Source organism: Pseudooceanicola antarcticus, from assembly GCF_900215355.1.
Lineage (GTDB): Bacteria > Pseudomonadota > Alphaproteobacteria > Rhodobacterales > Rhodobacteraceae > Pseudooceanicola > Pseudooceanicola antarcticus.
This window is the reverse complement of record NZ_OBEA01000008.1, coordinates 1-165,813: the sequence shown is the minus strand read 5'-3', so window position 1 is coordinate 165,813 and position 165,813 is coordinate 1. Positions and strand designations below refer to the sequence as shown.

The following is a 165,813-nucleotide window of genomic DNA, read 5'->3' as shown; positions in this document are numbered from 1 at the left end:
CTGCTCTTCGCTGAAACGGCTTTTCCGCATCGTCTGTCTCCTCGTTTGGAGAACAGGCTAACTTCAAACCGCGGACTTTTCAGGGGAGCACGTCACTGGCGGCGTGTTTTCCGGATCTTAGACCGCTAGTGTTCGGTCCTGGGCAGCGTACGTCGGTGGCAGTGAAAGGGAAGCAAAGCGAGTGTGAGCGAGGGATTAAGAGAAAGAACACAGACCTTCTTTTGAAATCGCTCAACGGAATGCTTGATAGCCAAGATGAAAAATATGACGCTCATGCTTGGCGTGAGAAATTGGCAGATTTCCTTTAGTATCTGATCGTTGCGAGGAAAGCCGAATTGGCTGAGGTTTACAAAGTGGCCGTTGAAGATGCGCGCTTCTGGACATTGCCCGTCGAAGTACATGCGATCTTCGGAAGAGTATATGCAGCCTCACTTGCCCTATCTGATCAAGCGAAAGCGGTCGAAGTTTCAGATAGATTGGTTGGGCTTATTGCGACGCCGCCAAATGGGAAGATTGTAAAAGCAGTCTGGCGCTACGGACAGAAGGCGGGGAGTGACCAAACCCGCCTCTTTTGTATCATGCAGCACCTTTTGCAATGGGATCGAACCAGACATGCGCCGACTTTCAGGGCCGCAGTGAGGGGTCCGCCGAGGGTGCTGCAGTTCGCCCATGCCAACCACGTGCCGATGGATGGGTGAGCAGGGGCCGTGGCCCCCGCTCAGACGCTCAACCGGGCAGGGCAATGGCCTTGGCATTGACGAATTCGGTCATGCCGAACCCACCATGCTCACGCCCATAGCCGCTGTCTTTCACGCCGCCGAAGGGCATCTCGGGCGTCGCAAGGTTGAAGTGGTTGATGAAGACCATCCCGGTGTCGAAATGCTGTTTGGCAAGTTCGCGGGCGCGCGCCTCATCCTTGCTGAAGATGCCGCCACCAAGGCCGTAGCGGCTGTCGTTGGCAATGCGCATGGCATCCTCGTCATCCTTGGCACGGATCACCGAGGCGACCGGCCCGAAGAGTTCGTCGTCATAGGCCGGCTGGCCCGGCGCGACTTCCGTCAGGACGGTGGCGGGGTAGTAGCAGCCTTTGCCCTCGGGCATCTTGCCACCCACGGCGATCCTGGCACCCTTGGCGACGGACTCCTCGACCTGCTCATGCAGCGTGTCGCGCAGATCCGCGCGCGCCATGGGGCCAAGGTCGGTGTCGTCCTTGGTGGGATCGCCCAGCTTCACCTCGTCCATTGCCTTGACGTAGCCGTCGATGAAGGCGTCATAGACCTTGTCGGCCACGATGAAGCGCTTGGCATTCACGCAGGTCTGGCCGTTGTTGTAGATCCGGCCCGCCACGCAGGTCTTGATCGCAAGCTCCAGGTCAGCGTCTTCCAGCACCAGGTAGGCGTCGTTGGAGCCAAGCTCCATCACCGTCTTCTTCAGGTGCTCGCCGGCCTTCGCGGCGATGATGCTGCCGGCCTTTGCGCTGCCGGTCATGGTGACGCCACGGACCAGCTTGTGGGCGATCAGCTCGTCGGACTGGTCATGGTCGATCAGCATCACGGTGAAGAGGTTCTTCGGCAGGCCGGCCTCTTCAAAGATGTCGCGCAGGAACAGGCCAGAGCCGGTGCAGATCTCGGCGTGCTTGAGCAGGACGCCGTTGCCCGCCATCAGGTTGGCGACGGCGTAGCGCACTGCCTGGTAGGCCGGGAAGTTCCACGGCTGGATGCCGTAGACCACGCCGATCGGCGAATAGGTGATGACGCCCTTGCGGCCGTCCTGCAGGCTGCGCTCTTCATCGGCAAGAACGTCCGGCCCGGCCTTGGCGGTCCAGTCGCAGATCGCGGCGCAGAGGTCGATTTCATCCCGGCTGTCCTGAAGGCGCTTGCCGACTTCGCGTGTCATGAGCTGCGCGAAGTCTTCCTTGCGCTCACGAAGCTTGCGGCCGATGGCTTCCAGGACCTGGCCGCGCTCAGCGTGGGACTTCAGCCGCCAGTCGGCGAAGGCCGCATGGCAGGCTTCCAGGGACGAGGTGACTTCTGCATCGCTCATGAGCGGATAGGTTTCGAGCGCCTCATCGGTTGCCGGGTTGACGGTGACCAGGGCGTGATCGCTGCTGTTCGAGTCTTTCATGATGAATACTCCAGGGATGATGTCTGGTGATCAACGTCCTCTTCCCCTCGTCGTTCCATCGAAAGCCTGTCACGCGCCATGCCCATTCCGTGATCTGGGCCCCTCCCGGAAGGGCGCTGCTTCTCATGCATCCGTTGCGCCGATGGACAGACCGGGGCTCAGCGGCTGCTGAACCGGGCGCTCCTTGGTGCGGCCGGTGCCCGTGTTTCCGGCGCCTTGCCAGAGCGCTGCCCATGCGGTCTTTCAGGCCCCTGGTCGATCGATCGTTTGCGTTTTCTGTTGGCGCACCCAGGGAACAAGCTATTTGAATGAGATATGAACAAAGTCCTTCTTTGCCTCGCCCTCATACTCGTCCCCTTCCAGGTCCTGGCCCAGGATGCCGTGACCGAAGGAGATACCTTGCCCAGGCTTGCGGTCGAGGACGTGCCGGACGACACGGCCGTCGCGACCCGCCTGCGCGCCATCCTCGAGGCCCTCGAATTCGACGGCATCACGGTCAGCGTCGAGGCGGGGGTCATCTCGCTTGCGGGGGATGTGGCGGACCCATCCATCAGCGAGAAGGCCGAGAGCATTGCCGAGCGTCTCGAGGGCGTCGTTGCGGTGAACAACAGGCTCACGGCCTCGGACGACCTCGCCAATCAGATCAACCCGGCGGTTGACCGCTTTCGGTCGCGGGTCGAGAGGCTCATCTCCCGGCTGCCCTTGTTGCTTCTGGCGCTGGCGGCCTTCCTGGCGATCGTCGCGGCAGGCTTCCTGGTCGCACGCATGCGGTTCTGGGACCGCATCTCGCCCAATGCCTTCATCGCCGAGCTTTATCGGCAGGCGTTCCGCGTGGCCTCGGGGATCGTCGGCATCGTGGTTGCGCTGGATGTCGTCGGGGCGGCGGCCCTGCTGGGCACGATCCTTGGCGCTGCGGGGATCATCGGCCTGGCCATCGGCTTTGCCGTCCGCGACACGGTAGAGAACTTCGTGGCCTCCGTCATGCTGAGCCTGCGCCAACCCTTCCGCCCGAACGACCTGGTGGAGATCGAGGGCGACGTCGGCCGCGTGATCAGATTGACCTCGCGCGCGACGATCCTGCTGTCACTCGACGGCAATCACATCCGCATCCCGAACGCGACTGTCTTCAAGGGCAAGATCGTGAACTACACGCAGTATCCCGCGCGGCGGTTCATGTTCGACATCGGCATCGACCCCGACGCGGATCTCGAGGCGACGCGCAGCCTGGCACAGGCGACGCTGAAGGCGCTGCCCTTCGTGCTGGACGACCCGGAAGAGCTGGTCTGGATCGAGAACATCACCGAATCCGGCGCGATCCTGCGCGTGACCGGCTGGGTCGACCAGACGGCGACCGGCTTTGCCCCGGCACGCGGGGATGCCATCCGCCTGGTCAAGACCGCCATCGAAGAGGCTGGCGTGGCGATTCCGGACACGACCTATCGCATCCGCCTGGAAGGGGCGGGAATGCCGACAGCCCCTTCGGAACCGCCGCCGCGCAAGGCGCCGGTGCCGCAGTCGCCCGCCGCATCACCGGAGCCCTCGGTCCACAAGTCGGAAGAAGCGGCGCTGATCCCCCTTGTCGACGCCGAGCGCCAGGACCACGACGACTTGCTCGCCAAGGGCGCGCCGCGCGAGTAGCCGAACGCTCTCTGCCCTTGGCTGCGGGACATGTCAGCCCCGGCCCGAGGTCCGGCATCGACACGAAGGGCTTGCACCAGACCTCTGCCGCGCGACGTGGCGCGCCCCGGCTCCTGGTCCGGGCGCGCTCGGAAGGGGGCCAGTTTCTTTCAGCTCTGGAACAGCCGGGCAGGAGGCGGCGGAGCGGAGCCTAGGCCTTTGGCCCGCCCGCTTTCGCCGTCTTTGCTGCGCTGGCCGGTTTGGCACCTGCCTTTGTGTCGGCCTTGGCGTTTGCCTTCGCGCCTGTGCCGGCATCGGCCTTGGGTCTGGACTTCTCCTCGGCCTTGGCGCGGGCTGGCATCTCGACGTTGATCTCAAGACAGGACATGCCGTCCTCGCCTTGCATCTTCACCTCGACATCCTTCTCGTCGACGGTGACATACTTTCGGATCACGGCCAGCAGGTCAGCCTGCAGCTGCGGCAGGAAGTCGACTTCGGGGGCGCCACTGGCGCGCTCATGGGCCAGCAGCAACTGCAGCCGGTCCTTGGCGGTCTGGGCGGTCTTGGCGCGGCGGGGCTTGAAGGCAAAACCGAACAGGCTCATGCCGACCGTCCGAAGAGCCGCTGGAACAGGCCGGCCTTGCGCTCGTTGCCGATGCGCATCTCGACCTCCTCGCCCGTCAGGCGGGGCACCGTGTCCTGGTAGGCCCGGCTCGCGTCCGAGGGTTCGTCCAGGATGATCGGCGTGCCGACATTCGAGGCCCGCAGCACCGCCTGGCTTTCTGGGATGATGCCCAGAAGCGGCACGGCCAGGATGTCCAGCACATCCTCCACCGTCATCATCTCGCCCCGGTCGATCCGGCCCTGGTCGTGGCGGGTCAGCAGGACCTGCGCCTTCACCGGCTCTTCAGATCCGCTTTCCGCACGCCGGGTCTTGCTGGCCAGAAGGCCCAGCACCCGGTCGCTGTCGCGGACCGATGAGACCTCGGGGTTGGTGACCACCACCGCCTCGTCGGCGAAATACATCGCCAGCTGCGCGCCGCGCTCGATCCCGGCCGGGCTGTCGCAGATGATGTAGTCGAACTCCTGCTTGAGCTCTTCCAGAACCGCCTCGACCCCCTCCATGGTCAGCGCATCCTTGTCGCGTGTCTGCGAGGTCGGCAGGATCGAGAGCGTATCCAGGCGCTTGTCCTTGATCAGCGCCTGCCTCAGCTTCGCATCGCCCTGGATGACGTTGATGAAGTCGAAGACCACGCGCCGCTCGCAGCCCATGATCATGTCGAGGTTCCGCAGGCCCACGTCGAAGTCGATCACCACCGTCTTGTGGCCGAGCTTCGCCAGACCGGCAGAGATCGCCGCGGCGGAGGTGGTCTTGCCCACACCGCCCTTGCCCGAGGTGATCACGATGATCTTGCCCAAGGGGGCCGCCTCCTTGATTTGCGTCGTCATGTGACCGCCTCCAGTTTCAAACCGTCATCCTTCAAAAACACCTGCAGGCACTGGTCGCGCATGTCGTCGCCAATGCTCTCGCTGGTTCTGTAGATCCCCGCGATGGCCAGCAGCTCGGCCGCCTGGCGCTGGCAGAAGATCCGCGCCGTCTCGTCGCCGTAGACACCGGCGAAGGCGCGCCCGCGCAATGTGCCGTAGACATGGATATTGCCCGAGGCGACAAGCTCGGCACCGGAAGAGACCGATCCGATCACGGTCAGATCGCCCCGTTCGGCCACCACCACCTGACCCGAGCGCACCGGCTCGGTCAGCAGGATGTTCTCTGGCGGCAGCAGCTTCTCGATCTTGCGGCGTCGGTCGCCCCCGGTCTTCTCGACCGGGGCGTCGCGCCCGACGAGCACCGGGATCAGCCCCAGCTCCTTTGCCAGGGGGCGCTGCGCGTCGCTGGCATTCTCGACCCCGAAGACATGCAGCTTGCGGGCGCGCAGCTCTTCCAGCAGCCCCCTGAGCTGGCTTGCGTCGGTCAGGTCCGGCACCTTGCCGAGGTCCAGCAGCAGCGGCGCGTCCAGCAAGAGCTGGGGTGCGCTGCGCAGCTGCTCGTCGAGCAGCGCATAGAAGCCCTCGTCCAGGCTCTCTGTCTCGAGCCGTAGCGCAATCGCGGTGATGAACCTGCCGCGCACCTGGAATGGCCGCGCCGCTACCGAAGCGCGCCCGCTTCGGCCGTCTGTCTGTTGTCCTGGCACGTGGAATGTGCTCCTGCTCTCGTCCCGTGGCGCGAATTGCCCGCGCTGTTTTTTGCCCTCGTAGTCCGGTTCGCGCGCCGCCTGTATCGCCTTGCACATCAGCGCCGAGATTTGCGCGGCTTTCTGCTACCGGACGGTACCGGCTAGGAGGCGATCCGCTCACCACCCGGAGCCCGCCAGTCCCGGATCACCGACCGGGGCGCGCGGCGGCGTGGGCCTCTGGGCGCGGGTGGCCCGGCCCGGTATTTAGTGGCCACAGGGGGATTGCCGGAAAATACCGTCATTCTCCTGTCATCACTTCTTAATTGCGCCCGTATTTGCCAATGGATTAAGGTTCTGGCTGTATCTGAAGGCGCCTGAACAAATGAATACCTTTTCACGACGCATGCTGCTTGTGGCCGGTCTGGCTTTGGCATCAATCACTCCTGCCCGCGCAGAAGACATATTGCTGACCATCGAAACCGCCTCGGGCCAGGAAGAGCACTTCGATCGTGAACGGCTGCTGGCCCTGCCGCAGCACGAGCTGGTGACCCATACCTCGGTCACCGACGGGGTGCAGACCTTCACCGGGCCCTTCATGCGCGATCTGCTGGCCGAAGCGGGCGTCACCGCGGAAACCCTGACCGCCATTGCCCTCAACGATTACCAGATCGAATTGCCCGCCGAGGATTTCACCCGCTACGACGTGGTCGCGGCGCTCGAGATGAATGGGGAAACCCTGACCCCCCGCGACAAGGGGCCAATCTGGATCGTTTATCCGCGCGATGAATTCGTGGAATTGCAGGACATCTATTACGACTACCGCTGGGTCTGGCAGCTGGTACGCCTCGAAGAGCAATGACACTCGGCACGCTCTGGCGCACCTTTGTCCCGCTGGTCCTGCTGCTGGTCTGTATCGGCGCGCTGATCTTCGGCTACCTGCGCCTGCGCGCGACAGAGAAGGCCATGGGCTTTGACGGGGTGACCAACATGGTCTGGGTGATCAGCCAGACCCAGGTCGAGGCGCTGAAAATGCGCGCGGTCCTTGCAGAGGACCCCGATGACGAGGGGCAGATCGGCCTGCAATACGACCTGCTCCGCTCGCGGATCGACATGCTGACCGAAGGCCCTCAGTTTCGTTTCCTGCAGGCGCTGGAGATGGCAGAGACGGTGAAGGCCGCGGTTCAGCCGGCGATCCGGCTTGATCCGGCCCTGCGACCGCTGAGCGCGGCCGAGAAGGCCGAGCTGGGGCAGGAGGCGACCACGCTTGCCCGGACCCTGAACCGCACCGCCAATGCGGCCATGGTCATGGAATGGGAGCTCCTGACCACGCAGCTGACCCGCTACCGCACGGCCATGGCGCAGGTGAACTACTCCATCGGTCTCGGCGTGGTCCTGGCGATCTACCTGGGCTGGCGCATCCTGGCCGACAGGCGCGCCCGGCTCGAGGCAGACCTTTTCCGCCGCCAGTCCATGCGGCTGGAGGAGGACCTGGACCACGAGCGGGCCATGGTCTCTCACTGGCGGGATTTCGCGGCGGTGGTCTCGCACCAGTTCCGCACCCCGCTGGCGGTGATCGATTCCGCGGCCCAGAGGCTGTACCGGCGCGGGCAGCCGGCCTCGGACGAGGTGCTGCAGGCCAAGCAGGGCACGATCCGCGAGATGGTCGCCTCGCTTGACCAGCTGGTGGATGCGGCGCTGCTGATCGGGCGCATGGACCACAAGATGGACCTGCCGCAGCAGGCGGTGCAGGATCTGGCGCCGGTGGTACGCAACATGGTGAAGAAGCTGCAGGGCCGCTACCGTGACCGCGAGATCACGCTCTCGCTGGAGGAAGAGCGCTTCGTGGCCTGGTGCGATGCCAACCTGGTGCAGCACAGCCTGATCAACCTCATCGACAATGCGATCAAGTATTCTCCGCCCTTCGAGCCGGTCGAGGTGCGGATGCAGCGACAGGACAACAAGGTGGTCTGCACCGTGGCCGACCGGGGGCCGGGCATGACCGATGCCGAGGCCGAACGCCTCTTCCAGCGCTTCCAGCGCGGCGCCGGGGCGCCGACGGGCGGCACCGGCATCGGTCTCTGGCTGGCGCAGAGGCTGGCCGAGCTGCAGGGCGGGCGGATCGAGGCCCGGCCCCGGCCCGAGGGCGGCGCGCTCTTCTCGCTGATCCTGCCCGAGGCCCCGCAAGACGTGGAGAGCAAGACATGAGCGACGCCCCCCGTATCCTGGTCTGCGAGGACGAGCGGCACCTGCTGGACGACATCTGCGCCGAGCTCAATGAGGCGGGCTACCTTACCATTCCGGCGGTCGACGGGCAGGAGGCCCTGGCCCGGATGCAGGACCTGCGCCCGGACCTGATCCTCTGCGACATCGCCATGCCCCGGCTCGACGGGCGCGGCCTTCTCAGCCAGCTGCGCGAGACGCGGCGCGATCTGGATGACGTGCCCTTCCTCTTTCTTACCGCCTTCGGCGACCGCAGCGACGTGATCGACGGCAAGCTGCGCGGGGCCGATGACTACATCGTCAAGCCGGTGGACTACGAGGTCCTGCTGGCCACCATCGCCGCGCAGCTGCGGCAGGTCCGCCGGGTGAACTCGGCGCGCGACGAGGCCGAACGTCTGAACCGCACCCGCAAGGCGCTTTCCGAGGCCGAGAGCGGCGCCTGGCAGGCGCTCGACCGGCTGGCCCAGGGGATCGTGCTGCTCGACCGCCAGGCGCAGGTGCTGCATGCAAATGCCGCCGCCACCGCCTTCTGCCAGGAGGGCTCCGGCCTGCGCCTGTGCAGCCATCTGCATGCCGAGGTCGACCCGCCGCATCTGCGCCAGACGCTGCAGGCCGCGCTGGCGAGGAACCCCTCGCAGGCCCCCGTGGCACCGGTGCCGCTGGAGCGGCCGGACCGGGCGCAGGGTCCGATCCTGCTGCTCTCTTCGCTGGGGCGGCAGGTTGGCAGCGATGCGCCGGCGCTGATGGTGCTGATCGTCGATCCGGGCCGCCGCGTGGCTCCCGAGCCCGCGCTGCTGCGAGAGGCGCTGCGACTGACCCCGACCGAGGCGCGGATCGCCAGCCTGCTGGCCGGCGGGTTGCGCAGCGATGCCATTGCCGAGACGCTGGGGATCTCTCCGGCGACCGTGGCCTCGCATCTCAAGAGCATCTTCGCCAAGACCGAAACCCACCGTCAGACCGACCTCGTGGCGCTGCTTTTGTCGCTTTCTGCCATTCCCTCCCCTAAATAGGGGAAGCGCCGCGCCATCGCCTGAACTAGGTTGAGGGCCATTAAGAGAGTGCAATCCCCTTTCAGTATCTGAGTCTTTTCGTCCCGAGGGGCCGTACGTTGTTCATGACGTGCGGCCCCTTTTAATTCGCCCGTCGCTTTGCATCCTCCAACACGGCGGAGGCGGGTTGTGCCGCCTGGCGTTCTGGACGGGGCTGCCGCCTGTCTGCCAAGGCCGGAGCGCGGGCCCAATGGCACGCGTGCAATCTGCCTTGGGGCCGCGCTGAATTGCACGCAGAACGTGTTTCTTGCAACTCGGGATAATTGCCGGAACCGCGCTGGCGCGCCAATTGACCCAACGTCGACATTAAGGCCCGAGCCTCTGCGCGATGGGGTGCCCATTGCAATGTGACGGAAATGCAAAACCCCCGGCTGCGGGGCAACCGGGGGCCGTAATGGCATTCGCGCGAGGGCTGGAACTCAGCCGATGATGCCCTGGATCACCAGGAAGATCCCACCCGAGAGCACCGCTGCGGCGGGCACCGTGATGACCCAGGCGGCGGCGATGGTCATGAAGTGCGAACGGCGCACCAGCTTGCGGCGGCGGCGTTCCTCGGGGCCCACCTCGGGCGGTCCGTCAAGCTGCTGCTTGGCCTTGCGCATGCGGCGGGCGGTGTCCCATTCGCGGAAGAAGCCCACGCCGAAGACGCCGCCGACGGCGATATGGGTCGAGCTGACGGGCAGGCCCAGCCAGCTGGCCACGATCACCGTGATGGCGGCGGAGAGCGCCACGCAGAAGGCGCGCATCGGGTTCAGCTTGGTGATCTGGTTGCCCACCATGCGGATCAGTTTCGGCCCGAAAAGGAACAGGCCGAAAGAGATCCCGAGTGCGCCGATGACCATGACCCAGAGCGGGATCGAGACCGCCTGGGTGAAGTCTCCGGTGGCCGAGGCCTGCACGATGGCGGCCAGGGGACCGACAGCGTTGGCCACGTCATTGGCGCCATGGGCGAAGCTGAGCAGCGCCGCCGAGACGATCAGCGGGATGCCGAAGAGCACCTTGAGCGACTTGTTGCGGTTCTCCAGGTTGCGCGACTGGTGGCGGATGACCGGGATCATGACGACCCACGCCGCCACGGCCATGCCGAGGCCGATCAGCAGGGCAGTGCCCAGCTCGATGGAGACGATCTTCTTCAGACCCTTCACCGCCAGGTAGGACGAGAAGGCGCCGGCCATGATCCCTACGAGCACGGGCACCCACCTGCGCGCAGCGGCGATCTTGTCGTCGCGGTAGATGATATTGGCCTTGATGAACCACAGGAATCCGGCGGCGATGAGCCCGCCCAGAAGCGGAGAGATCACCCAGCTGGCGGCAATCGCGCCCATCTTGCCCCAGGAGACGGCGGCGAAGCCTGCCGCCGCGATCCCCGCGCCCATGACGCCGCCGACCACCGAATGGGTGGTCGAGACCGGCGCGCCGATCCAGGTGGCCAGGTTGACCCAAAGCGCCGAGGCCAGAAGGGCCGCCATCATCGCGGCGATGAAGCTGCTCGAAGATCCCATGCTCTCGGGGGCGATGATGCCCTTGGCAATGGTTGACACCACGTCTCCGCCCGCCAGCAGGGCACCGGCGCTCTCGAAGATTGCGGCGACCACGATGGCGGCGGCCATGGACATGGCATTGGCCCCGACGGCGGGGCCCATGTTGTTGGCCACGTCGTTGGCGCCGATGTTCAGCGCCATGTAGGCACCGAAGGCGGCGGCGATGACGACGATGAAGCTGTTGTCGGCCTGGCCGAAGATCAGCGCGGCCACCAGCGCCGCGAAAACGACGAAGATCAGCGCGATACCCATGCCCATCAGGGGGCGAGAGGCATAGCCCGTGGCCTGTTCCAGGGTCGACAGGCGCCCAAGGTCACGGTCGAGCGTTTCCAGATGGCTCGGATCGAAGTTGTTGTTGTCGGACATCCGCCCCTCCTGAGTGGTTGGCAGGGGCCTAGAGAAAATCGCCCCTCACGACAAGCTTTTTGCTCGTTTCATGCGTATTCGTGCAGTGCGCGGAGATCCTTGATGCTCGGTCGGACGGGCGCTCGGTGGCGCCGATCCCCGGCTTCGTCAAAGCAGCCCCTGAGGGTCGGGCCCCTCGGGCGCGGGGAAGTCGCCCCATGCGCCGCGCCAATAGTCCACCAGCGCGCAGACCAGGTCTGGCGCGAAGTCGAGGCGCGAGAAGGGGTGCAGGGCATATTCGGGGCTGAGCAGCACCGCGTCCGGCAGATCGTTGATCTGCCACAGGCCGCGGGTCATGGCGAAACCGGCCACCAGCAGCTTGACGCCCCGGCCGGGTTCCAGCGACAGGGCGCGGTCGACCACGGTGCCGGCCTCGTCGAGCACGGCGGCGAGCTCCATCTTGAAGGTCAGCAGCTTGTCCTCGGGCAGGTTCGGCTCGAGCACCGCGTAGCCCATGGAATCAAGCCGCATCAGCGCGGGGTGGCTGGCGATATAGCCCGCATAGCCCGCGATGAAATCCGCCACGATCCGCTCAGGCGTGCCGCTGGCGGTCTCGAAGTAGCGCTTCACCAGTTCGATGAAGCCGCGCCACTCGCGCACCAGCAGCGAGGCAAAGACCTGCTCCTTGCCGTCGAAGTAGAGATAGACCGTGCCCTTGGCGAGCCCGGCCTTCGCGGCGATGGCCGCGACAGAGGGTGCGCGGCGGGTGTCTTCCAGGAAGAGCGACAGGGCCGCGGCGAGGATGTCTTCCTGCCGCGCCTTCTTCTCCTTGGCACCGGTTGCATATTGCACCATCCGCATGACCCTCTCTTGCCGCCGCTGGACTTGTGGCGGTTGTTTCCTTGAAACAGGAGCGGCTCGGCGCCGCTGCGCGCGCCGGGTGCCCCGCCTGAAATGACCGGCGGTCAGCAATATTCTGACCGCCGGTCATCCACAACCCCAGGGCGAGGCTCGTGACCCGAGGTTACATCTCGTGAGGGCAGCTTTTACGGGTTTGTCGAGGGGGCGCGCGGCGGCGAGGCCTCAGGGCGTGCCCCAGTGCCGGTGCAGATCGTCGATCACATAGGCATGGGAATGGGTCCGCTGCCCCTGCACATGGGGGTGGTCGAGCGGCAGTTCCTCGTGGGTGTGGCGCAGCTCGGACGGGTCCTCCGCCGGCCAGAGCCTGAGCGCCGCCAGAAGGCCCGCGCTTGCCAGCAGGGCCAGAACCAGCAGGCTGGGTACCGCGCCGAAGGCGGTCATCAGCCAGCCCGCCAGCGGGTAGGTCACCAGCCAGCAGGCATGGCTGAGGGCGAATTGCGCGGCGAAGATCGCCGGGCGGTCCTCGGCATGGGCCGAACGGCGCAGCAGCCGCCCCGAGGGGGTCAGCACGGCGGAATAGCCCAGGCCCACCACGACCCAGCAGGCCAGCAGCGCGGGCCAGCTCAGCGCGAGCGTGGCAATGACGAGCGCCAGGGCCAGCAGGGCCGCGACCATCAACCCCGCGCCCGCCAGCATCACCGGGCGATCGGGGAACCTCTCGAGCAGGCGCGGCAGCAGCAGCGCCACCGCCATGGAGCCCGCCCCGAAGGCAAAGAGCGCCCAGGCCAGGGCGCTGGCGCCCAGGCCCAGCTCGGCGCGCACCAGCACCACCGAGTTCACCAGCACCATCGCCCCGGCGGCAGAGACCGCCATGTTGAGCGCCAGCAGCCCGCGCAGGCGCGGCGTGGCCAGGTAGATCCGGGTGCCGCGCGTGATCCGGTCGTAGACCCGGCGCGGTACCGAGGGCGCGGGCGAGGGCAGGGCGACCGAGACCACCAGCACCGCCGAGGCCAGGAAGCCCAGCATGGTGCCGAAGAAGAGCGCATCGAAGCTGACCACCGCCAGCAGCAGGGCCGCGAGGCTGGGCGAGACGATGTTCTCCAGGTCATAGGCCAGCCGCGAGAGCGAGAGCGCGCGGGTATAGCGCTCTTCCTCGGGCAGCACGTCGGGCAGCGTGGCCTGGAAGGTGGGGGTGAAGCCCGCCGAGGCGGCCTGGAGCAGGAAGATCAGCAGGTAGACCTGCCAGACCTCGGTGACGAAGGGCAGGCAGAGCGCCGCGCCCGCGCGCAGCAGGTCCAGCGCCACCAGCAGGCGGCGGCGGTTGATCCTCTCTGCGAAGGCCCCGGCGACCGGCGCCACGCCCACATAGGCCACCATCTTGATGAAGAAGACCGTGCCCAGCACCATGGCCGCGTTTTCCTGGGCCAGGTCATAGGCCAGCAGGCCGAGGGCCACGCTGGCCAGCCCGGTGCCCAGCAGGGCCACCACCTGGGCGGCAAAGAGATGGCGGTAGGTGCGGTCGGCAAAGAGGCTGAGCATGATGACCGAAGCCTAGCTTCGCCGCTCTGCGCTGGCAATCTCCGCACCCGCTGAGAATTCTCAGGGCTTCGGCAGCAGCCGGGCGATGTCCTCGGTCACCAGGCGATCTATGGTTGCCTGGCTGTAGCGCGCCCGGACCAGCTGTGCGCCCTCGGCGATCAGCTGCGCCCTCGTCTCGGGCTCCCGCATCAGCCGGGCCGTGGCCGAGGCCGCCTCGGCGGCGCTCTCGGCCGGCAGATAGTGGCGACCGGGCTCCAGCGCGAGACCCTCGACCGCCTTGGCGCTGGCGACGATGGGACAGCCCGTGGCCAGCGCCTCGAGCACCTTGATCCGCGAGCCGCCGCCCTCGGTCAGGGGCAGGATCGTCAGATCGGCACGGTCATAGAGCGGGGCGACCTCTGCCGGGTCGGCGACGAGCGTGACATTGTCGTGCCCGGCGAGGTCACGGCGCAGCCGCCTGTTGGGGCTGCGCCCTGCGATGGTCAGGCGGGCCTCGGGGAAATCCCTGCGCAGCGCGGGCAGGATGTCGGCGGCCAGCCTGCGGGCGGCGTGCTTGTTGGGCGCATAGCCCAGGTGACCGACAAAGAGGACCTCGGGTGCGCTGAAGGCGCGGCTGTCGCGGGGCGTGGCGCCTTCGCACCAGTGGGGCATGGTGTTGGGCAGGACCGACAGACGCGGGGCCGCCTCGGGGCAGAGCTCGAGCGCGAGGGCGCGGTCGTCCTCGGAGCAGAGCCAGACCCGGTCGGCCATCTCGAGCGCCTGCCGGTCCAGTTCTGCGGCGGCCTGCCAGCGGCGGCGAAAAAACACCCCGGCAAGCGGGCGCAGCAGCGCGGGCAGGCGGGCGCGGTCGATCTGGCGCAGCAGGTTGCTTTCGACGTTGTGAAAATCGAAGACCAGCGGCACGCCGGGCCAGGCGGCGCGGCAGGCAAGGGCCTGGGCCATCAGGGCGACGCCCTCGATCACCACCAGGTCGGGGCGGGGCAGGCGGGCGAGGGTCTCGGGCAGGGGTTGGCGGATTTCCTCCGGTTGGTTTACCGCCAACTGGCACAACTCACCCGATTGTCTTAGCGTATGGGCAACGCCATGGTTGCGTGCGTCTGCGCCGGATACCGGCGTTTCATAGTTGTAACTAATGACTTGTATCACGAACACTCAGTCGATTCCCCGTATCATCCACCAGACGTGGCATTCTCCGACCTATGAGGACGGGCAGGGCACGCCGGAAAGCTGGCAGGCACTGAACCCGGATTGGCAGTACCGCCTCTGGCTGGATGCCGACCTGGAGGCCTTCGTCGCGGAGCAATATCCCGACCTGATCGGGCTCTACCGCGATTACCCCACAGCGGTACAACGTGCCGATCTCGGGCGCTACCTGCTGCTGCACCATTTCGGCGGCATCTACGCCGATATGGACACCGATTGCCTGGCGCCGCTGGACGCCCTGGCAGAGCAGCGGCGGATCGTGCTCTGTGAAGAGCCCCGCGCAAACTGGCCCGCCTTGGCGCCGCTCGGCCTCGAGCGGCTGCTCTTCAACGGCACCATGGCCAGCCCCGCAGGTCACCCCTTCTGGCTGCACCTGGCGCAGATGGCCTGGCGCAGCCGCCACGCGGCGCGCAAGAACGTGCTGCTCTCCACCGGCCCGGTGCTGCTGACCGCCGCAGTCGAGCGCTGGTCCGTGCCCGAGGACTTCTCAATGAATTCCTGCCATCTCTTCGCACCCGTCGACAGCCACGGCAGGCCTGCAGAAGACCCCATGTCGGGCGATCTGGCCGCGCTGCGCCTGTCGCGGCACAACTGGGCGGGGAACTGGTTCTCAGAGGTGCCAGAGACGCGTTTCTCGCGGCTCAAGGGACGGCTGCGGCGGGCCCGCGTCGCCCGTCAATCCCCGGTGCCACCGCTTGGGCCCGAGGCGCTGGAGGCGCTGGATCTCGCGCAGCTGAAGGCGCGGCCGCCTGCGGATGAGCTGCCGCAGATCGCCATCTTCACCCCGCTGCGCGATGCCGAGCCCTTCCTTAAGGACCACTGGGCGCTGATCGAGGCGCTGGACTGGCCCAAGGACAAGCTGCGGCTGGTCTATTGCGAGGGCGAGAGCCGCGATGACACGCGGTCCCGGCTACAGGCCTTCCAGAAGGCGCGGGCGGCGGATTTCGCCGGGATCGAGATCCTGGGCCATGACACGGGCCTGGACCTGCCGCGCGCGGAGCGCTGGCGGCCCCGGCACCAGTTCCGCCGCCGCGCGGCCCTGGCCTCGGTGCGCAATCACCTGATCGGAAAGGGGCTTTCGGATGGCGATGACTGGGTGCTCTGGCTCGACGTGGATGTCTGCGCCGCGCCGGACGACCTTCTGCAACAGCTGCTGGCGGCGAAGGCCAAGATCGTCACGCCCGATTGCGTGCTCACCCCCGGAGGTCCCAGCTACGACATGAACGCTTCGCTGGACTACGGGCGGCCGCGCGACTCCGAGTACTACAAGTATTTCCTCGATGGCCTCTTCCAGCCGCCGGCAAACTATGAGCATCGGTTGCACCTGCACGATCTGCGCTTTGCGGAGAGGGTCGAGCTGACCTCGGTCGGGGGCACCGTCCTGCTGGTGCATGGCTCGGTCCACAGGGCCGGGCTGGGCTTCGCCGAACGTCCCTACAAGGGCCTGATCGAGACGGAAGCCTTCGGGCGCATGGCCCATGATGCCGGGGTGCCACCGGTCGGCTTGCCAAACATAGAGGTGCGTCATGTCCAGAGCTGACACCAGGTCTTGCGGGGCCTTGCCGGTGCTCGTGGTCACCTGCGCCAAGTCGCCGCCGGCCCGCGTGAGCTCGGCGCAGCAGAAGATCGCGGCCATTGCGCCCGAGCTGCCGGTCTCCCTGGTCATGGGCGCGGTGAGCGAGGACCCGGTGATCGACGAGCTCTACGACGAGCGGGCCAACCGCATGCGCATGAAGCGTAGCCTGACCCGGACCGAGATCGCTATCTACATCAGTCATCGCCGCGCCTGGCAGACCTTGCTGGACAGCAATGCCCCCGCTGCATTGGTGCTGGAGGATGACTACGCGATCCGCGACGAGGGCATGGTGCGCCAGGTGCTCAGCGATTGGGAGAACGTGCTGGGGCAGGGCCGCCACATGGTGAAGCTCTTTGATTTCCGCAAGCAGCGGCGCGGGACGGCGGCGTTCGTCGAGACCGTCGGGTCGGTGCCGCTGGTGAAATGGAACTCTCCGACCGCCGGCATGGTGGCGTATCTGATCACCAGGGAGGGGGCGCAGCGCTTTCTCTCGCGGCGTAGGATCTACCGGCAGGTGGACGAGGATGCGAAGTACTTCTGGGAACTTGGCCTTGATATCTGGTCGGTGCCCGGATGCCCCATCGACGAGGTCAGCCATGAACTGGGCGGCTCGCTGGTGGAAGGCGAGCGCCGGCTTGCACGCAAGAAGGTGAGCTGGCGGAGCCTCAAGGGCATGCTGCTGACCGCCGACCGGAAGCTGCGCACCTGGTGGCACCTGGGGCGCGAGATGCGTCAGGCGCGGAAATCACCGGCCAGCCAGACCAGCATCCGCGCCACCCGTTCGGACAGGTAACGCGGCGCCTCCGCCTGGCGCAGGGGATGGCTGAGGCAGTGCAGCCCGTGGCGGGCGGCGGTGTCTTCGGCCTGGGCCTCGGAGCTGTCGCAGAGCAGGTGAGTCAGGAAGGTCCCCGCCGGGATCTCGTCACCCGCTGCGCCCCCCAGATCCTCGCGCAGGGGCGTCAACAGGGCGTCGATCTGTCCCGAAAGGTCATGGCCAAGCGCCTCGGGGTCGGTGCCGAGGCTGGGCAGGTAGACCTTGGGCGCGCGACTGCGGGCAATGGCCTGGCCGACGCCCCTGGGCAGAAGGTTGGCGATGAGGCTGGAATAAAGGCTACCCGGCGGGAAACAGATGAGATCCGCGCTCTCGATCAGCTTCCGGTTGGCCTCGGGCAGGTCTACCTGCGGACGCGCGCCGCTCTCGTCGCAGAGAAAGCAGCTCTGGATCGGGCTGGAGATCGGCGACACCTCCTTGCCGCTGATCTGGCGCTGGCCGATCAGCCACGTGCCATCGCGCAGCAGCGCGCCCAGGTGCAGGGTCTCGTCGACCACCGGGCGCACGGTGCCGCGCATCTCGACCATGTTCGCCATCTGCTCGAGCACCGGCGCCAGCTGGCCGCCGTGGCCAAGGTAGCCACCCGCCAGGATCAGGTTCCCGACCGAGGCCTTGCGGAAGTCGAAGTCCTCTGGCGCCCGCAGCAGGAAGGCGGCCAGGTGGCCCTGCAAGAGCTGCCGCATCGGTGCCGCGATGGCCGCCACAAGCGCATGTTGCCCCGCCGCCATGGCCGAGACCTCACGTGCGAGGGCGTCATTGCGGGCCTGCCCGGGCAGGCGGTGGCTGAAGAGGGCATAGACCTCGGGCTCGCCCTGCAGGGTCTCATCCGCCAGCGCCATCAGGCGCGAGCGCAGATCGCCGACCGCCGGCATGCCGAAGGCCTGCCGCAGTACCTGCGAGCTGCCGCCGCCGTCGAAGGGGGTGATCAGGTGGATCGAATTGTGGGTATAGGCCTTCAGCCGCCGCGAGATCCCGTTGAGCGCGCTGCCCCCGCTGAAGAAGAGGATACGCGGCCCGGTCTCGGGATGGGCCAGCGCCCGGTCGAGACATTGCTCGTCCGGCAGGGTGGTCTCCCCTTGCTGGCTCATGGCCGTCATTGCGTCTCCCCTGGCGCTCTGCCCGGTCGCGCCGGGTCCGAAGTGCCTCAGCCTCGGCGAAAGGGGCGGTGATGCGCAAGGGGGCGCGGGGGATGGGCGGCGGACAGGCGCCGGATGGCCGGGTCCGCGCCGTCACAGCAGGCGTTCAGCTGGCCAGCTTGCCCGCGCCGCTGCCGCCGAGAAAGCCGATGGCGGCCGCCGCCAGCTGCGCCGAGGCCGCCACGCCGTCGATCAGCAGCATGCCGGTGCGCTCTTCCAGCGCCGGCTTCAGAGCTGCCATGCCAGCGCAGCCCAGGACCGCCGCTGCCGCGCCGTCGCTGTCGCGCGCCTTGGAGATCTCGCGGGCCAGGATGTCCAGCGTTGCGGGCGCCCCCTCGTCGATGGTCAAGACCGGCAGGCCCGAGGCCCGCACCGAGGCGCATATCCCCGAGAAGCCGAAGCGGGTGACATTGTCGCGGATCACCGGCACCGAGACCGCCATCGAGGTCACGACCGAGAACCGCAGCCCCAGCACGGCGGCCATCAGGTAGGAGGCCTGGCCGATGCCCAGCACCGGGCAGGGGGCCATGGCGCGCGCCTCCGACAGGCCGGTGTCGTCGAAACAGGCGATGACCACCGCATCGGCCCCATCCTTCAGCACCTCGGCCAGTCTTGCCAGCATGCCGGGCACCGCCGCGTCGCCGTCCTCGGGCCCCTGGATCGCGGCCGGGCCGTCGGAGTTGGTGACGCCCAGAACCTTGGCGCCGGGCAGGGTGGCGCGGGCCACCTCGACCACGTGACGGGTCATCGCCTCGGTGGAATTGGGGTTGATGTAGACGATCTTCATACGCCCTTGCCCGCGTCAGAGCCCGCGCGTGCGCGGCGTTTGCCCAACACCCAGACCGCCAGCAAGAAGGCCGCGATGATCAGCAGCGAGAACGCCGTGGTCAGCGTGCCGAGCGCGTAGATCACCGGGGTGGTGACATTGGTGGTCATGCCGAAGATCTCAAGCGGCAGGGTGTTGTAGCTGCCCGCTGTCAGCAGGGTGCGGGCGAATTCGTCGTAGGAGAGGGTGAAGCCGAAGAGCCCGACCCCGATCAGCGAGGGCGCGATGATCGGCAGCACCACGTAGCGGATGGTCTGCCAGGAGCTCGCGCCCTGGTCGCGGGCGGCTTCCTCGTAGCTCTTGTCAAAGCGGTTGAAGACCGCGAACATGATCAGCAGGCCGAAGGGCAGGGTCCAGGTCAGCTGGCTGCCGAAGCCGGAGGTGGCCCAATGTACCTTCAGCCCCAGCTGGTTGAAGATCAGCCCGACACCCAGCGAGACCAGGATCGAGGGGATCACCAGAGAGGTGATCGCCGCGTAGAAGAGCAGCCCCGAGCCGCGGAAGCGCTTGCGGAAGGCGAGCCCGGCCATGACCGAGACCACGACCGTGGTCACCATGACCATCAGCCCCAGCCCGGCGCTGCGCCGGAAGGCCCCCCAGATGTCTCCGACCGCCTGTTGCTCGAAGAGGTCGCGGAACCAATGGGTGGACACCCCGTTCATCGGGAAGGTCAGCCCGCCCTTCGGTCCCTGGAAGCTGAGGATGCCGATGGTGAAGATCGGCCCGTAGAGGAACAGCACGAAGACGGTGAAGAAGGCGGCCAGCACGTAGAAGCTGCGGGGGCGACGGTCCATGGATCAGAGCTCCTTGCGGATGTTCACGAAGCGCAGCATGACCGCGATCATGATCAGCACCGTGGCCAGCAGCACCACGGCGGTGGCGGCGGCGGAGGGGTATTGCAACAGGGCGATGTCGTTGGAGATCAGCCGCCCGACATTGGCGCGCTGGCTGCCCGACATGAAGCGCACGGTGATGAAATCGCCCATCACCAGGGTCACGACGAAGATCGTGCCGATCATGATGCCCGGCTTGGTCAGCGGCAGGATCACGTGGCGCAGGGTCTGCAGGCCCGAGGCCCCGTTGTCGCGGGCGGCCTCCAGCAGGGCGCGGTCGATGCGCATCATGGTGTTGAAGATCGGCACCACCATGAACAGCGTGTAGAGGTGGACGAAGGCCAGGATCACCGAGAAGTCGGAATAGAGCAGCCACTCCAGCGGCTCGTCGATCAGCCCCCAGGAGATCAGCGTCTGGTTGGCGATGCCGTTGCGGCCCAGGAAGGGAATCCAGCTGATCATGCGGATGATGTTCGAGGTCCAGAAGGGGATGGTGCAGAGCAGGAAAAGCGCGATCTGCATGGTCTGGCTGCGCACGTGGAAGGCCAGGAAATAGGCAACGGTGAAGCCGATCGACAGCGTCAGCGCCCAGGTGATGAAGGCATATTTGAAGGTTGCCCCGAAGACCCTGTAGGTCACGGGCGAGCCGAAGAGGAATTCGTAGTTGTCGAACTGGAAGGCCGGGTAGATCGAGAACTCGGTGGCGCCCCAGAAGCTGACGATCACGATCATCACGATGGGCGCCAGCAGGAAGGCCAGCAGGACCAGGGCCAGCGGGCTGGCCTGGAGCCACCCCAGGAGATGTCTGTTTTTCAGCATGGGAACCTCGTCTGTCCGAGCGCCGGAGGGGTCTTGCAGTCGGTCCGGGGGCGGTCGCCCCCGAACCGTTGACCGCCACAGGGAGGCGGCACTTCCATCGGGGCAAAAGGGTGGAGCCCGTCAGGAAGAGGTCGATTGGTTCATCCGCCTCAGGCGGCGATGAACTCGTTCCACTTGCGGACCATGTACTGGTTCTCGTCCATGACGGCGTTCCAGCAGGCCACGGCGCCCATGCGGTCGTAGAAGGAGCCGCCGTCGCGGGTCTCGCCCGCCTGGGCCAGCACGTCGCCCGTGGGCGAGGTGATGACGTCGGTGGATTCCTTGCCTTCGAACCAGTAGCCCCACTCGTTCGCGGACATGTAATCTTTCGAGGTTTCCGGAACGGCCGAGTAATAGCCCTGGCGCATCAGGTAGCCGCCGACCCAGCCGGAGAGATACCAGTTGATGTATTCGTAGGCCGCATCGAGCTCCATGCCCGACAGCGAGGACGACAGGCCGATGCCGCCGCCCCAGGAGCGGTAGCCCTCTTTCAGCGGCTGGTAGACGCAGGGGATGCCGCGCGACTTCACCGCGGTGATGGCGGGCGACCACATGGACTGGATCACGACCTCGCCCGAGGCCATCAGGTTCACGGATTCGTCGAAGGTCTTCCAGAAGGCGCGGAACTGGCCGGCGCGCTTGGCTTCGGTGAAGATGGCGAAGGTCTTGTCGATCTCTTCCTTCGTCATGTTGCCCTTGTCGCCATACTGGATCTCGCCCATGGCCTCGCAGACCATGGCCATGTCCATGATGCCGATCGAGGAGATGTCGAGGATCGAGGCCTTGCCCTTGAACTCGGGGTTCAGCAGCTCGGTCCAGGACTCGATGGGGCGGCCGATCAGGTCGGGGCGGATGCCCAGGGTGTCGGCGTTGTAGATCGTCGGGATGAGGGTCATCCAGTTGGTCTGCTCATCCGCGAAGGTGGTCGCGCCGGGCTCGGGGATGAAGCCGACGGTATGGGGCGCGGTGCCCTGGGCGATCTCGCTTTCAGGCGTCAGTTTGCCGGATTTGAAGATGCCGACGATCTTGTCGTAATTGGCGATCTTGCTGACATCCATGGCCTGCAGGTTGCCGGTCGGCCAGACCTTCTTGCAGATCCAGTATTCGATGTCGGCGATGTCGAAGCTGTCGGGCTGGGTGGCGGCACGCTGGGTGACGCTGTCGGAATCGAGCGCGGTCATCTCCAGGGTGAAGCCCAGATCCTCTTTGACCTTCATCGCCACGTCGTTCAGGTTCGACACGCCGGTGCCGAACTGGCGCAGGGTGATATCCTTGATGTCCTGGGCCCAGAGCATTGGTGCGGGCAGGGTCGATGCGGCGATGGCGGCGCCACCTGCCTTCAGCAGGGAGCGGCGCGTGTAGCCGACCTTTGATTTAGCCATTGTGATTTCCTCTCTGTTGATCCGATTTTCTTCGGTCTTGGTTTGGGCCGTGTCAGCCCTCGAGGCGGTGGAGCCGCCCTTCGTCCCAGCTGAGCTTCACGGCCTCGCCGGGGGATTTCGGGGAAGCGAAGAAAGCGTCCTCGGGCAGCAATGCCAGGACCTCGTCTCCTGCTTCGGTGCGGGTGGTGACGGCGACCGAGGCCCCCTGGTACTCGACCGCGGTGATGGTCGCGCCGACGAGGCCCTCGTTGCTCAGGCGCACGGCATCGGCACGCACGGTGACCTTGCCCTGCGGCAGGGCCAGCACGTTGTGGCCGCCGATGAAACGGGCGACGAATTCGGTGCGCGGGCGGGCCCAGACCTCTCGCGCGGGGCCGGCCTGTTCGATAACGGCGTTGTTCATCACCACGATCTCGTCGGCCAGCGCCAGGGCCTCGTCCTGGCCGTGGGTGACGTGGATGAAGGTGATGCCCAGCTCGCGCTGCAGTTTCTTCAGCTCGGTCCGCATGCGGATGCGCAGGAACGGATCGAGCGCCGAGAGCGGCTCGTCGAGCAGCAGCACCTTGGGTTCGGTCACCAGCGCGCGCGCCAGGGCAACCCGCTGCTGCTGGCCGCCCGAAAGCTGCGCCGGCAGGCGGTCGGCCAGGTGGGTCATGTCGACGAGCTCCAGCAACTCGTTGGCGCGGGCGTGACGGGTGGGCTTGTCGACGCCCTTCATGCGCAGCGAGAAGGCCACGTTGTCGCGCACGCTCAGATGCGGAAAGAGCGCGTAGTTCTGGAACATCATCGCCGTGCCGCGCTGCGCCGGCGCCAGGTGCGAGACATCGGCCCCGTCGAGCAGGATCGAGCCTTCGCTGACCTCCTCGTGGCCGGCGATCATCCGCAGGGTCGAGGATTTGCCGCAGCCCGAGGGCCCGAGGAAGCAGACGTAGCTGCCCGGCGCGAAGACATGGTTCAGGTCTTTCACGGCCAGGGTGTCCCCGTAGCGCTTGGTCAGGTGAACCAGTTCAAGATCGTAGCCCGTGCGCATGTTACCTCCACTGCGGCTGTTGCGATCAGCCTGCGGTGCTGCGCTGCGGAATCGTCATGAAAACGTCCGCCGGAGGGTCGTCGTACCTGGGAATGAGCGAAACTTGTGCAGCATTGTGTCCAATCGTTTCAATATTGAGCGCAATATCGTATACAACTTAGTTCACAACGGCTCTTCGCCGCGTCCGCCTTGTTCCCGCCACCGCGAATCGTAAAAAGAGAAACAGAGGCAACCTGTGACCGAGGCCATGACCCCCAGCGACGCAAAGACCTGGACGAGCGAGACCGTCGCGGGCGATCTTGAAAGAGCCATTCACGAACATCGGCTCCCCCCCGGCACCAAGTTGGGCGAGGACGAACTGGGCGAGGCCTATGGGATCAGCCGGACGCTGGTGCGCGCGGCGCTGCAGGCGCTCTCCTACCGTCGCCTGGTCGAGCTGAAGCGCAACCGGGGCGCCTTCGTGGCCCAGCCCACGGTGGCCGAGGCCCGCGAGGTCTTCGAGGCCCGCGCGCTGCTGGAGCCACGCACCGCCCATTCCGCCGCCGTGCGCATGACCGACGCGGCGCTGGATGAGCTGCGCGCCCATATCACCGCCGAGCATGATGCGCTGCGCGAAGGCGACACGGGGCGGGCGCTGTTCCTCTCGGGCCAGTTCCATATCCTCATCGCCCAGGTCGCCGATCAGCGCACCATCGAGGCCTTCGTCTCCGAGCTGATCTCGCGGTCCTCGCTGATCATCGCGCTCTATTGGCGCCGTCGCGCCGCCATGTGCGAAAGCCAGGCGCACCACGCGCTGATCGACGCCTTCGAGGCGCGCGACGGGGTTCTGGCGGAAGAGCTGATGAAGAACCACCTGCTGGATCTCATGGCCTCGCTGGATCTGCGCAATCTGGTGCCGCGCCCGCAATCCCTGCGCGAGGCGCTAGGCCGGTAGCCGCGACGGCGCGGCACACCGTTCAGGACAACGCAAAAGGGCGCCCCGAGGGCGCCCTTCGTTTTTTCAAGGAGATCCGCGATCAGTCGCGCGGCTTGCGGCGCGGCGGGGTGTCGGCGGTCATCCGGGGCTTGCGGGCAGCAGGCTTGCCATCGGGGCGCTGGAAGCCGGCGCCCTGGAAGGTGCCATCCTTCTTCACGCCGCCACGCCGGGCCGCAGGGGCCTTGGCACCTGGCTTCTTGTCACCGAAGCTCTTGCCGCCGGGCTTCTTGAAGCCGCCGCCGTCCTTCTTCGGGCCGTCCTTCTTGAAACCGCCTTCTTTCTTGAAGCCGCCTTCCTTCTTGAATCCACCGGCCTTCTTGAAGCCGGGCTTGTCGTCGCGGGCACCGGGGCCTGCGTCGCGCGGACCCTTGTCCTTCCAGACGCGGGCGGTGGATTTCGGCGCGCCGGCGTCCTTGCGGGGCTTGTAGGGGGCCTTCACCTCGGGATCGTCGACGCGGGGTGCGTCGTCGAAGTCGCGGCGCGGCTTGGGACGGCTCTTGAAGTCGCCGCGGTCGCCGCGATCATCATTGCGCTTGCCCTGGTAGCCACCCCGGTCGCCGCCGGGGCGATCGCCACGGGGACCGCCGAAGGAGCCGCCGCGCGGACCGCCGGGCTTGCCGCCCTTGCGCGGACCCGAAGGGCCGAGGTCGGGGGCGGCATCCAGCTTGCGGGCCTTGATGTCATCGGCCAGCTCGCCATCGGCGCCGAGCGCGGCATCGAACTGCGCCGAGGAGGCCTCGGCCACTTCGATGAAGGTCTCGTCTTCGCGGATACGGATGGCGCCGATGGCGCTCTTTTCGAGGTCCGTGGCACGCAGCACCATGGGCAGCAGCCAGCGCGGCTCGGCGCGGGTGGCGCGACCGACGGAGAGCGAATACCACTTTGCAGGCCCGAAATCGCGCGGCGCCTTGGAGGGGCCGGCATCGGGGGCCAGCAGCTCTTCGGGCGCGGCATGCTTGGCGCGGCGCTGGCGCAGGAAGGCGGCAGCGACGGCTTCGGCGCCGTGGCGCTCCAGCAGGCGGGCGGCGAGGGCGGTGGTTTCCTCGTCCACCGGCTCGGCCCAGGCGGGGTCTTCCATCAGGTTGACCTCGTCACGCTCGAGGATCTCCTGCGCTGAGGGGGGCAGGGTCCATTCGGCTTCGATCTTGGCCCATTTCAGCAGGCGTTCGGCGCGGTGCACGGCCTTCGGCGGCACGATCAGCGCCGAGGTGCCCTTGCGGCCGGCGCGGCCGGTCCGGCCCGAGCGGTGCAGCAGGCTTTCGGTATTGGTGGGCAGGTCGGCGTGGATGACCAGCGTCAGGTTCGGCAGGTCGATGCCGCGTGCGGCCACGTCGGTGGCGACGCAGACACGGGCGCGCCCGTCGCGCATGGCCTGCAGCGCGTGGCCACGTTCGGCCTGGCTGAGTTCACCGGAGAGCGTCACCACGGGGATGCCGCGATTGCCGAGGCGCGCGGCGAGGTTGTTCACCGCGACGCGGGTGTTGGCGAAGACGATGGCGCTTTCGCCCTCGTGGAAACGCAGCAGGTTGAAGATCGCGTTGTCGCTGTCGGAATGGGCGACGCGCACCGCCTGGTAGGAGATGTCGGAATGCTGCTCGGCCTTGGTCACCAGGTTGATGCGCTTGGCATCGGTCTGCACCTCGGCGGCCAGCTTGGCGATCATCGGAGAGACGGTGGCCGAGAAGAGCAGCGTGCGGCGTTCGGCCGGGGCCTCGCCCAAGATGAACTCAAGGTCTTCGCGGAAGCCCAGGTCGAGCATCTCGTCGGCCTCGTCCAGCACCACGGCGCGGATCTCGCCCAGGTCCAGCGCGCCACGGCGCAGGTGGTCCGAGAGACGGCCGGGGGTGCCGACGACGATATGGGTGCCGCGTTCCAGGGCACGGCGCTCCTGGCGCATGTCCATGCCGCCGACGCAGGCCATCACATGGGCGCCGGCCTTGCCGTAGAGCCAGCGCAGCTCCTGCATCACCTGCAGTGCCAACTCGCGGGTCGGTGCGATGATCAGCGCCTGCGGCGTGGCGGCGGGGCCGAATTCGGTGGCCTCTCCCAGCAGGGTGGGGGCGATGGCCAGGCCGAAACCGACGGTCTTGCCAGAGCCGGTCTGGGCCGAGACGAGAAGGTCTTGCGAGACCAGCTCGGGGTCGGAGACGGCCTCCTGCACGGCGGTCAGCGTGTCATAGCCGCGCTCGGCCAGCGCCTCGGAGAGGGGGGGGATCATTTTACGGGGCTCCAATGGGAAATCGGCGCCTTCGTGGCGCTTCGTCGGGACGGAAGCCGCCCCTGTAACGGGGCGCGCGGGTAAAGTATATCGCCAATTTGCCCGCAGAGGCTGTATTTAGGGGGATTTTGTCCCTTTTCGGCGGTTCCATGCGACCGGGACCGGGGTGGCGCCGCCGTGGTGCGGGGAGCTGCGGCCGGGCTTTGATGCTCATTTCATGGGCGAATTTCGTAACGCCTTCCTGACATGCTGCCCGAGCAGAGGGACCGGGGCGGGCATCTTGTCCCGCCTGTTGCCGGATGCGGGCAAACCCGTTTCTCTGCGGGAAGGGCCGTACCGGCCGTGCAGGAGGGACCTATGGACAGGATCGACATGCTGGTGATCGGCTCGGGGCCCGCCGGGCGCCGCGCGGCGGTGCAATCGGCCAAGCTGGGCAAGAGCGTGCTGGTGGTCGACAAGGGGCGACGGCTGGGCGGGGTCTCGGTCCATACCGGCACGATCCCTTCGAAGACCCTGCGCGAGACGGTGCTGAACCTCTCGGGCTGGCGTGAGCGCGGCTTCTACGGCCAGGGCTACCGGGTGAAGCAGGATATCTCTGCCATCGACCTGATGCAGCGGCTGCACAAGACCCTGGATCACGAGGTCGAGGTGCTGCAGCACCAGTTCATGCGCAACATGGTGCGCTCGGGCTTCGGCGAAGTGCGCTTTCTCGACAGCAATACCGCCGAGATCCGCACCGAGACCGGCGAATGCACCATGGTCGAATTCGACAAGGCGCTGATTGCCACCGGCACACATCCCTATCGCCCCTCCCATATCCCCTTCGACCGCAGCCGGGTCTTCGACAGTGACGAGATCCTCGAGCTGGAGCGGATCCCGCGTTCGATGACGGTGATCGGCGGCGGGGTGATCGGGGTGGAATATGCCACGATCTTCTCGGCGCTCGACGTGCCGGTGACCCTGGTCGAGGCGCGGGACGAGATCCTCAGCTTCGTCGATCGCGAGATCGTCGATGACTTCATCCACCAGATGCGCGACCGGGGCATGACCATCCGGTTGGGTGCCAAGGTGAAATCGGTCTCGACCGGGCCCACCGGGGTGGACCTTGTGCTGGACGACGGGCGGCGGGTGCGCTCGGACACGCTGCTTTTTGCCGCCGGGCGCGCGGGCAATGTCGAGCGGCTGAACCTGCCCGCCATCGGCATCGAGCCCGACAGCCGCGGCCGCCTCAAGGTGAACCCCCATACCTTCCAGACCGAGGCCCCCAATATCTATGCCGCCGGCGACGTGATCGGCTTCCCGGCGCTGGCCTCGACTTCGATGGAGCAGGGCCGCGTTGCCGCCTGCCACGCCTTCGAGGTTTCGCCTCCGCCGCCGCCCGAGACCTTCCCCTATGGCATCTACGCCGTGCCCGAGATCTCGACCGTGGGGCAATCCGAGGAAGAGGTGCGCGCCTCGGGTGAGCCCTATGAATGCGGGATCGCGCGGTTCCGCGAGACGTCGCGGGGGCATATCATGGGGGTGCATGCGGGCTTCCTGAAGCTGATCTTCTCGCTCAAGTCGCGCCGCCTGCTGGGCGCGCATATCGTCGGGGAAGGGGCCACCGAGCTCATCCATATCGGCCAGGCGGTGATCAACCTGCATGGCACGGTGGATTTCTTCGTCGAGAATACCTTCAACTATCCGACCCTGGCCGAGGCCTACAAGGTCGCCGGGCTGGATGCCTGGAACCGGATGGGCGCCGGGTAGCGCTCCCGGATGATCGAACCTGTCGCCCTGCGGTGGGCGTTCGAGTGAGTATTTTCAGCCTGGTGATGATGTTTGGAGGGGCTTTGGAGGCCGGGACGGGGCCATTTGCAAACCGCGGGCCCGCCCTTTGCAAACTTAGGGTGCCTGGAAGCGCCGACGGCATGTCGCATCACCAGGCTGAAGATACTCGAGTGCGCTTGCGGATTGCGCGCGGTCAATCGAGGGTGGGGCCGGTTTGCACGGCGATGTCCTGGCGCAGGGTGCCGGTGGTGTCGAAGATCAGCAGGCGCTGATCGGCCGTGACGACGGCGTACCAGCCCCGGCCCTGGGTGACGGCTTCGGCCTTTGTGCCTTCGGGCAGGGTGATTTCTGCCGGCAGGGCAGGGGCGGGGGGACGCGCAAAACGGATGACAATCAGTCCGACCAGCGTTATCAGCCCCAGGATCATTACCACCAGAAGCAGGGTCACGAGCCGGCGCAGCAGGCGCAGGTTGGCGGGCTCCGCTGCCGGTTCCGCCATAAGGTCGCGCTGCATGTCCCGTCCCATCTCCGAGATCCCTTCCGGCCAGGTCCTGTCGGTGCGCATCGAGGCCGATCCGCCTGCGCGTCTTGATAAGGCGCTTTCCCGCGATGTGCCAGAGCAGGCCTCGCTGTCGCGCACCCGGCTGGCGCGGCTGATTTCCGAGGGCCAGGTGCGGCGGGGCACAGAGGTGCTGAGTGATCCCAAGGCCAGGGTCGCCGAAGGGGACCTGATCGAGATCACCCTGCCCGAGGCCGTGGCGGTCGAGACCCAGGCGGAAGAGATCCCGCTGGATATCGTCTTCGAGGACGACGAGATGGTGATCGTCAACAAGCCCGCCGGCATGGTGGTGCATCCGGCGCCCGGCAGTCCGGGCGGGACGCTGGTCAATGCGCTGCTGGCCCATTGCGGCGACAGCCTGTCGGGGATCGGTGGCGAGAAACGCCCCGGTATCGTGCATCGCATCGACAAGGAGACCTCGGGTCTGCTGGTCGTGGCCAAGTCCGACCGGGCCCATCACGCCCTGGCCGCGCAGTTCGAGAAACACACCGCCGAGCGCGCCTACCTGGCGCTTTGCCACGGCGTGCCGGACCCAGCCGACCCGCGCCTGCGTGGCATCCGAGGGGCCTCCTTCGAGCCGGGCGGGGTGCTGAAGCTGCAGACCCAGCTTGGCCGCCATCGCTCTGACCGGCAGAAGCAGGCGGTCTATTTCGACCAGGGGCGCCATGCGGTGACGCGGGCGCGGCTGCTTAGGCGGATCGGCACGCCGCCGGCGCTGGCGCTGGTGGAATGCCGGCTGGAGACCGGGCGCACCCATCAGATCCGGGTGCACATGGCCCATGCAGGTCATGCGCTGGTCGGGGATCCGGTCTATGGCGGGCGCCGCAAGGCCTCGGTCAAGGCGCTTGGGGCCGCAGCGGCAGCCGCGGTGGATGCCTTTCCCCGCCAGGCCCTGCATGCGGCGGTGCTGGGGGTGACCCATCCGGTCAGCGGCGAGCTGCTGCGCTTCGAGGCGCCCCTGCCGGAGGACATGCAGGCCCTGCTGGACGTGCTTCCCGAAAGCTGAGCTGCCGATCTCTGCTTCTGCGCCCCGCCGTTGTGCGAATTTGCGCAGAAATGGCCGTTGCGGGCAATCGATGTGCGGCAGTATCGTGAGGCCGAACAAAGCACCGTGAGCGGCTGACATCTGGGCCGCTTTCCGCGGGCGAAATCTTCATATCGCGTTAGGCTTTGGGTGAGAGATGGTTGAACCGTGTCACCCGCATGCCTATGTCCATGTTAAGATGGTTTACATGGCGCATAAAAACCTCGGAAGGACAGAGAGTTGAGTAATTACGCAAATTTGCCGGCACCGTCCCCGGAAGGCGGTCTGAACCGCTACATGCAGGAAATCCGCAAGTTTCCGATGCTGGAGCCGGAAGAGGAATACATGCTGGCCAAGCGTTGGGTCGAGGACCAGGATACCCCCTCGGCGCACAAGCTGGTCACCAGCCACCTGCGTCTCGCGGCCAAGATCGCCATGGGCTATCGCGGCTATGGCCTGCCCCAGGCCGAAGTGATCAGCGAAGCCAACGTGGGTCTGATGCAGGCGGTGAAGCGCTTCGATCCCGAGCGGGGCTTCCGCCTGGCGACCTACGCCATGTGGTGGATCCGGGCCTCGATCCAGGAATACATCCTGCGGTCCTGGAGCCTGGTGAAGCTGGGTACCACCTCGGCCCAGAAGAAGCTGTTCTTCAACCTGCGCAAGGCCAAGGCCCGTATCGGCGCGCTGGAAGAGGGCGACCTGCGCCCCGAGCACGTGAAGCAGATCGCCCATGATCTGGGCGTGACCGAGGCTGAGGTGACCTCGATGAACCGCCGCATGGCGGGGTCGGACGCGTCGCTGAACGCCACCGTCGGCTCGGATGCCGACAGCACCATGCAGTGGCAGGACTGGCTGGAGGACGAGGATGCCGACCAGGCCAGCGACTACGAGGCCCGTGACGAGCTGGACGCGCGCCGTGCCCTGCTGGCCGAGGCGATGGATGTGCTGAACGACCGCGAGAAGGACATCCTGACCCAGCGACGCCTGACCGAAGAGACTGTGACGCTCGAGGATCTTTCTTCGAAATACGACGTCAGCCGCGAGCGTATCCGCCAGATCGAGGTGCGGGCCTTCGAGAAGCTGCAGAACCGCATGCGAGAGCTGGCGGATGAGAAGGGCATGATGGCGCAGGCCTGACCTGCTGCACTTTGCAAACCCCTATCGGCAAAGCTTTGCAAACCCGCCCGTTTGGGCGGGTTTTCCTTTGCGCGCGGCGCTGTATGGTCGGGGCAAAGGGAGATATCAGACATGAGCCATGAACCTGTCCGCTGGGGCATCCTCGGTGCCGCGAATTTTGCCATCAACGTGATGGGGCCCGCGATCCATGCCGCGAAAGGCGCCGAGATCCGCGCCGTTGCCTCGTCCTCGGAAGAGAAGATCGCCCCGTTCCGCGCCTTCGCGCCGGGCATCCGCTATCACGCCAGTTACGAGGCGCTGCTGGCCGATCCCGAGATCGACGCGGTCTATATTCCGCTGCCGAACCACATCCACGTGGAATGGACGATCAAGGCGCTGGAAGCCGGCAAGCATGTGCTTTGCGAAAAGCCGATTGCCATGCAGGAGGCCGATTTCGACCGGCTGATCGCCGCGCGGGATGCCTCGGGGCTGCTGGCCTCGGAGGCCTTCATGATCGTGCATCATCCGCAGTGGCAGCGGGTCAAGGCGCTGCTGGCCGCGGGCGAGATCGGAGAGCTGCTGCAGGTCAACGCCATGTTCACCTACGAGAATTCCGACATGGGCAATATCCGCAACAAGCCCGAGACCGGCGGCGGCGGGCTGCGTGACATCGGGGTCTATACCTTCGGCGCCACGCGCTTTGCCACCGGCCAGGAACCCGTGGCGATGAAGGATGCACGGATGGAGCTGCGCCACGGTGTCGATACGCTCTCGGCCAATGTCTTCGATTTCGGCGGCTTCGATCTGCATTCGCTGGTCTCGACCCGGATGATGGGCCGTCAGGAGATGCAGTTCCACGGCAGCGAGGGCAGCATCGTGGTGAGCTGTCCCTTCAATGCGCTGCATTTCTCTCAGGCGGAGCTGCGCATCAACCGCGCGGGCGAGGAGCGGCTGGAGCGCTTCCCGCGCTTCGATCAGTACATCCTGCAGGTCGAGGCCTTCGGTGCCGCGATGCGTGGCGAGGCCAGCTGGCCCTGGCCTCTGGAAGCGGCACGCGGCACCCAGGCGATGATCGACCAGGCGCTGAGCGCCGACTAGGTCCCGGGGGCGGCGGGGCGGGTTCCACCCACCCTGCCGCCTGCGCCCATATCGGACGCGTGGCGCACGGGTCCGAATGTCGCGCCCCTGGCAGGCGCGGGAGCGAACCGGCTCAGCGCTTGCGTGGCCCGCGGAGCCAGCGCCAGAACGGCACCACGTCCAGCGCGATGACCGCGACGCCTAGCGGCAGCATCCAGAACCCCAGGATGGGCAGGAAGCCCAGCAATCCGCCGGCCATCAGCAGCAGGCCTATGGGCAGGCGCGTGCCGGGCGGAAGAAAACGGCGGACCCTGACCAGGGCCCGCCGCAAACGGTTCTTCAAGGATTGGCGCGGGCGCCGGGACATGTCAGTCCTCCATCGCCTCCAGCTCGTCGATGAAGCCTTCGATCATCGACAGGCCCTTGTCCCAGAAGGCGGGGTCGGACGCGTCGAGGCCGAAGGGGGCCAGAAGCTCCTTGTGGTGCTTCGAGCCACCGGCCTTCAGCATGTCGAAGTACTTGTCCTGGAAGCCCTCGGGGGATTCCTCGTAAACCGCGTAGAGCGCGTTCACCAGGCCGTCGCCGAAGGCATAGGCGTAGACGTAGAAGGGCGAGTGGACGAAGTGGGGGACATAGGCCCAGTAGGTCTCGTAGCCCTCCATGAAGTCGAAGGCCGGGCCCAGGCTTTCGGCCTGCACCGACATCCAGAGCGCGTTGATATCCTCGGGCGTCAGCTCTCCGCCGCGGCGCGCCTCGTGCAGCTTGCACTCGAAGTCGTAGAAGGCGATCTGGCGCACGACCGTGTTGATCATGTCCTCGACCTTGCCGGCCAGAAGGGTCTTCTTCTGCTCTTTTGTCTCGGCCTTGGCGAGCATGGCGCGGAAGGTCAGCATCTCGCCGAAGACCGAGGCCGTTTCGGCCAGGGTCAGCGGGGTCGACGAGAGCATCTCGCCCTGACCAGCGGCCAGCACCTGGTGCACGCCGTGGCCCAGCTCATGCGCCAGCGTCATCACGTCGCGCGGTTTGCCGAGGTAGTTCAGCATCACGTAGGGATGGACCTCGGTCACCGTGGGGTGGGCGAAGGCGCCGGGGGCCTTGCCGGGCTTCACGCCCGCGTCGATCCAGCCATCGGTGAAGAAGGGCTTGGCGATCTCGGCCATCTTCGGAGAGAAGCCCTCGTAGGCCTCCATCACCGTAGCCTCGGCCTCGTCCCAGTTGACCAGCTTGGGCTCTTCGGTGGGCAGGGGCGCGTTGCGGTCCCAGACCTGCATGCGATCGAGGCCAAGCCACTTGCGCTTGAGCTCGTAGTAGCGGTGGCTGAGGCGCGGGTAGGCGGCGACCACGGCATCGCGCAGCGCCTCGACCACCTCGGGCTCGACGTGGTTCGACAGGTGACGGCCGGTCTGGGCGGTCGGCATGCCGCGCCAGCGGTCGATGACCTCCTTCTCCTTGGCGGTCGTGTTGTGGACGCGGGCGAAGGTGCGGATGTTGGCGTTGAGCACACGGGCCAGCTCGCGCGCGGCGGCCTCGCGCTTGGCGCGGTCGTGATCAGTCAGCAGGGTCAGCGTGCCCTCGATGCCCAGCTCCTCGCCGTCGATGTCGAAGGTCAGGCCCGCGATGGTCTCGTCAAAGAGCTTTTCCCAGGCGTCGCCGACCACGCCGAGGTCGTGCAGGAACTTCTCCAGCTCGTCGGAAAGCTGGTAGTCCTTCATGGCGCGGATGCGGTCGAAGACCGGCTTGTAGCGCGCCAGCTCGGCATTCTCGGCGAAGAGCCCGTCCAGGTGGTCTTCGGGCAGGCGGTTGATTTCCAGCGTGAAGAAGACCAGCGGCGTGGTGAAATTGGTCAGCTTGTCCTGCATGTCGGACATGAACTTGACCCGCTCTCCTGCCGTGGTCAGCTGGTAGTAGCGCAGGCCCGCGTAGGACATGATCCGGCCCGAGATCGCCTGGATCTTCTCGTTGCGCAGGACGCAATCAAGGAAGCCCTCGGCGTCGAGCTCGGCCAGCTTGCCCTCGAAGTCGGTGGCGAAACGGGCGCAGGCCTCTTCCAGCCAGTCCAGGTCGCGCTTCAGCTCGGCTGCATCGGGGGCGGGGTAGAGATCGGTCAGGTCCCATTCGGGCAGCTCACCGAAGGGGCTGTCGCCCTCACCGGCCAGCGCATTCGCGTCGCGGGGCAGGGGATGGCCGGATTGGAACGGGGCGGCAAAGGGCAGGCTGCGCATGGGACCTCCAGTAACTTCGGGAATTCAGACATAGGTCCCCATGGGGGGCGGGGCAAGGTCGCCCAAGGCCACAGGGCCGAAGGTCGGATGAAACGGGCGGGTTTTCCGCCTGGGGCGGGCGCCCTCGGGGGCATCGAGCCCCCTCGGGCGCGGCGGCCCGAGCCGCCGGGCGCCATGGGCGGCGGCAGGCTTCTTGTCCCTTGCCTTCGGCTTGGTGAAAGCATGTGGAAGGGGGCATTGCCCCGCCCTTTGACAGAGGCGCATCGCCTCAGGCGCTGGCGCGATTGCCGTCCGTGCCGGTCAGCTGGGCCTCGAAATGGGCGGCGCAGGCGTCGAAGGTGCGGCGACGGATTTCATCGCCCTCCATCATGACTTCGTGCCGGGCGCCCTCGACCAGTTCCAGCTTGCCGCCGGGCCAGGCGGCCATGCGGTCGCGGATACGCTGCGGTGAGACGATGCTTTCCAGCGAGCCGAGGAAGGTCAGGCAGGGCACCGCGGGCGAGGGCATGCGCGCCAGGCGAAGCATCTCGCGCAGGGCCTCGTTCAGCCACTTCATCGTCGGCCCGCCGATCATCAGCTCGGGATGGGCCTGGGCCTGGCGGCGCATGTAGTCGTACATCCCGCGGTCGGTGGTCAGCTTGTTGGCCTCGAAAGGCTCGAACAGCACGTAGGTTTCGGACTTGGTGCCCGGCGAAAGCGTTTCGGCCATGCCCAGGTAATGCGAGGTGCTGGAGAGCATCCAGGCGATCGGGCGCAGGAAGGCGGGCAGCTCGATCCCCCACATCGGCGCCGTGAAGGCCGCGGCCTTGACCGGCAGGCCCTCGTGCAGGGCGCGCAGCCCGATGCAGCCGCCCATGGAATGGGCCAGCAGGAACAGCGGCCCCTCGACGCCCATGCCGGGGAGGGCGGACAGCAGGGCCTCGACATCCATCTGGTATTCCGAAAAGCGCGCCACATGGCCAAGCGCCGGATCGCCCGCGACCCGGTCGGCCAGACCCTGGCCGCGCCAGTCCACAGTCAGCGTGGCAAAGCCGCGGGCGGCAAAGTCCGTCGCCGCGCGACCGTATTTCTCTGCGTATTCGGTGCGGCCGGGAAAGAGCAGCACGGTGCCCTTGGACCCCTGCAGCGGCCAGTGGACCAGCCGCAGCCGGACCCCGTCCCGCGCCTTGACCCAGCGGGCGAAACCGCCCGCCGGCGCATCGGCGTGTTCCTCGAAAAGCGGCGCGTCTTGCAAGTCGATACTGGTCACGTATTCCTCCCGATGCGGGCTGCGGGTTCCTCCCGATGCAGCCTGGGGCCGGCGGCTGCCGGCCCGCAGTACCCTGGCGCGTGCTGGCGTCCGTCGCGGGCCGGTCGCCTCAGCCCAGAACGGAGCCCAGCTTCATCGCCGCGCCCATGTCGCCGTCGACGCTGAGCTTGCCGGTCATGAAAGCCGTGGTCGGGTTAAGATCTCCCGAAAGCATGTCCTGGAAAGTTTCCACGTCGGCGCTGAGGGTCACATCGGCCTCGTCGCCCTCTTCGGCGGGACGCGCGCCCTCGGAGCTGACGAAGATCTCGCCCTCGTCCTCGATTGCGAATTTCGCCGTGAAATCCATATCTTCGCCGGACAGCTTCTCGTTCAGTGCCGCCACGGCTGCAGAGATGACTTCGCTCATGTCGCGCTTCCTTCAATTTTAAATGATCAGGGGGTCTCAAACCCGCTCTCTCGCGCTACACTTATAGGCGTCATGAGCGCTTTCAATCGACATCTCAAATCGGCTTTGGCCATTTTTGCCGCAGCGTTATTCCTGCTGCCCCCCAGTCTAGGGCGGGCCGACGATTCGGTCACCTCCTCGGTGGCGGGCCCCCAGGCGAGGGCGGCAGAACCGCTCATTGCCGCGCTGGCAGAGGCCGATGCCGCCGAAGCCCGGCAAATCGTGCGCGAGCTTGAACTGATCTGGTCGAGCTCGGGCTCGTCCTCGATGGATCTGCTGCTGCGCAAGGGCCGCGACGCCCTCGAACGCGGAGATCTGGACCAGGCCGTGGGCCATTTCTCGGCCCTGATCGACCATGCGCCGGGTTTCGCCGAAGGCTGGCACATGCGGGCCATGGCCTTCTTCCGAATGGAGGAACTGGGCCTGGCCCAGGCCGATCTGGAACAGGCGCTGGCGCTCAATCCGCTCAATTTCCAAAGCGCCTACGGGCTGGCCGTGGTGCTCGAGGAAACCGGCCGGATCGATGCCGCCCACGCGGGTTACAGCGCCATCCTGAAGATCTATCCGGCGCATGAAGACTCGCTCGCGGGACGCGACCGGCTTGCACCTCGGGTCTCGGGCAGCGATATCTGAGCCTGAACGCACTGGCGGAGAGGGCAGGGAATGTCCCCAAAGGGCAGGATCACTGCGGTCCTCGGGCCGACAAATACCGGCAAGACCCATTATGCGATCGAGCGGATGCTCGGTCACCGTACCGGCATCATCGGGTTGCCGCTGCGATTGCTGGCGCGCGAGGTCTATGACCGAATCGTCGCCGCGCGCGGCCCCTCGGTGGTGGCCCTGGTCACCGGAGAAGAGCGCATCGTGCCGCCGCGGACCAAGTATTGGGTCTGCACGGTCGAGGCCATGCCCGAGGGCATGGGCTGCGATTTCCTGGCGGTGGACGAGATTCAGCTTTGCGCTGACCCCGAGCGCGGTCATGTCTTCACAGACCGGCTGCTGCGCTCGCGCGGGCTGGTCGAGACGATGTTCCTGGGCTCGCATTCCATGCGCGGGGTCATCGCCGACCTGCTGCCCGAGACGCAGTTCATCCGCCGGGAGCGCATGTCCGAGCTGACCTATGCCGGCGGGCGCAAGATCGCCCGGCTGCCGACGCGCTCGGCGGTGGTGGGGTTCTCGGTCGACAACATCTACGCCATGGCCGAGCTGATCCGCCGCCAGAAGGGCGGCGCGGCTGTGGTGATGGGCGCGCTCAGCCCGCGCACCCGCAACGCCCAGGTCGAGCTCTACCAGAATGGCGACGTGGACTACCTGGTGGCCACCGATGCCATCGGCATGGGCCTGAACCTGGACGTGCGCCACGTGGCCTTCTCGGCCCTGACCAAGTTCGACGGCCGCCGGATGAGAGAGCTCTTTCCCCATGAAATGGGCCAGATTGCCGGCCGGGCGGGACGGGGCATGTCCGATGGCACCTTCGGGGTCACTGGCGAGGCGGGCTCGCTGCCGCCGGAACTGGCCGAGGCGATCATGTCGCATCGCTTCGCTCCGGTGCGCAAACTGCAGTGGCGCAACCCGCAGCTCAACTTCGCCGGCATTGATCCGCTGATCGCCTCGCTGGAGGTGGCCCCCCCAGGACGAGCGCCTGCTGAGGGCGCGCGAGGCCGATGACCTGATCGCGCTGAAGTCCATGGCCTCGGATGCCGAGGTGCGGGCGCGGGCGACCTCGACCAGCGCCATGCGACTGCTCTGGGATGTCTGCCGCATCCCCGATTTCCGGGGTATCAGCCATGCCGAACACGCCGGTCTGCTGACCCGGATCTATGGCTTCCTGCACGAGAGCGGGCGGGTGCCGGATGACTGGCTGGCGACGCAGATCCGGCGCATCGACCGAACCGAGGGCGATATCGACACGCTCTCGAAACGGCTGGCCTTCATCCGCACATGGACCTATGTCGCGCAGCGCAATGGCTGGGTAGATGACGAAAGTCATTGGCGCGACGCAACTCGCGCGGTAGAAGACCGCTTGTCGGATGCGCTTCACGCGCGTCTGACCCAAAGATTTGTGGACCGGCGCACCAGTGTTCTGATGCGGCGGCTCAAGCAGAAGGAGGCCCTCTTGGCCGATGTGAGTGATACCGGCGAAGTGACCGTCGAAGGCGAATTCGTGGGCCGTCTGGAAGGCTTCCGCTTCCGACAGGACAAGGAAGCCGAAGGGCAGGAGGCCAAGACCCTCCGCCAGGCCAGCCTCCAGGCTCTTATCCCCCATTTCAACCTCCGGGCGGATCGTTTCTACAACGCCCCGGATACCGAGATCGACTTCACCGAACAGGGTGGTCTGATGTGGGGCGACCAGGCGGTCGGCAAGCTTGCGGCGGGCGCTGAGCCCATGAAGCCGCAGGTCGTGGCCTTCGTCGATGAGGAAGCCGGACCGGACGTTGCCCAGAAGGTGCAGCGCCGCCTGCAGCATTTCATCGACCGCAAGGTGGCCGCGCTCTTCGAGCCGCTGGTCAACCTGCAGCGCGATGAGACCCTGACCGGCCTGGCCCGAGGCTTCGGCTTCCGGATGGTCGAGAGCCTGGGCATCCTGCCCCGTGGCGAGGTCGCCGATGACGTGAAGCAGCTGGACCAGGACGCCCGTGGCGCCCTGCGCAAGCATGGCATCCGTTTCGGCCAGTACACGATCTTCATGCCGCTTCTGCTCAAGCCCGCTCCGACGCGCCTGCGCCTTGTGCTGTGGTCGCTGTCCAAGGACCTGCAGGAATTCCCCGAGGCGCCGCCTCCGGGCCTGGTGACCGTGCCCGCCGAGAAGGACCTGCCGCAGGGCTATTTCGCCATGGCCGGCTACCGTGCCGCCGGCGAACGCGCCATCCGCATCGACATGCTCGAACGCCTGGCCGACATGCTGCGCAGCGAAGACAGCCGTGGCGGCTTCGAGGCCAAGGCCGACATGCTCTCGATCACCGGCATGACGCTCGAGCAGTTCGCCGACCTCATGCAGGGTCTGGGCTACAAGGCCGAGAAGGGTGAACGGGAGAAGGTGAAAGCCGCCCCCGAAGCAACTGCACCCGAAGCGCCCGCCGCTGAGGCTGCCGCCGAGGGCGAAGCTGCGCCCGAGGCCCCGGAGACGCCCTCCGAGACCGCAGCCGAGGCACCTGCCGAAACTGCTGCCGAAGCGCCCGCCGAACCCGCTGCCGAGACCCCTGCGGAGACCCCCGCAGAGGCGACCGAGGCCGTAGGCGAGGCCGAGCAGGAGGTCTTCTTCACCTTCACCTGGGCCGGCCGTGCCGCGCGTCAGAACCGCGACGGCCAGCGTGGCCGTGGCCGTGGTGGCGAACGTCCCCAGGGCGAGCAGCGCCAGGGCCGTGGTCCCAAGGGCGACCGTCCCAGGGGCGACCGCAAGGGTGGCAAGCCCAAGGGCGACCGCAAGGGCGGTGGCAACAAGGCCAAGACCTTCGAGGCCGCTCCGCCGAAGAAGAAGGACCGGATCGACCCGGACAATCCCTTCGCGGCGGCGCTCATGGGCCTGAAGACCAAGGACTGATCCTTGGAGACGGCCCCCCGCATCCGCGTGGACAAATGGTTGTGGCAGGCACGGTTCTTCAAGAGCCGCAGCCTCGCCGCCGCCTGCGTCACCGGGGGGCATCTGCGGGTCAACGGCAATCGCGCGGCCAAGGCCTCTTACTCGGTCGGGCCGGGCGATGTGCTGACCTTCCCGCAGGGCCGTCTTGTCAGGGTGGTGAAGATCGTCGCCATCGGCACCCGCCGCGGCCCCGCGCCCGAGGCCCAGGGCCTCTATGACGACCTTTCCCCGCCCGAGGAGCAGGAGAAACCTGTTCCACCAATTGCCCGGATCGAGGGCAATTCTCGTCCCACCAAGCGCGACCGCAGGAAACTCGATCTTGAACGCCGCGGACCGCTTGAATGATTACAAACAGTGGTCTAGCTAGTCCTCTGACTGTTCTCCGAGAGTAAGCCATGACCTACGTCGTCACCGATAATTGCATCGCCTGTAAATACACCGACTGCGTCGAAGTCTGTCCGGTGGATTGCTTCTATGAAGGCGAGAACACCCTGGTGATCCATCCCGACGAGTGCATTGACTGCGGTGTCTGCGAGCCCGAGTGCCCGGCGGATGCCATCCGTCCCGACACTGAGCCGGATATGGAGCAATGGGTTGAATTCAACCGCAAATACGCTGAGCTCTGGCCGGTGATCATCACCAAGAAGGATCCCATGCCGACCGCTGCGGAGCGTGACGGCGAGGCTGGCAAGCTCGAGAAATACTTCTCCGAGGCACCCGGCGAAGGCGGCTGATCGGCACGTAGCGTCGCAGAATCGCGTCACACCCTTCTTTTTGGGGTGATTCTGTGCTATACACCTTTGTTACACATGACAAAGACCGCCCCTGCCAGAACCCTGGGCGCTGCTGACCAAGGGTTCCTGATCTGACGAGATGCAATCGCGCGCTTGGTGCCGCTTCGACGGCGCCGAGTGTTCTTGTGCCCTCTGACGCCTGGGTATGTGAGGAAGAAGCTCTATGACCAAGACTAAAAAATCCGAGTTCCGCCCCAACGATTACGTTGTCTACCCGGCTCATGGCGTCGGCCAGATTGTCTCGATCGAAAGCCAGGAGATCGCGGGCATCCAGTTGGAACTCTTCGTGATTTCCTTCGAGAAGGACAAGATGACCCTGCGCGTGCCCACCAACAAGGCGACCGAGATCGGGATGCGTTCCCTCTCGACCCCCGACGTGGTGAGCCAGGCGATGAAGACGCTGAAGGGCAAGGCCAAGGTGAAGCGCGCCATGTGGTCGCGTCGCGCCCAGGAATACGAACAGAAGATCAACTCCGGTGATCTGATCGCCATCGCCGAAGTGGTGCGCGACCTGCACCGCAGCGACGACCAGCGCGAGCAGTCCTATTCCGAGCGTCAGCTCTATGAAGCCGCGCTCGAGCGTCTGACCCGTGAAGTGGCTGCCGTTGCCGGTGGCGACGAAGTGGCCGCCGCCAAGCAGGTCGACGAAGTCCTGGTCAGCCGCGCCGCCGCCTGATCAGCCTCTGCACCTTTCCGGAAAGAGCCGCACCGCAAGGTCGCGGCTCTTTTCTTTTGGGCCGTTGCTCCTGCGGATCACGTACCGTCCGGCGCGCTCAGGCGATGGCGACGAAGAGCACCGCGATCTCGGTCACCTGCTGGGTCGCGCCCAGCAGATCGCCGGTCTGGCCGCCGATCTTGGCCTGCGCCAGGCGCGCCATGCCGAGGCTGATCAGGGCCACCGAGAGGATCGCGGCGCTGCCATGCCAGCCAAGGCAGAGGTAGGCGAAGACAGCGCCGATCAACGCCGCCGTCAGGGCCACCCCGGCCGAGGGCTGTCCGACCGAACGGGCCAGCCCGTTGTCCCGCGCATGGGGCAGGGCGGCCATCAGCACCACCATCGCCGCCCGCGACATCACCGCCGCCGCGATCACCGCCCAGAGCCCGCCGGCCATGCCGAAGAGCGCCGCGAGCGCGGTGAAACGGGCCAGCAGCCCCAGCACCAGAGCCACGACCCCATAGGCGCCGATATGGCTGTCCTTCATGATCTCCAGCCGCCGCGAGAGGCTGGCGCCGCCCCAGAAGCCATCCGCCACATCGGCCAGCCCGTCCTCGTGAAGCGCGCCGGTCAAGGCCACGGCAGTGCCGAGACAGATCAGGGCGGCAGCAGCGGGGGGCAGCGACAGGCCAAGCGCCAGCAGCCCGGCAAGACAGGCGATCAGCCCCAGCACCAGCCCGGCCAGCGGATAGGCCCAGGCGGCCTCCGCGCCCCGGCTCTCGTGGCGGGGCAGGGGCAGGCGGCTCAACAGACCGAGGGCAGAGAGCAGATCGTTCCACAGGCTGCGCGCATTCATTGGGGCTTGCTCCAGTTTCGTCAGGGTTTAGACACGTGCCAAAGCCGAATTGCAATGGACCTCAGATGACCGAGACCACGATCACCCCCGCCGTTCTCCGTGACAAGCTCTCCGCTGCAAAAGGCCCCGATGCGGTCGCCCGCAGCGCCGCGGAAGAGCGCAATGCCGCGCTGACCAAGCCGCCGGGGGCGCTCGGGCGGCTGGAAGAGCTGGCGCTCTGGTACGCCGCCTGGCGTGGCGACGCGCGGCCCCGGATCGAGGCGCCGCAGGTGGTGGTCTTCGCCGGCAACCACGGGGTGACGGCGCGCGGCATCTCGGCCTTCCCGCCCGAGGTGACGGTGCAGATGGTGGCCAACTTCCAGGCCGGTGGCGCCGCGGTGAACCAGCTGGCGCGCGCCGCAGGGGCCCGGATGGAGGTCGTGGCCCTCGACCTCGACCGCCCGACCGCCGATTTCTGCGAGGCCCCGGCGATGAGCGACGATGATCTCGCAGCGGCGTTGACCGCGGGCTGGAACGCGGTCGACCCGCAGGCCGACCTGCTGGTCACCGGCGAGATGGGCATCGGCAACACCACTTCGGCGGCGGCCATCGCCCTTGCGCTCTACGGCGGAGAGGCCGCGGATTGGGCCGGGCGCGGCACTGGATTGGATGACGAGGGCGTTTCGCGCAAGGCGCAGGTGGTGGCCGAGGCGGTGGCGCTGCATGCGCCCGAGACCGGTTTCGACACCCTGCGCTGCCTTGGCGGGCGAGAGGTCGCAGCCATGGCGGGTGCCATCGCGCGGGCCCGTTGCGAAGGCATCCCGGTGATCCTCGACGGGTTCATTTGCTGCGCCGCCGCCGCCTGCCTGCAGGCCGAAAACGCAGGCGCGCTGGATCATGCCATCGCCGGTCACGGCAGCGCCGAACAGGCCCATGAGGCCCTGCTGGGAAAACTCGGCAAGGTGCCGCTGCTGAACCTCGGCCTGCGCCTGGGCGAGGCCTCTGGCGCGGCGCTGGCCATCCCGCTGTTGAAGGCGGCCCTGGAATGCCACTCCGGCATGGCCACCTTCGCCGAGGCCGGCGTCTCCGGGGGCTGAGCCCCAGTTCATCACCAGGCTGAAAATACTCCCGCCGGAGGCGTCCCCAGGGGCGTCCCGGCGCAGACGTCAGCTGGCATCCTCCTCGTCGGCAAGCTGTGCCAGAAGCGCCGCTTCCAGACCCTTCTCCAGCTCCTTCGAGCGTTCGATATAGGCCGTGTTCTTGCCTGGCGGGATCGCCGGGTCCCAGAGCTCGGCCAGTTCGCGGATCGAGTTGCGGTCGTGATGGAAGAAGATCTTCTCGGCCTCGGCGGCCTCGAAGTCGGTCAGGCCGATGTTCTCCAGCACGTAGCGCCCGGCCCGCAGCGAGCTGTCGAAGGTCTCGCGGACGATATCATCGGCGCCCGCCTGGTAGAGCTTGTAGACATGGGTCCGGTCATAGGCGCGGGCGATGATATGCAGGTCGGGCCGCATGGCGCGGGCATAGGCCACCAGCCGCACCACGGCGTCATTGTCGTCCATGGCGGCAACCAGCACACGGGCCTTCTCGATCCCCGCCGCATGCAGGATATCGGGCCGTGAGGGGTCGCCGAAATAGCCCTTGAAGCCGAAGCGCCGCATCAGCTCGATGGTGTTCATGTTGTTGTCCAGCACCACGGTCTGGAAGCCCGAGCTCTGCACCATCCGGTTGACGATCTGCCCGAAGCGGCCGATGCCCGCGATGATCACCGGGCCCTCGTGCTCGATCTCGTCTGGCTCGGGCTCCAGGTTCTCGACCATGCGGCGCGACAGGCGGTCGTAGAGGATGAAGAAGAGCGGCGTCAGCAGCATTGTCAGCGTCACCGCCAGCAAGAGCTGCGCGGCCAGGGTGCTGTCCAGCGCATTGACCTGCTGAGAGAAGGAGATCAGCACGAAGCCGAATTCCCCGGCCTGCGCCAGGCCAAGGGTAAAGAGCATCAGGTTGCGGTGCTTGAGCCTGAAGAGCCGCCCCAGCACCAGCAGGATCAGCCCCTTCAGCAGCATGGTGCCCAGGGCGATGCCGAAGATCTTCAGCGGCGCATCGAGCAGGATCTCGAAGTTGATGCCCGCGCCGACCGTGATGAAGAAGAGCCCCAGCAGAAGGCCCTTGAAGGGCTGGATGTCGCTTTCCAGCTCATGCCGGAACTCGCTGTTGGCCAGCACCACCCCGGCCAGGAAGGTGCCGAGCGCGGGCGAGAGACCCACCAGGTTCATCAGGAAGGCGATGCCGATGACGATGGCCAGCGCGAGCGCGGTGTACATCTCGGGCAGATGCGCTGCATGGATGAAACGAAAGACCGGGCGGATCAGGTAGATCCCGATCAGGATCACCGCCGCCACCGCGCCCAGGGTCACCAGCGTGACGCCCCAGCCGGGCAGGCCTTCGACCAGCGACAGGCTCTCTTCGGCGGCGCCATGGGCGGCCTCGGCCCCCTCGGCGGCGCTCATCGCATGGGGGATGAAGTCGGGCAGGGCCAGCAGCGGCAAGAGCGCGATCATCGGGATCACCGCGATATCCTGGGTCAGCAGCACCGCGAAGGCCGAGCGCCCGCCCTGGGTCTGCATCAGGCCCTTCTCGGACAGGGTCTGCAGCACGATGGCGGTGGAGGACAGCGCCAGGATCATGCCAATGGCCAGCGCCGGCTGCCAGCTGAGGCCGAAGGCCATCGCCGCGCCCGCCACCGCGCCCATGGTCAGCATCACCTGCATGCCACCCAGTCCCAGCAGCTTGTGCCGCATGTCCCAAAGCGCCCGAGGTTCAAGCTCGAGGCCGATCAGGAAGAGCATCATCACCACGCCGAATTCGGCGAAATGCTGCAGGTCATGGGTCTCGTGCCCGATGAGATGCAGGCCCGGCCCGATCAGGATCCCCGCCGCCAGGTAACCCAGCACCGACCCCAGTCCGAGGCGGGCCGAGAGCGGCACGGCGATCACCGCCGCGCAGAGATAGATCGTAGCCTGGTAAAGAAAACCTTCCATTTCATCTCCTTGGGCGGTCGGGGGCGCTGCCGCTCGGGCGGTTCAGGAGATGATAGAGAGAGCCGGGCTGCCAGCGCAACAGTCAGCGCGCAGGCGGAGGGCGGATCGCAGAGCTTTGAACGCCCGTCCCGGCAGCGCGGGGTCAGGCAGCGGGCAGTTCCGGGCCTGGGCCGTCGCGGCTCAGTCCGGCATCTCCAGCTGGACCGAGCGGTTCTTCTTCACATAGGTCAGGGCGCTGTCGCCAATGGCAGCGACACGGCCACCGTCCAGGCGGTCCCCCACTTGAACCTTGCGGATGCGGCCATCCGCCAGCCGCACCAGCGCCTGGCGAGACGAGGGCTCTCCGCGAATGCCGATCAGGTTGATGCGGTTAAGGTCAATGGCCCGTTCCACCGTCGCCAGGCGCGCCACCGACGGCTGCGAGGGGCCGGGCGGGATGACGGCGGGCGAGGGGACGGGCAGCGGCGGCGCAGAGGCAGCGGCGGCCTGGGCCGCGGCGACCAGCACGGCGAAATCTTGGGGGCGGGCGCGGGGGCGGGTCGAGACCCCCGCCGAGAGATCGGCCTCGGTCGCGGGCTCTCGGGCTTCGGGGGCCAGTCCCTCGGGGCGCAGGCGCGGCCGGATCGAGCCGGCCACTGCAAGCGTCAGCTCTTCTCCGGGCGCAAGCAGCGCTTCCGGGTCATTGGCGATGGCAAGCTCAAGCGCCGCCGCGATCACCGGGTCCAGGGGCTGCTCGGCCGCCTCCGCCGCAGCGGTCTCGGCGGCAGGGGTCCCGGCCGCAGGCTCGGCGGTGGTCTCGGGCGCAGCTTCCGGCAGGGGCAGGGCTGCGGGCTGGGCCTCGGGGGCCAGGGTCGCCTCGGGGCGCGACGGCGGGGTGACCTCGGGCGCGCCCAGGTAGACCAGGTGGCCCTCGGGGGTCAGTGCGCCCTCTGCGGTGGCGGGCACCAGCCCGCGCTCGTCCAGCTCGAACTCCAGGTCCGGCGAGGGCGGGTTGATCGGGCTGCTGAAGCCCGAGGTGGGGCGACGGCGCGCGGTGTCCTGAAGGCCCACCACGGGCGCGGCGCGCTCGGTCGGGGTCAGCGCGGCGAGAGAGATCTCGCCCAGCTCGGTGGCCATCGGCGGCAGCGGTGCGGCGGGCGCGCGCTGCCAGATCCCGGTGGCGGCATAGCGCGCGGCGGCTTCCGCCGGGGTGGCGGGGGCCGGGCGGATCTGCATCGGCATGCGGGGCTGGGTGATGGACCGGGTCAGGGCGCCGGGCTCGGGGTCCTCGACGGGCGGCATGGCCTCGGGCGTGGCAAGGGCCACCTCCGAGCTCTCCGCCGCCGCGGGCAGGCGCTCCGGCGCGGAGATCGCATCGGGGGTCGTCTGGGGCGCGCTTTCAGGCACGATCTCGGGCAGGGCGGCCAGCGCGGTCTCCGGGGGCGTCTCAGTCTCTGGTGCCGTGGCCTCCGGCAGCATCTCGGCCAGCCCTTCGCCGCGCTCGGGCAAGAGCGTCCCGCCGTTCAGTGCAGCCCAGGCGGCGATCCCGAGACCCGCCAGCACGAGTGCCAGGATGGCCACCCGTCCGTAGCCCCGGCGCGGGCTGTTGCCGGCCTGGCCGGGACGTTCGCCGAAGACGGTAAGCTGTTCGGCCTCGCTGGCACGTTGCCGTGCAGGGTCGAGCGCCTTGGGTGCCGCAACCTTGGGGGTCACCGTCGCCGCAAGCGGCTTGGCGCCACTGGTGATGGGGGCGGGGGCCGAGACGGAAGCAGTGGCCGAGACGGAAGCAGTGGCCGAGACGGAAGTGGGGGCCGAGACGGCAGCAGGGGCCGAGACGGCAGCAGGCGCCGAGACGGAAGCAGGGGCCGAGAGGGGCTTCTCGGGCGCGGCGACCGGGGCCTTGCGCGGCGCCAGCTCGGCCTTGGCCACGGGCTTCTCGGGTGCGGTGAGGCTGATCTTGCCCTTCGGGGCGGCCAGCTTGGGCGGCTTGGCCTCGCGGGGTTTTTCGCGGGCGCTTCTGGGGTTGTCCGCCTCTTCATTGCGGGACTTGCGCTTGCGCGATGCGCTGTCCTCGTCGCGCCGGGCGCGACGGCGGCGCGGAGCCTCGAGTTCGACCTCGGGCGCGGGGCGCAGGCTGTCCAGCGAGGCTTTCAGGCTCTGCGCCACGTCCCCGGCTTCGGGGTCGGTCCCGGCGGCAAGCTTGCGCTTGCTCTGGAAGGTCTTCGCCGTCTCGGGGATCTCGGGCGTTGCCTCAGGACCGGTGGTCTTCGGGGTCTCTGCCGGGCTGTCCTCGGGTGTGGCTTCGGACTGGATGGCGTCGAAGTCGAAAAGATCGCGTGGCTGATGCGGCTCGACAGGTTCGATCCTGGCCTCGGGCGCGGGTTTGTCCTCGGGGTCGGCCTCGACCTCGGGCGTCGCCTCAGAGGCTTCGGGCCGGGCGGTGTCCTCTTCTAGAGCTTCCGGCTCAGCCACTTTGGGAGCCTCGGAGGGGGGCTCTGCTTCTTCACCGGACGCCTCGATGGGCTCATCCACCGCGTCCGGTTCTGGGGCTGCGACCGGTGTGGTCGCTTCGGGCGCTTCGGGCGCAGGGGGCGGCGTTTCGGCGTCCGGGGCAGGTTCGGGGATCGCGCGGGGCAGCGCCTCCTGCGGCAGGGCGGCATTGCCGACCACGTGGATCTGTACCGCGTCCCGCTCGACGCTCTCGCCCCCCAACAGGGTGGACGCGGCGCTGGTCGGGCCGAAGAAGGGCTCTCCGATATAGCCGCCGCCCTCGGGGATGGCGACAAAGGAAACCGGGTTGAAGCCGTGCTCCATGGCGAAGGCCTCGGCCTCGGCCAGGGTCTCTTCGGCGACGGCGGCGAGATGGGTCATCTCGCCCGAGACCGACCAGCAGAATTGCAGCTGATCCAGCGGATAGGGGGTGGCCCCCTCGAGGTTGGCCATCACCGCCGCGCGCCGCTCTTCCTCGGTGGCGGGGCCGGTGTAGATCGACATGTAGCGGATCTGGTCGTTGGGGATCACCAGCTTGCAGCGCAGAGGCTCGGGCCCGAAGGCCTCGCCCATGCGACGCAGCGCGGCAAGCTCCGCGGGCAGATCCTCTGCGTCGAAATCAACACGACCGACCCGGTCCCAGCCGGGCGTTGAGCGATGCAGAAGTTCCAGCCCGTCGGGCAGGATATTCAAGGCAAAATTCGGTTTCATACGTCCCTGGATTGCGTTTGAAGCCGGCCGCCAACGGGCGGGAATAGATCAAAAGCGAGGCGCAACCTCTCAAGTTACCGCGGGACATTAGCGCAGAGCGTCGCTCAGGCAAAGGGTTGCGCGAGCGCTTCGGCGGGTTTCTGTTCCGTGCCAGGGGGCGGTCGCCCGAGGAAGCCGCGCGGACAGCGGGTTTCGGCCCTCGCGCGCGTCGGATCGGGGGTCTTTCAGGCAGGCCGGGGTGCCTAGCGCATCCAGAGGCCTTCGCGGCGAATCCGGTTGCGGATCGCCTGTTCCCTGTGTGGCAGGTTCTGCCGGTCGAAGAGTGCGCGTACCTTGGCACCGCGCCCCTGGTAGACCATGCGCTTGATCGGCTCGTATTGCTTCAGCACCTTTTTCAGCCGGTTCGGGGCCGCGATCTCTTCCAGCGCCTCGACCACCCGGTCCGCCTCGCGGGCATAGAGCAGCGGGAAGACCCGGTAGTGGCAGGTGGTGTTCCCGTCTAGGAAACCCTCGGGCAGGGCATCGCGCCCGCCGCCGAAGGAATGGATCACCAGCGGCAGCGCCACCTGGTCGAGCCAGGGATCGAGGCTTTGGCAGACCAGCTCGGGCGGCGGGCTATCGCGGATCTCGAGCGCGTAGCGCAGGAAGCGCTCGCCAAAGGCCCGGGGATCGCGGTGGTAGAGGAAACCGGCATTGAAATAGAGGTAGCGGCGCCAGAATTCGTCGGGCCAGGAGAGATCGAGCGAGCTTTCAAAATCCAGCCCGAAGCGGTCGTAGAGGCTGCGCCAGGTGTCCGTGTAACCGGGGCCGTAGAGCTCGATCTGCGGCCAGGTGCCCTCGCGGCGCAACGAGGCCGAGGGGCGGTCGAAGTCGAAGGGCACATCCGAAAGCTCGTCCAGCACCAGCGTGTCGCTGTCGAAGAAGACGAAGGGCCGGTCACCGGGCAGGGCGGCAAGGCATTCGATCTTGTTGCCATGGGGATAGGCGTTGCCGAAGTGGCGGCTCTCGAAGGGCAGGATCTCGGCGCCCAGATCCTGCAGGGCGGCGCGCACATCGTCGTTGGAGATCCGGGGATCGCCGGGCCAGAGCGGCCCCGGCTGCGGCTCGGCCACCAGCAGACGGCCCTGGAAACCGGGCGAACGGGCGCGCAGCGAGGCGGCAAAGAGCAACGCCTCGTATTGCAGCCGTCCGGCCTGGCCGACGATGACGATGTTGAAGGTTTCCGTGGCGCCCATGCTTCTGCTCTGCCGCATCCCGACGAAAGCCGTCAAGTGCCAGCCTGTCCGGGCTTCGGCTTTGGTCGCAAGTTGATCCCGGTCAAGGCAGCGGGCATGCTTTCAGGGCAGGCTGGGACTGCGGCGCGATCCGCCGCGATGGTTCAGTACTCGTTCCGGGAGGCTCTGATGAAAATCCTGATTGGCTATGCCACATCCGAAGGTCACACGCGCAAGATCTGCCGCCATATCGCCGATCACCTCGTCGCGGGTGGAGTCTCGGTCGAGCTCTTGCCGCTCGCCGAGGCAGAGGGGTTGGAGCTCTCTCGTTTCGACCGGGTGATCCTGGCGGCCTCGGTCCATGCAGGCCACTACCAGAGGACGCTTTCCGACTTCGTGGCCGCGCAGCCAGGTGCGCTTGCCGCGCATCCGGCCCTTTTCCTGTCGGTCTCGCTGGCGGCGGCGGGCCACGATGCCGAGGATTGGAAGGGGCTTGATAAGGTCGTCGAAGACCTCACCGCCGCCACCGGCTGGCAGCCGCAGTGCGTGGCACATGTGGCGGGCGCCTACAGGCCCGCAGACTACGACCTGCTGCGCCGCTTCGTGATGCGCCAGATCATTGCCCGCAAGGACCCGGAGGCCGACCTCGATCGCCCCAAGGAGTACACCGACTGGCCGGCGCTGGAGCAACTGGTTCAGGATTGGCTGGCCGACTGAGCCCCCCCCGGTCGCCCTCGTTGGCGTCGGGTCTCGACAGCTATTGCCGGGCGACGGGGTTTTCCCTATCAAGGCGACAGGTGCCGGGCACCTGCCGCCTGCGACGCAAGTCACGGTGAAGCCCGGAGAAGAAAGATCCCTCACCCTCGATGCATTTCGCTGGTGGGCAATGCAGGCACCCTCCCGATCCGAAATGCTTCTCTGAGGAGTGAGCGATGTCTGTCGGACGCGCCCCTGTCGAACGCGACAACCCCTTTCTCACCCGACCCGTCGGTCGGGTCTTCCTGTCCAATGCGCTGCCCATGGCCATCGTCATGTCGATGGGTGGGCTGCTGAACCTTGTCGACGGTATCTTCGTCGGCCGCTTCGTCGGTGTCGACGGTCTGGCCGCCGTCAGTGCGGCCTTCCCGGTGGTCATGCTGCTGAATGCCCTGTCGGTGCTGGTCGGCGGCGGCATGTCGAGCCTCTTTGCCCGCCACATGGGCGCCGGAGATCAGGACGAGGCCGGCGCCATCTTCGCCAGCGCTCACGGTCTGGCGCTGCTTGCCAGCGCCGGGCTGATCCTGGCGGCGCTGCTTCTTGGCCCATGGGTGGTCTCCGCCCTGGCCGCCGGTGATCCGGTGGTCGCGCGCCATACCCAGAGCTACCTGCTGATCATGGTGCTGGGCGCGCCGTTGCAACTTGTCCTGGGCCTGCACTCGGATGCCCTGCGAAACGAGGGGCGGGCCGGGCGCATCGCGCTGCTCTCGGTGCTGGTCAACCTGCTGAACATCGCGGCCAATTATATCGCCATCGTGGTGATGGACCTGGGCGTCGCGGGCTCTGCGCTTGGCACGGTGGCGGCGCAGGCGCTCGGGCTGGGGCTGGTGCTCGGGCTTCGCGGACGAGATCCCGCCGCCCTGCCGCTCGAGGTGCTGCGCCGCAATCCCTGGCGCGGTGGCTGGCAGAGCATCCTGGCGCTTGGCATGCCGCTGTCTCTCAGCTTCATCGGCATCTCGCTTGTCGCCAGCACGGTGCTGCTGGCGCTGGCTGGGTCCGAGGACGACTACGCGATCCACGCCGCCGCCTATGGTGCGGTGCTGCGCCTGCTGGGGCTGGCCTATCTGCCGCAGATGGCCATTGCCCTGGCCACCCAGAGCATCACCGGCAACAACGTCGGCGCAGGGCGCATGGACCGCGCCCGCGCGGCGCTGCGCCTGGCGCTCGGTTGCGCCTTCCTGCTCTGCATCGGGGTCACCTGCCTCGGGTTCTTCGCCGGGTCCGCATTGGGCGCGCTTTTCTCGGAAGATCCGCGGGTGATCGGGGTGACCGCCGCGATCCTGCGTCCCGTGACCGCGCTCTATGCCTTCACCGGGCCGATCCTGGTGCTGGCGATGCATTACCAGGCCATGGGGTCTCCGGGACGCGCGGCGGCGCTGACATTGCTGAAGCCCTGGGTCCTGGTGCCGGCACTTGTGCTGTCCTTCAGCCTGGCTTTCGGGACGGAACACCTCTGGCTGGCCTTTCCCACGGCTGATGTGGTGATGCTGGGGGTGGTGCTTCTGATCCTGTCGCGCCGTCCGCCGGTCCCCGCCGCGCCCCTGTCGAAGGCAGCCGCCAAATGACCGCTCCCACAGTAGAGAGCGTGAAGGCCCAGGCGCGGGCACTGCGGCAGGAGCTGCAGGCCCGTGGCACGCCGGTCAGCCATGCCGAGGCGCTCGAGATCGTGGCGCGGCAACATGGGGCGCGGGACTGGAACACGCTGCATGCACGCCTTGGCCGCCGCAATGCCCCCGAGGGGCTGGCGCCGGGAGACCGGGTGAACGGTCGCTACCTGGGGCAGGCCTATCGCGGCAAGATCGTCGGCCTTTCCGGGCCGCAGGGGTTCCGGCAGGTGCAGATCGCCCTCGATGAGCCCGTCGATAGCGTTACCTTCGAGAGCTTCTCGAACTGGCGCCACAGGCTGCGGGGAACGATCGACGAAACCGGTGTCAGCCGCCGCCGCACCTCGGACGGGACGCCGCATCTCACCGTGAGGAAAGAGGGCACCTAGACAGCGCCGTCTTGGCGCTCGCGGGTCCGGCCTGGTGCCGGGCCCGCGTTGCGGCTTGCCGGGCCGGTCCGGCAGGCTCCGGGTCAGAACCGGCTACCCCTTTGGCGAAAAAGAAGCCGGGGTTGTTCAGCGGCTTCCAGCCCCCGCAACAGCCATAGGTTGCACAAACCCTGTTGAGCTTGGGGATCGTTTGTGGTCGTCTGAACTGCCGTAGTGAAGGCTGGCGGCCGAATGTCGCCCGCCGCGAGGAGCACCGCGCAGTGACTGAGACGACCGACGACAGGGCGCCGCCGCCCGCCGCCGCCCCGGCGCTTTCGCAAGAGGCCCTGAGCCAGCTTGCGCACATGATCTACGACGTGGCGCTGGACAACTCCCGCTGGGTCGAACTCATCGCCCATATCGAGGCCCTGACCGAGACCAGCGACGGCGCAGGGCTGGAGAATGCCGAAGGGCTGAAGGACCTGCGCGCGCACGTCGAACGCGCCATGAGGATCTCGGACCGGCTGAGCGAGAACCGCGATGCCGGGGACCTTGGCCGCAGGCTGCTGTCCAGCCTGTCTCTGTCCTTCCAGCTCTTCGATGCCGACGGGCGCGAGCTGTCGCAGGAATGGGTGTCGGGGGAGCCCGGCGAGGAGACGCCCGATCCGCTGGCCAAGAAACCTGCGGCGACGGGGGTGCTGCCCATGGCGCTGCGCCGGCAATATGACGCCACGCGGGGACCGCTGAACCTGAGCGAGGGCGCGCAGGGCACCACGGACGATGTCCTGCTGGGCCCCGATCTCGTGCGCAAGATGGGGCTGCCGCCGCGCGTCGACTGGGCCCGGCTGCGGCTGACCCGCGACCCGCAGCAGATCGCGGCCAATCTCTCGGCCACCTATGGGCTGACGGCGGGGCGGGGCAAGTTTCTCGCGGCCTTCCTCAAGCACGCCGACCTGCGCGAGACCGCCTCGGAGGTTGGCGTGAGCTACGAGAGCGCGCGCACCTATCTCAAGGACATCTGCCAGACCATCGGCATCTCGGGGCAGACAGAGCTTGTCCGCGCGGCGCTGCAGAACCCGCTTTCGGTCATCGACGCCGATTTCTCTCCGACCGAGCGCGCTTCGGTGCGCCGCCAGATCGAACGGCCCGAGGGCGGGCAGATGGAGTATTTCTCGCTCGGCGATGCGGATGGCTATCCGATCATCCACTACGACGCCATGTCCGGGGTGGGTCTCGACGTGCTGCGCTTTCCCGAGGCCTTCGAGAAGGTGCTGCGCCGTCTCGGTGCGCGGCTGATCATCCCCTGCCGTCCCGGCACCTTCCGGTCCAGCTTCATCCGGCGCAAGTCGGCGGCGGGCGATGCCGAGGATCTTGGGCTGCTCTGCGACCGGCTGGGGATCGACCATTTCGCCGTGCTCAGCAATTCCCTGGGCTCGGTCAGTGCGCTGCATGTGGCCCGGGCCTTCGGTGCGCGCTGCGACCGACTGGTGCTCGCCTCGGTCCACAACCCGAAGTACCAAGAGGATCACGGGCTGCAGGGCAACTACCTGCACAAGATCTCGGCCGTGATCGGGCGCCGCTCGCCGCTGGTGCTGCGCTGGCTCATCCCCTTCCTGTGCAAGTCGGTGATCCAGGATCCGGGGAAGTTCGCAGACAGGGCCATCGCCGTGGCCGATTGCCCCCATGAAGAGGCCATCCTGCGCTCGCCGAACCTGCTGAAGAGCGTGCAGATGATCCTTGAGGAGCGCACCGCCAACGGCTTTGCCGGCGTCGTCCAGGAGCACCGCCACATCGGCCGCCCCCTGGGCTTCGACCTGGCCGAGCTGACGGTGCCGATGCTGCTCTTCCATGGCGATCGCGACCGGTCGAGCCCGCTCGAGGGCGCGCGCGCCATGGCCGAAGAGGCCCCGGACGCCACGCTCTACGTGCTCGAGGGCATGGGCCGGTCGATGATCAAGGCGGAATGGGACTGGCTTCTGGCCGCCGCCGCGGGCGCGCCCTTCGAGGTGCCCCCCGCCACCCGCCGGGGGCCTCTGGTCGATAGCCTGGCGGGCTAAATTTCCCCTAGGTCCCCAAATGGGAATTGTCTGAAATTTCAAGGCGAAGCTAGAAGCCAGCGATGGTTCAAACAGCTGCTTTGGTGAATTTACGATGACAATTGCATCCTTCCTGCGAAACCGCGCCTCCCATGGCGCGATGCTTGTCATGCTCTGCGCGCTGAGCGGGTCCCAGGCCCTGGCGGGTCCGACGGGCGGCAACGTGGTCGCCGGATCGGCCCAAATCGGTGCGGCCACCGGCGGCGTGACGGCGATCCATCAGAACAGCAACCGCGCCATCATCGACTGGAACAGTTTCGACGTGGGCACCCAGGAGGGCGTCTCTTTCCACCAGCCGGGACAGGATGCGGCGATCCTAAACCGGGTGACCGGCGGGGCGGGGGCCTCGCGGATCGACGGGAACATTTCGGCCAATGGGCACGTTTTCCTACTGAACCCCGATGGCGTGCTCATCGGTGAGAGCGGTCAGATCACCTCTCGCGGAGGCTTTGTCGCCTCCTCGCTGGAGATCGGCGACGAGATGTTCATGCAGGGCGGAGACCTGCAGTTGAGCGGAGATGGCAGCGGCGCTGTCATCAACAAGGGAATTATAGAATCCAGCGCCGGGGACGTGGTGCTGGTAGCACCCAGGGTTGGCAACTACGGTCGCATTACGACCACGAGTGGGGTTGCCGCCCTGGGTGCGGGAACTCAGGCCTGGCTGCGGCCCGCCGACGATCAGCTTCTGCACATTGACGCAGGGCTCACCTTCGGCGGCACCGGGGTCGACAACCAGGGCCTGATAGAAGCCGCCCAGGCAGAGCTGAAGGCCGCCGGCGGTTCGGTCTACGACCTGGCGATCAATCAGTCCGGCACGGTCCGCGCGACCGGAGTCGAGCGCAAGGGCGGGCGCATCCTGCTCAGCTCCGGCGGCGGCTCTGTCCGGGTCAGCGGCACACAGGAGGCGCGCAACGCAGATGGCTCGGGTGGCGAGATCTACGTCGGCGGCGGCGTGCAGGGCGGCGATGCCGCCATTGCCAACGCGCGCAGCCTCGAGGTCACCGAAAGCGCCGTTCTCGATGCCTCGGCGCTGGCGGGGCAGGGGGATGGTGGCACCGTGGTGCTCTGGTCCGATGACGTGACCTCGTTCCGCGGCAGCCTGTCGGCGACCGGCGGCAGCGCAGGCGGAAACGGTGGCTTTGCCGAGATCTCGGGCGCGGGCGCGCTGGACTTCCGGCCCTCTTCCATCGACCTCAGTGCCGAATTCGGAGAGGCCGGCACCCTGCTGCTGGACCCTGATGACCTGGTGATCGTCTCCTCGCAAGGGCAGGGCGAGGAGGCCGTCGTTGATGGCGGCACCATCACGCCCGAGCCGGGCTCGGGGGAATGGGACCCTGGTTACCAGGGCTCCGAAATCGAAGCGGACACCATCGTGGGTCTGCTGGACAGCATGAACGTGATCCTCCAGGCCAGCGGCAGCATCTACAACAATAGCGAACTCTATGCGAACAGCGGCAACACCAATTCCCTGACGCTCACGGCCGGAGAGGGCATCTACCTGAACTTCGGGATCGACCTTCAACAGGGCGATCTGGTCCTGAGCGCTCCGGGCACGATCGCGGGGCCGGTGTCCCAGGGTGGGTTCCCGGCACTTCCCATCGGTGTCAGTGCCGACCGCATCACGATCAGGTCGTCCGGCGCTTCCGGACCGGCGGCGGTCAACTTCTCTGCGGTCGAGCTTGCGGCGCAAACGGTCGATATCGACTTCGGCATGGGCGTCTCGGGCGACGTGGACCTCAGTTCCGCCAACAATGACATCGAAGAGCTGAATCTCATCTCCGCCGATGACGGCGGCTTCTCGGGCGCGCTTTCGGTGGTCAATGGCGGCGACGGGCTGACGGTGAACGGCTCGCTGGCGGGAACCGCGCTGACGGGGTTCTCCATCGTCACCGACGGGGATCTCTCGCTGGGCTCCAGCTTCAGCCTTGCCAATCCGGCAAGCTCCGGCGCGCTGGATCTGGTGCTGGCCTCTACCAATGGGGATATCCTGAGCTCGGCCCCCGCCGCGGCCTTTGCCGGGCTGGACGCCGGGGCCGGCCAGCGCCTGCTGGCCTATTCCACCAACAAGCTGCGCACCAGCCTGGCGACGGATCTGACCCTGACCGAGGTGGCCGGAGAGACCTATGCCTCCGCCCCGCCCTCGGGCCTGCCCGAGGATGGCGTCAGCCGGATCTTCTACCTGGCGGGGCTCGGCAAGCTGACGCTGACCGCCGATGACATCGACCGCCTCTACGGGGCCGGCAACGGCACGCTGAGCTTCTCGGTCGAGGGGCTGTTGAGCGGTGACAGTTTCGACACCGCGACCACCGGCGCGCCGGAGCTTTCGGTCTCGGCCGGGGTGAACAGCGATGTCGGCGACTACGTGATCTCGATCAGCCAGGGCAGCCTCGCGCTGACCGATGACACCTACACCGGCTTTGCCTTCGTGCCGGGCACGCTGACGGTCACCCCCGCGCAGCTGATCGCCAGCCCGACACCGACCACGATCACCTATGGCGACAGCTACAGGGTTCCGGTCACCTTCACCGGCTTCCGGAACGGCGATACGGCGCTGAGCATCGGTCTGGACAATGTCGAGGCCACGGTCGCGGGTGCGGGCAGCCTGCCCGATGTCGGCTCTTACGATGCGGTCTACCAGGCTGCGACCCACGGCAATTACACCATCGTCGACAATGGCGTGGACAATGACTTCACGGTGACGCCCCGAGCCCTGACGGTGCAGCTGCGCGATCGGACCCGCACCTATGGCACGATCAACAATTTCCTCGCGCCGACGTTCGACGGCCTGGTGAGCCCCGGACACGAGGACTTCTTCGAAGTGAGCCAGGGCACGCTGGCGACGGTGCAGAGCAATGTCGGTAACTACGCGATCACCGGCCTGGTGTCCGGGGTGGAGAACGGAGCGGCCAACTACACGGTCAGCGTCCTTCCGGGCACCCTCAGTATCACGCCCGCGCTGCTGCGTCTGTCGGTCGACCCCACCAGCCGCGTCTACGGCGACAGCAACCCCGGCTTCTCGGTGACCCCCGTGGGCGGGACGCAGTGGTACAACGGAGACGATGCAACGTCGGTGACGCTCGACTTCGCGACCTCGGCGGGTGTGGACTCGGATGTCGGCAGCTACGGTGTGACGGTCAGTGGCTCGGCGCAGAATTACGACATCGAGACCCGGCTGAGCAGCAATGCCCTGACCGTGACCCCCGCACCGCTGACGATCACGGCGCAGGACCTGTCGAAAGTCTACGGCCAGTCCGCCAATGGCGGCTGGCTGAGCTTCACCGCCTCGGGCCTCAAGGCCTCGGACACGCTGGCGGATCTTGGCGATCTGCAGGCGACCTCGGAGGGTTTCGCGGCGGATGCCAATGTCATCACGGGCGGCTACCAGGTGACGATCTCGGGGATCGAGAACGGCAATTACGTCGTCGCCTCGGCCAATACGCCAAGCCTGACGGTAAATCCCGCGACGGTGAACCTGAACGTCGGCACGGCCAGCCGGGCCTATGGCGACAGCGCCTTCAGCGTCACCGGGACCACCGCCGACGGGCTGATGGCCTGGGACAGTCTCGAGGATCTGGGGCTGGTCTACAGCTCGGGCATCACCGACAGCTCGCTGGACGCCGGCCAGACCCGCTCGATCAGCGCGGTGCTTGGCGCGGGCGTGCGCAACTACACGCTGGGAGAGATGAACGAGGGCACCGCCACGGTCACCAAGCGGCAGGTCAGCGGCGTCATCTCGGCCTCGCAGCGCTATTTCGGCGCTACCAGCACGCCCAACCTGCTGGTGCTGGGCCTGGTCAATGGCGACACCCAGGACGATATCGACGGCTTCAGCTTCGAGGGGGTGCATGACGATGCGCTGACCGATGTGGGCCAATACTCGGTCATGGGTCTGATCCAGGATAACAATTACGAGCTGAAGGTCCCGGCGCAGGGCACGATCACCATCCTGCCGCGCCTGATCACGGTCGAGGTGGCGGATCAGTTCCGCACCTATGGCACGGACGCTCCGCTCGATGTGCAGATCAACAACATCGCGTCCGGCCATACCCTGGCCGACGTGCTGGCCGGCGGCGGCTTCTACAGCGAGGGCGCCGACCCCCACGCCAATGTCGGCAATTACGCGATCACGGGCAGCGTCAACAACGCCAACTACGAGGTGCAGAGCCAGGTCCTGGGCGAGGTCAAGGTCACGCCCGCGCCGCTGCTCATCCGGATGAGCGACGTGACCGTGGGCTATGGCGACCCGTTCGATGTCAGCTATACCCTCGAGGGGCTGCAGAACGGCCAGACCCAGTTGAACATCTTCCAGTTCCTCGAGCCCGAGCTGCGGATGGACTCCTTCGCCCTGCCGAACGGTCCGCAGGAGGACATGATCTGGGCCAGCTACGCCCCGCAGGTCACGCCCGGGGGCTGGATGCCGCTGTCGAACTACTCTCTCACCATCGAGGGCGGGACGATGGAGGTTACCCGGCAGGAGATCGTCATTTCGGCCCATGACGTCGTGCGGGAGCTGTCGGCGGACTTCCAGCGCGAAGAGCTTTACCCCGGCCTGATCTACGGTGGAGGCACCCTTGTCAGTGGACGGCTGGCGAGCAGCAGCCGCCTGGGCCTGGCCTATGTCGGTGAGGCGACCATCAGCCTGGTGCCCGGCGAGACCATGCCGGATGTGCTGAAGGCTGTGGTGACTCTGGCCGATGGAGAAGCGGACCCGGACGCGGACCGCAAGTACGACATCAGCTATGTCGGCGGGCTGGGCGACGTGATCACCAAGAACATCCAGCGCATCGAACCCCTCGACATCGACATCGAGGTCGACAGCACCACGACCACCTACACGTCGGACACCAAGTACTTCACCAACGACAAGGGGCAGATCGTCGACCCCGAGGTCTGCGAGAACCTTGGCAAGGTGATGGTGGACGGGGTCTGCGACATGGGCAGCAACGAGATCACTGTGAACAAGGCGCCCGACGTGGTCTCGCCGCTGACGGCGGGGCTGATGGAGGATCTGACGTCCGAGCCCTCGGATATCCTGGTCAATGTCCTTGCGGACTACATGGGGAGCGCCATCAGCATGGGCGCCCTCGACACGGACATGATCTACCTGCTCGACGATCTGCGCAGCGGGAAGATCGGCGCCGACTACTTCATGGCCCGTGTCGGGGGCGATCCGGCACTGGCCGGACTCCTGATGCAGGCGATGGACGGCTACATCCAGGCGCTGGTCCATGCCGATCCCGCCGAGCTGTCCGAGGCCGAAACCCTGCTGCGGGGACGCTACGAGTACCGCGCGCGACGCATGGCGGAGGAGATGTACTGGAAGCTGGCCGCTGCGAAGCATGCGGACGACCAGCGCCGCGCGTCTGAGGCCGGCACACTTGGCGGCATCGTCGCCCTGCCGCCTGCGGGTCACGTGCTGGACGACGTGCTGGGGGTTTATGAACAGGACCTCGCCTACCACATGCAAGGCATCGCGTCCGGCGCGACCGCGGCGGCCTACGGCGCTGGCTCGGCCGCGGTCCCCATTGCCTTCGTCGCGAACACCTACGCAGTCGGGCTGGCGAATGCCGCCGTCATCTCGGCAGCCTCCGGAACTGAAGCGGGAATTGCTGCAATTACCGGCGCCACGAAAGTGATCGAGGGCCTGTCGGCGACGGCCGGCGCCTCCGGGGGGATGGTCGCGGTCGGGGCCGTGGTCTTCGTTGCCGCGGCGGTCGTCGCCGTGAAAAGCGGTGTGACCCAGGCCGAAGCGGCAAACCGCGAGGCGGAACTGGAAAGCTTCATGGCGCGGCTGAAACCGGGGAGTTTCGATCCGGCCAACGTGCCGCCCGCGATGCATGCCCTGATCATGAGCGAACTGGCCACCGGCGCCACGCTGGGCGGGAACTGAAAAGAATGCAAAAGACAATGACTGCCAATTCCTTGGGCCGCCTGCCGGCTCTGCTTCTTGCCGCTGCCATGGCTGTCGGCCCCGCCGCGCCGCTTTCCGCGCAGCAGGCCGCGCCGAACCAATTGTCGGCGCTGGCGGGCGAAGAGGCGCTCTTGCCGGTCCTGAACGGTCTGCGCCTTGTCGCAGTGGCGCCCGGCAATGCCGCCAGCCGGCAGAGGGGGGTGGAGATCGCCCCGCGCCTCGAGACCCCCGCAGAGGCTCAGCTTGCCGCGCGTCTGCAACAGGCGCTTGGACAGCCGGCCTCGCTGGAAAGCCTGGGCCGCCTGGTCGATCTGGTGCGGGCGCATTTCCGCGACGCGGGCTACCCCTTCACCCTGGTGACCCTGCCCGAGCAGGACATCACCCATGGCACCGTGGCGATCCTTGTGCAGCCCTCGCGGCTGGCACAGGCCCCGGCCGTCGATGGCGCGCGCTATTTCGAGGTCGAAAGCTACCGCCGCGCGATCCGGGTGCAGCCGGGCCAGACGATCAACGCCGAAACGCTGGAGGCGGATGTCGCGCTGCTCAACGCCAATCCCTACCGCGAGGTGCGCCTGGTCTCGGGCCCCGGTGCCGAGCCCGCCACCACCCAGCTGACCCTCGTCACCCAGGAAGAGCGCCCCTATGCCTTCACCCTGGGTTTCAGCACCGATGTCTTCCAGGGCGAGGCCAGCACCAACCTCAACGGCAGCGCCGTCTTCGGCAACTTCCTGGGGCGGGGCGACGTGCTGCGCTACGACCTGGGCGCGGATCCCGACAACGCCAGCTCGATGGCGCATACGCTGAGCTACACGCATTTCCTGCGCGGCAATCGCCGGCTTGAGGCCACGGCCTATTACACCCGCCCCGAAAACGCTTTCGCAGGCCTCTTCCTGCAGGTTCAGACCACCGCTCGGCTGGGGCTGACCTATCACGCCCGGCGCGACCTCGACCGGCAGGGCGAGCAGCAGGATTGGTATCTTGGCCTGGAGGCGGCCAGCGAGGACTACGAGCTTTACTTCGGCGGCACCCCGGTCAGCAACTCGACCGTCGATCTGGTTTATCTGAAAGCGGGCTGGAGCCGCGCGCTGCAACTGGAGAAGGGGCAGCGCAGCTACGGCGTGGACCTGCTGCTCAGCCCCGGCGGGCTGACGGCCAACAACGCCGATGACCGCTTCGACGAGGCCCGTTCCGGTGCTTCGGCCAGCTATGCGATCGTGAAGCCCTGGTACTCGCAGACCCGTCCCTTCGGCGAAAAGCTCAGCTGGTCGCTGAGCCTGCGGGCCCAGCTGGCCTCGGGCGCGCTGGTGCAATCGCAGCAGTTCAACGCGATCTCGGGCAATGCGGTGCGACTGGGCGGGGCCAGTGTCTCGGGCGATCACGGGCTGGCGGTGCAGAACACGGTGAGCCTGCCGTCGTTCAGCATCGGCGGTTTCAGCCTCTCTCCCTACCTGATGGGCGACATGGCCATTGCCGCATATGCGGACACCGGCTTCGGCAGCGATGAGCCGGGTCTTGCCCTGGGCATCGGCGGCGGCCTCTCCGGAGAGATCCGAGAGGGGGTCGAGCTGAGCCTGGAGACCGGTCAGCTCTGGTGGCGGGCCGATGGAATCGCCGACAGCGATTTCGCCGTCTCCTTCAGCCTGAACGCCTCTTTCTAGGCCGCAAGGGTCTCCCTGGACCCTGCAAGGAGCCTTCTAAAGCAGAGCAGGGGGCCTATCGGCCCCTTGCCGACGGTTGGCAATTCGGTGCGCCAAGGGCATCGAAAGGCCTCTGAATCGGCCTCCGGGCCGGTCAAAGTTCATCTTCTGCACATGTTTCGACCAGAATGCGGCCCTTCGGCGCTTGTTTTGCCCGTGATTTCCCCCCTTGTCGGGAGAAATATTGACTTGTTGGTAAAAAATGACGTTCCCTTGTCTCAAACAACGGGGATGAGCCATGACAAATCCACTAGCAACTAATTTCACCGGTCTTGAATTCGTGAACCCCTTCGTCCTGGCCTCTGCGCCTCCGACGGAGAGCAAGCGCAAGATCCTGAAGGCCTTCGAATCCGGCTGGGGCGGGGTGGTCACCAAGACCATCGGCCTGCACCCGGTCGAGAATGTCGCCGGCCCGAAGACGATCTTCCAGCGCACCAGCGAAGAGAAGCCCTATGTCTCGCGCTCCAAGCGGCCCGACACGGTTCCGCATTCCTCCTGGAACTGGGAGCTGATCTCGGACCAGCCGCTTGAGCAATGGCTGCCGGACCTGGAAGAGATCAAGGCGACCTACCCGGACCGCATGCTGATCGCCTCGATCATGGCCGGTGCAGGCAGCATCGAGGAAATGAACAACTGGAAGAAGCTTGCCACCGCGGTGGTGAACGCCGGTTGCGACGCGATCGAGCTCAACATGTCCTGCCCCCATATGGACCGCAAGGACATGGGCGCCCATATCGCCAATGACGAGGACATCATCCGCTCGGTCCTGGCAGCGGTCACCAGCGTGGTGGACGTGCCGATCTGGGTCAAGCTGACGCCGTCGACCTCGACCCTGGCCGATGCCGCAGGGGCCGCCTACGAGGCAGGTGCCTCGGCGATCTCGCTTTGCAACACCTTCCCCTCGCTGCCGCTGATGGACCCCGAGACGATGAAATTCGAGGTCGAGGTCGACGGCTACGTCACCTCGGGCGGTCAGGGTGGCCTGGCGATCCTGAACCAGGCGCTGCAGCGTGTCTCGGACATCTCGCGCGCCTATCCCGACAAGGCGATCTCTGGCATCGGCGGCATCAAGGGCTGGCACGAGGCCTTCAACTTCATCGTCCAGGGCGCCGGCAACCTGCAGGTCTGCACCGCGGCGATGGAGGAAAAGGGCAGCGGCGGCGTCGGCGTGAAGCTGATCCAGGAGCTGAAGACCGACCTGGCCGATTACCTCGAACGCAAGGGCTTTGCCTCGATCGAGGAGTTCCGCGGCATCGCGCGCGAGCGCATCGTCGAGCACTCGCAGATCCGCAGGAAGAGCGAAGGCTACAACGGCGGTTACGAGAAGTCGGCCTGATCGCCGTCGCCCCGATCCATGGACGGCCGGAAAGGCCGTCACGCACCCCCGTCAGGACGACCCTGGCGGGGGTGTTTGCTTGTTCGGGCGGTGGCGAGTGGGGCGGGCGCCTCATGCGGCGTCGGGCGGAAAAGAACACCTTGCCGCTAACAGGTTGAAAAACCTGGCGTACCAGGCTGCCTGCCGGCCCGGAAAGCAGTGTCACCACGAAAGAGGGGGGAGTGGTGGGCGACCCTGGAATCGAACCAGGCATGGGTCTCCCCGGCGGAGTTACAGTCCGCTGCCGCACCTTGCAGCTCGTCGCCCGAATTGGTCTGAGGCGCTGCCCCGTCCAACCGTGAGCGGGTGATTACCGGGGCTGGCCGGAGGCGTCAACAGGAAAATCCGCCCCTTTTGCTTGCGATGCGGGAAGGGGCAGCGTAGGAGGCCGAAACCCTGTAAAAGGGCCGGAAAGCAGCGTCGGTGGAACGTCGGTATTATGTCGGTATCACGTCGGTGCAGAACACATACATGCACGCGCCGCGCCGAAACGGGCGCGCCGCCGCCGGAGAGCGATGATGAAGAAGCCGCAGTGGGTGATCGACAAGGAAAAGGGCAAGCGCGCCGCCGCCGCCGAGACCGTCTGGCTCTTCGGACTGCACGCGGTGCGCGATGCGCTGATGAACCCGGAGCGCGAAAAGGTCCGCCTGGTGGTCACCCGCAATGCGCTGGACAAGCTCGCCGATGCCGTCGCGGAAGCCGGGATCGAGCCCGAGATGAGCGACCCGCGCAAGTTCGCCGCCCCGATCGACCCGCAGTCCGTCCACCAGGGCGCGGCGCTGGAGGTGAAATCCCTGGACTGGGGCTCCTTGCCCGACGTCGCCCTGGGCGAGGGCGTCGGCGCGCCGCGCCTGGTGCTGCTGGACCGGGTCACCGATCCGCATAACGTCGGTGCCATCCTGCGTTCGGCCGAGGTCTTCGGTGCCCGCGCCGTCATCGCGCCGCGCCACCACGCGGCGCCCGAGACCGGCGCCCTGGCCAAGACCGCCTCGGGCGCGCTGGAGCGACAGCCCTACCTGCGGGTGCGCAACCTGGCCGATACCATCCTCGAGCTGCAGAAGATGGGCTATATCGTGCTGGGTCTGGCCGGCGAGGCCGAGCAGAACATCGAGACCGCGCTGGAGGGCCGCAGGGATCGCCCCGTCGCGCTGGTGCTGGGGGCCGAGGGCCCCGGTCTGCGCCCGCGCACGCGCGAGGTCTGCGACGCCCTGGTGCGGATTGATTTCGCCAGCGATTTCGGCTCTCTCAACGTCTCGAACGCCGCTGCGGTGGCGCTCTACGCGGCGCGGGGCTGAGGCCCTTTTGCGCGCCGCGAGGGGGGCCGCTTCGGGCCTCCCCGCTCTCCCTGTCTGCTGCCTGCCTTTTGCGCGGTAGCACTTAAGGGATTGTTCACAATCTTATTACACCCTCTTCATGTCCGGTACGGCCACCCTACGTATCGTTCAGAGGCACCGGCCTGGAACGCCGATGTTTCCTTTCACTGTCCCTCGTTCCGCACTGCGCCCAGGGCTCGCCCTGGGCGCTTTTTTCGTCTGTGCCGCGTTCGTCTTTGCCGCGGTTGCGGCACCGGGGGTCCAGGGCCCGCCTTGAGCACTTTTTCGTCTGTGCCGTGGCTGCGGCAGCGGGGGCTCTTGTGCCCCCGGACAAGCTGACGCAGCCTTGGGCAGGCAAGGAGATACCAGATGGATCAGAGTGATACGGCAATCGACGCGGTGCTGGACCGCACCAGGGTCATCGCGCTCGTCGGTTGGTCGCCCAAGCCGGAACGGCCCAGCCACCGGGTGGCGGCCTTCCTGGCGTCGAAGGGCTACCGGGTGATTCCGGTCAATCCGGGGCAGGCGGGGCAGAGCGCGCTGGGAGAGACGGTCATGGGCTCTCTCGCCGAGGTCGGAGAGGCTTTCGGGGCCGAGGTCGACATGGTGGATATCTTCCGCGCCCCGGAAGCCGCGCCAGAGATCGTGGCCGAAGCGCTGGCGGCGCTGCCGGGGCTGAAGACGGTCTGGATGCAGCTTGGGGTGATCAGCGAGGAAGCGCGCCAGATGGCCGAGGCGCGGGGCCTCGACGTGATCATGGATCGCTGCCCGAAGATCGAGCTGGAGCGGCGCGGCTAGGCGCTGCTCAACCCTTGGGACGGCTGGCCTTCTCGGCCACGCCCGAGGTGCCCTCGCGCGCTTCCAGGACCTGCATCACCGCAGAGAGCGGCACGTCGCGTGCCGCCAGCATGACCAGCATGTGATAGAGCACGTCGGCGCATTCGCTGGCCAGTTTCTCGGGGTCGTTCTTCACCGCCTCGATGATGGCCTCGATGGCCTCTTCGCCGAACTTCTCGGCGCATTTCTCGGGGCCCTTGGCCAGCAGCTTGGCGGTCCAGGAGCTGTCGGGGTCGGCGCCGCGGCGGGCCTCGATGGTGGCGGAGAGGCGGGAGAGCGTATCGGTCATTGCAGCCTCGGTCATTGCAGTCGCATGGGGATGCCCGCGGCGGCCATGTGTTTCTTGGCCTCGCGGATGGTGTGATCGCCGAAGTGGAAGATCGAGGCCGCCAGCACGGCAGAGGCGCCGCCCTCGGTGACGCCTTCGACCAGGTGGTCGAGCGTGCCGACGCCGCCCGAGGCGATCACCGGCACCGAGACCGCATCCGAGATGGCACGGGTCAGCGGCAGGTTGAAACCCGCACGGGTGCCGTCGCGGTCCATCGAAGTCAGCAGGATTTCCCCGGCCCCCTTGGCGGCGACCAGCTTGGCGAATTCCACCGCGTCGATCCCCGTGGGCTTGCGCCCGCCATGGGTGAAGATCTCCCATTTGCCGGGGGCGACGGTCTTGGCGTCGATGGCGCAAACGATGCATTGCGAGCCGAAGTGATCGGCGGCGCGGGCCAGCACGTCCGGGTCGGCCACGGCGGCCGAGTTGAACGAGACCTTGTCGGCGCCCGCCAGCAGCAGGTTGCGCACGTCCTGCACGGTACGCACGCCACCGCCCACGGTGAGCGGCACGTAGCAGTTCTCGGCGGTGCGGGTGACCACGTCGAACATGGTGCCGCGGTTTTCGTGGGTGGCGTGGATGTCGAGGAAGGTGATCTCGTCGGCGCCGGCCAGGTCATAGGCCTTCGCGGCATCCACGGGATCGCCCGCGTCGCGCAGGCCGACGAAGTTGACGCCCTTGACCACGCGGCCATCGGCCACGTCGAGGCAGGGGATGATGCGGGTCTTCAGCATGACATGTCTCCGGTGCGTCCTGGGCGCTGTCTAGCCGCTTGGGGCGGCGCGGGAAAGGCTCAGGCGGCGTCGGCCTTGTAGCGGGTGTAAAGCTCCAGCCCGAGGGCGGTGAGCAGCAGCAGCGGGCCGACGGTGAGGGCGCCGACCACGCCCAGAAGGATCACCGGCGAGAGCTGGGTCATGATCTGCGCCAGCACGGTGCTGTTGGCGCAGCTCGAGAAGCCCTCGGTCAGCGAGCCCAGGCAGATGTTGTCCGTCAGCACCGAGAGCGCCAGCACCAGTGCGAAGGTCAGCCCGCCGATCCTGAGCAGCCAGTAGGACCACTTGTTATGCGCCATGCCGCCCAGGAAGAAGGCGACGGTGGGCACCATGATCAGGAAGGCGGCCAGGATTTCCTTTTGCATGTCAGCGATCTTTCGGTGGGGCGTTGCGGGAGGTGTCTTTGGGCAGGGCAAGGGCCAGCATCAGCCGGACCCCGCCCCAGAGCAAGGCGAAACCTGCCGAGAGCGGCAGCACGATGAGCCCGCCCCAGGCGGCGAAGAGGCCGACGGAATAGGCGAAATTGTCCAGCTTCAGGCCCAGCAGGCGGCAGGCATGGGTGCTGCCCTCGTCGATGGTGCAGCCCAGGCCGCCAAGCGCGATGGTCAGCGCCATGGCCAGCAGCCAGCACATCAGCGGCGCCAGCACCAGCCAGAGCGCGATCCGGTTGAGCCGGGCGGTGGCCGGGCGGGCCGCCATCAGGCCTTCAGCACCGCGAGAGCCTCGGCCAGGTCGATGGCGCCATCGTAAAGCGCCCGGCCCGAGATCGCGCCGTCGAGCGGTGCGCCGCAGGCTTTCAGCGCCTGCAGGTCGGCGATGGAGGAGACGCCGCCCGAGGCGATGACCGGGATCGAGACCGCATTGGCCAGCGCGGCGGTGGATTCGATGTTCGGGCCCTGCATGGCGCCGTCGCGGTTGATGTCGGTGTAGATGATCGCCGCCACGCCCGCGTCCTCGAAGCTGCGCGCCAGGTCGGTGACCTGCACGTCGGTCTCGGTGGCCCAGCCCTTGGTGGCGACAAAGCCGTTGCGGGCGTCGATACCCACTGCGACATGGCCGGGGAAGGCCTTCGCCGCCTCGCGCACCAGGGCGGGATTCTCGACCGCCACGGTGCCCAGGATCACCCGCGAAAGGCCCTTGGAGAGCCACATCTCGATGGTCGCCATGTCGCGGATGCCGCCGCCAAGCTGGGTGGGGACCTTGCAGCGTTCCAGGATCGCCTCGACCGGGGCGGCGTTGACCGGGCTGCCGGCGAAGGCGCCGTTCAGGTCCACCAGGTGCAGCCACTCGCAACCGGCCGAAACGAATTCCATCGCCTGGGCGGCGGGATCGTCGTTGAAAACGGTGGCCTTCTCCATGTCGCCTTTCAGCAGGCGGACGGCCTGGCCGTCCTTCAGGTCGATGGCGGGATAGAGGATCATGGTCGGGGTCCTTCCTTGCAGGCTTGCCCGGCTTTTGCATGGGGCGGGCATGGAATGCAATGCGCCTGCAAGTGGGGGTTCCCCTTACTTGCGCCGCCGTGGCCTTCCGGCCCAACCTGACCCCATGGGGCGGGCAAGCTGACCCCATGGGGCGGGCAAGCTGACCCCATGGGGCGGGCCCGGGGCGGGTCCGCGGCACAGAGGAGGGACTTTCGATGAAGGTGACGACCTGGAATGCCGAATGGCTGGACAGCCACTGGGGTGTGGTCTCGGGGAAGTATCAGCCGGGGCAAGACCTCTTCCCGCAGGATGCGCCCTCGATGGGAGAGGCCCAGGTGCGGATCGCCGCAGTGGGAGGCTTCATCGAGATGCTGGCGCCGGATATCCTTTTCATCTGCGAGGCGCCGCGCGGGATCGAGCAGATGTCGGGCTTCGCCCAGGCGGTGACGCCGGGCTACGACCTCATCCGCCGTCCCCCCGGCGCCGATTACGAGATCGACGGGCGGCAGTGGATGTGGTTCCTCGTCCGCAAGGCGCTGGCCGACCAGGTGGCGCCCGAGCTGGTGCCGGTCGAAAGCTGGCGGGCCTTCTGCGCCGAGGGCTCTGACACCATCCGGACCGATGGCACCTGGCGGGTCGCGGCACCGCGCCTGAAGGACTTCGGCGAGGTGAAGGACGTGCCGGTGGCCGAGCGCCGCACCCATCGCTTCTACCGCGAGCCGCAGATCCTGCGCTTCCAGTGGGGCGGGGCGCGGCACGAGATCATCGGGGCGCATCTGAAAAGCAAGCACGTGGGCATCTCGATCCCCAGGCGCCAGGCGGGCGAGGATCTGGACGATTACATCAGGGGCTCGAAAGCGGTGCAGCGCTTCATGGCCGAGGCCCATGCCGCCCGCATCAAGCTGAGCTCGGAGGCGCAGGTGATCCGCGCCTATATCGACCGCCGCTTCGCCCAGGAGGCCGACCCTTCGATCATCGTGCTGGGCGATCTGAACGACGGTCCGGGCAAGGAGATCATGGAGCGCGAATACCTGCTGCACGACCTTGTCTCGAACCTGCAGGGGGAGGTCTTCTTCGCCCGCAAGTTCCTCAATCACGCGCTTTTCGATCAGCCCGGAGAGCTGCGTTGGACGGCGCAGTTCAGCGATGACCTGGACCCGCAGCGCTCGCGCAACATCCTGCTGGATCACATCCTTTTCACCCAGGCGCTGACCTCGGGCGGGACCTCTCCGCTGGTGGCGCGGGCGCGCTCGGGCTGGGTGGAGCACCTGGCCTTCGAGGAGGCCGAGGCGCTTCTGGGCCGTGGCATGCTGAGCGATCACCGCCCCGTCAGCCTAAGGCTGGAGCCCCGCCTGACCTGAGTGGCCCTGACCTGAGGATGCCTGAGCAGGGGCCGGCGGAGCGGGATCGCAGGTCTCAGCCGGTTGACCTGCGCGTAACGCAAGGTCATCGGGATCGTCCTTGCCTGACCAATCCATCGGTGGGCAGGATGCGGGTTGAGGAGAGCTTTAGGGAGGATACCATGCTGAAACTCATCCGCAGTGCGCTGGCACTGGTGCTGCTTGCCACCCCGGCGCTGGCCGATCCGGTGGAGGGGGTCTGGAAGACCGAGGTGGACGACGGCGCCTATGCCCATGTCACCTTCGCCCCCTGTGGCGAGGCCTATTGCGGCCTCATCAGCCGAACCTTCAACGCCAGCGGCGAATATGACAGTGCCAACAAGGGCAAGCCCATCGTCTGGGACATGCAGTCCGAAGGCGATGGCAAGTACCGCGACGGCAAGATCTGGCAACCCTCGAGCGACAAGGTCTATCGCTCGAAGATGCAGCTTTCGGGCGACAGCCTGCAGGTCGCGGGCTGTGTCGGTCCGATCTGCAAGAAGCAGCTCTGGACCCGCGTCCGCTGATCCTTTCGCAGGCCGCAAGACAGCCCCGTTCCGCCGCAGCGGAGCGGGGTTTTGCGTCTCTGGCGGCTGGCTGACGCCGAAAGGGGGCCAATTCCGGCAAGAACCTGCCGGATCCGACATGCCCCTGCGGAACCTTTTCCTCTCTGAAACGATTCCCTCCTAGGTTTTCATCCCATGGCCAAGGCGCCACCGGCTTCCGAGGGATGCGGGGGACGGCAGGACCGGCGCGGGCCCATGGGACTGGCTCCAGAAGGAGAGAGTTATGGACGAGGGAATGACGGGGCAGAAGCGCCCCCTGCTGCGGCATCTGCCAATCGCCGCAGCTCTGGCAATGGGGTGCCTGATGGCCGCCCCCGCCATGGCGGCCGAGACCGTGCTGGGCACCTGGGCCTCGCCGCCTGATCGCAAGGGACAGACGGGCTACGTGGTCATCCGTAACTGCGGTGCCGCCTATTGCGGCCGGCTGGAGCGGGCCTTCAGCCCCCAGGGCGAACCGATCGTCACCCGTGCCGTCGGCAAGATGCTGTTGCGCGACATGGAGCAGGTTAACCCCAATGCCTACGAGGGGCGCGTCTACGTGCCGCTCATCGACAAGGTGGTCGATGCCGAGGTGCAGGTGCAGGGCGACGAGCTGTCGGTGCGGGGCTGCGCCGGGCTGATCTGCAACAGCCAGGTCTGGAAGCGGGTCGAGTAGGGCCCGCCCCATGGATGCCCGGCTGATGCCGCCGGTTCAGGGCCCCGCCGGGGCCCTTTGCATCTGCGGGATCAGGGCGCCCAGCTGAGGAAGTTGGCGATCATGCGCAGGCCGTTGGCCTGGCTCTTTTCCGGATGGAACTGCATGCCCAGCATCGTGTCGCGGCCGACGATGGCGGTGACCGGCTGGCCGTAGTCCACATGGGCGATGAGCTGCGCCGGATCGGCGACGGACATGTGGTAGGAATGGACGAAATAGGCGTGGTGGCCGGTCTCGATCCCGGCCAGCACGGGGTGCGGCTGGTCGATCACCAGGTCGTTCCAGCCCATGTGCGGCACCTTCAGCGCCTTGTCCTGGGGCTCGATCTTCGTGACCTCGCCGTCGATCCAGCCAAGCCCCTGACTTTCCTCGTATTCATGGCCGACACGCGCCATCAGCTGCATGCCGACGCAGATGCCCAGAAAGGGCCGGCCCTTGACCTCGACCGCCTCGCGCAGGGCTTCGAGCACCGAGCCTTCGCCGGCACCGGCCAGCGCGGCGCGGCAGGCCGGGAAGGCGCCGTCGCCGGGCAGCACGATGCGGTCGGCCCGCGCCACGTCCTCGGGGCGGGAGGAGACGATCACCTCGCCCGCGCCGACCTCCTGCGCCATGCGCTGGAAGGCCTTCTCGGCCGAGTGCAGATTGCCGCTTTCGTAGTCGATCAGAACCGTCAGCATCGGGTGTCCCTCGTCTTGCGCTTCGGGAATGGCCCGTGACGGGCCGGGGGTCAAGCCGTTCCGGGGTGCGCCTAGAGCGTGCCCTTGGTCGAGGGGATCGCATCGCTCTTGCGCGGGTCGCTCTCGACCGCGACGCGCAGGGCGCGGGCCACGGATTTGAACGCCGCCTCGGCGATGTGGTGCGAGTTAAAGCCGTGCAGCTTGTCCACGTGCAGGGTGATCCCGCCGTGGGTGCTGAAGGCCTGGAAGAACTCGCGCACCAGCTCGGTGTCGAAGCTGCCGATCTTCTGGGTCGGGAAGTCGACGTTCCAGACCAGGAAGGGCCGGCCCGAGAGGTCGAGCGCGCTGCGCACCAGGCTGTCGTCCATCGCAAGGTGGCAATCGCCGTAGCGGCGGATGCCGCGCTTGTCGCCAAGCGCCTTGGTCAGGGCCTGGCCGAGCGCGATGCCCACGTCCTCGACGCTGTGGTGATCGTCGATGAAGGTGTCACCCTTGCAGGTCACCGTGATGTCGATGAGCGAGTGCCGCGCCAGCTGGTCCAGCATGTGATCGAAGAAGCCCACGCCGGTATCGCATTCGTACTGGCCCGTGCCGTCAAGGTCGATGACGACATGGATATCGGTCTCGGCGGTGGAGCGTGTGACTTGGGCGTTGCGCATGGAAGCCTCCGGGTTTCCGGGGGCTTATAGGCCGGAGTGCAGGCGCTTGGGAAGGGGGCGCGGCGCGGTTTGGCGCAGGCTGCGTCCGCACTGCCGCAGCCCCTAGTTGAGCCGGGCGGGCTGTGCGGGATCGTGGCCGGGCAGGGTGAAGGCCAGGGTGGTGCCGCGCGGCGCGGCGGTCCGGGCCACCGCGATCTCTCCGCCCAGGCGTCTGACGATCTTGCGCGCGATGGGCAGGCCCATGCCCGAGCCTTCGCAATCGTCCCGTGGGCGCAGGGTGCGCAGCGGGTCGAAGACCGCCTCGTGGAACTGCGCGGGAATGCCCGGCCCGTCGTCGCTGAAGCGCAGCTGTCGCATCGGCCCGGCGCCCGAGACCTTCAGCGTGATCCGCCCGTTCTCGCGGTCATGATGCTTGACCGCATTGGACAGGAGCGCGGCGAAGAGCAGCACAAGCTCGTTGCCCGGCCCCGACAGCAGGCCGCCGCCCTCGATCGAGAAAGAGAAGCCCCGAGGCAGCGGCGACTGGATCAGCGCCTGGCTGAGAACCGCGTCCACGGGGTGTTCCCCCAGGCTGTCGGCCCGCCGTCCGATGCGGGAATAATCGCGCAGGTCCAGCAACATGCGGTCGCAGCGCCGGGCCTGGGTCATCAGCATGGCCAGATGCGCCTCGACCGCGGCGGCGCGGTCCGGGGGGAGAGGGCCCATGTCTTCTTCGATCCATTCGGGGATGGTCTGGAAGGCGCGGAAGGCGGCGCGCAGGTCATGGGTGATGATATAGAGGAATTCCTCTAGCTCAGCCGAGGCGGCGGCTGGCTGCGCGGGGCGCGCGGCACTGGCCACGCCGGGACGGGAGGTGTCGTCGATCATCCGCAGATCCTGACGCCGAAATGCCGAACCTCCGGTTTACGCGCGCGGTCGCCTCGCCCGAAAAATCCATCGGATTGTCCGATAACTTGCGGGAAATGCGGCGGAAGTCGCAAGGCATTGTTAAGACCTTGGCAATGGGGAATGCGGAATGCTTCGAGCCGGGAATGGTCCGGCGAGAAGGAGGATGTCATGGAGGTCTACAGGGACGACAGGGACATGGTCCCCGCGGCGGCGGCCTCTGCCGGGGTCCATGCGACGCCGCCGGAACCGGAGCCTCCGCTGATCGACGTGCTGGTGCTGGACGACAGCCGCTTCGACGCCATGCAGTTGCAGCGCGAATGCCGCTCGACCGAGCTGCCGGTGCGGGTCACCATCGCCTCGGGCATCGAAGAGTTCCGCAAGATGCTGGAAAGGCGGCGCTACCATGTTGTCTTCATTGACTATCTTCTGCCCGATGGCGACGGGCTGAAGGCGCAGGAATACCTGCGCGAGGAAGAGCGGAACGGCCAGTCCCCGGTTGTGATGATCAGCGGCGAGGCACGTCACGACGTGGCGGTCGAGGCGATCCGCAGCGGCTGCATCGACTACAAGGCCAAGTCGGACCTGACCCGCGAGGCGCTGAAGGGCCTGATCCTGAGGGCGCTGGAAGAGGGCAGCAAGCTGGCGCAGGCCACCCTGCGCCGCGCGCTGGATGCGCAACGCGAAGAGCTGGTCCTGGCCATGCGGGACATCGTCCGCGAAGAGATTTCGCGCGGAACGGGTCACCACGACACGGGCGCGGAGACGTTGCAGATGTTGCGCTCTTACGGGCTGGTGCCGAGCGGCGGCGACGAGGACTGGAGCGACCTGCTGGAGGACCCGGCGACACAGTTCATTTTCCGAAAACACTAGCCAGTCCTGCTTCGGGCTCGTCCGAGCGCCTTTGGCGCTCGCACCGCTCTGGCGACGGGTTGGCGGAGGATTTGCCTCCGCCTGCACTTGCGTCAGGGCTGCCTCTCATCGGGTTGCGGCCCCTCATCGGGTTGACGCTGTGGCGCGAGAGTACGGCCATCCCGACGGCCATGCCCCTTGGCACCCGCGGCGGCGCTTCGCATCTGTCCCCCAACACTGCCACAGCAGCTTCGGTGCCTTTCGGGGGCCGGTCGCTTCTGCTGACGGGTCGGCCTGGCCTAGAGGAACCCCCTTTCGCGGTAGGTTTCGAGGATCTCGGCAATGGCGCTGTCGTCGATGGGCTTGGTGAAGAAATGTTCGACCATGCCACTGGACTGGGACCGCTCCAGGTCGCGCTCGTTGTCGGAAGACGAGAACATGGCGACGATCTGCTTGGGCGTTTCGCCATGCCCGCAGCGCCGCTTCAACTCCGCGATGGTCTCGAACCCGTCGAGCTCGGGCATGTTGATGTCGAGCAGGATCAGCCGGGGCAGGCCGGCGGTGGCATGGGGGCTTTCCGAGAAGTAGCGCCGCAGGAATTCGGCCCCATCCGCGGCCTCGTCCACCGGGCCGAAGTGGCCGCTCTTGGCCAGACGGCGTCGGGCGATATAGCGATCGGAGTCCACGTCGTCGACGATATAGGTGGGGATCATCATTGCGACCTCCGAAGCGGCAGGGAGAGGGTGAAACGCGTGCCCTCGGGGGAGCTGTCGAGCGCGATGGTGCCATTCAGCCGCCGGACATGTTTCTGGACCAGGGTCAGCCCGAGCCCATGGCCGCTGCTGCTGCCGGAGCGGCGGAACATCTCGAAGACGCGCGCCTGGTCGGCCTCGGGAATGCCGACGCCATTGTCGCGGATCTGCAGCTCGACCCCATCGGGGCGGTCGAGAATCCTCAGTTCGACCCAGGAAAACGGCTTGCCGCTGTCCTGGAAGCGGCAGGCGTTGGACAGCAGGTTCTCGATCACCGTCAGCAGGGTGGGGCGTTCGACCTCGAAACAGGCGGGCCCGCTGGCGACGATGCAGAAGGCGGGCTTGTCCAGGCCGCCGCAACTGAGATCGTCCCAGATGGCGGCCGTCGCCTCGACCAGGTCGACGGTTTCGAGGTCGATGGCTTCGAGCCCGGCGCGGGCCAGGGTCAGCACCTGTTCCACCTTGTGGATGTTGCGCCGCGAGGTCTTCAGCGCCTCGCTGATATTGCGCGTGCATTCGTCCATCTCGCCGTCCGAGAGGTCTTCCAGGCAGAGCTCCAGCAGGCCGGCGATGGTCGCCAGCGGCGCGCGCAGGTCATGGCTGGCGGAATAGGCGAATTGGGTCAGCTCCTCGTTGAGGGCCGAGAGCTGGGCGTTCTGCATCGCCAGCGCGCGCTCTTGGGCCAGGATTTCGCGCAGGTCGACGAGGGTGGCCATGATGCGCTGCCCGCCCACCCCGTTGATCGGGGTCAGGGCGATATGGACCGGCGTTTCCTGCCCGTCGAGGCCCACCACGCGCAGGTTGTTGGCGTCGGTCATCGCCCGCGGGCGCGGCGCCGAGAGGTAGGACTGGCGGAAGACGGCGTGTTTCAGGCGGTGTTCACGGGGCACGAAGGTATCGACATCGCGCCCGACGATCTCGGCCGAGAAGCCGCCCAGCAACTGGCAGGCGGCGGTATTGACCAGCTCGATGGTGCCGTCCGGGGCGACCAGCACCATGGCCGTGGCCGCCGCATCCAGCGCCTCGCGCAGGCGGCGTTCCCCCATGTGGCGTTCCGAGATGTCGATCACCGTGGTGAAGGTCAGCAGCTCGTCCCCCAGCGGGATCGGCGAGAGGCCGATCTCGACCGGGACGAAACTGCCATCGGCGCGCTGACCGTGAACCTCGCGGCCCTGGCCCATCTCGCGCCGCGAGGGGCGGGTGTTGAAGGCCTGCCGCAGCGCCGGGTGGCGGTGCTGGGACGAGAGCGGCACCAGGCGCTCGATGTTCTGACCGATCAGCGCCCGGCTGGGGTAAAGGAACAGCCGGTCCAGCGCCTCGTTGGTGGCGGTGATCATGCCCTCGGCATCGACCAGCAGGGCGGGCACCGGGGTCAGCGTCACCGCCAGCTTGTAGCGCTCCAGCAACTCCGATGCGGTCACCTCGGGGCCGGGCGCATCCGGGCCGATGAAACCGGCGCGGTCGGGGAAGGGCGGCTGTGGCTCGGAGGAGCCGATGTCTTGTCTCATCAGGGCAACTCGGTCTCGCGGTGCGAAGGGCTGGGCCGGGCCGGCATGGGCCAGGGGCGCTGGCAGGGAGCCCCCTGGTGGCGCCGGGCCCAGGGGCCGGACGGCACCGGCCCGAAGACCTTCCACCAGGCGGGCCCCCGAGGTCGGTTCACCCCGTAACGATAGGTTTCGAGAGCTTACCTTTGCCTTAAAATCAGCCGCCAGCCCGCATGAGTTCCCTTGCGATTTTAGGTTTCGCCCCGGCAGGGGCCCAAACCGGGGGGCCAAACCGGGGGCCGCGCCGGGGTGTCACAAAAGTATATTCAAAGCGATACAATTTCGTTTTGCTTCCCCAATAGCACCCGCCTCTAGGACCTGAGAGGTGATCAAGTGCTTCGCATCGCGCAACTGACCAAGAAATTCGGCCGCAATACCGCTGTGGATGCCGCGAGCATCCAGGTGGAAAAGCCGGCCATGATCGGCATCATCGGGCGCTCCGGCGCAGGGAAATCGACGCTGCTGCGCATGTTGAACCGGCTCGAGGACGCGACCTCGGGCAGCATCACCTTCGAGGACCGCGAGATCACCGGCCTGGGTGGCGCCGAGAAGCGCGCCTGGCAGGCCGATTGCGCGATGATCTTCCAGCAGTTCAACCTGGTGCCGCGCATGGACGTGGTGTCGAACGTGCTGCACGGGACGCTGAACCGGCGCTCGACGGTCTCGACGCTGTTCAACCTCTACCCGAACGAGGACATCCACCGCGCCATCGACATCCTCGACCGCCTCGGCATCGCCGAGCACGCGCCGAAGCGGGCCGAGGCGCTTTCGGGGGGCCAGCAGCAGCGCGTGGCCATCGCCCGCGCCCTGATGCAGGACCCGAAAATCATCCTGGCGGATGAACCGATTGCCTCGCTCGACCCGATGAACGCCCAGGTGGTGATGGAGGCCCTGCGCCGCATCCACGAGGAAGACGGCCGCATGGTCATCGCCAACCTGCACACGCTGGATACCGCGCGCCGCTACTGCGACCGCGTGATCGGCATGCGCGCCGGGCGCATCGTCTTCGACGGCACGCCCGAACAGCTGACCACCGACATGGCGCGCGAGATCTACGGCGCCGATGCCAGTTTCTCGGAAGAGGCCACCTCGACCGAGATCGGCGCCCTCGACCGCTCTGCCAAGGCGGCGGCGGTGCCTGCCTGAACGACCCCGAATTTCATCTGTTTCGGGGCAGGACGCTCCGGGACATATTCAAGGAGCTGAAAAGATGAAAAAACTGATCGCGGCCGCCCTGGCCACCACTGCCCTGGTTTCCGCCGCCGGCGCCCAGGAAATCACCGAATTCCGCATCGGCGTGCTGGGTGGCGAAAACGCCCAGGACCGCGTGCAGTCGAACCAGTGCCTGGTCGACTACACCGAGGAAGCCCTTGGCGTTCCGGTCAAGCTGTTCACCCCCGCCGACTACGACGGCGTGATCCAGGGCCTGCTGGGCGGCACCATCGACATGGCCTGGCTGGGTGCCTCCGGCTACGCCAAGACCTACCTGGAAGACCCCGAGGCGGTCGAGCCGGTGCTGGTCAAGACCAACCTGGATGGCTCCTACGGCTATTACTCCATCGGTTTCGCCCGCAAGGACGCCGGCATTGCCTCGCTGGAAGACATGCAGGGCAAGAAGTTCGGCTTCGGTGACCCGAACTCGACCTCCGGCTACCTGATCCCCTCGATCGAGATCCCCGAGCTGACCGGCGCCACCATGGAAAACGGCGATTACTTCGGTGAGGTCGTCTTCACCGGCGGTCACGAGCAGACCATCGTTGCCGTCAACAACGGCGACGTCGACGGCGGCGTGACCTGGGCCGACGGCATGGGCAACTGGGAAGACGGCTTCAACTCCGGCGCCCTGCGCAAGGCCGTGGATGCGGGCCTCGTCGACATGAACGACCTGGTCGAGATCTGGCGCTCCAAGCCCATCCCCGAAGGCCCCGTCGTGCTGCGCAAGGTCCTGCCCGAGGACGTGAAGGCCACCATGATCGAGCTGATGGCCGGCCTGAAGGAGAAGGACGAGGATTGCTTCTACGGTGTCGCCGCCGGTGAAGCGCTGGGCTTCAAGCCGATCGCCCATGACGCCTACCTGTCGATCATCGCGGCCCGCAAGTCGAAGATGTAAGGCAGCATTGCCTTCCGGCGGGTCCCCCAGGGGGCCCGCCATTTCCGTTGCACGCAACGCCCCAAGATCCCCGAGAGGCCAAAGATGAGTGACAGCGCCAAGGCGCAGCCCTCCGTGAACGTCCGTGCCGAGTATTTCGCGCAGATGAAACGGAAGCGGCTCTATTCCGGTATTCTGCTGGCCATCTTCGTGGCCCTCATGGCCTCGGGCTTCATGCTGGCCGACAGCCGCAACGCGGGCGGCTTCTGGGAGGGTCTGCACCGGGTCTTCGATTTCCCGAAGTCCGTGCTGAGCGAAGCATGGGAGAAGCGGGCGGAGCTGCCGGGCCATATCGTCGAATTCTTCCCGGCGCTGATCGAAACGATCAACATCGCCGCCGTTTCGACCCTCTTCGGCGCCCTTGGCGGAACGATCCTGTCGATGCTGGCGACCCGCGGCCTGGCGCGCTGGCCGCGCCTGATCCCCGTCTTCCGCCGCATCATGGACGTGATGCGGGCCGTCCCCGAGATCGTCATCGCGCTGGTGCTGATCTTCGTGCTGGGCGGCGGCCCGGTGCCGGCGATGATCGCCATCGCCTTCCACACGGTCGGCGCGCTCGGCAAGCTCTTCTCGGAGGTCAACGAGAACGCTTCGCTGAAACCCGTCGAGGGCCTGGCCTCGGTCGGCGCCAACTGGACGCAGCGCATGGTGCTTGGGGTGATGCCGCAGGTGGCCCCCAACTACCTCAGCTACGCGCTGATCCGCTTCGAGATCAACATCCGCGCCTCGGCCATCCTGGGCTTCGTCGGCGCAGGCGGCATCGGCTACGAGCTGAAGAACGCCATCTCCTGGGGCCAGGGGCGGTATGATTCCGCCGCGGCCATCTTCATCCTGCTCTTCCTGACCATCGTCGCGGTGGACCAGTGTTCGAGCTATTTCCGAGACCTGCTGACCCATGGTCGCAAGAAAGGGGAGATGCTGGCATGACCATGACCGCAGAGGCCCACGCCCCGAGCCTGAAATCCCAGGCCGAACAGATCTTCCGCCGCAAGCGCCTGCTGGCCTTCGCACTGCCCGCGCTGGTGCTGGTCTATCTGGCCTATGCCTTCTTCGCCTTCAACGTGCCGGCCCTGCTGGGCTCGGCCAGCCTGGAGAACGGCCAGAAGCTGGTGCGCGATACCTACAGCTACAAGACCCATGTCACCCGTGACAATCGCTCGGGCGAGGTGGCATTCTCGATCGAGGGAGAGCGCAAGGGCCGCTACCCAGAGGGCACGCATCCGGACTGGGTGTCGGTCGCGGGCGAGACCACCGTCATCACGCTGCCCAAGGGGCACGAGGTGCGCTACTTCGCCGATCACGTGGAATACGATCTGCCGGGCTATGGTCTAATTACCGCCGCGCCGGGCAGTGGCGGGGTCAATGCCACCTTCCCCGCAGGCGAGATGCCCGAGTGGATCAACGCCTCGAAGAACCGGGTGGCCATCACCACCGAGGCGGGGCGGCTGACCATCACCCGCAACCGCACCGAGGTCTTCCGCTATTCCACCGGCTGGGAGCTGTTCTTCTTCACCCTCGACAGCCCCTATCACGGTCTGTCGCTGGGCCAGATCGTCAGCCGCGCCGCAGGTGGCGAGGCGGGCGCGATCTGGCATGATTTCTGGTACAATTCGATGTGGCGCCACGTGGATGTGGCCTGGGCGCTCTTCGAGACCGTGCAGATGGCCTTCCTGGGCACCTTCGGCGCGGCCATCCTGGCCCTGCCGCTGGCCTTCCTGGCAGCGCGCAACTTCACGCCGCTCTTGCTGGTGCGCCAGGCCTTCCGGCGGCTCTTCGACCTCTTCCGTGGCGTGGATGCGCTCATCTGGACCATCATCCTGGCCCGCGCCTTCGGCCCCGGCCCGATGACCGGGGCGCTGGCGATCCTGCTCACCGACACCGGCAGCTTCGGCAAGCTCTTCTCGGAATCGCTGGAGAACGTCGACGAGAAGCAGATCGAGGGCATCCGCTCGACCGGCGCGAAGCCCGTGCAGCGCTACCGTTTCGGGGTGATCCCGCAGGTGACCCCGGTGCTGCTGAGCCAGGTGCTTTACTTCTTTGAAAGCAACACCCGCTCGGCCACGGTGATCGGTGCCATCACCGGCGGCGGCATCGGCCTGATGCTGACCCAGGCGATGATCACCCAGAAGGACTGGGAAGAGGTGAGCTATTACATCGTGCTGGTGATCCTGATGGTCTTTGCCATGGACAGTTTCTCTGGCTGGCTGCGGCGGCGGCTCATCAAGGGCGACGAGGGTGGACATTAACCCTCGTCTTCTTCCATGCGATGGCTGAAACTACTCCCGCCGGGGGCGGTCCCTCGGTTCATGAAAGCACGACAATGCCCCGTCTCAGCGCAACAGAGCCCTACCTGCATCCCGATGTGGAGCTGACCGAAACCAGCCTTGGCCGCTACGTCGAGATCGGAAAGGGCAGCCGCATCGCCTGGTCCAGCTTCGACGATTACGCCTATTGCGACCGCTATGCCGATATTGCAAATGCCTCGGTCGGCAAGTTTGCAAATATCGCCGCCTTCACCCGGATCGGGGCCACGGATCACCCGCTGGAGACGGCGGCCTGTCACCACTTCCTCTATCGCTCGTCCGACTACTGGGACGATGCGGAGGTGGATGAAGAGTTCTTCCGCCGCCGCCGCGCCCGGCGCGCGGTGATCGGCCATGATACCTGGATCGGCAATGGCGCGATGATCAAGCCCGAGGTGACGCTGGGCCATGGGGCGGTGGTGGCCTCGGGGGCGGTGGTGACGAAGGACGTGGCCCCCTACACCATCGTGGCCGGCACCCCCGCCAGGGTGTTGCGCCTGCGCCAGCCCCCGGAGGTGGCCGAGCGCCTGATGGCCCTGGCCTGGTGGGACTGGGACCATGATGTCCTGCGCGAAAGGCTTGAAGACTTCCGCCAACTGCCCGCGCTCGCGTTTCTCGAGAAATACGAGGGCTGAGGGCGGCGGGGTGAAACCGGCGGCGGGGTGAAACCCCGCCCTACGGGTGCGCGATGCGGCGGTGCAGGGCGGGGGTCACCCCGCCCTTGTCCTGGCCTTCACCCCGTGCTGGTTACTCTGCCGCCATGGCGTTGCGTTGCGGCGGCATGGCGAAACGATGCGCGGCCTCGCCTGCCAGATGGGCAATGCGCCCCCCCGAGATCGTCGCCTCGATGGCGCGGGTGTCCTCGTTGATCACCACCATGTCGGCGCGCAGGCCGGGGGCCAGGCGGCCACGGTCGTGCAGGCGCAGGATCTCGGCCGGGCGGGTCGAGACCATCTCCCAGGCGGCGGCCAGCGGCAGGATGCCCCGGTCCACCAGGGCGAAGGCGGCCTGGTGCAGCGCCGGGTAGTAGTAATCCGAGACCAGCGCATCGCAGAGGCCGGCGCGGATCAGCTCCTCGGCGGCGATATTGCCGGATTGCGAGCCGCCACGCACCACGTTGGGCGCCCCCATAAGGATCGGGTCCCCGACCGCATGGGCCAGCGCTGCCGCCGACCGCGCCGTGGGGAACTCGCAGATCTTGGCGCCGATCATCGAGAAGGTCTCTCGGGTCTCGCCATCGGGATCGTCATGGCTGCCGTAGGTCACGCCCATGCTGTCGAACTGCTCGGCCAGGCGACAGAGGTAGCGCGGCACCTCGCGGGCCTGGCGCTTGGCCTCCTGCACGATCTTCATGTGCTCCTGCGGGCTGCGCCCGGCCTTCTTCGCCCATACCATCAGGTCCTCGGGGCGGGCGGCCATCATCTGCGCGGCCTCTTCCAGGTGGTTGTTGAAGACCACGTAGTCGACGCCGTGGTCGCGGATGGCAGAGAGCAGCCGGGACTCGGTCTCGACGGTATGGGTCTCGCAGCGGATCTGCACCCGCAGGTCGGTCAGCGCATGGTGGTGGCGGTAGCGCGCCAGCGCCTCCAGCAGCTCCAGCGTGAAGGCGGGGCTGCGCGCGCCGCCCTCCCAGCTCCAGCTTTGCGCCAGCCAGGCGGTGGTCACGCCATTGGCGGCCGCCTCGCGGTCGGTGGCGCGCAGGCCGGTCTCGACGGGGAAGGGCGCCGAGGGGCGGGGGGCGATATGGCGCTCGAAGGCATCGCCGTGCAGGTCGATGATACCGGGCAGGACCAGGTAGCCCGACAGGTCGATCTCGGGCAGGGGGCCGCGGGTGATGCGGCCCTCGGCGAAGGCAATGGAACGGCTTTGCAGCGCGCCGTCGCGCAGGACCTGGGCGCCTGTGAGACGCAAACTGGGCAATGTAACTGGCATGACTCTGCTCGGGTTTTCTGCGTTGTGGATAACCTGCGATTGTATCGTCAGCGTGACGTTTCGCCGGCCCCGGCGCAGAATTGCGCGCGCCCGCCCGGTTCTGGCCCGGTCCCCATTCAGCCCCCCTGGTCGTCGTCTCCGCCAAGCGTCAGGGTCACCCGGTCGCCCGCGAACCAGGTGCGCCCGTATTCCAGTGCCGCGCCCGTCGGGTCGACGTTGAGAGAGGTGGTGCGCAGGATCGGGTCGCCCTCTTTCACCTGCAGGTGCAGCGCCTGGTGGGCATTGGCCAGCTTCGCCGTCACGCGGGTCCAGGCGCGGGTGTAATCGGGGATGCCGTTGTCGCGCAGGGCCAGGGTGATCGACGAGAGCCGCTCGAGCGAGGCGGGCATGCCGGGCAGGCGGTCGAGCGGGAAGATCGAGCGGAAGAGCGCCATGGGCTGATCATCGGCCAGCGAGAGCCCCTCGGTGACGAAGACCGGCGCACCCTGGGCGATGGCCAGTATCTCGGCCTCGTCGAGGGTGGCGGCGCGGCTCTCCTTCAGCAGGATGCGGCGGGCGGGCAGGCGGCCCGCGGCGCGGATGTTCTGGTGAAAGCGCACCCGGCGCCCGATGGGATAATCGGTGGGGCTCTGCGCCACGAAGACCCCGGCGCCGCGGCGGGCATGGGTCAGCCCGGCTTCGGCCAGCGCCGCCAGGCCGCGGCGCACCGTGTGGCGGTTGACCCCGAAACGGGCCGAGAGCTCGGCCTCGGTCGGCAGCCGGTCGCCGGGGCGGTAGCGCCCGCTGGCGATGTCATTGGTCAGCGCATCCGCGATCGAGCGCCAGAGAGCCGTCTTCCGTGGCCCGTGGGTCTTTGCATCTGTCATCAAAATTTCATCCGGATGTTTGCCGCCGGGGCTTGTGCGATGAGGGGCCGGGGCGTAATGATTTGTCTAGTTGTATAGTAATCTAGACAAATCGGCAAGGTGTCTAATGGCGGAAGCGCGCGAATTGACGGAAGCAGAGAAGGCCCGGCGCGGCTGGATGTCTCTGTTGGCCAAGGCGCCCCCGGCGCGGCTGGCAGAGCTGTGGGAAGCGCGGGGCGCGGCCCCCGGTTTCGGCTGGCTGCGGGCGCCCGAGGTGGGCGGAATGATGGTGCGGGGCCGGGCCGGCGGCACCGGGGCGGCCTTCAATCTTGGCGAGATGACGGTGACGCGCTGCGCGCTGAAGCTCTCGGACGGCCGGGTGGGCCATGCCATGGTGCAGGGGCGCGACCGCCGGAAGGCCGAGATCGCGGCCCTGGTCGATGCCGGCATGCAGGGCGTCGAGGCCGAGAGCCTGCGCGCGGAGCTGCTGGCGGTGCTGGAGGCCGAGATGGCCGCCGCCAAGGCCGCCCGCGCCGGCAAGGCCGCCGGCACGAAGGTGGATTTCTTCACCATGGTTCGGGGAGAAGACTGATGGCGATGGCAAGTGAGGCCCTGATGGGCGGTTTCAGCGATGCGCCCCGGCAATCGGCCCGCGCATTCCGCGCCGCGCTGGAGGCCATGGCGCAGCCCGGCAGCCTTCGCGAGCTGAGCGACCTGGCCCAGGCGCCCGCGCCGGTCAGCCCGGCGGCGGCGACCCTGCTGCTGGTGCTCTGCGACCCCGAGACGCCGGTGCATCTGGCGGGCGATCACGACCGCGCCGAGGTGCGCGACTGGATCACCTTCCACTGTGGCGCGCCGTTGACAGGCGCCGGTGAGGCGGCCTTCGCCCTTGGCACCTGGCAGGCGCTTGGCGCGCTGACGGCCTATCCCCAGGGCACGGCGGAATATCCCGACCGCTCGGCGACGCTGATCGTCGACGGGGCCTGGCAGGGCGTCGAGGTCAGCCTCTCGGGTCCCGGCCTGAAGCAGGCGCGGGCGGCCCTGTTGCCCGAGCGCAGCTGTTTCGAGGCCAACCGGGCGCAATTCCCGCTGGGGCTCGATTTCTACTTCACCCGCGGGGCGAGCCTCTGGGCGCTGCCGCGCTCGACCCGGATCGAGGAGGCTCTCTGATGTATGTGGCGGTGAAAGGTGGCGAGAAGGCCATCGACAATGCCCATGAGTGGCTGGACGAGGCGCGGCGCGGGGATCCCTCCGTGGCCGAGCTCACGATCCCGCAGATCCGCGAACAGCTGGCGCTGGCGGTGAACCGGGTGATGGCCGAGGGGTCTCTCTACGATCCCGACCTGGCGGCCCTGGCGATCAAGCAGGCGCGCGGCGACCTGATCGAGGCGATCTTCCTGATCCGGGCCTATCGCACGACCCTGCCGCGTTTCGGCTATTCGCTGCCCGTGGACACGGGGGCGATGGAATGCGACCGCCGGATCTCGGCCACCTTCAAGGATGTGCCGGGCGGGCAGGTGCTGGGGCCGACCTTCGACTACACGCACCGGCTGCTGGATTTCGCACTGGAAGCGGAGGGGCTGGAACGTCCCGAGGCCGCGCCCGAGGCTGGCGCGGAGGACCATCCCCAGATGCCGCGGGTGACCGAGTTCCTCAACAAGGAAGGTCTGATCCAGCAGGAGATCGCGCCTGCGCCCGCTGAGGATCAGCCCGACGACCTGACCCGCCAGCCGCTGGAGCTTCCCGCCGCGCGGCCCCTGCGCCTGCAGAGCCTGACCCGTGGCGACGAGGGCTTCGTGCTGTCGATGGCCTATTCGACCCAGCGGGGCTACGCCAAGAACCACCCCTTCGTCGGTGAGCTGCGCATCGGCACGGTCGCCGTCGAGGCCGAGATCCCCGAGCTGGGCTTCGCCATCGAGATCGGCGAGGTGGTGCTGACCGAATGCGAGACCGTGAACCAGTTCCTGGGCTCGAAGTCCGAGCCGCCGCAGTTCACCCGCGGCTATGGCCTCGTCTTCGGCCAGACCGAGCGCAAGGCGATTTCCATGGCGCTGGTCGACCGGGCGCTGCGCTGGAAGGAGTTCGGCGAGGACGACAAGGGCGCGCCGGCGCAGGACGAGGAATTCGTCCTCTATCACTGCGACAATATCCAGGCGACGGGCTTCCTGGAGCATATCAAGCTGCCTCATTACGTCGACTTCCAGTCCGAGCTGGAGCTGGTGCGCAAGATCCGCCGCGAGGCGGACGAGGCAGGGCATCAGGAGGCGGCAGAATGAACGGAGAGCGCGATTTCGTCCCCTGCGGGGCCGAAGCCTTCGGCGACAGTATTTTCAGCCATCGGATAGGGGCAGGGGGCGTGGTGCCCATGTCCAGGGAGTGCGGAGCATGAGCGCGGAACAGATCTCGGGCGAGTACAACTTCGCCTATCTCGACGAGCAGACCAAGCGGATGATCCGGCGGGCGCTGCTGAAGGGCCTGGCCATTCCGGGCTACCAGGTGCCCTTCGCCAGCCGCGAGATGCCCATGCCCTATGGCTGGGGCACCGGCGGCGTGCAGATCTCGGCGGCCATCATGGTGCCCGAGGATCGCTTCAAGGTGATCGACCAGGGCGCCGATGACACCACCAACGCGGTCTCGATCCGGCGCTTCTTCGAGAAGGTCGCCCAGGTGGAGACCACCGAGAAGACCACCGAGGCCACCGTCATCCAGACCCGCCACCGCATCCCCGAGCGTGACCTGACCGAGGGCCAGGTGCTGGTCTACCAGGTGCCGATCCCCGAGCCGCTGCGCTTCCTCGAACCCTCTGAGGTCGAGACGCGGAAGATGCATGCGCTCGAGGAATATGGCCTGATGCATGTGAAGCTTTACGAGGATATCGCGCGGCACGGCGAGATCGCCACCTCCTACGCCTATCCGGTGAAGGTCGAGGGGCGCTACGTGATGGATCCCAGCCCGATCCCCAAGTTCGACAACCCGAAGCTCGAGATGTCGGGCATCCAGCTATTCGGCGCGGGCCGCGAGCAAAGGATCTACGCCATTCCGCCCCATACCCAGGTGGTCAGCCTCGACTTCGAGGACTACCCCTTCCAGCGCATGAAGGCGCCGCAGTGCTGCGATCTTTGCGGCGCGGGCGAGAGCTATCTCGACGAGGTGATCACCGATGACGCGGGCGGGCGGATGTATGTCTGCTCGGACACCGACTTCTGCCGCGAGCGGCGCGAGGCGGGCCATGTCGGCGCCCTGGGCGTGGCGGAGGATGCGGCATGAGCGACCGGATGAATACCCCGGCAACCGGATGGAGCGAGGACCAATGAAGGACATGACCGATATCGACACCGGCCCGCTGCTGCGGGTCGAGGGGCTGGCCAAGTACTATGGCAGCCGCGTGGGCTGCGAGGCGGTCTCTTTCGATCTGCACCCCGGTGAGGTCATGGGCATCGTCGGCGAAAGCGGTTCCGGCAAGACGACGCTGCTGAATTGCCTCGCCGGGCATCTGGCGCCGGACCGGGGGCATGTGCTGTTTGATCGCGCCGGCCGGATGGTCGACACGGTGACCATGAGCGAGCCCGAGCGGCGGATGCTGTCGCGGACCGAATGGGCCTTCGTGCATCAGCATGCCCATGAGGGACTGCGGATGAATGTCAGCGCGGGCGGCAACGTGGGCGAGCGGCTGATGGGGCTGGGTGCGCGGCACTACGGCAATATCCGCGAACAGGCCGTCGACTGGCTGGGCCGGGTCGAGATTGCCGAGGACCGGGTGGATGATCGTCCGACCGCCTTCTCGGGCGGCATGCGGCAGCGGCTGCAGATCGCCCGCAACCTGGTGACGGGTCCCCGGCTGGTCTTCATGGATGAGCCGACCGGCGGGCTTGATGTCTCGGTCCAGGCGCGCCTGCTGGATCTCCTGCGCGGGCTGGTGCGCGAGATGGGGCTCTCGGCGATCATCGTGACCCATGACCTTGCCGTGGTGCGTCTTCTGGCGGACCGGCTGATGGTGATGAAGTCGGGGCAGGTGGTGGAAACCGGCCTGACCGACCAGGTGCTGGACGATCCGCAGCATGAGTATACCCAGCTGCTGGTCAGCTCGGTATTGCAGGTGTGATAGGCGCGGCGAGGCCGGGGGCTCTGCCCCCGGACCCCCGCAGTATTTGGAGCCATCGGATGAAACAGGAACAGGGCGGGACCATGATCTCGGTACAGGACGTCAGCAAGACCTTCACCCTGCACAATCAGGGCGCGGCGGTGATCCCGGTGATGGAGGGCGCCTCGCTGCAGGTCGCCGCCGGCGAATGCGTGGCGCTGGTTGGCGCCTCGGGGGCGGGGAAATCCACCCTGATGCGGATGATCTACGGCAATTACCTGGCGGCCTCGGGCCGGATCATGGTGGGCGATGTGGATGTGGCCGCCGCCGCACCGCGCGAGATCCTGCGGCTGCGCCGCGAGGTGCTGGGCTATGTCAGCCAGTTCCTGCGCGTGGTGCCCCGTGTGCCGACGCTGGACGTGGTGGCCGAGCCTCTGCTTTCGGTCGGTGTCGAGGCCGGGGAGGCGCGGGCCCGCGCGGCCGCGCTGCTGACCCGGCTCAACATTCCCGAGCGGCTCTGGGGGCTTTCGCCCACCACCTTCTCGGGGGGCGAGCAGCAGCGGGTGAACATCGCGCGGGGCTTCGCGCGCCAGTACCCTGCCATGCTGCTGGATGAGCCGACCGCCAGCCTTGATGCCACCAACCGCGAGCAGGTGATGCAGCTGATCGAAGAGGCCAAGGCGCGGGGCGCGGCCATCGTGGGGATCTTTCACGACGTCGAGGCCCGCGACCGGGTCTGTGACCGCGAGGTCGACGTGACCGGCTTCACGCCCGCGAAGGTGGCCTGAGATGGCCGGAAAGCTTCTTGGCGTCGTCGGCCCCTCGGGCGTCGGCAAGGACAGCGTCATGCAGGCGGTGGCCGAGGCGCGCCCCGGCATCGCCCTGGTGCGCCGGGTCATCACCCGCCCCACGGAAGCGGGTGGTGAGGATTTCGAGGGCACGACCGAGGCGGATTTCGCCGCCCGCGCGGCGGCGGGGGAGTTCCTGCTTTCCTGGCAGGCGCATGGCTTGAATTACGGGGTGCCGCGTGCCGTTCTGGATCAGCTGGCGGCGGGGCAGCACCTGCTGGTGAACCTCTCGCGCGGGGTGCTGCCCGAGGCGCAGCGGCGGGTGCCGGGCTTTGCCTGCCTGCTGCTGAGCGCGCCGCTGCCGGTGCTGGCCGAGAGGCTGGCCGCGCGGGGCCGCGAGGATGCGGCAGAGATCGAGCGGCGGCTGGCCCGTGCGGGCTTTGCCCTGCCCGAGGGCGTCGTGCCGCATGAGGTGGACAATTCGGGCGCCCTGGACGACACCGTCCGGGCCGTCCTGCAAATTCTGGACGCGCAGCAGATCGGCGCCGATGCCGACATGGGACATGTGAAATGAAAGACGAGATGGCAAACAGCACCCGCCAGGCCGAGATGGTCCTGGCCAATGTGACCCTGGTCCTGCCGGGCGAGACCCGTTCGGGGCATCTCGTGGTGCGCGACGGCAAGATCGCCGAGATCGGCTCTGGCGCCGTGCCCGCGGGCGCGGTGGATTGCGAGGGCGACTACCTGGCGCCCGGTCTGGTCGAGCTGCACACCGACAACCTGGAACGCCACATCACCCCGCGCCCCAAGGTCCACTGGCCGCATCACGCCGCCATCGTCGCCCATGACGCCGAGCTCTGCGGCTGCGGCATCACCACCGTCTTCGACGCGATCCGGGTAGGCTCCATCGTCGAGGGTTCGCGCGGGGATTACCGTCGCTACGCTCGCCCGATGGCCGACGAGATCGCCGTGATGCGCAAGGCGGGCGCGCTGAAGATCAGCCACAAGCTGCACCTGCGCGCCGAGACCTGCTCGGAAACCCTGATCGAGGAGCTTTCCGAGTTCGGCCCCGAGGACAACGTCGGTATCGTCTCGCTGATGGATCACACGCCGGGGCAGCGCCAGTTCAGCGATATCTCGAAGTTCGAGGATTATGTCTGCGGCAAGCATGGCCTGTCGAAAGAGGGTTTCGACAAATATGTCGAGTTCCTCTTCGATCTGCACGCCCGCCTGGGCGAGCGGCACGAGGCCGCCTCGGTCGAGGCGGCGGCGCGCTACGGCGCGGTGCTGGCCAGCCATGACGACACCACCCGCGCCCAGGTCGAGACCTCGGCAGGCCACGGCATCGGCCTGGCGGAGTTCCCGACCACGGTCGAGGCGGCGCGGGCCTGTCATGACCATGGCATCAAGGTGATCATGGGCGCGCCGAACCTGATCCGGGGCGGCTCTCACTCGGGCAATGTCTCGGCGGCGGAGCTGGCGGACCTCGGGCTGCTGGATATCCTCAGCTCTGACTACGTGCCGGCGGCGCTGCTGCAGGCTGCGGTGCAGCTGGGTGAGCACTGGGGCGACATGGCGCGCGGCCTTGCCACGGTGACCGTGGCGCCGGCGCGGGCTTCGGGGCTGACGGACCGGGGGGCGCTGGAGATCGGTCAGCGCGCCGACCTGATCCGCTTCGCCAAACGCGGCAATGTGCCCGTGCTGCGCGGCGTCTTCGTCGAAGGCGCCCGCGCGGGCTGAGCAAGAAGCCTCTGGGCCTGTTCCCAGGGCAGGCGCGCCGGAACACGGTTCGCGGCGCGCCACTTGACCTTTGCGATGGTCAGGTCCCATCTAGCGCCTGAAAGGTGGTGCAGCATGGACCAGAGGCTGACCGACGCCGGGGCCCCCCAATCTTCCGAAAACCCGTCCTCCGGGGCCAAGCCCTCGGGCACTTCGGGCACCCTGACGCTGGAAGTCACGGGCATGCACTGCGGCGGCTGCGTGCGCCGCGCCGAAACGGCGCTGAGCGAGATGCCCGGCACCACGGCTGCGCGGGTCAACCTGGCCACCCGGCGGGCCGAGATCGACCACGACGGCTCGCTGACCCCCGACATGGCGGCGGCGCGACTGGCCGAGGCGGGCTATCCTGCCTCTGAAACCACCCTGGTTCTCGAGATCGACGGCGCGACCTGCGGATCCTGCGCGGCGCGGATCGAAGGCGCCCTGCGCGCGGTGCCGGGCGTCGAGGAGGCCGGGTTCAACCTGGCCAACAGCACCGCGCGGGCGCGGGTGCTGACCGGGGCGGTGACGCCCGAGGCGCTGATCCGCGCCGTCGAGGCGGCAGGCTATGGCGCGCAAGAGGCGCTTTCGGGCGCCAGCGCCGCCGAGCAGGCCGAAGCCCGCCAGGCCGCCGAGGCCAAGGGCCTGAAGCGCGACACCCTGATCGCAGGCGCCCTGTCGCTGCCGGTGGTGGTTCTGGCCATGGGCGGACATGTCTTTCCCGCGTTCCACCACTGGGTCGCCATGAACATCGGCATGACCGCCTCGAACGTGGTGCAGTTTCTGCTGACCACGCTGGTGCTGGCCTGGCCCGGCGCGCGCTTCTTCCGCATGGGTCTGCCCACCCTGCGCCATCTCGCCCCGGACATGAATGCGCTGGTGGTTCTAGGCACTTCGGCCGCCTGGGCCTTCTCGACGGTGGCCACCTTCGCCCCCGCGCTGCTGCCCGAGGGCGCGGCGCATGTCTATTTCGAGGCCGCCGCCGTCATCGTCACGCTGATCCTGGCTGGTCGCTGGATGGAGGCGCGCGCCCGTGGGCAGGCCTCTGCCGCGATCCGCCGCCTGGCCGGGTTGCAGGTGCGCGAGGCGCTTCTGCAGGCCCCCGATGGCACGCTCTCTTCCGTGCGCGTCTCGGCGCTGGAACCGGGCGACCTGATCGCCCTGCGCCCCGGTGACCGCCTGCCGGTCGACGGGGTGGTGACCGAGGGCAGCTCGGACATCGACGAAAGCATGGTGACCGGAGAGCCCATCCCCGCCACCCGCCGCCCCGGCGACCCGGTGATCGGCGGCACGGTGAACGGGGCAGGGGCGCTGGTGATGCGTGCCACGGCCACCGGCGGTGACACCATGCTGTCGCGCATCATGCAGGCGGTGGACGAGGCGCAGGGCGCAAAGCTGCCGGTGCAGAACCTAGTCGACCGCGTCGCGCAGGTCTTCGTGCCCGCGGTGATCCTCGCCGCCCTCGTCACCTTCGTGGCCTGGCTGGCCTTCGGGGGTGGCTTCGGCAACGCGGTGGTGGCCTCGGTCTCGGTGCTGGTGGTGGCCTGCCCCTGTGCCATGGGGCTGGCGGTGCCGGTCTCGATCATGGTTGGCACGGGCCGGGCGTCCGAGCTGGGGGTGCTCTTCCGCCGTGGCGACGCGCTGCAGAAGCTGCGCGACGTGCGGGTGGTGGCCTTCGACAAGACCGGCACGCTGACCCTCGGCAAGCCCGCGCTGAGCGGCGTGATGGCAGAGGGTGACGAGGATGCGGCGCTGGCCCTGCTGGCGGCGCTGGAAAGCCGCTCTGAGCATCCCATCGCCCATGCCATCGTCAGCGCCGCCCAGGAGCGCGGCCTGGATCTGCCCGAGGTAGAAGAGGTGAAAGCCATTTCCGGAGAAGGCCTTACGGGGCGTTCTGAAGGTAGTGAGCTGCGCATCGGCAACCGCGATTTCCTGACCGTGCCGCTACCCCAGGCGCTGGCCGAACAGGCCGCCGAATGGGAGGGCACCGGCGCCACGGTGCTTTATGCGCAGCGCGACGCGCAGGTGCTGGCGGTGCTCTCGGTCTCGGACGTGATCCGCGAGGAGGCGCCCCGGATCATCGCGGCGCTCAAGGCCCAGGGGCTGCGGCCCGCCATGGTGACCGGCGACAGCGAGGCCGCCGCGCGCCACGTCGGCGCCGCGCTCGGCATCGAGATGATCCGCGCGGGCGTGAAGCCCATGGACAAGGCCGCCGCGGTCGAGGACCTGCGCGCCGAGGGCGGGCCGGTGGCCTTTGCCGGCGACGGCATCAATGATGCGCCGGCCCTGGCGGCGGCGGATGTGGGCGTGGCCATGGGCTCCGGCACCGATATCGCCATGGAGGCGGCAGAGGTGGTGCTGGTCGGTGGCGACCTGCGCGGTGTGCCGACCGCGCTCGAGCTCTCGCGGCGCACCATGGCCAATATTCGCCAGAACCTCTTCTGGGCCTTCGCCTACAACGTCGCGCTGATCCCCGTGGCGGCGGGTCTGCTGACCCTCTGGGACGGGCCCCTGCTGTCGCCCATGCTGGCCTCGGCGGCCATGGCGGCCTCCTCGGTGCTGGTGGTGACCAATGCGCTCAGGCTGCGCCGCGTGCAGCAGGCTTTGCAGTGATCCATAGGGCAAAATGTTGAGAAAGTGAAATAATCCCGACTTACCCACTGATCCGGCGGCCTTTTCCGCAGGGTTTCGGGAAATTCCCCGGTCGCGCGCCTGCCACCTCTCTACCCGTTAGTAGGTAGAGGAATTTTCTTGCGTGACAGGTCTGAGCCTTTAGTCTCCGACCCCACGAACGGTCCCGGAGGAGGGGCCGCACATGGGAGGAAATCATGAAGACATTTTTGACCGGCGCCGCTGCTGCGGCGCTGTGCCTTGGTGCAGCCCTGCCTGCGGGTGCGGAAGAGTGGAACGTCTCGCTCTGGGGCAAGGCGCGCGCCTTCACCAGTCACGTGGAAAAGCTGGCCGAGGTCCTGGACGAGACCACCGACGGTGAGTTCACGCTGAACATCTCTTACGGCGGCCTGTCGAAGAACACCGAGAACCTCGATGGGATCTCGATCGGTGCCTTCGAGATGGCGCAGTTCTGCGCCGGCTACCACCGCGACAAGAACCCCTCGATCACCGTGCTCGAACTGCCCTTCCTGGGCGTGAACACGCTGGAAGAAGAGATCGCCGTCTCGATGGCCGTCTACAACCACCCCGCAGTTCAGGACGACCTGGGCCGCTGGAACGCCAAGCTGCTGATGCCCTCGCCGCTGCCCCAGTACAACCTGGTCGGCACGGGCGAGCCGCGCACCACGCTGGAAGACTTCGACGGCATGCGCGTGCGCGCCACCGGCGGTATCGGCGAGGCCTTCCGCACCGTGGGCGCCGTGCCCACCTCGGTGACCTCGTCCGAAGCCTATGCGGCGCTGGATTCCGGCACCGTCGACACCGTGGCCTTCGCCCCCCACGCCCACCTCAGCTTCCGCACCATCGACATGGCGGACTGGTGGACCACCAACCTCAACCCCGGCACCGTGAACTGCCCGGTCGTGGTCAATACCGACGCCTACGAGATGCTCTCTGACGAGCACCGCGAGGCGCTGGACGCGGCCATTCCGGTGGTGATGGATCACTACCTGGAAGCCTACGGCAAGATCTACGAGCAGTGGGACCAGGTGCTGGAAGAGCGCGGCGTCGAGAAGGTCACCTTCTCTGAAGAGGACCTGGCCGCCTTCCGCGCCAAGGCCGCTGATCCGATCCGCGAGAAGTGGATTGCCGACATGTCTGCACAGGGCCTGCCCGCGCAGGAACTCTACGACGTGATGATGGATGCGCTCGCCAAGGCGCAGATGTAATCCTTAACTTCAAGATCGCCCCGCAAGATATTGTCGGGGCGGTCTTTTTTGAAAGGTAAAGGGGCGGATATGGCAGGGCATTCCTCAGTGCTGACCGATGGCGGCAGGCTGTCGCAGATAGATCGCGGTCTTTACCGCGTCGAGCGCTTCATGGCGCTCTTGTCGGGCATCGCGGTCTTCTCGCTGATGGTACTGGCGGTGGTCTCGGTCGGGGGCCGCAACCTCTTCAACGCGCCGCTGCCGGGCTATGTTGACTGGATTCAACAGTTGATGCCCCTGATCGCCTTCATGGGGGTTTCCTTCACACAGCGTGATGGAGGCCACATCCGCATGGACATCCTGGTGGGACGCCTGAAGGGCCGCGCTCTCTGGGGGGCAGAGTTCATCACCACTGCCTTCATGCTGGTGCTGATCGTGCTGCTGATCTGGGGCTCCTGGGCCCATTTCGAGCGCAGCTTCGATTTCACCCGCCCGCTCTGGAGCCGCGACAGCTCCATCGACATTGCCCTGCCGCTCTGGCCCGCGAAACTGCTGGCGCCGGTGGCCTTCTCGGTGCTGGCGCTGCGGCTGGTGCTGCAGCTCTGGGGCTACGCGCGCGCCTTCGCGCAGAACCTGGCCGAGCCGGTGGCGGTGCCGCTGGTACGATCGGCGGCGGAGCTGGCCGCCGAAGAGGCAGAACTCGTCTCGGGCGGCAAGGAGTAAGACCGTGGAACCCATTGAAATCGGCATTGCCGTCTCGGCCTTCCTGCTGGTCATCGTCGTCCTTGGCATGCGGGTGGCCTTCGCCGCCGGCATCGCCGGCCTTGTGGGGCTTTTCTGGATCTTCTGGGCCAAGTTCGGCTACGAGCCCGACCGCTTCGGCCGCGCCATGACCATCGCCGTGAAGACCGCGGGCCAGGTGCCCCATTCCAAGGTCGCCAGCCAGTCTCTCAGCCTCATTCCGACCTTCATCCTGATCGGCTACCTGGCCTATTACGCGGGCCTGACGAAGGCGCTTTTCGAGGCCGCCAAACGCTGGGTCGGCTGGCTGCCGGGCGGTCTTGCGGTCTCGACCGTCTTTGCCACGGCGGGCTTCGCGGCGGTCTCGGGCGCCTCGGTCGCCACCTCGGCGGTCTTCGCGCGCATCGCTATCCCCGAGATGCTGAAACTCAACTACGACAAGCGCTTCGCGGCCGGAGTTGTTGCGGCCGGCGGGACCCTGGCCAGCCTCATTCCGCCCTCGGCCATCCTGGTCATCTACGCGATCATCGTCGAGCAGGACGTGGGCAAGCTGCTGCTGGCGGGCTTCATTCCCGGGGCCTTCTCTGCGCTGGTCTATGGAGGGCTGATCGTCTCGATGGCGCTGGTCTGGCCGAAGTTCGGCCCGCCCGTGCGCGGCTTCACCTGGCGTCAGCGCCTGGCGGCCCTGCCGCCGGCCTTCCCGATCTTCTTCGTCGTCTTCATCATCGTCTTCTTCATCTACAACCCCTTCGGCGGCGACCCCTGGGGCACGCCCACCGAGGGCGGCGCACTTGGCGCGGCCGTGGTCTTCGTCATGGCGCTGATCAACGGGCTGAAGTGGGGCCAGCTGAAGGAAGCGCTGATCGAGACCGCCAAGCTGACCGCGATGATCTTCACCATCATCTGGGGCGTGCTGATCTATGTCCGCTTCCTGGGCTTCGCCGATCTGCCGCGGGCCTTCTCGGACTGGATCTCGGGGCTCGACCAGGCGCCGATGCTGACGCTGGTGATGATCCTGCTGGCCTATGCGGTGCTGGGCATGTTCATGGATGCCATCGGCATGCTGCTGCTGACCCTGCCGGTGGTCTACCCGGCGGTCATGGCGCTGAACGGCGGAGAGCTGGTCTCGGCCGCCGACAGCACCTTCGGCATGTCGGGCCCCATGTGCGCGATCTGGTTCGGCATCCTGGTGGTGAAGATGGCGGAGTTCTGTCTGATCACGCCACCCATCGGGCTCAACTGCTTCGTGGTGGCGGGTGTGCGGCCCGAGGTCTCGGTCCAGGACGTGTTCCGCGGCGTGGCGCCCTTCTTCGTCGCCGATGCGCTGACCATCGCGGGCCTGGTGGCCTTCCCGCAGATCGTGCTCTGGCTGCCATCGCTGGCCTGACCGGACGCCAGGGGCAAACGGGGGGCGTGCCGCATCGGCGCGCCCCTTCGCGTTTCTGCGGTGCTCAGCCGCGCAGGGGCAGGTCGGGGGCGTCGCGCCACTGGCCCGGTTGCAGGCCGTCGAGGCTCCAGGGGCCGATGGAGGCGCGGATCAGGCGCAGGCAGGGGTGGCCCACATGGGCGCACATGCGGCGCACCTGGCGGTTGCGGCCCTCGCGGAGCTCCAGCGCGATCCAGCTGTCGGGCACGGATTTGCGCACCCGGATCGGCGGGTCGCGCTGCCAGAGGCCCTCGGGCTCGGCAATGGCTTCTGCCTTCGCGGGCCGGGTCGGGCCGTCCTTCAGGGTGACCCCGCGCCGCAGGGCCTCAAGCGCGGCCTCGTCGGGCAGGCCTTCGACCTGCACCCAGTAGCGCTTGGCCAGCTTGTGCTTGGGATCGGCGATCCGCGCCTGCAGCCGCCCGTCAGAGGTCAGCACCATCAGCCCTTCGCTGTCCCGGTCCAGCCGCCCGGCCGGGTAGACCCCCTTGACGTCGATATGCGCCGAGAGCGTCGGGCGCGGGCTGCCCTCGCTCCCCTTGTCGGTGAACTGGGGCAGGGTGCCGAAGGGCTTGTTGAAGAGGATGGTGCGGCTCATGCAGGCTGACTAGCCTCTGGGCGGGGGGAAATCCAGTGGTGCCGACAGTCACAACCGCAGGCCCGACCGCAGGTCCGGGCGCGCGGGGCGGGGCCCTCCGCGGGCCACGCCCCGCGCCGCAGCCCTCTGGGCCGGGCGCAGGGCACGGGCTTCAGCGGGCTGACATGGCCGCGTCACACCGCTGTCACCTCGGGGCGCTATCCGGGGCGCGAGGCTGTTCCATGGATCGGGGGATACCATGACCGAGATTTCGCCGCTGCGTTTCGTACTGCACTGCCTGATCGCCCCGCGCCGGGGCGGCGTCACCGAGTGGCTTCTGCTGCGGGCCGGGGTGTTGCGCGCCTGAGAGGCGGCTCAGCCCGACCGCAGCGCCTCTTGCGCGGCCATTGTCCGCGACGGCTCTGCCGCCCGTTCCGGGGCGATTTCAGCGGCACTTGTCGCAGCCCTGTCGGCCTCGCGCTGCAGCGCGCAGGTCAGCAGCCTTGTGCCGCGGTGACGGCAGGTCTCTTCGGCGGTGAGCAGGGCGCAGCCCTCGGCGCGGGCCTGTCGGCCAAGGCCCGAGGCCGTGTCGGGCGGGGCCAGATCGGCCAGCCAGAGCGGCGGGGCGAGCTGCTGGATGCCATGCACCCCGGCGCCGCGCTCCTGCGCCGGCGCATGGATCACCCCGTCGATCCAGCCCCGTGTCATGCCGGGGCGAGAGAACTCGTGGAAGACCCCTTCGAGCGAGGCCAGCAGCGTACAGCGGATACCGTCGCGCTGCTGCATCAGGTTGGCCAGGGATGCTGCCTGGCTGAGGTCGGGGTCGTGGAAGGTCAGCCGCTTCACCCCCAGCCCGACCAGCGCCAGCGCCGCCGATTGCGCCTCGGAGCCGCCGCCGAGGATCAGCACATGTTCCGCAGCGCGGTCCTTCAGAAAGTCCTGCAGCGCATCCTGCAGCCCCAGGGTGCCCGCGTCATAGCCTTGCAGAGAGCCGGTCTCGTCCAGGTAGACCGTGTCGTAAAGCTGCGATCTGTCGGCGATCACCGCGCTGTCGTGGATCAGCTCGGTCAGCTCCCGGCGCAGGGGGTCGGCGCAATGCAGCAGGTCGAACCCCTCGCTGCGCACCGCCTCGATGAGCGCCCTGAGATGTGCCCGCCCGCCCCTCGCGCCCTGGTCAAAGCGGCGCAGTCGCAAGCGCATCCGCCGTCGCGCGGCCTCGATCTCGAGGCTGCTGCCGATGGGAGAGAGGATCGCTCCGTGCCCCGTCAACCCAATGCGAAGCGGCCGCCGCTCTAGTGTCTCTGCTATCGCCATGTCTGAAACTGCTGAACTCTTAACAATACCAGAGCAGCCTAGACCGGATGTGATGCTGGCAAATGCGACCTTGGAAGGGCTTGCGGCAAATCCCGTCGAAAGTGGGCCTTCCGGGGGCAAATGGAGAGGTTTCGCGCGGCTCCGGGCGGGGGGCATGACCTAAAGGTCGCAGGCGCGCGCAGGGCCGGGCGGAGCCTCGGCGCGGCCTCATTGGCCGGTTCGGGCGTCCCGTCGGGGGGAATCATCGCACGATCGGGGGAGGGTTCGAGCCCCTGCAAGACCCTGCCTTGCTTCTGCTGGCTGGCTACGGAGCCTCCTGGCCAAGGGGCTGCTCCGTCGCGCGCTGGCGGGGCTGGGTGGGTCTTCCCGCAGGTGCGGATCGGGACGCGCGTCCGGGCTGGCAAGGGCCATGGGCCATCGTCGCTTGCGCAGGGCGGTCTCGATGTCGGGAAAGCTGGCTGGAGCAGGCGGTGCCTGTCTCGCTGGCAGGAAGGGGAGCTGGCTGGCGTGAGGCTGGCTTGCTGTCCTTGGCCTTCATGTAGCGTGCGCCCTTCGGGGTCGCAAGGGAAAATGTAGCAAAATCAAATAGTTGAGTGATTTACTCAGGCGGATATGCCCAAGGGTTCTGCTTGGGCAAGCGGGCGCAGGACGTCAGGGTGCCAAGAAAGCCCCTAAGGATCAGGGTCTTGTGCCGCGGCATCGCGCTGCGACAGGGCGCGGCGGGCCAGCTCCAGGACGCCGGCGCTGCAGGGCAGTTCGGCGATCTCTGCAAGCGGCACCCAGGCGGCCTCGAGCGCGTCATCGGCGGCACGGGGGACGGGGGCGTCCTCGGGCAGGGAGCAGAGCAGGGCGATCAGCACGTAGTGAAAGGCCAGCCCCTCGCCGCTCTCGTCAGCAAGGATCACGTCTTCGGTGCCCAAGACCGGCCCGGCGGATTGCGCCCTGAGGCCGGTCTCTTCTTCCAGCTCGCGCAGGGCGGCGGCAGAGAGGGTTTCGCCAAGGTCGACCTTGCCGCCCGGAAAGCCCCAGAGGCCGGCGTCCGGCGGGTTGGCGCGGCGCACCAGCAGCACCTCGTCATCGCGCAGGGCGACCGAGAGCACGGCGGGGACGGGGTGGCTGGGTGCGGCAGGCATGGCGGGCTCCAATTTCTGCCGCGACCCTAGCCAAGCGCGCGGGGAAGCGGAAGACGCCGGGGCTGCGAAGGTTCAGGGTGAAAGGTACAGGGTGAAAGGTACAGGGGGGCGAGGGCTCAGGGCGTCAGCCGGATCAGCGCGCCGTTGCCGCTGTCGGTCAGCACCATGACCGCGCCGTCGCGCGCCACCGCCACATCGCGGATGCGGCCCAGGCCCTGCAGGTAGCGGGCCTCGCCGGTCACCCGGTCGCCGTCGAGCTCGAGCCGCACCAGCGCCTGGCTGGCCAGCCCGCCGATCAGCACCGAGCCGCGCCAGTCGGGGAACATCGAGCCATCGTAGAAGGCCATGCCCGAGGGCGCGATCACCGGGTCCCAGTAGTAGACCGGCTGCTCCATCCCCGGCGCGGCGGTGCGGCCCTCGCCGATGGGACGGCCCGAGTAGCCCTCGCCGTAGCTGATCACCGGCCAGCCGTAGTTGCGCCCGGCCTCGGGGCGGTTCAGCTCATCGCCGCCGCGGGGGCCGTGTTCGACGGTCCAGAGCTCTCCGTCCGGGGCCAGGGCCGCACCCTGGATGTTGCGATGCCCAAGGGACCAGAGCTCGGGCACGGCGCCCGGCAGCATCGGGTTGCCGCGGGCGGGGCCGCCCAGGGGCGAGATGCGCAGCACCTTGCCCAGATGCGTGCCGGGGTCCTGGGCCAGCTGGCGCGGCTCGGGGTCAGAGCGCTCGCCGGTGGTGACGAAGAGCGCGCCCTGGCGGTCGAAGACCAGCCGCGAGCCGAAATGCAGGGTCGAGCGCCAGCCGGGTTCCTGCCGGAAGATCACCGCCACGTCGCGCATTGCCGCACCATCCTCCGAGAGCACCCCTGTGGCGACGGAGGTGCCGTTGCGCCTGCCGCCACGCGGTTCGGCGTAGCTCCACCAGAGGCGGCGGGTCTGGGCGAAGTCCTCGGCCACCACCACGTCCAGCAGCCCGCCCTGGCGGCGGGCGTCGACCTTGGGCAGGCCGCGGATCGGGGCCGAGATCGTGCCCTTGGGGCTGACGAGGCGCATGCGTCCGGGGCGTTCGGTGACCAGCCAGCCGCCCGAGGGCAGCTCGGCCATGCCCCAGGGGTTCTCCAGCCCCGAGGCGATGACCTGGCGGCTGAGGGTGACGCCCCGGTCCAGCACCGGCGCGCGGGTCTGTTCGGGGAAGGCGGGGCGCTGGCCCTCTGCGTTCGGCGGCTTCTGGTTGAAGGCCTGGGTCAACGCGGGGGTGGTCGACAGCAGCAGGGCGGCAAGGGCCGCCAGTGCGGCGATGGCAGCGATACGGTCGGACTTCTGCATGATGGCTCCGGTTCGGGTCTCATGGTCGAATTCACACGTTGAGGTAGAGTGATCCGGCGCTTTGCCCATGGTTTGCGCGAATTTCAGCACTTTGAAACGGCAAGCGCCCGGCACGGGGGCCGGGCGCTGCAAGGGCCTCGGGGGGAGGCCGGAGGCTCAGTCCGAGGTCGAGCCCTCGGTGTCGCGGCGGGCGTGCATCCGCCCCTTGACCACCTTGCCGATGAAGATCGGCAGCACGAAGCCGACGATGGCGACGGTCCAGAGGCCGATGGACAGCGGGCTGTCGACGAGGGTCATGTAGTCGCCGTTCGAGATGGTCACGGCGCGGCGCAGGTTGTTCTCCATCGTGTTGCCAAGCAGCGTGCCGAGGATGATCGGCACCAGCGGCACGTCGAGCTTGCGCAGCACCCAGCCGGCGACGCCGAAGCCGATCATCACCAGCAGGTCGAAGGAGCTGCCCGAGATGCCGTAGATGCCGACGAAGCTGACCATGGCCACGATGGGCATCAGGATGCGCGGCGGCACCATCAGCACGCGGGTGAAGAGGCCGACCATGGGGATGTTCATCAAGAGCAGCATGATGTTGGCGATGAAGAGCGCCGCGATCAGGCCCCAGACCACGTCGGGGTTGTTCTGGAACAGCAAGGGCCCCGGCGTGATGTTGAGCGACAAGAGCACCGCCAGCAGCACCGCCGTGGTGCCCGATCCCGGCACGCCGAGCGACAGCATCGGCACCAGCGCACCACCGGCGGCTGCATTGTTGCCCGCTTCGGGCGCGGCCACGCCGCGCGGATCGCCATGGCCGAAGGTGCCCTCCTTGTCGACCAGCTTCTTCTCCATCGAATAGGAGATGAAGGAGCCAAGCGAGGCCCCCGCGCCGGGCAGGACACCGGCCACGAAGCCCAGCACCGAGGTGCGCAGCATGGTGGGGGTGCAGGCCTTCAGCATCGACCACGAGGGCGTCAGGCGACCGACTTCGATCTTCTTGCCCTCGGCATCGGCCGATCCGTGGCGGTGCTCGAGGAAGATGAAGACCTCGGACAGGGCGAAGAGGCCGACGATGGCGACGAGGAAGTCGAGGCCGTCATAGAGGTGGACCTCTCCGAAGGTCAGGCGCGGCACGCCGGTCTGGGTATCGACACCGACCACCGCAAGGCCGAGGCCCAGCATGGCGGCGAAGGCCGATTTGGCCTGGTTGGTCGAAGAGACCCCGCCGAGGGTGGCAAAGGCCAGGGCGAAGAGGGCGAAGTACTCCGCCGGGCCGAAGAGCAGGGCGAACTTGACCAGCTGCGGCGCCAGGAAGATCAGGCCCCAGGTGGCCAGGAAGGCGCCGACGAAAGAGGCCACGCCCGAGAGCGACAGCGCCTCTCCGGCGCGACCCTGCTTGGCCATGGGGTGGCCGTCGAGCACGGTCATCATCGCCGGTTCATCGCCCGGAATGCCCAGCAGGATCGAGCTGATGCGCCCGCCGTACATCGCCCCGTAATAGACCGAGGTCAGCAGGATCAGCGAGGGCGTGGCGCCGAGCCCCAGGGTGAAGGCCAGCGGGATCAGGATGGCGACGCCGTTCGACGGCCCGAGGCCGGGCAGGGCGCCCATGATCGTGCCGAGGAAGCAGCCCAGCACCGCTAGCCCGAGGTTCTGCCAGGTGAGGGCGATCAGGAAGCCGTCACCGAGGGAAGACATGATGTCCATCGGGATCTCCTCAGAAGCCGAGCGGGCCGCGGGCCAGCGAGAGCCCGAGCACGAGATGGAAGATGACGTAGATGCCGACCGAGGTGCAGGCGCCGACCAGCAGCGATTGCAGCGGGCGGGTGCCCAGGCGCCAGGTCAGGTAGCTGGCGGCCAGCGCGGTGGCGATGACGAAGCCCGCTTCGGGCAGGTATTGCGCATAGAGGATCATGACCACCACGGCGGCACCGATCTCGGCCAGGCGGCCGAGCGGCGGCCAGACCGGGTCTTTGTCGGGGCGCAGGGCGATGATCGCCGAGGCCAGGCCCAGGATCGCCGCGATGACCAGCGGGAAGGTCTTGGGGCCGACCTCGTCCGACAGGAAGCTTTCCTCGATCTGCAGGGTGGCCCAGGCGTAAAACAGGGCAAGGAGAAGCCCGAAGGCTCCGAAGATACGGTCGCTCATTCTGACCTCCCGGAATTAAAGGCGCGCGGCGGGCGAGAAGGCGGACCCGGGGCCCGCCGCGCGCCGGGTTGCATTACTTGATGATGCCGATCTCGCGGGAGATGGTCTGGATCTGGGCGACGCTGTCGGCCACGAAGGCCTCGAAGTCGGCGCCCTGCAGGTCGAGCGGGGCCAGGCCGTTGGCGGCCATGATGTCCTTCCACTCGGGCGAGCCGTAGAGCTCGGCGATCTTGCCGACCCAGGCGTCATAGGCCTCGTCGGACATGCCGCCGGGGGCGTAGAAGCCGCGCCAGTTGGCGCCGATGGCGTCGACGCCCTGTTCCATGGCGGTCGGGAAGGCGGCGAACTCACCCTCCAGGCGCTCGGGTGCCAGCACCGCGATCACCTTGATGTCGCCGCTGTCGACAAAGCCCTTGGCCTCGGAGAGGTCGCCGGTGAAGGCCTGCACGGAGCCGGCCAGAAGCTGGGTCACGGCCTCGCCGCCGCCGTCGAAGGCGATGTACTTGACGCTGCGCACGTCCTCGATGCCATAGGCGTTGGCCGCGATCAGCACCTTCAGGTGATCCCAGCCACCCACGGCAGAGCCGCCGGCCACGGAGATCGAACGCGGGTCGTTCTTGATCATGTCCAGCAGGGCGGGCAGGGTTTCGATCTCGCTGTCGGCGGCGACGGCGATCACGCCGTAGTCGGCACCGATGGTGGCCAGCCAGCGGACCTGGTCCATGGTGTTGCCCGGATAGGCGCCCTGGGCCAGGCGGGTGGCCGTGGCGGTCGAGGCGGCGACGATCAGGTCGTTGTCGTCACCGCGCTTGTTGACCACCTCGGCGTAGGCGACACCGCCGCCGCCACCGGCCAGGTTCACCACCTGCATGGTCTTCGAGATCAGGCCGATGTCCTGCATCGACTTGCCCACCTGGCGGCAGGTGAAGTCCCAGCCACCACCGGGGTTGGCGGGCGCGATGCACTCGGGCTGCTCGGGCGCGAACTGCGCCGAGGCTGCGGTTGCGGTCAGGGCCAGGCCCGCGACGGCCAGCGCCGTGCGAAGATGTTTGAATGCCATTGGTTTTCCTCCTCATGGGTCGCGGCCAGGCAGGCCCGCGACCAGTGCCGCGTGATATAGCGGTTGAACCTGTCACCAAGCTGTCACAGGCTTGGGCCTCTGATCGGCCCGCCGGGACGGTGACGCGGCAGCCGTTGGGGAGACTTGAATGCGCATATTGCTGGTGGAGGATACTCAGGACCTGGCGGATGCCACGCTGGCGCGGCTGCGCGCGGGGGGCATGGCCTGCGACTATGCGATGACGCTTGGCGAGGCGCGCGACTGCCTGCGGGTGCAGGGCTATGACGTGGTGGTGCTGGACATCACGCTGCCCGATGGCTCTGGCGTCGATCTGCTGCGCGAGATGCGGGCCGGGGGGCTGAAGATGCCGGTGCTGATGCTGACGGCGCATTTCTCGGTCGACGACAAGGTTTCGGCCTTCTCGCTTGGCGCCGACGACTACCTGGTGAAACCCTTCGACCAGAGAGAGCTCGAGGCCCGTCTGCATGTGCTGGCCCGCCGCGAGAGCGTCGAGAGGGCCGGAGAGATCGCCCTTGGCCGGCTGGTCTTCGATCCGGTCGCCGGCCGGGTGCTGCTGGACGGCGCGCCGCTGGACCTGACCCGGCGCGAATTCGCCCTGCTGGGCATGTTGATGCGGGGCCGGGGACAGGTGCATTCCAAGGACCGGCTGCTGGAGGGGCTCTATTCCTTCGACGACACGGTGGTGGGGGTGAATGCCATCGAGCTCTACGTGGCGCGGCTGCGCAAGAAGATCGCCGGATCGGGGGCGGTGATCCGCACCCTGCGGGGGCTGGGCTATGTCCTTGACGCCGATGGCTGAGCTGCGGCCCACCCTGTCGCTTGGCGCGCGGCTGGTTGCGGGGCTGGGGGCGCTTCTGGCGATCGGCGGCGTGGTGCTGGCGCTGGCGGCCTTCGCCTATGGGCGCACGGCCGCGCGCGAGGCCTTCGACCGGCTTCTGGTCGGCGCGGCCAATGACATCGCCAGCGCGATCTCGATCCGCGAAGGGCAGGTGGTGGTCGATCTGCCCGCCTCGGCCTTCCAACTGCTGGCGCTGGCCCCCGAGGACCGGGTGGCCTACCGGGTCTCGGGCCCCGGAGGAAAGCTGCTGACCGGCTACGAGGACCTGCCCGACCCGCCCTCGAGGGGCGGCGGTCCGGCCTTCTACGACGCCGCCTTCCTGGGCGAGCCCGCCCGCTACATCGTGGTCTCGCGCCGCTTTGCCGAGCGCAGCTTCTCGGGGCGGGTCGAGGTGGTGGTGGGGCAGACGCTGCGGGCCCGCAACGACCTGGCCCGCGACATCACCGGCAAGGCGCTGGTGGTGCTGGCCATCGGCGGGCTGGCAATGCTGCTGCTGGCCCTGCTGATCGTGCGCGGCGCGCTCGGGCCGCTGGACCGGCTGGCGGCACGGCTGGAGGCGCGCGACCCCCAGGACCTGACCCCGCTCGATGGCCGCGTCCCGCGCGAGGTGCTGCCGATGGTGCAGGGGATCAACGGGTTCATGGGGCGGCTGGACCGCCAGTTCGGCACCATGCGGCGGCTCATCTCGGACACGGCGCATCAGCTGCGCAATCCCGTCGCCGCCCTGCGCGCCCAGGCCGACCTGGCCCGTGACGAGCCGGACCCCGAGCGCCAGCGGCTGCTGGTGGCGCGTATCCATGCGCGCACCGTGGGGCTGGGTCACCTGCTGGACCAGATGCTTTCGCGGGCGATGGTGGTGCACCGCGGCGATTCCGCCCGTCGTGCGGTGCTGGACCTGCGCGACATCGCGCTGGCGGCGGTCGAGGCCGGAGATCCGCAGCTGATCGCCGAGGGCGCCTCGGTGGCGCTGGAGATCGAAGAGGACCCGGTGCCGGTACGCGGTGACGAGCTGTCGCTGACCGAGGCGGCGAAGAACCTGCTGTCCAACGCGCTGAAACACGGGCAGGCGCCTGTCCGGGTCGGGGTCAGCCAGCAGGGCCGGGAGGCCCGGCTCTGGGTCGAGGACGCGGGGCCGGGGCCCTCCGCAGAGGTGCGCGCGCGGCTTGGCGAGCGTTTCGTGGCAGGCGCGGCGCAGGGCGGCGGCTCGGGCAGCGGCCTGGGTCTGTCGATCGCCGGTGCCGTGGCCGAGGCCTTTGGCGGGCGGCTGGAAATGACCGGCGGAGAGGGCGCGCCCTTCCGCATGGCGCTGGTGCTGGAGGTGGCGGAATGAGGACGCTTCCCAAGGGCGGGCAAAGGCATCGGCGCGGGGTGCCGGGCCGGGGGGTGGCGCTGCTGGTCGGTGCCCTGCTGACCGGGGCGACGGTGCTCTTCGGACTGATGCCGGGGGCTGCACGGGCCGAACCCGAGGCGATCCGGGAGTTCGGCGAGGGGGCGCAGATCGTGCTGCGCACCACCACCGATATCGGCGCCATGGCCCCGGCAGTGGAGCGCTTCCTGGCGACGCGTCCCGATCTGTCGGTGCGCTACGAGCAATGGGGCTCCAACGACCTCTTCGCTCTCACCGCCGAGGAATGCGCGGCGGGGACGCCGGGGGCGCATCTGGTGATCAGCTCGGCGGTGCATCACCTGGTGAAGCTGGTCAACGACCGCTGCGCCGCGCCCTGGGTTTCCGGCCCCGCGGCCGCTCTGCCCGACGCATTGGTCTGGCGCAACGAGATCTGGGGCATTACCCGAGAGCCCGCCGTCATCGTCTACAACCGCGCCCTGGTGCCCGCCTCGGAGGTGCCGCGCTCGCGCTTCGACCTGCTGGACCTGCTGCGCCCCGAGCGCACGCCCTACGCCGGCAAGGTCGCCACCTACGACATCGAGGCCTCGGGCCTGGGCTTCCTCTTTGCCTTCATGGACAGCCAGGAGGCCAGCACCTTCGGCGCGCTGATGGAGGCCTTCGCCCGCACCGGCGCCGTGGCCACCTGCTGTTCCGCCGAGATCATCCGCGGTGTGCAGGAAGGGCGCTACCTGATGGCCTACAATGTGCTGGGCTCCTATGCGCAGACCCGCGCCGCCGAGGACCCGCTGCTGGGGATCGTGGCGCCGTCGGACTACACGCTGGTGCTGAGCCGGGCGGCGATCCTGCCGGGCCCGGTGGCCGATCCGCGCGCCGGGGCGCTGCTGGACTTCCTGCTGTCCGCCGAGGGTCAGCTGGCGCTGGCGCGGGAGCGGCTCATCGGGCTTGACCCCGATGCAGAGGAGGAGGCCGGGCGGCAGGTGCCCATCGGGCTGGGCCTGCCGCTGCTGCTGGCCATGGACCCCGCCAAGGTGGCGCAGTTCACCTCCCGCTGGCGCGATGCCTTCGGGCCGGGGCGTCCCTAGGTATGGTTGCGTATCCTGCACGAAAGCCGCAGAGTGTTGCGACTTTGGCAGGTCGTCGGGGCTGCTGCCCTTGGCAGACGGACAAAGCGGATCAGGCGGGGAGGGCCGGATGAACCTGAGAGGATTGCGGCTCTTTCGCGGGGTGGTGGCGACGGGCTCCCTGGCCGAGGCGGCGGACCGGCTGAACCTCTCGCCCTCGGCGGCCAGCCGGTTGCTGGCGCAGCTGGAGGGGCAGTTGCAGATCGCGCTCTTCTCGCGCGACCGGCGCAACCTGCAACTGACCGAAGAGGGGGCGCTGTTCTACCAGCAGATCTCCAACACCCTGGACGGGCTCGAGGAGATCCCGCTGATCGCCCGCGACCTGCGCTCTCGTTCGCGCAGCTGGCTGTCGGTGGTGACGGCGGCGCCCATGGCCAATGGCCTGGTGGTGCCGACCATCGCGCGGCTGCGCCGGGAGGGGGTCGAGCTGGAATGCACGGTCCACGTCGAGAACCGTTTCGAGATCGAAAGCAAGGTGGCGGCGCGGGGCTACAACATCGGCCTGATCTCGCTGCCGGTCGAGAACGAGATCATCCCCATCGACATCATGCCGCTGCTGCGCTCGCGCCTTTGCGTGTTGATGCCCGAGGCACATGCGCTGGCCGCGGGCGAAAGTGTCTCGCTGGGGCAGCTCGCCGAAGAGCCGCTTGTCACCCTGGCCACGGGGCAGCGCTGGCGCTACCGGCTGGAAGAGGTGATGGGCGAGGCGGGGCTGAGGCCGCGGATCGCCTTCGAGACGGGCTCGACCCTGGTCACGGTCGAGATGGTGCGCCAGGGCCTGGGCCTGACGCTGATCGACCCGGTGGTGCTGCCCGCCTCGGCCATGGCCGGGCTGGTGATGCGCCCCCTGGAGGGCGAGCACTGGATCACCTACGCCAGCGTCCATGCCAAGGGCCCGCGCGCCGATCTGTCAGAGCTTTTCCTGGATGGTCTGGCCGCCCATGTCGAGACGCGCCGGCAGGACGAGCCCGGCATGGCCGGACTCGTCTACCTGATCTAGCCGCTTGTCTGGCCGCTGATCTGGCCGGCGATGGCGCGCGCCGTCTGGCGCGCCAGTGCCGCCGCGTCCCGCGCGATCCGGGCGCTGTCGCCGCAATAGGCGGCAGGGTCCATGGCGTTGCGGATCTCGGCCTCCGAGAGATGGGCCCGCAGGCCTGCATCGGCCACCAGCGCCTCGGTCGGGGTCTCGCTCTCGGGGCGGTGGTCAAGGGCGTGATGGATCAGGTCATGGGCCTCGGCCCGTCCCGTCACCGGCGCCAGCCGCATCATCAGCCCCTCGGTGGCGATGGCCCCACCCGAGAGCGCGGCGTTCTCGGCCATGCGGGGGGCATGCACCACGATACGCCCAAGCAGCGCGTCGAAACCCTCGGCCATGTCCCAGGCCAGCGGCACGGCACGGTCGAGCAATGCCGAGAGCATCTGGTTCTGCGCGGAATCCCCCTCGTGGCTGGAGCGCCCGGTCTCCATCGCCGGGGCGGCGAGGCCGCGCAGCTCGCCCGTCTGGGCCAGCACGCGCACCACGTACTTGGGGTTCACCTTGTGCGGCATGGTGGAAGAGCCCACGGTGCCCGCGTCCAGCCGTTCCGAGATCTCGCCGATCTCCTGGGTCATCAGCAGGTAGAGCTCTGCCGCCACCCGCTCCAGCGTCATGGCAAGCAGCGAAAGCTGGGTGACGTAGTCGGCAAAGAGATCGTTGATCGCCCGGCCCGGCACCAGCAGGGTGCCCAGCCCCATGCGCGCGGCGAGGCGGCGGTTCAGCTCGGCTCCCTCGGGTCCGAAGGCATGCATGGCGCCGACCGCACCGCCGAAGGGCAGCACGAAGAGGCGACGGCCGCCATCCGACAGGCGATCCAGCGCGCGGGTCAGCTCTTCGATCCAGCCGGCCACCTTGAAACCCAGGGTGATCGGCAGGGCGTGCTGGCGGTTGGTGCGCCCCGGCATCAGGGTGTCGGCATGGGTCTCGGCCATGTCGGCCAGCTTCACCAGCGCCTGGCCGAGCGCGCGGCGGATCGCCCCGTCGGCCTCGCGGATCAGCAGGATGCGCCCGGTCTGCATGACGTTCTGCGTGGTGGCGCCCCAGTGCACATAGGCCCCGGCCTCGCCCGCCGCCGCCGCCAGCAGACGGGTCAGCGACAGGATCGGCGCATGGGTGATGCGGATGTCGGCCTGAAGTTCCTCGATGCCGATGCGTGCAAGGCTGGCGGCCTCGCGGATGCCGCTTGCCGCGTCGGCGGGGATGATCCCCATCTCGGCCTGGGTCTCGGCCAGGGCGGCCTCGACATCAAGCCAGCTTTGCCAGAGCGTTTCGCGGGCAAAGAGCGTCGAGGGCGTCAGGGCGGGGGTCGATAGCTTCACTGCACCACCTCCAGGTCCCGCGTGGCGCCGAAGCGCGGCGCGGCGGCGAGCAGGCGCGCGGTGTAGTCGTTGGAGGGATGATCCAGCACCGCACTGGCGCTGCCCTCTTCGACCACGCGCCCCTGGTACATCACGGCGACGCGGTCGGCGATCTCATGCACCACCGCCATGTCATGGGTGATGATCAGGCAGGTCAGCCCCATCTTCGCGCGCAGGTCGTCCAGCAGTTCGAGGATCTGCGCCTGCACCGAGACATCCAGCGCCGAGGTCGGCTCGTCGCAGATCAGAGCCTCGGGCTCGGTGATCAGGGCGCGGGCGATGGCGACACGCTGGCGCTGGCCGCCGGAAAGCTGGCTGGGGTAGGCGTGGATCAGGCGTCCTGGCAGGCGCACCTTCTCCATGGCGTCCTTGACCGCGGCCAGGCGCGAGGCGCTGTCGCCCTCGCCGCGCAGCACCAGGGGGCGGGAGATGATCTCGCTCAGCCTGCGGCGCGGGTTGAGCGAAGTGTAGGGGTCCTGGAACACCGGCTGCACCAGGCTGGCGCGTTCGGCACCGGGCAGGTCCAGCACCGGGCGGCCCAGCATCCGCACGTCGCCCGCATCGGGCAGGTCGAGCCCCAGCAGGATCCGCGCCAGGGTCGACTTGCCCGAGCCGCTCTCTCCGATCACCGCCAGGGTCTCTCCGCGGCGCAGCTCGAGCGAGACATCGTCCAGGGCGCGCACGGTCTTCTTGGGTCCGAACAGCCCCTTGCGCGAATGGAACTCGCGGCAGAGGTTGGTGGCCGAGATGACCTTTTCCACCTCGGGCGCGGCGGCCTCCTGGGCCGGCACGCGGGCCGGGCCGTCAAGGCGCGGGATCGCGGCCAGCAGGGCTTTCGTGTAATCGTGTTGCGGGTGGTAGAGCACCTCCTGCGCGGTGCCCTGTTCGACCATCTCGCCCAGGTACATCACCGCCACGCGGTCGGTGCGTTCGGCCACCACGGCAAGGTCATGGCTGATCAGGATCAGGCCCATGCCCCGCTCGCGGCGCAGGTCGTCCAGCAGGTCAAGGATCTGCGCCTGCACCGTCACGTCCAGCGCGGTGGTCGGCTCGTCCGCGATCAGCAGCTCGGGGTCCAGCATCAGGGTCATGGCGATCATGACGCGCTGGCGCTGGCCGCCGGACATCTGGTGCGGGAACTGGTTCATCCGGCCCTCCGGGTCGGGGATGCCGACGCGGTCGAGCAGGTCGATGGCCTTGCGGCGGGCTTCGGCCTCGGAGAGCAGACCGCGGGCCACGGTGGCCTCGGTCATCTGCCGCCCGATGGTATAGACCGGGTTCAGCGAGGTCATCGGCTCCTGGAAGATCATGCCGATGCGGGGACCGGCGATCTGGCGTGCGAAGGCGGGATCGCCCAGATCGCGCAGCTCCTGGCCATCGAAGCGCAGCGCCTCGGCCTCGCAGGTGGCCGACCGGGGCAGCAGGCGCATCAGCGCCAGCGCGGTCATCGACTTGCCCGAGCCGCTTTCGCCCACGATGCCAAGGCTTTCGCCGGGCTCAAGCGTCAGGGTCACGTCGCGCACCGCCTTCAGCGGGCCGTTCGGCAGTGCCAGGGTGACGTCGAGGTTCTGGATATCAAGCAGGCTCATTCGTTGCGCCCTTCCGGAGAGGTGATGTCACGCAGGCCGTCGCCCATCAGGTTGGCGCCGATGACCAGCAGGAACAGGCAGATGCCGGGGAGAACGACCAGCCAGGGGCGGTAGAACATGGCCTGCTTGCCCTCCGCGATCATCAGACCCCAGGAGGGGATCGGCGGCTGGATACCGACACCGAGGAAGCTGAGAGAGCTTTCGGCGAGGATGGCGATGCCCAGCTCGAAGGTGAAGATCACGATGATCGAAGAGGCGAGGTTGGGCAGGATCTCGTGCCAGATGATCTGGCGCGAGGAGGCGCCCGAGGCCTTGGCGGCGGCGACGAAATCAAGGTTGCGGATGCGCTGCGTGGCGGCACGGGTGACCACCAGGTAGTAGGTCCAGTGCAGCACGCCGACGATGCCGATCACGACCCAGATCGACGGGCCGATGATGAAGACCAGCGCCATGGCCAGCAGCAGGCCCGGCAGGGCCAGCTGGGCGGTCAGCAGGAAGCTGATGGCATGGTCGATCCAGCCGCCGAAATAGCCCGCCATGACGCCGAGCGTAACGCCGATCATCAGGCCCACGGTGGCTGCGCCGATGCCGATGGTGATCGACACGCGGGTGCCGTAGATCAGCCGGCTGAGGTAGTCGCGGCCGTTCTGGTCGGTGCCCAGCAGGTGCTCCCAGCTGCCGCCCTCGGACCAGACCGGGGGCAGCATGCGGGTCGACAGCGACTGCACGTAGGGATCATGCGGCGCGATCAGCGGGGCGAAGATCGCCACCACGACGATCGCCAAGATGATCGAGGCGCCGATGAGGAAGCCGGTATGGCCGAACAGGCGCTGGCGGAAGATCTGGCCGGGGGTAAGGGGCGTGGTCTCGCTGTCCTCGACCGCCGTCAGGGTGATGTCTGTGGTGCTCATCCGATACGGATCCTCGGGTCAAGCGCCGCATTCAGGATGTCGGCGAGCAGGTTCATGGCGACGAAGACGATGGCGAAGACGAAGATCAGCATCTGCACGGTGGGGATATCCATGCCGAGGATGCTTTCCAGCGCCAGTCGCCCGAGGCCGTTGATGGCGAAGATGCTTTCGGTGATGACCGAGCCGCCGAACTTCTGGCCCAGTTGCACCGCAAGCACCGAGATCACGGGCAGCAGCGCATTGCGCATGGCGTGGCGGCGCAGCAGGGGCCAGCCGCGGAACCCCTTCGAGCGGGCGGTGCGGATGTAGTCGGCGCCCATGACCTCGATCAGGCCAGTGCGGGTCAGGCGCATCACGGCCGGCACCGAGGAGGCGCCGAGGACGAAGGCCGGCAGCACGAAATGCTTCCAGGTGCTGTCGCCCGAAACCGGGAAGATCGGCATCATCACCCCGAAGAGGATGATCATGATCAGGCCCAGCCAGAAGTTGGGCACCGCCTGCGCCGAGACGGCGACGCCGAGGGCGAAGCGGTCGATCCAGCTGTTGGGGTTCAGCGCGGCCAGCGCACCCAGGGGCAGGGCGATGATGATGGTGACGGAGAGGGCCGAGAGCGCCAGGGTGATGGTCTCGTCGGCGCGATCCGCGACCAGTTCGGCCACCGGCTTGTGCCAGTAGTAGCTGGTCCCGAAGTCGCCCTGCAGCACGCCGCCGAGCCAGTCGAAATAGCGCACGGGCAGGGGGCGGTCGAGGCCGTAGCGATCGCGGATCGCCTCGATCACGTCGGGGGTGGCGTCCTCTCCGGCGATGGCCTGGGCGGGGTCGCCGGCCACGTTCAGCAGCAGGAAGGCCGCGAGGGAAACGGTGAAGGCCACGGCGAGCGCGAGCGCGGCCCGCAGGGCGATGTATCTGAGCATTCTGGGTCCTCCAAGGGGCAGGGGCCGGATGCGCGGCCCCTGCCTTCGGGTCAGCCCGAGATCAGGTGATCTGATCGGGCGGTCTTATTTCCAGCTGGAATTCTGCAGACGGGGAAGCCCGTCGGGGTCCAGCGGGAAGTCCAGTTCGGGCGAGACGAGGTAGTTCGCCGAATAGGTGAAGAGCGGCGCCCAGAGGGCCTCGTCCGCGATCTTGCCGAGGGCGGAGGAATAGATCTCCTTGCGCTCTTCCTGGTCGACGGTCTGCTCGGCCGAGAGGATCTCGTCCGCCAGCGCCTGGTCGCCCGACATGTTGCGATCGCTTTCCATGTCGAAGTGGATACGCGCGATGGCCGCGGTGTCGGCGGTGCCGCCCGAGCCCCAGGTGCCGAAGTAGGCCGGGATCTCGCGCGCGGCGCGGGCCTGGTTCAGCGACTGCAGCTTGACGTAGCGCAGGTCGACGTCGATGCCGACGGCGGTCAGGTCCGCCGCGATGGCTTCGGCCGCGGCCTTGTCGCGGTAGGCCCAGAGCGGCAGGGTGAAGCCGTCCTCGTAGCCCGCTTCTGCCAGCAGCGCGCGGGCCTTCTCGGGATCGTAGGGGTAATCGGTGACCGAGGTGTCACAGCCGAACTGCGCCGGGTGGCAGGCGGTGTGGATCGCCTCGGACGAGCCGCCGATCAGGTATTCGGCCATCTCGGGCTTGTTGAGCGCGTGGTTGATCGCCTGGCGCACCTTGACGTTGGTCAGCGGGCCTTCGGGATCGGTGTAGCCGTGGCTGTCCAGCACCAGGAAGCCGACGCGCAGGTCATTGCCGGACAGATGGGTGGCCAGCGGCGTGGCGCCCAGGCTCTGCGCCAGGTCGAGAGGAACCTTGAACATCCAGTCGAGGCCGCCGGACATCATCTCGGCCTGCTGGGTGCCGATATCGGGGATGTTGCGCACCACGATGGTGCCGATGGCGGGCTTTTCGCCGAAGTAATCCTCGTTCCGCTCCAGCACCAGCTCGGTGCCGGGCTCGAAGGAGGCGACCTTGTAGGGGCCGGTGGCGATCAGGTCCTGGGCCATGGCGTCGCGGTCGACCTCGCCGCCGGCGTCATAGGTGCCGTCCTTGCGGATCATGATCCGGGCGGCCATGTCGCGGATGACCAGCGGATAGACCGAGGCCAGGTGGAAGCGGAGCGTGTTCTCGCCCGTCACCTCGGCAGTGTCGAGCCAGCGGCGCACCACGCCGGCGGCGTTGGACTCGCTGCGCTCGTCCTTGATCCAATTGTAGGTATAGGCGACATCGGCGGGGGTCAGCTTGCTGCCGTCGTGGAACTTCACGTCATCGCGCAGGGTCACGTCCAGCGTCGTCTCGTCGAAGAATTCATAGCTGGTGGCGATGGAGGGCAGGACCTCCTGCGTCTCGGGGTCGATGTTGAAGAGCGTGGCATCCGTCAGCTGGGCGAGGATGATGTATTCGCGCTTGGTGGTGTAATTGTAGTCGAGGTTCAGGATCTCTTCGGACATAGCTGCGCGCAGCGTATCGTCCGACGGGCCTGCGAAGGCCGGAGAGATCGCGGTGGCAAGCGCAAGTGCGCTCGCGGCGCCGAGATGGCGCCAACGGAATTGTTGCATGGTATCCTCCCTTGGATCGTGCCTCACCTTAGAAGCCGGGCGAGGGCAACAAAAATTGCAAAGATCGGCAGGTTTGTTGCGTTCACCGCAAGAGTTACCCGTGCAGATGCAGAAAGCGACCCTGTCGCAGCGCAGCATTCGGGCAGGGAGAGACCGGGGCCGGCTTTTTCTTGCGAATGGTTCTCAGGAGCCTTGACTTCCCGCGTCGTCGCGCTCTTACATGAGAATAACTCGCAACAAAAGGATGCAGAGATGAGGACCGTGGCAAGATCGCTGCTTGGAGGCGCCGCGCTGGCCCTGGCGCTGGGGCAGGGGGCATGGGCGGCGGAGAAGCTGAAGGTGGTGACCACCTTCACCGTGCTGGCCGACATGGCAAGCCAGGTGGCGGGGGACGCCGCCGAGGTGGCTTCGATCACCAAGCCCGGTGCCGAGATCCACGGCTACCAGCCCACCCCGCGCGACATCGTGCGGGCGCAGGATGCCGACCTCGTACTGTGGAACGGGTTGAACCTCGAGCTCTGGTTCGAGCAGTTCCTTGCGAACCTGCGCGACGTGCCCTCGGCGACGCTTTCGGACGGGATCGACCCGATCCCGATCGCGGCCGGCGCCTACGAGGGCCTGCCCAATCCCCATGCCTGGATGGGCCTGGATAACGCGCTGATCTACATCGAGAACATCCGCAAGGCCCTGAGCGAGCAGGACCCCGAGAACGCCGAGATCTATGCCGCCAATGCCGAGGCCTACGCGGCAGAGCTGAAGGCCACGCTGGAGCCCCTGCGCGCCGAGATCGCCGAGATCCCCGAGACGCAGCGTTGGCTGGTGACCTGCGAGGGCGCCTTCAGCTACCTGGCCCGCGATTTCGGCATGAAGGAGCTGTACCTCTGGCCGATGAACGCCGACCAGATGGGCACGCCGCAGCAGGTGCGCGCGGTCATCGACGGGGTGCGCGACAACGAGATCCCGGTGGTCTTCTGCGAGAGCACGGTGAACACCTCTCCGGCCGAGCAGGTGGCGCGCGAGACGGGTGCCCATTACGGCGGCGTTCTCTACGTCGACAGCCTGTCGAAAGAGGGCGGCCCGGTGCCCTCCTACCTCGATCTTCTGCGTGTGACGGCGGAAACCATTGCAAATGGCCTGGAAGACGGTCTGAGTTGAGTGCGGCGCGGCCGCCCCGGGGCGGCCCGTCACTGGCCGACCCGCCACCTGGTGGTGGCACCGGCGGAAAGCGAATGAGATGAAAGACGAACAGCAAGTCCCGGTGACGGAGCCGGGCCGGAAGGCAAGCTTCGACACCGACCCCGCCGGCGGCATCATGGCCGCCGATGTGACGGTCACCTACCGCAACGGCCACACGGCCCTGCGTCATGCCAGCTTCGAGATCCCGCGCGGCACCGTCACCGCGCTCGTCGGGGTCAACGGGGCCGGCAAATCCACCTTGTTCAAGGCGATCATGGGCTTCGTGCCGGTGGCGGGCGGAGAGATCCGGCTGCTCGGCATGACCGTGCGCGAGGCGCTGCGGCGCAACCTCGTGGCCTATGTGCCGCAGAGCGAGGAGGTCGACTGGTCCTTCCCGGTGCTGGTCGAGGATGTGGTGATGATGGGCCGCTATGGCCACATGGGCTTCCTGCGTCGCCCGAAGGCGGCCGACCATGCCGCCGTCGAACAGGCGCTGGGCCGGGTCAACATGCTGGACTTCCGCAAGCGCCAGATCGGAGAGCTTTCGGGCGGTCAGAAGAAGCGTGTCTTCCTGGCCCGCGCGCTGGCGCAGGAGGGTCAGGTGATCCTGCTGGACGAGCCCTTCACCGGCGTCGACGTGAAGACAGAGGACCAGATCATCCAGCTGCTGCGCGAGCTGCGCGACGAGGGGCGGGTAATGCTGGTCTCGACCCACAACCTTGGCACCGTGCCCGAGTTCTGCGACCGCACCGTGCTGGTCAAGGGCACCGTGCTGGGCTTCGGGCCCACCGAGACCACCTTCACCCACGAGAACCTGGCCCAGGCCTTCGGCGGCGTGCTGCGCCACTTCACCCTGGGGGGCACCGACCTGCATGACGACGAGGACGCGCGCCACGTCACCATACTGACCGATGACGAGCGTCCTTTCGTGCAATACGGCGAGCAGACCAAGGTGCAGGAGGGCGGTGAATGAGCCCGCTGCTGGAGCCCTTCTCCTACGGCTACATGGTCAATGCCATGTGGGTCTCGGCCCTGGTGGGCGGGGTCTGCGCCTTCCTGTCGTCCTACCTGATGCTCAAGGGCTGGTCGCTGATCGGTGATGCGCTGTCCCATTCGGTCGTGCCCGGCGTGGCAGGCGCCTACATGCTGGGCCTGCCCTTCGCCCTTGGCGCCTTCGTTTCGGGCGGGCTGGCGGCGGCGGCGATGCTCTTCCTGTCGGACCGCTCGGGCCTGAAGGTCGATGTGATCATCGGGCTGATCTTCACCAGCTTCTTCGGGCTTGGCCTCTTCATGGCCTCGGTGAACCCCATAGCCGTGTCGATCCAGACCATCACCATGGGCAATATCCTGGCCATCGCGCCGGAGGACACCCTGCAGCTGGTGATCATCGGTGTCGTCTCTCTCATCGTGCTGTTGGCCAAGTGGAAGGACCTGATGGTGGTCTTCTTCGACGAAAGCCATGCGCGCTCCATCGGGCTGCGGCCGGGTTTGCTGAAGGCGGTGTTCTTCGTGCTGCTCTCGGCCTCGGTGGTGGCGGCGATGCAGACCGTGGGGGCCTTCCTGGTCATCGCCATGGTGGTCACGCCGGGGGCCACGGCCTACCTGCTCTGTGACCGCTTCCCCCGGCTGATCGTCACCTCGGTCGCCATCGGCACCGGGACCAGCTTCGCCGGCGCCTATATCTCGTACTTCCTCGACGGGGCGACGGGGGGCGTGATCGTCATCCTGCAAACGCTGATCTTCCTGGGCGTCTTCCTCTGGGCGCCGAAGCACGGGATGCTGGCCGCCCGTCGTCGCGCCGCCGAGGCGCTGGCCGACGACAGCGGGGAGGCCGCCGCATGATCGACACCCTGCTGATGCCACTGCAATTCGCCTTCATGCAGAAGGCCTTCCTGATCGGCGCCATCGTCGCGGTGCCGACCGGGCTGCTGTCGTGCTTCCTGGTGCTCAAGGGCTGGGCGCTGATGGGAGACGCGATCTCTCATGCCATCCTGCCCGGCGTGGTGCTGGCCTATATCCTGGGCTTCCCGCTGATCCTCGGCGCCTTCGGCGCGGGCATGGCCACCGCCCTGGCCACGGGCTACCTGGCCGAGAACTCCCGCGTGAAGCAGGACACCATCATGGGGGTCGTCTTCTCGGGCATGTTCGGGCTGGGGATCGTGCTCTACACCTCGATCCATACCAATGTGCACCTCGACCATATCCTCTTCGGCAACATGCTGGGGGTGGGGACAGAGGATCTCTGGACCGCGGGCATGATCGCCCTGGTGGTCTCGGGCGCGCTGCTGCTGAAGTGGAAGGACCTGTTGCTGCATGCCTTCGACCCGGCGCAGGCACGGGCCTCGGGGCTGGCCGTGGGGCTTTTGCACTACGGGCTGCTGACGCTGCTGTCGCTGACCATCGTCGCCACGCTGACCGCGACGGGGCTGATCCTGGCCGTGGCGCTGCTGATCGCGCCGGGGGCCATCGCCTTCCTCATCACCCGCAGCTTCGGGCGCATGCTGGCGATCTCGGTCCTGGTCTGCGCGGTCTCGATGTTGCTGGGCACCTATGCCAGCTTCTGGCTGGACAGCGCCCCGGCGGCGACCGTGGTCCTGGTGCTGACGGCGATCTTCCTCGTGGCCTTCATCTGGCGCAACATCGCCACCCGCCGCGCTTCACGCATGGGGGTGCCGGGCTAGGTCCAAGGACCTGAGGCCCCGCGCCGGAAGGCCCGGCGCGGGGATTTGCTCAGTCGAGCCGGGGCGTGCCGTCGACCCAGATGCGCGCGATGGCACCCCGGTCCGCGGTCAGCACCAGTTTCTCGAAACAATCTTCCGGCGCATCGAGCGCGGCGTAATGGCGGAAGCCCGAGCCCGGCGCATTGGCTTCGATCGCCAGGGCATCGAAACGGTAGCCGGGGGCGAATTGCCCGATCGGCAGATCCAGCGCCGCGCCGCCGGAGGCGGTGGCCAGCCAGAAGGTCTCGACCGTGCTGAGCGGGCGGCTGCCGGGGCCGCGTGCCTCGGGGGGCAGCGAGGGGTCGGTGCCGGAGGCCGCATGGCGCGAGGCCATAAGCGCATGGCGCGCCGCATCGAAGAGCGAGGGGCTGAAGCCGCCCGAGATATCGGTGCCGAGCCCAACCTTCACACCGCGCTCCAGCGCCTGGCGAAGCGGGAAGACCGCATTGGCGAAATAGGCGTTGGACATCGGGCAATGGGCCACGGCTGAGCCATGGGCACAAAGCAGGCCCATGTCGTCCTCGGTGATGAAGTTGGAATGCGCCAGCACCGTGCGTTCGGTCAGCAGACCATGCCCCGAGAGCGCCTCGCAATCGGTCTGGCCGAGACGGGCGGCGACATGGCCGACCTCCCAGTCGCTTTCCGAGCAATGGGTCTGCACGTGGCAGTCGAGCTCTTTCGCCAGCGCCCCGAGACCGGCCAAAAGCTCGTCCGAGCAGGAGGGGATGAAGCGCGGGGTGACCACCGGCAGCACCAGCGGGTCCTCTCCGGCCATCTGGCGCAGCTCGGTGATGAAGCGGCGCGTGGCGTCCAGACCGGCCTGGGCGCTGTCGTCGCGGTAGTAGGGCGGGCAATTGTCGGGGTCGTCCATGGCGACCTTGCCGATCAGCGCCCGCTGGCCATGGCGCAGGCAGGCCTCGGCCAGCACCAGGTTGGGCTCGACCTCGACCGATCCGAAATAGACCGCCGTGGTGGTGCCATGGGCCAGCAGGGTGGCGACCATCTCGTCATAGACCTCGGCCGCGAAGGCGGTATCGGCGAAGCGCGCCTCCATGGGGAAGGTGTACTTATGCAGCCAGACCTCGAGCGGCGCATCCAGTGCCTTGCCGAGCTGCGGCCATTGCGGCGCGTGGATGTGCAGGTCGACCAGACCGGGGATCAGGAAGCTGCCCTTGGGCAGTTCCTCGAGCACGCCGCGGCTGCGGGCGGCCTCGACGAGTTCTGTCCGGCGGGCATCGCCTGCGGGCAGCATCTGGGTGATGGTCCCCGTGGAATCCAGCACGAAGGCGTGGTCTTCCAGCACCTCCAGACGGTCCCGGGCGGGGGTATGAAAGGCGGTGCCCGTGATGACACGGGCGAAGTCTGCTGTGCCCATCAATCAGGACCCGAGCTGGGCGGGGAAGATGCCGGGCATGACCGAGAAGCCGGGGATGCGCTTCACCCGGTCGGTCCAGCGCCGGATCGCCGGGTAGTCCTCGCGCGAGACGCCGCCCTCTTCGGACAGCATCACATAGGGGAAGCAGGCCAGGTCGGCGATGGTCGGATGCGCGGGCGCGCAGATCCAGTCGGATCCCTCGCGCTCGCGGAACCACAGGTGTTCGTCGAGCACGTCGAAGAGGCGGTAGGCGCCCTTGCGGGCGGCCTCGGCGTCGAAGTCGAAATCCATCCCCTCGGCTAGTCGCGCCGCCGAGGCGGTTGCGGTCAGGCCCTCGGCCAGCGAGAGCCATTGCTGGATTTCGCCCAGAAGCGCCGCATCGCCCGTCGGATACCAGCGCCCGGAGCCATCGTATTTCGAGGCCAGGTAGACCAGGATCGCATGGCTGTCGCGCAGGCTGAGGTCGCCGTCTTCCAGCACCGGCAGCTGGCCCAGGGGGTTCACCGCGAGGAACTCGGCGGCGCGGTGCTTGAAACCGGGGAAGAAGTCGACGTTCTTGCGTTCAAATTCGAGGCCGAGGATGCCGAGCAGCAGCCGGACCTTGTAGCAATTCCCCGAGAGGTCGAAGTCGTAGAGTTTGATCATGTCTCAGAGATCCAGGATGAGGCGGTCGGACTTTGCACGGCTGACACAGGTCAGGATCTTGTCTCCGGCGGCCTTCTCGGCCTCGCTCAGATAGACGTCCTGGTGGTCGGGCTCGCCTTCGATGACGCGGGCCATGCAGGTGCCGCAGGCCCCCTGGCAACAGGACGAGGGCGGCGCGACGCCCGCCTCCTGCAGGACCGACAGGATGGAGCGCCCGGCGGGCACCTCCAGCGTCACGGCAGAGCGCGCCAGCTCGATGCGGAAGCTCGACGAGGTGTCGATCTCGCGGGTGTTGGCGAAATACTCGAAATGCACGGCGGCGTCGGGCCAGCCCGCTTCGGCGGCGGTGGCGCGTGTGACGTCCAGCATCGGCGCGGGGCCGCAGACATAGACCTGTGCATGGGGAGCCGGGGATTTGAGGATACCCTTCAGCGCCAGGGCGGTCTTCTCGGGGTCGAGGCCGATGTAGTTGACCAACCGGTCGCCAAGCGCGGCCAGGCGTTCGCCGAAGGCGATCTGCTCTTCGCTGCCGGCGAAGTAGTGCAGGCGGAAGGGGAGCCCGTCGTCCTTCAGCGCGGCGGCCATCGACAGCAGCGGCGTCACCCCGATGCCGCCGGCGACAAGGATCGTCTCTTCGACATCGCGGCGCAGGGTGAAATTGTTGCGCGGCTCCGAGATCGCCAGCAGGTCGCCCTCGGCCAGGCTGTCGTGGATCGCCGCCGAGCCGCCGGTGCTTTCGGGCTCGCGCTTCACGCCGATGACATAACGACCGGTCTCGCCCGGCGCGTTGACCAGTGAATATTGCCGCAGCAGCCCGTTGGGCAGCGCCACGTCGATATGGGCGCCGGGCTGAGAGGCGGGCAGCGCGCCACGCAGGGGCTCCAGCTCGAGCGCGACGATGTCCTTGGCCACCAGCTCCTTCTTTGCCACCTGGACCCGCAGGCGGGCGGGGCCCGAAACCATCTCGGGCATCTCTGCCAGCTCCTCCGAGACGCGCTCGGGGCGGTGCGGGATGGGCTCGGGGGCCGGGGTCAGCGCCGCCTGGGCCAGGATCTGGTCACGGGCGGAGCGCAGGAAGAGGTTGAGGCGGCGCAGCAGCGCCAGCTCGGGCTCGTCGCTTTGCACGATGCCGCGGATCACGGCGCGGCCCGCGTCGGCGGGCTGGACCATCAGGTGCAGCGAACCCGCGGGGCCGCGGGCCTGAAGCGTCTCGTCGAGGGGGCCGAAGCCTTCGGGCGCGAGGCCCGCAAGGCTCTCGCGCACCATCTCGGGCGCGGCCGCAAGGGGCAGGGGCCGCAGCGCCGCGCCGCCCTCGGGCAGCTCGGGCAGGGGCGGGTCGCGGTCTTCAAAGTGGGTCCAGATCAGCCCGCCCGTCTCGATCACCGGCCAGGTCTTCGAGCAGATGGTGCGCGCCGGGGCATCGGCGGGGTGGGCGGGAATATAGGTGCAGCCGGCATTGCGGTTGGCATAGCGCCAGCCGTGGTACTGGCAGACCAGCTCGCTGCCGGTGTTGATGCCGATGGAGAGGCGCACGCCACGGTGCAGGCAGCGGTTCTCCCAGACGTTGACATGGCCGTCATCGGCCCGCCAGATCGCCAGCTCCTGTCCCATCAGCCGTCCCTGGAAGACGTGATGCGGCGCAAGGTCGGTGCTGTTGGCCACCGGGACCCAGGTCTTGTCGTGCATGTTCAGGTCCTTCTCGCCTCAGGCCGCTGCCGGGATCGTGCCGTAGGTCACGCCATGGCCGGTCAGCCAGCGGCGATACATGATCGAGGTCTTGTCGGCGCGGATCGGGGTCTCGGCGCGCGGATCAAGCGGCAGGCGCTTGGGCATCTGGTTCTCGAGGATCGGCTTGTCCTGGCCGAAGATGTGCAGCTGGAAATAGCTGATGAAATCGTCGGTGTTCACGTCGTCGAGGATCGACAGCACCATGTGGCCGCGGAAAGTTTCCTCGCCCGTGGGCTGGCCGAAGAGCGCGATGGCATCCAGCCGCTTCTCATCCATCGGAGAGCTCTTGTAGAGCACCGAGCAGGTGGGGTGGGGCACCCGGTAGATGTATTCCACATCCGCGCCCGAGGTCGACACGGTCGAGGCCATGGGCTGGTAGAAGAGGCATTCGGTGGCGATGATTTCGCGGCCGTCGCGGATCATCTCGACATTGTATTCCTTGACCTCGGTATGGGGCAGGGCACCCAGGATGCCGGTGTGCACGTAGGGGAAGTGGCCCATGTCGAGGAAGTTCTCGATGCCGCGCTGCGCCGAGACCTGCACGCCGACGGAGCCCGCGTTGACATTGCGCCGGTCGGGCTCGGCATATTCGGGCACATCGAAGAGTTCGTCCGGCTCGCCGAGCGAGGTCCAGAGGCAGCCGTATTGCTCGAGCACCGGCAGGGCGCGGCTGCCATCGCTGACCTGCAGGGCGCCCGCGACGTTACGTTCATAGCTGATACGCTGGCCAAAGAGCTTGGTGGCACGGGGCTGACCGGGCAGTATCTCTTGCAGAGATGCAATCGGATACCATTGGTTCAACATGAACGGGTCGGGCTGGGTCATGGTGTTCACCGGGGCTCTCCGTGCAGCATTTGAGCAGATTGAATAGCAATCTTTGAATTTAGCTATGACAATGCTTCGTCTGGCTTGACAAGATCAGATGCGCAATCGCTTTGTCGGGTCAACTTCGTTGCACAGGCAATAGGCAAAGCGGCCATGACCGACCGACCCAGACAGATCGCGAAGGCGATCATCGCGGCTATCGTCGCCCAGGCGCTGCCCCCCGGCACCAAGCTGGGCGAACGCGAGCTGGCCGAGGTCTGGGGCACCTCCCGCGCGGTGATCAAGCAGGCGCTGATCATCGTCGGAGAGAGCGGCCTGGTCGACACGCGCATGAACCGAGGTGCCTCGGTGGCGCAGCTTGGCCAGCGCGAGGCCTACGAGCTTTTCGAGGCGCTGAGCGCGGTCGAGCAGGGGGTGGCCTTCCAACTGATGCAACGGCTCTCGGGCCGCGAATGGGAGGTCATGGCGGCCAATGTCGACGAGGTCGATGCCGCGATCGACCTGGGCGACAATGTCCATGCGGACGATATCGGCCCGATCTTCCACGATCACCTGCTGGCCCTCTCGGGCAATCGCGCGCTGCAGGAGGTCCATGCCCGTCTGGTGCGCCGGATGCAGCTGCTGCGGCAGCTCTACGTCAACCGTGACTACCACCGCTGCCGCCTGAACGACGATCACCGCGATCTGCTGGATCACATGCGCGCGGGCCGCGTCACCGAGGCGCTTTCGCTGATCCAGAACCACTACCAATCCATCGCCCGAGGATATGACGTCGAGGCACCGGTTGCCGAACCGGCCAGTCTGAAAGAAGCACTGGCGCCATGGCTCGAGACGGAAACCGCACCCGCCTGAGACGGACGGTAAAGACCCAGACCGCCTGGCCCGTGCCGGGCCTGACAACAGGAGAAGAAGAGATGACCATCAACCGCCGCACCTTGCTCCAGGGCACCGCCGCCCTGGCGGGCACCCTGGCCCTGCCGCGCCTTGCCAGCGCCGAGGGCGTCCTGAAGATCGGCCAGGTCAATGCCTCGCCCGCCGCCGATATCGGCTGGGCCAAGCAGCACGCCCTGGGCATCGAGGCGATCAAGGCCGAGTTCGGTGACCGCGTCGAGGTGACCGTCGTCGACAACACCTTCCTGCCCCAGGACGCAGAGCGCGTCTTCCGCGAGATGGCCGCCACCGGCCATGGCCTGATCTTCGGCACCTCCTTCTCGCTCGGCGCGCCGATGCAGAAGGTGGCGCCGCGCTTCCCCGATGTCGCCTGGGAGCATTGCTCGGGCATCGTCCACCTCGACAACCTGGCCACCTTCGAGGCCAAGTACTACGAGGGCATGTACGTGGCCGGTGTCGCCGCGGGCCATATGACCAAGACCGGCAAGCTGGGCTTCATCGGCGGCTTCCCGATCCCCGACATCGTCGGCCCCGGCAATGCCTTCCTGCTGGGTGCGCAATCGGTGAACCCCGAGATCACCTGCAACGCCGTCTTCCTCAACTCCTGGTTCGATCCGGGCAAGGAAAAGGAAGCCGCAAGCGCCCTGATCGCCCAGGGTGCAGACGTTCTGCTGGGCATGACCGATACCGGCGTCGCCGTCCAGACTGCTCAGGAAAAGGGTGTCTTCTCTGTCGGTTACGCTTCGGACCTGATCTCGTTCGGGCCTGACAGCCAGCTGACCTCGGTGGTGCTGGACTGGTCCAAGGATTACGTCGGCGCCGCCCGTGCCGTGCTCGACGGCACCTGGGAAACCGAAAGCGCCTGGGATGGTCTGGCCGCCGGTGTCGTCACCATGGCACCCTTCCACGAGGCCATCCCGGCCGAGGTCCGCGCCGAGCTCGAAGCGCTCGTGGTCGCCGTCGGCTCGGGCGAGGTGCAGCCCTACGCCGGCCCGATCTCGGACAACGCCGGCAACGAGATCGTCCCGGCGGGCGAGGTGCTCTCGGATGGGGACGTTCGCGGCATCGACTGGCTGACCGCTGGCATGATCGGCACCCTGGGCTGATCGCCGGCCCGACGGGCTCACGACCGGAGATACCGGCAGAAAGGACCCCCTGCATGACTGCAAGGCTGCAACTGGCCGGTGTCTCCAAGGCCTACCCTGGTGTGGTGGCCAATGACGATATCTCTCTCTCGGTCGCCGGGGGAGAGATCCACGCCATCCTGGGCGAGAATGGCGCGGGCAAATCCACGCTGATGAAGATCATCTACGGGGTCACCACCCCCGATGCGGGCGAGATCCGCTACGACGGCAAGCTGCTGGAGGCGCATAGCCCCGGCCAGTCGCGGGCCCTCGGCATCGAGATGGTGTACCAGCACTTTTCCCTTTTCGAGACGGTCTCGGTGGCCGAGAACGTGGCGCTCTGCCTGGAAGGGCGGCTGGATCTTCCGGCCCTGCGGCTGCGCATCCGCGAGACCGCCGCGCGCTACGGGCTGGCGGTCGATCCCGACCGCATCGTCATGGATCTGTCCATGGGCGAGCGCCAGCAGCTCGAGATCCTGCGCTGCCTGATGCGCGATCCGCGCCTGCTGATCCTCGACGAGCCGACCTCGGTGCTGTCGCCGCAGGCGGTGGAGCAGCTCTTCACCGTGCTGCGCCGCATTGCCGCCGAGGGCTGCTCGATCATCTACATTTCCCACAAGCTGGACGAGGTGCGCGCGCTCTGCCACGCCGCCACCGTGCTGCGCGGCGGGCGGGTCACGGGCGAGGTCGACCCGCGTCAGGCCACCAGCCATGAACTGGCGGTGATGATGGTGGGCAGCGACCTGCCGATCCCCGAACGCCCCGCCTCCACGCCCTCCGCCACGCCGCGCCTGTCGCTGCGCGGGCTCTCGGGCCGGCCCCTTGGCCTGGCCGGGCGCCGCCTGCAGGATATCTCTCTTGATCTTTTCGGGGGCGAGGTCGTGGGCATCGCCGGCATCTCGGGCAATGGCCAGTCCGAGCTGGCGGCCTGCCTCTCGGGCGAGGCGCTTTGCCCGGCGGGCCAGGTGCTTCTGGGCGAGACCCCGGTTGGCCAGATGCGCCCCGATGCGCGTCGCCGCGCGGGGCTGGCCTATGTGCCCGAGGAACGGCTGGGCCGCGGCGCGGTGCCGGGCCAGTCGCTGACCGCCAACACGGTGCTGACGGGCTATGCCTCGGGCCTTGTGCGCCATGGGATGGTGCGCTTCGCCGAGGCCCGCCGCCGTGCGAGCGCGGTGATCGAGCGTTTCTCGGTCAAGGCCGACGGGCCGGGGGCGCTGGCCTCCTCGCTCTCGGGGGGCAACCTGCAGAAATTCATCCTGGGCCGCGAGCTGGCGCTGGCGCCCGACGTGCTGGTCGTCGCCCAGCCCACCTGGGGCGTCGACGTGGGCGCCGCCGCCTTCATCCGCCAGCGCCTGATCGACCTGTCGCGCGATGGCGCGGCGGTTCTGGTCTTCTCGGAAGAGCTCGACGAGCTGATCGAGATCTGCGACCGCATCCATGTTCTCTCGGAGGGCCAACTCAGCGAGGCGGTGCCCCGCGAGGAAGCCACGAAGGACCGCCTCGGCGCGCTGATGACCGGCGGAGAGCTGGGGCCCGTTGCCGAGCCGGCGGAGTAAGACATGAGCTATCGTATCGAACCGCGCCGCAATGCCTCGGCCCTGGCCAACCTGCTGGCCCCGGTCATCGCCGTGGCTCTGACCCTGCTCTTCGGTGGCGCGCTCTTTGCCGTGCTGGGCTATCCGCCCATCGAGACCCTCACCGCCTTCTTCATCCGCCCCGTTTCGTCCATGTACGGCTTCACCGAGCTGCTGGTGAAGGCGGTGCCGCTGATCATCATCGCCGCCGGGCTCTCGGTGGGCTTCCGCGCCAATGTCTGGAACATCGGTGCCGAGGGACAGCTGACCATGGGGGCCATCGCGGCGACCGGGGTGGGGCTCTTCGCGCCCGAGGCGCTCTACCCGATGCTCTTGCCGCTGATGTTCGTGGCCGGCCTCGTCGGGGGCGCGGCCTGGGCCGGGATCGCGGCCCTGTTGCGCACGAAGCTCAATACCAACGAGATCCTGGTCACGCTGATGCTGACCTATATCGCCGGGCTCTTCCTGTCGTTCCTGGTGCGCGGGCCCTGGCGCGATCCCAATGGCTACAACTTCCCCCAGACGGCGCTGCTGCCCTACGAGGGCATGCTCGAACCGCTCGATCCGATGTATCGCGTCACCGCCTCGGTCGTTTTCGCGCTGATCGCGCTGGTGGCGCTCTGGGTCGTCACCGCGCGCAGCTTCGCGGGCTACCGGCTGTCGGTCGGCGGCGCGGCCCCGCGCGCGGCGCGCTACGCGGGCTTCTCCGAGAAGGGTGCGATCTGGGTCGGACTGCTCACGGGGGGGGCCGCCGCCGGGATCGCCGGTTTCTACGAGGCCGCAGGCCCCCTGGGGCAGCTTTCGGCGGTGATCTCTCCGGGCTATGGCTTCGCGGCGATCATCGTGGCCTTCGTCGGCCGTCTCTCGGCCCCCGGCATCCTGCTGGGAGGTCTCTTCCTGGCGCTGACCTATGTCGGCGGCGAGAGCGTCCAGATGAGCCACGGCATCCCGTCGCCCATCACCCGCGTCTTCCAGGGCCTGCTGCTGTTCCTGCTGCTGGCCTCTGAATTCTTCGTCAGCTACCGGCTTGTCCGCACCGGGAGGGCCGCCGCATGAGCGAGCTTGCGATTTCCATCTTCACCGGCACGCTGATTGCCGCCACGCCGCTGCTGCTGGCCGCCCTGGGCGAGCTGGTGGTCGAGAAGTCCGGCGTGCTGAACCTCGGGATCGAGGGCATGATGCTGATCGGGGCGGCTGCGGGCTTCCTGGTCGCGGTGCAGGGCGGGGGCCTTCTGCCCGCCTTCGCGGTGGCGGCCCTTGCGGGTGCTGTCGCGGCGGCGCTCTTCGGGGTGCTGACGCTGCTTTTCCTGACCAACCAATATGCCGCCGGGCTGGCGCTGGCGATCTTCGGCTCCGGCGTCTCGGCGACGCTGGGGGTGGGCTTCGGATCACAGCCGATCGAGGCGCTGGCACCGCTGAACCTCGGGCCGCTTGCTGATCTGCCCCTGCTCGGGCCGCTGCTCTTCCGCTTCGACATCATGGTCTATCTTGGCCTGGCGCTGGTGCCGGTCACCTGGTGGTGGCTCAACCGCAGCCGGGCCGGACTGGTGCTGCGGGTGGTGGGCGAGGCACCGGGCAATGCCCATGCGCTTGGCTACAACGTGCTGCGCATCCGCTTCCTCGCGATCCTCTGGGGCGGCGCGCTGGCGGGGTTGGCGGGCGGCTACCTGTCGCTGGCCTATACCGCGATCTGGGTCGAGAACATGACCGCCGGGCGCGGCTGGATCGCGCTCTCGCTGGTGGTCTTCGCCACCTGGCGACCGTTCCGGGTGCTGGCCGGTGCGGTGCTCTTCGGTGGCGTGACCATCCTTCAGCTGCATGGCCAGATCCTGGGCCTGCCGGTGCCCTCCGAGGCGCTTTCGGCGGCGCCCTACGTTGCCACGATCCTGGTGCTGGTGGTGATTTCGCAGAACCGCGCGCGGATGGCGCTGGATGTGCCGCTATCGCTTGGAAAACCCTTCCGGGCGCGCGACTGAGCGCCCGGAAGACGGTCCCGCCGGGGATCAGCGGGACAGCATGAGGTCGGGCAGGTAGGTGGCCAGGCCGGGGAAGATCGCCAGCAGCACCACGCCCAGCACGAGCAGCGCGAAGAAGGGCAGCGAGGCACGGGTGACCGTCCACATGTCGCGCCCGCTCATGCCGTGCAGCACGAAGAGGTTGAAGCCCACGGGCGGGGTCAGCTGGGCCATCTCGACGACGACGATCAGGTAGATGCCGAACCAGATCGGATCGAAGCCGGCCGCCACCACCATGGGCAGCGCCACCGAGGTGGTCAGGACGATCATCGAGGCGCCCTCGAGGAAGCAGCCCAGCACCACGTAGATCAGCGTCAGCAGCGCCAGCAGCATGCCCGGCGAGAGCCCCAGACCCGAGACCCATTCGGCGAGCGTCACCGGGATGCCGAGGAAGGCCATGCCGACCGACAGGAAGGCCGCGCCGAGGATGATGGCGATGATCATGCAGCTGGTGCGGGTGGCGGCCAGCAGGCTTTCGGTGAAAGTGTGCCAGCTGAGCGCGTCCGAAAGCGCCGCCAGGCCAAGGGCCCCGAAGACGCCGAGGGTCGCGGCCTCGGTCGGCGTGGCATAGCCGCCGTAGATCGAGCCGATGACCGCGAAGATCAGCAGCATCACCGGGATCAGCCGGCGCGAGCGGCGCAGCTTCTCGACCAGCGGCAGGCGCTCGGCGGCGGCGGGAACCTTGTCGCGGTTGAAGGCGGACCAGATCATCACGTAGCCCATGAAGAGCCCCATGATCAGCAGCCCCGGCACGATGCCCGCGATGAACAGCCGCGAAATGCTCTGCTGCGCCGAGATGCCGTAGACGATCATCATGATCGACGGCGGGATCAGCAGGCCGAGCGTGCCCGAGCCCGCCAGGGTGCCGATGGCCATGGTCTCGCTGTAGCCGCGGCTCTTCAGTTCGGGCAGGCTCATCCGGCCCACGGTGGCGGCGGTGACGGCGGAGGAGCCCGCCACGGCGGCCATCACGCCGCAGCCGACGATGTTCACATGCAGCAGGCGGCCGGGCAGGCGGTCGAGCCAGGGGGCGAGGCCTGCGAACATGTCCTCCGAGAGGCGGGCGCGGAACAGGATCTCTCCCATCCAGACGAAGAGCGGCAGGGCGGTCAGGGCCCAGCCCCAGCTGTGGTCCCAGAGCGTGGTGGCCAGCAGAGAGCCCGCCGGGGCCGGAGAGAAGATGTCGAGAGCGATATAGCCCACCACCATCAGCGTCGCCCCGATCCACAGCCCGCCTGCCAGCAGAAGCAGCAGGATGGCGCCGAGGATGGCCGTGATTGTCAGAATGTCCATTTGGGTGTCTCCTCAGCGGGGCTCATTCGCCCTGTTCGATGTCGTCCAGGGCGGGTTCGTGCGGGGCGGCGAAGCCCGGCATGCGACCGCGCAGCAGCAGGGCCAGGTCGTCGAGGAAGGCGATAGTCAGCACCATCAGCCCCGCCAGCATCACCGATTGCGGTATCCAGAAGGGGATCGCCATCAGGCCAGGGCTGAGATCGCCGAAGCGCCAGGAATCATGGATCATGTCCCAGGTCTGCCAGCAGAGGTAGGCGCAGCCGAAGGCGGCGAAGGCGCAGCCCAGCACATCGGCGGCGCGGGCCAGCCCCGGTTTTAGCCGCGACAGCAGCAGCGAGACCCGGATATGTCCCCCGGTTTTCAGCGTATAGGCCATCCCCATGAAAGAGGTCCCGGCCAGGAAGAAGCCTCCGCTTTCGGTGGAGTCGATGGTGACGCCGATCAGGCGACCGATGATCTGGGCGACGATCGTGAGGGCGATCATCATCAGGAAGAAGGCGGCGATACCGCCGCTGACCTTGTAGAGAAGATCAAGACTTCTGCGCATGTGCGTGCTCTCCCGGAGCGGAACGTGAAAGACCCGCGCCCGGCATGTGCCGGGAGCGGGAGCAGCTTGGTCGGAGGGGATCAGAGCCCGGACTGGTAGGTCTCGAGCACGGCCTTGGCTTCGGGGCTGGCCGTGGCTTCCCATTCGCTCATCATGCTCTGGCCGATTTCCTTCAGCTTGGCGATGATTTCGGGGGAGGCCTCGGTCACCGTCATGCCGTTTTCGGCCAGGATGTCGAGTTGCGCGGCATAGGTGGCCTTGCTCATCTCCCAGCCGCTGGCGGTGGCGGCTTCACCGGCGGCGACAAGCGCGGCCTGCAGCTCTTCGGGCAGGGCCTCGAAGACGTCCTTGTTGACCACGATGGCGTTCTTGGTGTGGATCGCGCCGGCGGCGGTGAAGTAGTTGGTGTTGTCCCAGGCCTGGATGTCGATGCCGGTCTGCGGCGAGGTGAAGAGCGCGTCGATCAGCCCGGTGGCGAAGGCCTGGGGGATCTCGGCGAAGGGCAGGATGGTGGCCTCGAAGCCAAGCGCGTTGCCCATGTCCTGGGTGGCCTTGGAGTAGATGCGCAGCTTCTGGCCCTCGAAGTCGGCGAGGCCGTTCACCGGCTCCTTGGTGTAGAAGCCCTGGCCCGGCCAGGGCTGGTAGGCCAGCACCTTCAGGCCGATGCCGTCGAAGAGCTCGTCGAAGTAGGGCTTCTGGGCCTGCATCAGCGCCCAGGCGCTGTCGTAGTCGCCGGCCACGAAGGGCAGACCGGCCAGGTTGTACATCGGATCTTCGTTGGAATAGGAGCCAAGACGGATCTCGCCGATCTGCACCTGCTCGGTCTGCACCGCGCGGCGGATCGCATCCAGCTTCATCAGCGTGCCGTTGGAATGCAGGGTGATCTTCAGCTCGCCCTCGGTCGAGGCCTCGACCTCTTCGATGAACTTCTGGATGTTCTGGGTCATGAAGTTGCTGTCGGCATAGCCGCTGGCCATGGTCCAGGTGGTCTCGGCCGTGGCGGCGGAGGCGCCGGCGGCGAGGGCGGTTGCGGCCAGAAGGGTCCGGGCCTTGAGAAGGACGTTCATTGGATGTCTCCCTGAGTGTTTATCGTTGCCAGTTCCCGCGAGGCGGGCGGATGAGCTGATGTCAGTGAAAGGGGATCTCTTTTTCAAGTCCAATAGTATACGATTTTAGCGATGGATCGGAAAATCTGCCTCTGCGCGCCTCGCTGCGTGTTTTTTGGGCTCAATTGCGCGGCGGCCGGCCAAATCCCGCGAGTTTCGCGGGAATCACTAGGGAATCGCCTCTGAAAGCGAGTCAGGTTCGGTGGAGGGGCTTGCAAGGTCCGGGCGGCTGCGGCACAAGTGGTGTGCCAAATCATCAGAAGATAGTATACGATCTGGAAGTGGGAATGACGGCAACAACGGAACCAATGACCGACGACGAGATCCACCGCGAGATCTTTGACGCAATCGTCGGGGGTCGCCTCGCGCCCGGTGAGAAACTGGGGCAGGATGAGCTGGGCAAGGTCTTCGGGGTGTCGAAGACGCGTATCCGTCCCATCCTGCACCGGCTCTCGGATCAGAAGATCGTGGTGATGGAGCCGATGCGCGGCGCCTTCGTGGCCCGGCCTTCGGTCGAGGATGCCCGCGCGGTCAACGCCGCGCGCCAGATCATCGAAGAGGGGGTCATCCGCGCCGCCACCCGCGTCGCCCAGCCCCAGCACCTGAAGATGCTGCGCGAGATCGTTGCCGAAGAGCAGCGCGCCCGCGAGGGCCGCAACGGCGGCCGGGCGCATCGCCTGACAGGAGAGTTTCACTGCGAGCTGGCGCGGATCACCGGCAATGACGTGGTCTCGGAAGTGGTGCGCGAGCTGGTCTCGCGCGACAGCCTCGTGGTGGCTCTCTACCAGCGGCCGTCCTCTTCGGGCTGTTCGCTGGGGGGGCACGCGGACCTGGTCGACAAGATCGAGGCCGGGGACGAGGACGCCGCCGCCCATGCCATGCGCCACCACCTGCAGGACGTGATGGAGACGCTGGACCTCGGGGAAGAGGGCCGCAAGTCGCAGGCGCTGGCCAAGGCCTTTGCCCACCTGGGAGACAAGTCATGACCGCCGCCGCCACGCTTGCCGCGCGGGACTTCCTGCGCCCGGCGGATCAGCCCGCGGCGGGGCGCTGGCCCGGCGGCGCACGTATCGCGGTCTCTTTCGTGCTGAACTTCGAGGAGGGGGCAGAGCTTTCCATCGCCGATGGCGATGAGCGCAACGAACCCGTCTACGAGGTCCGCGAAGAGGTCTTCGGAGCACCTGATCCCTGCATGAACTCGCATTACGAATACGGCCCCCGCGCCGGTTTCGACCGTATCCTGTCGCTGCTCGAGGCCCATGACGTGCGCGCCACCATCAGCACCTGTGCCCGTGCCGCCGAACGTGTGCCCTCGCTCATCGCAGGCGCGGCCGAGCGCGACCACGAGATCGCCTGCCATGGCTATCGCTGGGAAAGCCATTCGGGGATGGAGGCCGCCGAGGAGGCGCGTGTCATCGCCCGCACCTACGATAGCCTGACGCGGATCGCGGGACGGGCTCCGGTGGGCTGGCACACCCGTTCGGCCTCTTCGGTGCATACCCGGCGGCTGCTGCGCGAGCATGGCGGCTTCCTCTACGACTCCGACGCCTACAACGACGATCTGCCCTATGTGCTGAGCGGGCAGGGGGCCCCTCACGTTGTGCTGCCCTACAGCTTCGACACCAACGACATGCGGTTCAGCCCCGGCGGAGGCTTCGTCTTTGCCGATGATTTCACCCGCTATTGCGCCGATGCCTTCGACTGGCTCTGGCGCGAGGGGGCGGAGCGTCCGCGCATGATGTCGGTGGGCCTGCACCAGCGGATCATCGGCCGGCCCGGCCGCATTGCGGGGCTGGAGAAGCTGCTGAAGCATATGCGGTCGCGGGGCGATGTCTGGTTCGCCACCCGCGCCGAGATCGCCCATGAGTGGCGCTCTGTCGCGGGGTTGCCGCGCTGGACGGCGGCGGCCTGATCCCCTGATGAAGCTGCTGATCGTCAACTCCAATACCTCTGCCGGGATCACCGACCTGCTGCGGCAGGAGGCCCTGCGGATGGCCGCGCCGGGGACCGATGTCACCGCGCTGACTGCCTCGTTCGGCCCTGCCGCCATCGAGACCCCGGCCCATGTAGAAACCGCCGCGCGGGCGACCTGCGAGGCGATCACCTCGGTCACCGGCTTCGATGCCGCCATCGTGGCCTGTTTCAGCGACCCCGGCCTGATGAAGGCCCGGCGCGCGGTCCCGTTCCCCGTGGTCGGGTTGGCAGAGGCGGCGATGTTCCAGGCCTGCATGCTGGGCAGCAGCTTCGCGGTGCTGACGGTGGCGCCCTCCGCGGTGCCGGGCATTCACGCGGTGGCCGATGGCTATGGCCTGGGCGGGCGGATGACCGGGGTGCATGCGCTGGAGCGCGGCGTGCTGGAAAGCCATGCCGACCCCGTGGGCACGCTGCGCGAGATGCGCGCGCTGGCCCTGCAGGTGCTTGAGGCCGAGGCGCCGGATGTGCTGGTGCTTGGCGGCGCGATCACGGCGGGCATGGCCTCGGCCCTGGCGCCTGATCTGCCGGTGCCCCTGCTCGACGGCCTGCGCTGCGCCCTGCGCCAGGCAGAGATGCTGACCCGCTGATCCCGGCAAGGCGGGGGAGGGCCTGTCTTTTTCAGTGTCATTGAAACAGTGACCCCGGCGCACCGGAAACGGTGGCCGGGGTCTTTCGTCTTCGCCGCGGGAGCTGCGCGCGGCTCTCAGTGATTGTGGCGGGGCAGCTTTTCCGCGATGCGGTGGAACCCCTTGGCCGAGCGCAGGGTGGCCCCGTCGCTGAGTTGCGTTGCCTCGCGCCGGTAGATCTTCTGCCAGGGGGTCTGCGCCTTCGGCGTGGTGGGCACGGCCTCTTGCTGACGCCGTGCAATCTCGTCCTCGTCCACCAGCATGTCGCAGCGCCCGGAATCGAGGTCGATGCGGATCATGTCGCCGCTCCTGAGCCAGGCCAGGCCGCCGCCTTCGGCGCTTTCGGGCGAGGCATGGACGATGGAGGGGCTGTCTGCGGTGCCCGACTGCCGCCCGTCACCGATGGTCGGCAGGCTGGTGATCCCCGCCCGGATCAGCCGATCCGGCGGCTGCATGTTGACCACCTCGGCAGAGCCGGGCCAGCCCAGGGGGCCCGCACCCCGGATCACCAGGATCGAGCGACCGTCGATGTCGAGCTCGGGATCGTTGATCCTTGCGTGGTAGTCCTCCGAGCCGTCGAAGACCACGGCGCGGCCCTCGAAGCAATTCGCCTTGTCGGGGTCCGACAGGAAGCGGCTGCGGAAGTCATCCGAGATCACGCTGGTCTTCATGATGGCGAAATCGAAGAGGTTGCCGGTGAGCACGCGGAAGCCCGCGCGCTGCATCAGGGGGTCTGCGTAGGGGCGGATGACCTCGCGGTCCTTGGCCTCGCGGCCCGCGAGGTTCTCGGCCATGCTTTGGCCGGTGACGGTCTGACAGCCGGTCTCGAGCACGCCCGCCTCGGCCAGTTCCCACATGATCGCGGGCACGCCGCCGGCACGGTGGAAGCGCTCGGACAGGAAGCGCCCGGCGGGCTGGACATCGGCCAGCAGCGGGATGTCGTAGCCGTGGATCTGCCAGTCGTCCTTGTTCAGCTCGACGCCCGCCGCCTCGGCGATGGCGGCGAGATGGGGCTGGGCGTTGGTCGATCCGCCGATGGCGGAGTTGACCCGCAGCGCATTCAGCATCGCGTCGCGGGTCAGGATCATCGAGGGGCGCAGGTCCTCTTCCACCAGCTCGACGGCCCGCTTGCCGGTGCGATAGGCCATCTGCCCGCGCTCGCGGTAGGCCGCCGGGATCGAGGCGCAGCCGGTGAGCGAGAGGCCCATGGCCTCGGCCAGGGCGTTCATCGTCGAGGCGGTGCCCATGGTGTTGCAATGGCCGATGGAGGGAGCGGAATCGAGCGCGGTCTCGAGGAATTCCTGCCGGTCGATCTCGCCGGCCGCGTAGCGGCGGCGGGATTGCCAGATCACGGTGCCCGAGCCCGCAAGACGGCCCTCGTGCACCGAGTCGAGCATCGCGCCGCCAGAGAGGACGATCGCCGGGATATCGACGGTGGCCGCTGCCATGATCGCGGCGGGGGTGGTCTTGTCGCAGCCGGTGGTCAGCACCACGCCATCCAGCGGGTAGCCATGCAGCAGCTCCACCAGGCCCAGGTAGGCCAGGTTGCGATCAAGGGCTGCCGTGGGGCGACGGCAGTTCTCGAAGATCGGATGGGTGGGGAACTCGATGGGAATGCCGCCCGCGTCACGGATGCCGTCGCGCACCCGCTTGGCCAGGTCGACATGGTGGCGGTTGCAGGGCGAAAGGTCGCTGCCGGACTGGGCTATGCCGATGATCGGGCGACCCTCCGAGAGCTCCTCGGGCGTCATCCCGTAGTTCATGAAACGCTCCAGGTAGAGCGCCGTCATGTCGGCGTGTTCGGGATTGTCGAACCAGTCCTGGCTGCGAAGGCGGCGCTTGGTCATTTCAGCGCCCCCCGCTCCGCGAGGTTGCGCATCAGGGCGGAGGTCCCGAAGCTCCAGGGCGCGACCGCGTCACAGGGGTGGACCCGGTTGACCAGCCGTCCGAGCGCGGGCGAGGAGACCGAGACGATGTCGCCGGTCTTGTGGGTAAAGCCCATGCCCTCGCCGTCGCGGTCCTTGGTCGGGGCGAACATCGTGCCGAGGTAGAGCATCGCCCCGTCCGGGTACTGGTGCGTCGCATTCAGCAGCTGTGCCGCCAGATCGGCCGGCTGGCGCGAAATTTGCGCCATGTCGGAGTGATCCGAGAGCAGGAAGCCGTCCTCGCCGGTGATCTCGAGGCTGACCCGGAGGGTCGAGAGTTCCTCGAGCGCGAAGCCGTCGTCCAGCAGGCGGATGAAGGGCCCCATGGCGGCGGCGGCGTTGTTGTCCTTGGCCTTGCCCAGGAGCAGGGCAGAGCGGCCCTCGAAGTCACGCAGGTTCACGTCGTTGCCGAGGGTGGCGCCGCGGATCTGGCCGCGCGAGTTGATCGCCAGCACCACCTCGGGCTCGGGGTTGTTCCAGTGCGAGCGGGGATGGATGCCGATCTCGGCACCGCAACCCACGGCGGACATCGGCTGGGCCTTGGTGAAGATCTCGGCATCGGGGCCGATCCCGACCTCGAGGTACTGCGACCAGAGACCGGCCTTCTGCAGATGCGCCTTCACCTCTGCCGCCTTGTCCGAGCCCGGCACCAGCCCGCGCAGGTTGCCGCCCAGGATCTCGGCCAGCTCGGAGCGGATCGAGAGCGCCATGGCCGGATCGCCCTTGGCGCGTTCCTCGATCACCCGCTCGATCATGGAGCCGGCGAAGGTCACCCCCGCCGCCTTGACCGCCTGCAGGTCGCAGGGCGCCAGAAGCTGGCCGGCGCTGCCCTTGCCGTCGCCCTGATCGAGGAACCCTTCGAGCGGTCCCAGCGAGGGGCCACCGGCGGAAAGCGCGCCGGCCAGGTCTTCGATCTCCAGCAGCTCGGCCATGGTGGGCGCGACATGGGTGAGGTCAAGCACCTCGCCGTCGCGCAGCAGCACCGGGCAGGGGCCCTCGGCGCTCTTCGACCAGACCCGGCCCAGCAGGGTGGCGTCGCCGGCGTCCGGCAGGATGTCCTTGGCGGCCAGCGCCATTGTCTTGTTCTCTGTCATTCCGAGATCCTCGTTCCGCGCCCATAGATCAGCAACATGCCGATGATGACGGTGCCGTAAATGATTTGCCGCAGTGCCTCGGGCATTTGCATGATCGACAGCACTGAATTCAACAGGACGATCAGCACGACGCCCATGAAAGTGCCGATGTATCGTCCGCGTCCGCCCAGGATATGGGTGCCGCCGAGCACCACGGCGGCGATGGCGGGCAGCAGGAAGCTGTTGCCCATCCCCTGGTAGGCCTTGGCCGAATAGCCGGCCAGCAGCACGCCGGCCAGGGCCGCGCACAGGCCCGAGCCGACGAAGGCTCCGGTGACGACCGCCCTGGTGCGGATGCCCGAGAGCCAGGCCGCGCGTTCCTTGGTGCCGATGGCATAGAGCGAGCGGCCGAAGGTGGTGCGTGCCAGCAGGAAGGTCACCAGCACCGAGACCGCGATCCAGACGAAAAGCGCCACCGGCACCCCGAGCAGCTTTGCCTTGGCCAGGTAGAGCATCGCCGGTGTCGCCTGGTCCTGCGGGGCGAAGCCCCCGGTGCGGGCGACCATGAGACCGCGCAGCACCGTGTCGAGCCCAAGGGTGAAGATCATCGCCGGCACCCGCAGCACCGAGACGCCGAAGCCGTTGACCAGGCCCACGCAGAGCCCCACCGAAAGCCCTGCCGGGATCGCCCAGGGGCCGCCGATCGCGGTGGCGACCATCGCCGCCGAGGTCAGTGTCCAGGGCACCGAGAGGTCGATGTGGCCGGTCAGGATGACCAGCATCATCCCCGCCGCGCAGAGGCCCAGGAACGAGCCGATCTGCAATTGCTGCATCAGGTAGGAGGGTTGCAGCAGCGGCACCGTGCCGGTGGTCGACAGCGTATAGGCGGTGCCGATCAGCAGGATCAGGATGGTGAAGCCGAAGGCGATGAGGATGGGGCGATCCGCCGGGCGGATGCGGGTCAGGGCGGTCATCGGAAGAGCTCCAGTTGGTTCTTCACGCGGAAGGTCCGGAAGGCCACCGCGCTCACGGCCGCCAGCAGCACGATCCCCTCGATCAGGGGCTGCAGCAGCGGGTCGATGTCGAGGATGCGGAAGTAGAAGGAGACCGCGCGCAGGATCATCGCTCCGAGGATCGAGGCGATCACCCCGCCGGTTCCCCCGAGAAGCGCGGTGCCGCCAAGCACCACCGCGGCGATGGAGTTCAGCGTATAGGCCCCCGCCTGCACCACGTCGGCATTGCCGGTCGAGGTCTGGATGGCGAGGTAGAGCCCGCCGCAGGCGGCAAAGAAGCCCGCCAGCGTGAAGGCCGCGATCCGCGCCCGGTTGATCGGCAGGCCAGAGGCGAAGGCCGCGCCCTCGGCAGAGCCGATGGCATAGATGGTGCGCCCGGTCACGGTGCGCTTGAAGGGCAGCCAGACCAGGCAGGCCATGCCGAAGAGCAGGATCAGCGGCAGCGGGATGTTGACGAAGGGGGCGAGCCAGGTGGCCTCGCCGTCCTGGCCGATGCCGTAGGTCTCGGCGAAGTCGAAGACGGAATTGGTCAGCGCCCAGTTCAGGTCTCCGTCGACATTGCCGCCGGGGTTGGGGCGGATGAGCAGCGCCAGGCCGATGGCGATGGCGCCCGTGGCCAGGGTGGCGATGATCGGTTGCAGCCGCCCGTAGACCACGATCAGCCCGTTCAGCAGGCCGAAGGCGGTGCCGACCGCGAGAGTGGCGATCATGCCGAAGGCGATCTGCAGCGGGGTGCCGTCGAGCAGCCAGGAGGCCACGCAGGCCGCCAGCGTCATGATCGCCCCCACCGACAGGTCGAGCCCGCCAAGCAGCACCGGCACCGTCTGGGCCATGGCGACGAAGCCGATGGCCACCAGCTCGTTGGAGTTCTGCACCAGCACGGCGGTCGAGAAGCCGCGCGGATGCATCAGGTGGTACGAAAGGTAGAGGGCCAGGAACAGCGCCAGCGCGGCGGCAAATCCCCGGTTCTGTCCGATCCAGCGGGTCATGCCATTTCTCCCTGAATGTTGAGCGAGGCGGCGACGATGGCTTCCTCGGTGATCGCCTCTCCGGTCAGCTCGCTGACCACGCGGCCGTCGTAGAGCACGATCACCCGGTCAGAGCAGCCGATGAGCTCGGCATAGTCGGAGGAATAGAAGAGGATGGATTTCCCCTCGTCCGCCAGCGCGCGCATCATGCGGAAGATCTCTTGCTTGGTGCCCACGTCGATGCCACGCGTCGGGTCGTTCATCAGGATCACGTCGGGCGCGATCATCAGCCACTTGGCCAGCACGACCTTCTGCTGGTTGCCGCCCGAGAGCGTCTTGACCGCATCCTCGGTGGACCCGGCCTTGATCTGCAGGCGCTCCATGCCCTCGGCAATCGCGGCATCGAGGCGCGCCTGGTCCAGGACACCCCGGCCCGAGACCTTGTCGAGCGCCGCGGCCACGATGTTGTCGGCGATCGAGAGCGAGAGCATCAGCCCCTCGGTCTTGCGGTCCTCGGGGATCAGCGCGATGCGGTTGCGTCCGGTCTTGGCGGCATGGGGCGAGGCGGCGAGCCCGTCGCCTTCGCCCACCGTGACCTTGCCCTCGACGCCTTTCAGTACGCCGAAGAGGGCCAGCAGAAGTTCCTTCTGGCCTTGCCCGTCCAGGCCGCCGATGCCCAGGATCTCTCCCTTGCCGAGCGACAGGGACACGCCGTTCAGGCGGTTTTCCCAGCGAAGCTCCTCGAGGCGGATCACCGGCTCGCGCTCCTTCGGCGCGGGTTTCGGGGGGAATTTCGCCGTGACATCGCGGCCGATCATCAGCCGCACGATCTCGGCGTCAGAGCGCTCGCCCTTGCCGAAGGTCTCGACATGGCGGCCGTTGCGGAAGACCGAGAGCCGGTCGCAGAGCGCCTCGACCTCGTGCATGCGGTGGCTGATGAAGAGGCTGCAGACACCATCGGCGCGCAGCTCGTCCAGCAGGCCGTAGATCGTTTCCACGTCCTTTTGGGTCAGCGCCGAGGTGGCCTCGTCGAGGATCAGCACCTTCGGGTCGCGGCCGAGCGCCTTGGCGACCTCGACCATCTGGCGGCGCGACAGCGACAGGTCGCGGACCATGGCGCGCGGATCGACATCCTCGCAGCGCACGCGGGCCAGCAGCGCCTCGGCGCGCGCGATCTGCGCGCGGCGGTCGATCAGCCCCATGTGCCGGGGCGGGCGCTGAAGAGAGATATTGTCGGCGACGCTGAGATCGGGGATCAGCGAAAGCTCCTGGAACATGCAGACGATGCCTGCATCCGCGGCCTCGGCCGGGCCCGCAAAGCGGACCTCCCTGCCGTTGACGGCGATGGAGCCGGTGTCGGGTTTCAGCACGCCCGAGATGGTCTTGATGAGCGTCGACTTGCCCGCGCCGTTCTCGCCGAGAATGGCGTGGGTCGTCCCGGCGTGGCAGGCGAAATCGACGCCTTCCAGGGCCTTCACCCCGGCAAAGCTGATCGATACGTCGGAGAGCTCGACGATGGGTCCTTGCATTCTACGCATCCTGACGGGAAGGGGCGGGCGGCCGGGCCAGGCCCGGTCGCCCGCGTGTCATCACTTCATGTCTTCTTCGCTCTCGGCCATGATGGCCGGACCGGAGATGTTCACGTCGCAGGGCGGGAATTCATTCACGGTGAAGAAGTTGTCCGGCAGTTCGGACCAGTAGTTCTTGCCGTCCTCGAGACCCTTGTAGGTGGCCACAGGCAGCGGCACCGAGATGAGCTGCGGCATCACGTTGCCTTCCAGCGCCGAGACCGCCGCCTTCATCGCCACGGCCACCAGGCCCGGCGACTGGCCGATCGAGATGCCCTTCAGGCCGTCGGCGGAATGCTCGGCGATGGCCTTGCGGAAGCCGTTCTCGGATTCACCTGCGACAGGCACCCAGGGGTGGCCCGAGTCCTGCAGCGCCTGGACGATCCCGTTGGAGCCGCCCTGGCCGATCACCGCATCGAACTGGCCGTGCACGGCGATGGCGTCGGCCACCACCTTCTGGGTCGTGCCGTCATCCCAGTTGCCCACGACCGAGACCACCTCCCAGTCGCCACCATCGGCAGCGATGGCCTCGTTGATCGCCAGCGAGCGGTCACGGTCGACGGAGTTGCCGGCCAGGCCGCGCACTTCCAGCAGCTTGCCGCTGTCGATACCCATCTCGTGCAGCTCGCCCAGGATGAACTCGCCCCACTTCTTGCCCATGGCAAGCTGGTCCTCGTTGACCTGCATCACCTTGTCGGTGTCCAGCACGTTGTCGAAGGGCACCAGCACCACGTCGTTCTTGTCGGCCAGGCGGATCACCCGGTCGAAGCCCGTGGGGGCCACGGCGATGGTGATGATCGCGTCATAGCCCTGGTTGATGAAGTCCTCGATGGCGCCCAGCTGGGCGGGGGCATCGGTGCCGGTCGAGACGACCTTGAACTCCGAGATCTTGTCCTTGATCGTCGGGTCCTCGGCAAAGGCCTTGGCGGTCTTCACCATCTGGATGCGCCAGGTGTTGCCCACGAAGCCGTTGACCACGGCGATCTTGTAGGGGCCTTCCTTGGCGGACCATTGCAGGAAGCTCGTGTCCTCGTCCCAGGGGGCGAAGCATTCGGGCAGGGCACCGGGGCCCGATACCACCTCGGGACCCGCGAAAGCCGCGCCCCCGCTCAGAAACGTCGCTGTCACCAGCGTCGCAAACAACGATTTCGTCTTCATTTTCTAATCTCCTCCCAGAGTAGTCTGAAGTTTGCAGTTTCCGGCCGGCTCATCCCGGCTCTCGTTCGTGATGCTCGTCAGCTCCTTTTTTCGGGGATGGGGCCCAGCTCGGGGAAGGTGGCGAGACCTTTCCTGAGGTGGGTCCGCATCAGGTATTGATAGGCGAGGTGATCGGTCGCCTCGATGGCGCGCAAGACGCCCTCGTGCTCCTGGAAGGTCTCGCCCTCGATGATGCGACGGGTCTTGCCGTGCTGCATGATGCGCAGGATCACCGGCTTCATGATGCCGTAGACATCGAGGATCGAGCGGTTCCCGGTCAGCGAGATCAGCTTGATGTGAAACTCGAAGTCGAACTCCGAGGCCTCGACGATGCTGCGGGCCTGCACCATGCGGTGGTTCAGTGCCCGCAGCTCCTCCATGTCATTGGGCGTCACCGCATCGAAGATGGCCAGCGCGGTGCCGGTCTCGATCAGCTCGCGGAAGCCCTGGATGTCATCGAAGGTCCGGCGAGAGATCTCGCCCACGTTGAACGAGAAGATATCCAGCGCCCGGTTCATCCGCTCGTCGATGATCGTGGCCCCCACCTTGGGGCGCACGTCGACGATGCCGTAGGCCTTCAGCATCCGCATCGCCTCTCGCACCGTGTTGCGGCTGATGGCGAAACGTTCGCAAAGCTCGCGCTCGGTCGGAAGCTTGTCCCCGACCGTGAGCCCATCGGTGTCGATGAGCTCGCGGATCTGGGCCACGACCTGGTCCACGGCGGATTCCTGGCTGCTCTCTTCAAAAGTGTCGTCCAACGTCTTCGCCTCGCTACTGTTCGTCAAAGGGCACTCAGATAAGCCAGGTTGCGATTGGCGGGAAGAAGAGGATGGTCAACAGAACCACCAACTGCAGCGCGATGAAGGGCAGGAGTGCCGTGTAGATGTGCTTCAGCGTGATCTCCTTCGGGGCGACGCTCTTCAGGTAGAAGGCGGCGGGGCCGAAGGGCGGTGTCAGGTAGGAGACCTGCATGTTCACCGCGAAGAGGATGCCGAACCAGATCGGGTCGTAGCCCAGCTGGATCACGATGGGCACGAAGATCGGCAGGGTCAGCAGGGCGATGCCGATCCAGTCGAGGAACATGCCCAGGACCAGCAGGATCAGCATCATCACCATGATGATCACCACCGGCGCCGCCTCGATCCCCAGGATCGACTGCGCGACGAAGCGGTTGCCGCCCATCAGGTTGTAGACACCGACCAGCACGGCCGCGGCGATGCCGATCCAGATGATCATGCCGCAGGTCTGCAGCGTGTGAACCAGGCTGTCCTGCAGCATCCTCAGGGTCAGTTCGCGCCGGATCAGCGCGATGATCAGCACCGCCGAGACGCCCATGGCCGCGGCCTCGGTGATCGAGGCGATGCCGCCGTAGATCGAGCCCAGCACGACGAAGACAATGAAGAGCGGCGCCGAGAGCGACTTCAGGGCAGAGCCCAGGGATTCCTGCGCGGCTTCCTCCTTCGACATGGGCGGGCCCAGGTCGGGGTTGCGCCAGCAGATGAAGAGCACATAGGCCACGTAGAAGCCCAGGAGCATCAGCGCCGGGGTGATGGCGGCGATGAAGAGGTCGGCGATGGAGGCATTGGCCACCAGCCCGTAGATGATCAGCACGATCGAGGGCGGCATCATGGTGCCGAGCGATCCGCCCGCGCAGACCACGCCGATGGAGAGATTGCGATCGTAGCCGAGCCGCAGCATCTGGGGCAGGGCAAGGATGCCCAGCAGGACGATCTCGCCGCCGATGACGCCGGACATGGCGGCCATCAGGATGGCGACGATCAGGGTCTGGACCGCGACGCCGCCGGGCAGGCGGCCGGCCAGGATGCGCATGCCGTTGAACAGCGACTTGGCAATGCCCGAACGGTCGAGCAGGGCGGCCATCAGGATGAACATCGGGATGGCGACAAGCGAGTATTCGGTGATGAAGCCGAAGATCCGCGAGGTCACCAGCGGCAGGGCCATGGGGCCGAACCAGCCGAAGGTGAAGATGAGCGCGACGAGCCCGGTGACCCAGGCCAGGGGCTGGCCGGTCAGAAGCAGGACGAAGATCGCGCCGACAAGAAGGTAGGATCCGTATTCGATCCCGAGAGCACTCAGGCCCATGGTCATTCGCCTCCGTCAGTGGCGTTGGAGGTGTCGCGCCGGATCGCGTCGATCAGGTGGAACACCGTCTGGATGAACATCGCCACCACGCAGATCAGAACCAGCAGCTTCAGCAGGGCGGGGGTGGGCGGGTTCCACGAGGTGCCGGTGCCCTCGAGGTGCAGGGCGCCCGTGGGGGTGAACCAGGACTTGCCGACCATGACCCAGGCCGCATAGGCCAGGCCCGCGAAGAAAATGAGCGCGATCAAGGAGTTCACGATGTCGAGCGCGCGCCGCCGCTTGGGGCCGGCCGCATCGTAGAACATCCGGACGCGGATATGCTTGTCGCGGGCCAGGGCGACCGGACCGCCGACCAGGAAGATCGCCGCGATCAGGAAGGACGTCGTCTCATGCGCCCAGAAGGTCGGGCTGTCGAAGACGTAGCGGGCGATGACCTCGACCACCGTGATCAGGAATGCCACGAAGATGGCCCATGCGAATACCTTGGAGCTGGTCGAGATCGCCTGATCCAATCCTGTGCGGATCTCGACGTCTCCCTGCTCGATCTTGTTGATGATGTCGCTCTCATCGGCCATTTCAGGCTCTCCTCCCCCTTTGAGCGCTGCGCCCGACACGAGCTCGGCCGGGCGCAGCTTGTTCCTGGACTGCGACCCGCTCAGAGCAGGTTGCGGCCCTTCAGATAGGCGGTGACCGCGTCGTAGTAGCGCTGGGTCATCTCGGTCTTGGGCGCCCAGTTCTGCCATTCCTGCTGCGCGATGCGGCGGAACTTGGCCCGTTCGTCACCCGACCAGTTGATGATCTCGATGTCCGGGTTGGCATTCGCCTCTTCCACGGCCGCGGCATCCAGCTGACGGACCGAGTAGATGTGGTTGAAGCTGAACTGCTGCACCGAAGCGGTCAGGATTTCCTGCAGATCCTCGGGCAGGCCGTCCCAGATCGCCTTGTTCATCGACACGTCGATCATCGGCAGCGAGTGGAAGCCGGGGTAGAGCGGGTAGTTGGCGATGTCGTTCATGCCGAGCGACTGGTTGGTGGCGAAGACGGTGTTGTCCGCCGCATCCACCACGCCCTTGTCGAGCGCCGAGAAGATCTCGGAGCCGGGCAGCGACACCGGCGCGGCGCCGGCCTTCGAGAAGATCTCGTAGACCATGCCTTCGGGGGCGCGCATCTTGACGCCCTTCAGGTCTTCCACGGTGCGGATCGGAACGCGCGAGACGAAGGCCTCCGGCTCGGTCGCCGCGGCGCCGATGAACTGCACGCCATAGGGGGCGACCAGCTCTGCATAGAGCTCGTTGCCGCCGCCGCTGGCCATGAAGCCCAGAAGCTCGAACGGGTCGCTCCATGCGCCGACGAGGTTGCCCATCATGGCAAAGGCCGGGTCCTTGCCCGAGAAGTAGCTGGGATCGGTCAGGTGGCCCTGAAGGATGCCTGCGCCGACCGCGTCCAGCGTGTCGGTGTGGGGCACCACGGAGCCGATCGGCAGGATCTCGATCTCGATCCGGCCACCGGACAGCGCGGCGACATCCTCTGCCCATTTCTGCTTGTTGACGAAGCCCGGCTCGCCCGCAGTTTCCGAGGTCTGGAACGTCCAGTTGTAATCGGCCGCCACGGCGGCGCCGGCGAGGCTCAGTGCCGAAACGGTCAGAGCCGCCAGCCCGGTAAGCTTTCTAACGAAATTCATGTCTTCCTCCCTTTGGTAGAATTCCGGCCCCATTCCTCCAGAGGACCGGCAGAGGCCTCTTCGCCTCTTTGGTTGGGCAAATAAGGCATAGGGTCAAAATTATATCAACATTCACTTTTCGCCTGAGGGCGCTCATTTTCGCTTTTTGTTGTACCAAGAGGGGGTAGAATCGCAGATGTTTGGTGCTGATCGGCGTCTGATTGTGGGTGATTATCGTGTGAATGGCTTTTCTGGTCAGACAAAATGGCATCGGGTCGCGCGGCGATTCTCCGCGAAGGGGTGTCGTATTTGTCGCCCAGATTGATTGGGCGGAACCCTGGGGAGGGCGCGCTGTGAGAGAAGGATACGGAAGATGATGAACCTTGAGGGAAAGGTGGCGCTGGTCACCGGGGGCAATGGCGGTATCGGTCTTGCCATGGCGAGCGCGCTCGCGGATGCGGGGGCTACGCTGGCCATCGTCGGGCGCAGCCCCGACAAGAACGCCGCCGCGGTTGCCGCCCTGGCACGGCCGGGCGCACCCGAGCCGGTGGCGATCGTTGGCGACATGACCGACGAAGAGAGCGTGGCCGAGACGCTGGCCGAGGTCGTCCGGCGGTTCGGCGGTCTGGACATCCTGCTCAACAACGCCGGAAGCAACGACCGCAAGCTGCCGCAGGACTATTCCCTGGCCGAGTGGAACAGGCTGATCTCCAGCAACCTGACCTCGGCCTTCCTGGTCTCTCAGGCGGCCTATCCCCTGATGGTCGCGCGGGGTGGCGGCAAGATCGTCAACATCGGCTCCCTGATGTCGGTCTTCGGGTCGCCCAAGTCCGCGCCCTATGCGGCGGCGAAGGGCGGGGTGGTGCAATTGACCAAGTCCCTGGCCACCGCCTGGGCGGGTGACAATATCCAGGTCAATGCGCTGCTGCCCGGCTGGATCGACACCGACATGACCGTCATGGCCCGAGAGCAGGTATCGGATCTGAACGAACGCGTCCTGTCGCGCACCCCCGCGGGTCGCTGGGGGCGGCCCGAGGATCTGGCCGGCGCGGCGCTTTTCCTCTGCTCCGGGGCGTCGGATTTCGTCACCGGGATCGGCCTGCCGGTGGATGGTGGGTATAGCTGCTCTGCCTGAGGCAGGCCGGACAGGAAGAAGCGGGGGCTGCCGGTGGCGGCCCCCGCTTTCGTTTCGGCACGAGCGCGATCAGCTGTGGCGGATCTCGGTGCCCAGCACCTTCAGGCATTCGCGCATGAAGGCCGCCAGCGCGGTCCAGCCCTTGGCCGAGACCATGTTGCCGTCGACATAGGCCTCTTTCGGGTCGGCATCGTAGTAGGTGCCGCCGACGGCCACGACCTCGGGCGCGCAGGCGCCAAGGCCCGCGACGGTCTTGCCCTTCAGCACGCCGGGCACCGCCATCAGGATCTGCACGCCGTGGCAGATGGTGAAGATCGGCTTGCCGGTATCGTGGAAGTGCTTGACCATCGCCTGGATGCGGGGGTCGGTGCGGATGTACTCGGGGCCGCGACCGCCGGCGGCATAGACCGCGTCGTAGCTGTCGAGCTCTGCCTCGGCCTCTGAGAAGGTCTTGTTGATCTCCGCGTTGTGGCCGGGCTTCTCGGTGTAGGTCTGGTGCCCCTCGAAGTCATGCAGCGAGGTGGCGATCATGTCGCCTGCGTTCTTGTCGGGGCAGACGACGTGGACCGTATGGCCGACGGCCTCCATGCCCTGCTGGTAAACGTAGATCTCGTATTCTTCGGTGAATTCACCGCAGAGCATGAGGATTTTCTTGCCGCTCATCTGGGCCTCCTGGATCTTTGGGTGGTCTGTCCGGCCGCCAGAGGGGCCGGACAGGTATCGGGGTGATCAGAACGGGCTGTCCGGGAAGTAGAACTGATCCGCGTTCTGCGGCGTGATCAGCGGGGCATCCAGCTTGAACGAGCCGCGCATCGGCGCCTGGCCGGCGAATTGCGCTGCGGTCATGAACATGGCCGAGGCGATCATCGACGGCGGGTAGGGGGTGGAGATCGGGGTGCGCTCGTCACCCGCCTTCACCATCTCGATCACCTGCTTCATGCCGTTGCCGCCCAGCATGTACTGCACATCTTCGCGCTCTGCCTGGTCGACGGCTTCGATCACGCCAAGCAGCATGTCGTCGTCATTGGCCCAGACCGCGTCGATGTTGGGGTACTTGCCCAGGTAGTCCTGCATCAGGGTGAAGGCCTCGTCCTGGTTCCAGTTGGCATACTGGATGTCGAGGATCTTGATGTCGGATTGGTCGATGACCTCGGTGAAGCCCTGGATGCGCTCGTCGTCGATCACGGTCGGGATGCCCCGCAGGACGACGATCTCCCCTTCGCCGCCCAGCTTTTCGACCAGCCACTGGGCCGTGTTGGCGCCGACGGCGATATTGTCACCGGCGACATAGAGATCCTGGATCGAGGGATCCGCGAGCCCGCGGTCCACCACCGTGATGAAGGTGCCGTTCGAGGCAACCTGTTCCACCGGGCCCGTCAGTTCCTCCGAGGTGAAGGGCAGGATCACCAGGGCGTCAAGCTCGTTGGTGGCCGAGAGATCCTCGAGAGAGGAGACCTGGGCCGTGGCCGAGGAGGCCGTCGAGACGATCACGTCGATGTTGGGGTAGGCGGCCTCGAGCTGCTTCTCGGCCTCCTGGGCGTGGTAGACCACGCCGCCGGTCCAGCCGTGGGTTGCGGCCGGGATCGACACGGCGATGGTGAATTGCTTGTCCTGGGCCTGTGCGGCGGCGCCGCTCAGCGCCCCCGCGAGCACCGCGGCAGATAAGAGTGCCGCACCTTTCGTCCTCAGTTTCATGTTTCCCTCCTCCATTGGGTATGAACAGCTCCAGCCGTTTTCAGCGTGAGCTTGTGAAGCGGTGAGCCAGCATGGCGATGATGATGATCGCCCCCTGGACCGCGGCCACGAGGTATTCCGACACCATGTCCGACAGGACCATGACATTGGCGATGACCTCGAGGATGAGTGCGCCGGCGACGGTGCCCCAGATATGGGCCTTGCCGCCGCGCAACAGCGTGCCGCCGATGACGACGGCGGTGATGACCTGAAGCTCCCAGAGCTGGCCGGTGGTGGGCGTCGCGGCGCCGAGGCGCGGCACGTAGCAGATCGCGGCCACGGCGACACAGAAGCCCTGGATCACGAAGGCCATGGTGCGCACGCCGCCCACGTGCACGCCCGAGAAGCGCGCCACGTCCGAGTTCGAGCCGACTGCGGTGACGCGGCGGCCGTACTTGGTGCGGTAGAGAATGAAGGCTCCCAGCAGGGCGATCACCAGCGTGATGATGACGGGGTAGGGCACGCCCAGGAAATCGCCGAAGTAGAGCGGCCGGTAGGCGCTGCGCAGACTGCGGTCGATCGAGAGCGAGCCGCCGTCGGTCATGTAGGTGATGAGGGCGCGGAAGATGCCCATGGTGCCAAGGGTGACGATGAAGGGCTCTATGCGTCCCACGGTGACGATGAGCCCGTTCAGCAATCCGCAGAGCGAACCCACCACCAGCGCGACCACTGCGCCGGCCGGGATGGCCCAGGGGCCAAGCGCGGGGGCCAGGGCGTTCATCGCCATGATCATGATGCCCACGACGAAGGCCAGCATCGAGCCGATGGAAAGGTCGAGCCCCCCTGTGGCGATGACGAAGGTGGCGCCGACGCCGATGATGGCGATGAAGGCGCTGCGGGTGATCACGTTCAGCAGGTTGTTTGCCGACATGAAGTTGGAGTTGATCATCGTGCCCAGCAGGATGATCACGCCCAGGGCGATGAAGGGGGCGAGGTCGCCCCAGCGTATCTTGAAGCCTTCGCTCTCTGGAAGCGATGCGATCTCTGCGCTGCTCATGCGCGTTTCCTCCCCTTGGTGTCGTTGCCGCTGCTTGCGGCGGCGTAGACGACGTTCTGCTCGGTGATGTCCGTGCCGGTCAGCTCGGCTGCGAAACGCCCGGCGCGCATCACCAGCACGCGGTCGGACAGGCCGACCAGCTCGGGCAGTTCGGACGAGATCACGATGCAGGCCTTCCCGGCCCGGACGAGATCGTCGATGAAACGGTAGATCTGGCTCTTGTTGCCGATGTCGATGCCGCGCGTCGGCTCGTCGATGATCACGACCGAGGGGTTGGCCTGCATCACCTTGGCCAGCAGCAGCTTCTGCTGGTTCCCGCCCGAGAGTTGCCCGGCCTGGATCGAGAGGCTGCGGATGCGGATGTCGTATTCCTTCACCGTCTCCCTGGTGGCGGCGAGCTCCTTCTTCCGGTCAAGGCGCAGGCCCGGATTGATCATGTCGAGCGCCTGCAGGATCAGGTTCGGCCCCAGGCCCTCGTTCAGCAGCAGGCCCTTTCCCTTGCGATCCTCGGTCAGGTAGACAACCCCCGCAGCCATCATGGTGCCGACATCGGGCTTGTTGATCGTCTTGCCGTTCACCCGCACCGCGCCCGCCTGGGCCGGGCGCAGGCCCATCAGGCCCTCCATCATCTCGGTGCGGCCGGCGCCGATCATGCCGCCGATGCCAAGGACTTCGCCGGGTTTCACACTGAAAGTGCCCCGGATGGCGCCGTGATCGACCGAAAGGTCCTCGACCATCAGGGCAGGCTCTGCCTCGACGGGTTCTCGCTTCGGCGGGTAGAGCATCGACAGCTCGCGCCCCACCATCAGCTCGGCCATCTGGCGCTGGTCGAGATCCGCCGCGGGCCAGGTGCCGATCATCTTGCCGTCGCGCAGCACGGTCACACGGTCGGCGAGGGCTTCGACCTCTTCCAGGCGATGAGAGATATAGAGAACGGCGACGCCCTGGGCGCGCAGGCTGCGGACGATATCCAGCAGCGCGTCGACCTCGTCATTTGCCAGCATCGCCGTCGGCTCGTCGAGGATGATCACCTTGCGATCATCGAGCAGGGCGCGGGCGATCTGCACCAGCTGGCGTTGCGCAAGCGGCAGGTCTCCGACGCGGGACCAGGGGCGGGCGGTGCAACCGACCCGCGCCAGAACCTCTGCGGTGCGCCGGTTCATGCGCTTGTCGTCGACGGCGAAGAAGCGGGACAATTCGCGGCCCAGGAACAGGTTCTGCGCCACGGAAAGGTCGGGGGCGAGCAGGATTTCCTGGTGTACCAGAACGATCCCGGCATCCTCGGCCTGGACGGCGTCGGAAAAGGCAACCTGCGCGCCGGCCATCTTCATCGTGCCGCCTGACGGGGCCGCATGACCCGAGAGCAGCTTCATCAGCGTCGACTTGCCGGCGCCGTTCTCTCCGATGATCGCGTGGACCTCGCCCGCCCGGATGTCGAGCGTGACATCGGTCAGCACCGTGATCGGCCCATAGGATTTCGACAGCCCCTCGGCGCGCAGCACCGGCGGTCCGGAGGTCGCCCGAACGTCCTTCGTATCTATCGCGGCCTGTTTCATTCGAAGGCCGCCGCCAGGCGGTCCCTGGACCGTTCGATATGATCGTGCATGGCCGAATAGGCGGCGTCGGCATCGCCGGCACGGAAGGCCGCGAGCAGGCGCTCGTGCTCTTCCAGCGCTTCCTGGGTAACGCGGCTGTGGAACATCAGGCGGAAGATATGCAGGTGGATATGCTGGTCGTTGAGCGCCTGGCGGACGAATTCATTGTCCGCCACCTGCAGGATCTCGTCGTGGAAATGCGCATCGGCCCTTGCGAAGCGCGAATAGCGGCTGTTGCGGTCCACGGGCTGTTCGCCCTGCTCCATGTCCGCGGCGGCGGCCTCGATCCGGGCCAGCGTCTCTGGTGTCAGGTTCAGGCAGGCCTGCCGGGCGCTCTCGGGTTCCAGCATCAGGCGGAACTTGTAGAGGTTGTCGAATTCCTTGTGCGTCAGCTGCGGCGAGGCGGAGTAGCCGATCAGATGCGCCTTGCGCACCAGTCCTTCGCGTTCGAGCCGGGTCAGGGCTTCGCGCACCGGGGTCTGCGAGACGTTCAGCTCGCGCGCCAGCCCGTCGATGGGGATGCGCGCGCCAGGCGGAATCTCGAGCGACATGATGCGTTCATAGATGCGTTCATGAACGCTTTCCGCGATGCTCAGAGGCCGCACGAACCCGCTTTTCTGGTCGCGATCCGTCGTTACAGCCATGCGCTTCTCCCCAAGTTCAGCATTCTTGACAAGGCCGAACCTAACACTGATAGGATGTCGTATGTCAAATACAATATCATATACGATCTGATCCGGGGAGGAACGTCGCTTGCAGGTTTCGGTCGGACATCTTCGGGAGATCTCGGAAAAATCTCTTATGGGGCAGGGGGTTGCCGCCAGTAGTGCGCAGCTTCAGGCCGACCTGCTGATCGAGGCCGAGCTGCGCGGCTTGCCCTCTCATGGGGTTCAGAGGCTGCCGCGACTCGTCGCGCGGCTGAAGGCCGGGCTGGCCGATCCGCAGGCCTCGGGCGATGTCAGAGAGACGCGGGCCGGGGTCCTTTCCGTGGACGGCGGGCGCGGCCTTGGTCCGGTGGTGATGATGCAGACCCTCGGGCGTCTGGCCGAGCTGGCGGCGGGGCAGGGCATCGCGCTGGCCGCGATCCGCAACGCCAATCACATCGGCATGCTGGCCTATTACGCCGAGGCCGCCGCCGCGCGGAACCTGATTGGCATCGTGATGACCACCAGCGAGGCCTTGGTGCATCCCTACGGCGGGACAGAGGCGATGCTGGGCACCAATCCCATTGCCATCGGCATCCCGACCGGGGCCCGGCCCTACGTTCTCGATCTGGCCACCAGCCGCGTCTCCATGGGCAAGATCTATCACCATGCTCTGACCGGCACGCCGATTCCCGAGGATTGGGCGGTCGACGCCCAGGGCCGGCGCACCACCGATCCCGAGGCGGCCAAGGCCGGGGCCATCGCGCCCTTCGGCGCGGCAAAGGGCTATGGTCTGGGCCTTGGGGTGGAGTTGCTTGTGGCGGCGCTTGCCGGGTCCGCCTTCGCGCCCGAGGTGAGCGGCACGCTCGATGCGAGCCAGGTGGCCAACAAGGGCGACATCCTCATCCTCATCGATCCCACAGCCGGGGAGGGCAGCGCTGCAGGGCTGGCCGCCTATCTTGACCGGCTGCGCGCCTCGCGGCCCGCGGACCCCGCCCGGCCGGTCGCCGTGCCCGGTGACGGCATGCGCGCCCGGCGGGACCGGGCGCTCTGCGACGGTGTCGAGATCCCGCAATCGCTACACGACGAAATCCGCGCCCTCGCTGAGGGCTGAGACCACATGACAGGAGAGAAGATGACCCTATTCGGTACGATCAGAGCCCCGCGAGAATTGATCTTCGGCAGCGGCCAGCGCGACGCCCTCGGCAAGGTTGCGGCGAAACTCGGCAAGCGGGCGCTGGTGGTGACCGACGAACGGCTGGAGGGCGACGCGGCCTTCCGCGCCATGGTCGCCCAGCTCGAAGCCGCCGGGCTGGCGGTCCGGGTCGATGGCTCGACCCTGCCGGATGTGCCGGTCGAGACCGCGGTGGCCAGCGCCAGAGCAGCGCGCGACTTTGCCCCCGACCTGGTGATCGGTGTCGGCGGCGGCTCCTGCCTGGACATGGCGAAATGCGTGGCGGTGCTGCTGACCCATGGCGGCAGGCCGCAGGACTACTACGGAGAGTTCATGGTGCCGGGCCCGGTCCTGCCGCTGATCGCGGTGCCGACCACGGCAGGCACGGGCTCGGAGGCGACGCCGGTGGCGGTGCTGTCGGACGCGGAGCGGCAGCTCAAGGTCGGCATCTCTTCGCCCCATATCATCCCCACCGTCTCGATCTGCGACCCGGATCTGACGCTGACCTGCCCGCCCATGCTGACCGCCATCGCCGGGGCGGATGCGCTGACCCATGCCATCGAGGCCTTCACCGCGATCCGCCGCGCGCCCACGCCAGGCCTGGCGCAGGAGCGGGTCTTCGTCGGCAAGAACGCCGCTTCGGACCACTTCGCCCTGAGCGCCATTACCCTGCTCTGGCAGGGACTTGAGACCGCCTGCACCGATGGCGGCGATGCCGGGGCACGGGCGCAGGTGATGATGGGCGCGACCATGGCGGGCCTAGCCTTCGGTGTCGCGGGGACCGCCGCCGCCCATGCGATCCAGTATCCCGTGGGGGCCCTCACCCATACCGCGCACGGGGCTGGCGTTGCTTGTCTGATGCCCTACGTCATGGCCTGGAACGCACCGGAGATCGGGGCGGAGCTGGACCAGATCGCCGGGGCCATCGGTCTGGGGACCGGGGCAGAGGTGATCCCGGCCCTCGCGTCGCTCTTCGGTCGCATCGGCATTCCCCCGACGCTCCGCGACCTGGGGCTGGCCGAGGACAAGCTTGACTGGGTGGCCGAGCAATCCTGCGGCATCGCCCGGCTCATCCAGAACAACCCGCGCCCGCTGGCGCTTGCGGACATGCGCCGCCTGGTCGGCGCGTCCTTCCATGGCGATCGCGCCGCACTCGAAACGAACTGAGGGAGACCCCGAATGACAAATGACACCGCCTTCACCGGATATGCCGACCCCTCGCTGCACGCCAAGGGTCTCTATATCGCCGGCAAGTGGGAGGCCGGGACGGGTATCCCCGTGACCGACCCCTCCAGTGGGAAGACGCTGGTCGAGGTGCCCGATGCCTCCATCGAGGACGCCATGCGTGCCGTGGATGCCGCCGAGGCCGCCGCTGCGGACTGGCGCGAAACCTCGCCCCGCGAGCGCTCGGAGATCCTGCGCCGCTGGTTCACCCTGATGAGCGAGCACGCCGAAGAGCTGGCCCTGCTGATCAGCCTCGAGAACGGCAAGGCCCTGGCCGATGCGCGCGGCGAGGTGACCTATGCGGCCGAGTTCTTCCGCTGGTACGCCGAAGAGGCCACCCGCATCGGCGGCGAGTTCCGCCATACGCCCTCGGGCGCGCACAACATCCTGGTGGATCACGAACCCATCGGGATCGCGGTGCTGATCACGCCCTGGAACTTCCCCGCCGCCATGGCCACCCGCAAGATCGGCCCGGCGCTGGCGGCAGGCTGCACCGTCATCCTCAAGCCCGCCTCGGAAACTCCGCTGACCGCCTATGCCATGGCGCGTCTCGGGGAAGAGGCGGGGGTGCCGCCGGGCGTGGTCAACGTGCTGACCACCACGAACCCCGGCCCCGTGACCTCTGCCATGCTGGCCGATCCGCGGGTGCGCAAGCTGTCGTTCACCGGCTCTACCGGCGTTGGCCGCACCCTGTTGGCTGAGGCTGCGAAGACGGTGGTCTACTGCTCGATGGAGCTTGGCGGCAATGCGCCCTTCGTGGTCTTCGACGATGCCGACCTCTCTGCGGCGCTCGACGGCGCCATGGTTGCAAAGATGCGCAACGGCGGCGAGGCCTGCACGGCGGCGAACCGCTTCTACGTGCAATCGGGCATCCATGATGCCTTCGTCAAAGGGCTGACCGAGCGCATGTCCGGGCTGAAGCTGGGGGCGGGCTACGACCCCGACACCCAATGCGGCCCGATGATCACCACCAAGGCCGTCGACAAGATCGACCGGCTGGTCTCCGAGGCGACCTCGCGCGGGGCGCGGGCCACCACCGGCGGCGCACCTCTGGACGGCAGCGGCTATTACTACCCGCCCACCGTGCTTGAGAACGTGCCCACGGATGCCGCCCTCGCTCACGAGGAAATCTTCGGCCCCGTCGCCGCGATCTACCGTTTCGACACCGAGGAAGAGGCGATCAGGCTGGCCAATGACACCGAGTACGGGCTTGCGGCCTATGTCTATTCGCGGGACATCATGCAGGCGATGCGCGTCGGGCGCGGGATCGAGACCGGGATGGTCGGCATCAACCGCGGGCTGATGTCGGACCCGGCGGCCCCCTTCGGCGGTGCCAAGCAAAGCGGGCAGGGGCGCGAGGGCGGTGTCACCGGCATCCTCGAGTTCATGGAGCCCAAGTACTTCGCCGTCGAATTCTGACGGCGGGAAAGGAAGACGATGTCCGCACGCGATCCCTACCGCAACCGGGACTTCATCCCCGATTTCGATGCGATCATGGCAGAGACGGAGGCGCGCAGCCGCGCCTTCGCCGAGACCGTCCGTATCGAGCGCAACCTCAGCTATGGCGAGACGCCCCGGCAGAGCTTCGACCTCGTCTTTCCGCCCGACCCGGCTCCCGGCGCGCCGCTGCACATGTTCATCCATGGCGGCTACTGGCGCGGCGGCAGCAAGGACGTCCATACGCTCGTTGCGGCCCCCGTGGTCGCGGCGGGCGGCATCACGGCGCTCATCGGCTATGACCTGATGCCGGACACCCGGCTGGCCGAGATCGTCGCCCAGGTCCGCGCCGCCGCGCGGCATCTGGCCCACCTGGCCCCCGAGATCGGCGCCGATCCCGCCCGCTTCACCGTGAGTGGCCATTCTGCGGGCGCGCATCTGACCTCTCTGCTTGCCGCCGAGGCACCGGGAGACTCCGGCCCTCCGGACGTGCCCGCGCTGCGCGGCTTGCTGATGGTCAGCGGGATCTACGATCTCTCGGGCATTCCCGGCTCGTTCCTCAGGGACGAGGCGAAGATGCGTGATGACGAGGCAAGTGCCTGGTCACCGCTTTCGGCCCGGCAGGAGCCCGTCCCGCGGCGCATCATCACCCGCGGCCAACACGAGACCGAACCCTTCCAAGATCAGGCCGTGGCCCTCGGCGCATTGCTGGAAGGCGGGGGGCAGCAGGTGGAGCTGAGAACCGAGGCGGCGACCAATCACCTGACGATCGTCCTTGATCTCGCCGATCCGCAGGCCGCTCTCGGCCAGAGGCTTTCGGACCTGGTGCGGACGTCCTGAGGCCCCAGCCCTGAGCTGGCCCTGGCATCATCACGCTGCGGCCTCGGGACCTCCCGCGGGCTGGCCGGAAACCCCGGCTCGACATTGGGCAATGGCCGCTCTTGGGGAACGCGCTGCGCCGTGTCGTTCGCCTCCGGGATCGCTTACCTGCTTTCCAAGCAGGGCAGGACGGGGTAAGCAGCCCGGTCCTTGGAAGGGTTGGGAAAATCATGGCGCAGAACGCCACTATCTACAAAGTCGAGCTGTCGGTCTCGGACATGGATCGCCATTACTACGAGACGCACAAGCTGACCGTCGCCAAGCATCCCTCCGAGACAGATGAGCGGCTGATGGTTCGCCTCCTTGCCTACGCGCTGAATGCCCATGAGCATCTCGAGTTGGCAAAGGGGCTTTCGACGGATGATGAGCCCGACATCTGGCAGAAGAGCCTCAGCGGCGAGATTGATGTCTGGGTCTCGCTGGGACTTCCCAGCGAGAAGATCATGCGGCAGTCCTGCAGCAAGGCCAAGCAGGTCATCGTCTACGCCTACGGGGGCCGGACGGCCGAAGCCTGGTGGGACAAGGTCGGCAACGGCTTGACCCGTTTCGACAACCTGCAGGTCTTCCGCTTCCCCGAGCCGGATACGGCGGCACTTGCCAAGCTCGCAAGCCGCGCCATGAAGCTTCAGGTCAATATCCAGGACGGCGAAGTGATGGTCAGCGCCGAGGACAGCGCGATCTATCTCACGCCGATTGCCTGGAAGGGCGCGGCCTGACGTCAGCTCTCAGGCTGGCAGCCAGGGGGGAGGGCAGGGCCTATCCCAGGGCCGCACGCCTGCGGACCCGGTTCGCGCCGCGTCCTTCAGTGCCCCTCCGCCCAAGGCCCTGCCTGGGGAGTGGCGGCCACCGGACGGGGGCGGCGCAGTGTCTTCCAGAGCCAGAACAGCATGAGCAGCACGATCGTCAGCTCCGGCAGCGACAAGAGGCCCGAGTTTCGCAAGGCCTCTGGAAAGACCGTGGCCCCCGGTCCCGTGAAGGCCGATCCGGCCGCGATGAAGAAGCCGATGCACATGCGCAGCAGATGCTGGGCGATGCGCAGCCTCTCTGAAACCTGCGTCCCGAGCGTCATGCGCAGATCGCCGAGACCGGCGATGGCGGCCATGCCGAAGAGGAAGAAGTAATCCTCTGCCGCAAAGCCGAAAAGATGCGCCTCCGGCAGGGTCGAGGCGTGCCAGCCTGCCAAGAAAAGACCCGCCGCATTGAGGGCATTCAGCCCGGCAATCGCGGCAAACACTCTCTTCACCCCAGGGGCGCGGATGCGAACCGCCAGCACACCGCTCGTGACCAGCGTGGCGCCCAGAATACCTGCGTGGAAGGTGATCCAGAGCGTCTGGTGATTCAGTGCGCCCAGAAGGGCGCCCAACAGGGACGACACCCCCATGCCGAGGGCGAACACCCGGCCCGCCCTTACATGAACCCTGCGCCCCTTGCGTGAACCAAGGGCGATGGCGCCGACAGCGACGGCCAGGGTGCCGAGCGCTACATGTGCAACAAGTATGAACAGATCCGGGGTGGGCATGAGACATCCTGTCTGGAGGGTTGGTTTTGCCCGGTTATCCGCATGAACCATGGTCCTGTCGTCCGCGTGTGACGGCGAGGACATCTTATTTTGCCGGTCTGGCGTGGCGGTTGCGTTGATGAGGCCCGGCAAACCGGCCTATCAAGGCCTATGGAAAACGCAGCACTTCTGACCCTCGCCGGGCTTTGCCTTGGCGTGGCCCTGTCCGGCCTGCTGACGGTCGTGCCGCGTCAAGAGCCGTGGCGCGCCTCGCAGAGCCTCGGGTTGGTCTACCTTGCCTTCATGGGCCTGGTCGCGCTGCCGCTGGTCCGGACCTTTGCCGGCGGCGCGCTGCTCAGCTACATGCCGCTGCTGCTGGTGCTGTTGCTGGCGATGCCGCCTGCGTTCCATCACTACATCCTTGCCAGGACATCAACGGGCCCGGCATCGCCCGTCCCCTGGCGCGACCTGGCCTTGCCAGTGGCGGGGGGCGTGGTCTGCATCGGCTATTGGCTGTTGCCCGCCCAAGCCAGGGAAACCATGTTTCTGTCAGGCGAGCTGCCTCCGGGCGTCCTGCCGGCGGCGCTCGCGCTTGCGACCTTCGTGCTGATCCTGCTCTGGCTGGTCGTGTCCCTTGCCTATGTTGTGGCAAGCCTTCGCCGCCTGGCGATCTACCGCCGCGAGATACGGCAACTCTACTCGGACGCCGACGCGCGGGATCTGCGCTGGGTCGACGTGATGATCGTCCTGATCCTGCTGATCTGGGCCGCTGGGGCAGGCTTTCTTGCCGATGAGAACCTCGCGGATGGAAGCCTGTTTGTCGCAGAGCTCTTCCTGGTGTTGGTCGCAGCCGGGTTGCTGGTTCTCAACGTCTTTGCCCCCGTCACTGTCCTGGACATGAACGTCACCGTTCATGAGGAAGAGCCGGAGCTCAAATATGCCCGCTCGGCACTGACCGGCGATCACGCCGCCAAACTGGCGGCCCGGATCGAGGCGGCGATGCGGAACGATGCGCTCTACCTCGATCCGAGCCTGTCGTTGCAGAAGTTGTCCCGGCATGTCGGGGCGTTGCCCAATCAAGTCTCCCAGACGCTGAACCAGGAAATCGGAGAGAGCTTTTTCGACTTCGTGGCGAAGTGGCGGATCGAGGCGTCCAAACCCATGATCCTGGCGGGCGAGGCATCGGTTCTTTCCGTGGCGCTGGAGGTCGGCTTCAACTCACGCTCGACATTCTACAAGGCGTTCAAGCGGGAAACGGGCATGACGCCGAAGGACTATCGCCTGAAGCACCGGAAGGCCGCCTAGGGCCTGCGGGCCTTTCGTGGGAGGCGAGCGGAACGCGAGCGTGGGGGCGCTGACAGGGCGCCCCCACCGTGACGTTTTGTGCGGCGAGCGTTCAGGCCTTGAGCCCAGCGGAGGGCGCCCACCCTTCCGGCGCCAGTTCCCAACCGGACACGTCGAAGCCCGGCGAGACGACGCAGGTGACCAGCGTCCAGCCCGACACGGGGCGGGCCGTCTGCCACAGGTCCTTGGCCACGAAACCTTGCGGGTGCAACTGATCCACGGTCTGCCGGCTGACCGGCCCGTCCTGGTCGGAACAGGTTTCAATGATCAGCGGGTGGCCGGCATGCCAAAGCCACATTTCCGCGAAGGTGTTGCGGTGCCAGGCGCTTTTCTGACCTTCCTCCAGGAGATAGTAGATCGCCGAGGCCGAGCCGCGCTCCGTCCCGTCGTCCTCGCGCCATTTGCGATTGTACCAGCCGCCCTCGGCGTGAGGTTCCAGGTTCAGGGCCTTGATGTAGTGTTCAGGTGTCGGGGTCATTGGTTTCTCCTCAATAGGGGGTATCGCCGCCATCCACGTTGATGGCCTGGCCCCGGATCGGCAGGGCCGCGTCGCTCAACAGGAAGGAAATCGCTCCGGCCACTTCGGATGGCTGAACGTGGCAGTGCATCTGGGTGCTGATCATGCTGTCGAAGATGTCCGTCTGCGCGCCACCCGTCATGTCGGCGAACTGCTCGGCGACATCCTGTAGCATGGGCGTGGCGATGCTGCCGGGGCAGAGGCAGTTCACGTTGATGTCGTGGGTGGCCAGGGCCTCGGACAGCATCCGGGTCAGGCTGATGACGGCCGCCTTGCTGACGCTGTAGGCCAGCATGGTTTCCGAATGGCCCTTCTTTCCCGCTTCTGAGGCAATGTTGACCATGGCGCCGGGGCGGCCTGCGGCGATCAGGTGCTTGGCAACCAGGGCAGCGGCTTCGTAGCCGCCGATCACGTTGATCTCCATCGTGCGCTGCCATTGGGACCGCTTGGTGTCGAGCGGCGCGAAATGCTCTGCGATGCCGATGCAGTTGACCAGGCCATCCAGCCCGCCAAGGGCGGTGATCGCGGCCTCGACACAGGCGGCGGTTTCGGTCTCCGAGCCGATGTCGACGGTCGCGCCGGGGATGTTCAGCGTGTCGGACAGTTGCGCGATCTTCTCGGCCGAGAGATCGGCGGCAAAGACCGCGGCGCCCTGGGCCTGCAGAAGGGCGCAGGTTTCAGAGCCGACGCCGCCCGTGGCCCCGAGGACCAGGAAGCGCTTGCCGGCGTGGATCGGATGCGGGTCGGCATCGCGGACCGGCAGGGGTCTGCGATGCTGCGAGGAAAAGGTGAATGCTGCCATGGGGCCCTGCTGTGAGAATGTTGGATCAGGCCGCCGACGGCAGGCCACGGTCTCAGCAAGGCATAAAGCTGACATTAATGTCAACTTTCGCAGATGGAAAAAATGACAGAAGTGTCAGCTCAGTTCGAGTTGGGCAGCACTCCTCCCAGTACGATCGCTGAAATCGCTTCGGCTGCGGCATCGAAGTCGGCCGGCTTGAGCGTGCCGGTCTCGAGGGTGTCGCAGGCCACCGGTTCGGACAGCGTCAGGAACTGGGTCGCCCCCCACAGCAGCATCAGCAGATGGCGCGCATCGACCCTGCGGATGCGCCCCTCGTCCATCCATTGCTCGAGCACCAGGATCCGTTCCTTGGTCAGCGCATGCATGTAGTCGCGATCGCGTCGGGTCAGGAACTTGGCCCCGCCCATGATTTCGGTGGCGAAGAGACGCGACTGGATCGGGTGGTGGCGGCCATAGTCGAGCTTGGCGCGAATATACGCGGAAAACGCTTCTTTCGGGTCGGATTCGGGTGAAAAGTGGCGCAGGGCCAGCTCCCACCCGTGGATCAGCTCGCTGATCAGGGCGCGATAGATGTCCTCTTTCGCGTCGAAGTAGTAGTAGACGTTCGCGCGCGGCAGGCCCGAGGCCTTGGCGATCTGCAGCATGCTGACCCCGTCGTAGCCCTTTTCGGCGAAAAGCTCTGCCGCGGCGCGCAGGATGGTGCGGGTGGCGCGTTCCCGGATGCGCTCGTCGCTTGCCTCTGTCGCGCGACCGCGACGCGCCTTGCTGGATGTCTTCCTCGAGCTGTCGTCCACTATCCGATCCCCTTTCGTGACCCGGTGCCTCCGAAATGCGCAAAAAAGCCGCGCAAGGTCAGGGCTATCATCCCATCTGCAAGGCGTCATCTGAAATTAAGTTGACACAGGTGTCAGCTTAAAACCAGTTTTCCCCTATCGCCCCGGCATGGTGGCGGGATGAGAACAGGTTAACGGGAATAGGGAAGGGACGTCACATGAACAAAGACAAGACAAATCGCCGAAATTCGGCCCGCCTCCGCCGTCGGGCGTTTCTGCGGGGCGCTACCGCTGGGCTGGTCCTGTGCCTGTCCATGACTGCGGGCAGCGGCGTGGCACGGGCCGACGGGGGCATGCTTGCGCTTGTGCATACCCAGGCTGCGGGCGACAACGGCCCGGTCGATTCCATGATCGCCCGTCTGCAGGACCTGGCGGAGGAAACCGGCATGACGGCCCGCGCCATCTATGCCCAGGATCCCGCCACCTACGAGACGATCTTCCGCACCCTGGGCGATGCCGGGGCCAGCGTCATCGTCACCACCTTCGCCGAGGTCGGCGCGCCGGTGAAGGCTCTGGCGCCTCAATATCCCGGCACCAAGTGGATCCAGCTTTACGCCGACCCGATCGAACCGGCGCTGCCCAACGTGGCGACGATCTCCTATGACTATCACCTGGGCTGCTACCTCTCGGGGGTTTTCGGCGCACTGATGAGCGAAACGGGCAAGATCGGCTACGTGGGCGGTGCCTCGCTGCCGACGCTGAATGCTGACCTGAACGCGATGAAGGCCGGCGCGTTGTCGGTGAACCCGGACATCAAGGTGCTGTCCGCCTTCGCCGGCTCCTTCCAGGATCCCGCCAAGGGCCAGGAGATCGCGACGCAGATGTACACCGAGGGCGCGGATTTCATCCAGACCGACGCCGCGGCCACCGATGGCGGCATCATCGCCGCCGCGAACGAGGCCGACGGCCGCATGGTCAGCGCGATCTCTCCTGCGCAGTACAGGCTGGGCCCGGCAACCGTGGCCACGCTGGTCTCGCTCGACTTTGGGCAGTCGCTCTACAACGAAGTCAGCCGTGCCATGGCCGACGGCTGGACCGGCGGTCATGTCAGTACCGGCCTGGGCACGGGGGTGATCGATTTCATCGCCTCGCCCGTCTTCGCCGAGGAAGGCCCCGAGGCTCAGGTCAGCAGGATCGAAGAGATCTGGCCCGAGGTCGAGGCGATCAAGCAGCAGATCATGGAAGGCACCGTCGAAGTGCCCTTCGACACCACGCTCTGACCTGCCTCTCCTCCGGGGCCGCCATCCTGGCCCCGGCGCCCTTCCGATCAACTGACCCCAGGAAGCCCGCATGACCTCCAACGCTCCCGCCCTTGAGTGCCGAGACGTGACTGTCCGCTACGGCGATGTCACCGCGCTGTCCGGCGTCACGGCGGCTTTCGCCCAGGGGTTGATCCACGCGGTGGTCGGCCAGAACGGCGCAGGCAAGACCACCTTCGCCCGTGTCGCGGCGGGCCTCGTTCAGCCCGCCGAGGGCGAGGTTGCGATCCACGGGCAGCCGATCCGCACGGGCCAGGTGGCTGCGGCGCGGGCCGCCGGGGTCGAGCTGGTGCATCAGAGCTTTGCCCTGCCGCCCTCCTTCACCGTCTCCGAGGCGATGGAGTTCGGGGCCAGTGGCAAGGGATCCCTTTTTTCACGGCGCGGCCTCCGGCGGCGTTGGCGGCAGCACCTGAGTGACCTCCAGGTGATCGCCGATCCGGCGCAGCGTATTCGCGACCTGCCGGTCGAAAGCCAGCAGGGTGTGGAGATCGCCCGCGCCCTGATCACCCAGGCCCGCGTGCTGATCCTGGACGAACCGACCGCCGTACTGACACCGCTTGGCATCGAGACCCTCTTCGCACGTGTGCGGCGTCTCAAGGCCAGCGGAGTCACCGTGATCCTGATCCTGCACAAGATCCGTGAAGTGCTGGCGATCGCGGATACCCTCAGCGTGCTGCGCGCGGGGTGTCTGGTCGACGGCCCGCGCCCGGCTGCGGCCATCGACGAAGCGGAGCTGACCCGGCTGATCGTTGGCGCGGCAGGCCCCGCACCGGGTATCCAGGCTGCGCGGCCCGAGGCCGGGCCGGCCTCTGCGGCAAGCTTTTCCACTCAGACGCCCGCGCTTGAACTCCACGCCCTGCACACCGGCGCCGACAGCGAGGGGCCGGGGCTTGAAGGCGTCGACCTCCGGATCGCGCCTGGCGAGATCCTCGGCATCGCAGGTGTCGAAGGCAACGGCCAGAAGGCCCTGGTGCGCGCCATCGCCGGGCTGGCCACCGTGCAGGGCGGGCGTATCCTGCTGGGGGGGCAGGATGTGGGCCGCAGGCCCCTGGGCGCCCGCCGCGCGGCGGGGCTACGCATCATTCCCTTTGAACGCAACACCGAGGGTCTCAGCCTCAGCAGCAGCCTTTGGGAGAACTGGAGCGCAGGCGGCCTGCTGCAACGCAGCCTGCTTTCCCCGGTGCGCCCAGATCGCCTGCGCCGCGATTGCAAGTCCGCCCTGGATGAGTGGAACGTGCGCTATCACAGCCCGGCGCAGCCGGCTGGATCGCTCTCCGGGGGCAATGCGCAAAAGGTGATCCTGGCGCGCGAAATCGATCCTGGCGCCCGGCTGATCATTGCGGCCCAGCCGACCCGCGGCCTGGATATCGGGGCCACGTCCTTTGTCTGGCAGGCGCTGCGCGCCGCCCGCGATCGCGGCGCTGCGGTGCTGGTGATCTCGTCCGACCTGGACGAGCTGTTCGATATTTCGGACCGGGTCGCGGTCATGCTGTCGGGCCGAATTTCCGGCAGGTTCTCGCCCCCCTACAGCCTGAACGCCGTTGGCGCCGCGATGACAGGCGCGGCAACTCAAGGAGAAGCCCTGTGATCACTCCCCTTGCCACCGTTGCGCGCAGCCTGGTCTTTGTCTGCCTTGCACTGGCGCTTTGCGCCGCCCTGATGCAGGGGCTTGGCTACAACGCGTTGCTGGTGCTCACCTCGGTTGCCGAAGGCGCCTTCCTGCGCTCGGGCGCTTTCGAAAACAGCCTGAGGTGGGGCGTGCCGCTGTTCCTGACGGCCACCGGCGTCAGCATCGCCTTTCGCGCCGGGTTCTTCAATATCGGCGCGCAGGGGCAGTTCTACCTGGGGGCCATCTTCGCGGCCACGGCGGCGCAGGGGTTGAACGGCGGTCCCGCCTTCTTGGTGATCCCGGCGATCCTCTGCGCGGGCATGATGGGCGGGGCGCTCTGGGCGCTCTGGCCGGCGCTGATGAAGCTGGGCTCGGGCACCGATGAAGTCATCACCACGCTGATGGGCAACTTCATCGCCGGGCTCCTGCTGGTATGGGTCACCTCGGGGCCCCTGAAGGATCCGGCGGGATCGGGTCAGCAGGCCTCGAGCCCGGTGCTGCCTCCGGCCTATCGCATCTCGGACAGCAGCGGCGTGTCGCCGATGACACTGGGGCTGGCCCTGGTGGTGGGCGTGGCGATCTGGCTGCTTGTCAACCGGACCGCCTTCGGCGTGCTCTCGGGGCTGGCCGGGCGCAACGGCACCATGGTGCGCTGGCAGGGCGCATCGTCCTGGCGCATCGGGCTGTCCAGCTTCCTGCTGTCCGGCGCGCTGGCCGGTCTGGCGGGGGCCGTCGAGTTCGCCGGGCCCACCGGGCGCATTGCCTCGGGCTTCCTGCCGGGGCACGGCTTTACCGCGACGCTGGTCGCGCTGGTTGCCAACTTCTCGATCCTCGGGATGGCGGCGGCGGCGCTGTTCTTCGGCGGACTTGCCGCGGCGGCGCTCTACCTGCCGATCATGGCCGGGCTGCCAGCCGCCGCGATCGAGGTCATCAACGCATCCATCGCACTTGTCATCACGGCGCGCGCACGCGTCCTGGATCGGCTGACCGGCCGCAAGGAGACCTCCTCATGATCGACCTGTTCATCGCCATCCTGCGGTCGGGCACACCGCTGGTCTATGTCACCCTCGCCGGCGTCATCGCGCAAAGGTCCGGCATCTGGCACCTCGGGCTGGAGGGGATCATGATCATCGGCGCCTGCGCGACGATCCTGGGCATCGTCTCCACCGGGTCCTTCGCGCTGGCGATGCTGATCGCCATCCTGCTCTGCGTGGCGGCCTCGGTTCTGCTGTGGGTCATCATCGAGAAGCTGCGCGCCAATCCGATCATCGCCGGCCTGGGCATGACGGGGCTGGGGCTGGGCGGCACGGCCCTGGCGGTGGAAGCGATCTTCGGCAGCCAGGCCACGGTCAGCGCCCCCTTCGGCGTGCCGCGCCTGGGCGAGGCCTTCGGCCGGTTTGGCGTCCTGTCGATCTTTGTCGCGGCCCTGCCTCTGGTGATCGCCGCCATGTGGCTGCTGCTGCGGCGGACACGCTTCGGCCTGCGCCTGTCGGCCAGCGGCGAGCATCCCTTTGCCTTGCGCAGCGTCGGCGGCAATCCCTCCGCGATACGCCTGGTCGCGCTGATGATCAGTGGCATCCTCTGCGCCATCGGCGGGGCCGAGCTTGCCGGTGGGACGCTGCAGTTCTTTGCGCAGGGCATGACGGCGGGTCGCGGCTTCATGGCCTTTGCGGCGGTCGTTTTCGGCGCCTCCCACCCGCTGGCCGCTCCGGCGGCGGCATTCCTCTTCGCGGTCCTGGGCACCCTCGGGATCCGTGCCCAGCTGGTCCTCGGAGACCGGGTGCCGCACGACCTGCTTCAGATGGTGCCGTACCTTGCAACCGTGATGGCGATATGGGTTTCAAGCCGCCTGCGCGGGCCTCAGCTGTCCGGAGGAAACTCAGAACTCAGGGATCGCTGAGGGCTCCCGACAATTGACCGAACCCCGAACCGGACCTCCCGGTTCGGGCCTCATGTCCGACAGGGCAAACCAGCATGAGCGCGGTGGCAGGATGGAGGGCGCTAGGGCCCGGTCCTCCGCTTCACCTGGTACGAAGGGCAACGATGGGCTTTGGCCGGTGCAAGGCCCACGCCGACGGGGCGTCTGGAAATCAGGGCAAAATTCTCCTGACCTTTTAGCGGACCGACGTATTCGTGTTCGGCCAATTGGAGGAAAAGCCCACTTCGGTTGGAATGATCTGTAAGCGATGGGGCCACTAAGGAACCTGCGCCGAAGTGGGTGGCGGCCCGAGGTGGGCCGCCACCGCCGTCTCAGGAGAGCGCGCGGCGCAGTCCGGGGCTGAGGCGCAGCAAG

The 165,813-nt window shown here is 67.3% G+C and carries 148 protein-coding genes, 1 tRNA gene and 1 pseudogene; 75 read left to right on the top strand and 75 right to left on the bottom strand.

Translation table 11 applies throughout. The annotated features are described in order from the left end of the window. Positions 1 to 335: 335 nt before the first annotated feature. A complete protein-coding gene (locus CRO50_RS20315) occupies positions 336 to 698 on the top strand; it encodes a hypothetical protein (protein WP_143516959.1) in 363 nt (120 codons plus the stop codon). Between the two features lie 28 nt (positions 699 to 726). Here the strand turns inward: CRO50_RS20315 and CRO50_RS18255 are convergent, their stop codons facing one another. Beyond that, positions 727 to 2,124, bottom strand: coding sequence for an NAD-dependent succinate-semialdehyde dehydrogenase (locus CRO50_RS18255; RefSeq protein WP_097147375.1), 1,398 nt, complete (start codon positions 2,122 to 2,124; stop codon positions 727 to 729). A 315-nt stretch (positions 2,125 to 2,439) separates the two neighbouring features. Here CRO50_RS18255 and CRO50_RS18250 point away from each other — a divergent pair, with 315 nt between their 5' ends. Next, entirely contained in the window at positions 2,440 to 3,762 is a 1,323-nt protein-coding gene (locus CRO50_RS18250) for a mechanosensitive ion channel family protein (protein ID WP_097147374.1), read from the top strand. A 190-nt stretch (positions 3,763 to 3,952) separates the two neighbouring features. Here CRO50_RS18250 and minE read toward each other — a convergent pair whose 3' ends face one another. The 3 genes from minE to minC are packed head-to-tail and all read right to left on the bottom strand — an operon-like array spanning position 3,953 to position 5,870. After that, the gene (minE, locus tag CRO50_RS18245; protein WP_097147373.1) at positions 3,953 to 4,345 is read right to left on the bottom strand and encodes a cell division topological specificity factor MinE; all 393 of its coding nucleotides are present in this window, start codon (positions 4,343 to 4,345) and stop codon (positions 3,953 to 3,955) included. Beyond that, positions 4,342 to 5,190 (bottom strand): septum site-determining protein MinD, encoded by an 849-nt coding sequence (gene minD / locus CRO50_RS18240; RefSeq protein WP_097147372.1) that lies wholly within the window; start codon positions 5,188 to 5,190, stop codon positions 4,342 to 4,344. Before minD ends, minE begins: the two co-directional genes overlap by 4 nt. Continuing rightward, entirely contained in the window at positions 5,187 to 5,870 is a 684-nt protein-coding gene (minC, locus tag CRO50_RS18235) for a septum site-determining protein MinC (RefSeq protein ID WP_332835677.1), read from the bottom strand. Before minC ends, minD begins: the two co-directional genes overlap by 4 nt. A gap of 508 nt (positions 5,871 to 6,378) precedes the next feature. On the opposite strand from minC, the gene CRO50_RS18230 reads away from it, so the two are divergent. Genes CRO50_RS18230 through CRO50_RS18220 form a run of 3 tightly spaced genes read left to right on the top strand, consistent with a single transcriptional unit; the run spans position 6,379 to position 9,145 of the window. Then, on the top strand, positions 6,379 to 6,774 hold the full coding sequence (locus CRO50_RS18230; protein ID WP_198431766.1) for a putative pterin-binding protein: 396 nt from the start codon (positions 6,379 to 6,381) through the stop codon (positions 6,772 to 6,774). Beyond that, positions 6,771 to 8,120: a sensor histidine kinase gene (locus CRO50_RS18225; RefSeq protein ID WP_097147369.1), complete on the top strand. Its 1,350-nt coding sequence runs from the start codon at positions 6,771 to 6,773 to the stop codon at positions 8,118 to 8,120. The genes CRO50_RS18230 and CRO50_RS18225 overlap by 4 nt, the downstream gene beginning before the upstream one ends. After that, a complete protein-coding gene (locus CRO50_RS18220; RefSeq protein WP_097147368.1) occupies positions 8,117 to 9,145 on the top strand; it encodes a response regulator in 1,029 nt (342 codons plus the stop codon). Before CRO50_RS18225 ends, CRO50_RS18220 begins: the two co-directional genes overlap by 4 nt. Positions 9,146 to 9,603: 458 nt before the next feature. Here the strand turns inward: CRO50_RS18220 and CRO50_RS18215 are convergent, their stop codons facing one another. From CRO50_RS18215 to CRO50_RS19985, 4 genes are all read right to left on the bottom strand, one after another. After that, positions 9,604 to 11,091, bottom strand: coding sequence for an inorganic phosphate transporter (locus tag CRO50_RS18215; protein WP_097147367.1), 1,488 nt, complete (start codon positions 11,089 to 11,091; stop codon positions 9,604 to 9,606). Between the two features lie 147 nt (positions 11,092 to 11,238). Continuing rightward, positions 11,239 to 11,931, bottom strand: a complete 693-nt coding sequence (locus tag CRO50_RS18210; protein WP_097147366.1) for a TetR/AcrR family transcriptional regulator — start codon at positions 11,929 to 11,931, stop codon at positions 11,239 to 11,241. Positions 11,932 to 12,153: 222 nt separating this feature from the next. Next, positions 12,154 to 13,470, bottom strand: coding sequence for an MFS transporter (locus tag CRO50_RS18205; protein ID WP_097147365.1), 1,317 nt, complete (start codon positions 13,468 to 13,470; stop codon positions 12,154 to 12,156). A 60-nt stretch (positions 13,471 to 13,530) separates the two neighbouring features. Beyond that, complete coding sequence (locus CRO50_RS19985) at positions 13,531 to 14,511, bottom strand: glycosyltransferase family 4 protein (protein WP_179747321.1); 981 nt, start codon at positions 14,509 to 14,511, stop codon at positions 13,531 to 13,533. A 91-nt stretch (positions 14,512 to 14,602) separates the two neighbouring features. On the opposite strand from CRO50_RS19985, the gene CRO50_RS18195 reads away from it, so the two are divergent. Further along, positions 14,603 to 16,213: a glycosyltransferase gene (locus CRO50_RS18195; protein ID WP_097147364.1), complete on the top strand. Its 1,611-nt coding sequence runs from the start codon at positions 14,603 to 14,605 to the stop codon at positions 16,211 to 16,213. Next, positions 16,200 to 17,042, top strand: a complete 843-nt coding sequence (locus CRO50_RS18190) for a glycosyltransferase family 25 protein (protein ID WP_097147363.1) — start codon at positions 16,200 to 16,202, stop codon at positions 17,040 to 17,042. Before CRO50_RS18195 ends, CRO50_RS18190 begins: the two co-directional genes overlap by 14 nt. Here the strand turns inward: CRO50_RS18190 and CRO50_RS18185 are convergent. The 6 genes from CRO50_RS18185 to CRO50_RS18160 all read right to left on the bottom strand — a co-directional run bounded on the left by CRO50_RS18185 (position 16,982) and on the right by CRO50_RS18160 (position 23,146). After that, on the bottom strand, positions 16,982 to 18,169 hold the full coding sequence (locus CRO50_RS18185; protein WP_244904245.1) for a GAK system CofD-like protein: 1,188 nt from the start codon (positions 18,167 to 18,169) through the stop codon (positions 16,982 to 16,984). The genes CRO50_RS18190 and CRO50_RS18185 overlap by 61 nt on opposite strands. 154 nt (positions 18,170 to 18,323) lie before the next feature. After that, on the bottom strand, positions 18,324 to 19,004 hold the full coding sequence (locus CRO50_RS18180) for an aspartate/glutamate racemase family protein (protein WP_097147361.1): 681 nt from the start codon (positions 19,002 to 19,004) through the stop codon (positions 18,324 to 18,326). Beyond that, positions 19,001 to 19,837 carry an ABC transporter permease gene (locus CRO50_RS18175; RefSeq protein ID WP_097147360.1) on the bottom strand — a complete coding sequence of 279 codons (837 nt, stop codon included), beginning with the start codon at positions 19,835 to 19,837 and terminating at the stop codon, positions 19,001 to 19,003. The genes CRO50_RS18180 and CRO50_RS18175 overlap by 4 nt, the downstream gene beginning before the upstream one ends. A 3-nt stretch (positions 19,838 to 19,840) precedes the next feature. Next, positions 19,841 to 20,695: an ABC transporter permease gene (locus CRO50_RS18170; RefSeq protein WP_097147359.1), complete on the bottom strand. Its 855-nt coding sequence runs from the start codon at positions 20,693 to 20,695 to the stop codon at positions 19,841 to 19,843. Positions 20,696 to 20,844: 149 nt separating this feature from the next. Beyond that, positions 20,845 to 22,116, bottom strand: coding sequence for an ABC transporter substrate-binding protein (locus CRO50_RS18165; protein ID WP_097147358.1), 1,272 nt, complete (start codon positions 22,114 to 22,116; stop codon positions 20,845 to 20,847). Positions 22,117 to 22,168: 52 nt separating this feature from the next. Continuing rightward, complete coding sequence (locus CRO50_RS18160) at positions 22,169 to 23,146, bottom strand: ABC transporter ATP-binding protein (protein ID WP_097147357.1); 978 nt, start codon at positions 23,144 to 23,146, stop codon at positions 22,169 to 22,171. Positions 23,147 to 23,393: 247 nt separating this feature from the next. On the opposite strand from CRO50_RS18160, the gene CRO50_RS18155 reads away from it, so the two are divergent. Further along, a complete protein-coding gene (locus CRO50_RS18155) occupies positions 23,394 to 24,080 on the top strand; it encodes a GntR family transcriptional regulator (RefSeq protein WP_097147386.1) in 687 nt (228 codons plus the stop codon). Between the two features lie 82 nt (positions 24,081 to 24,162). Here the strand turns inward: CRO50_RS18155 and CRO50_RS18150 are convergent, their stop codons facing one another. Further along, positions 24,163 to 26,340 (bottom strand): DEAD/DEAH box helicase, encoded by a 2,178-nt coding sequence (locus tag CRO50_RS18150; RefSeq protein ID WP_097147356.1) that lies wholly within the window; start codon positions 26,338 to 26,340, stop codon positions 24,163 to 24,165. 357 nt (positions 26,341 to 26,697) lie between these two features. On the opposite strand from CRO50_RS18150, the gene sthA reads away from it, so the two are divergent. Next, on the top strand, positions 26,698 to 28,089 hold the full coding sequence (gene sthA / locus CRO50_RS18145; RefSeq protein ID WP_097147355.1) for a Si-specific NAD(P)(+) transhydrogenase: 1,392 nt from the start codon (positions 26,698 to 26,700) through the stop codon (positions 28,087 to 28,089). Positions 28,090 to 28,303: 214 nt separating this feature from the next. On the opposite strand, the gene CRO50_RS18140 is transcribed toward sthA, so the two are convergent. Further along, positions 28,304 to 28,624, bottom strand: a complete 321-nt coding sequence (locus CRO50_RS18140) for a DUF6476 family protein (RefSeq protein ID WP_179747320.1) — start codon at positions 28,622 to 28,624, stop codon at positions 28,304 to 28,306. On the opposite strand from CRO50_RS18140, the gene CRO50_RS18135 reads away from it, so the two are divergent. From CRO50_RS18135 to CRO50_RS18125, 3 genes are all read left to right on the top strand, one after another. Further along, complete coding sequence (locus CRO50_RS18135) at positions 28,623 to 29,675, top strand: RluA family pseudouridine synthase (protein WP_097147354.1); 1,053 nt, start codon at positions 28,623 to 28,625, stop codon at positions 29,673 to 29,675. The two genes, CRO50_RS18140 and CRO50_RS18135, sit on opposite strands and share 2 nt — an antisense overlap. A gap of 258 nt (positions 29,676 to 29,933) precedes the next feature. After that, positions 29,934 to 30,830, top strand: a complete 897-nt coding sequence (gene rpoH, locus CRO50_RS18130; RefSeq protein ID WP_097147353.1) for an RNA polymerase sigma factor RpoH — start codon at positions 29,934 to 29,936, stop codon at positions 30,828 to 30,830. Positions 30,831 to 30,941: 111 nt separating this feature from the next. Further along, the gene (locus CRO50_RS18125) at positions 30,942 to 31,907 is read left to right on the top strand and encodes a Gfo/Idh/MocA family protein (RefSeq protein ID WP_097147352.1); all 966 of its coding nucleotides are present in this window, start codon (positions 30,942 to 30,944) and stop codon (positions 31,905 to 31,907) included. Between the two features lie 112 nt (positions 31,908 to 32,019). On the opposite strand, the gene CRO50_RS18120 is transcribed toward CRO50_RS18125, so the two are convergent. The 4 genes from CRO50_RS18120 to CRO50_RS18105 form a co-directional block, all read right to left on the bottom strand. Then, a complete protein-coding gene (locus tag CRO50_RS18120) occupies positions 32,020 to 32,253 on the bottom strand; it encodes a hypothetical protein (protein ID WP_097147351.1) in 234 nt (77 codons plus the stop codon). A 1-nt stretch (position 32,254) separates the two neighbouring features. Continuing rightward, positions 32,255 to 34,108, bottom strand: a complete 1,854-nt coding sequence (locus tag CRO50_RS18115) for a M3 family oligoendopeptidase (RefSeq protein ID WP_097147350.1) — start codon at positions 34,106 to 34,108, stop codon at positions 32,255 to 32,257. Positions 34,109 to 34,376: 268 nt separating this feature from the next. Beyond that, a complete protein-coding gene (locus tag CRO50_RS18110; protein ID WP_332835678.1) occupies positions 34,377 to 35,357 on the bottom strand; it encodes an alpha/beta fold hydrolase in 981 nt (326 codons plus the stop codon). 109 nt (positions 35,358 to 35,466) lie between these two features. Further along, positions 35,467 to 35,763, bottom strand: coding sequence for an SCP2 sterol-binding domain-containing protein (locus CRO50_RS18105; protein WP_097147349.1), 297 nt, complete (start codon positions 35,761 to 35,763; stop codon positions 35,467 to 35,469). 180 nt (positions 35,764 to 35,943) lie between these two features. Between CRO50_RS18105 and CRO50_RS18100 the strand changes: the two genes are divergently transcribed. From CRO50_RS18100 to CRO50_RS18080, 5 genes and pseudogenes are all read left to right on the top strand, one after another. Beyond that, positions 35,944 to 36,435 (top strand): tetratricopeptide repeat protein, encoded by a 492-nt coding sequence (locus tag CRO50_RS18100; protein WP_232617682.1) that lies wholly within the window; start codon positions 35,944 to 35,946, stop codon positions 36,433 to 36,435. Between the two features lie 30 nt (positions 36,436 to 36,465). Beyond that, a pseudogene (locus tag CRO50_RS18095) lies at positions 36,466 to 39,343 on the top strand (helicase-related protein). A gap of 3 nt (positions 39,344 to 39,346) precedes the next feature. Continuing rightward, a complete protein-coding gene (locus CRO50_RS18090) occupies positions 39,347 to 39,727 on the top strand; it encodes an RNA-binding S4 domain-containing protein (RefSeq protein ID WP_232617683.1) in 381 nt (126 codons plus the stop codon). Positions 39,728 to 39,777: 50 nt separating this feature from the next. After that, positions 39,778 to 40,116, top strand: coding sequence for a ferredoxin FdxA (gene fdxA, locus CRO50_RS18085; RefSeq protein ID WP_097147347.1), 339 nt, complete (start codon positions 39,778 to 39,780; stop codon positions 40,114 to 40,116). Between the two features lie 223 nt (positions 40,117 to 40,339). After that, complete coding sequence (locus CRO50_RS18080) at positions 40,340 to 40,852, top strand: CarD family transcriptional regulator (protein ID WP_097147346.1); 513 nt, start codon at positions 40,340 to 40,342, stop codon at positions 40,850 to 40,852. 97 nt (positions 40,853 to 40,949) lie between these two features. On the opposite strand, the gene cobS is transcribed toward CRO50_RS18080, so the two are convergent. After that, positions 40,950 to 41,687, bottom strand: a complete 738-nt coding sequence (gene cobS / locus CRO50_RS18075; RefSeq protein ID WP_097147345.1) for an adenosylcobinamide-GDP ribazoletransferase — start codon at positions 41,685 to 41,687, stop codon at positions 40,950 to 40,952. 65 nt (positions 41,688 to 41,752) lie between these two features. Between cobS and cobT the strand changes: the two genes are divergently transcribed. Continuing rightward, positions 41,753 to 42,763, top strand: coding sequence for a nicotinate-nucleotide--dimethylbenzimidazole phosphoribosyltransferase (cobT, locus tag CRO50_RS18070; protein ID WP_097147344.1), 1,011 nt, complete (start codon positions 41,753 to 41,755; stop codon positions 42,761 to 42,763). Between the two features lie 69 nt (positions 42,764 to 42,832). Here the strand turns inward: cobT and CRO50_RS18065 are convergent, their stop codons facing one another. The 3 genes from CRO50_RS18065 to CRO50_RS18055 form a co-directional block, all read right to left on the bottom strand. After that, entirely contained in the window at positions 42,833 to 44,701 is a 1,869-nt protein-coding gene (locus CRO50_RS18065; protein WP_097147343.1) for a monovalent cation:proton antiporter-2 (CPA2) family protein, read from the bottom strand. 180 nt (positions 44,702 to 44,881) lie between these two features. After that, the gene (locus CRO50_RS18060; RefSeq protein ID WP_097147342.1) at positions 44,882 to 47,881 is read right to left on the bottom strand and encodes a hypothetical protein; all 3,000 of its coding nucleotides are present in this window, start codon (positions 47,879 to 47,881) and stop codon (positions 44,882 to 44,884) included. Between the two features lie 242 nt (positions 47,882 to 48,123). Beyond that, entirely contained in the window at positions 48,124 to 49,116 is a 993-nt protein-coding gene (locus tag CRO50_RS18055) for a hypothetical protein (RefSeq protein WP_097147341.1), read from the bottom strand. Between the two features lie 168 nt (positions 49,117 to 49,284). On the opposite strand from CRO50_RS18055, the gene CRO50_RS18050 reads away from it, so the two are divergent. The 7 genes from CRO50_RS18050 (at position 49,285) to CRO50_RS18020 (ending at position 62,863) form a co-directional block, all read left to right on the top strand. Continuing rightward, positions 49,285 to 49,812, top strand: coding sequence for a flavodoxin domain-containing protein (locus CRO50_RS18050; protein ID WP_097147340.1), 528 nt, complete (start codon positions 49,285 to 49,287; stop codon positions 49,810 to 49,812). Positions 49,813 to 50,027: 215 nt separating this feature from the next. Next, entirely contained in the window at positions 50,028 to 51,416 is a 1,389-nt protein-coding gene (locus tag CRO50_RS18045) for an MATE family efflux transporter (RefSeq protein WP_097147339.1), read from the top strand. After that, positions 51,413 to 51,844 (top strand): glyoxalase superfamily protein, encoded by a 432-nt coding sequence (locus CRO50_RS18040; protein WP_097147338.1) that lies wholly within the window; start codon positions 51,413 to 51,415, stop codon positions 51,842 to 51,844. Before CRO50_RS18045 ends, CRO50_RS18040 begins: the two co-directional genes overlap by 4 nt. A gap of 260 nt (positions 51,845 to 52,104) precedes the next feature. Continuing rightward, entirely contained in the window at positions 52,105 to 53,880 is a 1,776-nt protein-coding gene (locus CRO50_RS18035) for a bifunctional helix-turn-helix transcriptional regulator/alpha/beta hydrolase (protein ID WP_097147337.1), read from the top strand. A 94-nt stretch (positions 53,881 to 53,974) separates the two neighbouring features. After that, positions 53,975 to 59,809: an MBG domain-containing protein gene (locus CRO50_RS18030; protein WP_097147336.1), complete on the top strand. Its 5,835-nt coding sequence runs from the start codon at positions 53,975 to 53,977 to the stop codon at positions 59,807 to 59,809. 17 nt (positions 59,810 to 59,826) lie between these two features. Continuing rightward, positions 59,827 to 61,488, top strand: a complete 1,662-nt coding sequence (locus CRO50_RS18025) for a ShlB/FhaC/HecB family hemolysin secretion/activation protein (protein WP_157791695.1) — start codon at positions 59,827 to 59,829, stop codon at positions 61,486 to 61,488. A gap of 277 nt (positions 61,489 to 61,765) precedes the next feature. Beyond that, the gene (locus tag CRO50_RS18020; protein ID WP_097147334.1) at positions 61,766 to 62,863 is read left to right on the top strand and encodes a tRNA-dihydrouridine synthase; all 1,098 of its coding nucleotides are present in this window, start codon (positions 61,766 to 61,768) and stop codon (positions 62,861 to 62,863) included. Between the two features lie 222 nt (positions 62,864 to 63,085). Here CRO50_RS18020 and CRO50_RS20250 read toward each other — a convergent pair. Then, positions 63,086 to 63,169, bottom strand: a tRNA-Tyr gene (locus CRO50_RS20250). Between the two features lie 251 nt (positions 63,170 to 63,420). On the opposite strand from CRO50_RS20250, the gene rlmB reads away from it, so the two are divergent. Both rlmB and CRO50_RS18010 read left to right on the top strand, forming a co-directional pair. Continuing rightward, the gene (rlmB, locus tag CRO50_RS18015) at positions 63,421 to 64,197 is read left to right on the top strand and encodes a 23S rRNA (guanosine(2251)-2'-O)-methyltransferase RlmB (protein ID WP_097147382.1); all 777 of its coding nucleotides are present in this window, start codon (positions 63,421 to 63,423) and stop codon (positions 64,195 to 64,197) included. Between the two features lie 387 nt (positions 64,198 to 64,584). Then, positions 64,585 to 65,013 carry a CoA-binding protein gene (locus tag CRO50_RS18010; protein WP_097147333.1) on the top strand — a complete coding sequence of 143 codons (429 nt, stop codon included), beginning with the start codon at positions 64,585 to 64,587 and terminating at the stop codon, positions 65,011 to 65,013. Between the two features lie 7 nt (positions 65,014 to 65,020). Here CRO50_RS18010 and CRO50_RS18005 read toward each other — a convergent pair whose 3' ends face one another. The 5 genes from CRO50_RS18005 to hisA are packed head-to-tail and all read right to left on the bottom strand — an operon-like array spanning position 65,021 to position 67,574. After that, entirely contained in the window at positions 65,021 to 65,341 is a 321-nt protein-coding gene (locus tag CRO50_RS18005; RefSeq protein WP_097147332.1) for a phosphoribosyl-ATP diphosphatase, read from the bottom strand. A gap of 11 nt (positions 65,342 to 65,352) precedes the next feature. Next, positions 65,353 to 66,114 carry an imidazole glycerol phosphate synthase subunit HisF gene (gene hisF / locus CRO50_RS18000; RefSeq protein WP_097147331.1) on the bottom strand — a complete coding sequence of 254 codons (762 nt, stop codon included), beginning with the start codon at positions 66,112 to 66,114 and terminating at the stop codon, positions 65,353 to 65,355. 59 nt (positions 66,115 to 66,173) lie between these two features. Next, entirely contained in the window at positions 66,174 to 66,518 is a 345-nt protein-coding gene (locus CRO50_RS17995) for a hypothetical protein (RefSeq protein ID WP_097147330.1), read from the bottom strand. A 1-nt stretch (position 66,519) separates the two neighbouring features. Next, on the bottom strand, positions 66,520 to 66,852 hold the full coding sequence (locus CRO50_RS17990; RefSeq protein ID WP_097147329.1) for a hypothetical protein: 333 nt from the start codon (positions 66,850 to 66,852) through the stop codon (positions 66,520 to 66,522). Next, positions 66,852 to 67,574, bottom strand: coding sequence for a 1-(5-phosphoribosyl)-5-[(5-phosphoribosylamino)methylideneamino]imidazole-4-carboxamide isomerase (gene hisA, locus CRO50_RS17985; RefSeq protein ID WP_097147328.1), 723 nt, complete (start codon positions 67,572 to 67,574; stop codon positions 66,852 to 66,854). The genes CRO50_RS17990 and hisA overlap by 1 nt, the downstream gene beginning before the upstream one ends. A gap of 215 nt (positions 67,575 to 67,789) precedes the next feature. On the opposite strand from hisA, the gene CRO50_RS17980 reads away from it, so the two are divergent. From CRO50_RS17980 to CRO50_RS17970, 3 genes are all read left to right on the top strand, one after another. Continuing rightward, the gene (locus tag CRO50_RS17980; protein ID WP_097147327.1) at positions 67,790 to 68,935 is read left to right on the top strand and encodes an endonuclease/exonuclease/phosphatase family protein; all 1,146 of its coding nucleotides are present in this window, start codon (positions 67,790 to 67,792) and stop codon (positions 68,933 to 68,935) included. A 161-nt stretch (positions 68,936 to 69,096) separates the two neighbouring features. After that, positions 69,097 to 69,480 (top strand): DUF2147 domain-containing protein, encoded by a 384-nt coding sequence (locus CRO50_RS17975; protein WP_097147326.1) that lies wholly within the window; start codon positions 69,097 to 69,099, stop codon positions 69,478 to 69,480. 262 nt (positions 69,481 to 69,742) lie between these two features. After that, positions 69,743 to 70,174, top strand: a complete 432-nt coding sequence (locus tag CRO50_RS17970) for a DUF2147 domain-containing protein (RefSeq protein WP_097147325.1) — start codon at positions 69,743 to 69,745, stop codon at positions 70,172 to 70,174. 71 nt (positions 70,175 to 70,245) lie between these two features. Here the strand turns inward: CRO50_RS17970 and hisH are convergent, their stop codons facing one another. From hisH to CRO50_RS17955, 3 genes are all read right to left on the bottom strand, one after another. After that, the gene (hisH, locus tag CRO50_RS17965) at positions 70,246 to 70,890 is read right to left on the bottom strand and encodes an imidazole glycerol phosphate synthase subunit HisH (RefSeq protein WP_097147324.1); all 645 of its coding nucleotides are present in this window, start codon (positions 70,888 to 70,890) and stop codon (positions 70,246 to 70,248) included. A gap of 71 nt (positions 70,891 to 70,961) precedes the next feature. After that, entirely contained in the window at positions 70,962 to 71,549 is a 588-nt protein-coding gene (gene hisB, locus CRO50_RS17960; RefSeq protein ID WP_097147323.1) for an imidazoleglycerol-phosphate dehydratase HisB, read from the bottom strand. Positions 71,550 to 71,651: 102 nt separating this feature from the next. Next, positions 71,652 to 72,416, bottom strand: a complete 765-nt coding sequence (locus CRO50_RS17955) for a sensor histidine kinase (protein ID WP_097147322.1) — start codon at positions 72,414 to 72,416, stop codon at positions 71,652 to 71,654. 189 nt (positions 72,417 to 72,605) lie between these two features. Here CRO50_RS17955 and CRO50_RS17950 point away from each other — a divergent pair, with 189 nt between their 5' ends. Next, entirely contained in the window at positions 72,606 to 73,307 is a 702-nt protein-coding gene (locus tag CRO50_RS17950; RefSeq protein WP_157791696.1) for a response regulator, read from the top strand. 278 nt (positions 73,308 to 73,585) lie between these two features. Here the strand turns inward: CRO50_RS17950 and CRO50_RS17945 are convergent, their stop codons facing one another. Next, positions 73,586 to 74,002: a response regulator gene (locus CRO50_RS17945; protein WP_097147320.1), complete on the bottom strand. Its 417-nt coding sequence runs from the start codon at positions 74,000 to 74,002 to the stop codon at positions 73,586 to 73,588. Further along, a complete protein-coding gene (locus CRO50_RS17940; RefSeq protein WP_097147319.1) occupies positions 73,999 to 75,546 on the bottom strand; it encodes a sensor histidine kinase in 1,548 nt (515 codons plus the stop codon). Before CRO50_RS17940 ends, CRO50_RS17945 begins: the two co-directional genes overlap by 4 nt. A gap of 369 nt (positions 75,547 to 75,915) precedes the next feature. On the opposite strand from CRO50_RS17940, the gene phnC reads away from it, so the two are divergent. The 5 genes from phnC to CRO50_RS17915 all read left to right on the top strand — a co-directional run bounded on the left by phnC (position 75,916) and on the right by CRO50_RS17915 (position 80,669). Further along, entirely contained in the window at positions 75,916 to 76,728 is an 813-nt protein-coding gene (gene phnC, locus CRO50_RS17935) for a phosphonate ABC transporter ATP-binding protein (protein WP_097147318.1), read from the top strand. Between the two features lie 64 nt (positions 76,729 to 76,792). Further along, positions 76,793 to 77,692 carry a phosphonate ABC transporter substrate-binding protein gene (gene phnD, locus CRO50_RS17930; protein ID WP_097147317.1) on the top strand — a complete coding sequence of 300 codons (900 nt, stop codon included), beginning with the start codon at positions 76,793 to 76,795 and terminating at the stop codon, positions 77,690 to 77,692. Between the two features lie 84 nt (positions 77,693 to 77,776). After that, on the top strand, positions 77,777 to 78,658 hold the full coding sequence (gene phnE, locus CRO50_RS17925) for a phosphonate ABC transporter, permease protein PhnE (RefSeq protein ID WP_097147316.1): 882 nt from the start codon (positions 77,777 to 77,779) through the stop codon (positions 78,656 to 78,658). Then, entirely contained in the window at positions 78,655 to 79,977 is a 1,323-nt protein-coding gene (phnE, locus tag CRO50_RS17920; RefSeq protein ID WP_097147315.1) for a phosphonate ABC transporter, permease protein PhnE, read from the top strand. Before phnE (CRO50_RS17925) ends, phnE (CRO50_RS17920) begins: the two co-directional genes overlap by 4 nt. Before the next feature lie 74 nt (positions 79,978 to 80,051). Beyond that, positions 80,052 to 80,669, top strand: coding sequence for an LbetaH domain-containing protein (locus tag CRO50_RS17915; protein ID WP_097147314.1), 618 nt, complete (start codon positions 80,052 to 80,054; stop codon positions 80,667 to 80,669). Between the two features lie 112 nt (positions 80,670 to 80,781). Here the strand turns inward: CRO50_RS17915 and CRO50_RS17910 are convergent, their stop codons facing one another. Together CRO50_RS17910 and phnF are read right to left on the bottom strand one after the other, a co-directional pair. Beyond that, a complete protein-coding gene (locus CRO50_RS17910; RefSeq protein WP_097147313.1) occupies positions 80,782 to 81,966 on the bottom strand; it encodes an alpha-D-ribose 1-methylphosphonate 5-triphosphate diphosphatase in 1,185 nt (394 codons plus the stop codon). 116 nt (positions 81,967 to 82,082) lie between these two features. Further along, positions 82,083 to 82,832 carry a phosphonate metabolism transcriptional regulator PhnF gene (gene phnF / locus CRO50_RS17905; RefSeq protein WP_097147312.1) on the bottom strand — a complete coding sequence of 250 codons (750 nt, stop codon included), beginning with the start codon at positions 82,830 to 82,832 and terminating at the stop codon, positions 82,083 to 82,085. 157 nt (positions 82,833 to 82,989) lie between these two features. On the opposite strand from phnF, the gene phnG reads away from it, so the two are divergent. From phnG to CRO50_RS17845, 12 genes are all read left to right on the top strand, one after another. Next, positions 82,990 to 83,403 (top strand): phosphonate C-P lyase system protein PhnG, encoded by a 414-nt coding sequence (gene phnG / locus CRO50_RS17900; protein WP_232617685.1) that lies wholly within the window; start codon positions 82,990 to 82,992, stop codon positions 83,401 to 83,403. 5 nt (positions 83,404 to 83,408) lie between these two features. Beyond that, positions 83,409 to 83,981, top strand: coding sequence for a phosphonate C-P lyase system protein PhnH (gene phnH, locus CRO50_RS17895; RefSeq protein WP_179747322.1), 573 nt, complete (start codon positions 83,409 to 83,411; stop codon positions 83,979 to 83,981). Beyond that, the gene (locus CRO50_RS17890; RefSeq protein ID WP_097147309.1) at positions 83,981 to 85,087 is read left to right on the top strand and encodes a carbon-phosphorus lyase complex subunit; all 1,107 of its coding nucleotides are present in this window, start codon (positions 83,981 to 83,983) and stop codon (positions 85,085 to 85,087) included. The genes phnH and CRO50_RS17890 overlap by 1 nt, the downstream gene beginning before the upstream one ends. Before the next feature lie 109 nt (positions 85,088 to 85,196). Then, the gene (locus CRO50_RS17885; protein WP_097147308.1) at positions 85,197 to 86,078 is read left to right on the top strand and encodes an alpha-D-ribose 1-methylphosphonate 5-phosphate C-P-lyase PhnJ; all 882 of its coding nucleotides are present in this window, start codon (positions 85,197 to 85,199) and stop codon (positions 86,076 to 86,078) included. Between the two features lie 52 nt (positions 86,079 to 86,130). Further along, positions 86,131 to 86,913 (top strand): phosphonate C-P lyase system protein PhnK, encoded by a 783-nt coding sequence (phnK, locus tag CRO50_RS17880; RefSeq protein ID WP_097147381.1) that lies wholly within the window; start codon positions 86,131 to 86,133, stop codon positions 86,911 to 86,913. An 83-nt stretch (positions 86,914 to 86,996) separates the two neighbouring features. Next, entirely contained in the window at positions 86,997 to 87,680 is a 684-nt protein-coding gene (gene phnL, locus CRO50_RS17875; protein ID WP_097147307.1) for a phosphonate C-P lyase system protein PhnL, read from the top strand. Between the two features lies 1 nt (position 87,681). Then, positions 87,682 to 88,254 (top strand): phosphonate metabolism protein/1,5-bisphosphokinase (PRPP-forming) PhnN, encoded by a 573-nt coding sequence (gene phnN, locus CRO50_RS17870; RefSeq protein WP_097147306.1) that lies wholly within the window; start codon positions 87,682 to 87,684, stop codon positions 88,252 to 88,254. 8 nt (positions 88,255 to 88,262) lie between these two features. Beyond that, complete coding sequence (locus CRO50_RS17865; RefSeq protein ID WP_097147380.1) at positions 88,263 to 89,420, top strand: alpha-D-ribose 1-methylphosphonate 5-triphosphate diphosphatase; 1,158 nt, start codon at positions 88,263 to 88,265, stop codon at positions 89,418 to 89,420. A 114-nt stretch (positions 89,421 to 89,534) separates the two neighbouring features. Then, the gene (locus CRO50_RS17860) at positions 89,535 to 92,051 is read left to right on the top strand and encodes a heavy metal translocating P-type ATPase (protein ID WP_097147305.1); all 2,517 of its coding nucleotides are present in this window, start codon (positions 89,535 to 89,537) and stop codon (positions 92,049 to 92,051) included. Between the two features lie 215 nt (positions 92,052 to 92,266). Next, on the top strand, positions 92,267 to 93,277 hold the full coding sequence (locus tag CRO50_RS17855; RefSeq protein ID WP_097147304.1) for a C4-dicarboxylate TRAP transporter substrate-binding protein: 1,011 nt from the start codon (positions 92,267 to 92,269) through the stop codon (positions 93,275 to 93,277). A 69-nt stretch (positions 93,278 to 93,346) separates the two neighbouring features. Continuing rightward, positions 93,347 to 93,979, top strand: coding sequence for a TRAP transporter small permease subunit (locus CRO50_RS17850; protein ID WP_097147303.1), 633 nt, complete (start codon positions 93,347 to 93,349; stop codon positions 93,977 to 93,979). Positions 93,980 to 93,983: 4 nt separating this feature from the next. Then, a complete protein-coding gene (locus CRO50_RS17845; RefSeq protein ID WP_097147302.1) occupies positions 93,984 to 95,384 on the top strand; it encodes a TRAP transporter large permease in 1,401 nt (466 codons plus the stop codon). 64 nt (positions 95,385 to 95,448) lie between these two features. On the opposite strand, the gene CRO50_RS17840 is transcribed toward CRO50_RS17845, so the two are convergent. The 7 genes from CRO50_RS17840 to CRO50_RS17810 form a co-directional block, all read right to left on the bottom strand. Beyond that, positions 95,449 to 96,018 carry a pseudouridine synthase gene (locus tag CRO50_RS17840; RefSeq protein WP_097147301.1) on the bottom strand — a complete coding sequence of 190 codons (570 nt, stop codon included), beginning with the start codon at positions 96,016 to 96,018 and terminating at the stop codon, positions 95,449 to 95,451. 354 nt (positions 96,019 to 96,372) lie between these two features. Then, positions 96,373 to 97,311 (bottom strand): hypothetical protein, encoded by a 939-nt coding sequence (locus CRO50_RS17835; protein ID WP_143516957.1) that lies wholly within the window; start codon positions 97,309 to 97,311, stop codon positions 96,373 to 96,375. 671 nt (positions 97,312 to 97,982) lie between these two features. Further along, entirely contained in the window at positions 97,983 to 98,444 is a 462-nt protein-coding gene (locus CRO50_RS17830; RefSeq protein ID WP_097147299.1) for an NUDIX hydrolase, read from the bottom strand. A 116-nt stretch (positions 98,445 to 98,560) separates the two neighbouring features. Next, a complete protein-coding gene (locus CRO50_RS17825; RefSeq protein ID WP_097147298.1) occupies positions 98,561 to 99,766 on the bottom strand; it encodes a PQQ-dependent sugar dehydrogenase in 1,206 nt (401 codons plus the stop codon). Positions 99,767 to 99,922: 156 nt separating this feature from the next. Further along, positions 99,923 to 101,461 (bottom strand): tripartite tricarboxylate transporter permease, encoded by a 1,539-nt coding sequence (locus CRO50_RS17820; protein WP_097147297.1) that lies wholly within the window; start codon positions 101,459 to 101,461, stop codon positions 99,923 to 99,925. A gap of 10 nt (positions 101,462 to 101,471) precedes the next feature. Beyond that, on the bottom strand, positions 101,472 to 101,903 hold the full coding sequence (locus CRO50_RS17815; protein ID WP_097147296.1) for a tripartite tricarboxylate transporter TctB family protein: 432 nt from the start codon (positions 101,901 to 101,903) through the stop codon (positions 101,472 to 101,474). A gap of 73 nt (positions 101,904 to 101,976) precedes the next feature. Then, a complete protein-coding gene (locus CRO50_RS17810; protein WP_097147295.1) occupies positions 101,977 to 102,963 on the bottom strand; it encodes a Bug family tripartite tricarboxylate transporter substrate binding protein in 987 nt (328 codons plus the stop codon). Between the two features lie 148 nt (positions 102,964 to 103,111). Between CRO50_RS17810 and CRO50_RS17805 the strand changes: the two genes are divergently transcribed. The 4 genes from CRO50_RS17805 (at position 103,112) to CRO50_RS17790 (ending at position 107,291) form a co-directional block, all read left to right on the top strand. Then, positions 103,112 to 103,783 carry a response regulator transcription factor gene (locus CRO50_RS17805; protein WP_097147294.1) on the top strand — a complete coding sequence of 224 codons (672 nt, stop codon included), beginning with the start codon at positions 103,112 to 103,114 and terminating at the stop codon, positions 103,781 to 103,783. Then, positions 103,761 to 105,152 carry a sensor histidine kinase gene (locus CRO50_RS17800; RefSeq protein WP_232617684.1) on the top strand — a complete coding sequence of 464 codons (1,392 nt, stop codon included), beginning with the start codon at positions 103,761 to 103,763 and terminating at the stop codon, positions 105,150 to 105,152. Before CRO50_RS17805 ends, CRO50_RS17800 begins: the two co-directional genes overlap by 23 nt. Then, a complete protein-coding gene (locus tag CRO50_RS17795; RefSeq protein ID WP_332835679.1) occupies positions 105,149 to 106,252 on the top strand; it encodes an ABC transporter substrate-binding protein in 1,104 nt (367 codons plus the stop codon). The genes CRO50_RS17800 and CRO50_RS17795 overlap by 4 nt, the downstream gene beginning before the upstream one ends. Before the next feature lie 109 nt (positions 106,253 to 106,361). Next, complete coding sequence (locus CRO50_RS17790; RefSeq protein WP_179747319.1) at positions 106,362 to 107,291, top strand: LysR family transcriptional regulator; 930 nt, start codon at positions 106,362 to 106,364, stop codon at positions 107,289 to 107,291. Here CRO50_RS17790 and CRO50_RS17785 read toward each other — a convergent pair. The 5 genes from CRO50_RS17785 to CRO50_RS17765 all read right to left on the bottom strand — a co-directional run bounded on the left by CRO50_RS17785 (position 107,288) and on the right by CRO50_RS17765 (position 113,713). Next, positions 107,288 to 108,646 (bottom strand): lyase family protein, encoded by a 1,359-nt coding sequence (locus tag CRO50_RS17785; protein WP_097147291.1) that lies wholly within the window; start codon positions 108,644 to 108,646, stop codon positions 107,288 to 107,290. The two genes, CRO50_RS17790 and CRO50_RS17785, sit on opposite strands and share 4 nt — an antisense overlap. Then, complete coding sequence (locus CRO50_RS17780; protein ID WP_097147290.1) at positions 108,643 to 110,274, bottom strand: ABC transporter ATP-binding protein; 1,632 nt, start codon at positions 110,272 to 110,274, stop codon at positions 108,643 to 108,645. The genes CRO50_RS17785 and CRO50_RS17780 overlap by 4 nt, the downstream gene beginning before the upstream one ends. Continuing rightward, positions 110,271 to 111,185, bottom strand: a complete 915-nt coding sequence (locus tag CRO50_RS17775) for an ABC transporter permease (protein WP_097147289.1) — start codon at positions 111,183 to 111,185, stop codon at positions 110,271 to 110,273. The genes CRO50_RS17780 and CRO50_RS17775 overlap by 4 nt, the downstream gene beginning before the upstream one ends. After that, entirely contained in the window at positions 111,182 to 112,099 is a 918-nt protein-coding gene (locus tag CRO50_RS17770; RefSeq protein WP_097147288.1) for an ABC transporter permease, read from the bottom strand. The genes CRO50_RS17775 and CRO50_RS17770 overlap by 4 nt, the downstream gene beginning before the upstream one ends. Before the next feature lie 84 nt (positions 112,100 to 112,183). Continuing rightward, entirely contained in the window at positions 112,184 to 113,713 is a 1,530-nt protein-coding gene (locus CRO50_RS17765) for an ABC transporter substrate-binding protein (RefSeq protein WP_097147287.1), read from the bottom strand. 252 nt (positions 113,714 to 113,965) lie between these two features. Between CRO50_RS17765 and CRO50_RS17760 the strand changes: the two genes are divergently transcribed. The 4 genes from CRO50_RS17760 (at position 113,966) to CRO50_RS17745 (ending at position 117,570) form a co-directional block, all read left to right on the top strand. After that, positions 113,966 to 114,868 (top strand): metal ABC transporter substrate-binding protein, encoded by a 903-nt coding sequence (locus CRO50_RS17760; RefSeq protein ID WP_097147286.1) that lies wholly within the window; start codon positions 113,966 to 113,968, stop codon positions 114,866 to 114,868. A gap of 157 nt (positions 114,869 to 115,025) precedes the next feature. Further along, positions 115,026 to 115,862 (top strand): manganese/iron ABC transporter ATP-binding protein, encoded by an 837-nt coding sequence (locus tag CRO50_RS17755; RefSeq protein WP_143516960.1) that lies wholly within the window; start codon positions 115,026 to 115,028, stop codon positions 115,860 to 115,862. Further along, positions 115,859 to 116,731, top strand: coding sequence for a metal ABC transporter permease (locus tag CRO50_RS17750; protein WP_097147284.1), 873 nt, complete (start codon positions 115,859 to 115,861; stop codon positions 116,729 to 116,731). Before CRO50_RS17755 ends, CRO50_RS17750 begins: the two co-directional genes overlap by 4 nt. After that, entirely contained in the window at positions 116,728 to 117,570 is an 843-nt protein-coding gene (locus CRO50_RS17745) for a metal ABC transporter permease (protein ID WP_097147283.1), read from the top strand. Before CRO50_RS17750 ends, CRO50_RS17745 begins: the two co-directional genes overlap by 4 nt. A gap of 49 nt (positions 117,571 to 117,619) precedes the next feature. On the opposite strand, the gene guaD is transcribed toward CRO50_RS17745, so the two are convergent. From guaD to CRO50_RS17725, 4 genes are read right to left on the bottom strand one after another with little or no spacing between them, the layout of a single operon-like run. Beyond that, positions 117,620 to 118,984 (bottom strand): guanine deaminase, encoded by a 1,365-nt coding sequence (guaD, locus tag CRO50_RS17740; RefSeq protein WP_097147282.1) that lies wholly within the window; start codon positions 118,982 to 118,984, stop codon positions 117,620 to 117,622. 3 nt (positions 118,985 to 118,987) lie between these two features. Next, positions 118,988 to 119,629 (bottom strand): glutathione S-transferase family protein, encoded by a 642-nt coding sequence (locus CRO50_RS17735; RefSeq protein ID WP_097147281.1) that lies wholly within the window; start codon positions 119,627 to 119,629, stop codon positions 118,988 to 118,990. A 3-nt stretch (positions 119,630 to 119,632) separates the two neighbouring features. Beyond that, on the bottom strand, positions 119,633 to 121,315 hold the full coding sequence (locus CRO50_RS17730; RefSeq protein ID WP_097147280.1) for a Rieske 2Fe-2S domain-containing protein: 1,683 nt from the start codon (positions 121,313 to 121,315) through the stop codon (positions 119,633 to 119,635). A gap of 18 nt (positions 121,316 to 121,333) precedes the next feature. Beyond that, positions 121,334 to 122,182 (bottom strand): aromatic ring-hydroxylating oxygenase subunit alpha, encoded by an 849-nt coding sequence (locus CRO50_RS17725; RefSeq protein ID WP_232617686.1) that lies wholly within the window; start codon positions 122,180 to 122,182, stop codon positions 121,334 to 121,336. Positions 122,183 to 122,335: 153 nt separating this feature from the next. Between CRO50_RS17725 and CRO50_RS17720 the strand changes: the two genes are divergently transcribed. The 5 genes from CRO50_RS17720 (at position 122,336) to CRO50_RS17700 (ending at position 127,747) form a co-directional block, all read left to right on the top strand. Continuing rightward, positions 122,336 to 123,034, top strand: a complete 699-nt coding sequence (locus CRO50_RS17720) for a GntR family transcriptional regulator (protein WP_097147279.1) — start codon at positions 122,336 to 122,338, stop codon at positions 123,032 to 123,034. A gap of 62 nt (positions 123,035 to 123,096) precedes the next feature. Continuing rightward, positions 123,097 to 124,179, top strand: a complete 1,083-nt coding sequence (locus tag CRO50_RS17715) for a BMP family ABC transporter substrate-binding protein (RefSeq protein ID WP_097147278.1) — start codon at positions 123,097 to 123,099, stop codon at positions 124,177 to 124,179. A 53-nt stretch (positions 124,180 to 124,232) separates the two neighbouring features. Next, positions 124,233 to 125,753: an ABC transporter ATP-binding protein gene (locus CRO50_RS17710; protein WP_097147277.1), complete on the top strand. Its 1,521-nt coding sequence runs from the start codon at positions 124,233 to 124,235 to the stop codon at positions 125,751 to 125,753. Positions 125,754 to 125,756: 3 nt separating this feature from the next. After that, entirely contained in the window at positions 125,757 to 126,827 is a 1,071-nt protein-coding gene (locus tag CRO50_RS17705; RefSeq protein ID WP_097147276.1) for an ABC transporter permease, read from the top strand. Next, positions 126,824 to 127,747 (top strand): ABC transporter permease, encoded by a 924-nt coding sequence (locus CRO50_RS17700; RefSeq protein ID WP_097147275.1) that lies wholly within the window; start codon positions 126,824 to 126,826, stop codon positions 127,745 to 127,747. The genes CRO50_RS17705 and CRO50_RS17700 overlap by 4 nt, the downstream gene beginning before the upstream one ends. Positions 127,748 to 127,774: 27 nt before the next feature. Here the strand turns inward: CRO50_RS17700 and CRO50_RS17695 are convergent, their stop codons facing one another. The 3 genes from CRO50_RS17695 to CRO50_RS17685 all read right to left on the bottom strand — a co-directional run bounded on the left by CRO50_RS17695 (position 127,775) and on the right by CRO50_RS17685 (position 130,693). Then, on the bottom strand, positions 127,775 to 129,079 hold the full coding sequence (locus CRO50_RS17695) for a TRAP transporter large permease (RefSeq protein WP_097147274.1): 1,305 nt from the start codon (positions 129,077 to 129,079) through the stop codon (positions 127,775 to 127,777). 22 nt (positions 129,080 to 129,101) lie between these two features. Beyond that, complete coding sequence (locus CRO50_RS17690) at positions 129,102 to 129,626, bottom strand: TRAP transporter small permease (RefSeq protein ID WP_157791697.1); 525 nt, start codon at positions 129,624 to 129,626, stop codon at positions 129,102 to 129,104. An 80-nt stretch (positions 129,627 to 129,706) separates the two neighbouring features. Then, positions 129,707 to 130,693, bottom strand: coding sequence for a TRAP transporter substrate-binding protein (locus CRO50_RS17685; RefSeq protein ID WP_097147272.1), 987 nt, complete (start codon positions 130,691 to 130,693; stop codon positions 129,707 to 129,709). Positions 130,694 to 131,019: 326 nt separating this feature from the next. Here CRO50_RS17685 and CRO50_RS17680 point away from each other — a divergent pair, with 326 nt between their 5' ends. The 3 genes from CRO50_RS17680 to CRO50_RS17670 are packed head-to-tail and all read left to right on the top strand — an operon-like array spanning position 131,020 to position 133,293. Continuing rightward, a complete protein-coding gene (locus CRO50_RS17680) occupies positions 131,020 to 131,718 on the top strand; it encodes a GntR family transcriptional regulator (protein ID WP_097147271.1) in 699 nt (232 codons plus the stop codon). Continuing rightward, positions 131,715 to 132,644 carry a polysaccharide deacetylase family protein gene (locus CRO50_RS17675; protein WP_097147270.1) on the top strand — a complete coding sequence of 310 codons (930 nt, stop codon included), beginning with the start codon at positions 131,715 to 131,717 and terminating at the stop codon, positions 132,642 to 132,644. Before CRO50_RS17680 ends, CRO50_RS17675 begins: the two co-directional genes overlap by 4 nt. A 7-nt stretch (positions 132,645 to 132,651) precedes the next feature. Beyond that, positions 132,652 to 133,293, top strand: coding sequence for an aspartate/glutamate racemase family protein (locus CRO50_RS17670; RefSeq protein WP_097147269.1), 642 nt, complete (start codon positions 132,652 to 132,654; stop codon positions 133,291 to 133,293). A 116-nt stretch (positions 133,294 to 133,409) separates the two neighbouring features. Here CRO50_RS17670 and CRO50_RS17665 read toward each other — a convergent pair whose 3' ends face one another. From CRO50_RS17665 to CRO50_RS17620, 10 genes are all read right to left on the bottom strand, one after another. Next, complete coding sequence (locus CRO50_RS17665) at positions 133,410 to 135,179, bottom strand: IlvD/Edd family dehydratase (RefSeq protein ID WP_097147268.1); 1,770 nt, start codon at positions 135,177 to 135,179, stop codon at positions 133,410 to 133,412. Then, positions 135,176 to 136,351, bottom strand: a complete 1,176-nt coding sequence (locus CRO50_RS17660) for a fumarylacetoacetate hydrolase family protein (RefSeq protein WP_097147267.1) — start codon at positions 136,349 to 136,351, stop codon at positions 135,176 to 135,178. The genes CRO50_RS17665 and CRO50_RS17660 overlap by 4 nt, the downstream gene beginning before the upstream one ends. Next, entirely contained in the window at positions 136,348 to 137,304 is a 957-nt protein-coding gene (locus CRO50_RS17655) for an ABC transporter permease (protein WP_097147266.1), read from the bottom strand. Before CRO50_RS17655 ends, CRO50_RS17660 begins: the two co-directional genes overlap by 4 nt. Then, the gene (locus CRO50_RS17650; RefSeq protein WP_097147265.1) at positions 137,301 to 138,332 is read right to left on the bottom strand and encodes an ABC transporter permease; all 1,032 of its coding nucleotides are present in this window, start codon (positions 138,330 to 138,332) and stop codon (positions 137,301 to 137,303) included. Before CRO50_RS17650 ends, CRO50_RS17655 begins: the two co-directional genes overlap by 4 nt. Further along, positions 138,329 to 139,840, bottom strand: coding sequence for a sugar ABC transporter ATP-binding protein (locus tag CRO50_RS17645; RefSeq protein WP_097147264.1), 1,512 nt, complete (start codon positions 139,838 to 139,840; stop codon positions 138,329 to 138,331). The genes CRO50_RS17650 and CRO50_RS17645 overlap by 4 nt, the downstream gene beginning before the upstream one ends. 60 nt (positions 139,841 to 139,900) lie before the next feature. After that, positions 139,901 to 141,037, bottom strand: a complete 1,137-nt coding sequence (locus tag CRO50_RS17640) for a sugar ABC transporter substrate-binding protein (RefSeq protein WP_097147263.1) — start codon at positions 141,035 to 141,037, stop codon at positions 139,901 to 139,903. Between the two features lie 77 nt (positions 141,038 to 141,114). Further along, on the bottom strand, positions 141,115 to 141,834 hold the full coding sequence (locus tag CRO50_RS17635) for a FadR/GntR family transcriptional regulator (protein ID WP_179747318.1): 720 nt from the start codon (positions 141,832 to 141,834) through the stop codon (positions 141,115 to 141,117). A gap of 34 nt (positions 141,835 to 141,868) precedes the next feature. Beyond that, positions 141,869 to 143,179 carry a TRAP transporter large permease gene (locus CRO50_RS17630; RefSeq protein ID WP_097147377.1) on the bottom strand — a complete coding sequence of 437 codons (1,311 nt, stop codon included), beginning with the start codon at positions 143,177 to 143,179 and terminating at the stop codon, positions 141,869 to 141,871. Positions 143,180 to 143,181: 2 nt separating this feature from the next. After that, positions 143,182 to 143,754, bottom strand: a complete 573-nt coding sequence (locus tag CRO50_RS17625; RefSeq protein ID WP_097147261.1) for a TRAP transporter small permease subunit — start codon at positions 143,752 to 143,754, stop codon at positions 143,182 to 143,184. 80 nt (positions 143,755 to 143,834) lie between these two features. Further along, the gene (locus CRO50_RS17620; protein ID WP_179747317.1) at positions 143,835 to 144,860 is read right to left on the bottom strand and encodes a TRAP transporter substrate-binding protein; all 1,026 of its coding nucleotides are present in this window, start codon (positions 144,858 to 144,860) and stop codon (positions 143,835 to 143,837) included. Between the two features lie 352 nt (positions 144,861 to 145,212). On the opposite strand from CRO50_RS17620, the gene CRO50_RS17615 reads away from it, so the two are divergent. Then, a complete protein-coding gene (locus CRO50_RS17615; protein WP_097147259.1) occupies positions 145,213 to 145,974 on the top strand; it encodes an SDR family NAD(P)-dependent oxidoreductase in 762 nt (253 codons plus the stop codon). 69 nt (positions 145,975 to 146,043) lie between these two features. On the opposite strand, the gene CRO50_RS17610 is transcribed toward CRO50_RS17615, so the two are convergent. From CRO50_RS17610 to CRO50_RS17590, 5 genes are all read right to left on the bottom strand, one after another. Beyond that, on the bottom strand, positions 146,044 to 146,637 hold the full coding sequence (locus CRO50_RS17610; protein ID WP_097147258.1) for a DJ-1/PfpI family protein: 594 nt from the start codon (positions 146,635 to 146,637) through the stop codon (positions 146,044 to 146,046). Positions 146,638 to 146,703: 66 nt separating this feature from the next. Next, the gene (locus CRO50_RS17605; RefSeq protein ID WP_097147257.1) at positions 146,704 to 147,669 is read right to left on the bottom strand and encodes a substrate-binding domain-containing protein; all 966 of its coding nucleotides are present in this window, start codon (positions 147,667 to 147,669) and stop codon (positions 146,704 to 146,706) included. A gap of 40 nt (positions 147,670 to 147,709) precedes the next feature. Then, positions 147,710 to 148,705, bottom strand: coding sequence for an ABC transporter permease (locus CRO50_RS17600; RefSeq protein WP_097147256.1), 996 nt, complete (start codon positions 148,703 to 148,705; stop codon positions 147,710 to 147,712). Then, positions 148,702 to 150,261, bottom strand: coding sequence for a sugar ABC transporter ATP-binding protein (locus CRO50_RS17595; protein WP_097147255.1), 1,560 nt, complete (start codon positions 150,259 to 150,261; stop codon positions 148,702 to 148,704). The genes CRO50_RS17600 and CRO50_RS17595 overlap by 4 nt, the downstream gene beginning before the upstream one ends. Beyond that, positions 150,258 to 150,944 carry a GntR family transcriptional regulator gene (locus CRO50_RS17590; protein WP_097147254.1) on the bottom strand — a complete coding sequence of 229 codons (687 nt, stop codon included), beginning with the start codon at positions 150,942 to 150,944 and terminating at the stop codon, positions 150,258 to 150,260. The genes CRO50_RS17595 and CRO50_RS17590 overlap by 4 nt, the downstream gene beginning before the upstream one ends. Before the next feature lie 109 nt (positions 150,945 to 151,053). Here CRO50_RS17590 and CRO50_RS17585 point away from each other — a divergent pair, with 109 nt between their 5' ends. The 5 genes from CRO50_RS17585 (at position 151,054) to CRO50_RS17565 (ending at position 156,374) form a co-directional block, all read left to right on the top strand. Next, the gene (locus tag CRO50_RS17585; RefSeq protein WP_097147253.1) at positions 151,054 to 152,058 is read left to right on the top strand and encodes an Ldh family oxidoreductase; all 1,005 of its coding nucleotides are present in this window, start codon (positions 151,054 to 151,056) and stop codon (positions 152,056 to 152,058) included. A 21-nt stretch (positions 152,059 to 152,079) separates the two neighbouring features. Then, positions 152,080 to 153,285, top strand: coding sequence for an iron-containing alcohol dehydrogenase (locus CRO50_RS17580; protein WP_097147252.1), 1,206 nt, complete (start codon positions 152,080 to 152,082; stop codon positions 153,283 to 153,285). Positions 153,286 to 153,297: 12 nt separating this feature from the next. Next, positions 153,298 to 154,761, top strand: a complete 1,464-nt coding sequence (locus tag CRO50_RS17575; RefSeq protein WP_097147251.1) for an NAD-dependent succinate-semialdehyde dehydrogenase — start codon at positions 153,298 to 153,300, stop codon at positions 154,759 to 154,761. A gap of 18 nt (positions 154,762 to 154,779) precedes the next feature. Next, entirely contained in the window at positions 154,780 to 155,619 is an 840-nt protein-coding gene (locus tag CRO50_RS17570) for an alpha/beta hydrolase (RefSeq protein WP_097147250.1), read from the top strand. Between the two features lie 209 nt (positions 155,620 to 155,828). Beyond that, complete coding sequence (locus CRO50_RS17565; RefSeq protein WP_097147249.1) at positions 155,829 to 156,374, top strand: YaeQ family protein; 546 nt, start codon at positions 155,829 to 155,831, stop codon at positions 156,372 to 156,374. Between the two features lie 86 nt (positions 156,375 to 156,460). On the opposite strand, the gene CRO50_RS17560 is transcribed toward CRO50_RS17565, so the two are convergent. Next, positions 156,461 to 157,228 (bottom strand): DUF2306 domain-containing protein, encoded by a 768-nt coding sequence (locus tag CRO50_RS17560; RefSeq protein WP_143516956.1) that lies wholly within the window; start codon positions 157,226 to 157,228, stop codon positions 156,461 to 156,463. A 99-nt stretch (positions 157,229 to 157,327) separates the two neighbouring features. On the opposite strand from CRO50_RS17560, the gene CRO50_RS17555 reads away from it, so the two are divergent. Next, positions 157,328 to 158,461 (top strand): helix-turn-helix domain-containing protein, encoded by a 1,134-nt coding sequence (locus tag CRO50_RS17555; protein WP_097147247.1) that lies wholly within the window; start codon positions 157,328 to 157,330, stop codon positions 158,459 to 158,461. Positions 158,462 to 158,552: 91 nt separating this feature from the next. On the opposite strand, the gene CRO50_RS17550 is transcribed toward CRO50_RS17555, so the two are convergent. The 3 genes from CRO50_RS17550 to CRO50_RS17540 all read right to left on the bottom strand — a co-directional run bounded on the left by CRO50_RS17550 (position 158,553) and on the right by CRO50_RS17540 (position 160,613). Continuing rightward, the gene (locus tag CRO50_RS17550; RefSeq protein WP_097147246.1) at positions 158,553 to 158,978 is read right to left on the bottom strand and encodes a cupin domain-containing protein; all 426 of its coding nucleotides are present in this window, start codon (positions 158,976 to 158,978) and stop codon (positions 158,553 to 158,555) included. Between the two features lie 10 nt (positions 158,979 to 158,988). Beyond that, positions 158,989 to 159,819: an SDR family NAD(P)-dependent oxidoreductase gene (locus tag CRO50_RS17545; protein ID WP_157791698.1), complete on the bottom strand. Its 831-nt coding sequence runs from the start codon at positions 159,817 to 159,819 to the stop codon at positions 158,989 to 158,991. A gap of 119 nt (positions 159,820 to 159,938) precedes the next feature. Beyond that, a complete protein-coding gene (locus CRO50_RS17540) occupies positions 159,939 to 160,613 on the bottom strand; it encodes a TetR/AcrR family transcriptional regulator (RefSeq protein WP_198431768.1) in 675 nt (224 codons plus the stop codon). 293 nt (positions 160,614 to 160,906) lie between these two features. On the opposite strand from CRO50_RS17540, the gene CRO50_RS17535 reads away from it, so the two are divergent. From CRO50_RS17535 to CRO50_RS17520, 4 genes are all read left to right on the top strand, one after another. Continuing rightward, positions 160,907 to 161,872 carry a BMP family ABC transporter substrate-binding protein gene (locus tag CRO50_RS17535; RefSeq protein WP_097147243.1) on the top strand — a complete coding sequence of 322 codons (966 nt, stop codon included), beginning with the start codon at positions 160,907 to 160,909 and terminating at the stop codon, positions 161,870 to 161,872. 70 nt (positions 161,873 to 161,942) lie between these two features. Beyond that, positions 161,943 to 163,499 (top strand): ABC transporter ATP-binding protein, encoded by a 1,557-nt coding sequence (locus tag CRO50_RS17530; protein WP_097147242.1) that lies wholly within the window; start codon positions 161,943 to 161,945, stop codon positions 163,497 to 163,499. Further along, positions 163,496 to 164,533, top strand: coding sequence for an ABC transporter permease (locus CRO50_RS17525; protein WP_097147241.1), 1,038 nt, complete (start codon positions 163,496 to 163,498; stop codon positions 164,531 to 164,533). Before CRO50_RS17530 ends, CRO50_RS17525 begins: the two co-directional genes overlap by 4 nt. Further along, entirely contained in the window at positions 164,530 to 165,420 is an 891-nt protein-coding gene (locus CRO50_RS17520) for an ABC transporter permease (protein ID WP_097147240.1), read from the top strand. The genes CRO50_RS17525 and CRO50_RS17520 overlap by 4 nt, the downstream gene beginning before the upstream one ends. The last annotated feature ends 393 nt before the right edge of the window (positions 165,421 to 165,813 follow it).

What these genes read in the sequence shown, in the direction of transcription:
- CRO50_RS18255 (WP_097147375.1), bottom strand. Translation starts at nt 2,124, where the DNA reads ATGAAAGACTCGAACAGCAGCGATCACGCCCTGGTCACCGTCAACCCG.
- CRO50_RS18250 (WP_097147374.1), top strand. Translation starts at nt 2,440, where the DNA reads ATGAACAAAGTCCTTCTTTGCCTCGCCCTCATACTCGTCCCCTTCCAG.
- minE (WP_097147373.1), bottom strand. Translation starts at nt 4,345, where the DNA reads ATGAGCCTGTTCGGTTTTGCCTTCAAGCCCCGCCGCGCCAAGACCGCC.
- minD (WP_097147372.1), bottom strand. Translation starts at nt 5,190, where the DNA reads ATGACGACGCAAATCAAGGAGGCGGCCCCCTTGGGCAAGATCATCGTG.
- CRO50_RS18225 (WP_097147369.1), top strand. Translation starts at nt 6,771, where the DNA reads ATGACACTCGGCACGCTCTGGCGCACCTTTGTCCCGCTGGTCCTGCTG.
- CRO50_RS18220 (WP_097147368.1), top strand. Translation starts at nt 8,117, where the DNA reads ATGAGCGACGCCCCCCGTATCCTGGTCTGCGAGGACGAGCGGCACCTG.
- CRO50_RS18215 (WP_097147367.1), bottom strand. Translation starts at nt 11,091, where the DNA reads ATGTCCGACAACAACAACTTCGATCCGAGCCATCTGGAAACGCTCGAC.
- CRO50_RS18210 (WP_097147366.1), bottom strand. Translation starts at nt 11,931, where the DNA reads ATGCGGATGGTGCAATATGCAACCGGTGCCAAGGAGAAGAAGGCGCGG.
- CRO50_RS18205 (WP_097147365.1), bottom strand. Translation starts at nt 13,470, where the DNA reads ATGCTCAGCCTCTTTGCCGACCGCACCTACCGCCATCTCTTTGCCGCC.
- CRO50_RS18195 (WP_097147364.1), top strand. Translation starts at nt 14,603, where the DNA reads ATGACTTGTATCACGAACACTCAGTCGATTCCCCGTATCATCCACCAG.
- CRO50_RS18190 (WP_097147363.1), top strand. Translation starts at nt 16,200, where the DNA reads ATGTCCAGAGCTGACACCAGGTCTTGCGGGGCCTTGCCGGTGCTCGTG.
- CRO50_RS18185 (WP_244904245.1), bottom strand. Translation starts at nt 18,169, where the DNA reads ATGAGCCAGCAAGGGGAGACCACCCTGCCGGACGAGCAATGTCTCGAC.
- CRO50_RS18180 (WP_097147361.1), bottom strand. Translation starts at nt 19,004, where the DNA reads ATGAAGATCGTCTACATCAACCCCAATTCCACCGAGGCGATGACCCGT.
- CRO50_RS18175 (WP_097147360.1), bottom strand. Translation starts at nt 19,837, where the DNA reads ATGGACCGTCGCCCCCGCAGCTTCTACGTGCTGGCCGCCTTCTTCACC.
- CRO50_RS18170 (WP_097147359.1), bottom strand. Translation starts at nt 20,695, where the DNA reads ATGCTGAAAAACAGACATCTCCTGGGGTGGCTCCAGGCCAGCCCGCTG.
- CRO50_RS18165 (WP_097147358.1), bottom strand. Translation starts at nt 22,116, where the DNA reads ATGGCTAAATCAAAGGTCGGCTACACGCGCCGCTCCCTGCTGAAGGCA.
- CRO50_RS18160 (WP_097147357.1), bottom strand. Translation starts at nt 23,146, where the DNA reads ATGCGCACGGGCTACGATCTTGAACTGGTTCACCTGACCAAGCGCTAC.
- CRO50_RS18155 (WP_097147386.1), top strand. Translation starts at nt 23,394, where the DNA reads ATGACCCCCAGCGACGCAAAGACCTGGACGAGCGAGACCGTCGCGGGC.
- CRO50_RS18150 (WP_097147356.1), bottom strand. Translation starts at nt 26,340, where the DNA reads ATGATCCCCCCCCTCTCCGAGGCGCTGGCCGAGCGCGGCTATGACACG.
- sthA (WP_097147355.1), top strand. Translation starts at nt 26,698, where the DNA reads ATGGACAGGATCGACATGCTGGTGATCGGCTCGGGGCCCGCCGGGCGC.
- CRO50_RS18135 (WP_097147354.1), top strand. Translation starts at nt 28,623, where the DNA reads ATGTCCCGTCCCATCTCCGAGATCCCTTCCGGCCAGGTCCTGTCGGTG.
- CRO50_RS18140 (WP_179747320.1), bottom strand. Translation starts at nt 28,624, where the DNA reads ATGCAGCGCGACCTTATGGCGGAACCGGCAGCGGAGCCCGCCAACCTG.
- CRO50_RS18125 (WP_097147352.1), top strand. Translation starts at nt 30,942, where the DNA reads ATGAGCCATGAACCTGTCCGCTGGGGCATCCTCGGTGCCGCGAATTTT.
- CRO50_RS18120 (WP_097147351.1), bottom strand. Translation starts at nt 32,253, where the DNA reads ATGTCCCGGCGCCCGCGCCAATCCTTGAAGAACCGTTTGCGGCGGGCC.
- CRO50_RS18115 (WP_097147350.1), bottom strand. Translation starts at nt 34,108, where the DNA reads ATGCGCAGCCTGCCCTTTGCCGCCCCGTTCCAATCCGGCCATCCCCTG.
- CRO50_RS18105 (WP_097147349.1), bottom strand. Translation starts at nt 35,763, where the DNA reads ATGAGCGAAGTCATCTCTGCAGCCGTGGCGGCACTGAACGAGAAGCTG.
- fdxA (WP_097147347.1), top strand. Translation starts at nt 39,778, where the DNA reads ATGACCTACGTCGTCACCGATAATTGCATCGCCTGTAAATACACCGAC.
- CRO50_RS18080 (WP_097147346.1), top strand. Translation starts at nt 40,340, where the DNA reads ATGACCAAGACTAAAAAATCCGAGTTCCGCCCCAACGATTACGTTGTC.
- cobS (WP_097147345.1), bottom strand. Translation starts at nt 41,687, where the DNA reads ATGAATGCGCGCAGCCTGTGGAACGATCTGCTCTCTGCCCTCGGTCTG.
- cobT (WP_097147344.1), top strand. Translation starts at nt 41,753, where the DNA reads ATGACCGAGACCACGATCACCCCCGCCGTTCTCCGTGACAAGCTCTCC.
- CRO50_RS18065 (WP_097147343.1), bottom strand. Translation starts at nt 44,701, where the DNA reads ATGGAAGGTTTTCTTTACCAGGCTACGATCTATCTCTGCGCGGCGGTG.
- CRO50_RS18060 (WP_097147342.1), bottom strand. Translation starts at nt 47,881, where the DNA reads ATGAAACCGAATTTTGCCTTGAATATCCTGCCCGACGGGCTGGAACTT.
- CRO50_RS18055 (WP_097147341.1), bottom strand. Translation starts at nt 49,116, where the DNA reads ATGGGCGCCACGGAAACCTTCAACATCGTCATCGTCGGCCAGGCCGGA.
- CRO50_RS18050 (WP_097147340.1), top strand. Translation starts at nt 49,285, where the DNA reads ATGAAAATCCTGATTGGCTATGCCACATCCGAAGGTCACACGCGCAAG.
- CRO50_RS18045 (WP_097147339.1), top strand. Translation starts at nt 50,028, where the DNA reads ATGTCTGTCGGACGCGCCCCTGTCGAACGCGACAACCCCTTTCTCACC.
- CRO50_RS18040 (WP_097147338.1), top strand. Translation starts at nt 51,413, where the DNA reads ATGACCGCTCCCACAGTAGAGAGCGTGAAGGCCCAGGCGCGGGCACTG.
- CRO50_RS18030 (WP_097147336.1), top strand. Translation starts at nt 53,975, where the DNA reads ATGACAATTGCATCCTTCCTGCGAAACCGCGCCTCCCATGGCGCGATG.
- CRO50_RS18025 (WP_157791695.1), top strand. Translation starts at nt 59,827, where the DNA reads ATGACTGCCAATTCCTTGGGCCGCCTGCCGGCTCTGCTTCTTGCCGCT.
- CRO50_RS18020 (WP_097147334.1), top strand. Translation starts at nt 61,766, where the DNA reads ATGACAAATCCACTAGCAACTAATTTCACCGGTCTTGAATTCGTGAAC.
- rlmB (WP_097147382.1), top strand. Translation starts at nt 63,421, where the DNA reads ATGAAGAAGCCGCAGTGGGTGATCGACAAGGAAAAGGGCAAGCGCGCC.
- CRO50_RS18010 (WP_097147333.1), top strand. Translation starts at nt 64,585, where the DNA reads ATGGATCAGAGTGATACGGCAATCGACGCGGTGCTGGACCGCACCAGG.
- CRO50_RS18005 (WP_097147332.1), bottom strand. Translation starts at nt 65,341, where the DNA reads ATGACCGATACGCTCTCCCGCCTCTCCGCCACCATCGAGGCCCGCCGC.
- hisF (WP_097147331.1), bottom strand. Translation starts at nt 66,114, where the DNA reads ATGCTGAAGACCCGCATCATCCCCTGCCTCGACGTGGCCGATGGCCGC.
- CRO50_RS17995 (WP_097147330.1), bottom strand. Translation starts at nt 66,518, where the DNA reads ATGCAAAAGGAAATCCTGGCCGCCTTCCTGATCATGGTGCCCACCGTC.
- CRO50_RS17990 (WP_097147329.1), bottom strand. Translation starts at nt 66,852, where the DNA reads ATGGCGGCCCGCCCGGCCACCGCCCGGCTCAACCGGATCGCGCTCTGG.
- hisA (WP_097147328.1), bottom strand. Translation starts at nt 67,574, where the DNA reads ATGATCCTCTATCCCGCCATCGACCTGAAGGACGGCCAGGCCGTCCGC.
- CRO50_RS17980 (WP_097147327.1), top strand. Translation starts at nt 67,790, where the DNA reads ATGAAGGTGACGACCTGGAATGCCGAATGGCTGGACAGCCACTGGGGT.
- CRO50_RS17975 (WP_097147326.1), top strand. Translation starts at nt 69,097, where the DNA reads ATGCTGAAACTCATCCGCAGTGCGCTGGCACTGGTGCTGCTTGCCACC.
- CRO50_RS17970 (WP_097147325.1), top strand. Translation starts at nt 69,743, where the DNA reads ATGGACGAGGGAATGACGGGGCAGAAGCGCCCCCTGCTGCGGCATCTG.
- hisH (WP_097147324.1), bottom strand. Translation starts at nt 70,890, where the DNA reads ATGCTGACGGTTCTGATCGACTACGAAAGCGGCAATCTGCACTCGGCC.
- hisB (WP_097147323.1), bottom strand. Translation starts at nt 71,549, where the DNA reads ATGCGCAACGCCCAAGTCACACGCTCCACCGCCGAGACCGATATCCAT.
- CRO50_RS17955 (WP_097147322.1), bottom strand. Translation starts at nt 72,416, where the DNA reads ATGATCGACGACACCTCCCGTCCCGGCGTGGCCAGTGCCGCGCGCCCC.
- CRO50_RS17950 (WP_157791696.1), top strand. Translation starts at nt 72,606, where the DNA reads ATGGAGGTCTACAGGGACGACAGGGACATGGTCCCCGCGGCGGCGGCC.
- CRO50_RS17945 (WP_097147320.1), bottom strand. Translation starts at nt 74,002, where the DNA reads ATGATGATCCCCACCTATATCGTCGACGACGTGGACTCCGATCGCTAT.
- CRO50_RS17940 (WP_097147319.1), bottom strand. Translation starts at nt 75,546, where the DNA reads ATGAGACAAGACATCGGCTCCTCCGAGCCACAGCCGCCCTTCCCCGAC.
- phnD (WP_097147317.1), top strand. Translation starts at nt 76,793, where the DNA reads ATGAAAAAACTGATCGCGGCCGCCCTGGCCACCACTGCCCTGGTTTCC.
- phnE (WP_097147316.1), top strand. Translation starts at nt 77,777, where the DNA reads ATGAGTGACAGCGCCAAGGCGCAGCCCTCCGTGAACGTCCGTGCCGAG.
- phnE (WP_097147315.1), top strand. Translation starts at nt 78,655, where the DNA reads ATGACCATGACCGCAGAGGCCCACGCCCCGAGCCTGAAATCCCAGGCC.
- CRO50_RS17915 (WP_097147314.1), top strand. Translation starts at nt 80,052, where the DNA reads ATGCCCCGTCTCAGCGCAACAGAGCCCTACCTGCATCCCGATGTGGAG.
- CRO50_RS17910 (WP_097147313.1), bottom strand. Translation starts at nt 81,966, where the DNA reads ATGCCAGTTACATTGCCCAGTTTGCGTCTCACAGGCGCCCAGGTCCTG.
- phnF (WP_097147312.1), bottom strand. Translation starts at nt 82,832, where the DNA reads ATGACAGATGCAAAGACCCACGGGCCACGGAAGACGGCTCTCTGGCGC.
- phnG (WP_232617685.1), top strand. Translation starts at nt 82,990, where the DNA reads ATGTCTCTGTTGGCCAAGGCGCCCCCGGCGCGGCTGGCAGAGCTGTGG.
- phnH (WP_179747322.1), top strand. Translation starts at nt 83,409, where the DNA reads ATGGCAAGTGAGGCCCTGATGGGCGGTTTCAGCGATGCGCCCCGGCAA.
- CRO50_RS17890 (WP_097147309.1), top strand. Translation starts at nt 83,981, where the DNA reads ATGTATGTGGCGGTGAAAGGTGGCGAGAAGGCCATCGACAATGCCCAT.
- CRO50_RS17885 (WP_097147308.1), top strand. Translation starts at nt 85,197, where the DNA reads ATGAGCGCGGAACAGATCTCGGGCGAGTACAACTTCGCCTATCTCGAC.
- phnK (WP_097147381.1), top strand. Translation starts at nt 86,131, where the DNA reads ATGACCGATATCGACACCGGCCCGCTGCTGCGGGTCGAGGGGCTGGCC.
- phnL (WP_097147307.1), top strand. Translation starts at nt 86,997, where the DNA reads ATGATCTCGGTACAGGACGTCAGCAAGACCTTCACCCTGCACAATCAG.
- phnN (WP_097147306.1), top strand. Translation starts at nt 87,682, where the DNA reads ATGGCCGGAAAGCTTCTTGGCGTCGTCGGCCCCTCGGGCGTCGGCAAG.
- CRO50_RS17865 (WP_097147380.1), top strand. Translation starts at nt 88,263, where the DNA reads ATGGCAAACAGCACCCGCCAGGCCGAGATGGTCCTGGCCAATGTGACC.
- CRO50_RS17860 (WP_097147305.1), top strand. Translation starts at nt 89,535, where the DNA reads ATGGACCAGAGGCTGACCGACGCCGGGGCCCCCCAATCTTCCGAAAAC.
- CRO50_RS17855 (WP_097147304.1), top strand. Translation starts at nt 92,267, where the DNA reads ATGAAGACATTTTTGACCGGCGCCGCTGCTGCGGCGCTGTGCCTTGGT.
- CRO50_RS17850 (WP_097147303.1), top strand. Translation starts at nt 93,347, where the DNA reads ATGGCAGGGCATTCCTCAGTGCTGACCGATGGCGGCAGGCTGTCGCAG.
- CRO50_RS17840 (WP_097147301.1), bottom strand. Translation starts at nt 96,018, where the DNA reads ATGAGCCGCACCATCCTCTTCAACAAGCCCTTCGGCACCCTGCCCCAG.
- CRO50_RS17835 (WP_143516957.1), bottom strand. Translation starts at nt 97,311, where the DNA reads ATGGCGATAGCAGAGACACTAGAGCGGCGGCCGCTTCGCATTGGGTTG.
- CRO50_RS17830 (WP_097147299.1), bottom strand. Translation starts at nt 98,444, where the DNA reads ATGCCTGCCGCACCCAGCCACCCCGTCCCCGCCGTGCTCTCGGTCGCC.
- CRO50_RS17825 (WP_097147298.1), bottom strand. Translation starts at nt 99,766, where the DNA reads ATGCAGAAGTCCGACCGTATCGCTGCCATCGCCGCACTGGCGGCCCTT.
- CRO50_RS17820 (WP_097147297.1), bottom strand. Translation starts at nt 101,461, where the DNA reads ATGGACATCATGTCTTCCCTCGGTGACGGCTTCCTGATCGCCCTCACC.
- CRO50_RS17815 (WP_097147296.1), bottom strand. Translation starts at nt 101,903, where the DNA reads ATGAGCGACCGTATCTTCGGAGCCTTCGGGCTTCTCCTTGCCCTGTTT.
- CRO50_RS17810 (WP_097147295.1), bottom strand. Translation starts at nt 102,963, where the DNA reads ATGGCATTCAAACATCTTCGCACGGCGCTGGCCGTCGCGGGCCTGGCC.
- CRO50_RS17805 (WP_097147294.1), top strand. Translation starts at nt 103,112, where the DNA reads ATGCGCATATTGCTGGTGGAGGATACTCAGGACCTGGCGGATGCCACG.
- CRO50_RS17800 (WP_232617684.1), top strand. Translation starts at nt 103,761, where the DNA reads ATGTCCTTGACGCCGATGGCTGAGCTGCGGCCCACCCTGTCGCTTGGC.
- CRO50_RS17795 (WP_332835679.1), top strand. Translation starts at nt 105,149, where the DNA reads ATGAGGACGCTTCCCAAGGGCGGGCAAAGGCATCGGCGCGGGGTGCCG.
- CRO50_RS17790 (WP_179747319.1), top strand. Translation starts at nt 106,362, where the DNA reads ATGAACCTGAGAGGATTGCGGCTCTTTCGCGGGGTGGTGGCGACGGGC.
- CRO50_RS17780 (WP_097147290.1), bottom strand. Translation starts at nt 110,274, where the DNA reads ATGAGCCTGCTTGATATCCAGAACCTCGACGTCACCCTGGCACTGCCG.
- CRO50_RS17775 (WP_097147289.1), bottom strand. Translation starts at nt 111,185, where the DNA reads ATGAGCACCACAGACATCACCCTGACGGCGGTCGAGGACAGCGAGACC.
- CRO50_RS17770 (WP_097147288.1), bottom strand. Translation starts at nt 112,099, where the DNA reads ATGCTCAGATACATCGCCCTGCGGGCCGCGCTCGCGCTCGCCGTGGCC.
- CRO50_RS17765 (WP_097147287.1), bottom strand. Translation starts at nt 113,713, where the DNA reads ATGCAACAATTCCGTTGGCGCCATCTCGGCGCCGCGAGCGCACTTGCG.
- CRO50_RS17760 (WP_097147286.1), top strand. Translation starts at nt 113,966, where the DNA reads ATGAGGACCGTGGCAAGATCGCTGCTTGGAGGCGCCGCGCTGGCCCTG.
- CRO50_RS17755 (WP_143516960.1), top strand. Translation starts at nt 115,026, where the DNA reads ATGGCCGCCGATGTGACGGTCACCTACCGCAACGGCCACACGGCCCTG.
- CRO50_RS17750 (WP_097147284.1), top strand. Translation starts at nt 115,859, where the DNA reads ATGAGCCCGCTGCTGGAGCCCTTCTCCTACGGCTACATGGTCAATGCC.
- CRO50_RS17745 (WP_097147283.1), top strand. Translation starts at nt 116,728, where the DNA reads ATGATCGACACCCTGCTGATGCCACTGCAATTCGCCTTCATGCAGAAG.
- guaD (WP_097147282.1), bottom strand. Translation starts at nt 118,984, where the DNA reads ATGGGCACAGCAGACTTCGCCCGTGTCATCACGGGCACCGCCTTTCAT.
- CRO50_RS17735 (WP_097147281.1), bottom strand. Translation starts at nt 119,629, where the DNA reads ATGATCAAACTCTACGACTTCGACCTCTCGGGGAATTGCTACAAGGTC.
- CRO50_RS17730 (WP_097147280.1), bottom strand. Translation starts at nt 121,315, where the DNA reads ATGCACGACAAGACCTGGGTCCCGGTGGCCAACAGCACCGACCTTGCG.
- CRO50_RS17725 (WP_232617686.1), bottom strand. Translation starts at nt 122,182, where the DNA reads ATGACCCAGCCCGACCCGTTCATGTTGAACCAATGGTATCCGATTGCA.
- CRO50_RS17720 (WP_097147279.1), top strand. Translation starts at nt 122,336, where the DNA reads ATGACCGACCGACCCAGACAGATCGCGAAGGCGATCATCGCGGCTATC.
- CRO50_RS17715 (WP_097147278.1), top strand. Translation starts at nt 123,097, where the DNA reads ATGACCATCAACCGCCGCACCTTGCTCCAGGGCACCGCCGCCCTGGCG.
- CRO50_RS17710 (WP_097147277.1), top strand. Translation starts at nt 124,233, where the DNA reads ATGACTGCAAGGCTGCAACTGGCCGGTGTCTCCAAGGCCTACCCTGGT.
- CRO50_RS17705 (WP_097147276.1), top strand. Translation starts at nt 125,757, where the DNA reads ATGAGCTATCGTATCGAACCGCGCCGCAATGCCTCGGCCCTGGCCAAC.
- CRO50_RS17700 (WP_097147275.1), top strand. Translation starts at nt 126,824, where the DNA reads ATGAGCGAGCTTGCGATTTCCATCTTCACCGGCACGCTGATTGCCGCC.
- CRO50_RS17695 (WP_097147274.1), bottom strand. Translation starts at nt 129,079, where the DNA reads ATGGACATTCTGACAATCACGGCCATCCTCGGCGCCATCCTGCTGCTT.
- CRO50_RS17690 (WP_157791697.1), bottom strand. Translation starts at nt 129,626, where the DNA reads ATGCGCAGAAGTCTTGATCTTCTCTACAAGGTCAGCGGCGGTATCGCC.
- CRO50_RS17685 (WP_097147272.1), bottom strand. Translation starts at nt 130,693, where the DNA reads ATGAACGTCCTTCTCAAGGCCCGGACCCTTCTGGCCGCAACCGCCCTC.
- CRO50_RS17680 (WP_097147271.1), top strand. Translation starts at nt 131,020, where the DNA reads ATGACGGCAACAACGGAACCAATGACCGACGACGAGATCCACCGCGAG.
- CRO50_RS17675 (WP_097147270.1), top strand. Translation starts at nt 131,715, where the DNA reads ATGACCGCCGCCGCCACGCTTGCCGCGCGGGACTTCCTGCGCCCGGCG.
- CRO50_RS17670 (WP_097147269.1), top strand. Translation starts at nt 132,652, where the DNA reads ATGAAGCTGCTGATCGTCAACTCCAATACCTCTGCCGGGATCACCGAC.
- CRO50_RS17665 (WP_097147268.1), bottom strand. Translation starts at nt 135,179, where the DNA reads ATGACCAAGCGCCGCCTTCGCAGCCAGGACTGGTTCGACAATCCCGAA.
- CRO50_RS17660 (WP_097147267.1), bottom strand. Translation starts at nt 136,351, where the DNA reads ATGACAGAGAACAAGACAATGGCGCTGGCCGCCAAGGACATCCTGCCG.
- CRO50_RS17655 (WP_097147266.1), bottom strand. Translation starts at nt 137,304, where the DNA reads ATGACCGCCCTGACCCGCATCCGCCCGGCGGATCGCCCCATCCTCATC.
- CRO50_RS17650 (WP_097147265.1), bottom strand. Translation starts at nt 138,332, where the DNA reads ATGACCCGCTGGATCGGACAGAACCGGGGATTTGCCGCCGCGCTGGCG.
- CRO50_RS17645 (WP_097147264.1), bottom strand. Translation starts at nt 139,840, where the DNA reads ATGCAAGGACCCATCGTCGAGCTCTCCGACGTATCGATCAGCTTTGCC.
- CRO50_RS17640 (WP_097147263.1), bottom strand. Translation starts at nt 141,037, where the DNA reads ATGAAGACGAAATCGTTGTTTGCGACGCTGGTGACAGCGACGTTTCTG.
- CRO50_RS17630 (WP_097147377.1), bottom strand. Translation starts at nt 143,179, where the DNA reads ATGGGCCTGAGTGCTCTCGGGATCGAATACGGATCCTACCTTCTTGTC.
- CRO50_RS17625 (WP_097147261.1), bottom strand. Translation starts at nt 143,754, where the DNA reads ATGGCCGATGAGAGCGACATCATCAACAAGATCGAGCAGGGAGACGTC.
- CRO50_RS17620 (WP_179747317.1), bottom strand. Translation starts at nt 144,860, where the DNA reads ATGAATTTCGTTAGAAAGCTTACCGGGCTGGCGGCTCTGACCGTTTCG.
- CRO50_RS17615 (WP_097147259.1), top strand. Translation starts at nt 145,213, where the DNA reads ATGATGAACCTTGAGGGAAAGGTGGCGCTGGTCACCGGGGGCAATGGC.
- CRO50_RS17610 (WP_097147258.1), bottom strand. Translation starts at nt 146,637, where the DNA reads ATGAGCGGCAAGAAAATCCTCATGCTCTGCGGTGAATTCACCGAAGAA.
- CRO50_RS17605 (WP_097147257.1), bottom strand. Translation starts at nt 147,669, where the DNA reads ATGAAACTGAGGACGAAAGGTGCGGCACTCTTATCTGCCGCGGTGCTC.
- CRO50_RS17600 (WP_097147256.1), bottom strand. Translation starts at nt 148,705, where the DNA reads ATGAGCAGCGCAGAGATCGCATCGCTTCCAGAGAGCGAAGGCTTCAAG.
- CRO50_RS17595 (WP_097147255.1), bottom strand. Translation starts at nt 150,261, where the DNA reads ATGAAACAGGCCGCGATAGATACGAAGGACGTTCGGGCGACCTCCGGA.
- CRO50_RS17590 (WP_097147254.1), bottom strand. Translation starts at nt 150,944, where the DNA reads ATGGCTGTAACGACGGATCGCGACCAGAAAAGCGGGTTCGTGCGGCCT.
- CRO50_RS17580 (WP_097147252.1), top strand. Translation starts at nt 152,080, where the DNA reads ATGACCCTATTCGGTACGATCAGAGCCCCGCGAGAATTGATCTTCGGC.
- CRO50_RS17575 (WP_097147251.1), top strand. Translation starts at nt 153,298, where the DNA reads ATGACAAATGACACCGCCTTCACCGGATATGCCGACCCCTCGCTGCAC.
- CRO50_RS17570 (WP_097147250.1), top strand. Translation starts at nt 154,780, where the DNA reads ATGTCCGCACGCGATCCCTACCGCAACCGGGACTTCATCCCCGATTTC.
- CRO50_RS17565 (WP_097147249.1), top strand. Translation starts at nt 155,829, where the DNA reads ATGGCGCAGAACGCCACTATCTACAAAGTCGAGCTGTCGGTCTCGGAC.
- CRO50_RS17560 (WP_143516956.1), bottom strand. Translation starts at nt 157,228, where the DNA reads ATGGTTCATGCGGATAACCGGGCAAAACCAACCCTCCAGACAGGATGT.
- CRO50_RS17555 (WP_097147247.1), top strand. Translation starts at nt 157,328, where the DNA reads ATGGAAAACGCAGCACTTCTGACCCTCGCCGGGCTTTGCCTTGGCGTG.
- CRO50_RS17550 (WP_097147246.1), bottom strand. Translation starts at nt 158,978, where the DNA reads ATGACCCCGACACCTGAACACTACATCAAGGCCCTGAACCTGGAACCT.
- CRO50_RS17545 (WP_157791698.1), bottom strand. Translation starts at nt 159,819, where the DNA reads ATGGCAGCATTCACCTTTTCCTCGCAGCATCGCAGACCCCTGCCGGTC.
- CRO50_RS17535 (WP_097147243.1), top strand. Translation starts at nt 160,907, where the DNA reads ATGACTGCGGGCAGCGGCGTGGCACGGGCCGACGGGGGCATGCTTGCG.
- CRO50_RS17530 (WP_097147242.1), top strand. Translation starts at nt 161,943, where the DNA reads ATGACCTCCAACGCTCCCGCCCTTGAGTGCCGAGACGTGACTGTCCGC.
- CRO50_RS17520 (WP_097147240.1), top strand. Translation starts at nt 164,530, where the DNA reads ATGATCGACCTGTTCATCGCCATCCTGCGGTCGGGCACACCGCTGGTC.